Genomic DNA, 230686 nt, shown 5'->3' with positions numbered 1-230686 from the left:
ATGGCTAATACGGCCAAATCATCACCAGAAACTTGAAACGGCGCGGGTTCTTTTTCATGGTCGATGCGACCGACGATCACCTGGTCCTGCTTATTTTTTATTGCTAGCGTAATCATTTGGATCGCTCCTTTCTTTTTCTACGATACCACCGACTAAACAAATCAAACGGTGCTTCCCTGGTGGAATATGTTGTGCTAAGTATGGAAAACTAGTTCTTGGAAAAAAGACAGAGGTATTGGCTTCTGGCTGAACAATACTGGCTTGTTGATAGCCTTCGATGTTGATGATTTGAGAACAAAAGCCTCCTTCACTGACTCGACTCCAGGTCGGTCCTGTTTGGGCCTGAGGCAACCGTCCAGTCAGCGGTACACTAAACCCGCCCTCACGGAGGTCCAACGAAATCGTCGTCGTCAACTCGTGCACGCGCACATGCCACTGACCAAAGGGAAAAATCTCAGTTTCAATCACTACCTCCTCAAAGGGTGCCCATTGGTAAAAGACCCCTTTTTCCGTCACTCGATAATCCCTGACTGCGCCCTTCGTGCGAAAATAGCTGCCATCTCGAGCAATAGCTAATGTGCTATCGAAGGCGCCTTCGGCATACGTGACGCCAGCTTTCGGCACACTGAAACCAAGTTTGCTCGAATAGACGAATTTGCTGTATTTTGCTTGAGCATGGGCTTGCTGTTCAAGCATCAAGCCTGCAGGATACCCCAACAGATGATGGCTTTTTTCATTGTGCACCAGCAACATATTGCCTTTTTCAATCCGTTTTTGCGGCTCTCTTTTGATTGGCTCAGGTTCAGCCCGCCAAAAAGGATGCGTTTCTGCGACCGCTAAAAGCAAAAAGGTCTTCAGCCCCCAATAAGGCGAGCCTGGTGCATTATACCCTTCTGCCATTACATGATTTTCATAGTGGTACCCGATGGACAAGCGACCATCGAAAGTGAAAATTTCTTGTGCCATCCAATTGCGCAAGTGCTTCGCCAGTAGTCCTCGCACCTGTCCCCATGGGATCGCTTCGACGTCTGCGAAAACCAGTGCCGAGAAAAACGCCCCTTGCGCAAACCGATAAGTCAGGCTGCGGCCATAGGGCAAGGCTTCGCCATCTTCATCAAAATAATAGACGAAGTCTTGCGCAAATAGCGTGGCTCGCTCTTTAAAACGCTGCGCCCATTCTGGATCTTCGTCTTGCATAAATGTAGCGTAAATCAAGCCGTAATAATGAAACGCAAAAGGAATGTAGTAATCTCGCTGCGTCGTTTTCCCGTCTACGTACCAACCATCGCCAACGTACATGGAATCGATCAATGCCAACTCTTGGGACAATGCTTCTTTTGCCAACGGTTCCCCACAGTGAAACAAGGCAACGCGTATCAACACTTTGAAGAATGTCCAGTTGTTCTTAGGAATCTTGCACTCAAGTGCTTGGGAAAGCCAAGCCACTAGCTTTCGCTGGTTCTTCTGCGGCAACGCTGTCCAAAAAGCGTCCTTTTGCAACAATAGGGTCAATGACAATGCGGCTGCTTCCACGATGTATTGATCATAATCCGTGATCCTTCCCCAGTAAAACGCGTGTTCAGGATCTGTCCCTGCTATCACTTTTTCTACGTAAGCTGCTCGTAACGGATCATCTGGGCAAACCCTCCAATAAGGCGCCAGCCCCCACAAAGGACGCACAAGCGCTTCCATCTCAGCTCGTGTTCGATCATATACGGCCCCACTGCTACCTAGATTCAATCCTAGATAGTCATCTGCCAAGATCGCTGCTTGCAAAGGAGTGATCATGTCTTCCAATGCCCGCTGATAGTCCAGACGCGTCAAAAACGGATTCTCTTTGATTGCCATTTGCTTCATACGCCATCTCCTTCTGTCAATTTACAGAACAGAATAGCAAGCAACGGCTTTTTTATCAAGCGATCTTCTACTGGCAATACTGCTGAAAAATGAGAAAAGATTTCGAGGAATTTTTGACTTAACCTGTTAACAAATCTTTTAAGATTGATTTTCTTTCCTTCTTTTTCTTTTAACTAGCAAAGTTAACTTAGTCTATATGAAAAAATTATGATAAATCATCCATAGTGCTCTGACTTTTTTTCATAATTTTTTTGCTGACCCTTTTTTGTCTAGATGAGGGCAGCGTCCGTTATACTATCAACCTTTTTTCACTAGAAAAAGACACCCTAGAGCCTTAAGTCAGAAGCCTACCACTTCTTCTCAAAAGCCCTTAAGATGTCTGATTACTGGCCATTTCTCTTGTCAAACAGCGAAAAAACTATTCTTCGACCGCGACTTTGTCCCACCAAGAAGTGGCGGTCTTTTGGATCACTTCATTCAAGTCTTCGATGTGCTGTTTTCCAGTACTTGCTAGCCATTCTTTGGCTGCTTCTGTTCCTTGTTTTACAAAGGGTTCAACACCATCTTTCCACGTTGCCCGGCCGCACAAGACGCCATTGAAGGTGGAGCCAGCTTCTTTTGCAAAAACCAGTGTTTCTTGGAATAAGCTGGCTGATACGCCTGCACTGAGAAAAATAAACGGCAGATGTGTCGCGTCGCTTTGCGCTTTGAAATACGCGGCAGCTTCTTCCTTGGTATGCACGGCTTCTCCCTTGGCAAAACCTGCCACATAATTCATGTTGACTGGTACTTCCACTTTTAACACATCGACTTTGTACTGCGGTTTTGAAAATTCCTTCATCAATCCAATGACTTTTTCTGGTTTGCGTTGCGCATATGCTTTTGAGTCGACTTCAGGCAGCTTAGCATCATAGGAAAGGACTTCTAAAAAGAAGGGCAGATCAGCCGCTTGGCATTCACTGCCGAGTCGTTCCACAAAGACATGTTTCAACTGATTGATCTGGGCATCTTCATCTACATCATAGTAAAGCAAAAATTTGATAGCATCTGCGCCAGCTGCTTTTAATCGCTCAACCGACCATTCCCCTAATAAATCAGGCAAACGTCCCGGCGTAGTCGCATCATAGCCGGTTTTTTCATACGCCAGCAAAAGCCCCGCCTCTGGATCACGGCTTTGCGCAGCTGCCAACCCATATTCTGGATCTAATAAAATAGAAGACGCGTAAGGGGTCAATTCTTGTGAGACTAGCGTTTTAAACTGGCTGATTTTCTCTGCATCAGCCTCCACGCCAAGTGCTGCCATCATTTTTTTCAAGGCACCTCGTTGGTCGATCGCTAAAGCTGCGATCACTCCTTCTTTCGTTGACAGGCGATCCATCGCTGCTTTTTTGGCTTTCGTTACGGTTGCTTTCATTAAAATTCCTCCTTTTTTGTCCATGCCAAAGAATCAACCGCTTTCACTTTTTTCAGCGTTGGCGAAACGGTTGTCAGCACGTATAAAAATGTCTATTGATGAAGCCGTTCGACTGATTGACCACCGCACGTATCGACTTCGTACACGAAAAGATACGTGCTCGTGGTGGGCTTTCTCAGTCATCGTTAGTTGTTATACGGATGAATCGTCACGCCTTTGACCACCCGATTGACGGTACGCGTTGGCGAAGGTGTGTCGGGTGTATTCCCGACTTTGATCGATGCCAGCAGTGCGATCGTTTGTGCAAAGACAATGTCTGCTAAGGCAAGATAACCGTCTGGCAATGATGTGTCATCTGGAAAGAAAAAGTTTGTTCCTGAGAAATTCACAGCTGTCGGCTGTCCGATAGCAGTCACTGCGGCGGCGATGCCGTCGCTCTTTAATTCTTCCAACATATCAAGATCATACTGCCGCGTATAGGACGTATTGCTGACAAAGACAAAGACGAGGGTTTGGTCATCTACGAATGATTTCGGTCCATGACGGAAGCCCATCGAAGAATCGAACACGGTGGCGATTTTTCCCGCAGTCAGTTCCAATACTTTTAGCTGTGCTTCCCTGGTCAACCCCGACAACGTGCCTGACCCAAGGTAAACGATCCGCTTAAAGGAACGGTCCGTCAGTACTTGGAGTTCTGTTTCTCTGTCGATCATTTCTTGCCCCAATCGGCTAAGGGTTTCAACATAATGCCTCTTTTCTGTCAGAGGCGTCTGGTCAAAAATCAGCAGTGCGGAAAGAGCCATGCAAGAAAAACTTCCCGTCATTGCAAAGCCAGCATCATTTGACCTCTCAGGCATCAATAACAGATAGCTCGTTTCATCAGCGGCAGCTTGTTGTGCCAAAGATCCGTCGGCTGCACAAGTGATCGTCAAATGATAACTGTCGGCAACGAATTGATCGACGATTTTGACCGCTGCTAAACTTTCTGGTGAATTGCCGCTTCTAGCAAAAGAAACGAGCAGTATTGGTTCATCCGCAAATAAAACTTGTTCTGGAGCTGCGACAATATCCGTCGTAGCAATACTTTCAAAAAGATAATCCGCAGTTGCGCCCGTCTTATTCAAGTAAGGAACGATCGTATCTCCAACATATTGCGACGTCCCCGCTCCCGTGAAAACTACCCGAATGCGTTTGTCCGTCTTTTGCTTGATAGTACGTAAGAAAGCCGCGATCGCCTCTTGCTTTTCTTGATAGATCGTCAAGGTTTCTTGCCAAAGTTCTGGCTGTTGTTTGATTTCTCTTGTTGTAATTTCCGCACCTAATTCTGCTAATTCCTTTGTTGACAGTTGAAACATCTTTCTTCCTCCTAGCTACTGTTTTTCCAGTATGTATTCCCAGTGATGGTACGAGGAGCGCTTGTCTTGGATGAAGGCTTAGCGATCACTCAAATGGCAAACTTCCTTGACTTCACTGGGTTTGAATACACGCCTTTTCTTTGCTCGAGTGGATCATTTCAGACTGTCTAGGAAATGCGCTACTCGTCGTTACGCAAGTGGCGGACTTTGTATCTAAATTGGTCTGCTCGAGCAACACTCAAGGTGTATTCGATCACTTCATTTTCAATATTGAACGTGCTGCGTACCAGGTTCAACACCGGCGCACCTTCGTGGATTTTTAGCAATGCCGCATCTTTTGCACTGGCAATACTGGCAAAAAATTCTTCGTCCGCGAGGCGGATCACTTGATGAAAGTCTTCATGAAAGATATCGTACAATGGTTTTTGCTCGATCATCTCACTCGTTAAATTCATGAAGCGTTTGACAGGCAGATAAGAACGCTCGATCATCATCGGTTGGCCATCAGCAAGACGCAATCGTTTTAACTTGTAGATCGGCTCGCCGATGGAAACTTGCAACTGAGTGGCAAAATATTTTGTCGCTTCCATTTTTTTGAATGCCAATACTCTAGTTTCTGGTTGTTTCCCTAGTGCTTTCATCTGTTCGGTAAAACTATACGAACCTGATAAATTGGTTGCCTGCTTGCGGATGTCTGAGACAAAGGTGCCCTTGCCATGTTGGCGATAAATATAGCCTAATTTTTCTAATTCCTGTAGTGCCAAGCGAACGGTGGTCCGACTTAATCCGTAGCGCTTTGACAGTTCTCTTTCTGAGGGAAGCATCGTGTCTGCTTCCATTTCATTTTCGATTTTTTCAATCAGTAAATTTAACAATTGATCGTATAATGGTTGTCGATTTTTATTGATATTCATAAGCCCCTCCAAACTGGTTACTACCACATAACGAGTGTACTATTTCCCGATAGGCGTGTCAAACAATCGTCTACAGGGGCTCTGTTTCCTGAATTTGCGTCTTTTCACGCAGGAAAATGAACCAATGTCCAGCACGAGCTAAGCTGAAAAGTCAGCTGTTGCTTGCTTAGCAAAACTCCTCCTGCGTGTTGCGCCGTTTCTTCTGCTAGCTTGCTTATTGCGGCCAAATGGATGGATACAGACCAAAGCCAGAACCGATCAAGCCGATCACTAGCAGCAAAGCGATACATTTCAACGGCGTCCAGCCGCGTTTTGATAAGAAGAAATACAGCATCAGTGTGATAGTCAATGGAATCACTTGCGGCAAGATCCCATCGAGGATTTTTTGAATATCGATCGTCACGGGCACTTCGTTAACTTTGTTAAACGTCAATTCATATTTGCCGTTAGCCAGTTCGTTGACCGCCGCATTTTCTTGCAATGTGTCGGTCAATTGACCATTCTCATCCGTGGTATACAGCATATCTCCATAAGCGGCAATGGCTGCTTGATCATCCACGATCGTCGTAGCTTGTGTCACTTCATTGGTAGTGCCGTTAGGGATCTGAATATCCAAAGACGTCGCCCCATACACGCAGGTCAAGGAACCGACAACAAAAATTCCTAAAATACTCGCTGCTCGGGTAAACTCTTTGGCATTTTCCGTTAAGATCCCAATGGCATCTGTCCCTAAACGATAGGACCAGTGCATCAAGAAGTACCGCAAACCAAATTGGGCCGCATTGAATACCAGTAAGAATATAAACGGTGCAGCGATATTGCCGCTGATCGCCATATTGGCTGTGATACCCGCCGTGATTGGTACCAGAGTGAACCAGAATAACGCGTCACCGATCCCGCCTAGCGGTCCCATCGCGGCGACTCGCACTGCCCGAATCATGGGAATGTCGGCTTTGTTTTGTTCCATCGATAGAATGATCCCCATCACAAAGTTCACGAGGAATGGATGGGTATTGAAAAACTCTAGGTTATGGCTCATTGAAGCAGCCAAGTCCTTTTCATTTTTATGGATCTTTTTCAATCCCGGTAAAATACTGAATAACCAGCCTCCTGCCTGCATTCGCTCATAGTTGAAAGAGGCTTGTAGAAATAAGGAACGCCAGACCATATTGTTCAAGGTCTTTTTATCCAGTTGTTCTGCGGGCGCTTGTTCGCTATAAGAATCGGGAATATTATATGCCATCTTCGTCGCCTCCGAAATCATAGGTATTGGCTGCTGCTACTTTAAATTTGGACTGGATTTGATAATCCCAAAAGGCTAATGCAAAACCGATAAAGGCTAGAATGATCAAGGCTGGTCCTTGCAAGGAAGGTGCCGCCATTACGATCGTGGCTAAACCAAACCCCATAAAGAAGAAACCCCACATTTCTTTGGAAACCATCACTTTTAGTAAAATCGCAAAACCGACATACCGCATCATGCCCCCAGCTGCGCCAAGCCCACCCATCAACCATTGAGGGATCGCTGCGACCGCCTGATTCCCGAAGGCAGCACCGCCGATAAAGAATAAGACCACGATCAAGCCAAAGATCGTTCCAAGACCCGCCATCGCTAAATAATTGATTCGATCAATGCCCTTCGTATTAGCATCATGGGCGTAGCTGTCGGCTTTTGACATCACTGGTGACATTAGTGAGAAGATAATCGTCACCCCATATTGCCCCAGCAAAGAAAACGGAATCGCCGTAGCGACGGCCACTGTCGGTTCCAGCTGCAGCGTGATCGCTAAGATTGCTGCCATAATTCCGCCAATCACCGCATTTGGCGGTTGCGCGCCGCCCACCGGCATATTGCCGATCGTCATTAACTGATAGGTTCCGCCAACGATCAAGCCGGTTTGAAGATCTCCAAGAATAAGTCCGATAACCATCCCGGTAACAATGGGCTGGTACAATGATTCTAAAAAACTAAATTGATCGATTGCGGCAATGAATGTAACTATGAAGACTAAAATGATTTGAAAAATCGTGTAATCCATTTTCTTTCTCCTTCCTTATCTCTGCATCACTGAAATAATTTCTTTTCATCTTCAACAGGTGTCGTTGGAACCCGCTGAATCACTAATTGCACCCCCATTTCCTTCAGTTTTTTAAAAGCATCGACATCTGCTTCATCGACGGCAACTGTCGTAGCAACCTGTCTTTTCCCTTCTGACATATGCATATTCCCAATGTTGAGTTTCTTGATTGGCACCCCACCTTCAGCTAATTTCAACGCATCTTGAGGATTTTCAACCACCATGAAAATTTTTTGTTTTGGCGATGCTTTATGAATGATCTCGATGGTTTTTTGAATCGAGAAATACCTCGTTTGGACGCCAGCTGGCGCCGCCATATCCATCAACCCTTGTCTGACTTTGTCTTTGGCGACCTTATCATTTGCCACTAAAATTAGATTTGCCCCCAACGTACCGTTCCATTGGGTGGCAACTTGCCCATGAATCAACCGATTGTCGATTCGCATCAACAAAATATTTGGTTCTCCCATAAATATGTCCTCCTTCTATTTACTGCATGATTTCTGCAACCGCACTGCGTTCTACTTCGATCACCGTTCCCGATTTCACCCTTAGATCGACCGTCTCTTTCCCAAGTGCTTGAATCTCCCCAATAATGCCGCCGTATAATTTGATTTTCTGCCCCTTTTTCAAGGACTGCTGCAATTCAGCGAAATAGCCTTTTTGCTTTTTCAGATGTTTCCCATTCAAGAAAGATGAGACCGCCAAAAAGAGAAAGAGAAAAACAAGCACCACGATTGAGGCTGCTAAGATCATTTCCCACATCGTTAAATCCCTTCTTCCTCATTGGTTTCCTCATGGCCTTTGATCTTTCCGTGAAAAATACCGCTCTTGCCAATCTCTGCCAGTTCTTGACAAAAACGCTCTGGATCAGTTGCCGTATATCTAGTCAACGAACCTTCCACTAGCAGCAGTAGATTGATGCCGCCGATGACCTCGACTTGCGGGTCCTCATTGGCAGCGGTCATCGCAACATTAAAAGGGGTCCCGCCTACAAGGTCTGCACAAATCACGACCCCATCACAGGTTTCCTTTAATTGATCGATTGCTCCTTGCAACTCTTTTTCAAAGTCAGCTAACGGATTTTCCTCTAAAAACGACACTGCTAGAAACTGTTCTTGCGGCCCTGCAATCATCGCAAGCGCATTTTCCATCCCTTGCGCAAATCCTCCATGACCTGTTAAAACCAAACCAAGCATCTTATGTCCTCCCCTTACTCTCAACTGGTAGTAACCACATATCCAATATAAACGCTTTCATTTTGTCTGTCAATAAAATTTTTGTTTTTATATGAAAATATCTTTGTTATCTTTAAATACGCAAAAGAGCGCCAAAACAATAATTATCAACAAAAAAGCTAACTGAAAAAAGTATTGAAATCCATCAACAGAATTTGTATAACGTTATTTTAAACAAATAAACACATTCGTTTTCGATTTCTGGTATCTAAAGAACCACAAGTCACTCACTATTCACCGATACAACAATCAACGTTGTTAAATAAAGGAACTATCAACAAATTTGCTTCCTTACTAAAAAAACCAGCTAGGTATAATCCCTAACTGGTTTTGATCATCACCAAACTCATTTTCCATTATGCGTTTTATTAAATTGTATTTCCAACATTGCCAATACCACTCAGATGCCATCCTGTTTTTAGTTCGGATAGATGATTTGCGTCAGTTCTCCAATCTTATCGTTATAAGCATCAGAAATAATGACAACGTCTTCTGTACTAAAAGCTTTTACCGCAGCGACTTGTCCATATTTCGAACTGTCACACAATAAATAGGCGGTTTTGGCATTATTTAGAATTTCACGCTTTTTGTTCGCCTCTACCAAGTTGGGCGTGCTTACACCTTTTTCAGCATCAATACCATTAGCACCTAAAAAAGCCGTTTGAAAGTTAAACGTTTGTAAATTTGCATCCGTCAATGGACCATTCAAGGATGAAATAACGGGATTGTATCGGCCACCAAGAAGTAAAATCTCGGCAGGAATTTCTTGTTGAATTGTAAAGACACTCGTATTGGTAGTAATAATCGTGATTTTTTTATTAATGATTTTATGCAGTAACGCTGTACAAGTCGAACCAGAATCTAGGTAGATCACATCACCATCGTGAACCAACTCAGCAGCCAAAGTAGCGATCGCTTCTTTCTCTTGGGAATACAAAGCAGCTTTAGCTGCAATCGGCATTTCGGAAGCCGTTGAACAAATCTTCACTGCGCCACCAGCCAACAATTCAACTCTTCCTGATTTTTCTAATTCTTTTAAATCCCGCCTCAATGTTGAGATAGAAACAGTAGGCAAAATGCTTTGCAATTGCTCTATTTTTAACAGTTCATCTTGAGCCAAAGCTTCTAAAATTTTTTCTTGTCTTTCATATGGAATCATAGCAACCTCCATTAATTGGTCAACTTCACTTTTTTTCAAATTATACCATACTTTTTCTCTCGGTATGAGCAAGGACTTTCATTGTTCGTCAATTTGATCTAGATTATGGGATAAATTTCTCGTTAACAAAAAAAGACGAGGATTCGCATTAGCGAATCCTCTAACCTTTGATCATTCTACTTCTAACTGACCAATCATTGCTACCCGTTTTTGGTGACGACCACCTTCAAACTCAGCAGCCAGCCATTCCTTAGTAATCATTTTCGCTAGTTCGACGCCCACGACGCGCGAACCAAACGCCAATACGTTGGTATTGTTATGCTCTTTTGAGAGCTTAGCACTATAGGGTTCGCTGCACACCACGGCTCGGATGCCCTTGATTTTGTTGGCAGCAATTGAGATACCAACGCCTGTGCCACAAATCAAGATTCCCAAATCACACTTTTGGGTTACCACCGCTTCTGCAACAGTCGCCGCATAATTGGGATAGTCAACGCGTTTATCACTTTCTGTCCCAAAATCCTGTACCGTGTGCCCTAACGACTCCAAATAGGTGATGATATCAGTTTTTAATTCAAACCCAACATGATCACAACCGATTGCTAGTTTCATGCTTGATCCTCCTCTTTATATATTGAGATCAGTTCTTGATACGATTCTTCTTTTCCAAAAAGAGCGGAGGTCCCTAAAACAAACCCATCAACACCTAAGGCGCTTAAGCGAGTCATTACGGCAGGCGAAATCGCTCCATCTGCCATTAATTGGTAGAAATAACGTTCCTTAACTGCAGCAAGCTGCTTTATTTTTCCTTCCACATGTGTCAAATACGCTTGACCTGAAAAACCGGGATCAACAGTCATTACCATCACGTAATCGATCAATGGCAGCAGTTCTTCAATCATTGCAACACTTGTTCCAGGATTGATGGCGATTCCGGCTTGTTTTCCCTTTTGCTTAATTTTGTTGATAGTTCTTGTAGGATGGCGATCTGCTTCCGGATGAAAATAAATGATATCTACACCTATATCCGCAAATTTCTCTACATACGCTCCCGGATCTTCAATCATCAAGTGGACATCAACTAAGGTTTCTGACCATTTGCAAATAGCTTCGATATCTTGAAGTCCCATACCAAAATTTGGAACAAATCGTCCGTCCATAACATCAAGATGAAAAATATCGATTTTCGCCGCTTGTAAAGCGGCAACCTCGTCCTTTAGCATTGAAAAATCAGCACACATCATAGATGGACACAAGATTTTTTTCTTCAAAACACTACCTCCTGTCAGCAAATGCTCTCACTCATTAATAACGCCAATCGCTTGTCCACAACGCCCTTGCTTCTCTGTAATCACTAAGGTTTGCTGTGCGGAATTAGTGAAAACAACGATTACATCCGTTTCTTTGCCCTGTGATGCCAGAAACGGAAAATCAACGTTTGCCAGCACACTCTCGGCAGTAACTTTGTCACCTTCAGAAACTCTGGTATCGAACCCTGCGCCATTTAGCTCCACAGTATCGATCCCAATATGGACTAGAACTTCTAAGCCATTTTTGGCTTTTAACGAAATCGCATGTTTTGTAGGAAACACAGAGACCACTGTTCCTTCAATCGGTGCTGTAACAAGATCATCTGTTGGTACCACAGCAAACCCTTCGCCTAATAGTTTGGTTGAAAACATCTCGTCCTTCACTTGTTCAATACTTTTCACCACGCCATTAGCTGGTGCATAAATAACATTTTTCTTCTTAAATAACCCCATATTCCCCCTGCTTTCTACGCCAATGTCTCGTCTCGATTGGTAAATACAAATGCTAAGACTGCTGAAACCACCATTGAAATCAGTAAGCCGATCATCGCTTGTATGAAATTCGAGGAAGTTGAGCCTACAAAGGCGGGAAAAGTGGTGACACTACCAAAGACAAAGGCATTCGTTACAACTTGCATCAACCCTAAATAGGCACCACCCACAGCACCACCAATAATTTGCGCTAAGAAAAGTTTTTTATTTTTTACAAGTAAGCCGAACAAAGTAGCTTCGATAATCGCTGATAATGCGATCGTGACTAAGCCAGTTAAAGCAAAGCTTCGCAGTTTTTTATCTTTCGCTTTAAAGTAAACGCCAATCGTTGTACCTATCACGGCGAAGTTACATGCAAAAGTAAAAGGAACGATGTAATCAAAGCCATAGGTTGAAACGTTATTAATCATGATTGGATTGACTGCCCAGTGAATGCCCAAACTTACGAGAACACTCCAACCACCACCAACTAAGATTCCAGTTAGCACACTACTACGCTCGATCAACCAATTCACCACATTAGCGACTGCTTCGCCACTATAGACCCCGATTGGTCCAATAACGATCACTGTCAATGGAACCATAATCGCTAGTGAGACTAAAGGAACGACCACCAATTTTAAAGTCTCCGGTATGTGTTTGTCTAAGAATTTGTAGAGATATGAAAAAGCCCAAATCGAAAGGATGATTGGTACGACAGTCGAATTGTAGTTCATCAAAACGACTGGAATCCCAAAGAACTCCGTCGTTGCACCGTTGCCTGCTCCTCCCATCAATGCAATAAAATCAGGATTGATTAACGCAGCCCCGATCAATGCAGAGATATACGGACTGGCACCAAACCGCCGCGCTGAAGTAAACGCTAACAATACGGGCAAGAAATAAAATACACTCATAGAAGCAACAAATAAAATCGAATAAGTGCCGCTGTCTTCACTGATCAACCCGAGCTGAACAAACAAAATCAGTAGTCCTCTTAAAATACCTGAGCCCGCCAAAACTGGTAGTAGTGGCGCAAAAATAGCAGATACGGCAGAAAAAACATTGCTGATAATACTGCCAGAAGCTTGTTCTTCTGTGGTAGGGCTACCAGCACTTTCGTTACCTTTAACTAACGGCTCAAACTCATCGTAGAGCTTCCCGACTTCTGTCCCAATCAAAAGCTGGTATTGGCCCGCCTTATTAATGACATTGATCACTCCGTCGATATTCTCGACGGCTTGATCATCCGCTTTTGCGGTGTCATGTAACGTTAGACGCAACCGGGTGGCACAATGTGTCATATTGCGAACATTATCCGCTCCGCCTATTTTTTCTAAAATATTTTTTGCCATCACTTTGTAATCCATCTTCCCCACTCCTTTTATTTTGATTGATTTGTTGGTGACAAAAATTCAAGCAGCAACTGATTGGCTGCGACTGCATCGTTTTGATCGATCACAGCTTGAATCGCAGCCAAGCCTACGTTATCGATCATTTGATCCATTTGTTTGATCATTTTCATGTTTTGTTCGCACTCTTTTGAGGCATGTTCAATTACAGGGAACGTATCAAAATAAATCACACCGTCATAGTTATGCTTTTTGACATAATACAAGAATTCTAATGTTTTGAAGGGTGTTGCTGAACCGATCATCAATCCATCGTCGTTTAACCCATACCCATCATTCAGATGCACCCCGTATAATAACCCTTTTCCAGCAAACAGATCCGCAGCAAAAGCAGGGTTTTCGTGTTTCATTAGCATGTGGCAATAATCAAGGGTCACACCTACATTTTTGCGGTTGATCTCATTAAGCATCATTCCAGTGACACCCATACTATCAATGAACGCATAGGCTCTTGGTTGAAATGGTTTATACTCGATACTGATTTTCAAATCTGGTGCGTAGTCAGCAATTTCAATAAAAGCATCCCGAATCTGATTCCAAACCTTTTGGTAATTGATTTGAAAACTATAGTCAAAGCCATCAAAACCGAGCCAAATGGTTACGACTTCTCCACCTGCTGCACGACAATAATCAGCAGCTTCTTTGCATAATGTCAAGGCATGCTGCGCAACCTGTGGGTCAGCATTGCCTAATTCACCGTTGATAAACTCTTCTCTGAATCGCAATGCAACACCATTCAATTTCAAATCAGCTTGTCCCAATCTCTCTTTCATTTCAGAGGCAGTCGTCCCACCGACGTGCTCCGGATAATTTAAATCTACGTAATCAAGCCCCAATTCTTTGAATGCGCCAAATACATTGTCTAAATCATTTTCGTAAATTGATAAAAATGAATTGATTCTCGTTGCTAATTTCATCTTCATTCTCCTTAGCCATTTATTATAGACTCAGAATAGCACAAAATTTTTCCATTAACAACCATTTTATTTCATATTATTTCAAATTAATTCATAAAGAAGCATTGTTTCTATTAGAAGAAATACTTCAAAAAATTGATTTATAAGCATTTATTTTGTTAAAACTTCATTTTGGAACTATTTGAAATAAATTGATTTTTTATGGATCATTTTAAAAAAGTTGTCTTGATTCACTGATTATGCTGATTTGACTCTATTTGTTTCAGAAAAAGGATCATTTGGCAAATCCTTAGTGGGCTGCTATTGAACTAGGCGTCCCTAGTGATATATCTCCTTTCACTCCTTCGAATTGTTTTCACGTGAAACAAAAAAACCTAACCAACCAGCAGGATCGCTGTTTGATTAGGAAATAGGCACTGCTTTATTGTTTGGTCAACCACGTGCGCGAGTGTTCAACTTCTTCATACGTTAACTGATGACTTGGGGTCCAAACGGTTGAAAGGACTGCGCCCCGCGAGGTAAAGATCTCTTGGACGTAAGCACTGTCAGCTAGGGAAACGATCGGGTCGTTTCTGCCAAAACTCATAAACACATGAGTGTCAGGCAAGGAATTCGTCGGTACATTCTCGACTGGATACATGGCGTGGTAGAGGATCGCTTTTTTGAAGTGGTCACTATCATTTAGTAATAAGCGAATGGCAATGTTGGCGCCATTGGAATAACCCACCAGTACCACTTGCGCTAACGAAAAGTTGTATTCTTTGGCGGCTTGCCGAATAAAATCGGCTAATTCGTCGCCGCGAAGTGCTAAGTCGGCTTCATCATACACCCCTTCAGCTAGGCGTTTGAAGTAACGGGGCATGCCGTTTTCTAAGACATTGCCGCGAATACCTAATAGTGACGCTTGGGGATCAAGGGCTTTGCCTACTTCTAGCAGCGACTGTTCGTCGCCACCGGTGCCGTGGAGCAGCACCAAAACTGGTGCGTCAGCTGCTCCTTGTTGATAGATTGCTTTCATCGAAGTTCCTCCTTTAACTTGGTCGTTTGATATCGAAAATCTCCCCAATCGTTGCGTAAGAATTTCCCGCTAGCCGGCTGACTGCTTGTAAGGCACGGGGATCGATCTTGCCATCTTGATAGACATCCTCTGCAATCTGGTAGCCGACGACTTCCAACAATAAGAGATCGGCAGTGGTCTGCTGGTCTTTTTTGATGGGTACGTGTTGATGCAGAATCGTTTCTAAGCGTACATTGGCTTCTTTCAAGCCAGGAACGACAATTGTTTTCGATGTCGTTGTGGTAAATCCAGAAACCGTCAACTCGCTTTGGTCTGCGGGCAATAATGCCGCGGTTTTATTGGCCTCTTGGATATTTGTTTGATCCAAAATATGCACGACGGCTTCTTTTGTCGCCAACAGATTGCGGGCGGTGTCTTTCAGTTCCCCCTCTTTACGCTGGATAGCCAACGAGAGGATCACGGGTTCTGAGCTGACGATGTTAAAAAAACTGAATGGGGCGATGTTGACGATACCATCGGCTGATTGCGTACTGACCACTGCCACTGGCCGTGGAATGATGGAGCCGATCAGTAGTTTATAATTTTCTCGTTGGGTCAAATTCTTGGGATCTAAATAGTGCATACAACGTCTCCTTTTTTCTAAACCGATAAGTCTGGCAAGCGATCCTCGATCTCTGCACGACGGCTTTCAAATTGGGCTGGCAGCATCAACTGCTGTCCTAACGTTTCCAACGGTTCATCAACGAAAAAGCCCGGGGTTTCTGTTGCGATCTCAAAGACGATGTTGCCCCTTTCTTGGAAATAGACGGCTTTGAAATAGTTGCGGTCTTTGATTTCAGTGACTCCGTATCTTTGATCGTACAAGTATTCTTGCCACTCTTTTTGCACTGCTTCCGTTGGCACGGACCACGCGATGTGATGGACGGTGCCGACACCCCAGCGCCCTGCTGGCATTGCTGCATGGGGCACGACGATCTCATGAGCGAGGGTACCTGCGGTATGGAGATGCGTGCTTTTCTCTGTTTTGTTAAAAATGTCCAGACCTAGATCATCTGCCAACGTTTGAATGGTCGCTTTTGGTTGTGCCGAAAGCAAGACGGCCCCATGAAAGCCTAAAATCGCTGGTGTTTCTACCGACTCTTCGGCTTCGACTAACGCCAAAGACAGGTCATGCTGATCATGAAGTTCTAAAGTTGGCCGATCAAACAATGTACTTTCTTGGACAGTTACTTGATGTTTCGCCAGATGTTCTTGCCAATAGGCACTGCTGCCTTTAGGAATACGAAACGCGATCGTGCCGACTTGTCCGCTTCCTACTCGCCCAGGATGGGCATTTGCCCAGGGGAAGAAGGTGATGATGGTCCCATTTTCTAATGCTTGATTGCTGTAATAAAGATGATACGTGTACGGATCATCAAAATTGACGGTTTGTTTGACGAGGCGCAACCCCAACACGTCGCGGTAAAAGGCAACGTTCGTTTGCGGATCGCCTACGATGGCTGAAATATGGTGGATCTGTTGAATGGGTTGCATACTGTGTGCCTCCTTAGGCGCGTTTTGTATTGAAGGGTTTGATGACTCCTTCGATGTATTCACGGCGATTTTCTAAAAATGGTGCCAATGATAAGGACTCACCCAATGTTTCGTATGGCTCATCCCCCATGAACCCTGGTTCATCTGTTGCTAGTTCAAAAAGAATATGGCCGATGCGCACATACAAGGATTCAAAATAGTAGCGATCCACATAGCCGGAGTTGGCCAATCCCAAGTTATCAAAGATTTCTTGCCAAACTGCTAATGAGTCGTGGTGAGCTAAGCGAAAAGCGACATGATGCACTTCGCCATCGCCTTGTTGCGCTTGCGGGCTCGTGGTATCTTCCACTAAAACGACTTGAGCGCCATTGCCGCCTTCACCAACTTCTAGCAAATAGCGATTATCTACTTGATCAATGGTTTTGAAATCAAAAACGGATTCCAGCAGCCCTTTGAAATCTGCCAAGTAAGAAACAGACATTTCGACAGGACCTAAGCCATAAATTGCAAATTCAGTAGGAACCGGTCCTTTTTTCCAAGGAGTACCAGCTTTCACGCCAGTATTGTGTTCATCAGAGATCAATTGATAGGCTTGCGTATCAAAATCCCAAAAACGCATCACTTTTTTCCCAAATTCAGTGGTGATTGCTTCGTGTTTTACCTCAAATTCATCAAAGCGTGCGGCATAATAATCAAGGGCAGCATCACTGGGTACTCGGAAACTGGTGCGGGTGATCGAGTTGGTTCCTTTGCTGCCGCGAGCGGTATTGGGAAAATCAAAGAACGTCATGGTCGTTCCCGGTGACCCTAAATCATCCGCAAAGTAGGTATGGTACGTATAAATGTCATCTTGATTGACGGTTTTTTTCACTAAACGTATCCCTAACACATCTGTAAAGAAATGGTAATTCCGTTCCACATCACTTGTCATGGCCGTCACATGGTGTACCCCTAATAATTGATCTTGTTTTCTCATTTTCTTTTCCTCATTTCTGATCGTAAGTTATTTTTCGTAAAATTGTTTTTAATTGTTGCAATTCTTCACTGCTGAGTTCGGAAAAACTCGCCGCAATCTTTTGTGCATGACTGGGAAAAATTTTCTCCATCAATGCCCTGCCTGCTTCCGTAATCCTGACGTAAGTTACCCGTTGATCTTCTTGGCTAGGTTCCCGGCGCACGCAACCTTTTTTGACTAATTGATCGACTACATAGGTTGTCGAGCTGCTGGCGATCAAAATTTTTTCCTTGATGGCTTGCGTCGTATGGGTGCCTTTATGGTAAAGCAATTCCAGTACAGAAAACTCTGTGATATTTAAGCCATAACAACGAACATCTTTTTTTGCCACTTGTTCCAAACGACTCGCCGTACGCAGCAAACCGATGTACGCTTTGAGCGCTTCTTCTTGATGCGCCATTTTCCTCACCTCTTTATTTCGAATTCGAGATAATCATAACTTACTTTTTGTAAGTTGTAAAAAGATATGCTTTGGTTGTTTAAGAAAATCATTCAATGCTTATTTTTATAGAGGTTAAGAACGGTTAGACACTAACGAAGGTCTCACCTTTTCTCTATGTCCCCTTCAAATCTAATAAAAAACGAAACTCATGAAAGGTTCCATGAGTTCCGCTAAATATATATTTTACTGAAGAGGATTCGATCCATTCCATGTACTGATCGATGAAGCGCTGATTCCCACGCATAGTTATCTCTTTTTCAAATCTTTACAGTCGGCTGGACCTGCTTTTCCAAAGCCAGCAACCACTTTTTGCGTTCGACACCGCCGCCATAGCCGCCGATGCTGCCATCGCTATTGATGACGCGGTGGCATGGAACGATCAACGCCAATTGATTTTTTCCGTTGGCATTGGCAACAGCTCGGGTGGCTTTTTCATTGCCGATTCGCTGTGCCAATTGTTTGTAGGAGTATGTTTCTCCAATCTTCATCGCCAACAGCTGCTGCCAGACGGCTTTTTGAAAATCAGAGCCGATCAATGCGATGGGTACCGTGAAGACAGTTCGATTCCCTGCAAAATATTCCGTCAGTTCTTGTTTGAGTTGCTGAATGATTGCTGTTTGCTGCGGAATGATCACTGCATTCAAGCGGCTTCTCAAAACAGCAATCTCCGTTTCTAGCCCTCTGCGATCCACGAATTCTAACAAGTAAAGCTGCTGCTGGTCGCTGATCGCCAACATCGACCCTAGCTTGGTCTCAAGCCAAGCAGAAGAAAGAATCGTTTTTTCGCGGCTGTTGGAAGGCAATTCCCCCATAATCCGGGAAAACGCATCTCGAAAGCCGTTGCCAGAATCGAAGCCGGCTTCTAATTGTGCTTGGATCAGCGGTTCTCCTTCACGAATCTGCTTAAACGCTAACCCTAAACGGCGTGCACGGGAATATTCGATAAAGGTCATGCCAAAATATTTTTTAAATTGTCGTCGCGCAGTATTGGGATGGATCGCTAGCGCTTCAAAATCTTTGTCGGTCCACTTTTTCTCCGGGTTGCTCTCCACCGCTTCCACCAGGCTTTTCACGTCAGGGGATAAGTGGCTAGGTGAGCTGAGCGGGCGACATCGTTTGCAGGGACGATACGCCGCCAGCAGCGCTTCTTGTGCCGTCTGAAAAAACTCGCAGTTTTTCTTGAGCGGTTTTTTCGCTGGACAGGTAGGACGGCAAAAGACGCCGGTGGTTTTTACCCCAACGTAAAAAATCCCTTCATATTGGGAATTTTTTTCAATCAGCATGTCGTAATAGTGGTCCCGTTGTCGGCTATCTTCAATCATCTTGCGCATCCCTCCTTCTTTTCTACACTTACAAAAATACTTTGTGCTTGTACAAACATATGACCAACCATTGCAACAGCCTGCATTGGCAGTTCGAAAATTTGCCCACATCCTTCTGATGACATACGATCACCCTTTCTTCTGAATGACCTTAGTGTACAAAGAATGGTCTTGGCACATCCCATAAAAATTAACACCAATTTTTTAAAAAGGATCGAAGGCAGTTATCCTCCGATCCTTTTGATTTCCCGTTTGCCTATTTTTCGGCGAATCTTAAAGCGGCACCTACAGGAACCTAGACCGTCGCCTTCTGCTTGACTTGCAGGGCACTTTTTTTCCGCAAGACTCGCTCCAAACGGGGACGATTGTAGCGTTGGATCATGATGAATGGGCAGTTGGCCAATAACGCATAGACGATCATCACCCAGCCCGCCCACGCAGGATTCCAGAGGAAAAAGAACGGTGCTAGAACCATCAGTAGCCAATGGGTCAGCTCTGCTCGGCGTGTCTCGATGACGAATTTTTCCAGATAGTCCTTTTGTTGCTGAGCCAAGCGAGATTTGTCAAAGCCTTTTTTGGCAATCACAGTGCCGTCGGGCAATTTGTCTTTCCACTGACGAATACGAAATACCTCCGCCCAGATTCTGCCGCCTTTTTCAAAGGCAAAAGAACGGAACCAGTTGGCATGACGTTCAAAAAAAGCATCACTGACTTTGCGCAAGCCAAAGGAGATGCCTAGATGAAACAGCAGCCAAGCCAAGCTGTCTGTAATGAGCAAGAGCAGTGGAGATAAGGTGATCAGCGGCATGTGCATCGCCTCCTATAAATTGATTTTTCGTCCTTTCCAGGTCACGGATTTCAACAAATGGGTTTGGATCCATGACCAACCAAATAAGCCTAGGAAAAAAAGAAAGTAACACGGGAAAAAAAGCAGCAGGATTCGGTTGAAGTTGCCGACACGGCGGGCAAAGCACACGGTTTGTCCAAAATAAGCAGCATAAAAAAGTAGGCCTAGCCACAGTGGTTCCATCAGAAACGGTGCCGCCAGTACCTCAATGCCGCCGCTGATCCACAAGATGACACCTGCCATAATCAAAGGGTGAGTGAATTGCGAAGCAGTGGCAAAGTCCTTCGTCCAGCCTTGAACAAGTTGACGAACACCAGCTGGATACATCCGAAAGGCCAACAGGTCTTTTCCACCATACAAGGCGATCGGCAAGCGTTTTTTCTTAAAGCGTCTCGCTAATGCTAGATCATCTAAGATTCCTTGCGGCATGTCCTGATGCCCATTGGCTTGAAGGTACGCTGTTTTGCTGCACAAGATACACGGACCAAAGGCGCCGCCGGCTGAGAGTTTTTCGCCTACGATAGAAAAGCGGTTCAACCCGACAGGTAAGATGACATTAAAGACGGCAGATAGTTGTTCATACAGGCGCTTCGTTTGATGATAGGGCTGCACCGAGAGCAGGCCTTGTCCCGATCGCTCCTCATACGCAGCGAAAAGGCGCTCTAAGCCATCTTCTGCTAGAAAGAAGGTATCGGCATCCAAAAATAATAGATACTTGCCCACCGCTTGTGAGGCGCCTAACCAGCAAGCCGCCGCTTTCCCAGCAGAATCAGCAGCGGTTTTCAAGACCGTCGCACCGAAGCACTTGGCACAGGCGATCGTCTCGTCTTCCGATCCGTCATCAACCACCAAAATCTCCACAGGATAAAGGGTTTGCTGCTGCAAGGATGCCAACAATTGCGGCAAATTTTCTGCTTCATTGCGGGCGGGGAGGATGATCGACAATTCTGCCCTCTCCTTCAAGTCTTTGGATGCGGCTGTCTCCTTGCGGGTGGGTATCGTCGGCAGGCGGAAAAAAATCAGCCAGCCTGCCAGCCAAGCAGCGCAAATACCAGCGAGCAGCAGGTACACAGTCATCATCCTTTCTTGTCTTAGTGTTCTCTTTTGGTGATCATCTCACTGACTTGCTGGCCACTAAGGGTCACCATCGGCATGCCGGCACCGGGATTGACCGTACCGCCAACGAAGTATAGATTGTCGTAGCGTTCGCTGTGTTTCGGGTGTTTAAAGCCATGATTTTTTTTGCGATTAGAGACCGTGCCGTAGATGGCGCCGCGATGTGACAAATAATTCTTTTGGATGTCTTCGGGTGTCCAGCGGTCTTCATACACGATGTGCTTGCGTAGATCCGTTAAGCCCATGTTTTCCAGCTTGATCAAGATCCGTTCACGAAAGGCATCGTATTCCGCTTCCGTAAAGGATTTATCCTGCAAATAAGGGATATGAGGCAGGATTTTGATGTTTTCATGCCCTGCCACTGTTTGCGAAGGATCGGTTTTGTTGGCATTGACCAAATAGATCGTTGGGTCTTCCGGCAGCTGATGCTGATGGAAATTTTGATCAAAGTTTTCTTTTGAGGCATTTGAAAAGAAAAAGTTGTGGTGCGCCAGTTGCGGATAGGAGGTTTTGACCCCTAAGTGCAAGACGAAACCAGAACTTGCTGGTTCAAATTTTTCTTCCAGTTTTTGAGTAAAGGTCGGCGCTTCTTCTAACAGCTCTTCATAAGCCGGGATCACTTCCATGTTGGAAACAAAATAGTCGGCTTCGATCAACGTGCCATCATCCAAACGAGCGGCACGGATTTGTTCTTGTTCAACGATCAATTTTTCCACTTTATGTCCCGTATGGAAGGTCACACCGATCTCTTTTGCTAAGCGAACGATGCCTTCGGCTAACCGATGCATCCCGCCTGGCACGTACCAGACACCTTGGGCATGCTGCATGTAGATCATCATGTTCAAGACGGCTGGGGCGTCATAAGGAGACGAGCCGACATACTTGATAAAATAGCTCAGCATGTCTTGCAGCTGCGGATTGCTGACACGTTTTTGAATGGCATCATGCATGGAAGAGAAATAATCAAAGCCTTTCAGCGCTTTGATCACGCCGTGATACTTCAAGATTTCTTTCGTGGTATCTAAGCCTTTCTCGAAATAGCCTTTTTCCGTGATATCATAAATCTTTTGCGCATAGTCCAAAAAGTTTTGGTACTCTGCCATGTCTTTTTCCGACAAGTGGGGGTTTTCCTTTGCCATGCGGGCAAGATCGCCATAGAGATCAATCTTGGTGCCGTCGGGGAAAAAGGAGCGCCATTCCAATGGCAATCGGCGAATCGCAACATAATCCGCCATATCGCGATTGCTGCCAGTAAATAATTTTTCAAAAATCTGCGGCATCGTCAAAATCGAAGGACCTAAGTCAAAGCCGAAGCCGTTTGTTTCCAGTCGGTTCAATTTGCCACCTAAATGGTGATTTTTTTCATATAATGATACATCAAAGCCATTTTGGGCTAATGAGACCGCCGCTGATAGACCACCAAGTCCGCCGCCGATCACTACAACTGTTTTTTTCTCATTCATTGAATTGCTCCTCGTTTGCTTTAATAAACGTCCCTATTTAGCCAATTCTTTTCACCGAAACAGACGGTTGCGTCTCACTGCAACTGCGTGTCTTCGCACTATTTTGGCATTGGCAACTTGAATCAAAGGATCGTTTTTCTAGATAATTCTATAGTATCACACCTTTGAAAAAATGACGGGGATGAGCCTACCGGTCAACTGATGCTGTTTTTTCTCAACCATGATTTCAGCGAATGAAAAAACAACCTGCTGGAAAAGAAAGGAAACCCAGTCATTTCGCCCATTCCGAAAATATTCTTTTTATAACAACAATTATCAGAATAGTTGAACATTTTTGACGTTAATACCAGCGAAAAACAAATCTTCGTATGGTTACGAAAAAATGCGTTTGAGCCAATTTGGAATATCCTGTACATTGAATGTAGCGAAAGTCCTTCCCCCAATCATTAAAAAAACAAAAGGGCCTTCTCAGTAAGACATTGCTTAACAGTGACTCTTTTTGATAATGACACGTATTGTCGCCTTTTCCTAACACTTATAAGGAGTATTGATATGAACTTAAAAACGATCCAATCAGCCGAAGAATATGTAAACTTTTTTGACGTAGAATTTATCCACTCTCCCTGTTCTTATACACACCCAAAAATCTTTAATTTTTATCTCTCTTTGCGCCAACGATTCTTGGCGATCTATGAACAAGACGAGGGTACTTTTTTCGAAAAAATGTCGTTGCTCTTAGATATCGACGCACAGCTGCAAATACTAAAAGAACTTTATGTTTTAAAAATTTCTTCTCTAAACGAGTATACGGAAGAAGAGATCATTCAGCTGACGGTCAAAGACAAAACCTGTTTCTATCGGGAATTGACCGGTCTTCAGCTAAACCAAAAGGCGCCTTGGAGTTTGATTTACTTAAGTGAAGCCCAATGATTTCGCCCACATTGATCGATTGAATTGAAAACCGCTGGTTCCAAAGGCTTGCATCCGTACCTGATGCACTCCCCACTTCCCCTCCCCACACTCCTGCACAGCTGCGGAGAGTCAAGCCATTAAAAAAGAAAGCATCTTTCCTTCTCACTGTCTAAGCAGTGAAGGAAAAGTGCTTTCTTTTCATGTAAAAGGCCCTTTCTAGCAACTCTTTAGGTCAAAACAGAATGGGAAACTAGAAGAGGTCTTTTAGGGCAAATTGGCGGGTGACGTTAGGATTGATCCGTTCAAGCAGCCGATTCCAGTCAGAAGAAGAAGGGATCGTTTTGAAGACGATACATTCAACGATATCTCGAAATTCGGTCGCATGCTCGGCATAGTTCGTCACTAGCAGATCAATGGTATTTTGTTCTAAATACTGAGCATTGACTTCCCCTGAATCAGGATAAAAGACTTGATGGGATCGGCTAAAATAGCGGTTGGACCAGCCCTCAATGTACTGAACGATATTGTTATTTCCTTCAAAGATAAAGGCGATATTTTTTCGGGGAAACCAATGACGTTCTCGAACAGATTCAATAAAAATCACTAAGTTTGCACAAAAATCCGTCAGATACTCCACAGAATAAAGGGTGTGGTACTCGCAACTACTTTCTAAAAACTCTCGGTAAGCAGCAAACTCCTTAGAAAAAGTTTTCTTAATAAACGCATTCACATCATAAATATTACGATTGGCCGAAGTGGATAAGCACTCCTTCAATTTGGCAGAAGTAAAAAAGGATTCGATCAGAATCTGATCTTCTTTAGGCTTTTTCGACGATACATTCAACATCTGATAAAACTCGTTGGTCAACGTGCGAATCTCGGTCCAATGATTATAAGAAAGACAAAACTTTTGTTCGACGATCACATTTTGCAGTTTTTTCTTTGTGATAATACTAACAAACAAAAAGATAAGTTCATCGTTCGTCAATCGACATTGAAAGTACTTTTCAATAATGCCATTGATTCGCTGAAAGTGCATCAGCTGAATACTGTGTCGCAAGGCGTGGTACAATTCGTCGTTGATTTGCACAGTTTTGCCTTGCATAAATCGCTCAAGCGAAATATAGAGTAGATACGTATATTGTGAAAACGAAACAGTGTGATAACTATTTTTGTCAAACATCCTGCCGATTTCCGTTACTGCCTGTTGGACCGCAGCTGGCGGAAAGACAGTATGGGGTGTGCTATCCGTTTCATAGAAAAAGGTACAGAAGAAATTGCGGATATCTGCTTCTTGTCCAACGATATTCAGGGGATCTAGTGCTAGTTGGAGATCAAAACGTGCCAGTTGTTCATGAATGCGCTGCAAGTATTTTGATAAGGTACTCTTGGATAAAAACAAGCAGTCCGCCCACTCATCGATCGTCTTTAACTCTCCAATAAAAATATTTTCCAATAAAATAAAGAGCGGTTCATTCGCTAAAAGCGAGGCTTTTTTCTTTTCATACTGTGAATAATCAAATAGTTCAAACGAATAGCCTTGATTGGTGGAAGTGATCAGGATCAACCCACAGAAATAATCATTAATCTGACTGATGTCTTTGCCAATCGTCCTTGTAGTACTACTTGTTACTTCAGCCAAATGGCTGGCACTGCAAATTTCATTTTTTTCAAATTCACTTAGAATCTGCAGCCATCGGACGGTCGATTTGCTTGTGACAAAACTCAATTGAAAATTTTTCAAACATAAGCTCCTTACTAAGAATTTCTTTTTTGCGGCTAATTTACGCATGAAAGGCGCCTAAGCAGTCTCATTATATCGGTTTTCATCCTACATAAAAAATCGGTTTTTTCATAGACTGATGAAAAAAAGCGTTGTGTCCAGACTACTGTCTTATAACAATTATTTTATCGGCTATTAAAAATAGTGCAAGGATTTCGCTTTTGCATTCATCAGATTCTGCTTAAGAAATAAGAAAATTCTTTGTATCATTTGCTTCATTTTGAAAAAAAGCTGCTATGTTGAAAATCACCTATGTTTTCTTTATTTGTCTAAATGTGTCTGTCATGATGTTTAAAAGCTGTTCATATTGCGTTTCTTGACTTACTTTTTTCATCTGCACGTTAAAGTCCTGTTCAATAAATTGTTTGGGTATCAACTGATCCATTTCTATTTTTGAAAGCCTCTCGGTACATTCCGCTAACAGTTGGTAATCCTTTACGAGTGTTTGCGGCAGCTTGTATGTTTGTGTAAAAAAGGAATAGCTCGCATTCTTTTGAATCGTTAGTGCCACCTGCTTTTGAATCAAATAGTGTAATTTTTCTAATTGCTTATCTGTGACGGATCGTTCACCGTTTTGTTCAAATAATTGACAGTAATAGTCTAAAAATTCGCTATTGGCCATCACTGCCTCAAAATCCGTTTTATTTATTCTCATAAAATGTTCCCCTCTTTTTTTATTTTATGCATCACTGTGTAAAACATTCTTTTCGTTTAACAGAAAAAAAGAGCAGCTCATTTATCTCTTCTACTTTTTTATGGTTAATCATTTCTTGTTAGTTCTTTTCAACGATCAATACTGATTAGAAAAAAAGGAGTAGACTTATAATTGATGCACTTCCTGATTATTCGCTCCCCTACTTCGTTAGCAAGTTTTTATTCGTAGGGGTAACAACTGTAACGATTTTGCTTCTCCGCTCATCATCAATAGCATTCGAACCTACCATTTGTGCTGCTGGCTGACCGATCTGTTCACGCCAGTTTATGGGTTAGCAACTGTTACGGTTATGTGAAAATTATAAAGAATCTATGCACGATTTTTTTAAACATTTTTTCGGTTTTCATGAAAAAAAAATTAAAATCGTTGCTCCCAAAAAATTGCTGGAAAAAGACAAAAAAAGAAAGTATCCACGATACTCTCTTTTCGGCAATCCTTATTTTGTTAAAAAAGCGATTGGATCGACCAATTTCGCTTGGCTCAAGCTAGGCGATGCACTGACTTCAAAGTGCAGGTGTGCGCCTGTGCTATTGCCCGTACTACCCATGAGCGCAATCGTTTCTCCTTGTTCCACTTGTTGACCAACCTTCACAAGGTTCTGTTGATTGTGAGCATAGAGTGTCGTCATCCCGTCCTCATGGAGAATCGCTACATAATTCCCCCAAGAAGGATGAACCTCTGAACGGATGACCGTTCCAGATTGACTCGCCATGATGGGTGTCCCAAACGCTGCGGCAAAGTCAACGCCCCGATGAAAGCTTCCCCAACGTGGGCCAAAAGTAGAAGTGACAACGGCTTTTTCAACAGGAAAAAGATACGTCTCACTTGCGGTCACATCAGGTTTTTTCTGATCATAACGGGTCAACGCATAGGCTTCGATCAATGCGGTCAGCTTTTGATCATACGCGGTATCAGTGGCATACCGACCAGTCAAATAATGGGCAGCTTCTTGATAAGAAGCCGCTTCTGATTTCCATACACCTTTATAAAAATCAGACTGCTGCCCGACCCCTTCTTTCAACAAACGAGCATAGTCCATCAATGACTCTTTGTACCCAGTATATTGGCGGAAAGTTGCCGTGATTGTGTAGTGATTTCCCGAACCATCATCTTCTTGTGTCCGAAAAGCGACACCCTGTCCTTGATAGGTTCCTTTGATACCAAAGAGATTAAAGTACGGCGCCTGACTCAGTCTGCTTTGCCCCCCACCTGATTCTAAAATAGCCTGTGCAATCATGACAGAAGCGTACAAATCATTTTTCAAGCCAATTTCCCGAGCATCTTCGCCGATTTCTTGGATAAAATCCCACACTTCTTTTACTGGTGTGACTGTCAAGCTCGTTTCGCTACCTTGCTGCGTTATAGGATCGGATTGACTTGGCCCGCTTGGTGCTTGGGTACTTGGTGGTATGATCGGAGACACAGCCGCCGGTGTTTCTTGACTTGCTCCCCTATTTTCTTCTGGTGTCGGTTGCGTTTCTACAGGTTTTGACGGTTGGGGCTTCTCTGGCTGCGTCTCAGGTTTGGGCGCTTCAGGCTGTGTTGGTTTTTCTGGTTTCGGTGCTGGGGTTGGTTCTTCTGGCTGAGAAGGCTCTGGCTTACTCGGTAGCTCTGGCTCTGGGTTCGGTTCTGGCGTCGGTTGAGGATCTGGGTTTGGTTCTTCGGTTTGCTCTGTTCCCTCCGGCGCTGTCTCAGATCCTTCTGGTACACTTTCTACAGGTGCCGATCCTTGCTCCGAATCGGACACTTGTCCTTCCCCTGCTGGAGCAGTTTCTTCAACCGTCCCTGCTGTGCTGCTACTGTCACTTTCTTGTGCAGCTGTTTCTGATGTTTGGGCAACGATCGTACCTTCCGATGCAACAACCGCAGCTGAAACTGGCACACCAGCTAAAAGTTGTCCGCAAACCAAAAGAAGCGCTACCCCTTTTTGCGAATGCTTCATAGGCGATTTCCTTTCTCTCCTTTTTTCACTTAACAACCTCTATCAAAAAAACATGTTGTCATCCAAATAGTAAATAAATATCAACTCTCTTTTATTATACTACGCTTCGTTTTTTCGACTCAAGCAAATGACTCCCGTGCTTGTCAAAGAAAACGAGTTGTTGGAAGAATGGGTCTACTGGTAAAGGATCACGTTTTGCATCCAATTCGTTATCGAGTCTGGGTTGCAGCTTTTACTTTCTGTTGCCTAAGATCCTCTGGCGTCATCAGAAAAAAACACAGTTGTTCAAATGGGCAACTGCCAGTTGAACAACTGTGTTTTTATCGTCTTTTCTTACTTCATTAGCTTTTTATCTAGCGTTTGGAGCCTTTCTATTAGCGTTTCGTTTTCTCAAGTTTATGTATGATTTTTGGCAATTGGTTTCTCAGGTCCTTGCTATACTTACCGTGAACGATTGATATTCCCGGAAATGTTCTGCTGGTAGTCAGAGTCTTCAAGGCACTGTGGCAAGAACGCCTAACAGTTGAACGTTTCATTCTCTGTGTAAATGATTATGCTATAATTATTTAAACTTATTTTTCGGAGGCTGACATGAAAACATTTCAATTAAAATTCATGCGAAATCGTACGTTGATTCGCTGGCTGCAATTGTTGAATGAATTTGAGAAAAGTCCCTCCCGTACACTGGGAGAACTCGCTGAAGTGACCGAGAGCAGTACGCGTACGTTGATTACTGACATTGCTAACTTGCGAGAGTATTTTAAAGGGGCTATGGCGATCCATACAGCAAAAATCGGGTATCTTTTTGAAGAAATCGATCATGATAGGTATCGAAAGCAAAAGCAAGAATTGATAAAAGATGAACCGATTTTCCAGATTTTAGAAAGTATTTTTTATGATGAGCAGCAAACCCTCTTTGATTGGAGCTTAACGCTTAATATTTCTGAACAAGCGCTGATCAGCTACTTCCGGAAAATACAGCCATTTTTATCCCCTTTCTGTTTAAAAATCAAAACGGATCCCGTCTCTTTGGCAGGTTCGGAGATCGATATACGAAAATTTTTCTGTCTTTTTTACTACGAGTCTGACATTAATGTCCACACGTTATTTCCCTCGATCCATGTACAAGATGCGGTGATGGAAATCACTGACCTTTTGGAAACGAAGGCCTTACAGAGCTCTTCGTTTTCTTATTTTGCTTATATCCTTTATATGAGCGTGGAGCGCAGCAAACGCGGTTTACTTGCTGCCCCCTCTCCAGAACTAAGCGAGTTAGTTAAAAAAAATGGTTTACTTTCAAATTATGAGGACCTTAAAAAGATTATCCAGCGTTATTTTACCTTTGAGTTTCCTCAAGAAGAAGCAATCTATCTTTTGACTTGCATCATTTGTCGTCGCAAACTCAACATCGATCTAGAAACAAGCAAAGTGTTTTGTCTTAACTATAACCACTGGCCCGCGATCAAACAGATCACTGCTGATTTCTATGCCCAAAATCGCGGCAACAGCTTTGATGAACAAAAAGATTTGCTTTGGTTAGAGTCATTCTTCACTATTTTTAAGCTTCGTGAGTTGTTATCGCCAACGATGAACGTCAACATCGATGATTTGAATGCTTTCGTCAAAGAAAAATTTGCGGCTGAATATAAAAAAAATCGCCAGTTTTTGCTCTCACATCCTCTTGTGAAAACACTCTATTCTTTCGACCATTTGGATGATTTTTGTGCAAGTCTCACCTTCCACATGGAAGCCATCATTGAAGAGAATTGGGGCACACGGAGAACTATAGCTGTTATTTTTGAAGGTAACGAGTATGTTTGTGAGTACGCCGAAAGTATTATCCGAAAATATCTTGGCGTTTATCATGAAATGTACTACCCTGATTCAAACGAACTCTCCCACGAGTATTTAAAAGAAAAAAACATTAATTTTCTCATTACTAACTACTCCGAATACGCCACTGAATACTTACTGGATGTTGAAAGTGTCTTATTAAAATCAATACCCGACGCTGCCGATTGGAATTATCTTTTGAATCGAATCAATCCGAGAATTTTGCGGTTGGTCGTTCTTGATAATACGTAGTAATTCCAATCATTCACGCCGCTTCTCCAAAGAAAGAGAATTGATATTTCCTTGTCGCCTTTAAACGAACGCCTGACTAATCCTCCCATATAAAGCTGTTCTTTTTTAGTGGAAGCAGCTTTATATGGGACTTTTCCAATGAATCAAGTACGCTTTTTCCTTCTACGCCGCTACTATCAGCAATCATTGCTCTTTGGATTGATCTGCACTTAAAAATGTCCGTTTCGTAAAAGCCAGTGCGCCTACGAGGGTCATGAGTACGATGATTGGATGAGAAGATGCAGACAAGATCCCCAAAATCGCCGTCAACAGCGTGCCCGTATAACTCAAACCGACTGCCCATTGCTGAAGCCTTGAAAGCTCTCGCAGCTGCCCTTTAAAGGCCACCCCCAGCATCATTGCTCCGACAAAAGATAAAAGACCAAAAACTACATGTAAAAGTAACATTCTTTTTCCTCCTTTCTTAAATGTTCACATCGATCGCTTCAGCGATTCGTCTGCCGTATTCTGGGTCCGCACGGTAAAAATGCATGACCTGCCGTTCTTTGATCTGTTGATTTTGAACCTGTCCCAAACTTCCCGCAATCGTTTGAATTAAACGTGTTCGTTCTTCTTCTGAGAGCAAACGATAAAAATCACCTGCTTGGCTATAATAGTCTTCATCGTAATCAAAGGAACCGATCTCTCCTTCTAACGAATAGTGGATGCCCTTGGCATGCGGGTTTTCTTTGATGCCATCGAAACTGTTCGGTTCATAATTGATCCCTGAAGAATTCGTTTTGGTATTCATGAAACCGTCCTGTTGGTGATTATGGACAGGCGCTTTTGGCGCATTGATCGGCAACTGGCTGCTGTTGGGTCCAACTCGATAACGATGCGCATCACCGTAAGCAAACAGCCGACCTTGCAATAGTTTGTCCGGAGAAAAATCAATCCCTGGAACGATATTGCCCGGTGAAAAAGTGACTTGCTCGACTTCGTTGAAATAGTTCTCTGGATTGCGATTCAAAGTCATTCGTCCCACTTCAATGAGCGGATAGTCTTTTTGTGAGACTGTTTTGGTCACATCAAAAAGATTGACGGCAGCTGACCAACCTTCTTCAAAGGGAATGATTTGAACATAGAGTGTCCAAGAAGGATACTCCTTTGCCTCAATCGCTTTATATAGATCTTCAATATGATAATCAGGATTGCTTCCCGCAAGTTCTGCTGCGAGTGCCGCACTCATGTTCATAATGCCTTGATCCGTCCGAAAATGATATTTCACCCAAAAGCGTTCTCCCTCTGCGTTGAGCCAAGCGAATGTATGGCTCCCATACCCATGCATATGACGAAAGGTTGCCGGTAAGCCCCGATCCCCCATCAACAGGCTGACTTGATGGAGGGATTCCGGTGAATGAGACCAAAAATCCCATACCGCCTCTGGATTTTTCAAGTGCGTTCGCGGGTCTCTTTTTTGGGTATGGATAAAATCAGGAAACTTCAACGGATCACGAATAAAGAAAATCGGGGTATTATTGCCCACGAGATCATAATTCCCCGCTTCCGTGTAAAATTTAACCGCAAACCCCCGAGGATCGCGCAACGTATCCGCAGACCCTAGTTCTCCGGCAACCGTTGAAAAGCGAATAAACATCTCCGTTTCTTTCCCGATGGCTGAAAGAAACGCCGCTTTCGTGTACATCGTTACGTCGTTTGTTACTCGGAAGACCCCATGAGCCCCCGCACCTTTCGCATGAACGACCCGTTCGGGAATCCGCTCACGATTAAAATGTGCCAGTTTTTCTAGCAAATGGACATCTTGAATCAACACTGGGCCACGGCGCCCCGCTGTCAAAGAATTCTGGTTATCCGCTACACTGGCTCCTTGCGCAGTCGTCAACTTTTTTTTCATATCTTTCCTCTTTTCTCTATAAAATCAGTCAAGTGCAATTACTCTCAACAAAATACTTCTAATTAGTACAAAAATTATCATTATTCTTAAAATATATCAATTTATTTGCTCGTAAATAAGAATTAATTCAGATTTTTGACCATTCCCCAACTTTTCTATCGAAGTATCCAGGTTTTGCAGCAAGCCTCATGAATAGAAGGAAGCACAAAAAAGCAGTGAAGCGTTGGCTTCACTGCTGCTTTGCGTTCCATTCGATCCGAGACCACTCTACTGGCGATCAATTATTTTTTGCTGCCTGCTGCTTATTCGGCAGCTTCAATATCCTTGGCGATTTTTGCGACATCGATCTCCCGCTGCAAATAGTCTTGGTTGTCGATAGGAAAATGCTGACGAAATTCGGCTAGTTCCATCAATTCGACTTCGCCAGCTGCCACTTCAAAGTCTAAGACATGACCAGCAAATGTGCGATCATCACTAATAAAATGCAAATGGAAACCGGCGGCCGCAGCACCGTGGAACAGCAACGGGGTAAAGAACCCGACGATCGTGCCGCTGATATCTTCTGCTTGAAATTCCGGCTGATGCTGGATGATCTCAATGAATTTTGGGTACGGTTTTTCTTGCTTTGGGGCAACGCGGACGTGCATCTTGGTAAATACCCCATGAATCTTGACAGCGGAAAACAAATTCGGGCTGACTTCTGTCAGGACGTGGTTTTTCACTTCTTCATCGGTCATTTCTTGGCTGACCTGCAGGTGCTTCGCCGCAGAAAAATCAACGACTGCCGCATAGGGGGTTCCTTCATTTCCTTGGAGCACTTGTACCTTGCCCGACTCGTCTACATGGTAGATTTCACCATCTAAAATAATCACTTCACCATTGGAACCAGCCAAAGTACCAATCCCAAAATTGCCATATTCAAGCATTTTTCCGATTTGCTCCGTGCCATCCATTAAATCCTGCATCAACCCACCTAGGGTGCCATGCTGATATAAATAACTTTTGTTTTTCACTTTCATCTTGATGCTCCTTTGGTCTTAATAAAATTGATCAGGTAGGATCGTTTTGCCAAGATCGGCATTGTCTGAATAATCCACAGGGATATCAATGATCACTGGACCATCCGTTGCAAAGCCTTCTTCGATGGCTGCCATCAATTCTTGTTTGGTGGTTGCCCGTAAGCCTTTGGCACCAAACGCTTCGGCATATTTCACGAAATCAACTGGTCCAAAATCAACCCCAGAAGCACGATCATATTTCATTTCTTCTTGGAATTTCACCATATTGTAGGTACCGTCATTCCAAATCAAGTGAATGATGTTTTGTTTCAAACGGACGGCTGTTTCTAACTCTTGGGCAGAAAACAAGAAGCCACCATCGCCAGATACAGAGATCACTTGAGTATTTGGTCGCACGAGCGCTGCCGCGATCGCCCACGGCAAAGCGACCCCTAAAGTCTGCATGCCATTACTAAAGAGCAGATGCCGTGGCTCATAACTGCGGAAATGACGGGCCATCCAAATGTAGTGGCTGCCGACATCCACCGTCACCGTCATGTCATCGGTCACTTCTTGTTGCAAAGCATCAATGATTTCCAGGGGATGCAAGGTATTGTTGCTGCCTTCGACATCCGCTGGTTTTTCATTGAGTTTGGTTTGCAGCGTCGTTAAATAGTTTTGAGCGTCTTCGGTCAAGTGATACTGATCGATGGCTTTTGATAGTTGTTCAATAATTTTCGCGATACTGCCCATCAGTTCAACTTCTGGCTGCATAAATGGATCGATCTCCATAGGTACTTCATCGATGACGATCACGCGGGCATCTTTTTCCGCATTCCAGTTGCGAGCTTCGTATTCGATCGGGTCGTACCCCACAGCGATCACTAAGTCGCTGCGTTTCAACAGCATATCACCAGGCTGATTGCGGAACAAGCCGACGCGGCCAAAGAAATGCTCTTCTAATTCACGAGAAATGATCCCAGCGCCTTGGAAGGTCTCTACGACAGGCAACCCAGTTTTTGCAACTAAATGACGAATCGCTTGTGTTTCTTTCACGCCTGAAGCCCGCATTCCTAAGAGTAGGACAGGCAGCTTGGCTTCTTTGATCCGATCGACGAGTGCCTGGATATCTTCTGCATCGGCACTGCCTAATTTAGGCGAAGATAGTGGTTTGATCGCTGCCCCTTGAACGGTTCCGTCCGTCACATCTTGAGGAATGGATAAAAAGCTCGCCCCTTTTTTCGCTGTTTTTGCGATGCGAAAGGCGTTGGCAATACTTTCAGAAAGGGTTTCAGGATCTTGGACTTCACTGCTGAATTTCGTGATCGGCGCAAACAATGCCGCATTATTCATGCTTTGGTGGGTCAATTTTGAAAGGTCAGAACGCTTCACTTGGCCTGCTAGTGCCAGGACGGGATCACCTTCGGCAGTTGCCGTGACCAACCCAGTCGCTAAATTACTGGCTCCTGGTCCACTTGTCGCAATGACGACTCCTGGCTCTCCTGTCAGGCGACCGATTGCTTGTGCCATAAATGCCGCGTTTTGTTCATGTCGTGCCAAAATCAACTCTGGTCCCCGATCACTCAACACGTCAAATACGCCATCGATTTTTGCACCGGGAATCCCAAAGATATAAGGCACCCGATGATTTTCTAAACTTTCAACAATGATTTCTGATCCTTTTGCACCCACTGTATTACCTCTTTTCAAAAACTGTATTAATCACAATACATATAATAGCACTTTTTATTTATTTATCAACGAAAAACACTTATTAATATCTGTACTATAAAAACGTAGTTTTTTAGAGAGCGTTTGCATCTGCTTCAGACCGCAGGTGTATGTCTTTCCATTTTTCCGACAAAAAAAGGAGTGGATCACTCCACCCCATAAATCCTTTACTGTATCAGAACACCTCTAAAAAGAAGCTTCTTTTGTCGGTTTTTTATTCTGCTGGGACATTTTTTTCCGTCAGCCAACCGACAGCCAGTGTCATGGCAGCTCGTGCAGCTTGGGTCTGATCCATCGCATTGACCATCACAAAATCATGGATGATTCCTTGCAGACGTGCTTGGGTAACTTCCACGCCAGCTGCTCGTAAATGCTGCGCATAGGCTTCCCCTTCATCCCGCAAGACATCTGCTTCCCCCGTAATGATCAACGCTGGTGGCAGATCGGCTAACTCCTCTTTGGTCGCTCGTAAAGGAGAAGCGGTAATTTGATTCCGCTGTGTTTCATCCGTCGTGTATTGATCCCAGAACCATTGCATCCCTTCTTTGGTCAGAAAATAGTTTTCGCCAAATGCTTCATACGAAGGCGTATCAAAGCGGGCATCTGTCACAGGATAGAACAATAATTGCTGTGCGATCGGAATGCCACCACGGGCTTTCGTTAACAAGGTCATAACAGTCGCCATGTTCCCACCTACGGAATCGCCAGCCACGGTCAAACGGGTAAGGTCTAAGCCTTTGACATCGACAAATCCCGGTAATTGCTGCAAGACCGCATAATTTTGCTCGATCGCCGTTGGGTATTTTGCTTCTGGCGAACGACTGTATTCAGGAAAAATGACGATCGAGTTGGTTCGTACCGCCAATTCACGGATCAATTTATCATGAGTTGCGGCACTGCCGAAGACCCAGCCCGCGCCATGGAGATAATAAATGACAGGGAGAATCGCATGATTTCCTTCAGGACGAACAAAACGAACATTGATGGTCCCCCATTCGCCTGTATCTACGGTCTGATCTTCTATCTCAACCGCCAATTTATTGACGGGTGACTCTTGGACTTGTTCCAATAGTGCGCGCCCTTCTTCTGGCGGTAATTCATAGATCCGTGGGTGCGGTGCATTTGCCTCACTAAATTCAACGGCTGCTTTTTCCAACGAAATTCTATCTGTCATACGATTCTCTCCTTTTGTTTGAAATCGTTCGTGTTGACCTTAAGGGTACCACCAAGTCATTCTGATGCAAAGAATCTTGCTTCCTTCTGCTTCCAGGCATTTTGTTCGACAAAAAAGGTGGTTTTTGCACTCTTAACTGCCTTGCCTTCATGACCGATAACTGTAAGACACTCGCTGTGTAAACTTCCCAAAAAACTGAAAGGCGTAGGTAAGTACGTATGAAATTCACATTAGATGAAACACAAAATAACCGTCTGCTCGCTGCTATTTTTCAAGAACTCGCTGTCATAGTCTTTGATCCGCAAAAAGAAGTTGTTTTCGCCAATGCCAACATGACTGATATCCTAGGGTACAGCCAAGAAGAAATCATTGGCTTGCCGCATCGGACCTTTTGTTTTGACCATTATGCTGCCAGTACGGATTACCAAGCTTTTTGGAATCAACTGCTGTACTCAAAGCAACGGTTTCAAGACAAAATCATCCGAAAAAACAAACAAGGAGAAAAACTGATTTTAGAAGGAATCTACTTCCCCGTCCTCGATGAGCAGCAAGAAGTCGTCAACGTCGTCAAAATCGCTTTTGACATTACCCAAAGAGAACAAGCCTTAGCGGTCACTATCAAAAAAGTGCAAGAAAGTGCTGCTTCCCTGACACGACTTTCTGCCAACGGGCATCAGCAAGTCGATCATTTGTCAGAGAACTTGGCGCAAGTCAAACGGCTGTCTGATCAAAATCAAGCAACGACCCATGCCTTAGAAATGGATAGCCAACAGGTGACAGCGGTGCTGCATGACATCGACCGCATTGCACAACAAACCAAACTGCTATCCTTCAACGCTTCCATCGAAACAGCACGGATCGGCGAACAAGCAGCTGGCTTTCGGGTAGTTGCCGATGAAATGCAAAAATTAGCCGAACAGACCAAGCAGTTGACCCAAACCATTGCCGCAACCATGCAAGCCATCAACCAACAAGCCTTAGTCGTGTTAGATAGTACCGAGTCGACGACTATGAAAATCAGTGATTCGCAAAAAAGTCTCGCTGCCGTTTTGCATTCTTACGACACGCTGCGAACGACGGCCAGTCTTTTAAACGATGAAGCCGAGTATTTAACAGAGACCAACAATGCTGAGTTGGAAACCACATAAAGTGAAAGAGAGCGCCGCTGTTTGCGACGCTCTCTTTGTTTTTTTGACCAATAAATTGATTCCCTATTTGATTTCATCGATACTCAGCACTAGCCAGTCTCCCACTCTTGCAGCAACTGCTGTAATTCTTGCAAAAATGATTGGGTCGCAAAGCCCAATGCTTGAAGAGGAACACGATATTCCTGTTGAATCACCAAAAAGCTACTAAACATTTTATGCTGGACCTCAAAACCGAGGTTTTTCCAAACAATCCAGGAAAAACTGACTATTCGTTTTTCTTTCTTTTCGTACGTGCACAAATACACTCGTTCAACGCCAAAAAGCAGTCCCGCATTCGCTTTCTTGCCAGTCATCTTTGACGTTAGCAACGCAAGAGGGGTCTCCGTTTCAGGCACTTGAAAACTAGCGAGGACTTGTCTTTGCCATTGCCTTGGTAGCACTTGTCTTTCTCCAGAAAAATAGAACAAAAAATTTTGTTTTTGAAAAAAGGCAGTCAAACGATTTTGTCGCTGGTTGCGCTGATGGATGGGCGCCCTTTGAATCGGAGACACCTGGTTTCTTGACGTTGGTTTTGGCTGCTCTTGTCCAACGAAAACGCCGGCTGATGGTGCGTTTTCCCTAAGAGCAGCAGATGGCAGACTGATTTTCTTCAAAAGAGCCGCCAGCTGGGTCAGCGCAAGCTGTTTGTCCGTCAGGGGACTGGACTGGGCAATTTTGGCGTGGTCAAAGGGCAATTTGATCACCATTTTCCCACGACAATACAGACAGACTGCCGTGCCGACACCCCAGTTTACTTCTAGTTCCCCTAAACAATGGGGACATTGAATGGGAATGATATCCACGAGATCATCCTTTCGTTTTGATGCATCGATCAGAGCTATTCGTTGTAAAAATACGGATCGTATTCCAGCTGACAAACGCCAGCAGCACTAGAAGAGATAAGCCATAAAAATCGAAATACCAAACCAATATTGCTAAGAAGAGAATCAAGGCAAATTCATACGCCATGTTTTCCAGACTGCTGTAAAATACTGTTTTTCGGACGAGTTTCTTTCTTCGGGCTTCAAATGTCTGCAAAATAGCTATTTGATCTGCCTGTGGCTGACTGAGTGCTTGATTCAGATCCTTTTTAAACTTTTTATGTTCTGTAAAGAAGTTGATTTTTTGCGTAATCAAAAAAAATGAAACTACTAGCCAAATGACAAAAAGCACGATCGATGTGCCAATCAAACTAAAGGAAACGGCAGGCATTAAAAATCCACCAAAAATAAAATTTAAAAGGGTCCCGGAAATTATTCCGAATGAAAAGAAGGTATAGCAGAATTGCCAAAGGACACTACTGGTCTTCGAAAAACTTTTCTTCACTTGCACCAGCTGTTCACATTCAGGAAGCTGGGTTGGAAAGAGACGTTCAGCATCGGTGCCATCAGCCACGAAAGAATAGGTTTGGTTTCCGTATTTGAATTCGCCAATGTAATAAGGAAAATACAGTTTTTCCGTATCACATTGTTTCGGAAAAAGAGTCAGTTGAACCTCATTGGCAACATCTGCTCCCACCAAATGGTCTTTGGCTTTTGCTTCAAAGACTTCCATTAGATGGGTATCAGAGAGTGCTACTTCTCTGGAAATATCAAAGGGCAGCACCTGAGCGCCTTGGCTAAGTGCCGAAAACTGCTGCATATCCGTGCAATAGGCGGCTCCTTTTTGAAGATGCAGCGGCAGCTTACCATTGATACTGTAATCCGCTTCTTTTTGGGTATCCGTAGGGAAATATTCATTGAAAATTGTTGTGTTCCCGCTGTTATGTAAAGAAATATCGGCAGTAATGCGCCCACTCCCCCTCTGCTGTTCCTCGTGGACATAGCTCCCTCTCACTTGAGCATCATAAGCAATTTGAAAGTAATACATCGGGATAAATACACGTTTTAGATGAACCATCTCTAGCTCAAAAAAGATACTTTCCGAGATGGTCTCTTGCCATGCTAGTTTATTTTTTAACGCCGCTTCACATGCCTTTTCATCATAGGCAAACGGATAAAACCCTTCTTTGACAGTCCCTTGAATGTGTGGCAACTCTTTAAGCGAGACGACTTGTTTTGTTTGTTCCTGGTTTTTTTGTTCCGGTTTGATCAACAGCTCATTTAAACAATACTGACAGACTGCTTTCCCTGAGTCCCAATCAACTTCTAGACGTCCCAGACAGCTGGGACATTGGATTTGGGTGATTTTCATTTTTTCTCCTTTTTTATGAATCGTTTTTTCTTTTCAACAAGATGGTTTATCAAAGAAACCGAAGAATGTTCCAAATAAGGATAACGACCACGACCACATAAGCGAGCGTATCGAGCCAGCCATAAAATTTCCTCATTCTTGCAAGATGCTTTCCACGCTTCTCGTAGTTTGCTAAAAAAGCTGTCCCAGTTTTCTTACCTAATAATTCTCTTTGGAGCTCATCTCTAAATTTTTGGACTGTTTTGAGGTACTGTTCTTTTAGAAAGTGCAACACTATCCCCGATACTACCCAATAAACTGCAGTTGGCAGGGAACTCATGGCAATCCCCCCTATGACAGCCCTAAATACTCTTCCTAGAGGAAGCCATTCAGAAATGAATAGCGCCAAGATCATCAGGATCACACCTAACGTAAAAAAGAGTACGGAGGACCAGCCAAAAACCTTACGAGCTTTTGAAAAATTCGCAACCGTTTGATAGGTAGCTTGGCACTGTGGGATAATCGGCAGCTTCATTCGGTCAGGATCTTTGCCGTCGATCGCAAATTCAAAGGATTGCTCTTGGTACTTGAAGGTGCCCATATACAGGGGAAAGTAGAGCTCTTCTGTAGCACAGCTGATCAGGGAAAGATTTAGGTGCAGCTCTTTTAGATGATCGGCAGATTCTTTCTTCTGGATCACCGCATTCGCATGAGCTCTCAATTCCGCTTGTTTTTCAGAACCAAAGAGCGCCTGCTCTTGCTCAATATCAAAGGGAAAAACATGAATAGCATGTGCTGAGACTAGCTGTTGAAATTCCTTTTGATCGGTATTAAAGTGCGGTTTTCTTTTCATTTCATCATTGACCTCAAAGCTCTGAGGAATTTCTTGTTCGATCACCTCCGAACTGCCGCATTGATAGAATATAACCGTCTCACCTGAATGGTCGCCTCGCTTCTTTTCCCACGTGGTCGTATGCGAGCCTTCCCATGCAATGGAATGGGTATCGTAGCCAAAGGCCCCCTCCCAGTGCATCGTATAGGTCACCTGAAATTCATAAATCGGAATAAAATATCGTTTTACCTCGCTGACTTCAAGATGAACGATAATGTCCTCAGGAACTGATTCCTGTTGGATCAGCCATTTTTTCAAGGCATTTGCTACCTCGTCTTCATTAAAGGCAAACGAATAAAACCCTTCTTTGACTTTTTGAAAAACTACGGGAGCCTGTTCATTCGAAGCTTCTTGCGTTTGTTTTGGCGGCGACTGTAGGACTGACTTAGTTAAGCAATACTGGCAGACTGCTTTTCCTGTCTCCCAGTCAACGGTTAACTGACCCAAGCAGCTGGGACATTGGATTTGTGTGATTTTCATTGCTACTCCTTTTGCACATACTGATTTTCTTATCAATGAAGTGGCTTAGTTGCACATGAGGGGGAATGTCTTTTTTATGGTGTTATTTGGGGAAAGCCGCTTGTTTGCAGGTATTTGCTCGATTTCATCCGTTTGTTCAAAGCGTCTTTTTCCAGTAATGAAGCAAATACGTGTATTAGGACCAAAAGCTGTTTAGCAAAAAAAGCAAATACAAACGAAAAAACAACTCTTTCTATATCATTTTATAATAAAAATTTCTTTAAATCTATTTATTATTGATAAAAAATCTATTAGTTTGCTAGTTGAACACCCTCCATACGTTCAGCAACCCTAGCTAGCCGGTTATTGATGGCGGATACGTTAGTAAAAATGTTATAATTAAATTATTCACAAGAAAGGAAATGAAAAAAGTATGGGGATATTTATTTTTGTTGTTGGTTTTTTGACAATGGTTGTAAGCGGAATCTTTTTTATTCTTAGTTTGATCAAGAAAAAGCCGCTTCGCAACAAAATCGTTATTTTTATGGGTGGTTTTCTCTTATTGATCGGCGGGGTATTATTGACTCCTGCAACAACACCGGAGCTTCACGTAGATGAAGCAGAACTGGTTACGAATGAGCAAGGTGAAGTAGCGATCACTGGGCAAACCAATCCAGAAGCGCAACTGACGATCAACGGGGTGGAGGTTTCGCTGGCGGACGAAACATTTTCTTACACCGTGCAACTTGAAGATGAAGAGGAACAGGAATTTACCCTCCAAGCCTCAATGGGTGGAAGCACCAAAGAAGAAGTCGTCACCGTCAAACCTTCTCGCGCATTTCTAGCGAGTTTGCAAGCTGAAAAACAAGAACAAGCAGCACTGGAAAAAGCCGAGACGGCACTGGCGCTTGCCGAAACCCAGCCAAACCAAAAGAATTACGACGAAGCCGTGACGCTGATTCATGCTTTGAGTAAAACCTACGAAGATTTCGCTACCCGGCTAACCGTGGTGGAAGAACATCTTGCCATCGGCAAAGCCCTCGATACTGCTGAAGCTTCCCTTGAGCGCAGTGATTTCGATCAGGCAAAAGAATTAGTCGCACAAGCGGTTTTGAACAAGGAAACGTTTGAAAGTCGGTTATCCACTGTAGAAACCAAGATTTCTGAGAAAGAAGCAGAAGCCCTCGTTGCAGAAGCTGTCCAAGCGGTGGAAGCGGCAGAGGCGGAGCCGACAAAAGATGCCCTTGCTCGTGCAGAAGATGCTGTCGCTCGTCTCATGACCCCCGATGAGGAATTAGCTGCTCGAACGAAAACAGTGGCGCAAACGATCACTGCCAACGAACAAGCAGCCGCACAAGCTAAGGCGGAGGAAGAACGGCAGGCAGCCGCCGCTGTGCCAGAACAAAGCCAGCCAGCCGCTGCTAGCAATCAAGCCCAAACGTCGGTCCTCGTTACACCAACAGGTTCGAAATATCATACGAGAAAATGCGGTAACGGTACCTACACGCCTGCAACTTTAGCAGAAGCGCAAAGTCGCGGACTTACTCCTTGCGCAAAATGTTTTCCGTAATAGCCACTAAATTTTACAACAAAAACAGACAAACCTCATTTTTGTCTAAGGTTTGTCTGCAGTCTAAAGCGGTTGTCTCGTCGGAGGCAGCTGCTTTTTTGTCACTTGCTATTTCTCATCGTAAGAAAACTCGTACTCGTTTTGTTCATCATCGATCAGACGCTTGTCATTGTTGTCCACCATTTTGAATACTTTCTCAAAATCATCGCCAGTCATGCGCACTTCCTTTTTCTCTTGATCAATGATCACTTGGGCATTTGTCACTTCAAAGGTGTGCATAGTGCCGATGTCTGCCGCAGTCAGTGCTTTGCTTTTGGGAAACTCTGCTTGCAGTGTTTCGTTGATCTGCACTAATTGCGCCTCTTGTTCTTCTACCAAGTCCGCAGGTTCCTGATTGGGATCGACCAAAAAACTCAGCGTTTTATTGACGGTGAGCTTTCCATCTTCAAATAGATACAAAGCATATTGTTGATGACTGTTGCTATTGGTCAATACTTGATTTGTAGCTGCAGAGTCAACCCCTGAGCGGCTACAGCTTGCCCCAAAAAATAGCACCGCCAAACAAACGGTAGCAAACATTCTTCTACCTAACTTGCTTTTCGTTTTCATTTTTCCCCTCCTCGTTGTCCCTAAGTACCCTTCTTTCATGATTTTTCGCAAACCCGTGGGTTTGTGTTTCCTGTCAAGTTGAGTTATTTTCAGTATAGCATAAACAATTTGCTTTTATAGCTTTTTTTTATAATGAAATTAATTTCACGCGCAAAAAAACCAACCTTGTCGAGACAAGATCGGCTTTCTTTAGGATTGATTCATTGAGATCTTTGAACGTTCTCGCTGGGATATGATCGCTGCCTATTGTCCAATTAGTCCGACAACAAGCCCTAAAACGATCACTCCTAGAAACCCATTCACAAGGTGCAGCCCAACTAATTTACGGGACTGTCCCGAGTAAACAGCCATCACGAAGGTGGCGACCCCATACACCCCTAGCCACAATAAGCAAGCGACTTGCAAGGAGGTCATCAGCCAACCATCATGATCGAATGTTGCAAACCAATAGACGACTTGATAGGTCGCTGCCGATAAGAGAATCCCACCAACAATCGTGCCGCCAAAGGTAAAGAGCATGTCACCGGTCGTCATCTGCTGACCGTCCATCTTCTCTGCCATTCCTGATTCTTTCGCCCAAAACTTGCCCCACTTATGCATCGGGTTGTAAAGCAGACTTTCCACCACAACCCAGCTGAGGGTGCCGAAAATCAATGTCCAAAAATTAACCATTTTCGTTTTCTCCTATACTTTATTTTTAGCCATGTTCCTGAGAAGCGAAAAAATAGCCAAGCGGGCTGTTCCTTCTCCATCAGTTTATGCCTTAAGGGAAGGTTCTTCAACTTTTTCCACTGGTGTCCCCTATTTTTCGATGGTTCCAATAAAAACTAAGAAAAATGATCGTATACAGCAATGCGGTGAAACCTGTAACCGCTAATGGGTTAGTGATCAAGATACCGGCAAACAGCAAAAGCAACGCAAGGATCGCCCCGCCCAAAAAAATCGTATAGCCCATTTTCTTCTGCTTGCGTACCAAAACAAACGCCGCCACACTGATCAACAACCAAATCAGTAATACAGTATACGACAGGGAGCCTGCCAGATAATTGAAGAGTTTGTCGCCTAAAAAGTAAGAAAGAACGACTCCAAGATATAAAGTACCGCTGCAAAACATGATCGCTCGTTGGGGCACGCTGTTTTTATTCAGCATCGTGAAACGGCTTTTTTTCTGGCCATTGTTGCTTAACCGGAAAAACAACGTTCTTGAAGAAGCATAGACCCCAGAATTGATGGAGGAAAACAAGGCCAAAATGATCACTAAATTAACGATGTCGGAAGCAAAAGGCACATGGATTTTTTGAAACACCATTACAAAGGGACTGACATTTGGATCTGCTAATTGATTCCACGGATAAATGATCAGTAAAAGAAACATGGGAATGATGTAAAAAGCGGCAATCCGAGTCATTACTCCTTTGATTGCTTGAGGGATCGCTTTTTTTGGATTTTCTGCTTCACTAATCGTGATGGCTACTAACTCAGAACCGCCATAAGAATAGATTACGACCAATAAAGAATTGATAAATCCTTTGAGACCGTGAGGGGCAAAACCACCATAGTCTGTCATTTGTCTCATCGTCGGTAAAAAGCCCAGATCAAAGACTTGCGTGGCAACCAGATAGAGACCCACCAAGATCAGCACAATCACCACACTGATTTTGGCCCACGAAAGCCAGTATTCCGTTTCTGCAAACAAGCGGACCGAAAACAAATTGATGATGGTCGTGAGTAGTGCCAAAATCAAAACAAAGATCCAAGCTGGAATATTGGGAAACCACAGCTGCAAAAAGCTTGCGGCAGCAACTGCTTCGGCGATGATGTTGATCATCCACATTGACCAGTAGATCCAATCAATGAAATCAGCTGTATGCAAGCCAAGATACGGCTGGACTAAGCCCGAAAGGCCATGTTGTTTTTGGTCAGATAAAACCAACTGTCCCAGTCCTGTCATGACGACAAATAAGATCAGCCCACAAAAAATAAACGCTAGCAAGACCGCAGGCCCCGCTAACTGGATCGCTTCCCCACTGCCTTTGAATAGGCCGGCACCGATTGCGCCACCTAGTGCCAACATAGTGATGTGTCTGGTTTTCATCTGTTTTTTTAATTGATTTTTTTCTGTCATACGTTCCTCCTCGAAAACCGTTGATCCTTCATACACAGTGATTCTCTCACCGTTGCTATTTTTAATTATATGAATGATTTTTTTTAACTACCTCATAGAGAATACCAGACGTTTCTGCTATTGCAACTAAGAATTGAAAAAATTATCTATTTTTTCTGAAAATTCTATCATCCTCTAATCTTTTTCACCCAAATCAAATCTTGGCGAACTTTTCTTTAGGTGAAGGTACTAAAAAAAGCCATCTCCCAACATGTGGGAAATGACTTTCTGTCCGTTTCTTCAAGCAGGCTCGATGATCAATGGGTCGTAACCAACTCGTCTTTGATAGCGTCAGGGAGATCTTGCTCGGTCACCTCTTGATACGACTCCACATGTTTGCCCTTTGCATCAAGCTCTAGGTAGGCATTTTCTTTTAATTTTTGTGGTGCCCAAAACGTGATTTTTATTTTTTGTCCATCTTCATTGATTCCTTCTTGCGTATATTCATAGGCATCATGTTCTTGCGGCATGCCATACTCATCGGATGTTTTGACATAAACCTTTTTCTCCGGTACGAAAGGATTGAAACGATCCACCAGCTGAACCAGTTCGCTGGAATCATCTTTCGTAAAATAAGACCATGTAACCAATGTGACGGTCCCGATCGTTAACACGAGCAGGATCATACTAATTGCTTTTTTCAAGTGATTGTCCTCCGTTTTTTCTATCTACCTTCAGTATAAAAAAACAAGCGATAAATATAATCAAACTTAAGACGTATTTTTCCGTCGGTCATTGTGACTAAGGTATCAATAGAATATTTTCTGCTTTTTCCACCTAAATGTATAGACACACAACTAAGTTACTCCTACAAAAACGTCCCTTCTCACAGGAAGACCAGACTGTTTAATAAGTATCGTGATTTTTCATTCTTTGTAGTAAACTAAACTGCAACAACTTACTTTTAAATACTCATGATTGAAAACTATAGAAAACCGAGGTGTCCCATGCTAGAAATCAAACTGATCGATCAAGAACACCAAGCTGATATCCGCTTGAAAAACGAACCCTTCTCCTTATGGGGGAAAATGCTGCCGTCTTATAATGAGGGCAACTGGCAGTACACGATCTGTAAATTTGCACCTGAAGACATTCAGACGATGCGTTTCCCAGATGAAAATTATTGCTATGATGAAATGAGCCGAAACAGTCTGTTTATCGGTGCTTATGATGATGGAAAATGCATCGGCTTAGCGATCGTTCAAGACGCTTTTTTCAAGTATCTGTACCTCTATGACTTAAAGGTCAACACAGACTACCGCAAGCAAGGAATCGGTCAACTGTTGATCCAACAGGCACTGAAAGCGGCCCTTGCCAAAGACTATCGCGGCATCTATACACAAGCGCAGGACAACAATCCTTCTGCCTGTCTGTTTTACTTGCGAGCAGGCTTTCGTATCGGAGGCCTGGATACGGAGGTGTACAAAGGAACCAATCAGGAAGGCAAAAGTGACATTTTGTTTTATTTGGATGCAGCGGAAACGGCTGTCAAAAAATAGCTGAAAAAAGAAAAAAATTCCTCCTGCCAGATGGTACACTTAAGGCAACAATGTTTTAGAAGGTGAGGAAGAAGAATGTACGTAGGATTTGATATTGGCGGAACAAGTATTAAATATGGTGTTTTGGATGAAACCGGAGCGATCCTTGAAAAATCTGCGATCCCCACTAGCTATGAGCCAGCCCAGTTTTATCAGGATCTACTCACGATCATCGAAGATGCCCAGAGCCGCCACACGATTGATGGCATTGGGATCAGCGCCCCCGGGATCGTTCAAAAAGACGGCTTTATGTTAACGGCTGGAGCCATCAAATCGTTATATGGTGAAAATTTTAAAGCAGTCTTGGAAGCGCGTACAGGATTGCCGGTGGCGGTGGAAAATGATGCCAATGCAGCAGCGATTGCTGAAAAATGGATCGGGAATGCGCAAGAGGTAGCCAACTATTTGTGTCTTGTCCTAGGCACTGGTGTAGGCGGTGGGATCGTAATCAATAATCAAGTCTACCGAGGTGCTCATGGCATGGCTGGTGAATTTGGCTGGATGGTGATCGATCAGCTGCCAGAAGAAGGCAATATCGAGGAAAGTTCCATCAATAAAAAAACTGCCGTCGTGGGCGGCTTGATTCGCCTCTACAATTTAGCCGGGGCAGCAGTTCCTGGCTTTGAACCCACCCAAGACGCCAAAGAGATTTTTGACCGCGCGCAGCAAGGCGAAGCATTGGCGTTGAAGCTGACGGACCAATTTCTAACGGATTTGTCTGTAGGGTTGATCAATTTGATTAGCTGTTTTGACCCAGAATTGGTATTGATCGGCGGCGGCATCAGTGCCAATCCTTATTTCTGGGAACGCCTGCAGGCTCGCTTGACGATCACGGAAACACGGCATGAAGCGATTAATTATTTGCGCGGACAAACCATCGCGCCTGTTCGTCCAGCGAAACTAAAAAACGATGCCGGCTTGATCGGCGCAGTCTATCAGATCCACCAACAGCTGCACCGTTAAAAGTTCGGATATGCTATACTGGTGTAAATTGATTATCTAGGACAGCGAGGAACCAGCATGGCGCTTTTTGAACAATTAAACTTGAACAAGCTCTCTGCGGTAGAACAAGAAATCTACCGTTTTATCGTCAATCACTTAGAAAAGATCCCGTATATGCGTGTGCGCGACATTGCCGATGATGCTCATGTCTCTTCGACTTCGGTCTTTCGTTTTATTCAAAAAGTCGGCTTTCAGTCGTTTCCAGAATTTCGCTTCTATATCAAAAATCATTTAGAAAAAGCCCATTTTGACGCGCATCCTGAACACTTAGGTTTAGAAGCGCGCATCAAAGGCTTGAATATGCAGATCTTCCACCCTGATGCGGAATACCAAATACGAAAACTTGCCGAAGCGATGCGGGATGCCGATTTGATCTTATTTATGGGGATGGGGGCATCCGGTGCGATCGCGCAATACGTTGCCCGCAAGCTAGCCAGTCTCGGTTACTTTAGTATCAGCATTGATGAGCTGACCTACCCAATCAAAAGCTTTTTGCGAAAAGATCAAAAAAATGTTTTGGTTTTTCTGAGTGTCTCTGGTGAAACCAAAGAACTGATCGAAGTCATTACCGGTTTAGACAATCAAGCGATCGTGCAGAAATACTGCATTACCCCTAATCGGGAAAGTACGTTGGCACGCCTGTGCGATTATTCGATCGAGTATGCGATCAAAGAGGAACGCAAAGACATCTTTCTTGATTTGACTAGTCAATTGCCTTCAGTAGCGATTTTAGAAACACTGATCGGCTATTTACAAGATTATCGTTCCAACCCTTGATGGTTCAGTTTACTGAACCATCTTTTTTTGTAACACTGTGTTCCGGATGCGGAATTTTTTTCATTTCTTGAGAGATATGTACGGAATCCGTATCCGCTTACTTTTAGCCGCTTTCATTCGCTATAATGATGGCATCAATTAAGGAAAGGTGTTATTATTATGCAAAAATTCAATGACCTGTTAGACCGCTCGTTGGTACCAATCGCAACAAAGTTGAACAATCAACGCCACGTAGCAGCGATCCGGGATGCATTCATGCTGATTTTCCCACTGACCATCGCTTCTTCTCTCGTTATTTTGGTCAACAATATTTTATTTTCCAATGAAAGTTTCATCGTGCAATTATTTCAACTGAATCGGCTTTTTCCTAATCTGGAAAGCGCCCAGCAAGTTCTAGCTTCCGTGGCGAACGGGACCATCAACATCATGAGTTTATTCATTGCGTTTCTTGTTGCCCAACTTTTAGCCAAGCATTTCCAAGCAGATGCTACGCTAGTTGGTTTGACAAGTGTCGCTGCCTTTATGATCTTGTACCCGACCTCCTTTGCAGTAGATGATGTCAATGTGATCTCCACACAATATTTAGGCGCCCAAGGGTTGTTTGTAGCTATGATCGTGGCTTGTTTGGTCGGTGAATTCTTACCGAAGCTTTTCAAGGTCAAACGATTGCAGATCAAAATGCCTGAAATGGTACCACCAGCTGTTTCCCGTTCCTTTTCTGGCATGATTCCGATCGTGATCATCGTGGCAGTCACTGCTTTGATCAATTTCTTAGTTTTGATGATCGCACCAGAAGGCATCAATGAACTGATATATAATGGGATCCAAAGTCCATTACGGGATCTGGGGGGCAATGTCGTCGGTGTCTTGATCTTGGCGTTCTTGCAAACTACGTTGTTTGCGATCGGGATCCATGGACCAAACACATTAAATGCGGTTCGTTCAGCGATTTTTACCGAACAGGACCTAGCTAACCTAGACTTTATCAACCAAGGCGGCTCCTTGTGGGACGTTCCTTACAAAGAAACCTGGGGCGTTTTAAATGACATGTTCGCAAATATGGGCGGAACTGGTATGACATTGGGCTTGATCATTGCGATCTTCATCGCTTCAAAACGTCCAGAACAACGTGAGATCGCTAAGATGTCCTTAGTTCCAGGAATTTTCCAAATCAATGAACCGATGATCTTCGGTCTACCGATCGTCTTGAATCCAATCATGATCATTCCGTTTATTTTGACACCAATGGTCAATATTTTGGTGGGTTATTTTGTCACTGTTGTCTGGCCGATCATGCCGACCCCAGCGATTGGGGTACCATGGACGACCCCAGGAATCATTAATCTCTTTTTAGGAACTGGAGGAAATGCGATCGCTGCGGTTGTCGGTGTCGTTTGTCTTGCGATTTCGGTCTTGATCTATTTGCCTTTCGTGATCGCCTCTAACCGTTCCCAGAAAGTAGAATTATAAGCAAACGAATGAGTCGAGGAGGAATGAAATTTATGTCCGCAAAAATGCCGAAAGATTTTTTATGGGGCGGCGCGATCGCTGCCCATCAAGCGGAAGGCGCTTGGAATGTTGCTGGCCGTGGAATGAGTACCGCCGATGTCATGACGGCCGGTGGCAACGGTATTCCCCGTAAAATCACCAAAGGAGTCATTGAAGGGGAATATTACCCGAACCATGAAGCCATTGACTTTTATCACCGTTACAAAGAAGATATCCAGTTATTCAAAGAACTGGGCTTGAAATGTCTACGGACATCGATTTCTTGGAGCCGGATCTATCCAACTGGAACAGAAGAAGAACCAAATGAAGCCGGTCTCCAATACTACGATGATCTTTTCGACGAATTGCAGGCAAATGGCATCGAACCCGTCATCACTTTGTCTCACTTTGAAATGCCTTATGCCCTCTATGAAGAATTTGGTGGGTTTGCTAACAAAGAAGTGATTCCCCTCTTTGTCAAATTCGCTAAGACTGTTTTTCAACGGTATCATGACAAAGTGACGTATTGGATGACTTTCAATGAGATCAATAATCAAGCAGATGGGCAAGAGCCGCTGCACGTTTGGACCAATTCTGCCATGATCATCGAGGATGACAGTCAAAAAGAAGCACTCGTCTTTCAAGCGGGCGTCAATGAGTTGATTGCCAGCGCGGCAGCCGTGATCGAAGGCAAAAAAATCAATCCAGAGTTTCAGATTGGTTGTATGATGGCCTATGTCCCGGTCTACCCCTACTCTTGTGCGCCAGCTGATTTGATGGCATCCGTCAAAGCCAATGAACGGCGCTATTTTTACAGCGACGTCCACGTACGAGGCAAGATCCCAACCTATGTGCAAAAATATTGGGCAAAAAAAGGCATCACGATTGAGATTACGCCCGAGGAACAAGCGCTATTAAAAGCAGGAACCGTTGACTATATTGGGTTCAGCTATTACATGTCAGGAACGATCTCAACCCTTGATGAAGTGGCTGGCACACCAACTGAGGATATCCCGGGAGCAAAAATCGTGAGTAATCCTTATATCAGTGCTTCTGATTGGGGCTGGCCTATCGATCCAGTCGGGTTGCGCTATGTGTTAAATACGATCTATCAACGCTATGACTTGCCGCTATTTATCGTAGAAAATGGCTTTGGTGCTTACGATCAATTAACCGATGAACAGCAAGTCCATGATGACTACCGCATCACTTACCTGAAAGAGCATATCGAACAGATGGAAAAAGCGGTGGTTGAAGATGGTGTACCGCTATTAGGTTATACGCCTTGGGGGATCATTGATATCGTCAGCTTCGGCAGCGGCGAAATGGAGAAACGCTATGGCATGATCTATGTCGACAAAGACAATACCGGCAAAGGAACCTTGAATCGTTTGAAAAAAGATTCCTTTGCGTGGTACCAGCAAGTAATCGCCTCTAATGGTGAAACGCTCTAATTACTGCTTCCATGACTAACACAAAAACCGCCCCCTCGTTTCGCCATCCTCCTTTTTACATTAGGAGCCTGGCAACGAGGGGGCGGTTTTCTTATTAAAGAGGTGCGCCATTGCGAGGATGCTTTTCTTATCATCACTAAACACTACCTCGATGCTGTGGTACACTATAGCTATTCATTTACTTTTACGTTAAGGAGGAACTGCATGAAGCCGATATTTCGTCCGATCCAATCTCAAGATGATGCGCCATTAGCTGCTATCATTCGCAAAAGCTTGACCGACCACCAGTTGGCGGTTCCAGGAACTGCCTATTTTGATCCCGAGTTAGACCACTTAAGTGAATTTTATGCAGCAGATCCTGCTAGCCGCCATTATTTTGTCGTCACCGATGAATCGGGTACCCTTTTAGGCGGCGGTGGTCTTGCCGCTTATGATTCAGAAGGGCAAATCGCCGAGCTGCAAAAATTTTATCTTAGTGATGCCGCCAAAGGGCAGCGTCTCAGCTATCCCCTGCTGGCGAAGATCGAGGCCAAAGCTTTTGAACTAGGCTATCGGCAACTCTATTTAGAATCCCATCATTCTTTAGAAGCTGCCTTGCATGTCTATCAAAAAGCCGGCTATCGCGCATTGTCCCAGCCACTATTGGCGGCACAGCATACCACGATGGATCGCTTTTATGTGAAAACACTCGTTGAAGAAAACGAATAGAACAGCAGCCATTCCTTGATCGCTAGGAATGGCTGCTTTTCCGTTATCCTTGTCCATAATAAGCATGTTCGCCATGCTTGCGGAAATAATGTTTATCCAGCAAATAATCAGCGATCGGTGTTCGCTCTAAGGTCAAAGCTTCGGTACCTAGTGCCATTTCTGCAACCTCTTCTAAAACAATACTATTGCTGACCGCTTGTTCCGCAGATTGCCCCCAAGTAAAGGGACCGTGTCCCGCTGTGAGGACAGCTGGGCATGCAAGCGGATCTAATCCCCGCTTTTCAAACGTCTCGACAATGACTTTGCCGGTTTCTTTTTCATAGTCTGCCGTTACCTCAGAGGCCCGTAATGGTCGTGTACAAGGGACACTACCATAAAAAGTATCCGCATGCGTCGTTCCATATGCAGGAATGTCTCGCTGTGCTTGCGCCCATTTTACCGCATTTGTCGAATGCGTATGGACGATCGCCTTGACGCCTTCGAAGTGCTTATACAATAGCGCATGGGTTTTGATATCCGAGGAAGGCTTCAACGTCTTCGCCTCTTTCGGTGTTCCCGTTAAGTCGCAAACCACCATTGAATCAACCGTCATCGTCTGATAATCAACACCGCTTGGTTTAATGACGATGATCCCTAAATCTCGATCAATCTCACTGACATTTCCCCAAGTCAGCTTTACTAGCCCTTCCTCAGGCAGTCTCTTATTGGCTTGATAAACTCGCTCTTTCATCAATTGAAGCTGATTGATCAAGGTAACCGACCTCCTTTAGTTTTGGTAATAAAAACGCTTTGGCTTGTTCGATCTCCCCAATCGGGTCAGCGCTCGTCTCACTCCACATCTCGATGACAAAAGAACCGTTATAATTCAACCGCTTCAGCGTGCGTAAGCAGCCATCAAAATCAACACACCCAGTGCCAAACGGTACTTCTTTAAACTTTCCTCGAAACTTATCTGAGACCGCCAATGTATCTTTCAAATGAATCTGGGTAATCTCGCAAATGCCTTTTTCTAATTCATAACCGACATCATTTTCTGGCCAGGCCGACAGGTTCCCGACATCTGGATAGACTTGTAGATAGGGCGAAGGGATCTGCTCCTTGATCCGTAAATACTTTGAGATAGAATTCAGAAACGGATCATCCATGATCTCTAGTGACAAAACGACCCCCTTTTCAGACGCCCTGGCGACGGCTTCTTTTAGATTGGCAATGAACCATTCTCGGCTACAAAGACTTTTTTCCTCATAATACACATCGTATCCGGCTAATTGGATGCAGCGAATACCCAAATCTGAAGCCAAGTCGATGGCTTTTTCCATCAGATGCATCGCGTGCTTGCGCTTTTTTTCATCGATCGAACCAAAGGGAAACCGCCGATGTCCACTGAGACATAAAGACAAGATTTTGATCCCCGAGGCATAGATTGCCTCGACGATCTCTTTGCGTTGCTCTTGGTCCCACTCTAAGCGTGCCAAGCGTTCATCGGATTCATCGATGGACATTTCAATGAAGTCGAAACCTCGGTCTTTGACAAACTGCAATCGTTCCGGCCAAGAAAGGGCTTTGGGTGTTGCTTTTTCATATAGACCGATCAAACTCATAGAAAACTACCCCCAAATCCGTAAAATCTCTTGCTTGAAATCAACTGCTGCTTGTTGCGGATCGTCAGCGGCAGTGATGCCTCGTCCTGTGATAAAGGTATACACATCAATGCCGGCAAACAGAGCCAACGTCTCGACGCTCAATCCTCCCGTGACGGACACTCGAAACCCCATATCGATCAATTTACGGACTTTCGTTAAATCTTTTTCTCCCCATGTTTCACCAGCTAACAATGCGTCACGACTTTGATGATAGATGGCTTGTGAGATGCCGGCATCTAGCCACTGCTGTGCTTGCTGGTAGGTCCAGTCACCATATAATTCTACTTGGATCTCAGCAATTTCTTTTGCTGCTGCCTTCATTGTTGGGATCGTTGCTGCACAAATCACGGTCATATAATCCGCGCCAGCTTGCTGGCAGTTTTTGGCGACCGTCCCACCGGCATCGGCACATTTTGTGTCTGCTACGATCAACTTCTCCGGATACATTGCTCGGAAACAGCGTAATACCTGTTCTCCTTCTTGCAACAATAAAATAGTCCCTGCTTCAATAATATCAACCACATCGCCGACTTTTTTGATATCTGCCAGTGCACTAGCTAAATCGGAGTGATCGCAAGCAATCTGTAGTTTTGGTCTGCTCATGAAATTCCCCTCTCTTTTGTTTGACCAACCTTTTTGTTTTGCCACATCCTGTTACGCTGACTACTCCTTTGAAAGACCCGCTTCTCTGACCCGCTCAATGATTTCTTTTGGAGACATCACATTTCTGACCCCGATCACTGTTACGCCCTTTTCTTTTGCTTTATCGAACATATTGACAAAGTTCATTGGCGTAAAGACCACATCGTAATTCTTGGCGGTGCTTTTGCCTTCAGAAATCGCGCAGTGGTGGATAGAGGTGATTGTGATCCCTTCAGACTTCAAAGCTTTTTCAACACTCCGCATCATCATCAAACTTGTTCCTGATCCATTTGCACAAGATACTAATACTCTCATCTTTTTTCCTCCTAAGAATTCATTATTTTTGTTTTTCTACATACGCATCGTAATCATCTACGATCAAGAAATACCCTTCTGGATCTCTGCGGTACTGCAATTGTGGAATCACTAATAAGATCACCACCACAAGAACCACACCAATGATGCCTAAGAATTTCATCAATACTGTAAAGAATGGCCAGACGGTCGCCCAGTCGAACATACCAAGATAGCCGCCATATTGGGACAATCCTACCCAAGTAGCGATCAAGGCCGAACCACCGATCTGAATGATGCCTGATAAGAATGGGAAAAGACAAGCCGCCTTGATACCTCCACGGTTGTTGGCAAAAACGGCAATCGCTGCATTATCAAAGAACAGTGGGATAAACCCGGCAATCACGATCGTTGGTGACCGGAACAAAATCAGTAAAGCAATCATTAAAAATTGTCCTAATGCACCGAATAAAAAGCCCACCGTCACAGCATTTGGTGAACCAAAGGCAAAGGTTGCGGCGATATCGATCCCCGGAACAGCACCTGGTAAAATCGTATTTGAGATTCCTTGAAATGACTCGGTCAATTCGGAAACGAAGGTGCGCACACCTAATTGAAGAATTGCTAAGTAGACGGCAAACATCAGTGATGTTTGTAAAATATAAAATAAGAAACTTTGTCCTTCTGCCATAAATCCTGCTGTTATTAAATAATCTTGTCCAAGTGTCACTAAAATGATACCGAAGAAAAAGAGCATCAGGATCGAAGTCGATACCATATTTTCATTGAAGACCGATAAAAAACCCGGTAGTTCGACATCTTCTAATTTCCGGTTGGATTTGTTCTTTTTGAACCGTTCCGCAAGTCTCGCAAAGAAATAAACACCAAACATCTGTTGATGGGCAATCGCAAAACCAGCACCTTCCGTCAAATCTTGACAGATGCCCACGGTCAAATTGGAACCAACCGCCCAATAGCAGCCTAAGATCAAGCCCATGACAAGTAAGACTTCGATCCGACCCAAGTCTGGAAAACAAAATAGCAGCAACCAAAAGGCCGTTGCGGCTTGCTGTACTTGCACATTTCCAGTAGTGAAGACGGCCCGCAGCTTCGTATATTTTTTAAAGCGAACGAGTAAGATATTAAAAACAAAGGCAATCAATAATAAGAGCATCGTGTCACCAAAGGTGCGTCCGAATCGTTCTTCAATGCCGGCGGTGATCGCATTTTGACCAAAATACGGGTCAGTGACCATCGCATCTAATTCAAAACGCTCCTTAAGCCCCACCAAGATCGGACGGAAATTATTGACCAATCCACCAGAGCCAATCGTCAAAATCAAGTAACCAACGGTGGCTTTTAAGAAACCTGCGACACATTCAACAAACGGCCGTTTCAATAGTAAGTAACCGATCAGTACAATAAAACCGATCAAAAAAGCTGGCTGCATCAAAATATTCTGAGCAAAGTAATCCCAGCATCTCAATAAGAAATCTCCTACCACTTCCATCTAATCCCTGCTTTCTTTTTGGTCATATTTCTCCATCACCATTTCAAAATCTGCCATCGTTTTTACACCTAATAGATCTTCTACCAGCCCCTCTTCCATCAACATCTCTGATAAACCAGCGATATTGTTCATATGTGCTTCAGCGTTTTTGGCAGCGAGCATAAAGAACAACTGCGCCTCCTTGTCCGGATTATCTTCCTGAAACGAGACGGGCGCTGGAAAAATCGTCAGCCCGATCCCTGTTCCTAAGACGCCTTTGCTTTCTGCTGAAGAATGGGGCATGGCTACTTTGGGAATGATCACAATATAAGGACCGTATTGATGGACATCCCGAATGACATCTTCAATGTACTGATCCGTAATCAACGCCTTTTGCTTTAATCCTTCGCCACTCGCCCAGATAGCAGCTTCCCAGTCTTCGGGCTGTTCATGGTTGATTGCAACCAACTCATTTTCATAAAAATAACGCAGCATTACGTTTGCTCCTTTCAAATTTGGCTTTTGCAGCATCCCCCCTTCTTTTATAAGAAAGAAGGGAATGGCGTATCATTGTCGACCGAAAAAACATCTTTGAAGCCACGATAGAAATTAAATTCAAGATCATCTTTATTCGTTGGGTAGGTGAATTTGCCGCCAACTTGCCAAATATACGGTTTAAACTCATAGTTCAAACGATCTTTTTTAAACTTCCAAATCTCGGTGATCTCTTTTGGATCAGCCATAAAATTGGACCAGATATCATAATGTACGGGAATCACCACTTTGGCATTGAGGGATTCGGCCATCCGCAACATATCGACTGATGTAACTTTGTCGGTGATGCCCCGCGGGTTTTCGCCATATGCACCTAAGCAAACATCGATCTTGTACTGATTCCCATGTTTAGCAAATACATTCGAATAATGAGAATCTCCTGCATGATAAATCGCCCCACCGGAAGTCTCAAACAAGTAATTGACTGCGATACGATCCATGTCCTGTGGCATTTTTCCTTTCAAGCTGGTATCCGGATCTTCACAAGTAATCAGAGCGGTTCGATCGAATGCTTCTAAAGCGACGATTTTCACCTGCCCAATAGTCACTTCATCCCCCGGTTTGACCACGATGGTTTTTTCTTCTGGTATTCCCCATTTCAACCAAGTTGCAACGACTTCATGGGGACCGACGAATTTTGCTTCTGGACAATTTTGATGGACTGCGGCTGCGGTATTGATGTCTAAATGATCGGAATGGATGTGGGTCACCACTAACGCATCCACTCCTTTGATTGCAAATGGATCGATCACAAAGGGCTGCGTCCGTAGGTTAGGCTGCATTTCTTGTACACCACTCATTCGCATCATTTGATGGCCTTTTTTCATTTGCCCATTCCCATGACTGCGCTTGCCAGTGCCACACCAAAGGTCGCATAAAATATTGGTTCCTTCCGCACTCTTCAGCCAAATACCCGTACAGCCTAGCCACCACATGGAAACTGTGCCTTCTTTCACAAGCTCATTTTCAATCTCTTCGTTCAAATAGGTCCCCCATTCTGGAAACGTATTTAAAAGCCAACTCTCTTTCGAAACATCATTTACATGTGCCATTCTTATTCCTCCCTTGCTTATTTACACTTTGATTCTAACATATAGAAAAACGCTTTCAATCTAGTTTTATGTTAATTTAGCTTATTATATGTTAATTAACCCATAAATAAATGTGATTATTTAATATATATGGTAATGTATAGGGGATATGTTAAAATGAGTTCGAAAGAAGAAACAACAAACACATCGTTGCTTCTCAACAAGTGGTGTGGGATCATCACTTGAACTTGCGAGAAGGAGGCGAGAAGGTTTTTGCTATGCAAAGGCAATCGCAATCTGGATAAACGATGAAAGACAAGAATAGAATAAAGCGCATGTAAGGAGGAAGTATCGTGAAACGTTCCAATGAAGAAGTGAGGCAAAGGAGAAAACAATTGATCGATCTGATAAAAACATCTGGTTTTTCTGATGTGAAGACCCTCAGTCATCAGTTGGGAGTATCAGAGATGACGATCCGCAGAGACTGTACCGTACTGAGTGAGATGGGTCAGATCAAACAAACCCACGGAAAAATCGAATACTGTGAAGCTTATGAAGATGAAGCGCATCCCACCGACTCGATCGAGTACATCAAAGATCGACTAGCCAAAGAAGCGGCTCGCCAAGTAAAAGATGGCGATACCCTTTTCGTCAATACGAGTACTAGCGCCGCTCAAACGTTGCGCCATCTAACGGACAAACGAATCAGTTTGTTGACGAACAATACAAGTGTGATCCAAATGGAACACCATCCAAAATCAACGATCGTTTTAAGTGGCGGCGAAATACGCTATCCTAAAGCGGCCTTGTCAGGGGATATCGCCGTGGAGTCGTTTTCTCATGTTCGTTCTGATGTTACGATCATTGGTTGTAGTGGGTTAGATTTACAGACCGGCATTTCCACTTCAGTGATCCACGAAGCCAAAGTCAATGCGAAAATCATCGAAAATTCTGGCAAGTTGATCGTTATCGCGGATTATCGAAAAATCGGTAAGCAATCCAATTTTACGATTGGCGCAATTGCGGCTATCGATCTGCTGATCACCGACCATTATTCTGATCCCAAAGTCATCGACTTGATTGAGCAACAAGGTGTTCAAGTCATCCAAGTTCCCGTCTAACCATCTTTGTCGCTAAAAAAAGCCCGACAGTTGATCTGAAAAGCCACGCCTTGCTGCCTCTTCCAACAGAAACAGCAAAGCGTGCCCTTCGATCAACCGTCGTGGCTTTTTTCGTTAAACAATCGTACGCTTCAAACGTGCTTTATGGGATGTGCCTCGTGTGAATTAGAGCCGCAGCAACCAAATCAACGCAACAGCACCCACGGTTTGGACGGCTCCAACGGAAAGACCATAGAATAAAAAGCGCGGTCCTTCTTTTAAAAACTTGCGGAAATCCAGGCGCAAACCGATGGCTGCCAACGCCGTTGTTTCAAACCACGTACTGATAAAATGAGCCCCCTCATTCAACCAGCTAGGCAGCGGCAAGAAGCTGTTCAAGATACAGATGGTCAAGAAGCCCAACACATACCAAGGGATCGGCAGCCGTAGCTTACCTTTACCTTTGTTTTTGGTGGGGGTCTTTGTCGTCATTCGTTCAAAAACAATGACGACGACTGCCAACATGATGATGCGCGCGATTTTAAAGAGCATCGCGTATTTGACGGTGTCGGCATCAATCAAACTAGCCCCCGCCACGACTTGCCCGACGGATTGCAGTGTGCCGCCAAGTAAGGCGCTTTTTTGCAATAGATCATCGCCGTATAAGGCCAAGCCTAAAAACGGCAGCGTCAGCATCATCACCGTTCCTAAAAGATTGACCAAGGTGATGATCTGCCCTTTTTCTTCATCATCGGCATCAATGGCTGGTGCGATCGCCGCAATCGCAGAGGACCCACAGACAGCATTGCCGCCTGCCATCATCAGGCTCATCTTTTGATTAAAGCCCATTTTTTTCCCTATCAAATAAGCAGCGGTAATGACCAAGCTCATCATCAGCAAAATAAAGAGAAAGCCCCGAAGACCCATTTCACTGATAGTCTGGAAAGTGACGGTAAAGCCCAGCAAAACCACCGAATATTCTAGGAGACGACTTTCCGCAACCTTCGTCCCGACTTGATAGCGTTCTTGCTTGAACAGTGTATTTCCTAAAATGATTCCTAATAAAATAGCAAGGGTTGCTCCCCCTAATTTTGGTACAGCCAAAGCCATGATTCGGGCGATGACGGCTACCGAAAAGGACAGGAACAAACCGGGAAGTATCAAAGCTGTTTGTCGTTGCTTCATTGCTTTCATCCTTTCATATAACATCCATTATACATAGATTGACCGATCAGTAGGATTTATTGGTATAATAGTTATGATTGAATTTTCTAATGGAAGGGATTGCAATGTTAAAATTATTGGAGACTTTTAAGATGGTCTATGAAACGAAAAATTTTTCGAAAGCTGCCGAATTGCTATTTATTTCGCAGCCCACGGTTTCTGCTCAAATCAAGCAGTTGGAACAAGACCTGGATACACCGCTCTTTTTACGCAATGGTCGCAAAAACGTGATCGCCACACCCCAAGCAGAGTACCTTTACGAAAAGGCACTGAATTTATTGGATGAGTGGTCGACGATCACCAGCGAGATCCATACCAACACGCAGCACCAAAGCCACTGTGCCCTAGGCATCTCTCATACCTATGCGATGGCCTTGATGCCTAACTTGATGATTGCTTTATACAACGCCTTTCCCACGGTGCGTTTTCGGGTATCGATGATGAACTCCGCTGAAGTCTTAACAGCGCTTGAACAACATCAACTGGATTTAGGGATCATTGAAAAACCCTTATCCGCACCGAGTATTTTGCGTTTTCCGATTTTGAAAGATCAGCTCGTCTTAGCTGGCGATCCCCAAACCGGTCCTTGGCTCGTCCGAGAAGCGAGTTCTGGTGTCTACTATTACACTAAGCGCTATCTGGAGGAACAGAACATTCAAGGACCGATCATTGAGATCGCCAGCAATGAATTGATTGTCGCTTTGCTGAAACAAGGCTTCGGCTGTTCGATCCTTTCCAAGCGAGCCGCCCACGGCATTGGCTATCAACTGCTGGATAAAAACTTTGAGCGCCAATTTTACTTAATCCAGCGCAAAGTAGTCACAGAACCAGCCATCGAGGGATTGCGGACCTTCATTCAGGAGTGGTCGCAAAACGATCCCTCACAGGTGGCAAGCGTATAATAACAAACTGATTTTTTGGGGGAACCACCGCCTCGTGGGATTTCTTAACCTTTTCTTACGATTACGCTTCCTCGCTGCCGATCTGGTCCGATTGATTGTTTCTTAAGAAATTTGTGCTAAAATGAGGAGTACTGGCTATGGGCTCTAACGTTCCCCTTTTTGAGGGAAACTTAGACCGCCCTTTGACTACTTATGCAGTTCGTGAAGCAAACCAGTAAGAAAGGATCTTGAAATGAACGAACAAATCAAGAACAAATTAGCGCTGCTTCCTGATCAACCTGGTTGTTATTTAATGAAAGATAAAAATAACAAAATCATCTATGTTGGGAAAGCCAAAATTTTAAAAAATCGTGTCCGTTCGTATTTTACCGGCAGCCACGATACGAAAACCGAACGGCTCGTTCAAGAAATCAATGATTTTGAGTACGTCGTTACCGAATCAAATACGGAAGCTTTATTGCTGGAAATCAATTTGATTCAAAAAAACAAACCAAAATACAATATCATGTTAAAGGACGACAAGTCGTATCCTTTTATTAAAGTGACCAAAGAGCGCTATCCGCGTTTGATCATCACTCGTAAAGTTTTAAAAGACGGGGCTTTATATTTTGGCCCTTATCCTGATGCACGAGCAGCCAATGAAACCAAACGGGTGCTAGATCGCCTCTTTCCTTTACGAAAATGCGGTCCTTCTCAAAAGCGCCCTTGTCTTTATTATCATTTGGGTCAATGCGTCTGTCCTTATGTCAATAATGTAGACCCCAAGGATTATCAAAAGATCGTGGATCAAGTCAAACACTTTTTCCACGGCGGTCACGTCGATATTTTGAAAGATCTGAAAGAGAAGATGGGCGAAGCCATTGAAACATTAGAGTTTGAGCGAGCGGCTGAGCTGCGGGATCAGATCCAAGCGATCGATACCGTCATGACGCGACAAAAAATGACCCTGACCGACCTGATGGACCGTGATGTCTTTGGCTACAGTGTCGACAAAGGCTGGATGTGTGTCCAAGTCTTCTTTATCCGTCAAGGAAAGCTGATCGAACGAGAAGTCTCTTTGTTTCCTTTCTACAATGAAGCGGATGAAGATTTCTTGACCTTCGTCGGCCAGTTTTACCAAAAGAATGAACACTTCATTCCCAAAGAAGTCTTTGTTCCGCAAAATGTCGATGCTGCCCCATTAGAAGCGCTGTTGGAAACCAAAGTCCTGCAGCCCCAACGAGGCGACAAAAAGAAATTGGTCGATTTGGCCAATAAAAATGCCCGCATTGCCTTGGCCCAAAAATTTGCGTTGATCGAGCGTACTGAAGAACGGACGATCGGTGCAGTGGATCGTCTAGGCGATGCCATGGGGATCGCGACACCTTATCGGATTGAAGCCTTCGATAACTCCCACATCATGGGGACCGATCCGGTTTCTGCAATGGTGGTTTTTGTCGACGGGAAGCCGTTTAAAGATGATTATCGGAAATATAAGATTCGTACCGCACAAGGCGGCGACGATTATGGCTCTATGCAAGAAGTCATCTACCGCCGATACTCTCGTGTCCTAAAAGAAAACCTGCCTTTTCCTGATCTGATCATCATCGATGGTGGGAAAGCCCAAGTCGGTGCCGCCCAAGAAGTGCTGCATAACCAGCTAGGTTTAGATATTCCCGTTGCCGGGTTAGTGAAGAACAACAAACACAAAACCAGCGAGTTGATTTTCGGAGAATTTTTAGATCCGATCCAGCTGGAACGCAATTCTGTAGAATTCTTTTTGCTGCAACGGATCCAAGATGAGGTCCATCGTTTTGCGATCACCTTCCATCGCCAACTGCGCAGTAAAAACAGCTTTTCTTCCAAGCTAGATGAAATTCCTGGCTTAGGACCAAAACGCAAGCAACAGCTCATGAAAACCTTCAAGTCGTTAAAAAACATCCAAGCAGCTTCCGTGGAAGAGATCCAGCAAGCTGGTATTCCCAAAGCCGTTGCGGAAACTATCTTAGCCAAACTAGGCGATCAAAACCAACCCACTTCTTAAGTCAAAACAAAAACGCTCCATAGCCAACAGTAGCTATGAAGCGTTTTTTCGTTGAAGAACCATTTTGTAAGCCGTTACTTTTTGCGGTGCTGTAACAGATCAGGCTTCATGTCTAACATGGAATAGCCACGAACATCATACCGATTGCGGCTGCAGGAATAGTCCACTGGACGTCCCGATTCTAAATAGATGATCTGTTCTAATTCCAATACTGGATCATCTGCTTGGCACGCTAAATAGGTTTGATCGTATTCATCACTTTTGGCAGCCTGAAAAGTCCGATAAGCACCAGCAAATTTGTAGCCTAAATCTTGCAACAGATAGTCATAGACGGATTCTTCCAAGATCTCTTTCGTCAAACCGCTGACCAGATCCAACGGCATATAGGAATGCTCGAGTATGTAGGGATTGCCTTCTAAGATCCGCAAACGGATCACATGGTAGATTGGTTGTTCGGCAGTGATCTGAAGCATCTCTTGAATTCTTGTTGTAGGAAAACAGACTTCAAAGGTGATGACTTGGCTAGTCAACGTCCGTTTTTCTTGTTTCATCTGATAGCTCAGGCCTTTGTATTCTGTCACCGATGAGGTATCTTTGCCCCAAAAGGAATGATTCAAAACTTTGGTCCCTAAGCCGCGCTTTGTCAGCAGCAAGCCTTCCATAATCAGGATATTCACCGCATTTTTAATCGTCATTCGGCTGACGCCAAACTCTTCCACTAACTCTGTTTGATAAGGTAAAAGACTGTCTTTCGGATAAGTTCCGTCCTTGATTCTTTTACGCAGAACATCTGCGATCTCCATATATTTGGGCATTTTGCCACCTCCAAAACGTGTGTTGTATTGATTGAAAAACGAGAAAAGAACCGGCCAAACGAAAAGAGTGTCATCACACCACTGCACCTTCCAATGAAGCAGTGTGATAAAGGGGTATTGCACTCTGATCGCGGCCGGATAAGGTCTATTACGTTTGGCGCTTGTTTCTAATCGACTCGATCAGACATTACGCATTTTTTAAACGGCGTGTTTCTTGAATTTGCGCCATTTTCACGAACGGCAAGTAGATAACGATCGACAAGATCAAGTTAACAGCTGCCAAGATTCCGCCAGCAATACTTTGTGTCGACAAAATACCGCCGATGATTGGTGGCGTCGTCCATGGTGCGATGACGGTACTTGCAGGAACTAAGCCAGTTGCAGTTGCAAAATAAGCAGTCGTGACTAAAACAAGTGGTGTCAACACATATGGGATGAACAAGATTGGGTTCAAGACAACGGGTAACCCAAACATCACTGGTTCATTGATCATGAACACACCTGGTGCAACGGATAGTTTTGCGACAGTCATATATGCTTTATGATGACGAGCAACTAAGAAGATCGCAATCAAAAGACCTAGTGTCGCACCTGTTCCGCCGATGTTCACGAAAGAATCAAAGAATGGTTTGTTCACGATATAAGGCAAATCTGTGCCTGCTTCTAATGCTCGTGCGTTTGCTTCGATCGCTGGCACATTGATCGTTTGCATGAATGGATCGATGATGTTGGCACCATGTAAACCAAAGAACCATAAGAATGCAGAGATAAAACCTAATAGCAAAGCAGCTGGGTAAGAGTTTGCCAAGCCCATGAATGGTTGTTGCACTAATTCATAGAAGGACAATACGATACTTGTCACACCAAATGCTTGGAAAATTGCTGTAAACAAAGCAAAGATCGATACGGTGATCATTGCTGGGAATAACGCAGCAAATGAACGTGATACTGCTGGTGGTACGCCATCAGGCATGTTGATGACTAAGCGTGGGTTGCCAGCTAGACGACGGAAGATCTCAGTAGAAATGATTGATACGATTAATGCTAAAAATAATCCTTGAGAACCAAGTCCGGCAGCTGTTAACAAACCATCTGGGCCTGTCGCCATTGCACCTAATGCGAAGAAACTTGCAACTGAGATCGCCCCAGCACCTAATGCGTCTTGATTGTAGCTTTTAGCTAAATTATACGCTACTGTGAAAGCGATTAACAGACCAAGTATTGAAAAAGTACCTGCTGACAAGTTGTTCCCAAAGGCTTGCCATGTCCCTTCACCAAAAATGCCATTCATAAAATCAATATAGGCAGGAATTGGTAAGTTGTTGATCAATACCCCAAAAGAGCCTAAGATCATCAACGGCATCGTTACGATAAATCCGTCACGAATGGCCACTAGATGTCTTTGAGAGCCTATTTTAGAAGCGATCGGAATAAAGTGCTTCTCCATAAATCCAATAAATTTATCCATTGTTTTTTCTCCTTTCAAACCCTAAACAAAATAATGAAACCGATTTCTACTAAAGAATACCACGAGAACGTTTCCATGTCTAGTCTTTTCTTTATCAAAACCGTGCTTTTGTTTAACCCAGCTTATCATTTGCAAAAACAGGTGGTTTTTTAATAGAGAATGCCCTTCGGAACAAGACAGAAAAATCCGCGATTTTACACAAAAAAAGCAATGCTGATCCCTACAGCATTGCTTTTTCCATTGTTATTAAAAGCCGTTATTATCTGAAACTTCTTTAAACCAACGACCTGATTTTTTCACCGTTCGTTTAGCATCATTTGCTAAGTCACCGGAGATAAATCCGTAACGGTTCTTGTAAGCATTGGTCCAGGACCAGTTGTCCATGCAGGTCCACATATGGTAGCCAACACAATTGGTTCCTTCTTGGATCGCTTGGTGGACATACTTCAAGTGGTCAGAGACAAACTCGATGCGGTAATCATCTTCGATCACGCCATCAGCATTGACGAAACGTTCTTCTCCTTCGACACCCATGCCATTTTCAGAAATGTAGCACTTGATATTGCCATAGTTTTCTCGCGTGTTTGTCAAAATATCATAGATCCCTTTTTCATAGATTTCCCATCCACGATACGGGTTCATTTTCTTGTTTGGCATATCATAGTTATCAAAGTAATCATCTGGCATTGGACTTTTCGCTTGATCGATCGGCGATTCTTTCTTCATGATACGACGAGGTTGGTAATAATTGATCCCCAACAAGTCGATCGTATTTTCGCGAATTGTTTGTAAATCATCAGCTTCCATCGCTGGTACCATATCTAATTCCTTGACGATGGTCACTAATTCTTCTGGGAACGTGCCTTTGACCGCAGGGTCTAAGAAAGAGCGATTAAAGAAGGCATCTGCGATTTGCGCTGCTTTGACATCCTCTGGATCGTTCTCATCTCTTGGATAGCTTGGCGTCAAATTCAAAATAATGCCGATCTCCCCACCAAGGTTCATCTCATGGTAGACTTTGATGGCTTTAGCACTCGCCAACGTTTCGTGGAACCCAACTTGGACTGCATGTTTCATGTTGATCTCATTCGGATAATGGAATTGGTAAAGATAGCCGCCTTCAACAGGGACGATCGGTTCATTATGAGTGAACCATTTCTTGACACGATCACCAAATAACGTAAAGCAGGTTTGCGCAAACGCGACATAGGCATCCACGGTCTCTCGGTTCAACCAGCCGCCTTTTTCTTGCAGCGCCATTGGCATATCGAAGTGGTATAAATTCATGAAAGGTTCGATCCCGTTGGCGATCAACTCATCAATGTAGGCATTGTAAAAATCAACGGCTTTTTGATTGACTTCTCCTTTGCCTTGCGGGAAGAGACGACTCCATTGGATCGACGTCCGAAACGTCGTATGGCCGGTTTCTTTCATGAGTTGAATATCTTCTTGATAGCGTGTGTAGACTTGCGAGGTTTTTTCAGGACCTACCCCATTGAAAAATTTCTCTGGTTCTTGCTGATACCAGTAATCCCAGATGCTTGCCCCTTTGCCATCGCCTTCAAATACACCTTCTGTTTGTGGGCCACTAGCGGCTGACCCCCACCAAAAGCCTGCTGGAAATTGATAATCCATCTTCATTCACTCCTCATTTTTTCTTTGCTGCCCTAATCATAAAGGAAGCAGTTACAAAAATCAATCTTTTTTAAAATAAATGTATAGACATTTAAAATAAAACATGATACATTATCGATGTAATCGATTGCAAAAAGAAATTTAAGGAGTGAACTAATAATGAATGGTTTTATGGACAAGTTATCTGAAAAGATTTTGCCCTTGGCGAATGCCTTAGGACAAAATCGCTATCTGACCGTCTTGCGGGACGCATTTATGCTTTCGTTCCCAATCACTATGTTTGGATCGATCGTGGTCGTTTTAAACAACCTGCCCTTCTTCAGTGATGCCACTAAAGGAACATTAGGAACGCTGTTTGGCAATGGGCAAAATGCAACAATGAGTATCATGACTGTTTTCGTTACTTTCGGTATCGGCTATTATTTATCAAAATCATATGATGTGGAAGGGATTTTTGGCGGCGCCGTTTCTTTTGCCAGCTTTTTGATCTTAACTCCTTTCTTTATGACTACTGAATCTGGCGAAACGATCTCCGGCGTGCTGTCTCTTGATCGTCTTGGCGCAAAAGGGATGTTTATCGGGATGATCGCAGCATTTTTAGCAGCTGAAATCTATTGCCGCATCACAAAACGCGGCTGGCAGATCAAAATGCCTGATGGGGTGCCACCAGCAGTTTCTAAATCTTTTGCCGCTTTGATTCCAGCAATTATCACCTTAACGGTATTTTTAGTGATCAATGCCATCATGACGGGTGTCTTCAATGCCAACTTGCATGACTTGGTTTATGAATTGATCCAAAAACCATTGACTGGACTAGGCAGCAGCTTGCCAGCAACTCTATTGGCTTTGTTCTTTGTCCAATTCCTTTGGTTCTTCGGTCTACATGGTCAAATCATCGTCAACTCTGTGATGGACCCGATTTGGAATACATTAATGTTAGACAACTTAGAAGCGTATCAAAATGGGGATGCACTGCCGCATATCGTCACAAAACCATTTATGGAAACCTTCACCGTTGGATTAGGCGGTTCTGGTATGACGTTAGCCGTTGTTATCTTGATGGCTTTTGTATTGAAGAAAAAACAATACCGCGATGTTGGTCGTTTGGCTTTAGCACCAGGGATCTTTAACGTCAACGAACCAGCAATCTTCGGTATGCCGATCGTCTTGAATGCGACGATCCTGATTCCTTGGGTCGTGGCACCTCTTGTGGTAACGACCTTCAACTACTTAGTGATGGCGGCTGGACTTGTTCCTGCACCAACTGGTGTTTCTGTTCCTTGGACCGTTCCAGTGGTATTCAGTGGTGTCTTAGCAACCAACTCTTGGTTAGGTGGTTTGCTGCAAGTCATTGACGTGGTGATCGTCGGCTTAATCTGGTATCCATTCTTACGTGTTTTAGATCGTCAAGCAGAACCATCGATCGATTAAGCGCAACGGCTGGCTGAATTTTTTCAGTCAGCCGTTCTTTTTATAAAAAAACCAAGGTTTGATTGTCGAAACCGCTTTTTTCAGCTATACTTCTTGCGAGGTGATCAGATGCCAAAATACCAAGAAATTGCCAATATTTTACGCACACGTATCAAAAACAAAACGTATCCGCCTGACAGCTTACTGCCGAATCAAACTGATTTAGTCGAAGAATTCGGAGTCAGCCGGATGACCGTCAAAAAAGCCATCGGTATTTTAGCCATGGAAGGACTGGTTTATTCTCAGCGGGGCGCTGGAACAAAAATATTGAACCACCCATTCTTAAAAAAAGACACCACTGCTTTAACGGTCTATGAAGGCTTGTCAACAGAAATGGGCAAAGCTGGCCGCAAGCTAGTCAGTCAGGTCATCGATTTTCAAGTCGAATTTCCTGACCAAACGATCCAAGAAAAGTTGATGTTGACGGAAGAACAGCCGATCTATAGTATTGTCCGCTTGCGGATTCTTGAAGACCAGCCGTTTATTTTAGAATATACCTATATGCCGGTCCATTTGGTGCCCAATTTAACTCGTGGCCATTTAGAAAGTTCTATCTATCGTTATGTCAAAGAGGAACTAGGGGTCCAGTTTGCTGGGGCCTACCGCACCATCGCCGCTGATAAAAGTACCGCGTACGATCAACAGTATTTGGACTGTAAAGCCGATGATCCGGTCTTAGAGATCGAACAGATCGTCTATCAGAAAAATGGCTCACCTATCGAATTTTCCCGTAGTCGCAACCGTTATGACGTGCGGGCCTACTCTTATTTAGATGTCCAGCACTAAAAAGACCTATCCACGGTTTTCTTCCATCAGAAACCGTGGGCAGGTCTTTTTGTTGTTGCATTCGTTGCTTCGTTTATTTTTTTGCTGAGGGTTGGAATCGTTTCAGCCGCAAGGCATTTAATAAAACGGATACCGAGCTGAAGCTCATGGCCGCCCCGGCGATCATTGGATTGAGCAAGGGGCCGCCGAAAAGATGCAACACACCCATTGCGACAGGAATGCCTAAGACGTTATAAGCAAAAGCCCAGAAAAGATTTTCTTTGATGTTTTTGATGGTTGCCCGACTTAACTCGATCGCTGATGGGACGTCCATCAGATCGCTGCGCATCAGTACGATGTCTGCCGATTCGATGGCGACATCGGTACCAGAGCCAATCGCGATCCCTACATCGGCTTGGGCTAACGCCGGCGCATCATTGATCCCGTCACCTACCATCGCAACCTTTTGGCCTTTGGCTTGCAGGCCGGCTACTTTGGCGGCTTTATCTTCTGGCAAGACGTCACTGATTACTTCATCGATACCGACTTGTTTGGCGATGGCTTGGGCTGTCCGAGCATTGTCGCCCGTGATCATTGCTACGTACAAGCCCATTTGATGCAACCGCTCAATGGCTTTTCGACTGCTTTCTTTGATAGTATCTGCCACAGCGATGATCCCGATCGCTTCGCCGTCTTTGGCAACATACATCGGTGTTTTCCCTTCGTGAGCCAATTGTTGGGCTTGCTCGATCAGGCCATCGATGGCAACGTTTTGTTTTTCCAGCCATTTCTGGTTGCCTAATAGGACTGGACTGCCAGCAATCGTGCCTTGAATCCCATGCCCCGGAATCGCTTCAAACCCGTCAACTTCTTGCAGGGCAAGGGCTTGCTTGCGGGCTTCGATCACAATGGCTTCGCCTAATGGATGTTCTGAGCCTTTTTCAACAGAAGCCGCCAGCTGCAGCAATTCCGTCGGCGTGTGGTTGCCGGCAGGCAGGAGATCGGTTACGACTGGTTTGCCTTCTGTGATCGTGCCGGTTTTATCAAAGACGATCGTCGTCACGTTTCTAGCTGTTTCTAACGCATCGCCGCTTTTGATCAAGACGCCATTTTCTGCCCCTTTGCCCGCACCCACCATGATGGCGGTCGGTGTCGCTAATCCTAAGGCACACGGACAAGCAATCACTAATACAGAGATCGTAATGGTCAATGAGAAGATCCAGGTTTCTTGTCCTAAGAAAAACCAGGCAAGTCCTGCAAAAACCGCCAAGACCATGACAATCGGGACAAACACACCCGAAACTTTATCTGCCATGCGGGCAATTGGCGCTTTGGAGCCTTGGGCATTTTCTACTAACTGAATGATTTGCGCTAACGTTGAATCTTCTCCCACATTGGTGGCTTCGTATTGAAACGAGCCATTTTTGTTGATACTAGCGCCGATCACCCGATCACCGACTTGTTTTTCGATAGGTAAGCTTTCTCCGGTGATCATTGATTCATCGATGGCAGAGCGTCCTTGGGTAACGATCCCATCCACAGGAATCTTTTCACCAGGTCGTACGACTAAGATATCGCCGGCTGCGACTTCTTCAATACCCACTTCGACTTCTTCGGCTTGATGCCCGCTGCCGCGAAGCACGCGGGCTTTTTTCGGTGCGAGATCCAACAACTTCTTGATGGCTTCGGAGGTTTTGCCCTTTGAGACCGACTCAAGGTATTTTCCTAAGGTCACTAATGCCAAAATAACGGCGGCCGTTTCATAGTACAAGTGCATCGCATAGTGGGTCGTGCCCAGGTAGACCATCACGGTCCCATAAATACTATAAAAGAAGGCAGCACTGGTTCCCAATGCGACGAGGGAATCCATGTTAGGATGGCCTTTCCAAAGCGCTTTGAAACCAGCAATGTAAAAGGCGCGACCGAGGACCATCACCGGTAAGACTAAAATCAATTGAGTGGTAACGAAATTGACTGGATAGGCCATTGGATCTAAAAAGCCAGGGATCGGCAAACCGATCATTTCCCCCATCGTCAAATAGAACAAGGGGATCGTAAAGAGCGCCGAAAGCCAAAACCGTTGCCATAAAGCACGAATCTCTGCCTGTTTTGAATCCGCCTTGTCGGCAGAAGCGGTCGGCAGCTGTGCGTCATAGCCCGCCTCTTTCACGGCAGCTGCGATCTTCGCGGCGGACACTTGGTCTTGTTGATAGCTGACCGTCAGTTTTTCTGTCGCCAGATTGACGGAGGCTTGCTCCACACCCGCTAATTTTTGGACAGCTTTTTCTACTGTTTGGGCACAAGACGCACAGGTCATGCCCGAGATGGCAAAGGTCTCTTGTCTTTGAGAGCCGATCAGTTGATAGCCCGCTGCTTTGATGGCCTCAGCGAGTGTTTCTTCGGTGAGCTGCTGCTCATCATAACGAATATGTAATTTTTCAGTAGCCAAATTGACAGCTGCTTGGTCGACCCCCGCCAGCTTGCTGACTGTTTTTTCGACTGTCTGGGAACAAGACGCACAGGTCATCCCTTTTACCCCATAATTCTTTTCGATCATTGTTTCCTTCCTCCTTGCTTGCTATGCAAACCCATTCACCTTTTATGTTTACAGTTGTAATCTTCTTCTACTTTACAATTATCGTTTACACTTGTCAACGATAACACTCAAAAAAAGGACGTTCTCCTTTGAAGCGGCCCAAAAAGCGAGACTTTTGGTCTACCTTTGGGCGGTCGCTACAGGTGGAACGTACTTTTTTCTAAGAAACGATCACTGCCGTTGCAGGGGTCGTTTCGCTTATTCAGGTATTGGCTTTAGGAGGCTAGCACTCTTGCCCGTTGGTTTTGATCAGCTCTTGATACCAGTAGAAGCTGTCTTTCTTGTAGCGTGCCAGTGACCCTTCTTGGGTTTCATCTTGGTCGACGTAGACAAAGCCATAGCGTTTTTGGTAGCCGTTCAACCAGCTTAGCAAATCAGTGAAGGACCAGGTGCAATAGCCAAGAACTTCCGCGCCGTCGCTGATCGCTTCTTTGATGGCATGGACATGCCCTGCTAAATAATCGATGCGGTATTGGTCATGGATTTGGTGATCGTCTGTTAGTTTATCGTATTCACCAAGTCCGTTTTCCGTAATGATCACAGGCACCCGATAACGGCTAGTGATTCGGCGTAAAGCGATCCGCAGCCCTTGAGGATCGATCTCCCAATCCCAATTCGTCCGTTCCACAAATGGATTTTCAGCTTTTTTGAACATTCCTGGTGTCCCGGTTTCTTCGGAGCTACCTTTTTTTCCAGTGGTGTTCATTTTACCGGCACCGACACCATCTAATGGATTGTAGGCATTCGTTGCTGTTTGGTAATAGTTGATCCCTAAGAAATCTGGTTTTGCTGAACGCAGCAAGTCCATATCTCCTGGTTCGATCGTTGGTGCGATCCCTTGCTCGTTCAAGTAATTCATTGCAGCAATCGGGTATTCGCCCCATAGATAGACGTCTAACCAATAATGCGCCATCAAGTCTTCGGCGTTTTCAGCTGCCAAAATATTTTTCGGGTCGCTGTTGATTGGGTAGTTTGGTGAATAGGCGAAACTTGGTCCGATTTTCCCTGGGATTTTCATCTCATGGAACTTGTTGATCACCGACGCATTTGCCAAGTTAGCGATATGATTGACTTCATACATCCGTTTAGGATCGGTCACTCCTGGTGGATGGGCAGCTAAAAGATAGCCTAAAGAAGTAAAGATATTTTGTTCATTCAAGCTGACCCAATAGTGAACTTTGCCGCGAAAGGCTTCAAATAATACGGCCGCATAGTTGGTGAAATCTTCAATGATTTTGCGAGATTCCCAGCCGCCATATTCTTCTTGCAACGTACGTGGCAGATCCCAATGGTACAAGGTCACCATTGGTTCGATCCCTGCTTTAATCAGCTCATCGATCAATGCTAAATAAAAGTCTAACCCTGCTTGATTGACTTCTCCTCGTCCTTCTGGAAAAATCCGTGTCCATGCAATGGAAAAACGATAGGTTTTCAATCCTTGTTCTTTCATCAAGGCAACATCTTCTTTGAAGCGGTGGTAATGGTCGACCGCGACATCTCCGTTCGTTGCTTTAAAGGTTTTGCCTGGAATGCGGACAAAATCGTCCCAAACTGAAGCGCCTTTGCCGTCTTCTTGCCATGCACCCTCTACTTGATAGGCTGCTGATGCTGAACCCCATAAGAAATCGTTGGGGAATTCTTTTAGTTGTTTATGATCCAATTGTTTCCCTTCTTTCTGTTTGATGATACCCCTTTCTTAAGTATACCGATAATTGCCTGATTTGTCATAAGAAGATTTTTTACCTGTGCCAAGAAAGCCGATGGCACGCAAAAAACATCCGTGCAAGCAGTGGGTTACTCCTTGTACGGATGCGGACTAGCTATGGATCATGCGTCAAATTGTGCCTGATAGAGTGAGGCATAACGCCCCTCTTTGGCTACTAACTCTTCGTGGGTCCCTTGCTCTACGATATTGCCCTGTTCCACCACGAGGATCGTGTCGGCATGTCGAATCGTGGACAAGCGATGGGCGATCACAAAGGAGGTTTTGCCTTTCATCAATTTGGTCATCGCTGCTTGGATCAGCAGCTCCGTTTGCGTGTCGACATTTGATGTGGCTTCATCAAGAATCAGCAGATCGGCATCTAACAGCATTGCTCGCGCAATCGTCAATAGTTGTTTTTGCCCTTGTGAAATACCGGTCCCGTCTTCAGAAATCAAAGTATCATAGCCTTTTGGCAGGCTCATAATAAAGTCATGGATATGGGCGGCTTGTGCAGCAGCTTGGACTTCTGCCATCGTCGCATTCGCCTTGCCGTAGGCCAAATTTTCAAAAATCGTTCCCGTGAACAGCCACGTGTCTTGCAGCACCATCGCATAGCTTTGCCGTAAGCTGCGGCGTGTCGCTTGGCGGATATTTTTTCCGTCTAAACGAATCGCTCCTTGGTCAGGGTCATAAAACCGCATCAAGAGGTTCACAATGGTGGTTTTCCCCGCTCCGGTCGGTCCGACGATCGCGACCAAGCTGCCAGCTGGTACTTGTAGCGAAAGGTCTTTGATGATGGGCTGCTGTGCTTGATAGCCGAAGGTCACATGATCAAAGGCGACCTCACCAGACACCTCGCGGTATTCGTAGGCTCCAGGAACATCAGAAACTTCCGGTTCTTCATCCAGCAAACGGAAGATTCGTTCTGCCGCCGCCAATGCCGATTGCAAATCACTGAAGATGTTGGCTAACTCATTGATTGGTCCTGAGAATTTTCTGGAGTAAAGAACAAAGGAAGAAACATTCCCTAATGTCAGATGACCGAACAAAAACAGCAAGGCGCCAAACATACTGATCAAGGACAATGACAGATTGTTGATAAAGTTGATGGAAGGACCAGTCATACTGCCGTAGTACTCGGCATTGTAATAGGCATCCACCGCTTCTTGGTTTTTTTCGTCAAAACGGCTGATGATCGCTTCTTCTTGGTTATACAGCTTGATCGTTTGCTGACCAGAAATAATCTCTTCCACAAAGCCGTTCAGTTCGCCTAATTTGCGAGAACGACGGCGAAACAATGGTTGAAATTTGCTCATCAAAAAGCGGGTCAAAAAGATCGAAGCGGGAACCGTTACGACAAAAATCAGCACCAGCAGCGGCGAAATCAAAACCATCATCACAAACGAACCAATGATCGTCACAAGACTGCTGAGGACTTGAATGGCATCGCTGGCCAATGACGTATTGATGGTATCGACGTCATAACTGATGCGGCTGATGATATCCCCAGTGGCGACCCGGTCAAAATACCCCACCGGCAGTTCGGTGATTTTATCAAAAATCGCCTTACGCATCGCTGCCACCACCCGCTGACTCAAGCGGATCATCATGAGCGAAATCAGATAACTAAGAAGGGAAGACGCAAGATAAAACAGGAGCATCAGCCCACAATAAAAGAAGACTCGTTCAAAAATGACCTTGCCGGGACCCGGTTGAATAGCATCAATGGCGTACCCGGAAAGCAACGGGCCCACCAAGGCGAAGATGTTGCTGGCCATCATCAATACAGCGGCTGCCAGCAGGAGACCTTTGTACTCGTAGAGATAGCCCCACAAACGCCGTAGTGTTTTCTTACTATCCTGCGGTTTTTCCGTTTTTTTCTTCGGCATCGTCGGCACCTCCTGTCTGACCTTGATAAATGGCTTGGTAGATCGCATTTTCTGCTAGTAATTCTTGGTGACTGCCAAAGCCGTTCATTTGCCCGTTTTCCAGTACCAAAATTTTGTCGGCATGCTGGATCGAGCTGATCCGCTGCGCGATCAAGATCGTCGTCGTCTGTTGAAACTGCTGTTTCAGGACCTTGCGCAACTGAGCGTCGGTCCGATAATCTAGCGCACTGGCGGAGTCATCCAAAATCAAAATTTCCGGATCCCCCGCCAATGCCCGCGATAACAAGACCCGCTGCTTTTGACCGCCGCTTAAATTGCTGCCTTTGGCATGCAGTGGATGAGCTAAGCGCTTGGGTAGTTGATTGATAAACTCCTTGGCTTGGGCGCGAGCCGCCGCTTCTTCGATCTGCTCTTTGGAAAACCGCCGGCCAAAGGCGATATTTTCTTCAATCGTTTCCGCAAAAAGCACGTCTTTTTGTAAGACGACACCGAATAACTGATGCAACTCCGTCGGATCGATGGAGCGAATGTCGCGACCAGCGATGCGGATCATACCCTTCGTTGGGTCATAGAGCCGCAGCAGTAGTTTGACGATCGTTGATTTTCCACTACCAGTCGCACCGATGATCCCTAAGGTTTCTCCCGGCTGCAAGGAAAAATCGATGTCTTTCAGCACCCGAGTGCCATTAGGATAAGTGAAGGAAACTTTTTCAAAAACGATATGCGCCGACTCTTCTTTGACAGGCGCCTCAATGACTTGCATATTTTGCGGCAGGCGCAAGACGGATTGGATCCGATCGGCAGAAGCGAGCCCCTTCGACACGATTACAAAGATGCGAGTGATACTGAGCATGGCATTCAAAATGATCGTAAAATAGGTCAAAAAGGCAATGATGACCCCTGGTTGGGTCAACCCTTGATTGACGCGAAAGGCACTGACGACGATCACTAGCGTCAGTCCGATATTCAAAAATAGGTCCATCAGGGGTGGTGTCGCAGCCATGGTTCGATTAGCAGTGGTTTCCGCAGCTACTACGTCTTGATTGACGTGGTCAAAGCGCTTTTTCTCGTAATCTGCTTTAGACAAGGCCTTGATCACCCGAGCCCCAGTTACATTTTCTCGGACAGTCCGCACCAACACATCCACTTGCTTTTGCAATGAGGCAAACAAGGGGATCCCCCGTTTTGAGATGGTGACTGCTGCCACTAAAGTGAAGGGCAAGACGCCTACTAAGACCAGTGTCAAAACGGGATCTAATGTAGCAGTGATCATGATTCCCCCTAATAACAGAATCGGGGCACGAATCCCCATCCGTTGGATCATCCCTATCGTTTGATGGATGTTGTAAGTGTCTGTCGTCAAGCGAGACACCAAGGAAGGGATCCCGACTTCTTCGACTTGCGGAATCGACAGATAGGAAACTTTTTCAAATAAGTCATGGCGTATACTACCAGTGGTATCGCGAGCAACACTGGAGGCCATCCGATTGGCGATGATATTGGTGACAACTGCGATGATGGAGCAGACCACCATCGCCCCGCCCCAAGCAAAAATCGCTGATACTTGCTTCGTGGGAATCACAGAATCGATGATATACGCCAAAATCCAAGGCAATAGCAAGTCCATCAATGACCCGAAGAATTTGATGCTGACGCCAAGGGAAATGCGGCCGATATAGGGTTTTAAATATTGAGACAAAAGATTCATTCCATCGCCTCAACTTTCGCTAAAAGCCGTTGGGAATTTTCTTTGACGATTTCCAGATCAGCGATCAACTGCTGCTGTTGGGCAGCAGAAAAACCTGCTACGACTTGTTCATTCCAGCTTTGAAGCAGCTGTTGGATCTTTGGTTGGACAACAAGTGCTTTTTCGGTTGGATAAACCAGTAATTGTCGTTTGTCGGTGGGACTGCTGGTTCTAGTGACAAATCCTCGTTCTTCTAAGATCGCTAGTTGACGGGCAACATTGCTTTTATTAACAAAAATCTTCTTGGCTAAGGCTTCTTGACTGATCCCCGGTTGACGGCAAATGTTTAAGATATAGGTATGATGCATCCCACCTAAACCAAATTTTTTCAGTTCTTTTTCCCGATAAAGGGTGGCGAGACGGGCAATATGATTGATTGAGCGGATAATGGCTTCCATGAGCACTCCTGCCTTTCTTGGTTCTTCAAAGTGTCTTATCTATTATAAGGAATAATCGTTGCGCACGCAACGATTATTGTTTCTCTCGGAAAAAAATAGGTACACTGTTGCTGATCAACAAAAAAAGAACTTCAGCCCTCTCGCTGAAGTTCTTTTCTGATTCATTTTATTCAGATTCTTTCAATAAAGCTTGTACGACCTTACGACGACGATACAGCTGTCTTGTTTTCCAGCTGATAAAGCCGATGAGTAAAGCGATCCAAGAAATGATCGTCAGCCATAAAGCTCCGTCGAAAAACCAAGGTGCGTCATAGTCAACGACTAAGACATTCTCCCCTGCTTGCTGTTGGACAGAAACGGCACCAATGGCACTCAAAGAGACATCTTTCTCAGTTAGTGGCTGCTGATTGAGGGTCAATTCAGTATAGCGGTAATTGATGATCGGTAACGCCTTCCACGCCTCTTGATCACCTTGCCAACGTAAAGTAAGTTTCCCGTTTTCTACGGTTTTTGCCACGGTATCATTTTTTTCAATGATTTCTTCCCCGTACAAATTGTACTTGTTCTTCTTGGTCTCTTGATAGAGGGGCAGATAATCTGGGGTAGAACGTTGATACAGCGCTAATGCTAAGGACTTGTCTTTACTAAAATAGGCTTCCTTCAATTGCGCTTCAGATTCTGCCGAGAGATAGGTGTGGTTTCGCAGTGAAACTGCCGCTTCATCGGAGTGCCAGTCCTGCATTTTGACCGTGTTTTGGATCAGGATTTGACCAACACTCAAAACTAAAACGAGGACGAACCAACGCGGATTTGCCAATGGCTTGCCCCGATAATAAGGAACCAGCAGGCACAAACCGACTAAGATCAAAATCGTGGCAGGAACAAAGAACCGAAAAGGGAATTGTAGTAAATTGATCACACCATTGTCCAGACTGCCTAGCCATTGCCAAGGAATAGCGTTCGATGATAAAACGAAAAAGACCGCTGCAGCTGCTGTCATTAATTTGAAGCCGCCGGATAGACGAGGCCATACACGAATCGCACCGCAAAAGAACAAGGCACATAAGATTGGCAGCAGGTACGGAGTCGTCCACCAATAGCTGCTGGTTCCAGTAATGGTATTGTTCTGCATGTTGCGATTCACAAAAGGCGCGATCAACGTGTTACTCGTATAGAGATCCAACATCCCTAACCAAATATTGGCGGTCAGCAGCAAGAAAATCCCGATCGCTCCTGCTAAGCGCAGCACCAATTGTCGTTTTTCTTCGCCGGAAGTTCCAACAAAAAAGGCGCGTAAGAAAAAGGGCACATATAAGAGCACTAACAAGATGCTTGAAAACACATGGATTTGAAATAAGACCGCCACGGAAACCCCTACCGCAAAAGGCCGCAACCGTTTATGTTCCCCTAGTGCGATCAGTGGAATCAGACACAGCGGTAACACGGCTGCTCCCCAAGCAGAAAAGCCCTGCCGCTCAATCCAATACTGGACAGAATAGGTCGCCATAAACAGGATGCTCATCCCCACTGACAGCCAGCCATTGACTCGTAGTTTCTTTAATAAGCCAAACATCGAAAACCCTGCTAGCAGATAGAGCAGCCCATTGGCGAGCAGTTGGTAGGAAAACCACGAAGGACTCAGCAAGACCAGCAGACCTTGGAAATAGGCAAAAAAGGGACCGTATAATGCATTGACGATACGAGCAGATTGCTGAAACCCGTAGATAGAAAGAAAATATTGAAAATTGCCCTCTTTGATCTGCTGGCTGGTCTCATAAAAACGATTGAAGTGAAAGACCACATCAGAGCCCAAAATCATGCCTTGGCCTAAGATCTGCGGTAATAAAAAAACACCACTCATTGCAATCAGAATCACCACTTGCCAGAAAAGCGGCTTTTGTACTATTTTTTGTTTCAAAAAAAAACCTCCTTGCACCTTTTCGGTACGCTCATAAAAAGAGTACCAGATAGGGACGAGGAGGGGAAAAAGAAAGCTTAGTGAAAAGGGATACATGGTAAAAATTTAACCAATTACTAAACTTTTCTAGGTTTTAGGTGGTCGTTTCTTTGCTTTTTCTCAAATTTATTGGGTGATCGTTTGCCAGCTTTCCAGTAGTTCGCTTAAAAGCGGGACGACCGTTTCTGCAGGGGCTGCCTCTTTTTGGACATTGGCACTGACTAGCTGATCGTACATATAGCCATACAGCTGATCGAGATCTTCAGCAATAGCGCCGCCTTGCTCACGGTCTAAAGAGACCCGTAATTCCAATAAAATATTCTGCGCCTTGACAAATTGCTGATGGGCTTGGCTCAACTCTTCTTTTTCCAATGCGATCACTGCTAATTTGATGTTTTTGATGGCTGCTTGCAACAGCATTTCAATCAGTTTGTTGGGGGAGGCACTCATTACTTGGTTCTGCAGATAGTTGTTTTGCATTTTTTGATAATTCATCTTTTTTTCCTCACTATAAATCAAATTCGACGAAGGCGGCACTGTCTTCTTGCTGCAAATACGTTTTGACAAGATTGTTTTTGCGGTTCAAACGCCCCAATTCTTGTTTGATCTCTTGCTGCTGGGCTTTGACCTGGTCTAGGAACGCTTGATACGCTTGGATCACTTGTTGCGCCAATGCACTGGTTTGTGGACTATGGCTCTGTTCTTCTGCTTGCATGGCTGCTATGACCGCTGCATTGGCTGCCATCAAACGACTGGCTTCTTCGCTGTCGCCGCGCCATTGGGCAAAACCAGTTAAAATCTGATTCAAACGTTCATCTAATGATACGTGTGGCTCCATAGGTTATTTCCTTTCTTGTTGACGAGGGTTTCTTATGCGAATGAAAAAGTGACTGCTTTAATCGGCTATCCTGCCTAGTTTGACGTATTGGCAAACTGATTGCTTAGGTAACTCAGCTGATTTTCAGCCTCCATCATCACGGAGTCTAATTTGGTAAACATTGTGATGTAACGCTCTTTTTTCATTGCTAAAATATCATCAAACCGTGTAATCTGTTTGTTCAAATCCTTGATGGTACTGTCATAGGTCGCAGATTTGGTGGCAATGATCCCTTTATTGGCTGAAGTATTGACGACATAGCTGTTGGCTAATTCTTTTAGCGCTAATGTATAGCCGGTCTCTTTCGTACTCGCAGTGCCATCGGCTTCTTTGGTTTTCGTACTTGCATAAAAGAAGGACTTCACAGCAGCGGGATCTTCCGCTAGGGCTTCTTTTAACTTGGTCGTATCCAGTCCCAATGTACCATCATTATCGACGGTGGAGATGCCTAGCTTATTAGCAGTCAGCTTTGATCCGCTGACGGCTGGAATGGTGATCAAATTTCGCAATTGAGTCTGTAGACGGGTCAACGCACTGTCTCCCACCAAGGTCCCCGTCTTGTTGTTTTCACTACTAGGATCTCCCACGGTCAAATTATCGCCGATAAAACTCATCAAGCTATTGTATTGATCCACTAATCCTTGTACTGCATCAACGACTTTCGAAGTATCATTGGCTAAAGAAAGCGTCACATGCTCCTCGCTTTTTTTCGCTAACGTCAGAGTGACACCATCGATAACATCCGTCACACTATTGCTGTCGCGGGTGATCTCCATGCCGTCTAGTTCAAAAATAGCCGGTTGGCCTTGCGTCGTAGCCGCAGTTGAACCGATCCCTAATCCTTCGGCGGCATTGCCGTCGATCAAGAAGTTTTTGTCGCCCATTTTCGTATTCGTTAAAATCAAACGGTTATCCACGATGCTCGCTGCAACGAAGGTCGTCTTGCTTTGGCCATTGATCTTAGCTGCCACATCTTTTAAGCTGTCTTCGGCAGTGATCTCGATCGAAGCGGTGATCGGTTTGCCATCTTCATCGACTTCCGAACTGGTCAATGAGAGCTGACCACTGACATTTAGGGCCGTTTTGCTGCTTTGAGCTACTTGACTCCCCGTCACCTTCGTGGCTGTTGCTAGTTGGTTGACTTTTAGATCATAGGTGCCTTCTGGGGCTTCCGTTGTTCCTGCAATTGAAGCGATACTACTATTGGTGGTCGTCGCTTTTTTTGTTTGATAAGCATCATCTTTTTGTAACGCATCGACTTTTGACAAAAAGTTAGTCAAGCGAGTGCTGATATCACTCCATGCCGTTTTTTGTGCTTTAAGCGACGTGATTTTATTCTCAGCACGGGTCTTATTGATCGCATCTGCCGCCAATAATTTTTCAATATCTTCTGAAGTCACGCCAGAATAACTCCCTAGCGTTGTACTGATTCCTGAACTGCTGGTTACACTTGCCATAGTTTCATCCCTTTCGATCGACCGCAATGCCCATGTCATCCCATATTTTTCCAATCACATCTAGCATGTTGGCTGGTGGGATCTCTTTGATCACTTCGTTGGTCTGCATATCCACTAAACGCACCATCGTACGCCCTGTGCGCTCATGTACTTCATAAGCCAATTTCATATCTTTGCCAAGTAGTCGCTGATTCACTTCCTCCACGGAGGCTGCGATCTTGTGCTGATCGGCTACTGAAAAATAGTGGATCGGCGGTTCAGTGACCACTGTCCGTTCCTTTTTCTCCGCCATTTTCCCCTCTTGGTGTTGCGGCTGAAGGTTGGCGGTCTCTGGATCTAGGGATTCGATCGGACGTGCTTTAGCGACCGACGCAACGGCTTCGATCGGGTGTATTCCTGACATTGGCTGAATATCCATCAGAGCTTCCTCATTTCTAAGCGTTTTTGTGCTGCTATGTAAAACACAAGAACTGCGCTTCCCCTAGGCAGTCCTTGTGTCAGTGGTTCACTTGATCAAAAATTATCCTTGTAACAAGCTCAATACGCTGTTAGGCATTGAGTTTGCTTGTGCCAACATTGAAGTTGCTGCTTGAGAAAGGATGTTGCTCTTCGTAAAGCTCATCATTTCTTGGGCCATATCAACGTCACGGATACGTGAGTTTGCTTCAGATAGGTTTTCTTGTGTTGTACCTAAGTTGTTGATTGTGTGTTCTAGACGGTTTTGCGCCGCACCAAGATCCGCACGTTGTGCAGAAACTGCTTTGATCGCTTCATCGATTTTCGTGATTGGGTTGTTTTCAACGCTGACAGTTGCCGCTGCTGCTTTGCCTTCATCAGAAGCGGTAAATGTTGCTAAAGCATCATCGTATGTTTTTTGAGCTGTTGCTTTTGCTGTATCATCCGCAGCTGTGTCGATGGCTGTTTGTAATTCAGCAACTGTTTTACCAGCTGCCGCATCAACTGTGCCGTCCGCTGCATATTTTGTTGTAGCATCTGCTTTGAAGGCAGTCGCTACTGCTTTATCTTTTGCTGCAGCAACAGCTTTGGCATCGCTTGTGTCAATGGCTTGTGTTAAATCTAAGCCTTTTACTTTCAAGGCAGATGAGCTCATGTTGTTGATTGAAACGCCCATTGTTTGGTTTGCGTTGGCACCGATTTGGAAAGTGAATGATTTCGCATCATCGCCTTCACCAGTTAACAAGCTTTTTGTATTGAATTCAGTGGTATTGCTGATACGGTCGATTTCATCAGACAATGCAGTGTATTCTTTGTTGATCGCACTGCGGTCGTCATCACTTAACGTACCGTTTGAACTTTGAACCGCAAGGTCACGCATACGGCCTAAGATGCTGTGGGTTTCATTTAATGCACCTTCTGCTGTTTGGATCAATGAGATACCATCTTGTGCATTGCTTTTTGCTTGTGACAAACCGCCGATTTGGCCTTTCATTTTTTCAGAAATTGCTAAGCCAGCTGCGTCGTCCCCAGCTTTGTTGATGCGTAAGCCTGAAGATAATTTAGACAAAGAATTGCTTTTAGAAGCATTTGCTGCCGTTAGGCGTGAGTAAGTATTCAATGCTGAAACGTTTGTATTGATTCTCATGTGTAGTTCCTCCTAATTTTTATTCGCTAAGGTTTCCCTCTGCTACTATTTATCGGAAGAAACCGTTCAGGGTTAAGCCTTTTTTCTAAAAAAAATAAAAAACTTTTGCTCCCGTCAAAGAACAAAAGTTTTTTGGGTTAATTTAAATAATCTAGAATGGACATCTGCATGATCTTTGTTCCCATTGCTAATGTTGAGCGGTAGGCAGTCATTTGATTTTGATATTCCATATACTTTTCCGCAATATCGACGTCTTGTTTGTTGGACAGTGTTTCGGTCAAGTTCAGCTTTTCCGTCTCATTTCGATCAGCTGCCGCCTCCAAGCGATTGTAGAGGGTGCCGATCTGCGCCCGTACATTCACTACATTGGTGGCATGCTGGTCATGAGCGGTTAAAAGCTCGCCCCCTAAGGCATCTTTATCATCACTGCGCAACGCAGACAATAAATCATTGAAGTAGGTGCTTAAATTTTGGGGATCCGTAGCGGTGCCCGTCTCGTTCATCAGTCGATCACCGCTGGCTAACAGATCCACCGAGACCCCGTTTGCGATTTCTCGGGGCAAGTCTTCACTGGTGCCATTGTATTTGATACCGACGATGGCGTCATTTTCTTTGACGATCTCAAAAGGCGCCGTCGTCGTATTCGTTCCGCTAAATAAATAGCGGCCATCAAAGTTGGTATTTAATGATTCAACGATACCTTCGATCTCTTGCTCGATCTCTGAACGATTTGCGCCTAATTCCTCACTGCCGGCTGTCGCATTGGCAGAAGATTGAACCAATGAGCGAATCCGCAGCATCGAGGTACTGACGCTTTCTAAAGCAGAATCTTGGGCTTTTGTCCAATAAATACTGTCTTTGATCGTATTATTGTAGGTTTTGTTTTGATTTAACGACACATTGAGATCCATGATTTTTGAAACCAGCAGTGGATTATCCGAGGACTTGCTGACTTCTTTCAAGCTCGATAGCTGATTCAACGTGGATTGGACTTTGGAGGCGTTGGTTCCTAGATTTCGTAAAAAATCATTGTAGGTGATTGAATTGGAAATACGCATGTTCTACACTCCTGTTCGATTGATCAATGTGTCTAACATTTCAGAAACGACCGATAATATGCGGGCATTGGCCTGAAATCCTTGTTGGAAACGAATCACATCTGACATTTCTTCATTTAATGAAACACCGGACACTGATTGATTTTTGTATTCTAGTTGATTCAGCAGCGACAATTGGGCACTGACCGTATTGTCGGCTTGCTGTTTTGAGATCCCGTTTTTGGTGACGATGCTGTTAAAATAACTGCTGACACTCATGCCGGATGCTGCATTAGCAAACGTCAATGTCTCAGAATCAAAAGAAGCGATCGTCTTTTCTGACAACGGGAAATCCAATTTGGCACTGCTGAGTTTCGCCATTGCAGCAGCTCTTGAACCATCTCCTGCTGCATTGCTCGTTCCGCCGGTCACCAGACTTGGGTTATCTAACAGTGCTTGGCTGACCCGAATCGTCGTCGCTGTGCCGGTATCATCTTGGCCGATCTCAAATAGTCCGCTTGTACGAGAAGCGCCGCCGGTAAAGACCATGTTCATGGCTTGCGCGATCGTCGTCGTAAAGTTGTTCAATTCCGTCAAGCGGCTGCCGATTTCACTAGATGATGCTTGCAGGCCACCGATCGCCCCTTCTTTGATCGGCAATTCTGTATAGGCGGTGTCGCCATTGTCGGTGGTTTTCGTCAACAAGACGGTTCCAGCTGGATAAGACCCTGTGATGGTTTCGGCAGGATTCAAGGCGTTGCCGTCTTTGGAAACCAAGGCGCCTGTCTCGCTTTGTCCCACCACCACACTAAGGGTATTGCGTTCCTCCGCACTTAAGATCGTCTGTCCGCTCATGGATACAAACCCACGGCCATACTGATCGGTCTTGGTTTCGATCCCTGCTAGACCCGAGAGATCTTTCAACAGACTGTCTCGACGATCTAAAAGATCATTGGGTGTCTCACCACTCGTCGTCAACCCATAGATCTGTTCATTCAAGGATTGCAGCTGCTTGACCTTCTCATTGAAGTCCAGCGCGGATTTTTCGATGGTATCCAGCGTGTCGCTTTGCAGCTGCGTCATTTGTTTGCCCATTTGGTTGATGGTATCGGCAAATGTACTGCTGTTTTCCAGCACAAGGGTCTTAGACGTATCCAGTTCAGGATTGTTGGCTAATGCGGTCCAAGAATCAAACATCGTTGCCAGCTGTTTGGACAGTCCGTTGTCAGAAGGCTCATTCATTAAACTTTCCAGCTGTCCTAATATGTCTGCTTTTTGTTCATAATATGTATAGGTAGAATTGGCATTGCGTACTTGTCCAATGACAAAATCATCGACGATCCGTTCGACACTGCCGACTTTCACACCCATACCGATGCTGCCGACACCCGCTAGATGGTAAGACGCTTCGGCTTGCAAGTTGACTCGTTGTCTTGAGTAGCCGTCTGTATTGGTATTTGCAATGTTATGGCTGCTGGTTTGCAACGCTGCTTGATTGGCGGTCATGCCCCGGGTTGCGGTGCCTAATGAACCAAATAGTCCTGTCATAGAAGTACTCCTTACATTTTTTGATCGATGATCGCTGTTGAGGCAGCTTGTTTTTTTTGGTATTTCGAATACGTATTTGCCGGTGTCTTGATATTTTCTTTGACTGCATCCATCAAAACGGTTTGGAAACTAATGGCTTGTTCCGTCAGCAGGAGATTCTCGGCTTGCTGCACTTGGATCTGGCGGATGAGTTCTTTGATCGCCCCTGAAAGAGTTCCTTCATACGTGGAAAAAACGGGTACGAAGGCGGTTTTTTTCTCGACGAGTTCTGGTAATTTTTCTGCTTGATTTTTGATCAAGCAGGTCTTTTCTTTTTGCAGCAACCGCAAGAACTGCTGTAGCTGACGCTCAAATTCCCGTTCTGTCATCTAGTCGACCTGCTTTTCATCTTGTTGCAGCATTTTATCGGCGATCGTTTCGGCAGATACTTGGTAGGTGCCTTCTTTGATCGCTCGTTTCAATTCTGCCACTCGTTCACTGCGACTGGCTGTTTGATTGGCACTCTTTTGAATGGCTTGAGCTGTTTCGGACAATTGAACATCGACGGTTTTTTCTGTCTGAGCAGCAGTTGGCTTTTCTTGTTTGACCGCTTCACGTTTGATGGCCTTGTCGCTGTATTCTGCGTAACCTCTTTCGATTTTCATAGGTTCTCCTCCGTTCTCATTCTTCTACCCTCTACTATCGGTCAAATCACAAAAAAGTTAAACCCATATGTTTAACTTTTTGCGATTTCTTCAAATTAATGCAAATTGTGGATGCGTTGTTTTTGCGAAAGAATGTTGGTGATCCGCACACCAAAGTTTTCATTGATGACCACGACTTCCCCAGTGGCGATCAGTTTGCCGTTCAACAAAATCTCTAGCGGTTCATCCGTCAGTTTTTCCAGCTCGATGACGGACCCCGTATTGAAAGATAAAATGTCCTTAATAGTTTTTTTGCTGCGGCCTAACACGACACTTAGATCCAATGGCACATCAAGAATCAAGTCCAAATTATCCCCATCGCTCACACCGCTGGAGGCTAATGTTTGAAACGCAGGTTTGCTGACTTCCACGGGCTTTGATGCAGCCGCTGGTTCTGGCGTAGGCGCAGCAACGGGTGCCGTTGGCTGCGGTGTTGGTGTTTCTCGAGTAACGACAGTCGCTTCATCGGACAGCATCGCACTGGCGATATCGTTAACCACCGGATCCGTAAAGATCTGCATGATTTTGCTTTCGATCAGACCTTCGACGCGCAAAGAAAATGAGATACAATAAATCTCTTCCTCTGCCTCGATCCCGCTATACTCAATGTTTTCTGGTGTCTCCCATAGTTTGACGATCGGCGGTAAGATGTCCACTTTACGGCTGATCATCGTCGCCATCGAAGTCGAGGCAGTCCCAATCATTTGGTTCATGGCTTCTGCCACAGCACTTAGCTCTAATTCCGTGAATTGGGTGTTGCTGGTTTCACCGGTTCCCCCCATCATCAAATCAGCGATCACGATGGCATCTTTGACTTCTAACAGCATCAAATTACTGCCTAAAAGGCCTTCTTTAAATTCAACTGTCGTTGCTACTTTTGGTGCAACGAGGTCGTTTAAGATCTCACCAAATTTGATTTTAGACACCCGGGGAGTCGTGATGCTGACCCGACGATCAAGAATGGAAGACAACGTCGTCGCCGCTTGCGACATGGAGATATTGCCAACTTCGCCGATAATGTCGACTTTGACTTGCTCTTCTAATCCTTGCGGCTGGGTTGGGGCACTTTGATTCAACAATGCATCGATTTCTGCTTGGGATAAACGTTCACTCATAGTTCTTGCTCCTCTTCTAACTTGTCTAATAATTCAATGGCTAAATGGTCCTCTTGCTTCCCAGGTTTTGCTCGGAAGTAAGGTTTTCCATCGATGAAGGTCTCTAATGGTTCAGTAATTTTTTTGTCTAGTTTGATGACATCGCCTTCTTCTAAGTGGAGAAACTCAGAAAGACTCATTTGAGCATGGCCCAACAGAACTTCTAGATTCAATCCGACCCCATTCAAACTTTTTTGCAACTCGCGGCTATCGTCTTGGTTGACTGGCTGATTGCTATCAAACCAATTGCGGAAACTTAATTTATCAATGATCCCTTCAAAGAAGACATACGGGATACATAGATTGATGAAATGTTTCACTTCAAAAATTTTGATAGTAAAGGTCACTAATACGACGGGTTCGTTGGGCGACATGTTTTGCATCAATTGCGGATTCGTATCGATTCCATCCAAAACCGAATCCAAGGCAACGATGTCCTTCCAAACATTTTGGTAGACCCGTACAAATTGTGCTACTACTTCTTCCAAGATCGCTGTTTCAATATCAGTAAAACTTTTTTTCTCGCTAAAATCCATTTCGATCGGCTTGTTTTGATAAACATCCAAGCCGCCGCACAACAACTCCACCAACATCATACACAGTTGTGGGTTCATCTCGATCATTTGGATCCCGCTCAAAGGCTGCGAATGAAAGAGCCCCAACAAAGTAAATTTTGGTATCGAATGGATAAATTCGTCATAACTGACTTGTTCGATAGCTGCCAACTGCAAAGAAACATTGGTCCGCAGTTGGGTAGAAAGCATGCTGCTGCTCATCTTCGAGAAATCCTCGAAGATCATGTGCAGGGTATTGACGTATTCTTTCGACAGCTTTGTTGGTCGGCGAAAATCGTAGGCTTTCACTTTGGCTTGTTTGTCTTCTATCTCAATAATTTCTTGATCGATCTCTCCGCTGCTCATCGCATTCAACAATAAATCAATCTCTTGCTGCGTCAATACCTGATCCACACTAATCCCCCATTTTTTTAAAAAATCATGTGATCGATTTGAATCACACTGGCTACTTTTTCACCGATCGTCACGACCCCAACGGCATGTTCTGTCTCTTGATTGCTTAGTTGGATATCGTCTTCGGTGATATCAAGAACTTCAATTACTTCTTCTACAAGGACCCCTTTGGTCTCCTCTTGCTTCTTCATGATCAATATGTTTTTTTCGTAGGCTGGTTCCATGATGGGAATCAATTTTGCCAAACGAATCACCGTTACGACAGACCCCCGCAGATTGATCAACCCTTCCACCCACTCTGGTGCTAAGGGCACCTTCGTAAAGGAAGGGGCATCAATGACCTCGTCCACCGAGTCCGCCGAGATCAAATAGTCCTGCTGAGCCATTTTGAAAAGAATCATCTGCATGTCGCTATCCTCCTAGGCATTAGGCAAAGGCTTTGTCGATGGCAGTGATTACGCGGTCCGTGTCAAAGGGCTTCACGATAAAGTCCACCGCACCGGCGCGAATCGCATCCATCACCATTCCTTGTTGTCCCATGGCACTGCACATTACGACTTTGGCCTGCGCATCAAACGTGCGGATCATTTTTAATGCCTCTAAGCCGTCCACTTCTGGCATCGTGATATCCATAGTCACTAAGTCTGGTGTCGTTGCTTGGTATTTTTCAAAAGCCTCTTGGCCATTTTGGGCTTCCCCCACGACTTCATAGCCGTTTTTTTCTAAAATATCCTTTAATTTCATGCGCATAAATACCGCATCATCCACGATCAATACTTTTTTTGACATTGTATTTGCCCCTTTCAAATTCCTAATGAATCAAATATGTTTTCTAGTACACCGATTTCTGGAATCAAAAATAACGATGCCTCTAATGTTTCTTTGGCGTAGACGAACTCATTACGAATCACCATCACCTGCTCATCGTACTGGGCCATCGCCAGATAGATGGAGCTGATCGCTGCGCCAAAGAAATCATAGCTGGCGCTTGGTAAAGACGCACTCAGCTGAGTTTCCAATAGTTGGCCGATCGCGATCAAAAAAGAATTGGTAAGAATGTTAGTCAACTCGTTGATGACCGATTGCTCCAATTCTTCAGACGGATCGATTTCTTGGATCATCAACTGACGCAATTTTGCGGCGGATTCATCCGTTAAGACAAACAAGAAGATCCCTCGAAACGCCCCTTCGATCTGGCTCATCACCACATGAACTTCTTTGTCTTCCGCCATGATCTGCTGATACAGGTCCTCATACGCTAGAATCTCGACTTCCGGTACCCGCATATCGATCGGTTGTTGGACGAGCTTTGCTAAACTAGTCGCAGCGTGACCACCGCCGATATTGATCAGTTCTTTTAGGCCATCGATTTGCAGCGCTGTATAACTCATAGGCGGTCATCCTTTTTTTCCTGACAGATGGCATGAATGTCTAGGATCAATGCGATCGAGCCGTTGCCCATAATCGTTGCCCCTTGATAGCGATTCAGCTTTTGCAGCAGCGGATCGATTTTCTTGATGACGATTTCTTGCTGGCCGATCAGCTCATCTGCCAAAATGCCGTGAAATTGCTGGTCATTGTTGACGATGATGGCGAATTTTTTCTCAGATGGATCGCCTTCGATCGCTAAGAGTTGATCGGTCCGAACCAAGGGAATCAACTCCTCTTGAAAACGATAGACCTCATCCGAGACCGTCTGGATGATCTCTTCTTCTTTGACCATCACCACGCGTTCGACGAGATTTAGTGGAATCGCAAAGGTTTCTGCTCCGACGCGAACCATCAACGCTTGAATGATCGACAGAGTCAATGGCAATTTGATCACAAACTGCGTGCCTTTATTTGGCTGGCTCTTCATTTCGATCGTGCCCCCTAGTTGGGTGATCTTCGATTGCACGGCATCCATCCCGACACCGCGCCCAGAAATGTTAGTCACTTCTTGCGCCGTTGAAAAACCAGGATGGAAAATCAGCTGCTGCAACGCTTCATCGGAAAGACCTTCCGTTGCTAAGCCTTTCTTTTCAGCACTTGCTTTGATTACTTGCGGATCAAGGCCTTTGCCATCATCCTCTAAAGTAATGATCACGCGATTGCCTTCTTGGTAGGCCGCCAAGCGAATCGTGCCCTTGCGCGGTTTGCCCAGTTTTTCCCGAACATCGGGTGCTTCGATGCCGTGATCGACAGAATTACGCAATAGATGGACCAGAGGTTCACTCAACTCAGAAACCACTGTTTTATCCAATTCCGTTTCTTCCCCAAAAATGACAAGTTCCATTTCCTTTTGCAGTTCATTGGATAAGTCCCGAACCATTCGCGGAAAGCGACTAAAGACGACATTGACTTGCTGCATGCGGATCCGTAAGACCAAATCTTGCAGCTCAGAGGTCAATCGTGAAACTTGCTCTAAGGGGTCTTTGACTGCTTCGATGTTTTCCCGCTCACTGACATCTTCTAATTGATTGCGATAGACCACCAATTCGGACACGAGATCCAAGAATGAATCTAAGCGATTCAAGTCGACTCGGATCGATTGATTTTGGGCGGACGCATGATGCGCGGGCGCCGGCGATTTTTCTTTCGTTTCTGTTGTCGCTTGCTGAAGAGCAGAAGTCTCTGACTCTGGGGTCGGCACTGGTTGAAGCAGCTCTTCTGCCTCCTCCAACACAGCAGCTGAAGGATCAAACGGTGCCACCACGAAGGCTTCGATCTCACTATTGCTGGCGATGTTTTGCTCGACATCAGCCAGTGTTTGCTGCGTCAAATACAGCAGTGAAAAATCTGATTCAAAGGTGCCTTCTTCGAGTGTTTGGGCATCTGGTTCTGTATAGAGAACATCCCCTGCTTGGCCAAGCTTTTCCATGATCAAGAAGGCACGAGCACCTTTTAACATGGATTGGGCATCTAAGCGAACAGCAATTTGGACCGCTTGATAGCCATCTCCAGCCGCTTGCTCGATCACATACAGATCAGAAGGATCGATCTGTTGAAGCTGTGGGGTTAACGCGCCCACTGCGGTGGGTTTTTGGTTTGCTTCTGTCTCGGTTGATATACCGCCAGAATGTTCCGTTTGGTCAAGTTCGGCCAATAAATCGGCAATTTGAGCTGGCTGCAGGTCGCGTTCTTCCCGCAAGTCCTCCACAAGTTCTGACAGGCGATCCAGACATTTGAAAATCAATGAGATCGATTGCTGGGTCACTTGCAAGGTCCCTGTTTTAAATAACTCAAAAATATTTTCCATTTTATGGGTCAGCTGCGTCATGACGTCATAGCCCATCGTTGCCGCCATCCCTTTAAGGGTATGGGCAGAACGGAAAATATCATTCAGCAAGGCGCTATCTTTTGGATCGTTTTCCAATTGCAAGACATGATCATTCAACTGTGCTAAATGATCGTCTGTTTCTTCAAAGAAAAGGGTACGATAGACACTATTGTCATCCAAATGGGTCCCTCCTTTACAAAATTATACTTTTTGATAGATAAACGAATCGATTTTCTTGAGACCGAATTGTTCCGCAAAATTGATCGTTTCTGTCGCTCCCGTAAACAAAATGCCCCCTGGAACCAATGCATCGCTGAATTTTTGATAGACGGCATCCCGAGCATCACTTTTGAAATAAATCGTCACATTGCGGCAAACGATCACATCAAAAGGCCCATTGTACGGGTCTTTCAAAAGATCGTGTTGCTTAAAATGAACTCGCCGTTTGATTTCTGGTTTGATTTGAAACTGGTTCTTTTCTTTTGCATCAAAAAAACGGGTACGTTCTGCCGCTGAGACATTCCGCAATTCGTGGTCTCGATAGAGTCCTTGCTTGGCTTTTGCCAAAATTTGCGTATCGATATCAGTGGCCAAGACATTGGCTGCGGCAATTTGGTTTTTTTCTAGCAGCATGGCGATCGTATAGGGTTCTGCCCCAATCGAACATGCGGCACTCCAAATTTTTGGCAGCGTAGTTTTCGGGAGAACAATGGTTTTCAAGACGCGTTCAAAGGCGTCAAACAGTTCTTTGTTGCGATAAAATTCCGTTACGTTAATGGTGATATGGGCTAAAAAAGCCGCCCGCACCCCTTCATCTCCTTCAATCAACTGCTGGTATTCCCTCAACGTTTTTGCCCCGCTGTTTTCCATGATCGTAAGGATGCGGCGCTGCATTTGATTTTCTTTGTATGCGGCTAATGGAATCCCTAATCGGCGATCCACCCACGCATTAAATAAGGCAAATTCTTCTTCCATCTTCTTCACCTGACCATCTGTGCAATTTTTGCTTCAATGCCCTGCAACGGCAGGACTTCATCCACGACTCCTTGTTCAATGGCATACCGCGGCATCCCAAAGACTGTACACGTTTCTTTGTCTTGAACGATCGTATAGCCCCCAGCCGCTTGAATCTGTCGTAAGCCAGCGGTGCCGTCTTTTCCCATCCCCGTCAAAACGATTGCCGCTAGTTGCGGGCCATAGTAGTCAGCTGCTGAGGAAAAAAGATAATCGACGGTTGGCCGCGTCCCATGTCGTTTTTCTCGCTGGTCCAGTTGCAAGTGCCCTTGTTTGACCGTCATGTGGTAATCCCCTGGACAAAGATACACTTGATTTTCGATCCGCATGCCATCGACTGCTTCTTGTACTCGGACGGTTGTCTCTGTGTCTAAGCGCTTTGCAAAGGAAGCCGTAAATCCCGCAGGCATATGCTGAACAATCAAAATGGGACAACGCAAACGCGCAGGCAAACGGCGGATTATCCCCAGCAAGGCACGCGGTCCGCCTGTTGAAGCACCAATGACTAGCGCATCAAGTGATACCGGCAAGCTGTTTTGCGTCAGCTTAGTGGGCTGGGCAATCGTTGGCATCAAGGTTTGAACCGTGCCGGCTTCATGATCCATCGCCAAAATCTTTTGATGAAATTCAGCGATCCATTCTTTTTCGATCATCGATAGACTGACCGGTTTTTCGACAAAATCTCGGGCGCCTAGCGCCAATGCCTCAATCGTGGTTTCTTGATTGGTTAATGAACTAAGCATGATGACGGGAATGGCTGATTGCTGTTTCATCCTCCGCAAGGTCTCTAATCCGTTCATCACTGGCATCTCCACATCCATTACTACCAAATCGATCGCTTCTTTGGTCAGATAGTCCAATGCTTGTTTGCCATTGCGGGCAGCGACGGTCACCTCGATATCAGGCAGCTGATTCAATAAATCTGTCACTACTTTCCGCATGAATGCCGAATCATCGACGATCATTACTTTTTTCATGTCCCTGTACTCCTTTTACAAATAAACGATTTCTTGTTTGACTTGCCGAACCATGGTCTTGAAATCCTGAAGATCTACGATCATCGTTCGACCAGCGCTGCCGCCAACATGTTTGGCTACGATCGGAATGTTTAACCGAGCCAAGACTTCCTCGACGGCTTCAATATTGCGCTGGCCAATATTGCTGGCAGCGTTAAGCGTCTGGAACTGAAACATATTGGCGCCGCCAACGATTTTCGCTTGAAAGCGAGGCCGACGGATCTTTTGTTCCAGCTCAGCCACCATCGCTGGCAATGCCAAATCCGCAAACTTCTCGGGCTTGATTTCCCGCTTGTGCAAAAAAGGCTGACTATCTGGCAGCATAATATGACTCAAGCCGCCGATATGACTGGCTTCATCGTAAATGATCGTGCCGATGCAAGAACCTAAACCCACCGTGATCAAACGCGTTGGCGCTTGGGCGATCTTATACTCCGAGATCCCCACATGCAGTTCCTCATTCACGGTCATCATTGTCATGGTCATTGGCGGCTGCCAATTCCTCTGTCTGATAGGCGTCTAACTCCGCCGTCATCTCAGCGGCTTGTTCATAGCTGAAGAGAAACGGCAGCTCCAATGCCAGCACAAGTTCATCGTCTTTTTCCAAAAAGGCTTCGATATAGTTTTGCTTGAGTCCTGATGTATTTAGTTCCGCATTGCTAGGACTTTCAACTAGCGGTAAAATGCCGACGATCTCTTCCACGTAAAGGCCGATCGCTTGCTCTTGCCAGTGACACAACAAGACCACATTTTGCCCAGTTTCCGGCGTAAATTCATCAAACAGCTTTTTGCGGATGTCAATGATCGGAACCATTGCCTCTTCAAAAGGCTGGATCCCCAACACGAAATCCGCCACTTCCGGCAGCTGTGTAAAAGAAGCAGCCTCAATGACCCGTACCACATAGTCGATACGCAAGGCAAAGAGTTGTTGATGACTTTTAAATACAACGTATTGTTCCATTGGCGTCACTGCTCCTTTTTAGAATTTGAAACTATCCACTTGGAATTTAAGGATAGTGGCGATCGTTTCGATCTCTTGCACATTCCGCTCAAAGTCTTCGATGACTAAGTAGAAGTCCTCTAAGTTTGCCGTTACTTCTTGGGTGCCGGCAGAGGTTTCCGAAACAGCAGCCGAAATGTTGCTGACGGAAACTTGAACCATGTCTTTTTTCTCAACGATCCCGGTAATATGGGCTTCCACGGCTTGAATACTTGAAACCAATTTTTCGACAATATCAGAGATCTCATTGGCTGACTCGATCGCTTTGTTGATATTGTTGGTTTGTTTTTCGCCGCTTTCAAAGGAATCCGTCACTGCAGAGACCACTTTTTCCGATTTTTTGCGGATCGTTTCAATGATCGAACGAATGCTTTTCGTTGATTGACTGCTTTGTTCCGCCAAGCTGCGGACTTCTTCCGCAACGATGGCAAACCCTCGGCCCGCTTCTCCAGCTCGAGCTGCTTCGATGGATGCATTCAATGCCAGTAAGTTGGTCTGATCAGAAATGTCATTGATCAACTGAACGATCTTACCGATGCTTTGGACATCTTCGTTCATGTCGTTCATGCTTTCCACTAATTCCGCTTGGTTTTGCCGTTCGATCTCCCAGCTTTCAAATACATGGAACATCATTTCTGAATTGTGGACATTGCTGCTTTGGGATTGACCGACATAGCCGTTCATCAATTCGATCTCTTTGTGGATCTCTTCGATACTTAAGGCTAGCTCGTCCATATCAAAGGAGGTTTGTTCCGCTTCGGAGGCTTGTGAACTAGTGGCATCTGCGATGGCATTCATCGTCTGACGCACATTTTCAATTGAATTTTTGGCATTTTTTGAGGTTGTCGTTAGGCCGCCTACCATTTTTTCCATTCGGCTGCTTTCTTCGTGCATGCCAACGATCACCGCTTTGAAGGTGTTTAAAACCCCTTGAAAACGATTTTGAACTTGCCCAAATAGGGAAGTTTGGTCGCTGCTGCCGATCTCATCGATATGCGACAGATCACCAGAACCAACTGCTTCTAGTTCTGTCAACAACGTATCCATGCCCGAGTGGGTCTCTTTTTTTACCAAATAGGTCATTCCTACTAACACTGCGATTTCTAGCAGCAATACGATCACTGAAAAAATAAAGAAACTTTTTGCTGCTTGTCCGTCTCCGTGGGTGCGGATCACGAAGAAATAGCATCCTAATAATACGATCAGGGTAAATCCTAGCGGAATCAACGCCGCCAAGCGGATTTTTTTGATGATAGCTTGTACCTTCTTCTTCATAACAGTATCCTTTCCTATGCAAAATGATCAGTCGTGCTGTTTATCAAGATTCGCTCTTCACTTGATAATCGTTGGGTCACTCCTTCTTTATCCGATTATGAAAACAATCTTCTAGTTCTTTAATCGGATCTTTTGCTAGAAAAGTTAAGCATCTTCACCAGACATATGTATCTTTTGGATCAGCAAAGCGCGTATAGCCGCCTTGGTATTCATCACGAATCAAACGACCGTTTTGCAGCTCGACTACTCGATTACGGACCGTATTGACCATCGTGCTGTCGTGGGTCGCCAAGAGGATCGTGGCACCGACTTGATTGATCCGCAAGAGCAGTTTCATGACTTCAACGGCTGATTTCGCATCCAGATTGGCGGTGGGCTCATCGGCGATCAAGACTGCTGGCTCTGTGACGATCGCCCGCGCGATCGCTACTTTTTTGCGCTGTCCCACGGAAAGCTCTTCAGGATAGTGATCCTTTTGAGGAAACATGCCCACCAGTTGCAGTGCTTTGGCGGTTTTTTCCTGACGCAGCTTGCGGGGAGTGCCTAGTACTTGCAGCGCATAGTCAACGTTTTTGGCAACCGTCAGATAAGGAAGCAAAAGGTCTTCTTGTCCGACGATACCGACTTGTCGTCGAATCATATAGAGATGACGGTCTTTGAGTTGTTCCAACAAGACATTGCCGACTTGGATAGAACCAGCCGAAAGCTCTTCTTCTTTCAAGAGCAATTTGAATAATGTCGATTTGCCGGCACCACTGGGACCCACCACATAGATAAATTCTCCTTGAGGGATCGCAACAGAAATATCGGCCAATGCCAACGTACCATTGCTGAATTTTTTACTGACCTTGGTTAAGCGAATCATGTTCTTTCTCCTCTAATCTGTAAAACGATTGATCACGGACCACATCTCATCAGCTGTCTGCATGGCTTTCGTATTCAATCCATACGCACGCTGGGTCGTTAACAAGTCTGTCATGGACGTCGCTAGATCCACCGTCGACTGTTCTAACTGTCCTTGCAACACGCTGCCAAAGGCTGCCGGATTGGTTTGCGAAGTAAGCAACGCTTGATCACCGGCACTGTACAGTTGGTTGCCCACTGACGTGATGTTTTCTGTATTCGTCGGCTGATAAAGGGTCAGCTGTCCCAACACGCGAGTCTGACCATTTTCTTCCGTCGTCAACTGACCGCTGGCATCTATTGCGATTTGCTGCGCATCTGGCCACTGCGCGGTCGGTACGTTTGTGGTCATTGCCACAGGGTATCCTTCACTATTGACTAATTGCTTGTTCTCACTTAAATGAAAATTGCCTGCTCGACTTAGCAGCAATTGACCGGTTTGGTCCCGAACCCCGAAAAAGCCATTGCCTTGGATCGCGAGATCTAATGGCTGAGCAGTGCCCGCCAGATTGCCTTGGGCAAAACTGGTGGTCGTGGTTGCCTTCGCCCCCATTGACGCACCATATTGGGCGGCGTTGCCATTAAACAGCGTTTCTTCTGCACCGATGGCATTTTCCATCAATGCTTGAAAGTGCGTCGTTTGTGCTTGGTAGCCATTGGTATTGACGTTGGCAATATTGTTGGCTGTCGTGTCTAAGTTTGTCTGCAAATGATTCATCCCAGAACGGCTGATTCCTAATAATCCACTGATATTCATTGACTCATCCTCAAATCTTTCCTAATTCGTTGACCGCTTTTTGCAATGTCTGATTCGTTGAACTCAAGACTTTCTGATTGGCTTCAAATTCCCGAGAAGTCTGGATCATCGCCACCATTTCATCGGCAACCGCTACATTGGCTTGTTCTAAGGCACCTTGTTGGATCACTGGTGCATTCACAGTGGTTCCTGCTGCGTTGCTAGTCACGTAGTTTTGACCATCTGTAGTCAATGCTTCTTGGGGGAATGTTTGGATCTGAAAGTTCGCTGGTCCTAAGGCGCTGACTGCTTGTCCATTGGCACCCAAGACAAGATAGCCTTCTTGTGTCACGTATTGATTCTGCTGATTGACAGTAAAGTCGCCATTTCTCGTATACAACCGCTGACCCGCATTGTTTTGAACGACAAAGTAGCCTTCGGAAAGCAGTGCAAAATCACTGGCTTGTCCCGTCTGTTTGACAGCACCTTGGTCTTGACTGATCGTACTGCCTGCTAATTGCGTCCCTAAAGACAATCCACCGATGTCACGGCGGGTATCCGCATTGGGCCCGCTTTGGTAATTATGCAATGCCACTTCGTCTAGCGTCGACTGGAATAAGGTTTTTGCTTGATACCCTGTTGTATTGACATTGGCAATATTGCCGCTCGTCGTCTCTTGTCGCTTTTGTAATAATGAAATGTTCCGTGATAAGACATCCAGTCCTCGAATCATGCCAGTTCCTCCTCAATCAATGTGCTCAATTTGGCAATCGTTTTGCCATGAATTTGTGAAACTCGCGGAATCGAGACTTCTAAGATTTCAGCGATTTCTTTTAACGTCAGTTCTTCGGTATAGTACAAACTTAAAATCAATTGTTCCCGTTCCCCTAATTTTTTGATGCACGCAACCAAAGCGGTGCGTTTTTCTTCGGCGACCAAGGTATCTTCGACATTTTCGGCTGGATCCCGAACCATATCTTTTAAGGTCATGCCTTCTTCTTGGTAAGCAAACAAGGTATCTTCCAAAGAGACGCTGGCTAAGTAGTGCAGACTCTCATAAATATCCGCTAATTGACTTTGGTTGATTCCCAGCTGTTTGCAGATCTCGGTGTCGGTCGCTTCTCTTTTGAGGCTTTGCTCCAACTCTTGCCGTGCTTGATAAAACTGATTGACTGCCGCCATTTTGTATCGGGAGATTTTGGCGTGCTTGCGTACTTCATCAATAATTGCCCCTTTGATACGAATCGCTGCATAGCTTTCAAAAGGAACTTTTTTTGAGGGATCGAATTTCCGCAAGGCATCCATCAGCCCAATCACCCCAATATTGTAGAGATCGCCTGATTCATAATCGGCGGTTTTGATAGACAGGCGCTGAACCACCCGTTCCACTAGCGGCAGATACTTGATGATCTCCGCTTCTCGATCGACTTCATACATCGGCGATGCCCCTTCCTAAGAAAATTCTGCTTAAATGTCAATACTGCCCACCGTTTCGATCGCAATTTCATTGGGAATCTCATTCAGAGAAAGAACGGCGATATCTGGAAAATTAAAAACGATCATTTTTTTGAATGCTAACCGGATCTTAGGCGATGCCAGAATCACGAAATTGATATTTTGAGCGATCGCCGCATGTTGGATCCCACTGATGGAATCCAACAGCTTGGTCACGGTATCTGGTTTTAAGACCGGGTACGAGCCAGTTGCGGTTTTTTGGATACTTTGAGCGATAATTTCTTCTAGTTTCGGCTGGATCACCGCCACTTGCAGCTCGTGGTTCTCATTGGCATACTTGGCAGCGATCGTCCGTTTCAGTGCTTGGCGAACATATTCTGTCAAAACTTCTACGTCTTTCGTGACAACGCCGTAATCGGCTAAGGTTTCTAAGATCGTTGCTAAGTCATTGATGGGAATTTGTTCATCCAATAAATTTTGTAAAACTTTTTGGACCTCGCCGAGCCGCAAAATATCGGGGATCAATTCATCGATCACGACATTGTACTGCTCTTTGATGCCCTCCAATAATTTCTTGACTTCTTGGCGACCTAACAGCTCTGGTGCATGAGCATAGATGATTTCTTTTAAGTGTGTTGCGATCACGGTCAACGGCTCGATAATCGTAAACCCTTGCAGATCCGCCATCTCCTTATCGGATTCATCGATCCACATAGCATCCAGATGAAAGGCTGGTTCTTTTGTTGTGATTCCTTGAAAAGGAAATGGCTCTTCATTCGGGCTGATCACCATGACTTTGTTCGGGTAAATATCGCCGCGGCCGACTTCGTTGCCGCGGATCTTGATCACGTAATCATTGGCATCCAAGTAGAGGTTGTCGCGAATACGAACGGGACTGACTAAGATCCCTAATTCTCTAGCACTCTGTTTACGGATCGCCACGATGCGGTTCATCAAGCTGTTGTCGATCGAACTATCCACGATAGGGATCAGACCATAACCGATTTCCACTGAGATTGGTTCCACTTGGAAGGAAGCCACGGAATCGTCTTCTTCCTGTGCTTCTTTTTTGCGTTCCAGTGCCAGTTTTTGTTCCCATTGTTTTTGTTCCACTCGCTGCTTTTCTTCTTTTTGCGTCACCAGAAAGCTGGCTGCGAAAAGGCCTAAGCCAATCAACACAAAAGGCACAAAAGGAAACCCGGGAACTAAAGCTAAAACGAAGAGAATCGCCCCCACGATCCGAAACAGTTGGGGATTACGCATCACATCTGCCGCAATATCCAAACCAAAGGAACTATCGTTATCGGAACGAGTCACGATCACCCCAGAAGCAATCGAAATCAGTAAAGAGGGAATCGAGCTGACCAAGCCATCCCCGATCGCCAGTTTCCCGAATTGGGCGAAGGCTTCCATGACGGTCATTTGTCCGCCCATGGAGAAAATGATCGCCCCACCAACTAAATTGATGACAGTGATCAAGATCCCTGCGATCGCATCTCCTTTGACAAACTTGCTGGCACCATCCATCGAACCAAAGAAATCAGCTTCTCGCTGCAGATCTTTTCGTCGTTTGCGGGCATCCGCTTCTGTGATCAAACCGGCATTTAGGTCGGAATCGATCGCCATTTGCTTGCCGGGCATCGCATCCAATGTGAATCGAGCAGTCACCTCTGAGACACGCCCTGCACCATTGGTCACGACGACTAGCTGAACGACCATGATGATCACGAACAAAATGATCCCCACGATATAATTGCTGCCGGCAACGACATTGGCAAAGGCATCGATCACGTGTCCGCCATTTCCTTGGGTCAAGATCAAACGAGTGGAAGATAGGTTCAAACCTAAACGAAACATCGTTGTGATCAGCAGCAAGGTTGGAAACGTAGTGAATTCCAACACTGATTTGGTAAACAGGGTGATCAGTAAAATGTTGATCGCAATCGTCAAATTGATAATGATCAAAATATCTAATAATGCACTCGGTAATGGAATAATAATCAAACCAATAATAGCTAGGACGATCACCGAGATTAAGATATCCGCCAGACCAATGCCTTTTTTCGGTTTTGAGGCAGCCTCATTCATTTTTGTTCCTCCTGTTTCCTTAAATCTTGCCGCGTTGGCTTTCTTCTAACTGATAGACCAAAGCGATGATTTCGGCAATGGCTTCATACATTTCAACAGGGATCAGATCCCCGGGTTCTACTTGACGATAAAGGGCCCGTGCCACTTCACGGTTTTCGATCTGTGGGATATTTTCTTTCAGGGCTTCTGCTTTCATCCGCTGCGCCAGCTGATCTGCCCCTTTGGCCAAGACCCGAGGCACCCCTTCACTGCTGGCATCGTAACGAATCGCAATGGCGAAGTGGGTCGGATTGGTGATCAAAACCGTCGCTTCTTTGACGTTGGCGATGGCATTTTGGGTCATCGCACGGTACTTCGCTTTGCGCTGTGCTTTGACTTGCGGATCACCTTCCATTTGCTTGAACTCTTCTTTGACTTCCTGCTTGCTCATCATCAAGTTCTTACGATGGCTATAGCGCTGGTAGCCGTAGTCGACTACGGCTAAAATCATCAAGAAAATCGAAATCTGTAAAAACAATTCTTTGGCCCGCAGCAGCATGAACAGGATCGTTTTTTCCAACCCCACTTCACTCAAACCCAGTAAAACAGGGACGGCGGCTAAAAATTGTTGATAGCACAAGTAGACGATCACGCCGAATTTCGCCAATGTTTTGCCTAAATTCATCAACGAGCGCAAACTGAATTGCTGCTTGATCCCGCTGATGGGGTTCAGCTTTTTAAAATCTGGTTTGATGGCCTTGCCGGAAAACAACAGACCGACTTGGGCATAATTCGTGATAAGCCCGACTCCGAGCGCAACCAGAAAGACGGGCGCACACAACAAAAGCAGCAGCAAGATACTCTGCACCCCCAGTTTTGGCAGATCCGCCAAACTGGTTTGATAATCAGCCAGCTGCGCCAAACTTTGGGAAAAATAAGGCAAAAAAGAAGCGGCGAAAAACTGCCATAAAGACAGGATCAAAAATGAGAAGACCAGCAGCGAAACAGCAGCTGCTAATTCCTGGGTCTTAGGTACCTCCCCGCGTTTGCGGGCATCCCGCAGCCGCTTGGCACTGGGTAGCTCGGTTTTGCCATCTTTTTCTGCCATCTTCTCACCTCCTGCTGGCTGCCTGTTACTTTATTGAAAGGACTCGATAAACTCCTGCAAGTAGCGGACCGTATCTGGCAAGTGTTTGCCTAAGTACGAAAGGACATTGGGTAATAGCAAGAGAAACACCACAAAACTGATGGCAGTTTTCATCGAGAGACTCATCATCAAAATATTGATCTGGGGGATCGAACGAGAGATCACACCTAGCACGAGGTCCACCAACAGCAGCGCAATGATCATTGGTGCCGCAAGATTGACTGCCATCACCATCATTTGGCTGAAAAGTTTGACGATGCCTTCAACCGTCGTGCCTTGGATCACCACAGAGCCTAAGGGCACGATCCGAAAAGACAACAGCAGTGCTGTGATCAGTCGATGATGCAGATCAAGACCAAAAAACACAGCGATCGTCAGCCAATAGTACGTTTTGCCATACTGGGAAGAGGCGATTTGCAACGTCGGATCATAGGCTTGCGCCATCGAAAAGCCTACTTGAAAGTCGATCAATTGGCCCGCAATTTCCACGCCGGTAAAGACCAGCTGGCTCAAATAGCCCATCGCCATCCCAAACAGTACTTCTTTGATGACGAAAACCGTCAGCATAAAGAGGGAAAGCTCGGGAATCGCAGGTGCCGTCGGCAGACATAGGACCGTCAACGCCATGCCAATCACGATTTTTGCCAGTGACGGAAAATTTTGCTGTGAGAAGATCGGACAAAGGACGACAAACGCCAATATTCGACAAAAAATCAACACCGTCGCTTGAATCGTCGCCATCAGGTTTCCTCCTTACATTGCCGCAATCATTTTGAAGATCATTTCGGTAAAATTCAACAAGAGATTCAGCATAAAATTTCCCGCTAAGATCAAAGTCAAAAAAATCGCTAATAGTTTCGGCACAAAGCTCAACGTTTGTTCTTGGATTTGGGTAGTGGCTTGAAAAATACTGATCACCAATCCAACGAGCATGCCGACCAATAAGGCAGGGCCAGATATCGCTAAAATTCGAAGAAAGGCTTCCCTTAGCACATCAAGTACCATTTCTACTGTCATTTCCTCTTGGCTCCTTTCTTAGCGGCTATTGAAAGCTCTTGATCAGCGACTCCACGATCAGATACCAGCCATCCACTAAAACAAATAGTAAGATCTTGAAGGGCAGTGAGATCATGATCGGCGACAGCATCATCATCCCCATCGACATCAAGATACTAGAGACGACCAGATCAATGATCAAAAAGGGGATAAAAATCAAAAAGCCGATACTGAAAGCCGTTCGTAACTCACTGATAATAAACGCCGGTACCATAACGGTCAGAGGAACATCGTCAGAAGAATGATACTTTTCGGTCTCCCCATCAGCTTCCGCAAACAAGGCAATGTCTTTTTCCCGTGTCTGTACCATCATAAAGGCCTTGATCCGTTTTTCTGAGCGGTCAAAGGCTTCGGCTTGGCTGATCTCTTGTCGATCAAACGGTTCAATCGCTTGCTGGTAGACGTCGGTATACACAGGTTTCATAATAAAAAATGTCAAGAATAAGGCCAACCCGATCAACACTTGATTGGGCGGGTTTTGCTGTGTACCTAACGAACTGCGCACAAAGGACAAAACCATGATGATACGAGTAAAAGAAGTCATCATGATCAGCAAGACTGGTAAAAGGGAAAGCAGCGTCAGCAACAAGAAAGTATTGATCGTATCACTTGAGCCATTCCCATTCGACAATAAATTGTTAATGGTGGAACTGACGTCTTCCGTGTCTAACGCAAACGCCGTCTGCGGAAGCATCAGACTGCTGAAAAGGACCGCAGCCATGATCTTGATATCTCTGCCTTTGATCTTCATTTTTGCTTGCCTCGTTTTCCAGCAATTTCCGCCTTGGCTTTGTTGAGCCATTCAGAAAAGTCTTTGCCAGCTTGCACTTGGGTGCTTTCTAGGCTTTGCTGTAAAAAAGCGGCCGTTTCTTCTTGCGTCAACTCTTTGATGATCTGATTTTGCTGTTCAGAAAAGCTCATGACGTAACATTTGTCCATGATTTGGACGATCCCGATCGAAGACGACTTGCTGACGGCGATTTTTTGCAAAATACGCAACTGGTGATTGTGCTGGTTCGTGTAACGATTCAAATATTTCAAACTAATGTTGATCAAATAAAGAATAAGCAGCAAAAACCCAATCATTTTGACCAGCGATAAAAATGTTTCCATCAACATGCCTCTTTCTATTGGATCACTAAATCCGTCACATAAACATCCTTGGCGATTTCTGATCCGTATTCCTGATTAATTGTTTCTTTCAATGCTTTTTTTAAATTCGGTACACTTTCGGCGGAGCTCAAAATACCGCTGGCCTTTTGTTGGCGCAATAAGTTTACGACGCTGTCACGAATGACAGCCACATTTTTCGTGGCTTCCGCACTTTTTTCCTCATCCGCCACTAAAATCGATAAATTGACCTTCATGTATTGCTGCTCTTGGTTGTCTTCTTTTGACAGATTGACTAAAAATTCATCCAACGCCACGATCGCTTCGTCTGAGGAGATTTTGCTGCTGTCTTTTGCTGTTTCAGCAGCTGCTGTTTTTTCCCCCGTCAAAAAGTGATTCGTCACTAAGGTTCCGCCGATACTGCCGCCGACTACCACGATCAAGAGGATCGGCAGTAAAACAACCATGCTCAAGCCTTTTTTCTCTTTTTCTGCTTTTGGTACTTTTTCTTCTTTTGCCATCTTTCCCACCCTTACGTTTTCACTTGGTTCGAATGGATCACCGTATGATACTCGATCACCCGCTGCGCAACTTCTTGCGCAGCTTCCGTCACCACTAAGGTTTTGCCGTCTGTCAGTGTGATCAATGTATCCGGCATTTCTTCGATCCGATAAATCAATGTTGGATTTAAATAGAATGGCTTGCCATTCAATGCGGTCACTAGAATCATGGTCAAACTCCTCTCAATGATGAAGCGTCACGTTCTTAACGTTTTAGATTCAATAATTCTTGCAGCATTTCATCAGAAGTCGTAATACTTCTTGAATTTGCTTGATAGGCACGGCTCGCAATGATCATTTCGGTAAATTCTGTCGAAAGATCGACATTCGACATTTCCAAGGCACCTGCTTGCAGCGTTCCCGCTCCATTATTGCCGGGGCCTGCAACGATCGCATTTCCTGAGTTGCTGGTTTGGGTATAGTTGTTGCCGCCGACTTTTTCTAAGCCTTCTGGGTTATTGAAGGTTGCGACACCGACTTTTCCCATCACAAAGGTTTGATTGCCGTATTTTGCCAACACTAAGCCATTGGCATCGATTGCCATGGAGTTATAGGTCAAGGTTTCCCCATTGACGGTCAGTGTGCTTGGAATCGACAAGGGAGATACCGCACCTTGTCCGCTCAATGCCGTGTTTTCATCAAAGTTGTCATCATAGACAACTGGTTGACCGCCATTGACTGAACGACCTAAGACTTGCATCCCATCACTATTGGTCAAGGTTCCGTTGCTGTCGCGAACAAATGCGCCATCTCGTGTGTAATAGGTTTCGCCATTTGCTCCTGGTCCTTGTACCATAAAGTAGCCTTGTCCGCTGATATAAAAATCCATGCTGCGGCCAGTCGATTGCGGGGCACCGACTGTATTGATGGTATCGATGGAGCCCGTCTGAACCCCTAAACCGATCTGCGTTGCATTGATCCCGCCTAAGCCGTTGCCTGGTGCAGTTGCGTTAGACATCGTTTGGCTCATCATGTCTTGGAAAAGGACTCGACTTGATTTGAACCCAACCGTATTGACGTTGGCGATATTATTTGAAACCACGTCCATTTTCGTTTGAAGATTTTTCATTCCACTGACACCTGAATATAATGATCGTAACATGCTTATTTTCCTCCTTATGGTTGGCGTATTTTCCTCTGTCATTCAGAAAATACTTGCAGCCCCTTTTCAGTCCAGCTGCTATTTGATAAATGTGGCGCTGTCAATATTGGTGACGGTGTGAAGCTCATTCATCCCCATCGCCGTAATGATGGTTCGTGAATGGACATCGGCGATCAAGCCCATATCTTTGTAAACAAGCAGTGATTCTTTGCTGCCTTTTTCCGCTAGCTCGCTAAGCGCCGTTGAAAGGGATTGGTAATCATCGTCTTGTAAGGTCAATTCCCTTGCGGTCAAACGCTTTTGCGCATGGTGCGAGACTTTGATGTCGTTTTGTTTTTGTTCAAGCATTGAAGAGAAGGCTTGTTTGTCCACGGCTTTGCGGGGATTTTGATAAGGCTCCCCGGCAACTTTTTGCAGCCCCTGTTGAATCGTCAAACTCATTTTGCTTCGCCGCCAATCTCTTGGATCGCACTCATACTGTATTCTTTGCCATTTACGACGATCGTGGCGTAGCCATTGGCAAAGCGGACCTTTTCGATGGTTCCTGACAATGTTTCTGTGCCGTCCATCAGAGTGACTTGTTTATTGATCAAGCTAAAAGCTTGCTGCTGTTGCTGTAAAATCACCGAGGTCGTCAACGTTTCGCTCAATTCATTCAAGCTCTCTAAGGTCGTAAATTGAACCAGTTGCGAGATATAGTCGGTGCTACCACCACCAGAAGAATCGCTGCCTCCCATCGATGGGTTGCTCATAGATGCTGCTAAGATCTTCAAAAAATCATCCATGGAGATATCTGAAGATTTTTTTGTTTGCGTTAATGCCGATGTATTGGCAATACCGGCCGCAGCTGCTGTAATTTCATCTGCCATAGGTCTCCTCCTTTACACTAAAATACTGATCGCATGATCGATCGGTGCTAATTGCTGCTCTTCTTCAACCGTATTGCTTTGATGAAATGGCTTTTTGCTTTGTCCTTTTTGAGCCTGTAAAAAACGCTGTTGGTTTAACTGACTGTCACTTGCCATCATACTGCCGGCAAAGGATTGATTTGACAGCGGACCAGCCTGCTGGACAGAAGCTAACGTAGGTTCTTTGATTGCTAGGATCGGCTGCTCTTGCTTTTGCAAAACTTGCTCTAGCTCATGCTTGATGGACAGCAATAATTCTTTGGCTTGCGGCTGCTGAACGGTCAGTTCTAAGCGGCTGCCTTGGGCATTCGTTTCTAGAGAAAGCTGGATCGTGCCTAATTTCTCGGGAACGAATTGCAACGTGATTTTTTTCTCGCTTGACGTGCTGCTCGTTTGGACGAGTTGGGCAGTCGCTTTTGCTAAGGGCAGAGCCGCTTGCTCCATACTCGCTTTTGTTGGCGCTAGTCCTTGCTTGCTCAAAAGGGGAGAAACATCAAGCAGTTGCAGTGCTGGTGTCGCCATTTCATTGTCGGTTACTGCCGAAAAAGCAATGGCTTGTGCAGAAACAGCTTCCGTATTTTTGGCGACTGTTTCCTTCGTGCTTTGCAAGGTGCTAGTCGTATCCGTCGCTTGGTGGGTCACTGGCGACACTTGATCCAATGGTCCCGTTTGGCCCAATTGAGCGGTCCCTTCGGTGGACTGTTTCAGCTGTGCTTCTGTCGTCTGCGCAATCGCGGCTTTTGTTACTGAATCGATTTCCTTGAAAGTCGCGATCCCTTTTGCCGTGGACTGCTCTTCGCCTACTAAGTCTTCTGGCAAAGGCGTTTCAAGCGTTGGTGCTGCGGCTTCACTTCTATCATTTGTCATCAAATCCAGACCTTCAAGCGTAGACTCGGAGGGGTCGATGACTGTGGTGGCTACGTCTATTGGTGCTAAAGCTGCTGTGGCGCTTGTTTGGTTCTGCTCCGTCGTTACCATTGATGCCTGTGCCGCTTCCTGAACCAAGCCTGCAAAAGGTGTCTGGCTGATCTGGCTCATTTCTGGCGCTTGCGTCGTTGCAGATTGTTCAGCTGCTGAAGTGATTTCTGACTCCTGCGGCAGATGTTCCATACTGCTGGCCGTACCCATTTCTGGTGCGGCGGCGATTTGCTCCGTCATCCCTGATGTTTCGATAGGGGCTGGCAGGTTGCTGCCTGCTTGAACTGTCAGCTGTCGCATCATCAAACTGAAGACCTCTGGTGACGCCTCCATCTTTTTTGATTTGCTACCGACAGGTACAGCGGTTGCGGCACTTGTTGTGATCTCTTTCATTGTTCACCTCCTCTCAGCTGATGCTTTAAAACCAAGGTCATCTCATCACTAAAACATTAGTTCTTTAAGAAAATAAGGCGCGATTGCCGAACTCATCCAATTGTTTTTGCTCTTCCAATTGCTGTTCATAGGTGTATTCAGCAAATTGTTTTTCTCGCAGTTTTTCCACGATCTTGCGTTCCTGCTGCGCTTCTACCACTACCGATAAAGACTCTGCCAATTCTTGCTTCACGTGAAACATTTTGTTCTGAACCTCATCGATGGTGGCATTCAAAGCAAGCAAATAGCGTTGCTGCACTTGCATCCGCCCAATGGTCATTTCATTGACATCAAAAAGCTGGGCTTTTTCCTGTGCCAGCGTGTTCAGGTGCTGTTCTTGCTGAATCAACAATTGCTGTTTTTGGGCGTACGCTCGTTTGGCTTCTTGCTCAATGGTTTTTCGGTGATCCAATACTTTTTCTAAGGAAAAGTGAAATGCTTGCATGGTTGCTCCTTTATGATCTGTTTTACATGGTCGAACGCTGGCGCTCGATCAGCGCTTCTTCACTGAACAAATGCGCCAATTCAAAAATCGTTTGTTCAAATGGGATCCGCTCATCCACTTTTTGCTGTAAAAACCGTAGGATGGGGTGATGCAACGCGATCGCTTGGTCGGTCAACGCATTACTGCCGCTTTTGTAAGCACCGATATCGATCAAATCCTTGGCCTCTGCATAAACGGCCATGTTTTCTTTTAGTTCCCCCGCATGTTCATGCTGTTCCTCAGAAACGAGGGTCTTCATCAAACGGCTGAGGCTGTTTTGAATATCGATGGCAGGATAATGATTTTGAGCGGCGATTTTCCGTGACAACAGAATATGACCGTCAAGAATCCCCCGCACCGCATCAGCGATCGGTTCATTCATGTCATCACCTTCTACCAAGACGGTATAAAAGGCAGTGATCGAGCCTTTGTCAGACATCCCACTGCGCTCTAACAACTTCGGTAAAGCTGTAAACACAGAAGGGGTATAGCCTTTGGTCGTCGGTGGTTCACCTGTTGATAAACCGATCTCCCGCTGCGCCATCGCAAAACGGGTCACCGAATCCATCATCAATACGACTTTCTTGCCTTGATCGCGGTAATACTCAGCGATCGCCGTTGCCACATGAGCCCCTTTTAGTCGTACAAGGGGTGGCATATCGGAGGTAGCACAGACAACGACCGACTTGCGGTAGCCTTCTGGGCCTAGATCATTTTCAATAAATTCTTTGACTTCTCGTCCTCGCTCGCCGATCAAGCCGATCACGATGACATCTGCTTCGCAATAACGAGCCAGCATCCCCAATAAGGTACTCTTACCGACCCCGCTGCCAGCAAAAATGCCGATCCGTTGGCCAAGGCCGACGGTCAAGAGACCATCGATCGCCCGGACACCTGTCGGCATGATCTCAGCGATTTTTTGACGACGAAAGGGGTCAGGAGAATCTTGACTAACTGGATATTCTGACGCAGTTTCCAGATCCAGCGCCATATCTAACGGTCGCCCTAGTCCATCTAAGGTGTGCCCTAGTAGCGTATCATCGATTTTTACCGTCAACGATTTGCCAGTTGGCCGCACTAAACAGCCCGGTCCGATGCCTTCTAGCTGATCAAGGGGCATCAGGAGCACGGTTTTTTTCACAAAGCCCACGACTTCGGCTAAAGCTGTATGTGTCTTGTTTTGCAGTGCGACTTCACAGATTTCTCCTATGAAAACTGACAGCCCTTCGACTTTGATCAGCAGACCTACGACTTCGCTGACTTTGCCGTAAGTGGTAAAGAACGGCTGTGCTTGCGCTGTTTTGCGCAGCGCTGTGATCGGTAATTCAAACGTCATTCCTTCACACTGCTTTCTAAAAATTGGCTCAAAAAGCGAGCGATTTCTTCCCTCAGTTCAAAAACCACCAAGGCATTTTCAGATTCGATACAAAAATCGTGTTCCGCCAAGCCGTCATCTGCCATGAGTAAATAGCGAAACCCGCTGATCGTCTGTTTTTTGGTTTCCAACAATTCTCGCAACCCTGCAAGATGCTGCTCTTGGCTGCGAATAGTCACAAATTGATCGGGTTGTTCAAATTGCCATAGCACAGACTCCACAAAAGGCAGGAAGCCTGCTTGCTCGTCTGTAAAACGTTGATTGATCAAGGCTTCGGCGATTGCCGTGCCGTAAGCGATCATTTCTTGCTTTTTCTCTGAGCGAAAGGTGTTGATTTCAGAAACGGCTTCAGCGACATTGGCTTGGGCTTGTGTCATCAATGCTTGCGCGGCTTCTTTGCTGGCATTGAGTCCTTCTTGATAGCCTTGTTGAAAGCCGTCTGCTTGTCCTGCTTGAAAGCCTTCCGTTCTCGCTTCTGCTAGAATTTGCGCCGCTTGCGCTTGTGCATCGGTCAAGATTTGCTGTTTCAAGGCTTCCATTTGCTGCAGATGCCGTTCCTGCTCCAACTGGCGTGCACGTCTAGCCGCTTGCAGTTCTGGGTCTAAGCTCGGTTTCTCAATCGGCGCTTTGATGGTCGTATCCGTCAAAATACTGCGAGCAGCTTCAGTCGTTTTGACCGCCTGCTGCTTCAATAAACTGCTATTTGACCACTGCATCTTGGTCGCCCCTTCCGATGTAGATCTCACCGGTTTCATCTAGCCGTCGAATCACAGCCACCACACTTTGTTGGGCTTCTTCTACAGCAGACAAGCGGGTAGGACCCATAAATTGAATTTCTTCTTGCAGATTTTCCACCGCCCGTGATGAGAGGTTGGAGAAAATAAAGTTCTTGATGTCGTCGGTCGTGCCTTTAAGCGCTAAGACTAAGACATCGTTTTGAACATCTCGCAAGACTTTTTGAACATCCAAGCGATCGAGGGTCACGATATCCTCGAAAGTAAACAAGCTTGATTTCACTTCGTTGGATAGTTCCGGTTGCCGCTTTTCCAAGTCGTTCAAAATGTTCTTTTCAGTACTGCGGCTGACTGAGTTCAAGATTTCTACCAGTGTATGCACACCACCGACATTTTCCGTATCGTTCTCAATGTAATTCGAGAATTTGTTCTCGATCACTTTTTCAATCCGTTCGATCACCAAAGGCGACGTACTGGAGATCGTCCCGATCCGTTCAGCGATCTCCACTTGCAAATGATCGGGAAACTGTGACAAGACGCTGGCCGCTTTGTCCGGCTGCATGTAGCACAAAATCAACGCTACCGTTTGTGGATGTTCGCCGATCAACAGATTGGTCAACTGTTGAACATCGGCTTTGCGAGCGATATTAAAGGGCCGTTCCCGCAGCTGAATCTGAGTCAATACGTCAATGACTTCTTTGGCTTTTTGAGGGCCTAATGCTTGGTTCAGCAAATTTTTGGCATAATCGATCCCGCCGTCTAAGACATATTTGCGGGCCGTTGCGGTATGAGAAAATTCCTCCAACACTTGATCCCGCTCTTCGGGACTGACAAAGTCGATGTTGGCGATCTCATAGCTCACTTTTTGTATAAATGATTCTGGCAGCAGCTTCATGATCTTTGCAGAGGTATCTGATCCTAGAGAAATCAGAAGAATCGCTGCTTTTTTTACCCCGTCTATTGTATCCATGGCTGCCCCCTTATTTTTCTTTCATCCAAGCTTTGATCAATTCCGCCGCTACTTCAGGATTGCTTTCGGCATAATTTCTAGCCGTTTGATCCAATGTTGGTTCTCCTGTATGTTCTGCTGTGGCTTCTTGTGTGGATGCTTCTGGCACCGCTGGTTTCGTTTCAGCAGACCGGTTACCGACACCGCCAAAAACGACTTCTTGTGCAACCGGGTTACTCGCTCCGATGCTAGCAGCGGATGGTTGTGCAAAAGTGACCATTTCATCCGTCACATCCACTTCCAACTCGTCTTCTTTGCGTCGGCGTCGGATCACGCCAACGATCATTAAGATCACCAAGAACAAGGTCAACACGATACCGCCGATGATGGCATACTTGACATAACCTTTGGCAGCTGCAATCTGTTCATTCCCTTGAGGATCAGCGGCTGGATCAACCTCTGCTTGGGCAAAGTCAAACCCTTGGATCGCAATTTGATCGCCACGATCATTGTCATAGCCGACGGCGCTAGCAATCAACTGCTGCAATTCTGCTTGATCCGCTTGCGAAAGGTTCGCATTGATCACGATTGAGCTGGTCATTCGTTCGATCATGCCAGGAGCCGTAATGGTCGTAGTGGTCTCGGTATCCAATTCATTTTCAACGGAGCGACTGTAGGAATTGTTCCCCTCTCCGTCCGTGCCCGTCACATTGGAGACATTGTCATCCACAGTCCCTGTTTGGGCTTCTTGGACGGTCCCTTGCGAACCAGCAGCCTGCACTGTTTCACTCTTGATCTCTGGGTCATCATAAGTGACTTTCTTCCGCTCGATCGAATCAAAATTCAAGTCTAAATTGATCGACACTTGGAATTTGTCTGCACCATAGATCGGTGTCAGCAACTTCGCTACTTTTTCTTCTAGCGTTTTTTCATAGGAATCTTTGATGGCAATGTATTTATTGTTTAAGCCACTTAATTGACTGGCTTCATCTTCGGTTCTAGTCAACGTATTGCCCGCGCTATCAACGACTTTTACATTTTCAGGCTTCAGCTTTTCCACTGCGCCGGAAGTCAAGGTAACGATCCCTTGCACGGACTCGTCTGAGATTTGCTGATTTTTCAAGGACAACACGATAGAGGCCGTCGGCGCACTTTCCTCCGAAGAAAAGACACTTTCTTCTGGCATCACGAGTAAAACTTTGGCGGATTTGACCGCATCGATCGACTCGATTGCTCGCTGTAGTTCGCCCGTTACTGCCCGCTGATACATGATTTTGCGGTCTTCATCCGTTGTCATCATGTTGGCATCATCAAATAATTCAAAGCCTGTACTGGTATTTGGTAACTTATTGTCCACGGCAAGATTGATGCGGTATTCATCGACTTGGTCCTTATCGATCAAAATAGTCGTCCCATTGTCGGCTAATTTGTAGGCGATCTGCTGTTCATCCAAATCCTTGCTGATCGTTCCCGCATCGGCATCGCTTAGATCCGTAAACAAGATACCGTATTCAATTCGCGTATTTAAATAATAAACAGCTGCTGTGATTCCGAGAACGCTGATAACGGAAAGAACAACGATCATTTTCTTTAAAGAGCTTTGCATTTGCCAACGGTCTTTGAGTTGTTCTGTCCATTCTTTCACTTTATCCATCATTTATTCTTATTCCCTCACCCACTGCTAAAACTGCATATTTTTCACGTCATTGTAAGCTTCTAAACACTTGTTTCGTACTTGAACGGCTGTTTGTAGCGCCAATTGCGCCTCCGTCATGCGAATCATCACATTGCCTAGATCGCTTTCATCGCCGGTGATCAAATTGACAGTATCTTGATCCATGACCGCCGTTTTTTGATTCAACTGATCGACCGCATTGGTCAAGTAGGAAGAAAACTGGTTTTCCTTGGTGCCCACAACACTAGTCTCGTTTGAAGCAGCCCCCGTGCCTAGTGTCCGCAAAACGTTTTGGTAGTCTGTTAATCCTGTCGTTAAAAGTCCATCCATTTTCTCGTTACCCCTTTGATATTTCTAATGCTTTTTTCAAGATTGTTTTATTCATTTCTGAAGCAGAAACATTGGCTTCGTACGTTCGAACCGCTTGCAACATTGCCACCATTTCATCGGCAATATCCACATTTGATTGACCGACATATCCCTCAGCGTTGGCAGCGGGATTGGTAGGATCATAGGTCAGTTTTTCCGTCTCATCGGCAGCGATCCCCGTCACTTTGACACCGTATGTAGCCGGTGTTCCTTCACGACTATTTTTTAAATTTTCTGAAAAAAGAATACTCTTTTTTTGATAAGCCGCGGTTGTTTGTGTTTGATTTGTATTTACATTTGCGATATTGCTGGAGATCGTATCTAGTTTTAACCGTTCCAATGCTAGACCGCTCGCGTTGATCGTTAGTCCGTTAAATATACCCATTTGTTTTTCCTGCGCTTTCTATCAATTACTCAAGACAAGGTTCATCATTTGTAAGCGTCCGTTGACTTGTGCGGTCAATGCACTGTAATACAACCCATTGGCTGCTTGATCCAACATCTCTACCTCAAGATCCACGTTATTGCCGTTGTCTTTGATACTGGTAGTTGCATTTTCAGTGATTTTCGGTTTTACTTGAGAAACTGACGCTTCTGTTACAGCGTCGGTCCCTGACGAAGCGAGTGCCTGCTTTAATTCGCTTTCAAACACAATGCGTTTTGCTTTGTACCCATCCGTGTTGACATTAGCGATATTAGACGAAATCAATTCTGCGCGTTGTGCAGAAACGTTCATAGCTGTTTTTAATAAATCATAGGTATCCAACAATAATTGCTCCTTCCACCTTCTGTACCAAACGTTTTTTTCATCGATGGAACAGAAACAAATATATTTATTTATTTTTTTGTTATAGATTAAAAAAACAAGAAGACGTGATGTCATTATAGTAGAATTATTTTTATTTTACAATTTGATTTTTGCAACTTTACGGATATGACATTTAAGTTACAGACGTGTTATGTTATTTGTTAAACACTGTTTCATCGCAATTTCGTCCCCAGTTATAAAAAGCAAACGATCGATATAAAGCGTTTTACAAGCATATCTATGCCTTTTGATCAAAATCAATTTTTTGATAAAAAAACAAGTATTATTCGAAAAATTGATTAAAAAATTTTCATTTGTGCCTGTTGACATGACAAACCCTGAGAAACGCTTCACGAAAAAAAACGGTACCATCTATAAATATTCACAAAAATTGCAAGCTGTACCATTTCAACAATTTGACGAAACTTGTCAAAAAAAGAACAAAAAAAGGAGAAACAGAAAATTTATTTTAGTTATTTTTTGGATTATTTTTTTTTGCTATTAAGAATGATTTTAATTCACCGATAAAATAAATGAGGGTTTAAAACCTGGAAATAGAATTTAGGAGGACGCAACAAATGGATTTTTTCTTGCTGATCGGTATTATTTTAGGATTGATATCTGTGGTGGTTGGGATGATTGTAAAAGGTGCCAATGTGGCCGTTTTGATCAATCCGGCAGCCGCGATCATCATTTTCGTCGGTGTGATCGCAGCCGTTATCAATTCATTTCCCAGCAGTGATATCAAAAAAATCCCGAAGATCTTCGGCGTTCTGCTGAAAAATAAAGAATACGACTTAAAAACAACCATCAATACCATCGTTGAATTAGCTAACCAAGCTCGGCGCGATGGCCTACTATCTCTTGAAGGTGCTATCCAAAACTTAGAAGATCCTTTTTTAAAAAAGGGCTTGGAAATGGTGGTGGATGGCATCGCTGCCGAACAGATCCAAGAAATCATGGAAAATGAGATCTATGGGATCGAAGAACGGCATCGCATCGGCTCGGCTATTTTTAAAACCGCCGGCACGAGTTCCCCGACCTTAGGGGTGTTAGGAGCCGTGATCGGGCTGATAGGGGCGCTAGGCAATTTAGAGGATGTAGAAGCACTGGGTCATATGATCTCGGCGGCTTTTGTGGCGACCCTTTATGGTATTTTCTTCGGTTATGTGCTGTTCATTCCTTTTAGCTCACGATTAACTTTGAAATCGGAGCAAGAAGTCCAAATGATGTCGATCATCGTTGAAGGGGTCTTAGCGATCCAAGCCGGACAATCGCCGAAAAGTATTGAGAAAAAATTATACAGCTTGATCGATCCGAAAAAACGGCAAGAACAATTATAAAGGGTGAAGCGACATGAAGCGAAAAAAGAAACATGAAGAACATGTAGACGAAGCGTGGCTTTTGCCTTACTCGGATATGTTGACCTTGCTGCTGGCCTTATTCATCGTCATGTTTGCCATGGCGAAAGTCGATGATGAGAAGTTTCAAGAAATCCGAAGCGAATTCGGCACCATCCTTTCCAGCCACCACAGCAACGCCTCCGTCATCGGGTCAGTGATCGATATGGGCGAGACCACGCCGCGAAAAAAAGCCGCCACTTCTGCCGAAGCACAAGCGCAAGAAGCAGCGGTCCGGACCCAACTGGAAAATCAGCAGCTAGAAAAAATCAGCGACCAGCTGTCACAAGAACTCGCCGCTTCTGGCTTAAAAGACCAGACAGAAGTCCGCTTGGAATCCGATGGCTTGCATATCACGCTAGCCAGCAGCATCTTGTTTGCCTCTGGTAGCGCCGAGATCACGGACACCACTCGTCAGTCACTGGATCTACTATCGGACTCACTGAAAAAACTAAAAGCCAACAAAATCGTGATCGCCGGGCATACCGATAACGTACCGGAAAAAGGCAATGGCCGCTACCAATCTAACTGGGATCTTAGTTCCGCTCGTGCGATTACCGTTATGGAATACTTCATCAGCAAAGGCGCCGTTTTAGAAAAAAATGCTGCCATCCAAGCCTTTGCCGATACCGAACCGAAAGCCGATAACAACACCCCACAAGGCCGCTCGGAAAACCGCCGCGTGGAGATGATCATCCAGCGGACCGAAACGACACAATAGCCCGTAATAAGGTTTTATAAATATCATTATGAAAAGCCAAGATGAGCAACATTCGTCTTGGCTTTTTTGTAGTCTCCTCCTCAACAAACAAAAATCACTCATCAGCCATTCTTGCGAATAGCTGATGAGTGATTTTTTTGCTTGATTTATTTCTCCACTTCAAAACGATTGGTCAATCGCTTCAACTCTTCTGCAATGTCTCTGAGGTCTGCCACATGGTTGGTAAATTCATCCATGGTTGCCAAGACTTCTTCTGCATTTGCGGAAACTTCTTGTGTGCCAGCGGCATTTTCTTCCGTTGATGCGGAAATGTTTTCTAAGTTTTCCAGTACACTGTTTTGAATATTTTCGATACGGGCACTGGCTGCTTCAATATGATGGATGCCTTCGATCATATAGCTACTGCGTTGGAAAACTTCTTTTGAAGATGAGATCGCTTCTTTGATCAAGTTGGTTTGGCGAACGCCGCCTTTGACAGACGCCGACGTTTGTTTGACCATTTGACTAGACTGCTCACGAATTTCTTCAATGATCGCTTCGATCTCTTTGGTAGAAGCTTTGCTTTGTTCCGCCAATTTACGGATCTCAGCAGCCACGACGGCAAAGCCTTTGCCAGACTCGCCAGCACTTGCGGCTTCGATTGATGCATTCAAGGCTAGCAAGTTGGTTTGGTAAGAAATATCGTTGATGACCCCGATGATCGAGTTGATGTTTTGGATACTATCATTCATTCCCGTCATATTCGACATCAAGCGCTCCATCTGTGCCAACTCTTGTCGCCAACTGTCATCGACTTGATCCATGATCGTTAAGTTTTCTTGATTGATCTTCGTAGATTCTTGCGACTTGCTGCTCATGCCGCCAACATTTTCTCGTAATTCTTTCACGACTTGCGACAGATTTTGCATTTGTGACACGCTGTATTCTGTTTCTTGGGCTTGAGCACCGGTCACTTCAGCTATCCCCGTAATGGTTTGAGAGACTTCTTCTGTCGCAATATTGGTTTGTTTTGACAATTCTAATAAAGAATCCGACATTCCTGCGACACTGTTGCTTTCTTTTTGTACTTTTTGGATCAATGCACCCGTGCCTTCGATCATCACATTGTAATTGTCCGCCATTTGCTGGATCTCATTGCCTGCTTTGTCTGGATATACAACTCGGCGTGCCAGTTGATCCCATGTCCATTTTTCGCCTTTGGCTCGTTTGGTTTTGCTCATCTTCTCTAGTTTGCCTTCACCGACTTTTCTAAAGTAGCGATTGAAGCAATCGATGATCGCTGCGACTACTTTGATCGCGGCATACGAAACCAGTCCTACAAAGAGCAGCATCAAGATCGTAACGATAATCGTGGTGCGGACTAACGCCCCTAACTCTTTGTCTAGATCACTAGCTTTGACTTCGGAGTACGCCCAAACATTGGAATCAGCAGACTTGTCATACAACACATCATTGACTTTATTCGAGTCGCCTAAGCCAACCATGCCTGTCGGATCTTTGGCGTCTTTGATTTTTTGGAACACTTCTTCTTCTTTGATATTCTTACCGATTTGCTTGGTATTTTTTGAGGTCACGATGACCCCAGATTCTGAAACTAAGGTGACATTCCCAGTCCGCCCTACGGTAAAGGAAGACAAGATGTTTTGAATGCTTTCATAGGAAACATCGACGCTTAAAACCCCCACTTGATTATGGGAATTTTTGACCCGGATCGAAGCCGACGTCACAAATTGATTCGACACCGTATCTAAATAAGGTGCTGTCCAATACACTTCTCCTTCGGCTTTCACGGCCCCTTTGTACCACGGCCGAATTGTAGGCTTGTAATCATCCGGTAAGGGATTGAAGGTCACATACTCATCATCTTCTGTCCCAAAAGTTACTGCTAAGAAGCTGTTGCTCCCAGCAATCGCTAAAGAAAGATCTGAACGGATACGTCCCATGCTGAATTCTGTTTTCATCGCTGGCAGTTCAGCCATTGATTTCAATTTGCTTTCCGTCGATCGGCGCAAACTCTTTTCTTCCGCCAAGATCAAATTGACGGCACTTTCTTTGTTCAAATCATTTCGTTCAATCAATAAGTTCTTGGTGGTTAAATAGGAACTTGTCAGCATGACAATGATCGGGATCCCCGCAACCAGCATCAAGGTGATCATCACATAAATTCCTATCGTCTTTTTTCTTTTTTTCACAACTGTGCCACTCCTTCATTTCCAATTTCACACGATCCACTGAAGACTCGTCCGTAGACGACCCTTAGTAAGGATAATCGGTCATTTCTTTGAATATTTAAGAGGATTCATTGTCAGAAACGGCTGCAAGCGCATTTTCTTTTTTGCTAAGGCTTACAGTTGCTGTTGTAACGAATAGAAAAGCTCCTCAGTCATCAAGGAGCGTTGCGACTGCATAAAAATAGCCAGTACGGAAGTTTCCGCACTGGCTGTAGGGTCCCTTTAATAGGACCGCTTCTATTGCCTATAATTCTTTGATGACGGCTTTTTCTTCCGCCGTCAAAGCGAAATCAAAGAGCGCTAAATTTTCGGCTTGATGTTTTTCTGAATGGGATTTCGGAATCACGATCACCCCACGCTCGATTTGGTAACGCAAGACCACTTGGCTCCAGTTTTTTTGATGCGCTTCCCCGATTTGGGTCAAGGTTTCCCGTGCCGCTTCCGAAATCCGGGAAAGCGGACCCCAGGCTTCTGGAACTACCTGATTGGCTAAGGAATAGGCGATGATCGCGTCGTTCCACTTGCCTGGATGCGATTCGATCTGATTGACCGCTGGTTTGATCCGACTGTTTGCCAATAAATAGCTGAGTTCTTCTTCTTGGAAATTGGACACCCCGATTGCTTTTAAGACTCCTTTATCGACATAAGCCTCAAGAACCGCCCAGACAGCGGCGATCTCTGCCAAGTTGTCCCACGGATGATGGATCAAATAAAGATCGATCGATTCCGTCTGCAAGGCTGCTAAACTCGCTTCGACAGACGCTTTCACGGCAGCTGCATCTTGCGTATGCTCTGGTTTGCCAGGAATCTTAGAAGTCAGGAAAAATTCGCTGCGGTCAATCCCGCTTTCCTTGATGGCTTTGCCAACCACGGCTTCGTTGCGGTAAGAAATCGCCGTATCAAAATGCCGATACCCAAGCTTGATGGCAGTCAATAGCTCTGTCGTATCATCATTGATCGCACCTTGGTATTCTCGGTTTTCTTTCCCAAATGTATTCGTCCCGCTGCCGATCACTGGAATCTGAATGCCGGTATTCAATTCAATCGTTTCCATGCTGCTTCCCCCTTTGTGTTGTTTCTAGTCTATCAAAAAAGCAGGAGTAAGGGGAAGAAAAACTCTTATTGCCGCTAAAAAACGGGGAAAAGCACAAAACGCATGTTCAAGCAGCCCCTCCTCCGTTATACTGAGGGTAAGATACGAAACACCCAAATAAGGAGGGTTACTTTTGAAAAAAACACTGTTTTTTCTTTGTGGATCACTGACATTCGGTTTAGGTACTTTAGGAATATTTTTGCCTTTCTTACCTACAACCGTCTTTTACTTGCTGACGGCTTATTTCTGGCTGCGGAGTTCCGATACCTATTATCAACGCTTGGTTCAATCAGAAAATTATCAAAAATACATTGAAAAACCACTCGTACAAAAACAGCTGAGCACCAAGGCAATGGTTCGGATGTTTGCCATGATGCTGGTAGTCTTTGCAATTCCTGCACTGCTGATCCCTAATCTGCTGGTACGTTTCGTCCTCGCTGCCATCTACCTCGCCCATGTCATTGGAATCACTTGGTATTTAAAAGGACGCAAACCTGCGATCCAAAAAACGGATCAGCCCCTGTAAGGACAAAGCTGTACGTACACACCGTAATCCACCAAGCAAGTGAACCTTGCTAGTGGACTGCGGTGTATTTTTTCTCCTATTTTAGCGGGTGCTCACTGACGCCTCTTCGATGATGGGGGCTGATTGGGCGATCGCTAACCAAGCAGCAGGGATCCGGTATGGGGAACAAGAAACATAGTCGATGCCGATCTCTCGCAAAAACGCAATAGAATAGGGATCGCTGCCGACTTCGCCACAAACACCGATCGAGTGCTCTGGCTGCCGATCTCTTACGCCGGCGATCGCTTGACGCATCAACGCGCCAACACCTACCTGATCTAAGTGCTGGTAAGGATCTTCTTGTAAGATCCCCGACTGCAAATAGGCTTGGATAAAGCTGCCGGCATCATCCCGCGAAAAGCCAAAGGTCATTTGGGTCAAGTCATTGGTACCAAAACTAAAGAACGCCGCCTCTTCAGCACACTCCCCAGCAATCAAGCACGCTCTAGGCGTCTCGATCATCATCCCGATCTCGATGTGCAACGGTTGCTGAAGGGTTGCTTCTGCTTGAGCGATCACCTGTGTCAACGTCTCTTTCAACACCTGCAGCTCTGCGGGCAAACTGATCAGGGGCAATAAGATCGCCGCCTCTACCTCGACTCCTTGCTGCCGCAACTCCACAGCCGCTTCACAAATCGCCGCTGTTTGCATTTCATAAATTTCTGGATAGCTGAGTCCTAAACGGCTGCCGCGATGCCCCATCATAGGATTGACCTCTTGCAGTTCGTCAATTCGCCGCTCGATCACTGCCAATGATTTTTTACTGCGGCGGGCCATCTCAAGGCGTTCATGCTCATGGGGCAAGAATTCATGGAGTGGTGGATCTAATAACCGAATCGTGCATTTCTTTCCTTGCGCGGCCTGCAGCATTTCTTGGAAATCGGCTTTTTGATAAGCCTTGATCTCAGCCAAAGCCGCCAATCGTTCCGCCTTCGTTTCTGCCAAGATAACTTCCCGCATTTTCCACAAACGCGCTTCCCCAAAAAACATATGCTCCGTCCGTGCTAAGCCGATGCCCGCTGCACCAAAGGCCAGCGCAGCCTCAATGTCATTTTTCGTTTCCGCATTTGCGTAAACCTTTAGATCTGCCTGGGCTTGTGCCCACGTCAAAAGCTGATCCAGCAAAACCCGCTCCTGTACACTGGTCATAGGCAGCTGCCCTTGATACAGTTTGCCAGTGCTGCCGTCTACGGAAAGTACGTCACCTTCTTCAATCCACAGCTCGCCGCAGCGGGCCTGTTTCAAAAATGCATCGACACTTAATGCCTCGCACCCTACCACACAGCAGACCCCCAGACCACGGGCGACCACCGCCGCATGAGAAGTCATCCCCCCACGAGCGGTAATGATCGCTTCACTCACCACCATGCCTTCAATATCTTCAGGTGAGGTTTCCTGCCGCAGCAGCAGGACTTTTTCTCCTGTGCGGCTGGCTTTTTCCGCCGCCTCTGCAGTGAAATAGACATGTCCTGAAGCTGCCCCTGGACTAGCCGGCAAGCCCTGCGCAAAGGCTTCGGCTTGCTGTAAGGCTTCGGGGGCAAATAACGGGTGCAACAATTGATCGATCATTTCTGGTGTGATTCGGTCTAAGGCTTGCCTGATGGTGATCCGACCTTCTGCGACCATATCCGTTGCAATTTGCGCTGCCGCAGCGGCGGTTCGTTTGCCGTTTCTTGTTTGCAAGACAAACAACTGGCCGTCATCGATGGTAAATTCAATGTCTTGCATGTCTTGATAGTGATCTTCCAAACCCTCAGCCAGTTGCTTTAGTTCCTGATAAATCACAGGATGTTGTTGCGCCAACGCTTGGATCGGTTGTGGTGTACGAATGCCAGCAACCACATCTTCCCCTTGGGCACACACTAGAAATTCGCCGAAAAGTCCCGGTTCCCCGGTTGCTGGATTGCGGGTAAAGGCGACACCCGTCCCACTATTTATCCCACTGTTGCCAAAAACCATTTCTTGAATCGTTACGGCAGTCCCTAGATCGTCAGGGATCCGATGGAGGGAACGGTAGGTCTTAGCCCGTGGGTTGTTCCATGAGCGAAAAACTGCCGTGATGGCTGCCAATAATTGCTGAAACGGGTCTTGGGGAAACGCTTCTTGGGTATGTTCCATATAAATACTTTGAAACACGCGGCAGATCATTTGCCAGTCATTGCCGGTCATCATTTGGTCTGACACATAATTCTGCCGTTTCTTATAATCTGTCAAATAGGCTTCAAAGTGTTCTTTTGCTACACCTTTCACCACATCCCCATACATCTGGATCAAACGGCGGTAACAATCATAAGCAAAGACGGGGTCCCCCGTCTGCTGAGCCAACCCTTGGACGGTTTCATCATTCAACCCAAGGTTTAAGATCGTATCCATCATCCCTGGCATGGAAAACTTGGCACCACTTCGGACAGAAACCAATAACGGCGAGTGCAGTCCGCCAAATGTTTTGTTCCTGCGGACTGCCAATTCTTCGATGGCAGCTTTGACTTGCTTGATGATCGCCTCAGGAAGAACCTGTTCTTCTAAATAGGTCAGGCAAATGGTGGCCGGGACGATAAATCCCTGAGGAACAGGCAAACCCAAATTGGTCATCTCCGCAAGATTTGCCCCTTTCCCGCCTAATAATGCTTTTTGCTCTTTCGTGCCTTCTGAAAACCATACGACTGCTTTTTCCATCATGTTCCTCCTTTTAAATGTTATATACTATTTCGATTAATTAGCAGTATATAGTATGGCACATTTAATCGTCAAGCCAAAAAAAGAAAACTTTTAAGGGATTTATCCTTTTTAAAAGAGAAGGATTGCCTTTTCATTCGGAAAATCATATAATCAATAGCATAGCACATAAAAGAAAGAAGGTGACACATTGGAATTAAGCCAAAGACAAATGAAAATCATTGAGATCGTCAAAGAGCATCAGCCGATCAGTGGGGAGACCATTGCGAAGCAGTTGGGTTTGAGCCGCGCAACCTTGCGGAATGACTTATCGATTTTGACCATGACCGGTTTATTAGACGCTCGACCGAAAGTCGGCTATTTCTATACAGGACAAACCGTTGAGCCTTTGCTTTTCGAAAAACTCTACCATACCAAAGTTGCAGAAGTCATGATCCCACCGTTGCTGATCTCACAAACGGTCTCCGTTTATGAAGCAGTCACGACTTTGTTTATGTACGATGTCGGTTCCCTCTATGTCAAAAATGACCAAGACGAACTGATTGGGGTACTCTCCCGCAAAGATCTGCTGCGCTTTGCGATCAGCAATGCCGCACCGGAAAAAACACCCGTAGCGATGATCATGACTCGCATGCCAAACATCGTGACCATCACACCGGAAGAAACGATCTTGACGGCTGGTACGTTGTTAGGACGACATGAAGTCGATACCTTGCCAGTGGTCGATCCACAGGAACCAAAAAAAGTCATCGGCAAAATCACGAAGACGCGGCTGATGAATTACTTTATTCAAGCAGGCAATGACAGTGACAACACACACTTTTAGGGGGCAAAAACAATGAAGAACGTTCGAATATATTTGATTTCAGATTCCGTAGGCGAAACGGCACAAAAGCTGATCGCCGCCGTTTCCGCGCAGTTTCCCACGATCGACCTTTCAGATATCCAGCTCTTTCCCTTTACTAATGATGAAGAGAGCTTAGGCGAGATCCTCAAAGATGCCTTGCTAGACAAATCGATCGTCGTTACCACCTTAGTCAATAAAGAATTAGTCGCTTTTGTTGATGCCTTTGCCAAACGGACTGGTTTGCAGCATGTCGACTTTATGTCGCCCTTGACCACGATGCTGGAAAAAACATTCGGTGTAGAAGCCGTCCAAGAGCCTGGTGCCTTGCATCGCTTGAACCAAGCATATTTCAGCCGGGTGGCCGCGATGGAATTTGCGGTGAAATACGACGACGGCAAAGACCCACGGGGATTTCTCGATGCTGACTTTGTCCTATTAGGGGTTTCGCGAACCTCAAAGACCCCATTGAGCCTATACATGGCAAATCGCGGCTACAAAGTGGCGAATCTGCCTTTGATTCCTGAAGTCGCTTTGCCAGCCGAAGTGCACCAAGTAGACCCACGGAAAATGGTCGGTTTGACTACGAATCCAGAATCCCTTACGGAAATCCGGCGGTCCCGGATGCATTCATTGGGCTTGAAAGAAGAAACCCATTACACCAATTGTGAACGAATCGAAGCAGAATTAGCCTACGCGAATGAATGGTTCAAAAAGCTGAACATTCCGGTGATCGATGTCAGCAAACGCTCCATTGAAGAAAGCGCGATGCTGATTGAAGAACAAGCCAAAGAACAGGCCCATGTTCAATAAAGACACCTTGGCAAACCTGACCGAGATCATCAACTTGGAAGCCATCCAGCAGCTGCCGAAAGCTACCGAGCATTTTGTCAGCGATCTGCATGGCGAATACGATGCCTTTGACCATATTTTGCGGAATGGTTCTGGCAGTATTCGAGAAAAAGTCGAGACTTTGTTTACCGGTGTCTTGACGAAAGAAGAACAGACCGAACTCTGTTTTGTCATTTATTATCCAGAGGAGCTATTACAAGAACAGGCCTGGACCCCTGCCGATTGGCGCTTGAAGATGGCACAGCTAGTGAAAGTTGCCCGCTTTACTTCCAGTAAATACACACGCTCCAAGGTACGCAAAGCATTGCCGACTTCTTTTGCTTACATCTTAGAAGAACTGTTGTACCAATATGATGCCGACTTCAATAAAGAAGCTTACTATCAGGCGATTTTTGATAAGATCATTGAATTAGAGGCAGCCCCGCTTTTTTGCCAAGAACTGGCGTACTTGATTCAGCGTTTCGTAGTGGACCATCTCCATGTCTTAGGCGATATCTATGATCGAGGACCGGCGCCAGACAAAATCGTCGATCGCTTGATGACTTTGCCTTCACTGGATATTCAGCTAGGCAACCATGATATCTTGTGGATCGGTAGCTTTTGCGGCTCGCTGCCCTGTTTGGCCAATACGATCCGCATCGCTGCTCGCTACGGCAATTTGGCATTATTACAAGATGGTTATGGGATCGATCTATCAAAAGCACTGGCTTTTAGCCAAAAATATTACACAGAAAATGCCGGCTTTTATCCGCAAAAAACAGTGGACCCTTTATCAAGCCAGCAAAAAAAAGCCGCCATGCTTTTGCAGCAGGCATTTGCCATCATCCAATTCAAAGTCGAAGCAGCCGTGATCCAGCGGCGACCGGCATTTGCGATGGCAGAGCGCTGCTTATTGCATCGCTTGTCTCAAGATCGACAACAAATCCAGCTAGACCAGACCTATCCTTTGATCAACGGCTGTTTTCAACTAGTAGATCCCGATGATCCTTACCGTTTGACAGCCGAAGAACATGAAGTATTGCAAGATTTGCTGAGCCAATTTCAACGCTCGCCCCGCTTAGCTGCGCATATGCGCTTTTTGGTCGAGCATGGCACATTGTACCAGCGCTTCAACGACAACCTACTGTATCACGGCTGCCTGCCTTGTCGGGAAAACGGCGATTTCCTGGCCTTTACTTTCCAGCAGCAGCCCTTAGCAGGCAAAGCGTTGATGGACTTTTTTCAGCAATGTTTGCAGGAAAGTTTTGCCCAACCAGAAAACCAAACAGACCTTGCCACCGATATGATCTGGTATCTTTGGTGTGGCGAAGGCTCTTCCCTCTTCGGCAAAAAAGCCATGAAAACCTTTGAGCGCTACTTTATAGCAGATCGCAACACTCATACGGAACAAAAAAATGCCTATTATTCTTTAAGGGAAAACGAAGACTTCTGCTGCCGTGTCCTAGCTGCCTTCGGTCTGCCGTCGACAGGTCACATCATCAATGGCCATACCCCTGTCAAAGTGCGTAAAGGCGAGACGCCCATCAAGGCAAATGGTCGTTTGTTGGTGATCGATGGCGGACTCTCTCGCTCCTACCAATCAGTCACAGGCATTGCCGGTTACACGCTGTTGTCAAATTCCTTCGGCATGACCTTGGCGGCGCATCAACCCTTTACAGATCGCCAGCAAGCCATCCAGCAGCGACGTGACATCGTCACTCAGAAAAAAATCGTCGTGCGGCAAACGGAAAGAACAACGGTAGGCCAAACAGATATCGGCAAGCGGCTGCAGCAAGAAAGCCGAGTGCTTTTTGAAGAATTAAAAAATCATCCGATCCCTTGACGAGTCATTCGTCAACCAATCGGATGATTTTTTTTACAGTCCTTTGGAACTATGAAAGGCTTTGAGTTTTTCCAACGCCTGCAGCACAATGATCAAGACCAAGATCGCTAACGCCAAAAAGAGCGTTTCTAACCCTTTTCCTTGCGCTAAAAGCAGCTCTCTTAAAATTGCTGTGATACTGATCAAAATCAAGTAACGCACCGGAATATGGTGACCTTCTTTTACGTAACGCAATAACATCAAAATAATTTCCAGTAAAATAAACAATGTCGCGATCTCTTCGATCAATAAAGAAAGATCGCTAACTTCATGCAGTGGGATCACATGGACAACGATTTTGTAGATCGCTTCCGCCATCACCACCAAAACCAACAGAACCAACAGTCCTAACATAATATCAACCACAACACTAATCAATTTTTCGAAGTGCTTAAAATACTTTCCCATAACACCCCTCCTCGCACTTATTATAGCGAAACTACTCAGAATCACTTTATGATATGCTTGCAAGTGCAGCTTTTTTTATGGAGGCATTGAATAAAAACGTAAGACAGCTCTTTTCTGTTCCAGCAATCCTCCAAAAAACCTTCCTCTTTGCTACTTTTTGAAGTCTCAGAGTGAGGAATCGCGCATCCTTCGTACACTTGGTGTGTTCGTGGCTCTGACCATAAGCAAATAAAAAAGCTAGGCTCAAGGCCTAGCTGAAATGGTCCCTTTAGATGAGATTGATTTTTACAGTCAGGCTCAGTGAGCCCCTTCGACTGTTAGATCAACATTTTCACTCGTATCTTCCGCAGCTTCGTCGTCGCTATTGGAGGTTTCTGAAGACGGCTCAGTCGTTTCACTGCTGGAGCTGCTTGTTGTAGTACTGGTCGAACTCGTACTGGAAGAGCTTGAAGAACTGCTGCTAGCGCTACTGCTAGAAGTATCGCTGGTGGTGGTTGATCCGCCACTCGGCGCGGTACTCGAACTGCTTTCGCTACTTGCAGAAGTGCTGACGCTAGGCTCTGTCTCTGCTTCACTTACGGAAACAGACGTGCCTTCATTTGTCGACGCTTCGATCGAGCGACTAGTCGTTGAAGGCGATGTGTAAGAACTAACACTGGCTTCATAAAAAATCTGACTGGAATCAGAGGTTTCTTCGATACTGCTGCTTGCTGTCTGGTAAGGTGGCTCGGAGGAACTACTGGAAGAATCTCGTACAAAGGGCGCAGCCACAAAGGCATTGGCGTCTTGATTGATCGCCACACTCAAAAAAACCGCAACAAAACAACTGACTAATGCCGACTGCATATTGAACTTAAATTTCATCGCACTCCCCATCCTTTCCCCAAAAATGTGGTTGGCTCTTCCGACAACGCTCTATCTCATTCTTATATTATACAAAAAAAAGCAATCGTCAACAAATTAAGTTTTATTTTCAAAAATGACAAAGACATAATTGTCTGTTGCACAAAAAAAGCCCGAGGACAACTGCCGATCACCTGCGGGCCCATCCCTTCACTAAGGGTTGGCAGATACGACGGATGCTTGTTCCTCTGGCTTTAATGATTCCTTTATTGTTTAACCCCTTCTATTTATAAGTTACGCAGATGGTTGGGGTCATGGATCGGTGCTTCAATATCGCTGTCTCCCATGCGGGGCGTTGGATGGACGGACTCATCTGGCATTGCTGTTTCGCCTGGTAACGGTTGATCGATGATCGGACCAGTATCTGCATCACGATCGGTTATTTTGTCCATCGGCTGATAATCGTAGACACCGACAACGAGTTTGTCTCGTTCAAGGTCATCACGATAACCATATAACGGATCATGCTCATCATGCCTATGATCGGAATCGCCGAAAGAAAAAGCATCTTTGATTTTTTCCCAAAGCGAACGATCTTCATCCTCACTAGCTGCCTGCTCCACTTCCACATCGTCGATGGATTCTAACCCAAATTGATCGATGACTGTTTGATTCGCAAACAGCACGATATCCTCTTTGCCATAGCCTTCGTTTGTCAATTGCTCAATAACCGGTAATACTTCTGTTCGAGTGTCGTAACTGCCAATAATCGTTAGGTTTCTGTTGTGCATGTGAAATCCTCCTTATTTTGTGTACGCTTCGATCGTTCTGGTTCTGAAGCAATTCCTTTAAAACTAGCAATTTCTATTGCTTCTTTCATTCTAACGCAGGGTTCTATGATTGACCAAATAGTTTGATTGCGCTTACGGAAAACAAGCGGTTTCTTGAAAAAAAACTAGCTGCTCCGGAAGAAGCGGATCCATCATAAAAAAAACGCGTGAGCCAATGGCTTGCACGCGGTTTTTTTGCTTGTTACTTGGAAACGATCAGTTTTTGACCGACAAAGATCGTATAGCTGCTGTTGATGTTGTTCCATGATGCGAGTTGGCTGATGCTGGTATTATATTTTTGTGCCAGTGACCATAAGCTGTCCCCTGATTTCACCGTGTGCGTCTTCGTTGAACTGCTGCTGGTATTCGTATTAGAAGACCCACTGCTAGCAGACGTCAAGTAGGCACCACTGACCCAGCCTTTGCCAGAAACATAATACCATTTGTTCGTGCCATTGACGGTCGTCCCGGTTTTTGTTGCGGTAACCGTGACGGTTGCTCCTTTACTTAAAGAACCAGTAATACTACTGCTGGTAGAAGCATCGGAACGAACATTTAAAATCTCGGTGGTTTTCATTTGCTGATTTGTGGTTGTTGAACCGTTATTATTGGAAGAGCTGCTGGTTGTTGTCAAGTAGGCACCACTGACCCAACCTTTGCCAGAAACGTAGTACCACGTTTTATTGCCTTCCACTGAAGTGCCGTTCTTTTTCGCTGTCACGGTAACGGTCACCCCTTGACCAAGCGTTGTCACGACACGGCTGCTGGTAGAAGCATCGGAGCGGACATTCAATGCGGCCGTCGTTTTCATTTGTTGATTGATACTTGAACCATTGTCTTCTTTTTCCGCTTCAGAAGCATTATTGTTGGTCACTTCAGTAAGGTAGGCACCGCTGACCCAACCTTTGCCAGAGACATAATACCAATTTTTGTTGCCATTGACTGATGTGCCGGTTTTCATGGAAGTGGCAGTAAAGGTCGTGCCTTTGCTAAGTGACCCTACCACTGATCCGCTAGTGGACGCGCTAGAACGAATATTCATCGCTTCCGTCGTCTTCATTTGCTTGTTGATCGTCGTACCGGAATTGCCATTGTCAGAACCGGTGTTGCCTGATCCGCTATTGTTGTTTGAAGAGTCGGTCGAAACCTTCGTCAAATACGCGCCGCTGACCCAACCTTTGCCAGAAATCTTATACCACGTGGTGTTGCCATTGACGCTGGTGCCGGTTTTGGTCGCCGTTGCCGTAAACGTCGTATTAGCTGCTAACGAACCAGTAATAGAGGCACTGGTGGAAGCATCGGAACGAATATTCATAGATGACGTGGTTTTCATCTGCTGATTGATCGCTGTTTCATCACTGACGATCGTTTCATTGCTATTGCCGCCACCTGTGTTTGAGCTGCCAGTATCATATTGCGTTAAATTATACGTACTGATCAAATTGTTTAATTTGCTGGCATAAGAAGTATCGGTTGCATACCGCCCTTGTAGCCAAGCGGTTGCTTGCGTGTAAGAGGTCGTATTGCTTTTCCATGCACCGCTGTAATAGTAGTTGCCGCTAGAAAAACTCGTGTTGCGCAACACATATGCATTGTCTTCAAAAGACTCTTTTAATGATGGGTATTTCCGAAACTTAGCGCTGATCAAATAATAATTGCCAGAACCATCATCTTCATAGGTATCCATCGTCACGTATTGGCCGTTGTAGCTGCCTTTGATCCCAAACATATTGTTGGCTGTGGTCGTCAAAGTCGAGGCGCCCCAACCTGATTCCAAAATCGCTTGTGCCATCATAACAGAAGCATACAGATCGTTTGCTGCCGCCACTTCCGTTGCATAGCCGCAAATCTGACTGATAAAGGCAGCCGGATCGATCGTTGCCCGTGAAAATAATGCCCGACTAGTCAAATCAGAAAGGGCTGATGGTACTTCATCTGCTTCTAAGACTTCATCACTAGCGACTGTTGTGCGTTCTGTCGTCGCTGTTTCTGATCCCTCAGTAACTGCTTCAGCTCCTGACTCCTCCGTTATTTCCGAAGTTTCTTCGGTCACAACAGGTGCTGTCGTCGATTCTGTCGTTTCCTCAACCGGCGTGCTGTCGGTTTCTGGTGTAGTGTTTGTTGTTTGTTCAACGACCTTAAGGTCATTGCTGGTTTCTGTCGTTGCCGTTTCAGCCGCATGCCCTAAGGTCGGGATAAACGTTGATCCCGCTACTAAAGTAGTAGCCATCGTAATACTTTTTTGGGTGTATTGCGTGCGCTTCAAGCGCTTTTCTAAGCGGCGTCGTTCTTTACGAATTGTCATTTAATCCCTCCGTCGTATTAGCCTTTTTTTATTGTAACACGATTTATTAAAAAATGGGGGGTTAAGATGAAAAAACAGTGAAATCAACGAGATAAATTCTTGCTATGAAACAGTTTTCTCTTTTGCTTTATCAGCCAATACTCTGTTCTAAAAAAAGAAAAAAGAGTTGTTTTAGCACCAAAAAAGCAGCCTTTATCAAAAAGACTACTTTTGGTGAATTGTTATTTAATAACAGGTGCGGGCTTTTTGGCTTTTTTTAGCATCGCATAGCCTATGTTGAGAACAAGCCCAAAAAGTGCTAAGAAAATTGCCGTATAGAAGGCTTTTGTATAATCTCCTTGGTTACTTTCTGCGATTGCTGCTGCAACTCTGGGGCCAAAGAATGCCGCCGTAGAATAACCAATAAAGACGATTCCATAGTTGACCCCTTGATTGATCGGTCCGTAATTTTCCATAACGATCGATGGGAAAACCCCCATCACGCCCCCGAAGCACAGTCCTAAACCGATGATCCCGACAGTGAAGATCACAGTTGTTTGACCAAGCGTCAATAAGAATAAGGACAATGCCACCACGCCATAGATGATCATCAACGTATTCGTCCGACCAATTTTATCAGAAACGGTGCCCCAAAGGACACGACCAAAACAGTTGCTCAATGAGTACAAGCTGACATAAAAGGCAGCGGCCGCTGCCGTCAAACCAAACATACTTTGCCCGATCACTGAGGCGTTGGAAGCAATCATCAAACCTGAGAAAGCCCCTACCCCTAACATAACAATAATCAAGTAAAAAGTTGGTGTCTTCAGCATGTCCAACCAATTTAGATTGATTTGAGGACCATTTTTTCCTTGATCCGCTGGTTGCCAACCTGCTGGACGGTAATTTTCTGGTGCTTTATGAATAAATAGACTAGCCACCAAGACGATCACGATATAGGCAATTCCTAAAATCCGAAACGCCGCTAAGACATCTTGTGATTCGATCAAACGATTCGCAATCGGTGCGGCAATAATCGCTGCCCCACCCATACCTGCTGTGATCAAGCCCGAAGCCAGTCCCCGTTTATCCGGGAATAACCGAATCGTATTGCTTAAACAAGCCGAATAGGCAAAGCCTTGCCCTAAACCAGCAAAGACTCCATAAGTCAGGTACAGCATAGCGGGTGAGTTGACCAAACCCGTCAGGAAGAAACCCGCTCCGAACAACACGCCTCCGCCAGCGATGACCCATCTAGCGGCTCCTCGGTCTGTCAGCAAACCACCCAAAATCATGGTAATCGGGCCAACTGCGGCATTGATGGTAAAGGCTAGCATGATCTCTTCCATGGACCAACCTTTTAATTGACTAAGAGGTCCTGCAAAGACACTAAAGGCGTATACAGCACCCGTACACAGCAACACTGCGGTCGAAGCGATCAGAATCAGCCAGCGATTGATTTTTGTTTCCATTTTTTCTCTCCTTTGTTTTAAGCATGTTACTTTATTCACATGTTTTTTCAAAAGCTAGCGCGCGTGACAAGTCACAACGCGCAAGGCTTTTTATTCGAGATGTTCTGCGACTGCTGTATTTCCAGCAATCCGGCCAAAAGTAAAGATGTCTGTCAACGAATTGCCGCCTAAGCGATTGCCGGCATGGATCCCCCCAGCAACTTCCCCTGCTGCATACAGCCCTTCAATGATTTGATCTTCCTTCGTCAACACATGGGTTTGCGGATCGATCTTCAATCCCCCCATCGTGTGGTGAACCGCTGGTTTTCTTGGTGTGGCATAGAAAGGCGCTTTTTCCACTTTCAAGTCGAAAACATCTTTGCCAAACTCTGGGTCTTTCCCAGCATCCACATAGCTGTTGTATTTCGCAACAGTCGCCTCTAAGACGGCTGGATCAACATTGATCTGCTCTGCCAGGCCAGCCAAGGTCTCACTGCGGAACAGCGTACCAGCAGCTACTTGCTTATCGATTTTTTCTTGACTCGTGTTATAAGCGGTTTTCTTGATCTCTTCATCCGCGATCAAATAGAACAATCCGCCATTATCGATCGCCGCTTGGGTCAATACATCGCGGCTTTCGTACTCATTGACAAAGCGCTCCCCCTTTTGATTGACCATCACAAAGTTAGCTGGCGGCACTTGCAGCCCACTGAATAAAGCCCCTGTGTTCGGATCAGATACGGGCATCATTTGTGAAAAGCCCATGCCAACAAGGTCCGCGCCAGCACTTTCCCCTAGTTTGATCCCGTCACCAGTGATCGCTGGTGAATTTGACGTTTTGATATCGTCTTCGATCTCTGTCCAATAGGTATTGTATTGTTTCAACATTTTGGTGTTCGCTCCGAACCCGCCGGAAGCCAAAATCACTGCTTTGGCATGGATTGTGATTTTTTGACCGTTACGGCCTTCCCCGATGATTCCAGTAACCTTACCATCTTCGATCAATAATTCTTTGACAGGCGTATCGGTTAAGATCGTTCCGCCATGTTCTTTCACGAATTGATGCAAAGCCGATACAAAGGCATACCCTTCGTTTTTAACTGGTTTATGCCCACGGCGCCATTTCGCTCCTACTGGCATATCGACATTGTTCATATCAAATTCTACGCCGATTTCTTCTAACCATTTCACTGAGGCCAATGCTTGATCCGTCAAGATTTTCACTAGCTCGTACCTCCCATAGATCGGTTGCCCATTCAAATCTTTGCGTTTTCCGCCTAGATAAGTTTGGATTCGATGCCACAAAGCAGAATCAAACAAGTATTCTTTTTCTGGCGTCGTTTCTGAAAGATACGCAGTGATTTGTGCCTTCAAAGCTTTGAAGTCTGGCAAGTATTCTGCATCGATGTCTTGTTCATCGATCGTCAGCACTTCTTCTAAAGCACTGCGTTCGCCAGGCAATGCGGAGAAGCCGTTTTGCCATTTTGGATCCGCAGCATTCATCGGTCCGCCAGTACGTACAGTATTGCCACCAATCGCTGGGAATTTTTCTACTAAGATCACGTCTTTATTGGCTTGCAGCACACTGGCAGCTGCACTCAGACCTGCGCCGCCACCACCTACGACAACGACATCGGTAGTGTACGTTTCATCTTCTGTTTGCAAAGCACTGGCGGCTTTTGGACGTTTGCGCAAGACATCTGGGTTCGCACCAGCCATTTTCACGGCTTTTGCTACGCCATCAACGACACCGTTACTAGTAACCGAAGCACCAGAGATCGCATCGACATTCAAGGTTTGCCCTTCAATGATCTCTTGAGGAATCCGTACGAAAACGACATCAGCGATCCCTTCTGATTCACCAGACGTATCGATATCGATGGCTTCGATCCGTTCTTCGCTTAATTTGACGACCATTGGCAGATCCCCGTTATGTCCTGGTGCTGTGACGGTGTATTCACCAGGTTCATAAACGACTTCTTCTGGTACGTTCAACAAATTGGCGACTTCCGTAAACCGAACGAACTTGCGGAAACAGCTTTCCAAAAAGTCGATCGTTCGTTGATCTTTTAAATTGCCTTGTTCATCAAAGGCTTGATGCGCACGTCCCAACAAGAACTCATTTCCTGGCATAACTGTCGCATTGACACCTGGAGCGTCAAGGATTTGGCGCAAATGAAGCTGTGCTCGGGAGGAGCCTTGCACATCGTAGGATGCGCCGACGATCATCACTGGTTTGCCATCAAAGGGATGGAGATTGAAGGAGAGCCATTCCAAGACGCTTTTCAATGCGGAAGGAATCGAATGGTTATGCTCTGGTGTTGCGATAATCACTCCATCGGCTGCTAAAATCTTGCTATTTAACCGTTGGATCACTTCGCTATTGGTTTGATCTTGTGTTTCATTGAACATTGGAACATCCTTGATTTCCAGCAGTTCAATTTCTGCTAGGGCAGCAAATTCTCGCTGCATAAACGCTACTAATTGGCGATTGGTCGATTTTTTGGCGTTCGTTCCGATTAGGCCGACAAATTTCATGACTAGTTCCTCTCTTTCTTATGCTTGTTCCCACGAAAATTTCTTTGCTCGTTCTTTAGCCGTTGAATATTCACTGACCAGACGGTTCGTGATTTCGACGAACAAGACAAATTCATTGAAACAGTCTTCTAGTTCGGCAACTTTTTCGTTATCGATCAAGTTTCCTTGTTCATCGAAGGCTTGCATGGAATGCCCTAACAAAAATTCCGCACTCGGCATGATTCGGGCTTTTACTTCAGGCGCATCTAAGATCTGACGCAAGTGGGCTTGGGCTCTCGATGAACCTAATGCACCAAGAGAAGCACCCGTGATCATCACTGGTTTATCGATCAAAGGCCGCGTCGTATAAGAAAGCCATTCGATCATGCTTTTTAACACCGCTGGGATCGAGTGGTCGTATTCTGGTGTACTGATGATTACCCCATCTGCTGCTTCGATCTTCTCTGACAAGGCTTGGACTGCCGCTGGTGCCGTCCGATCTTCTGGTTCATTAAATGCCGGCAGATCACTGATTTCGCAAAGTTCGATCTCCGCTTGGTCACTAAAATGGCTTTGAATAAATTGCAGTAAGCGACGGTTGGTCGAACGCGTCGAGTTGGTTCCTACGATTCCAATCAATTTCATTATCATCTCTCCTAATTGTGAATAATTTAACATTTAACAAAAAATAAAAAGTTTTTGACCATTGGCTTTGATTTCTTTTTTCAATCGTTTCTCAAGTTGTTTTTTACGACCTACTGAGATGAAAGGCTTCTTCCTAAACAAAAAAATCTTCCCCAAGTACCCATTAAGTGTACGGCTGAATTCTTTATTTGTGAAATATTTATTTAATTATCCATCGATAACAAATTTGTTATAATGAGAAAAATGACTAGGAGGACAACGCGATGGCACTTAAAGATTCCCATCTGATGCTGCAATACCTCGATACCTTGTTAAAGCATAGCAACTACACCAAAGCCGCCAAAGATCTCTACATTTCACAGCCTTACTTGACGCAAACCGTGAAACGAGCCGAGCAAGAGCTAGGGACCCCCATCATCAATCGGCAGCCGGGACATTTTCAACTGACGGAAGCTGGTAAAATCTATTATCAATATCTAGAAACCTTGGAAACAGAATCTGCCAAATTGAAAAGTCGGCTGTCTTGGTATACCGCGACCGAGAAGCGTTCTTTGCGCTTAGGCATCTTGCCAAGCCTTGGTTCTTACCTGCTGCCGCTCTTTTTGCCTGCGTATTATGAACACTATCCCGACGTGCACTTTTTCTTGCGGGAAGACCTGCCGAAGCACAATGAAAAACGCCTGCTGAATGGGCAGCTGGACTTTTTTATCGGACAAAACCCTGAGACGATCGCACCGAATCTAACGGTCCACAGTACCAATCAAGAACGGTATCTAGCGATCATTCCGCCTTGTTCTTCCCTGTATCAACCAGGGAAGCGGTATTTAGCGCCTGATTCATTGGCCGTCAAAGACTTGCTGCAAAGTCCATTGATTTTGACCGCCAGCGGCTCGGCGATTCGGCGCCAAATCGATCAATTGCTGCAAAAATACAAAGTAGAGGCGACGGTTCTCATAGAAAGCAGCAATATTTATACAGCAGCGGCATTGGCAGAAAACAACCTTGGGATTGCGATCGTACCAGAAAGCGTGCTACAAGCAGCGACCGCGACCCCTTTTAATCTTTATCCAATGCCAGAGGAACTCTTGTCCCTCACCTATTTTATTGCCCACCAAGCCGAACGGGCATTGTCAAACAGCGAAGCCGCCTTGATCGAGACCTTTTTGCACCACGTCTAACTTTCTTTTTTTACAAAAAAAACAAGCAGCGATCACCTATATTCCTAGGTAGTCGCTGCTTGTTTTCATTCTGCTGTTGGCGTTTCGATCAAACGTGCTAATTCTTGCGGATAGATCAATTCACCTTGTTTGGTAATGACTAATCCAGTGATCCCTTCTAACGGCGCCAGCTCCTGCAAGATGGCTGGTGGCTCTTTGCCGAATAAGCGGGTCGTCCAAATCTCTCCATCAACCGATTTGTCGGATAGAATCGTGACACTGGCAATGGCTGACTCTAACGGATAGCCCGTTTCTCGATCAAAGATATGATGATAGGTCTTGCCCGCTACCTGATAGGTTCGTTCATAGATCCCTGATGTAACGACTGACTGATTGTGTACCTTCAACGCGTCGACAAAATTCCCTCTTGGCAAGAAAGGATTTTGGATCCCGATCCGCCAATAGCCATCAGCATGGCTCGGGGCATCGCCGTAAGTAACCACATTGCCCCCAAGATCGATCAAAGCTGCTGTGACACCGACCTGCTTGAAATACGCCATCAACAAATCAGCAAAATACCCTTTCGCAACGGCCCCTAGATCAAGCTTCATGCCGGCAGCTAACCCAACGGTCTGCAGCGTTTCATCCAAAACGATCTTGGCGGGATCAGTCTTTGGCAGCAGTTCAGCGATTTTCTCAGGCGTTGGTAGATGGGCATCTTGAAACCCGATTCGCCATTCCTGCACTAAAGGACCGATGGCAATATTTAAGTAGCTATCTTTTGGCAAGCTATGGGTTTTCCCTAGTGCGATCAATTCAACCAATTCCGGTGTGGCGGCGATCGCTCCTTGTCCTGCCTGCTGATTGATCTGCATCAACTCCGACGTAGGGTCATTGGCACTAAAACGCTGTTCAAAGGCCGCGGCTCTTTTCGCTGCTTCCTCTAAGATCACTTCTGGGGTTTCATGCTGCACCCAAATCGTGATCACCGTTCCCATTCCCTGTAACACTCGTTGACCTTCTGCCATTGTCCTTGCTCCTTTGTCCTCTTCTTTTGGCTATCATAGCAGTTTCTGGGAGAAAAAAGTAGTCTGCGGGATGCCGCCACTGCTTTTTTTGAAAAAAAAACTGCGAGGTCACCCTCGCAGTCTGCTGTCTCTATTGCTCAATGATAAAAGTCGAAGCGGCCTTTCGCCAATACTTCTTTGACCCCACCGGTTTGGTACAAGGAACGGTCCATAATGGCTTTTTTCACCACGGAAGCGGGATAGCCTTTGATGCCCATTTTCCCTACTAAGCCAAAGGCATGGGTATTGCCGATAGACGCCACTGAACCTAATGATTCAAAGTGGAAATCTGTTGGTTTTTCCCCGTTCATTTGACGTAAGATATTTTTACCCGCATGCTGCCCCATCTTCAAAGCGATTTGAGCCGTTGTTGGATACGGGCGATTGGTCGCTGGGTCCATGACTGCTGAAACATCACCGACAACATAGACGTTACTATGATCAGGGTCTGTTAGGTCTTGATTGACCATCACACGACCACGACGAGCAGAAAAGTCTGATTCAGCCATCACATGGCTGCCGCTGACGCCTGTGGTCCAAACGATGGTTTTGGCTGATAATTCAGCTGTTGCTCCTGTATCGGCATCATCTTGATAGACAACGACACCCGGTTTGATTGATTTGATGGGTTTACCAGTCAGGAAGTTCACGCCCCATTTAACGAGATTTTTGATCCCATAATCCGATAGTTTTTCATCAAACATCGGTAATAAACGAGTCACTGCTTCGACACAATACAGTTTGATGTCTTCTGGCTTGACGCCTGCTGCTTTCGCAAAGGTTTTACGGTTTTCCACCAATGAACCTAGCAATTCGATTCCGGTAAAACCAGCACCGCAGACAACGATTTTTAGGTAGTCAGGATTTTGTGTTTCTTTGTATGCCTTCATTTGTTTCAACAAATGATGATAGATGTTTTCTGCGGAGTCGACATCCACCATTTCCAACGCATGCTCCTCGACACCAGGGATCCCAAATGATTCTGATTCAAAGCCTAACGCCACGATCAAATAATCATACGTGCACGTGGATTGATCTTTAAAAACGATCACTTGCTGGTTACGATCGATCGACGCCACTTCCTTTTGAACAAAGCTCGTCTTTTGGGGACGAACGACATCATTGATGGGATAGCAAATGCGGTCTCTTGGTTGCGTACCAGCCGCAACTTCATGAAGATCGGTTGCCTCATAATGATAATCGTTTTTGTCGATCAATGTGATGTGAAACGCTTCTTTTGCTCCTTGCAGTACGTGCAATGCTCGCAATCCAGCATACCCTGCTCCTAAAATGACAACTTCCTTCATGTTTCCTTACTTCCTTTCTTTGCTGTAAAAATTATAAAATCAAACCAATCGCAAAACTCAGCACTTGTACGCATGCTCCGACCGCAAGGATCCGAACGGCACAAATGAAGGTCTCTCTTTTGATTTGTTTTTGCATAAATCGTTTTGTCTGTTGCCAGACAAAGGGCGCCGCGAAAAAGGTCAGAACCAGTGACCAAGGCGCAATGTTGAGGGCAACTGAGGCAATGATCGCAACAAACGCCAAGACGTTCATCGCGATAAATAATTTCAACGCACGGGCTTTACCAAGGTAATGCACCAGCGTATAGCGCTCATTTTTTTCATCCTCTTCCAGATCACAAATGTTGTTTGCCAGCATCAAGTTGGCGATCCATAATGTGTTGGGCAATGAGATCAAGAAAATACTGCCAATCGTGGCAATGTTCCATTCAAAGGTTTGATAGGCATTAAGATAGACACAGATCAATGAGATCATAAAGCCCATCGTAAAGCCGGAAAAGAACTCGCCTAAAGGCAAACTAGAAAGCGGCCGTGGACCAGAGGAATAAAAGATCCCGACTAGGTAACAATACAGCCCCATCCAAAAGAGCGGCCAGCCAACCACCATTGCCAAGGCGATCCCCATGGCAGCGGAAAGGATGATCATGGAGACCATCAACCAAAAAACCAATTTGACAGACAATTGTTCCCGACCAATGATATTGGTTTTTTCTTTGTAATCATGCCCTTCTGTGGCATGATGGTAATCGTTGTAGTTATCTAAAATATCCACCGCCATATTGAAGATCAGCATGGCAATGAAATACAACAAGACATAGCCAAGATGAATCGTTTGATAATTGTACCAGCTGTAGCAGACACCAATAAAAAATGGCAAAATACTGGCGGTTTTTGCTTTAAATTCGACAAGTTCTAAAAATACAGGTAGCGTCACAACTTCACCTCCTTTAGTGAGTGCATTAAACTAGTCAATCACGCCCCTTTACGCTAGAATAAGGGCTGAATGACTGTTAGAAAGGGTTATACTATGTTTGACTTTTGGATCGATTATCCGACGATCGAACAACGATTGAAAACCGTATGTTCCATCATTGAAGAACACGTTACTGTTCGTAACAAAGAGATACAAGATGTTTTGATCGACTTTACTTATTCAGGTGGAAAAATGCTGCGGCCAGCGCTCTTTTTTTTGTTTGCTGACTTAGGCGATCCCCATTATAAAAAAACCGACCAATTAACAAAAATTGCTGCTTCTCTAGAAATTTTACACATGGCCACTTTGATCCATGACGACATTATTGACGATTCGCCGCTGCGGCGCAGTCAAGTCACTGTTCAAGCCAAATATGGCAAGGATATCGCGGTCTACACGGGTGATCTTCTGTTCACCCAATTTTTTGAGCTTTTGATCGAAAGTATGAATGGCTCCCCGTTTTTAAAAACCAACGCACAAGCCATGAAACGACTCCTTTTAGGTGAGCTTGATCAAATGCACACTCGCTACAACATCCATGAATCGATTGACGACTATCTACAAAGCATCAACGGCAAAACCGCTGAACTGTTTTGGCTCGCTTGTCTCGAAGGCGCTCATTTTGGCGGCCTCGACACAGAAAACCAAGAACGAGCTGGTGAGATCGGGCGCAACATCGGGATCGCCTTTCAAGTATTCGACGATATTCTCGACTACACCTCTGATAGCGGCACCTTGAAAAAACCGATTCTAGAAGATTTGGCGCAAGGGGTCTATACCTTGCCGCTGCTATTTGCCAAAGAACAGGCACCTGCAGCATTCGCTCCTTATTTGAATAAAAAAGCAGCACTCTCCTTGGCAGAAGCCCAAGAAGTTGCGGATCTTGTCGTCCGTTACGGCGGTGTCGAAAAAGCGCGCGCTTTCGCGGTCACCTACACGCAAAAAGCCTTAGACGACATCGATCTGCTGCCAGAAGCACCTAGCAAGGCCAAAATTCGTTCATTAACTGAACTGCTCTTGCAGCGCAATTACTGAGCCATAGAGCAATGATAAGAAAAGCGTCCATCACTGATTGATGGACGCTCTTTTTTATCGTCGTCCTTGGTCAATGGCCAATAAGTGTTGAAAATGTTTATTTTCTGCGGCCAATTCGGCAGGTGTTCCGCTCATGGTCAACTGACCATCTTCAATAAAAAGCACACGATCCATCATCGAAATTCCTTGCAAGTGGTGGGTGATCCAAATGATCGTTTTGTTCTCCAGCACTTGGAAAAAGGTTTCAAGTACGTCTTGCTCCGTGATTGGGTCTAAGCCGACGGTTGGCTCATCCAATAAGATGATTGGGGTGTCTTTTAGCAAGATTCGCGCCAATGCCAAACGATGCCGTTCTCCACCAGAAAAACGCAAGCCGGCTTCATCCACCATCGTCGCCAAACCATTAGGCAAAGCTGCCACCATTTCTTTCAACCCGACTTGCTCCAGTACGCGCCAGACTTCTTCTTCCGAAGCCGACTCATTGCCTAGCCGAATATTATTCAAGACGGTCGTATGGAAAAGATAGGGACTTTGATTGATGACACCGATCAAGTCACTGATTGACTCACTCAATGCCGTCACTGGCACGTCATTTAAGGTGATCGCCCCTTGCGTCGGTTGCAGATCGCCTCGCAACAAGGAGGCAAAGGTACTTTTCCCAGAACCGCTGCGGCCAAGGATCGCTAGTTTTTGATGTGCAGGAATCGTTAGATCCAGCCCATGAAGCACTTCTTTGCCTTCAGGATACTGAAAATGCAAGTCCTTGACTGTGATCGACACGAGGCCCGTCACTTCAGGTATTGACGGTTGCTCCATGGAGACCTCTTGGCTATTTTCTTCTGGTAATGCATTGAAGCGATCGATGGAGTCTTTGTAGCGATTGGTTTCTTGAGCAGCTGACGGTAATGGCGCAAATGCATCAACTAAAGGAAAGACGCACAGGACAAAGGCAGCGATCCAGTTGGCTGCTCCTCCGTGGTTACCTGGAAAGCGAATGCTGGTCCAAAGTAGCAATGCGACAGCGATCACCCCAAAGATGCTTTGTAAAAGAAAATCACGCCGGCGATCAAAGGACAGCATCTGTTCATCCACCGCCCGCAACTGCGTTTCCAGTTCCTTATGGGCAGCCACGTACTCGCTCCCTCTTTGAGAGAAGACCCAATCAGAAACCCCTAATACATTATCCGTCAGTGTCGTATACAAGTTGTTTTTCATGTGTTTTTGCTTTTCTTGCCGCGCGCCGTTGATGATCACCGACCAAAGCGGCAAGACAAAGACGATGATCCCTAATAGCAGCAGCATCACCAAAGCAAACCACCAAGAAAAATAGCCTAGTCCAATGATCAAGAACGCATACAAGATCCAAGCGATCACAGTAGGAAAGATCGTCCGCAAATACAGGTTTTGAATATGGTTGATATCTTCTGCCAATAAGCCCAAGATATCCCCTGTGCGATGCGCTTGCTTAAAGAAGATCGCATCTTTTTCTACTACGTTATACAATTTCAAACGTAAATTAGAGGTCATGCGCAAGACCCAGCTATGACTGGTCAACCGTTCCAAGTAGCGAAAGACTGGACGGCCGATCCCAAACGCTCGGGTCAGTACGATCGGGATGTAAACCAATAGAATGTTTTCTGGGATCGATGCCGAGCGGCTGATCAGGTACCCCGAATTAAACATCAGTGCCCCACCACAGAAAAAGGTCAAGAAGCCTAGGAATAAGGCCAGCGCCAAAACGTTTTTGTATTTTGACAAGAAAGGCTTGACCCAGGTATCGGTTTTCAATGAGCGCAATAAGCCGATTTTATTCAAGCTGTTCCCTCCTCATTCCATTGACTAGTTCTGTAAAAGCACCTTGCTTTTGCTGCAGTTGTGTCAAGGTGCCTTGTTCCACGATTCTTCCTTGATCCATCACGATGATTTCATCCATTTCTTCCATCCAGTGCAAGCGATGGGTTGCAAAAAAGACTAACCGGTTTTCCATCAGCGGCAGCATCCGTTCCTTTAAGGCAACTTCAGTTTCAATATCCAAATGTGCCGTTGGTTCATCAAACAAAAGAATCTTTCGTTGCTGATCTAAGAAGGCACGGGCTAAAGCGATCCGTTGGGCTTGTCCACCACTTAGATGCCGTTCCCCTTCTCCTAACATCGTGTCCAACCCTTGCGGCAGCTCTGCCAAAAGCTCAGTCAAGCCTGCCACTTCAATGGCTTTCAGTACGGCTTCTTTGGTAGCTGTCGGCTGATAAAACGCGACATTTTCCTGCAAGGTCAACCGATAGATATAAGGATTTTGCGGAATATAGATCAGCTGTTCTTGCCAGCTTGCTTGGCGAAAGGCCGTGGTTTGGGCTCCTCCAAGAGTGATCTCGCCACTGTCTGGCACGAGAAAGCCACTCAAAGTATTGATCAAGGTAGACTTGCCAGAACCGCTCAGACCGATGATCCCGATCTTTTTGAAGCCAGTCACGTTCAAGTTGATATCCCTCAAAGCTGCTTTTTCCTCGTAGGAAAAAGCCAGCTGATCAATCGTTAACTGGGCGTCTTCCTGCCAACGAGGCACCGTTACTGCCGGTACTTGGGCTTCCGGCTGATGCAAGATCTCCGTCACCGCAGTCATCGCATTTTTCCCGTCTAAGGTTGCATGATAATCACTGGAAAAGTCGCGGATTGGCAAGAAATATTCTGGTGCTAAAATCAAGATAGTTAACGCCGGAAACAGCAAGATCCCTTCATTGATCAGCCGCAAGCCTAGCAAGACTGCCACGACGGCAATCGATAAGGTCGTGAAAAAGTCTAAGGCGAAGGTCGATAAAATACCGACTTTTAATGAAGCCATCGTCGCTTTCCGAAACCGTTCGCTGGAAGCAAAGATACTTTTGCCATATTTTTTACTGACCCCAAACAATTTCAGCGTGTCGATCCCTCGCAAAGAATCGATGAAATGATTGGACAATAATTGAAACGTCCGGTATTGTTTTTCCGCTTTGCTTTGGGCGGCATAGCCCAAGATGATCATAAAAATGATGATCAAGGGGAACACCAACAGCAAGACCAAGCCGGATTCCCAATCCAGATAAAAAACGAGTGCCAAAATGACCCAAGGAATGATCGACATATTCATGATTTTGGCAAGAATCAATTTCAAGTAGTTTTCGACTTGGTTGATCCCTTCCAAGACCATCGTTGTTACATTTCCCGTCCCTTGCTGTTGTGCGATCTGAGGACCGACCCGAAACAATTTCTCCAATAATTGATCCCGCAGATCGGCGGCTTGCTGGTAACTGTAATCATCGAGTCTTTTGGAACGGAAATAGATAACGGCTTGTCGGGCGATAAACGAACAAAAGAACAGCAGAATCCAGCCCCACTGTTCCTCTAATGGTCGTCCTTCCCATAAGCCAGTGATGGCACGTGCCAATCCATACGCCTGCCCAATAATGAAGAGCGCCTGCAGGAACGAAAGTCCCGCAAGCAGCCCTAAAAGTTGTTTCATTCCTGGGAGCTTCATGATTTGTTTATCAATCATTTATACCCCTCCAACGCCTCCGTATGACTGATCCGCTTACGGAAGATATAGTAACTCCAAGCCGTATAGGCCAAGACGAAAGGCAAGATCGTCAGTGAAAGATAACTCATGATCTTCAATGTGTAGCGGCTTGAAGACGCATCAGCGATCAACAGGTCATAGCTTGAATCGATCGAACTGATCAAGACTCTTGGGAATAACCCTGTGAAGATCAATGCCACCAAAGCGATCAACGTCAAGCCGCTCGCAATGAAAGCCATCATTTCTTTGCCTTTAAAGACGCCGATATTTGCAATCAGAGTCAGTACAACGATCACGAGCAACAAACCAAGCGTTGTCGCAAAATGATTCTCAAAGAAATCCGTTTGGAAGTAAAGCATCACAGCAAAGACGATTAAGCCTGCATATAGGATGCCATAAAAAATACTTGCATAGTTGCGTGCCCGTGCCCGAATCGGACCTTCCGTTTTCAAAGCGATATAGTTTAATCCGTGCAAGTAGCACAACAAGGTCAACGCGATCCCGCCAACGATTGAAAAGGGATTGACGTAATCCGTAAAGGTTGCGGTCATGTTGCCATCTTCACCCAAAGGCATTCCTTGGATCATGCTGACAAACATCAGACCGAAGAAAAACGGTACGATCGTACTGCCGATCGTCAACGTCCAGTTCCAAATGTTTTTGTGCTCTTTCGGGAAGTTCGCTCGAAACTCAAAGGAGACACCACGAATGATCAACCCAACTAAGATCAACAGCAAAATCAAATAAAAACCGCTGAACAAAGAAGCATACCAGTATGGAAATGAGGCGAACATCGCTCCGCCGGCGGTCAATAGCCACACTTCATTGCCATCCCAGACAGGCCCGATCGTTTTAACGATCTGGTCTTTTTCCTCTTCATTGTGAGCCAATGTCTGCACAGACATCCCCACACCAAAGTCAAACCCTTCTAAGAAGAAGAATCCGGAAAATAAAAGCCCAATCAACGTGAACCATAGTAATTGCAGACCGGTCATCCTTCAAACGCCTCCTTATCAAATGGGTCTTCGTACCCATCTTGGTTGTCTCCTTGGCTGATTTCACCAAAGGCTTCTTTTTCAGGTCCATGATCCATTTCCCGTTTCACAAGATAGACCATTGTTCCGCCTAAGCCAGAGAATAAGAGGAAGTAAACGATATTTGAGATCAAGAGAGAGGTCACGGAAACGTTTGGTGACACACTATCTTCGATCGTAAACAAGCCGTAAACCGTCCATGGGTAACGCCCTAACTCCGTGATCAGCCAACCAGCTGTATTGGCAATAAATGGGGTGAACAAAGTGATTGCCACTACCCAAAGTAACCAGCGTTTTTCAAAGAGCCATGGTTTCTTCTTACGCGTAAAATACAACCCCAGACCAGAAACCAACAGCATCAAGGCACCAAAACCAGCCATGATCCGAAAGCTCCAAAAGAGTGTGTTGACCGGCGGGTAGTAATTCCGGTCGCCGTAGGTTTCAATCAATTGCTGATTGACCGTATCCATCCCATCGATTGAGCCGAAGGGTTCATTGAAGGCTAAGATACTCAACATATATGGAATCGAAATACCGAAGACTTGGTGATGTTCCGCTTCATTCGCCCAAGCAACGACAGTCCAAGCCGCAGGACTCCCGGTATCTTCATAAGTTCCTTCCATTGCGGCAAATTTCATTGGTTGTTCTTCAACCAAGTATTTCATTTGTTCATCCCCGGCTAGCAAGACGGTGAATGAACCGAACAATGCCACCGCAAAACCGATCCGCATTGATTTTTTGAAGAAATCGCGGTCAATGTCTTTGTCTTTCTTCAATAGACGAAAGGCTGATAAACCAGCAACAATGATTCCGCCCATCGTGATGGCTGCGGTGATCACGTGTAAAAACTCATACCACACTTGTGGATTTGCCAATAAAGCACCGAAGTCAGTCATTTCTGCCCGGCCATTGTTCAAGGTATACCCCACTGGATGCTGCATAAAACTATTGGCAGCTAAGATCCAAAACGCCGATAGCATCGAACCAAGCGTCACCAACCAGAAAAAGGTGGCGTGCAGCTTGGGACTGACCCGATCCCATGTAAAGATCCACAGTCCTAAGAACGTCGATTCTAAGAAGAACGCCAACAAAGCCTCCAAAGCCAAGGGCGCACCAAAAATATCCCCGACAAAACGAGAATAGTCTGACCAGTTCATCCCAAATTGAAATTCTTGAATGATCCCTGTCACGACCCCGACAGCAAAACTTAATAGAAAAATATTTCCCCAAAACTTCGTCATCCGGCGATATTTTTCATCTTTTTTGATCACATAAAGTGTCTCCATAATTGCAACGACGACACCAGTTCCGATCGAAAACGGTACAAAGAAAAAGTGAAAAATCGTCGTCATCGCAAACTGGATTCGCGCTAGTGTCACAATATCCATCCTACATCCTCCTATTTCATAAAAAAGTGCATTAAAATAATTCTAAAGAAAGAAAAATTCCAACTTCGAATATACTCCTCTAATCAGTAAAAAAGAAGCAAATTGCTTGCATTTACTGATTTTTAATCACTTCCTCTCCGATTCTTAAACATAAGGCGCTTTCATCAGCGGAATATAGCTTTTTAGGGCTCTTCCCACCCGTAACGAGTTCCCTCAGAAAGCAAAGGATCACTCAATAAAATTCCCGGGAAATCCTCCTTTAAAACAAACGTGCTTAATGACTGATACATGGAAAACGTGGTCTTCATCCCTAATCTTTCCAATTGATCTAACGTTTGTTGCATTAAGTCCGCCGCTTTTGGCTTGTTTTGTTTTAATAAACATGTCCAGCCTTCAAAAAACGGCATAAAGATCGCTTGCTCAATGTGTTCTTTTTCATAAACATGATCTCGCCATAAATGAAAGGTCTTTTCCGCATAATCCACCTCATCAAAAACAGCAAAGACGGAAAACACCGTCTCAAACGTGTTGTATAGAATATCTTTGTTGCCGGGGATTTTTGCAAAGCGCTGACTCTTTTTGATGGCGATCGTCAAACAGCGCCAAAGCAAAGCTGGCTCCATCGAAACTGCTACGCGGGCAAATAGCCGCAGCTCATAAACACCCCATGTATCGGTATTCAGCAAGTAATGTTTCGCAGAGTCCAAACAATAATTGTGTTTCGGGTACGCCTCCTGGATGGGCACCCCTTTAAAAAGCTCCTCTTTCATCAAGTAGTCAAAACGGATCAGTTGTAAGAAGTGGTCCAGCTCCAAGGAGTAATGTCGTTGAAAGTAGGCGGTCAGCTTTTGATATTTCTTTTTTAGTTTAGGTACTTCATCAATAGATTCGATCCCCATCGAACGGACATAGTCGACCATTAGCTTTTGAGCCTCCGAATGATGCTCCCCAGTATGCAGCAGTTGAAATTCGGCAAAACTCACTTCTAGTTTATCTAGCAAACGATGAAATCGTTCGCAGGAAATCGTCGTTTTGCCATTTTCAAATTGCGATAACAAAGACATCGACAATTGTTCGTCCACTAATTCCTTCAATAGTAAGCCTTTGCTTTTGCGAAGCTCTTTCACTGTCGCACCATAATTGTTCATTTTTTCACCTTCTTTTTCAATATATTGAAATAAGCAGTTGCTTTTCCCGAAGAGCCTTTATAGTTGAATTATCTTATAGAAACGAGGGAAAAGCTATGGATACCCATGTAAAAAAGAAAATGCTTCACGTGAAACATTTACAAAAAAGTTTCAAAGACAAAACCGTTTTGAAAGAGGTCACTTTTGACGTCACTCCTGGCGAAGTATTTGTCTTATTAGGATCAAACGGTGCTGGAAAAACCACTCTAGTCAAAATTTTGTCTACCATCCTGCCTTTTGATCAAGGAACCGCGCTGATCGATGGGATCGACTTGACCAAAGATCCAGCAGCGATTCGCGAGAAAATCAGTCTGACGGGGCAATTTTCCGCCGTCGATCAAGAACTAACCGGACGAGAAAACTTGCTGATGATTGCTGCCTTGCGCCATGTCAAAAACAAACAGTTGATCTTCCAACAGTTGTTAGAGCGTTTTGATTTGGTGGATGCCAGCAACAGACTAGTCAAAAACTATTCTGGTGGCATGCGACGGCGCTTAGACATCGCCATGAGTTTTATCGGCGAACCTGACCTGCTCTTTTTAGATGAACCGACGACCGGGTTAGACCCGCAAAACCGCTTAGCCACATGGCACATGATCAAAGAGATCGCCGCTCAAGGACGAACGATTTTCCTGACGACCCAATACCTAGAAGAAGCTGAATTTTTAGCAGACCAAGTCGCCATTTTGCATGAAGGGAAAATCATCTTGCAAGGAACACCAACGGAAGTCAACGCACTGCACCCTTCGCAAACGATGGAAATCAGCGTATTGACAAAAGAACACTTGCAAACCGTGCGTCAGCATCTGTCTGATTTTCCGCTGCAAGTCAATGAGTCCAGTCTCTCTCTGGCATTTCCCGTCAGTCAAGACTTCCAGCATTCCTTCACGCTGTTGCAGGAACTCAATCAACTACCGATCACCATCACCAGTTTTAATCAAAAGAATGCTTCTTTAGAAGATATTTTTCTAACACTTGTCCAAGGAGGAAACCAATGAAAGCAATTATAGAAACCAACACCTTATTCAAGCGCAATCTCTTGCTATCGATTCGCAGTATGGAGACTTTGCTAAGTGGAATTTTGACCCCAGCGATTTTAATGATCCTCTTTGTCTATGTTTTTGGGGGAGCCATGAACGTCGGTGATACCTCTTATGTCGATTTTGTCGTTCCCGGTGTCCTCGTCCAATGTATCGCCCAAAGTGCTTCCTCCGTTGGGGTAACGGTGACGGAAGATTTGAAATCCGGCATGGTGGAACGGCTGATGACCTTGAATATTTCTAACTCAGCCTTTTTAAACGGCCATGTCTTCGCCGCGACCCTTCGGAGCTTGATCAGTACCTTGGTCGTATTGATCGTTGCCATGGTCATCGGTTTTCGCCCTCAAGCCACAGTTGCTGGCTGGGGGCTCGCCTTCCTATTGATCTTTTGCTTCACCTTCGCTTTTACTTGGGTCTCAGTTCTGGTTGGTCTCATCGCCAAAAGCCCCGAGACAGCTACCTTGTTTACTGTCTTGATCACCCTTTTGCCCTACTTAAGCTCTGGTTTCGTCCCTACGGAAACCATGCCGCGCCCGTTAGCCATTTTTGCTGAATACCAACCAATGTCGCCGATCATCCGTTCTTTGCGAGGGCTTTTGTTAAACTTGAAAGATACCACCTTGATCAGTGCCTTTAGCTGGTGCGGCGGTATCGTAGTCGTGAGCTGGTTCTTGGCACGAATGCTTTATCAGAAACGGTTACGCTAATGACGCCGGCTCCCTTTTCTGACTCTCTTATTAAAAAAGCGGCAACGATCAAGCTTCTGCTTCGTCGTTGCCGCTTATTTTTTAATCGAGGACTTCTCCGTTAGAAGCCGTCACTTTCTTATACCAGTCAAAGCTGGCTTTTTTGTACCGTTTTCCTGAACCATTGCCCCAATCATCTAGATCCACGTAAATGAACCCATACCGCTTGCTCATTTCTGATGAGGAGCAGCTAACAAGATCGATCGGTCCCCAAGGATAGTAGCCGATCAGTTCTACGCCATCATAGATTGCTTCTTTCATTTGTTCAATGTGCTGTTTCAGAAAATCAATGCGATACGTATCATAGATCGTTCCTTCTTCATTCAATGTCTCATAAAAACCCATACCATTTTCTGTGATCATGATCGGCAATTGGTACCGATCATAATACTCATTCAAAGCAATCCGTAACCCAATTGGATCAATCGCCCAGCCCCAGTCATTGGCTTCTAAATAAGGGTTAGGCGAAGCTGCGTCTTCTTTCCCGTAGTTTTCACTATGAATGATTCGCGTGTAGTAATAGGAGAAAGAAACAAAATCGACCGTATGCTTGAAGTCCGCTTCATCGTTTTCCCCAAATTGAATCTCGATGCCGTTTTCTTCAAAAAAGCGATAGGCATAATTCGGATAAGTTCCCCGCGCAAGTACATCTGAATAATAATATTCCATTTGATTATTTTTGAGAGCACTCAGAACATCCAACGGTTTACAAGTAGCTGGATAAACATTGCCATAATAAGACATCATCCCAATTTGAAAAGAAGGATCAATTTCTTTCCCTACTTTGATCGCTCTCGCACATGCTACCAATTCATTGTGAACCCCTTGGTACTTAGCTTGCTTCAGATTGTCGACTCGGTCAGCGGGAATACCAAGGTGGTTAAATGATTCATGGGTAATCAAGTTCATTTGATTGACTAAGATCCAATATTTGACTTTTCCTTGGTATCGCTTGAATACGACTTGCGCAAAATGAACAAAGAAATCAATCAGTTTACGATTTGACCAGCCATCATAAGCCATCGCTAAATGGATCGGCATTTCATAATGAGACAAGGTGATCAAGGGTTCCATACCGTTTTCAAGGATACAATCGATCAATTCGTCATAAAAGCGCAACCCTTCTTCGTTGGGCGTTTGTTCGTCTCCCTTTGGAAAAATTCTCGCCCAACTAATAGATGTTCGAAACGAATTCATGCCTGTTTCTGCCAAGAGTGCCAGATCCTCACGAAATGTATGGTAAAAATCGATCCCATCCCGTTTAGGGTAACGCCCTTCTTGATCATTTAAAGCAAATTCAACGTCTGCCGTCGTTATTTCTTTGTTGCTTTTCTTTTTTATATCGATATCATTACGAAAGCGATTGATGTCTGCCACGCTCCAGCCTTTTCCCCCTTCAAGATAGGCCCCTTCTAATTGATTTGCGGCAACTGCACCTCCCCAATAAAAATCGGCAGGAAATTGCTTCTTATTTTTCTTCATGTCATTGCTCCTCTTCTCAAAATTTGATTGCTCATCTCATAGACTTATGCTTCGGTTTGACCTTCTTCAAGCACTAATTTGCGCTCGTAGGCCTTGAAGAAAGGATAATAAATACCCAAATAAATCAAGAAATTCACCACTACTAAGACAGCACCGCGAATGCTGGCTGTTGCGATTACTGCTGCAAAAATACTCGGAACCGTCCACACAGCCGCTAATGGATACGCCATTCCGGGAACAAGATTGGACACAAACGCGAAATAGGTCACGAAAGTGGTCACGATTGGTGCCACGACAAAGGGAATCGCCAGTGCTGGATTCAAAACGATCGGCAACCCAAACAACAGTGGCTCATTGATGTTGAAGACCCCAGGAATAAAGCTGAGACGACCAAGTTGTTTTAAAAATTTTGATTTGGAGAAACACATCATTGCGCAAAGTGCTAAGGTTCCTCCGCCACCGCCGATCCATAAGAAAGTAAAGATAAACGGCTGTACCCCCAGATTAGGAATCGCTTGTCCGGCTTGTGCTGCTGCCATATTTGCTTCAGAATTGACTAGCCAGATCGGCAACATCACCGTCGCTAATATTTGCGGATGAATCCCGAATAGCCACATGATACAAGTCAATCCTACATAGACCAAGGGTGCTGCTAACGAGTTGGAAGAAACACTTAATAAGGGTGTGATCAAACTTGCAATCAGGGCATTGATGTCAAAGCCGATCAAGTGAACAATGATCCAAACGATCGTCATTGAAAAAAACACGGGAATAATCACTTCAAAACTGCTGCTGACATTCGTAGGGACTTGCTCTGGCAGTTTAAACCCGATATTGTATTTTTTACAAAGGCGCATGCACTCGACTGCTAATATAGCGGTCAAAATACTGGCGAACATGCCTTCTCCTCCAAGATATTGCGTAGAGATAAACGTTCCTTCATCTAAAGAAGTGAAGGTCAATGTAGTAAAAAAGGTAAAAATTGCAGAAACGCCCCCTGCCAAACTATCCAGTTGGTAGCTTTGCGCTAATCGTGCGCCGATGCCAAAAGCTGCATAGATCGAAAGCAGTCCCATACTCATATTGAAGGGAATGATCAGTTTTGCCACTAAGTCGGGATGATTGCCCATAAACGATACATAGGATTGAGGCCATGGAATGTACGGTATCAATAAAAAGATCGATCCGATCACTGTGATTGGAATCGTTGCGATCAATCCATCGCGAACAGCACTCAAGTGACGTTGATTAGAAAGTTTCATCATTGGCGGCATCACTTTGATTTCAATAAATTGCATTAATTTATCCATCAGTAAATCCTCCTAAATTTTTTAAGATATATCTTAACTTGAATATAAGCGCTTTCTCATAAGGAAACAATAAAAGCTATTTTCCAAAAATGGAAAATAGCTTTTTACGTTTACTCTTTTCTCATATTCATAATCATAAAAATCATCCATAGATGAAGCACTTTTTGCGAGTAATAATTCGATGACATCAATGGAACGACCTCTTTAAACAAGACACGCTCTTCAAAGAGATTACTTTGAGCGGCTTGCTCGCTGAACGTCAATAAAACTTTCTGACAGGCCGTTTTTTCAAGCAAATAGGCCTTTTTATCGATCCAGCTGCCGGTTAGATTGATCACAAAACAAATATCTGTTTCCCGCAATACTTGATCAATCAGCTGATCTTCCGCATTACGGTTTACTTCAAAAACGATATAGCCCATTTGACTAAGCAGTTCCCGCAGGAGATTAACAACCGAAAAAGAATAGCTGTTACCCAAGATCGCCACTCGTTTTTTTCGTTTCATTTCTTCTGCGATCCGTGTGCATTGGTGTTGATCAAATTGGTCAAAAATCTGTTTTTGGACCATGTACTCTCGGGCTAAAAATTGGTCAACCATTTCAGATACTTTACTCTTTGTATCGAGATTCGCTAGCATCCCTTCAAACATCGTATTTGCTAAATGGTATTCTTGTTCAAAATAAATCGTGAGGTCATTACGCATTTCTTTAAAACTAGCATAACCAAGTTTCTTACAAAATTTAGTGATACTGGCAGGGGTCGTCTGTGCAGCATAGGCGATTTCTTCAATATAGATCGCAGGAAATTCATCGATTCGCTCAATTAAAAGTTTTGTTATCAAAAAATTCAAATCGTATTTTTTGCATTTAAATAGATGTTCATTTAAACGAATGTATACTTGACTTGTCGTTTTCATAGCGACCACCTCACTTGCTTATTTACGCTGCCGGTTTCTTCTATCTTAGCATAGGCATCCATTTCTTAGAACCTTTCACTTATTGTACTTTTTAATAGAAATCAAAAAAAGAGTCCGCCTACGCGCAACTCTTCGATTCAGGTCCCCAGTTATTTCATTAACTGCTTTAACTATTCATAAAAATTTTCATGGGTGCCACATAACAAGACTGGAATCACTTGGTCATCGATCACATCATAAGCAATACGATAGGTTGTCCCTGCATACTTAAAACCCTTCGACCAGATTTCAGCTAAATCGCCTGTTTTTTGATCGCCGCTATACGGTTCGACAGCTATTTCATCATAAATGACATGAAGAAACTTTTGTTTCAGCGGTTTCTCCTTCAACTTTTTTAAATAATTCACTACTACTTGTCTAGATGGAATCCCCTCATAAGCCAATTTCAGTTGCCAACTCCTCTTTGGTCATTGCTTTCCCGTCGGTAGCAGTCTCCTTTGCAATTGTCTTAAATGAAGAAATCAGCTTACTCTTACGCGCTTTAAATTCGGATAAAATATCTTCGTGTTCGTATCTCTCATTAATAATATCAGTCAAGATATCTTCACTGAAATCATCGAATGGTTTTACCGGTTCAATAAATTCATACAAGATTCCATTTTCTACTAGCTTTGCTTCTACTTCCACACCATTGGGAATACCAAAGTCTTTGGGCACCGTCAACATAATGGAATTCCCTTGTTTTCTTGTTTTCGTAATCATCGTTGCACTCCTCTCTCTGTTTTTGTAATTACTCTGTAAGAACATTATATCGTAATCGAATGTAATGACAAGTAATGCCGAAAGCTGAGTGTCAAATTGAGAAAATAAACCGCCTGCTACTTCGCCTTATTTATTACTATCGATGCAGCAGGTGATACGGCTCATTAAACCAAAGAGCCCAATCTCCTTTTCCAGCGAAATATTGGCAAAAATACAGTATACTGGAGTTGAATGAATAAAAAGGCAGGGATACCCATGGATCTTAAGAACCGTCTGATCGCATTCGCTCAGACCTTCAATGATGTTCAGATCGACCATCCATTTGCAAAGTTTCCCGAGTACCAAGTCTTGCGGCACCGTAAAAGCGGCAAATGGTTTGGCTTGCTGATGACTGTAGAAAAGCAGAAATTAGGCCTGGAAGGAACGGGAATGATCGAGATTTTAGATGTCAAAGCAGCGCCCGAAATGGTTTCGATCATCAATCAAAGTCACGGCTATTTACCCGCTTATCACATGAATAAAAACCATTGGCTCACCGCATTACTAGATGGCTCTGTATCAGAAAAACAACTCCAATCTTTGTTACGAGACAGCTATGAACATACCCGTTAAACCCAAATATCACAAAAAACCGATCAACGATGCGCCAGTATAGGAGCACCGTTGATCGGTTTTCTTTTATAACGAATCCTGCGTCATCCGTGAGTCTAACGAAACACTTAGGCCAACTCTTCTCCGTTTGTTGCAATAACTTGTTTGTACCAATCGAAGGATTTTTTCTTGGAACGATCCATCGTGCCGTTGCCTTCGTCATCAAAGTCAACATAGATAAAGCCATAGCGTTTGCTCATTTCGCCTGTTGAAGCACTGACAAGGTCGATACAGCCCCATGGCGTGTAGCCGATCAAGTCTACGCCATCAGCAATCGCTTCCCCCATTGCTTCAATGTGGCGGCGCAAGTAATCGATACGATAGTCATCTTCGATCTTACCTTCTTCGTTAAAGGTATCAATGGCTCCTAAGCCGTTTTCCACGATAAACAACGGTTTTTGATAACGATCATACAATTCATTCAACGCGATGCGCAGCCCTTCTGGGTCGATTTGCCAGCCCCATTCACTTGCTTCTAAGAATGGATTGCGGACGCCGCCTAACAAGTTTCCTTGCACTTCATCGGCTTCTTCTGTGGTGATATCCACGGCAGAAGACATGTAGTAGCTGAAGCCAACATAGTCAACAGTATGTTCAGCAATCAAGGCTAAGTCTTCTTCGGTAATCTCAAGATCCTCTTTATTGACGCCGTGTTCTTTGTACAAACGATCCGTAAAGGATGGGTATTTTCCACGTACCTGCACGTCGGCACAGTAGTAGTTGAAGGCTTGATTATGGATCATCGTCGCCACTTGGTTGACTGGGTTCGCATCAATGCTGTAAGTCGTTGCATAAATGATCATACAACCGATCTGTAACTCTGGGTTTAATTCATGGCCGATTTTGACTGCTTTACTGCTGGCAACAAATTGGTTGTGCCACGCTTGGATCACGTTTGTAAAGTCGCTGGCACCCGTGCTGTTGACCATTCCTTGACTCAATGCAGAGAAATGGAAAGCAGAGTTGATCTCATTGAAGGTCATCCAGTATTTGACTTTGCTGTGGAACCGTTCCAAGACGACTTTTGCAAAACGCTCATAGAAATCGATCAATGCTCGATTTTTCCAGCCACCGTATTCTTTGGCTAAATGCAAAGGCATTTCATAGTGGGAGATCGTAACCACTGGCTCGATCCCGTATTTCAAACATTCATCGATCAGCGCATCGTAAAATGCTAGCCCAGCTTCGTTTGGTGTCGTTTCATCGCCTTTTGGAAAGATACGTGTCCAAGCGATAGAAAAACGATAGCTCTTGAAGCCCATCTCTGCAAACAACGCAATGTCTTCTTTGAAACGGTCATAATGGTCGATCCCGCGATGATTTGGATAAGTGTATTTGTCCTCATCGATCGTCCAATCAAACGTATCACTACCTAAAATCGCTAAACGCTGTTTGCCGCCAGGCATTGCATCCGCCACTGACAATCCTTTGCCATCGCGATCGAACGCCCCTTCTAATTGATTCGCTGCGGTCGCGCCGCCCCATAAGAAATTTTCTGGAAATTTTGCCATTTGCTCGTTCTCCTTTTGTTTTCTTTTGATAAACCTACCTAGCTGGTTACTGAAAAATCTCCGATAAAAAACAAAAAACCTAAATAAGAGCCGCTGCTAAAACGAGAATAGCGCTTTCTTATTTAGGTCTTGCCTGATCGAGTCAGTAACAATCCACGTGGGTTTTCTTTCTTTAACTATAGCACTAACTCATTGGCTTGTCATCATAAAATCGGTTTCTTTTAAACCGTTTCCCCCGTTGCATCGATACTTTCAGTTTGTGGGTGACCCTCCGCTTGCGCAGCTTCTGCTTCTGTTTTTAATTTTCCTTTATCTAAGACTTTAACAAAAGGAATGTACAGCAAGCAGCCTGCCAAAACGCAAACGACTTGTAGAACTGCGACCTGCCAGCCTCCAGCTAGAAACCCATTTAGAAAAATCGGTGTGCCAAAGGGAACTTGTACGCCACTAAGTCGTGGAACGATCCCACTCCAGATCGCTAGGTACGCCACAAGCACTTGAACCAATGGTGTTAATATGAACGGAATCGCCATGATTGGATTCAAAATCAGCGGTAAGCCAAAAATCACCGGCTCATTAATGGTGAACAATCCAGGAACGGCACTTAGGTTAGCGACTGTCCGTGATTGTTTTGATTTCGCCAACAGCAAAATAACGATAATCAATGACAATGTTCCCCCAGCCCCACCAATACCAGCAAACAAATCATAAAACGACTTGCTCAAAATATTTGGCAGCTCGGAACGAGCAACACCGCTAGCTAAAGCATCCATATTTTCTACATCCATTGGTAAGTACAAAGCGGTGACAAAGCTACCCACCACCAACGAACCATGGATACCGAAGAACCATAGCACCATTTGGATCAGTACAATAAATAACAACGAACCGACACTAGAAGACAAGCTTTGCAGCGGCATTGCCAAGATTTGATAGATGAAATCTGAAAATGAGCCATAAGAAGTAAAACTGAATGCCCAGCTAATGACGATCGCGGTAAACCCAGAAATAATTGCTGGAATCAAACCGGCGAAGGTATCCGTCACAAATTGCGGCACGCCTGCTGGCATTTTGATGGCGATATTTTTTTCTAAAATAAAGCAGTACAAACGAGCAAAAACTAAGCCGCAGATCATAGCGGTAAACAAGCCTTGAGCGCCGAGTTTGCTCATGTCGAGGGTCGTTGTTTCCTCCAAGGTGACCATTGGCGTCATCATCAAAAAGGCAAACAACGAAACGATGCCGGCAGGGACTGCCGACTGCTTAAATTCTGTCGCTAAACGGTGACCGACAAGAAAGGAAGCGTACACTGAGATAACCCCAACGGTCATACTGTAACCGACGGAAAAATAACCGCCAATATTGATCGAGTTGATAAAATCTGTCCACCCTTGAATCGGCAAAACTGCTAACAACAAGGCGATCGAGCCAATAATGTTGATCGGCAGCGTCGCCATCAACCCGTTTGAAATTGCCTTTAAATACCGATTGTTGGAGATTTTATCTGCAAATACTAATACCTTATCCATATATTTATCCATTTTCTTTTCACTCCTTTATTTGGATGACGAACAATACATCTTCGTGACAATTGTGGGGATGGAAAACAGTGATACCATCAGTAACTGTCAGTTTTGGTTTCAAGAAACGATTGGTGTTCAAATCGATCAATGTGACGGTCGCTGTAGAAAGATCTCCTTGCAGGCGAACTGTTGTATTGCTTGGCAAGTAAAGCAAGGCATCCTTCCTTCCTGCGATAGCTGCCATACGAATCTGTTCATCTGCATCGATCAAGCGCTCTTGGCAAGGCACAAGCTCCTGAATATTTAATAATTCAAATAATTGCTTGATAAAGCCATAATCATCTGCCCCAGGAAAAGACAAAGCTTCTGGCCAAATCATCGGACGGTCAAACGCTTCCCCGATTTCTTCCGCAAAGGTTGCCGTCGGGGTTTGCCAACTCCAGATGCCGTGGGCACCGTACGTGATCCCAGCCGAGCCGCCGGCTAACAATGATTGCCATGCTGCTTTGCGGACATCTTTTTGACCAAATCGACCGTATACGTGACGGGCATAGCCCATTTGTTCATAGCAAGGTTCTGAGTTGATGATCGGCAGTTGCGGTTCTCGTTGATAAAAACGCTCTGCCAAATAATAAGGCATATTCAAAAAGGCGCTGTTATGACCTGATTGGTATAAAAATAAGTCCAAATGTTCGACGATAGGTTCAGGGATTTCTTCAAAACGTCCCTTGATATGAATCGTTTTCAAGGTATTGGGCGAATGCTTTTCAAAGAAAACAAAGGCTTCTAGATACGTATCGATGGTTGGCTGTGTTGGGAAGTCCGTATCGCCACCAATAAAGTAGATCGGATGGAAGGCATCAAACGTCTTAATCACTTTTTGATAGTAGGCCTGGCGGCAATCCTCCGGCAACACGTTGCGTTCTTTGTCCAACTGGCTAGCCCAAGTGCCAGCGACATAGTTTGACCACAAGACAACCAATGCTAAATTAAAGCCTTTTTCATCGGCAATTTTACAAAGACGCTGAGCCCGTTCGAAATAGGCATCCTCCCAAACCGTAAAATCAAAGACACCCGCATCAAGGGGAAACGGCAAGCAGTCAAATTGACCACGGCTGCGATCCCATTGCGGTAACACATTGATTTGAAGGGTGTTGAATCCCTGCTCTTTGCGTTTGTCTAAGTAGGTGATCCAGTCATTTTCTTGAATACTAGTAAAAGCACTCCAGCAAGTATCGGCTAAATAAAAGAAATGCTGTCCGTCTCGCAATAAGGTGCGGTTATTTTGGTTTACGGTGATTTTCACGGTGGAGCTCTCCTTTCATCGGCACAAGTTGTGCACTGGCGGTTATTAATCAATATAACTACTGAGCCAGCCTTCGCACAGCTCAAACCATTTGGCGACATGGGCATTGAGGTGACTTGACTTGCGTGCCGTTGTTCGATCCGCTAATGCCAGTCCGTGTTCGCCTTTTTCAAAAATATGCAGTTCGAATGGAATTTCTGCTTCTCTTAATTTGACCGCCAACTTCAACGAGTGCGCCACATCGACTAAGACGTCTTCCGTCGTATGCCAGAGAAACATCGGAGGTGTCCACTGATCGACATGATGCAAAATGTTCATGGATTGAATGGCTTCTTCCGTCGGTTGTTTACTCCCAAAAAAGCGCTCGTTGGCAGTTAAAGGTGTTTCGATTAGACGAGCGGCAAAGCCTAGCTCATCGATTGGGAAAGCATGCTCTTGATAAACCAATGGGTAGCCAGCGATCGCCAAATTCACTTTCAGTAAGTCACTGCTGACGCCCAACGCTTCTGCCAGCTCAGCATCGTGCCAGCGCGTCGCTAGCTGCAACGCTAGATGTCCGCCTGCTGAAAAACCGCAAACGATGATTTGCTCCTCATCCACCAACCATTCGTGAGCATGCTCACGAATGATTTTGACGGTTTGAGCGGCTTCCATCAAGGCATTGTGGGGAACGTTTTTCACCTGATCACCGGTGGTGTACCATAAAACAACGCTATTTAGCCCGATACTATTGAATTTCAAGGCAATGACTTCCGCCTCTCGATCACTGGTAAAGGCGTAGCCGCCGCCTGGACAGACGATCACTAGCGGTCGTTTCTTGCCGACATTGTACTCTTTGGATTGGTGCAATAAATAGGTATCCACGTAAGCCGTTTGATTCAGTTGAATTCGTTGAATCTCCATATAGTTCCTCCTTTATCCTTCACTAAAAGCAGCTGACTTCTCAATGAACCGTTTCCATTTTTCATATTTCAAACGGATCACGGCCTGTTCGGCTTGCGGAACGATCGTGGTTTGCTGAATAGCTGGTTCATTCATGGTTGGTTTGGCAACAAGCATTGTGCCGATGGCTGAAAATTCTTCGACTTCGCTGACGATGACGGGTTTATTGATCAAAGTCGCCAATAAGCTCATCAAGGCGCGGTTTTTCGAAACACCGCCATCGATCATTACCTGATTGATCAGTCGTTCAGCGACTTCTTCCATCACATCGATCACTGCTTTGATTTGAAAAATGATGCTTTCTAAAACGGCTTTCAACAGCTCATGAGTCGTCGTTGTGCGTTTCATGCCGACAAAGCTGGCAGTCATCGTATTATCCCAAAAAGGGGCACCCATTCCTTGCAATGCTGGGATAAAATAGATGTCTTCTTGACTGTCACTGGTCAGCACTTCTTGGCAGATCTCAGCTACATCTGGCAGCGGAGCCACTTGCTCACTGAACCAGTTGATGGCGTCACCACAGGAACGGATGATGCCTTCTAGCGCAAACGCTGTTTCCTGGCTAGTTTGCCAGCCGACCGTCGTCAAAATGCGGCGATCCCGCAACGTCTGCTCCTGCTGCACTTGCATCATGATCGAACAACCGGTGCCCATCGTGATTTTTACATCCCCAAGGCTTTGACAACCTTCCCCAAATAATGCCGCTTGTGAATCGGCTAAGATCCCTTTGATAGGGATTCCGTGATAGCTACCGAAAACCGTATCAGCAGGTTTGATCGCTGGCAAGTCTGCTAAATGGATGCCAAAAAGTTTGACGAGTTCTGCATCCCAACGGCCCTCTTCAATATTGTAAAACAATGTTCGGCAAGCGTTGCTGGCTTCTGTCGCAAATACTGTCCCTTGCGTTAAATTCCACAACAGCCAGCTATCCATCGTACCGATCGCCAATTCGCCAGTCCCCGACTTTTCTTTGATGGCTGATAATTCTTGGGCCAACCATTTCACTTTGGTGCCGGAAAAATACGGATCTAAGCGCAAACCGGTCTTTTGATTGATCGTCTTTTCCCAGCCTTGTGCCGTCAATTCTTCACAAATCGTAGCGCTGCGGTTGCATTGCCACACGATCGCATTGTACAGGGGATTGCCGGTCAATCGATCCCAAGCAACGATCGTTTCTCGCTGATTGGTCAATGACAAGGAAACGATTTGATCTGCAGTGATCGCTTGTTCTTGAAACACTTGTGCCAGCAATTCTTGGACATTTTGCCAAATCTCGAGGGGATCATGTTCGACCCACCCGACTTTTGGATAAATTTGGCGATGTTTTTTATCGTAACGCTGCAGGATTTTCTCTTCTTGAAACAGTAAGAGCTTGGTACCGGATGTACTCTGATCTAAAACAAGCTGATAGGTCTTGTCCATCTTAAGCTCCTAGAAACGCAACCGCTGTTTTCGCTATGGAGGCACCGTCTAATCCATAATGGGCAAACAGTTCTGACGAAGAACCAGTAATCAAGGCTTCATCCGGAAAAGCAATGATTTTTTGTCGAATGTCCGTTTCTTCTGCCAGCGTTTCCGCCACGGCAGCTCCTAAGCCGTTGTATCGGCTGTGTTCTTCCACAGTGATCACGGTGCCTGTTTCTTTCGCCACTCGTTTGACCGTTTCTGAATCAAAGGGCTTCAAGGAATGAACATTTAAAACGGTAGCAGTGATACCTTGTTTTTCCAATAGCTCAGCAGCATCCAACGCTTGGCGCACGGTTTCGCCAGTGGCGAGCAATGCGACATCTTGACCGCTTCTCAGCTCAATGGCTTTGCCGATCTCAAAAGGATAATCTGCAGAATCATAACAATCTTCAACAGGATTGCGACCGAGACGGATATAGGCTGGTTCATTTGATGCCGCTAAGGCTTTAAACATTTGGATCGTTTCAAAGCGATCTGCTGGCAACAGCACTTGCAAATTAGGGATCGCTCGTGCCACTGCGATGTCTTGCAAGGAATGATGACTCATGCCTAATGCCCCATAGCTGACACCGCCGCTGATGCCTACGAGTTTGACATTTTTATTCGAATACGCGACATCGACTTTGATCTGCTCGATACTGCGCATGCTGAGAAAACAAGCAGGGGATGCAACGAAAGGGCGTTTGCCCATATGGGCTAAGCCGGCCGCAATACTGACGATGTTTTGCTCTGCGATCCCTACTTCCACCAATTGTGTCGGTAATTCCTTGGCAAAAGGTGCTAACGAAGCGGAACCACGAGAATCACTGGTCAACACCGTGATAGCAGGATTCTTTTTTCCTTCTTCAATCAATACGTCGCACATCGCTTGGCGATTGGCAATATTATTTTTTCCCATGAGTCAAAACCTCCATTTGCTGATCAAGTTCGGCAATAGCTTGTGCAAGCTCTTCTGCCGTTGGCACTTTATGATGCCATTGCGCTTGATTTTCGGCTACAGAATAGCCTTTGCCTTTGATGGTTTTAGCAATGATCAGCTTCGGTTGATTGGGCTGATGCGGTTTTTCTAATGCAGCCACCAAGGCAGCCATATCATTGCCATCAACGATATGCACATCCCAACCAAAGGCACGCCATTTTTCATCTAGCGGCTCCACTGCCATCACATCTTCCGAGGCTCCAGTGATCTGCAAGCCGTTGCGATCAATGATGGCGGTCAAATTGTCCAGCTGGTAGTTGGCAGCCGCCATGGCTCCTTCCCATACCGAGCCTTCTGCTAATTCGCCATCTCCCAACAACGTATAGGTTTGATACGTGCGGTGATCCAGTTTGCCTGCCAAGGCGATCCCTACTGCGACGGGTAAGCCGTGACCTAGCGAACCAGTATTCATCTCAACCCCAGCTACTTTATTGTTTGGATGACCGATCAGTCGTGAACCAAATTGCGAAAAGGTGGCTAATTCTTCTTTCGGCAAAAAACCTTTGTCCGCTAAAACGGCCCATAGTACTTCTGCAGCATGTCCTTTACTTTGGATATACTGGTCACGATCTTGCTTTTGGGGATCTTTCGCATCCACATTCATTATCTGATAATACAGGGCCACTAAAATATCGGTACAAGAAAGATCCGAACCAGTATGACCCGTTTTTGCTTGATAGATCAGCTCTAACACGGATTTTCGAATCGTTAAAGCCTTCATTTCCAGCTCGTTTATTTCCATGATTGATCCCCTCTCAAGTATGCTTTGACGTCTTCCTCGATCGGATCATAAAAATCTGGCTGCACGCCGATGTATTTGCACGCTTCGTACAAGATCGGCACCACATTTTTTCTGACCGCCGCAACATGATGAATATAAGGGCCCTCAACGAGTTTGAATTCCAAGCGATTCAAATTCGCAAATTCTAGATAGAGATAGGTCCCTTGATTGTATGGTCCATCGATCCCTTTGCCGGTGCCCATCAGCAACGAATACTCGCCGTTGTCTCCATCAAAGCGACACAACGTATACTCGTCTTTGATTGCCCGAAAAGCGACTGATCCCGGATAGTCAAAAACAAAATGCCGTTGCGGCAAAATGGGTTTGGTCTCCGCGGTGGAATAAGCAAAAACCCCTAAGTGCTGCAGCAATTCGCCATTCTCGTTTTCTGGATGGCGGCAGTTGACATCCGCAAAGATCGCACGGTGTTCCCCCAACGAAGCGGCTTCGACCAACAGTTCCGAGATCGCCCCATGAACATCCGTCTCACAGACAAAAGGCAGACCTTCTTCTTGTAAAAGCGACAGGGAGGCATACGGTAAAATACCGATTTCGTCTTGTAAAGCCGTCCAACACTGGATGACCCCTGCATTGCAGCCGTAGCTTTCACATAAGTTTTGCAAGGCCACTTTAAGGGCTGCCACCATCTCCAAATCTTTCGCCGAAATTTGGACTTTTGTATTGGTTTCGAAATAATCAATGACTGCTTGCAATTTATCTGGCTGCTGTTCTTTGACTTTCTTGATTTCTTGCACCACTTCTTGGATCGGTACTGGTGATAGCGAGATATTGAAACGCTCCAATAGTTCGCCTTCGTTGCAAATCACGGTCCAAAAATCAAAGGGGCGTGGGCCAACTTGCAAGATTCGTGTTTGTTTGAAGGTCTTGACGACATTGCAGACTTTGATAAAGTCTTGCAAGCCGCGGGCAAATTCCGGTGAATCAATATCAGAATTTTTGACATAGGTGAAAGGTACCTTGAAACGGCGCAAGACTTTCCCGATAGCGAAAAGACCGCATTGCGTATCCCGCAAACGTGAACCGTCGGCGGCTGGTGTCTCGTCTTTGGGTCCCCATAATAAGACGGGAACATCTAGTTTTTTGGCTAGACGAGCACAGGCATATTCCGTACCAAAGTTTTCATTGGCTAGAAAAAGACCGTCGATTTTTGCTGCTTTGAATTTTTCGGCGATTTTTTCAACCCCTTCATCATCGTATAGCAAGCCGTCTTCGTTGATATCTAAAATATCTACATAATCAATGGCCAGTTCGTCCATTTTTTGTCGTGTCAGATTGGCGTACTCAACGGCTGCTTCTGCACTAAATAAATTTCTTCTAGTCGGGGCGAACCCGATTGTTACTTTATCCATAAAACCACCCTTTGCGTTTTAGTATATTTAGCTAAATTTTTATTTCTTCGGCGACTCGTACTACATTTCTGCTCAGAAATTCCTCATCCGTCAGTAAAACGATTTTTTTATTAGGAAAGGCTGCTGCGACTTTCGCTTGATTGAAGCGGGTTTGAGGAGCTAAAATCAAAAAATCATAGTCATTTCCCACCATAAATATTTCTGAAAAAGGCGCGGAATTCACTTGGTAATGCTGATCATCCGCTAGTTGTTCTTTGAGCGCTTTGACGAGCAGTGCGCTGGAGAGCCCAGTTGCACAAAAGAGACCGATCTGTGTCATCTATTCACTTCCTCAAAATGTAATCCCTTACTTTTTACACCTTAAATATAGCATAAGCTAAATATTTTGCAATAGTTTTAGATAAATATTTTTGTTTAATAACTAAAAAAAGACAAAACGCTTGCTAAACGTTTTGTCCTGCTTCTTATTTTTTTCTTACTTGATGCTTTCGCGTTCGACGATCGTCGTGGCGACCAGCATTTTCAGATGGTTTTCATCTTCACTGGTGATTTTCTCGATCAAGCGTCGCACAGCTTGGCGACCAAGGTACACTTTATCTACTTTGACGGTGGTCAGCGGTGGGTTGCAAAATTCCGCCAAAGGAATATCATCGAACCCAACGATGGCCAACGGATGATCGGGGAACACTTCGCGAATGGCTTTCATGGCACCGATGGCGATATTGTCATTGACCGCAAAAAAGGCGCTTGGTAACGGCCGCTGATCGGCACGCAAGGATTCCAAATAGACCTTCATGTCTTGATATGAGCCCTCCAAGGTGGGTTCTACTAAGGCTTCCGTCTCTTCATAATGGATCAGATCATGCTCTTGGATCGATTGAATAAACCCTTGCTTGCGTTCACGGAAATTGTTGATTTGAAAGGTTGAGTTGATGATGCCAATGTCTCGGTGGCCTTTTTCGATCATCTTTTCAACGATCTCATAGGCGCTGTCACGATTATTGATGGCGACAAAATCAAAGTCCTGCGAATTAAAAATCGTATCTAAAATCACTAAGGGTACTTCCAAATGACGGAAGACTGCTAAATCTTGTTTTTCCAATTCCGTTCCTAACAATAGCAAACCATCTACTAATTCTGGGTGGATCTTTTCGATCGGGTCTTCCTCTGGCGCCAATGTGATATGGGAAATGACCAATTCATAGCCTAATGCGCTGCATTCCATTTCGATCCCCCGGATCAATTCAGAAAAGAAAGGCGTATCCCCTACGACATTTCCTTGTTTGTTCATTACAACAAATTTGATCTTTTGGCTTTCCGTTTTTTTAATTTCTCGCTGATCAAAATACCCCATCTCACGAGCGATCTTCAAGATCGCTTGCCGTTTTTGTTCACTGATCCCCTTACGATTGTTGATTGCATTAGAGACAGTTCCGCTGGAAACGCCAGCTTTTCGGGCAATATCAGAGATCACAACTTTCATTTGCTCACCGCTTTCTGCTTCTCATTCTGTTAAAAGTATAGCAAAAGAATTGTTTTTTTACTACCAAAAAAGCTAAAACAAACTAAAATTTTTAGTTTGTTTTAGCTTCTACTTTGATTAGTTACTTTGTTCCGCCAAAATGCAGAAGGATAAGGGGTCGATGGTTATTCTTGGCGCTGCTACGCCGCGAGAAGTGATCCCAGCTCCTTTGGGGTCAGCAATGATGTGCCAAGAAGCATTTTCTGTTGCCGTCGGTAAGCCAAAGGACCAGCTTTCTTCCGTGCTGTTGAGTAAAACGAACAAGGAACGCCATGGATGCTGTTTGTCACGATTGGGTACTTGATACGCCAAGCGATTTTCATCCTTTGTCTCATAAAAGACCATGCTTTCAGCCGTTTGGGTCGTGGCATCTCTCAATGGTGCATAGGACTGCCGCAATGCCCATAAGCCCCGATACAGCTCGCGCAACTCTTTGAAGGTTTTGGCACGTGACCAATCCAGCTGATTGACTGCCAGTGGCGAACGGAAGGAATTTTCATCGCCTTCTTTGGTACGGCCAAATTCTTCCCCAGCTTGAGTCAGCACTGATCCTTGGCTAGTAAACAAAATGGCTGCTGCTAGTTTATTGCGGGCTAAAAGCTCAGGATCAAACTCATAATTTCTTTCCTTCACTGAAGCCTGCATGGTTGCCACCAGCTTGTCCCATAAGGTCAAATTATCATGGACTGAAGCATAGGCGATCACTTGGCGGGGCGATTTTGCCCAGCGCTCGGCGCCTTCTTGTGCGGCAACTTTCGTATTTCCTTGAATCGCCGTTGCCAAATTTGCTGCATAAAAGGTTTGCTTGACTTGCGGTTGACCATTCATTCCTTGAATAAACGCGCCGTCTGTTTCTTCAAAGACATCGCCTTTGATACTGTCTCTTAAATCATTGCTAAAAACCGCAACGCCTTCTGACAGTGCCCAAACATTGCTTTTATTTGCTGGGATATTCGGCTGAATAATTTGATTGCTGCCGGCATCCCATGGCTCGCCGTATAAAATCACATGGCTGAAGCCGGCATCATCTAGGCGTTGACGCAATTGGTTCATGGTTTCCACATCGATCAAGCCCATCAAATCAAAACGAAAGCCGTCGATTTTGTATTCTTGCGCCCAATATAAAACTGAATCAATGATAAATTTACGCATCATTTTCCGTTCAGAAGCCACTTCATTGCCGCAAGCAGAACCGTCCGCAAAATTCCCTGCATCATCTTGACGGTAGTAATAATCAGGCACCGTCAAATTAAACCATGATTCTTCCGTGATCGCAGTGTGATTAAAGACCACATCCATCACAACGCCGATGGCTTCTTCGTGCAGCGATTGGATCATTTGCTTGCATTCACGAATCCGCGCCTTGGGATCACTAGGATCAGAAGCGTATCGTCCTTCAGGTACATTGTAATTTTTCGGATCATAGCCCCAGTTGTAGGCAGACGAAGTTTCATCATTGTCAAAATCGAAGATCGGCAGCAGATGAACATAATTGATCCCCAGCTCTTTTAAATAGGCCATGCCAGTTGGTTGACTTTCATCTCCCACCAGATGGGTCTTTTTTTCAGTGAAGGCTAAATATTTTCCGCGATTTTCTGGTGAAATACCGCTGTTTTCGGCACCACTGAAATCTTCGACATGTAATTCCCAAATATAGGCATCTGTGATCGACTGCTGACCGACGCCGTGACTTTCCTGCCAACCTTCAGGATCTGTTTCCTTTAAATCAATGATCGCACCGCGGTTTCCGTTGATCCCTACTGCCTTGGCATAAAGATCCATCGCTTCGATTTTCTGCCCATCTCGTTGAAACTCAAAGGTATAAAACAGCTCCTTGACGTTTTCTTCCGTCGTGACTTGCCAACAGTTGTCTTCTTGAACCATTGGCAGCGTCAGCAGACGATCGTCAGTCCCAGCAACACCGCTTTGATAAAGCAATACTGAAACGGCCTCTGCCTCTGGTGACCAGCATTTGAACGTGGTTTGCTGTCCTTGAAAAGTCACACCAAGATCATTCCCGTGATACGTATGTTCTTCTAAAAAACCGATCCTGCGATCGATCGCAATCTTTTTTTCTCCATACTGCGTGTTTTGTCCCATCAAAATTCCTCCATTCAACGTTTCTAACTATAAAAGCCAGTTACTTTTCTGCTATTTCTACCTTCTCATATTTCTTGAAAATTGCCAACAATAACTGACAGCGTGCATACAAAAAACAGCTAAGACCAAAAAAGCAGGCAATGTACATGCTGAAAACCAGCGCATAGGGTGAAAGAAGCATGATGACAATAGGGGCTGCAGTCAGAATATGAAGACTAAGTATTTTAAAAGGGTGCTTTGCGGCGACTTTTATGCTGTTCAAAATGATCGTTTTGATTCCGCTATCGTAACGTGCGAGTAAGAAAAACGAAACTTGGAAAAATTGAAGCCACATGAACGTACAAATTACTAAGCCTACGGTAAAAAGATCAGGCGTCCCTTTTAGTTGGAAATAATACAACCAATCAGCAGTCAAAAGCCACAAAGAAAAAAGTAGACTGAGCCAGATAAGAGTGCTCTTTCGAAAGCTTTGGCAAAAGACCGACCAAAACTGCTGAACAACAGCCGGTGCTTTTCCTTCTATCAGATCAGTCGCCACTTTAGAACCCGCAGTAATGGCTGCACCGATCGTGAAGAGCGGCAAACTAAAAAACAAGAGTAGTATATTTAATAGGAGCAACTGGCTGAATTTCCAAGCGATTCGTGCGAAGAAGTTTTCTGAATGAAAAAAGTGTATCATGTGGGTTTACTCCTTTACTGATCCGACAACGATTCCTTGAACGAAATATTTTTGTAGAAGCGGATAAATAATCAATAACGGCACCACTGCCACCACGATCTTCGCTGCATTCAAGTTTCGATCAGAGACCGCTAGTAGACTTTGTAGCTGCTCGGAAGTCAAATTCCCGGCTTGTTGCATTGTTTCAGCAATGTTGACTGATAGTGTTTGGATATAGGTCATTAAAGGATAGTTTTCAGTCTTGGTCATATAGATCAGTCCACTAAAAAAATCATTCCAACTACCGACAATACTGAATAGAGAAACGGTTGCCAAACACGGCAAAGACATTGGAATATAGATTCGTCCCAAAATCTGCAGTGGGTTGGCCCCATCGATCCGAGCAGATTCTTCCAATGATTTGGGAATTCCCCGAAAGAAATTCATCACCAAGATCACACTGCCGATAGGGACTGCACTAGGTAAAATCAGGGACCAAATCGTATTCAATAATCCTAGATTGCGAACGACCAAATACGTTGGAATCATGCCACCACTGAAGAGCATAGCGAAAACCATCACACTCATGAATAATTTTCTCGTTCGAAATACTTTTTTTGATTTAGATAGCGGGTAAGCCATCGTTACGATCATCACCAAATTCAGCAATAAAGAGATCACCACACGAATGACTGAAATACCAAAAGAACGCCAAAACTGCTGATCGCTCATGATGCGCTCATAAGCCGCTAAGGTCAGATCCACTGGCCATAGCCCCACAGCATTTGCAGCGACGGCACTGCTGCTGCTTAAAGAAAGTGCCACGACATTCAACATCGGTACTAAACAAGAAAGAGCCAAAACAATGACGATCAAATAAATTACTGCATGCCGTATACTAAATTTTTCTTTCATCTCTTTTTTCCTTTCCTTAAAACATCACTCTGTCAGTCTTCTTCTCCGCAATTTTGTTGGAAGACCAAATCAAGAATAGACCGATCACCGATTTGACCAGACCAACGGCGGTTCCTAAGCTATAGTCTCTACCGATCAGACCGATTCGGTAGACATAGGTATCGATAATATCGCCGCTTTGATACACAACCGGAGAATACAGGTTATAAATTTGGTCGAAGCCGGCATTCAAGATATTAGGCAGCGACAAAATCGTCATCAGCAAAATAAAAGGCATCATCCCCGGCAGGGTTACGTGCCAGACTTTTTTTGACCAAGAAGCACCATCCATCGTTGCTGCTTCATATAATCCCGGATCAATCGAGGTAATGGCAGCAAGGTACACGATTGAACTGTAACCAAAACTTTTCCAAACATCGGTCCCGATCAGCAAACGAGGAAACAGCTGATTACTACCCAAAAAGTTTAATGGTTCTACACCAAAGTTTTGTAAAATCTGATTCACCGTTCCATCAAGACTGAATAAATTGACCACTACTGAAGCCAATATGACCCATGAAAGAAAATGGGGCAAATATACGATGGTCTGAATGGAGCGTTTCATCCACTTTACACGTACTTCATTTAATAGAATCGCAAAAAGAATCGGTACGATCGTATTAAAGACAATTTTCCAGAAAGCGATGAAAATCGTGTTTTTAGTTACTAAGAAAATATCCGGTAAACTGAACAAATAGCGAAAGTGCTCGAATCCCACAAATTCAGAACCAAATACACCTTTCGCTGGCACATAATCTTGAAATGCCATCAACAACCCAAACATAGGACCATAAGAAAAAATCAAAATAAAAATTATGCCTGGTAAAATCATCCCTAGAAAGAAAAGCTGATCTCGAGAAAACCACTTTTTCTTTTCTTTTTTGCTTTCTTTTTCAACAGAAAGTTCCATTTACTTACTCCTCCATAAATTTTTTGCCTCACCAGCCGCTTGATGAAAAAATTCGAACAAAGAAAAGGCACCTGCAGTCGGTTTTCCTGCATACAACCTTGCTTTTCTTTGTTCGAAAGACGAGTGTCAGAACCGCTGGAGTGGCCGCTTAATTATCTGCTCGCTGATCTACTACTTCTTGCATTTCTTCAAGTATGGCTGTCCCACCTTGGCTATTCCAGGTTTCAACATAGTTGTCGAAGTTTTCCAGGGGTTCTTCTCCAGTGATAAACTTAATGAAGGTCTCTTCCTCCAGTTTCCCTACTTGTGCGCCGTTTCGTTCATTGGCTTTGATCGAATCAAAACGCGGTGGTTTCACTTCATTCAAGCGTCCTTGCTCTCTGATACCGCCCATCACATTATTGACGGCTAAATAGCGGGAGGCATAGCGGGTCCAGTCCACCGGATCAGTTTCTTCAGGGCTATCCAGATATTGCTTGATTTTTTCGGCGTTTTCTTTGATGAAGAAGTTGGAGATATCCTCGATAGATGTTTCGCCAACCGCCGCCTTGGAAGCTTCTACTGCATCATCAATCTCACTATAGGCTTTTAAGAAAACAACATTCCATGGACGAACCGTCCCATCGACATCCACTTTCGCATAGTCATAAATTTCCGGAAACTCGGCTTCAATATCTTCCGAGTTGACAACTTCACCATAAATCAGATTGATCATCTCCATGATTTTTTCCGGCTCAGAAAAACCTTTGCGCACCACGATGTATTGCCCAGTGCCGCGGTTAGCCACGGCATTGACCCCTCCATCGCCGTTAGCATTTTCAAGGGCATAAGGAACAAATTCAGCATTTGGATCATTTTGTTTGGCTTGTACTAAGCCCCAGTCAGGCATGTGCCAAGGACCAAAAGCGATGCCCGTTTCTCCATTAACCATCATGGCATGGATATCGTCATACGTGCGGGTACCAAATTGCGGATCCATGAACCCTTCATCTTGCCAGTCCTTCAGTAGCGTTAGTGCTTCTTTCATTTCTGGCGTATTGGATCCATAAAACATCTGCCCATTCTCATCTTGGAGATACGATTTTGGGTAGGCTCCAAACGCATTCATGATGGCTGTTCCGGTATATGCCGTGCCGCCATGATTTGGCGAAGACAACCAGAAGGCCAATGGCAAACCAACTGCTTTTCCGGTATTGGCTAAATCATTTTCTTGAAAAGCAATCGCTGTTTCCTTCAACTCATCCAATGTAATTGAGCGATTGCCATCTTTATCCAGTTCAATACCTAGCTCATCTAGCCAGTCCTGGCGCAACCAGACAAGATTGGGCCCGAAGTCATCGCTAGTAGATGGGATCGCCATCAAACGATCATCAAACGTGGCTGCTTCTAACTGAATCCCATCAAACGAATCATAGATGTCTTTTAGAAAATCGTCGGCATGCTCCTCAAATACTTCGGTCAAGTCTTCCACTAAATCATTGTTAACTAATTCTTCCAATTCATCTCTTGATCCGACGATCATCGTATCCGGTAGTTCCCCTGAAGCGATCGCTAGCGATACTTGACGATCATAGTCTTCCCCATGGGCTTCAAAGGCACTCTCCAGCTCGATGCCCAAGCGTTCTTGAATCAATCGAGTATATGCGTTATTGCTGTAAGAATCCCCCTCAGGCAGTTTCGAGTTCGGTGCGGTCTGGCGTCCGATCGTAATCACGGTATCCCCATTTTCATTGGTCTTTGCTTCTTCTGAACTGCATCCTGTCATAATAAGTGCTGAAGCAACTGCTGTTAACATTGCTGTCCCCCGCCTAAATTTCATTGTTTTCCTCCTCAAACTTTTTTGATATCCTTATTATACGCAATCGCTTCCACAGAAAATATAGCACTTTTTTCAGATTCATAGCACGATTTCCAGAAAAATAAAACGTTTACAAATTCGCTCTGTTGCTTTTTTTGTTTATCGCTTACTATAGAAAGAAGAAGCGACTGCGTAATTTTCTCTATACGAAAGGACGGCGAAAACCATGTACCGACTGCTGCTTGCTGATGACAGCTACGATCAAAGAGAAGTGATCAAATACTTCTTGAGTCAGCATGAAAAAGAATGGCTGATCGAAGAAGCCAAAAATGGCCGCGAAGCCTGGCAACTTTTTCAGGAACAGCCCTTTGACTTGATAATTACCGACGTAAAGATGCCCTTTATGGATGGACATGCCCTCGTAGCGAGAATCAAAGAAGCAGTTCCTGAAATTCCTGTGATGTTTATCAGCGGCTTTGAAGATTTTCATTATGTAAAAAAAGCCATACAGTTAAAAGCGGTTGACTACCTCTTAAAACCAATCGACCCTGATGATTTTTATGAACAAATAAATAAAATCATTCTTTTTATTGATCAACAAAAGCAGCGCGCTTACACAAAAACAATCGCACAAACCCATTACTTGAAAGAGATTTTGAGTAAACTTTTTTATGGCTATCCTTGGCATTCACTGCCGAAGGAAGAGCAATCGATTGCACAAGATTTTTTTAAGACTCATCCCTCTTTTTTTCTCGTTACTTGGCCGCTGGATTCTTGGAATGCGCCGGATTTTGTCCCTTCGCTATCTGCTGCATTTCCTGAAATGTTCAGTTTGTTTTTAGCTCCAGCACAACTGCTCTTTTTTAACGAACCTTTGCCAAAAAGGGAAATCGAAGAGCGAAAAAACAACTTAACTACCTATTTTTCCGAACAGTTTCAGCAAAAAATAACACTTTTTGACAGCGGACCAGTTCCCCACCATTCAGGGGTGTATGGCACCTATCATGACTTACTGAGAACCAGTCAGCGGTCTTTTTATCAGCAAAACAAAGGGAAAATCTGCCAGTTGCTTCCGGGAGATCACTACATCGTCAAGAAAGCGCTTTTTGAAAAAACCGTTTCGTATGTGAATCAATACGAAAGTAAAAAAGCCCACGCGCTTGTGAAAACAGTTTTCGACTGCTTTGAAACAAATGGACGTGAGGAACCAACCAATGCCAAGTTTTATTTTGCGACCTTTTATCAAACAATCATCGATCAGTGCACGATCACTTTTGATGCGGAGTGTGGCGCTAATCAGATTGGAAAAATACTGGAAGCGCCAAGTCTGCAACTAATTGCGGATATTTTTGATGCCCTCTTCCATTATATCCATGATGCATTGCTTCAAATCAACGGGAGCCAGTCAAATGACTATGTGCGCCAAGTAAAATCCTATATATTCGCTCATTTTCACCAAGAGTTGAGCTTGGAGCGGTTAGCAAAGGAAGTCAATATCAATCCTAACTACCTAAGCGAATTATTCAGTACTTCTGAAGGCATGGGTATCACCAAATACATCAAGTCTTACCGTATCAAACAGGCTCAGAAGCGTTTAAAGAACTCGAACTGCAGCATTCGAACTATCTCCAAACAAGTTGGCTTTAATCATTATTCCTATTTTTGCAAAACGTTCCGAGAAATTGTCGGAATGACGCCGGATGCGTATAGAAAGAGAGGTCCCTTTTGTTAAGAAAAGTCCACGATTGTGTTAAAAATTTTCGTTTTCAAAAAAAGATCGCCCTTATTTCAATTCTTTCAAGCATTGTTCCTCTGATCGTTTTGACCTTTGTCGGGGTATCTATCATCCGAGCCTTTATCCAACAGCAGGAAAAAAGTGCTTACTCCGATAATCTCAAAAGTATCAGCTATCAGTTAGAAAGCAAGATCCACACCTATCGGGACAGCCTGCTCTTTTTAGCCAACAATACCGCCTTGACGCAAGAGCTTTCTAGTCAACGCTTCTCAAACTTTGATCAATACAATCTCTTTCAAAATACGATCGTGCCTTTGTTTCACAGTGTTCGTTTTCCGCAAGCAGATATTAAAGGCATCACGCTATACACCACGATCGATCTTTATGATCATGGGCAATACGTCAAAAAAATCACGGCTGATACAGCACTGCCTTTTCTAAAAGAACAACCTTCGACCGAGATTCGAACGTATTTTGACAAAGAACGGGAGGAACTTTCTTTTTATACCAACCTTTTTTTAAAAGGCCATACCGCAGATTCCTTAAACTACATCGTTTTAACCATCGATCGAGCAGCATTGTTCACGAATCTTGATGCAGTCACTGAGGAACCTTACGATTTGACGATCCAGTCAGAGACCGGGCAGACGCTTTACCGCATTGATTATTTGACGAAGCAGCAGCGTACTCAAAAACAGTGGCTGGTTGGAAGCGCAGTTATTGAAGAAGCCCCTGTACTGCTGGATAATCATTGGCAAATCGTTTTTGTTAAAACCGCACAGTCATTTTTCAGCAGTCTACTGTATCTAGTTGGTGCGGCACTCATTATCTTTGGTTTTGTATTAGTGATATTGGTTTTATCCAGCTGGTGGCTAGCAAAAACCGTGGTACAGCCGATCAATTCTTTGGCCCAGCAAATGGCTTCTTTATCAATGGATCAATTCAAAATCCAGCACACATATTCTTCAAAAGATGAAGTCGGACGGTTATACACCAATTTTCAAAAAATGCTAGATAAAATCGCTGAGCTGATCAATGAAGTATATGAAGCCGAATTGAAACAAAAAGAATACGAATTGCGGGCTCTGCAAGCCCAGATCAATCCGCATTTCTTTTATAATTCCTTAGCACTGATCAGCAATACTGCCACACTAAACGGCAATCACGAGATCCGTGAGATGGCTCAGCTGCTGTCTCGATTCTACCGTCTCAGCCTAAACCAAGGATCCAACCGGCTATCCATCACCAAAGAACTCGATCTAACAATCACCTATGCTAAAATCCAGCAAAAAATGCATCACCATTCCTTTGATTTAGTCCTCGAAATTGACTCAGATATCGATGAGTATCCGATGATCCATCTGCTCTTGCAGCCGTTTGTCGAGAATGCCGTCTTTCATGGGCTTGATCATATTGAAGATGACCGCAGAGGGGTATTGACGATCCGCTGCCTCAAAGAAGGACAATGGCTACGGTTTGAGATTCAAGACAATGGTCCCGGGATTGATCCTGAACAGCTAAAACAACTGGAGGAACCTTCTGATCAACATTATGGTATCAACAATGTACGCCAACGGCTAGCATTGTACTATGGCGCGCAAGCTTCCTTATCGATTCAATCAGTAAAAGGTGAAAACACCACAATTGTTCTACTCATACCGCAAGACTTACCTCCTCAAAAAAAACCGTCAGTGAAGAATGTTTAATCACTAACGGTTTTTTGGTGTCAAAATATTCAGATATTTATTTTAATGCTTGATTTCAAGTACCTATTCCTCTACAGCAAACGTACCGACCTCTAATAATCCTTGCCGACCCTGGTCTCGCGTCACGCCTTTTGCTTTCTTTAACATTCGTTCCCAATACTCCACGGTATCTTTTATAAAATCCTTGTTGCCGTCAGTACACCCTTCACGAATAAACAGCAATACCAAACCGCTAAAAAAAATCAAGGCTTCTTCATGGTATTTCCTCAGATCGTTTTCTTGCTCACATTGAAAAACAGCTGATTCAGCGATTGCTTCTTGAAAATATGCAAAAGAACACTCTTTTATGTAGGGACCACAACCAATATCATTTAAAAATAATGCAAAAAAGAGGGCTCGATTGCGACTGGCGAACACGTAATAGTCATGCCAAAAACAGTATAGAGGATCCAGTGTCATCACCGTCTCTTTTTTTGCTTCATGAATGTCATGGAAGACATCATCGACCATTGCCTGTTTATAATTTTGCATGTTTGAAAAATTCAAATAGATTGGTTGGGTCGATGTTCGTGCATATTTAGCAATGTCGCGGACAGTGATTGGCCGATAAAGATATTCCACCAGATATTTTTTTAAACAGTTGATCAAATATTTTTTCGTAATCGTTGCTTTTCTCATAATACCCCTTCCTTTCTTGAGGCGATCAGCTCTCGCTAACGCTCCTCTACTCTCACTTGCTTTCTTCCAGTGAAACACCACCAACACCCAATTTTCTTACTGAAAGTAATCTGCATACTTCTACTTTAACAAAAAAGAGAACGTTAACATATACTTTCTGCCGAATTTCTTAATTTTGTTTTATATTTTTGACCATTTTTCTAAAAAACCTTCCTGTTTTCCTCGGCTAAGTCTTAAGACTGATTTTTTTGATACTACTTGTGAAATGATACTATGTAATGTATAGTATGGATATGAACAGGAGGAGAGCCTTTGGATGCCCAATTAAAAAAAGGATTATTGGAAATTTGTGTTTTAGCCTATTTGCAGCACGGGGACTCTTATGGCTATGAATTAGTCAAAAATATTTCTCCTTTACTACCAATCTCAGAATCCACCCTCTACCCTATCTTGAAGCGCTTAGAAGCCAGCCGAGCGGTTGAGACTTACAACAAGAGTCATCAAGGACGGACCCGAAAATATTACCGCTTGACCAAACTTGGCAAACAGCGGATCGACGATTTTTTAACCAACGACTGGCCCCAATTGACATTGATCCAGCGATTTATTAAAGGAGGAACACTAGATGAACAGAGTTGATTTTATCAAGGCATTGGCTGCAGAATTATCTGAAAAAGTCAGACCTAGCGAGATTCATCAGCTGATCAACTATTATGACGAGATGATCGAAGATTTGATGGAAGAAGGATACACTGAAGAAGAAGCCGTGGCACGCCTTGGCTCCCCAAAAGAACTGATCCAAACAGTCACAGAAACAGAAGAGGTCGTGGTAGAGATTCCCCGCCGCTTTCATCCCTTTTTGCTCTTGATCTTAGTGCTAGGCTTTCCATTGTGGGGCAGCTTATTGTTAAGTGCCGCTTTGCTGATCCTAAGCTTTTTAATAATCATCTGGTGTGTGCCTTTCACCACTGGCATGATTGGTGTCACTACGTTTATCGGTGGGATTGCTAGCGTTGTCTTAAGTCCCATGCTGATGGCGGATGGTTTCTATCTCTTTTTAAGTCAGTTAGGCGTGGGGATTTTCTTATTTGGTTTAGGGCTTCTTTGTCTGATCGCCACTTATAGTATGAGCCGACCTTTTTCACGTCTTACCCACTCCCTTGTCGTTTGGCCAAAATCATTTGTTCAAAACTATCGAAAGAAGGCAGTCCTATGATCAAAATCAATAAGCGCTTTTTCGTTTTTCTCAGTCTGTTGTTTATTATTCTCGGACTGGTCATCACCTTTATCGGTTTTTCAATGTCAGGGTACTCACCTGATGCCTACCATATTGAGCACCGTCGTTGGTATCAACTGATTGGTTTCTACACAGACTAATCGGCAAAAACAATTATAAGTTGTTTTTTTCGTCAGAAAAACTAGCAATTTGCATTAATTTCATGTATTGATGAAAAAATTGAACTTTCCTTTTTGGCCTCACCATATTACTATATAGGTACATCCTGTATCCTATTTCATAGGGTAACCAGAAAAACCCATACCATCCTATGGGTTTTTTTGTTGTTTATAAAAGCAAAAAAACGTGCCGCAAGTCCAGGTATCGCCAAGCCAGCTATTTTTAGCTAACCTTGGTAGAGCCTGTCTGCAGTACGTTTTTTCTAATGCTCGATTATTCCCCTAGTACTGGCTGTTCTTGCACAGTGCCAATAGGAAACAAGGCGCGAAACACCCGGCGAACGATGGGGCCTGCAATGAACAATTGCAACGGCAATGCGACAATCACATTTTTCCCAATGTTGCTTAGCCAATTGACGAACACCGAGTGATCAGGGTTTGGGTGCATCAACGCACCAAAGAGTGACATACAGATCACCATGCCGGCGATCATCAATGAAGAAATCAAACCGATTTTTTTCCAAGTAGCTGATTGATGGTCCAAAAATCGAAACGCCAAACCTTTTGCTGGACCCGAAACAATGAACCAATCCAAAATAAAGGCGACACAAAGGGCTAATGGCAATTCATTCCACGCCAATTGGAATGCCAATGCAGACACACCGACTTGGAACATGAGGTTGTAAACACTCATAAAATACACCATGAAAATACACATAAGTGTCGTATAGATCAAACTTTCTTTTTTGTTGATGGGCATGTAACAACTTCCTTTCTCTTTTTCGTACTCGACTATTCTAGCAGAAGAAAATTTTTCGTGTAAGTAAAAGTTTGAAAACTTTCAAAAAAGTTTTTTGCTATTTTTTTATCCACTTCTCTTGACACTTTCTTATGAAGTCAGTAGAATAGCGATAGATTAAATCGTACAGATAACAAGCGGGTTCGCTTGTCGAGAGAGAGGCGGTTTCTATGAGAATAGAAACGGTCTCTTTTTTTGCGAATTTTTAGAGGTGAGAATATGGAAAACAACAAAAAACTCGTGGGGGCGATCCTCGCAACCGGATTGATGTCATTTGCAGGCGTGCTGATTGAAACAGCCATGAATGTAACGTTTCCGACATTGATCGATCAATTTACGCTTTCAACATCCGATGTCCAATGGGTGACGACCATCTACTTACTGGTCATCTCCATCATTGTCCCAATATCGACCTACCTTTTGAAACGCTTCTCATTGAGAACCTTGTTTCTAGCTGCCAACGCCTTCTTCCTTGTTGGCTTGGTGATCGACTTTTTATCGCCGACGTTTGCCATTTTGCTGATTGGCCGCTTTTTCCAAGGTGCCAGCACAGGGATCGCACTGCCTTTGATGTTCCACATCATTTTGACTTACTCCCCCTTTGAAAAGCGGGGAGCGGCGATCGGCTTAGGGAATTTGACCACTTCCATCGCTCCAGCGATCGGACCGACATATGGAGGATTATTGACCGCCCATTGGTCTTGGAATGCGATCTTTCTTTTCTTGATCCCAGTCTTACTGATCTCCCTAGTACTCGGCCTTTACTCAATCCCTAAAACGGCTGGGGCAAAAGACACTTCCCTGGATTTACTGAGTGTATTAGGAATTGTCTTGATGTTCAGCGGCTTCTTATTGTTCTTGAATCAAGTAGGCACCTTAGCGAGTCTACTGCCACTGCTTTTCGGTTTCATTGGTGCTGGCTTGTTTTATCAACGCTCAAAAGGCCCGAACCCTTTGATTCGTTTGGCTGTTTTGAAAAACTGCAGCTTCAGTTTGTTTCTTTTCGGCTTTCTCGTTTGTCAGTTCCTTTTACTGGGCATTTCCTTTGTCTTGCCGAACTTTGTCCAACTCGTCTTGGGAAAAGATGCCTTTACTGCAGGATTAGTTATGCTTCCTGGGGCGGCCATCGGGGCGGTCCTTGCGCCGATCTCTGGTCGGTTGCTGGATAAAGTTGGACCGAAAAAACCGATCCTGTCTGGTTTGACTTTGATTGCTATTGGTTGGCTTGCCTTAGCCCTTGTTTTGCGTTCGCCTTTCATTTGGAGCCTAGTTGCCGGACATGTCTTTTACATGATCGGGATCGGCTTAGCCTACAGCAATATGATGACCACCGGCTTAAACAAGCTGACTCCTGCGTTGTACGCGGACGGTAATGCGATCTTTAATACGCTGCAGCAATTTTCTGGTGCAGTGGCGACGGCTGTGGTGGCGACCATTATCAATTTGGCACAAAATACGACGACCGATTACACCCAAGGGACGGTCATCGGCTCTCAAATCGCCTTATTCTTTTTGTGGGCCCTGGTCTTACTGACTTTCCTATTAACGATTAACTACTTCCGCAAAAACACCGACAAAAAAGCTGTCAGCTAACTGCGGCTTTGCCAATTGAAAAACAACGAAAAAAAGCCGCCCTCCCTTGAGGACGGCCCATAAAAAAATCCGCTTCCGATTCCCCTTCTTAGTCAAAGGGCGCTCTCGGAAACGGATTATTTTTTTAGTTTAATTCAGCTGAACCAACCGCTGTTTTGGCTGTCACTGTGCCTGTAGTCGTCAATGAAAGCTGACGCACTTTTTCGGCATTCGTGATGACCGTCAAAACATCTGTCTGTTTGCCAGCTGCGATAACGGCATCTAGATCCATCACTGCAAGCTTCGTTTCTGGTGTGACCGTATCACCTTCAGAAACAAGAACCTCAAATGGCGCACCTTTTAGTTCTACAGTATCCAAGCCCATGTGGACGAGAACTTCCGCGCCACCAGGCGTTAAAATCCCGATTGCATGTTTCGTTTCAAAAATGCTAGAGATCGTACCTGCAACAGGAGCATAAATCGTTCCGTTCGTTGGCTGAACAGCAAAGCCGTCACCCATCATTTTTTGAGAAAAGACAGGGTCAGAAACTTCAGTGATGGCAACCACTTTCCCATCAGCTGGGGCATAAAGGGTTTCTTCTGAAACTTGTGTTGCTTCTGGGGCTGCAGTTGTCGGTGCAGCAGTCGTTGGTGCAACAGCCGCTGCTGCAGCTGTATCAACAGCCAATTGCGGTTCTAATTTATTTAAGAAGGTAACTTTTCTAAAGACGATAGTGCAAACAAAAGTGATCGCAATCGTCACCGCCATTGAGATGAAGACCATTGGATAGTTTTCAATTTTAAATGATAAGAAGCCGGGCAGTCCCCCTACACCAATACCTAATGCACGGGTATTCGTTGCAGTGATCAGCATTCCACCGAAGGCAGAACCTACCATTGCTGCGACAAATGGGTAAACATATTTCAAATTGATCCCGAACATCGCTGGTTCAGTAACCCCCATGTAAGCAGAAATCGTTGCTGGAACAGAGACTTGTTCTTCTTTTTTATTGCCACGGTGAAGGAACCAAATCGCCAATACTGCCGTACCTTGCGCAATATTTGACAGCATGATCATTGGCCAAAGGTTTGTTGTCCCAAAATCCGCTACTAATTGAGAGTCGATCGCTAGCGTTGTATGATGCAATCCGGTAATAACCAAAGGCGCATACAAGCCACCGAAAATGAAACCAAATAACCAGTTTAATGGTGAGGTCAAGCCAGCATTTACGACCCAAGAAATGCCTGATCCGATTTGCCAACCGATTGGACCTAATACCATGTGAGCTGCTAAAATAGTTGGCAGCAATGAGAACAATGGAACGAAGATCATTGAAACCGCTTCTGGAATCCATTTCCGGAAGAATCTTTCAAGATAAACCAATAAGAAACCTGCCAGCATTGCTGGGATCACTTGTGCTTGATACCCAATTTTATCAATAGTGAAGAACCCGAAGTCCCACGTATAATTTTGAGCAATTTCTGCAGCAGAAGTTGAACTTACTGAATAAGCATTTAATAATTGCGGTGAAACCAATGTAATCCCTAAAACAATCCCTAATATTTGCGTGGTTCCCATCTTACGTGTAATACTCCAGGTAATCCCTACTGGTAGAAAGTGAAAGATCGCTTCACAGGGCAGCCATAAAAAGCCGTTGACACCGTTCCAAAAAGTAGAAGCTTGCGTAATGGTTTGTCCACCTAGAGCTTCTAACGGTACACCTTCTAAGAAATTTCTCAGCCCTAGCATCAAACCACCGACAATAATCGCTGGTAATAACGGGGTAAAGATCTCAGCTAACGTAGCAATCGCTCGTTGCACGATATTTTGATTGTTTTTTGCAATCGCTTTGCTTTGTTCTTTAGAAACACCTTCTATTCCTGATACATCGGTAAAATCATTGTAAAACGTTGAGACATCATTGCCGATAATGACTTGGAATTGTCCCGCATTCGTAAACATCCCTTTGACACTTGGAATTTCTTCAATTTCCTTTTCGTTTGCTTTTGTCTGATCGTTCAAAACAAAACGCATCCGTGTCGCGCAATGTGTTACTGCGGCGATATTTTCTTTGCCGCCAACATATTCCAGCAGCTTCTCAGCATCATCACGATACTTTCCCATAATTAATAAACCCCTTTCATATCCACTTGTATATATATGTTTTAATTACGCACTAATCATAACTTGATAGTTTTGATATTGCAAGCGTTTCAAACCAATTTTTTCCACTTTTTCTACAAACAATACAAGTGAATAGAAAAGGTACCGTATTAAAACCTTAATAAATAAACGTTTTTTAAAATATTTGATTAATATAAAATAATATTGCCAATGACTTTATTTACTGTTTATTTAACAAAAAAGAATAAAAAAACAGGTGAGATAAATTGAAATAGCTTACAAATTACGTTATAATCATCTTGCATGTATAGACAAGTTTAAAGGAGGACAACTATTGTGAATACGATTATATTGTCTAAGGAAGAATGGCTGTTAACGGATCAAACCGGTACGACCTATCCGTTTTCTGGGACAGACAGTGAACGAGTTGCTGCACTGACCGCGCAGCTGCAGAAAATGGAAGGTGGCGGGATCGTCTCTGAATCTCTGGTGTTTACGAATGAAGAAGGGACTTTTTCACTGGACCAATGGTTGACAGAAAAATTGAATCGTCCCTTTGTTTGCACCACGAAAGAACAGTATGAAGAAAAAAGTGCTGAAATTCCTTGGAACCTCGAATACTATGGCTACACCCCTGGTAAAGATGAATACTCGGTGGAGTCACTTTTAACCGTCGGCAACGGCTATCTAGGGCTGCGAGGCACGACGCCTGAGATGACCATTTGTGAAGCGAACTATCCAGGGCTGTATTTAGCAAGTCTTTACAATACGGTGGAATCTGATGTTTCTGGTCATACCATCAGCAATGAAGACTTCGTCAATGCACCGAATCTGCAAAAAATGTACGTGAAGATCGATGATGAAGTGATCGACATTGCCAACAATCAGCTTCTTTCCTTTAAACGGACATTAGATCTGAAGACCGGCTTGTTCCAATCAGTGGCAGAAATTGAAACAAAAAAACAAAAGCGTCTGCGAATCGAAACGAAGAAAATCGCCAATATGCAAGACGTTCACCAATATAGCTTGGTCTATCAGTTTACCCCACTGAACTTTTCCGGTCCCGTTACCTTCGTCAGTGAAGCCGACGGATCGGTTTATAACTATAACGTCGCTCGTTACCGTAGCTTAACCAACCAGCATTTGACCGTGAAAGAGACAGCAGCTGAACAAAACAAAGCGCATTTAGTGGTCACCACTCACCAATCACAGATTACCGTTGTCCAATCCTCTGAACTGTTTTCACAGGACCTGCCATTGGCTGAGCTGCAAGCTGAAACAAACGACCAGCTCGTCCGTCAGCAAGTAGCCCTTGAGGTGACGGAGGGACAAACTTATCGGGTCGAAAAATCAGTCACTGCTACCGCTTATCGGCAAGAGGATCCGCAACCGGCATTTACGTTTTCTTCCTTAGCATTACCTGATTTTGCGACGATGTATACCGCCTCAAAACAAGCCTGGGCTGAATTATGGGCGAAAGCGGCCATCGAAGTCACTGGTGACTTGATGTCGCAAAAAATGCTGAATCTGCATACGTATCATCTGCTGGTCTCCGCAGCACCGAATGCTTATCAGGAGTCCTTAGATGCCAGTATCACTGCCCGTGGCCTACATGGTGAAGCCTATCGCGGTCATATTTTCTGGGATGAACTGTTTATCTTACCCTTTTACATTCTACATTTTCCTGACACCGCCAAAGAAATTTTGCTGTATCGCTACCGCCGCTTAGCTGCTGCCAAAAAAGACGCCCAAAAAGCCGGTTACCAAGGCGCCATGTTCCCATGGCAATCAGGCTTGGATGGCAGTGAGCAATCCCAAGAACTGCATTTGAATCCTATCAGCGGCGAATGGAAAGAAGACCACAGTCGCTTGCAGCGCCACGTCTCCTTAGCGATCGCTTATAACATTTGGCAATATTGGCACAACACACAAGACCGTCCCTTTATGGAACAATATGGATTAGAATTGATGTTAGAAGTCGCCCATTTCTGGCAAAGTGCTGCCACCTGGGATGATACTGCTCAACGTTACTTTATCGATAAAGTCATGGGACCAGATGAATTTCATGAAAGCTACCCAAATAGTGAACAAGGCGGCTTGAAAAACAACGCCTATACCAATATGATGGTAGTATGGTTGTTTGAAGAGATCGAGAACCTCCAACAACAACTATCAGCAGAGAGCTTCCAAGCAGTATTGGAGAAAACGGCTTTAACCCCAGCGGATATTGCTGCTATGGCAGATATTCGTACCAAATTAGGCTTAGAGATCGATCACGAAGGCATCATCGCACAGTTTGAAGGGTACTTCCAGTTGGAAGATCTGGATTGGGCCCATTATAAAGAGAAATATGGCAACATTTATCGGATGGATCGCATCCTAAACGCTGAAGGCAAGAGTGCTGACAGCTACAAAGTCGCGAAACAAGCCGATAGTTTGATGATTTTCTATAATTTCTCAAAAGAGCAAGTCAATCAAATTTTGGCGGATCTTTCTTACCAACTGCCAACAGACTATATTGAAAAAAATCTCCATTATTATTTGGCTCGCACCTCCCACGGCTCGACTTTGTCGCGGATCGTTCACGCTCAGTTAGCGGCAATGGTGGATGATCAGGAATTGGCTTGGTCGTTATACCAAGAAGCCCTCTCTTCTGATTATCGTGATATCCAAGGCGGGACCACGGCAGAAGGCATTCACGCCGGTGTCATGGCCGCTACGTTGTTTATTCCGTTAACCACTTTTGCTGGGATTGATATTCGAGAAGAGCAACTGCAGATCACACCAAACTTGCCAAAAGCTTGGGACAGCTTAGCCTTTCAGCTAGAAGTTCGCGGCACCCGCTTTGCATTGAATGTTACACATGAAACATTGACGATCACCGCTGATCAGCCAGTCACGATCTTAGTGAATGGGCAGCAAGTTTCTCTAGAAGCAAAGAAAGAAGCAACGATTACTTACTAAAAGGAGTGTTACACATGAAAAAAGGATTTGTTTTTGATTTAGACGGCGTTATCACGGATACAGCTAAATACCACTACATCGCATGGAAAGAATTAGCTGCGGAGATTGGGATCGAGATCGATTTGAAATTCAATGAGCAGTTAAAAGGCATTAGCCGCATGGATTCTTTAGAGCGAATCTTAACACTAGGCAACAAAAATGATGCCTACACAGAAGTCGAAAAAGAAGCCTTAGCGACAAAGAAAAATACCCACTATGTACAATTATTACAAAGCTTGACTCCTGATGATCTATTGCCGGGGGTAAAGACGTTCCTTGATGAAGCCAAAGCAAAAAATATTCCTTGTGCCATCGCTTCGGCATCCAAGAATGCGCCGTTTATTTTGGACAAACTAGGTGTCATGCAAGACTTTGATACGATCGTTGACCCAGCAACCTTGAAAAAAGGCAAACCAGATCCAGAAATCTTTATCCAAGCAGCGCTAGCACTAGGCATTGAACCGGCAGAAGCAGTTGGGTTTGAAGATGCTCAAGCAGGGATCGACGGCATCAAAGCTGCTGGTATGTACGCGGTAGGCGTTTATTCAGGAGAAGAACTACACGGTGCAGATGTGATCGTTGAAAAATTGACGGATCTAAACATTGACGAACTTTTGGCGAAATAGTCGATTGCATTTCCAAATTGGCCTCGCTATAATAGCCAAAGAGGGGGCAATCCGATGAACAAGTTCAAAGAGATATTTTTAGATTTAGAACAAAAAATTCTAGCAAACGAATACCCTCCGCATTCTTTGCTGCCTAGCGAAAACCAATTGATCAAAACTTATGGTGTCTCCCGCGAGACTGTCCGTAAGGCATTGAATTTATTGCGGGATGCTGGTTATATCCAAAAGAAACAAGGGAAAGGTTCGATCGTTTTAGACTTGAATCGCTTTGATTTCCCGATTTCTGGCTTGACGAGTTTTCGTGAGCTGCAAGATACCCAACGCATTCCTAGTGAAACAAAGGTTGTCGAGATCCGTAAGATCGCCGTTTCGCCAAAGCTGCACGAGACCACTGGTTGGCCTGTCGCTTCTGAGGCATGGAAACTGATCCGTCAGCGGAGAATCGATGGAGAAGTGGTGATTTTGGATAAAGATTACCTTGATGCTTCTATCATCGAAGAGTTGCCAGAAAACCGAGCGAAAGTATCGATTTTTGATTACTTTGAAAATGATCTTGGCCTTGAGATCGCTTATGCACAAAAAGAAATCACTGTTGACCCCGTCAACAAAGAATTGCGGGATCTAATGGATCTGCGTCCTGAAGATCAGCATGTCGTTACGGTTCGCAGCCTCGTGTATCTAGAAGACACGCGCTGTTTTGAATACACCGAATCGATCCACCGACTGGATAAATTCCGCTTTGTGGACTTTGCCCGTCGACGCAAGATTTGATGGACGTATAGACGTGAAAAAGACAAAACAGACCTAGACTTCACCGAGAAGTCTGGGTCTGTTTTATCTTTCAATCCCCCCCTCTCGAGATGATGCTGGATCGATCCTTCCTCTTTTCGCCTCTGTCGCTAACGATTCATCCTTTTGCTTTCCCGGCGTTTGGCTGCCGACGAACAAAAAAGGCTCAATCATTTATGGGACTGATGAAAAGCACAGTTGATTTTGAACAACTCAGTCGTCCTTATTAACAGTCAGCCACACAAAAAAAGCAGTACCCTCTGAGAGGATACTGCTTTTGCTTGCTATTTGGCGTAATCCGTTGCGCGGGTCTCGCGAATAACGGTTACTTTGATATGACCTGGGTAATCCAAATCGTCTTCGATCTTCTTGCGGATGTCGCGAACCAATCGTACAGCATCCAAATCAGAAATCTCTTCTGGTTTGACCATTACACGGACTTCACGTCCGGCTTGGACGGCAAAACTGGAATCGACACCTTTGAAGCCGTTGGCGATATTTTCTAGGTTTTGCAAGCGGCGAATATAATTTTCCAATGATTCGCTGCGGGCACCTGGACGGGCTGCTGACAAGGCATCTGCGGCTGCAACTAAAACAGAGATAACCGATGTTGCTTCAACATCTCCATGGTGAGAAGCGATCGCATTGATCACCACACCATTTTCTTTGTATTTGGCAGCTAACTCAGCCCCGATCTCAACGTGAGAGCCTTCGATTTCATGGTCAAGGGCTTTCCCAATATCATGCAAGAGTCCGGCACGTTTGGCTAACTGGATATCTTCACCTAATTCTGCGGCAAGAACACCGGTTAGTTTTGCGACTTCGATCGAGTGGTTCAAGACGTTTTGTCCGTAGCTGGTACGGAAACGCAAACGACCTAAAATCTTGATCAAGTCTGGATGAAGGGTGTGAGCACCGACTTCAAAGGCTGCTTGTTCCCCATATTCACGAATATGCTCATCCATTTCTTTCCGAGATTTTTCGACCATTTCTTCAATTCGAGCTGGATGGATCCGGCCGTCTTGAATCAGTTTTTCAAGGGTCATACGAGCAATTTCACGGCGAATCGGATCAAATCCTGATAAGACGACTGCTTCTGGCGTGTCATCGATGATCAAATCGATCCCTGTCAATGTTTCAAGGGTCCGAATGTTCCGACCTTCTCTTCCGATGATTCGACCTTTCATCTCATCATTTGGTAATGATACGACCGATACCGTGGTTTCAGACACTTGGTCTGCGGCACAACGTTGGATTGCTAGGGACAAGAGATTTTTTGCTTTTCGATCTGCTTCTTCCTTCGCACGCTGTTCAGATTCTTTGACCATGATCGTTAATTCATGGTTCAATTCCTCTTCCGTTGATTTCATGATCAACTCTTTTGCTTCATCTCTAGACAGCGCGGCGATGCGCTCTAATTCTTTCTGTTGTCCATCGATTAAGTTTTCTACTTCTTTTTCTCGCTCGTCAATTAATTGTTGTTTCTCACTAAGTCTGCCTTCTTTATCTTCAAGTGAGCGTTCTCGTTTTTCCAAAGAATCGTCCTTACGATCAAGTACTTGTTCTCTTTGGAGTAAACGATTTTCTTGTGATTTTAAATCAAGTTTGCTTTCTTTCAACTCACTTTCAATCTCTGACCGATACTTCTGATTTTCTTCCTTAGCTTCTAACAATGCTTCTTTTTTAAGAGTTTCTGCTTCTTTCTTAGCGCTTTCGATAATTCCAGCTGCAGAATTTTGGGCGCCGTTGATTTCTTTCTCATGACGAGATTTCGTCACATAAACTCCTAATCCAAGACCGACAATTAAACCGATGATAGCGAGGAGAATGTAAAGTAGTTCCAATGAATCCACCTCCATACTATCTTTTTAAATATTTTGTAATTTTGATTAACAAAGGATAACAAAATTATCAATTCGCTACTTCTTATGTGGAAATCCACATACGTTTATTCTAATGTTTGAACACAAGAGTGTCAACTTTAAATAATAAAGTAAACTTTCGCAACCCTTCCTTTTTACGGATGTTTTTTCAACAATAGATGAATCTAGCAAAAAGCCACAAAAAAGCCAAACAACCTCGTTGTTTGGCTTTTCAAGACTTATTCGTCTAATGGTAATTCTTCTTGCGCTTCCTCGAGGGTTACGGTCTCTCCTGTTCCAATCCCGTAAGCATCGCGGACGCGAGCAGAAACTTCTAGCATCATTTCTTGGTGTTCACGCATATAGTTTTTGGCGTTTTCACGACCTTGACCGATGCGATCCCCTTTATAGGCATACCACGCACCGCTTTTATCAACGATGTCTTGTTCCACGGCCATATCCAATAATTCACCTTCTTGTGAAATACCTAGACCATACATCATGTCGACTTCCGCTACTTTAAATGGTGGCGCTACTTTGTTTTTGACTACTTTGATCTTCGTGCGGTTCCCGATGATATCTGTACCGGATTTCAATTGCTCAGCACGACGTACTTCCAAACGGATGGTTGAATAGAATTTCAACGCACGTCCACCAGGTGTCGTTTCTGGATTCCCAAACATGATCCCAACTTTTTCGCGAATTTGGTTGATAAAGATCGCGATCGTTTTCGTTTTGTTGATGGAACCAGAAAGTTTCCGTAATGCTTGTGACATCAAACGAGCTTGCAAACCAACGTGGGTATCACCCATTTCACCATCGATCTCCGCTCGTGGGACTAAAGCTGCTACCGAGTCAATAACTACGATATCAACCGCACCACTTGAAACTAAGGCGTCAGCGATCTCTAATCCTTGTTCCCCTGTATCTGGTTGTGATAACAAAAGATCATCGATATTTACGCCTAATTTTTGCGCATACTGAGGATCTAACGCATGTTCGGCATCGATAAATGCTGCTGTTCCGCCATTTTTTTGGACTTCCGCAATGGCATGTAAAGCAACTGTCGTTTTACCAGAACTTTCTGGGCCGTAAACTTCTACGATCCGTCCTCGTGGGTAACCACCTACACCTAATGCAACATCCAAGGCCAATGAACCACTTGGGATCGTTGAAATTTGTTGATCAACTTTTTCGCCAAGCTTCATGATGGCACCTTTACCATAGTTCTTTTCAATCTTCTTTAGTGCAGCATCTAAGGCTGCTTTACGATCATCTGCCAAACGGATAATCCTCCTTATATTCATCACTTTCGTGTGTCGTTCATAAGATAATAATAGTCCTTCTGAAGGGAAATTGCAAGAAAAAACGAACAAACATTCGCATTAATTTAATAATTCCTTACGTATTTGATTTAAGCCTGCCATGACAGCACTATGCCGAATATAGGAGCGGTCGCGGTTGAAGTGATACAGCTGGCTTGAGACGCCTTTGTCAGAAGCTAAGGCGATCCAAACAGTGCCTTTGGGCTGACCTTCTAGTTCGTCTGGACCAGCAACACCGGTGAAGGCCACCGCATAATCGGTCTCTGCTTGTTTGCGGGCATAGACGGCCATTGCTTCCGCACACTCCTGACTAACAGTCCCATAGCTTTCTAAAAGCGCTGAATCGATGCCTAAGAGCTTGCTTTTTGTTCCAGCAGAATATGTCACGAACCCACCGGGAAACACCTCAGAGACGCCAGGAATCCCTCCTAAGGTCGCTTGAAACAAACCAGCGGTCAAACTTTCCGCTGCGGTGACGGTTTTCTTTTTCTCGATTAGTAGATCGACGACTGTTTCTGCCAGCGAATTTTGTTCCCCATATCCATAGAAATACGCACCGACCCGTGCTTGGACGGTTTCTTCTAATGCATCCAATTGTTTGATTCCTTGCGCCTCATCTGCGGTTTTGACCGTCAGACGCAATGTGACCTCATTGGGTTTGGCATAAGGGGCGATGGTGGGATTGACTTGGTTCTCGATCAAATCGGCCAATTCTGTGACCAACGCCGATTCCCCGATCCCGTAATAGCGCAAAACGCGAGAAAGCAAGACTTCTTCTTGGGGAAACTGCTCTAACAGAAGTGGTTTTGCGTGGGTAAGAAACATCGCCTGCAGTTCACTTGGCGGTCCTGGCAGCAGCAAATAACTGGTAGCGGCTGTCTGATAAAAAATCCCGATCGCTAGTCCATTGGGATTTGGCAAAGACACACCGTCTTTGAAGACTAAGGTCTGCCGCAAATTGTTTTCCGTCATCCTCCGTTGACTGTTTTCAAAGAAGGCTTTCAATTGGTGATAACCTGGTTCATCTCGCACTAATTCCTGTCCCACATGGCGCGCAGTGACTTGTTTCGTCAAGTCATCGTCGGTGGGCCCTAAGCCGCCGCACAGCACGATCAAGTCGCTGCGTTTGTCGGCGATCGTCAGCAATTCTTCTAAGCGATTGGGGTTGTCCCCGACAACACTATGATAAAAAACATCGATCCCAAGACTTGCCAGTTCTTCTGACAAGAAGGTCGCGTTCGTATTCACCACCTGTCCTAAAAGTAATTCGGTCCCGACTGCAATAATTTCTGCTTTCATTCGTTTACTCCTTCATTTATCAGATACGTAAAAGTCTTTCATATTGACAAAAAAAGTCCAGAAAACTTCTGAACTTTCGTGACTTGTATCCTTGTTTTTATCGCTTCTTTATCTAGATCTAGAAATTTTACATAGAATCTTTAAAAACATTCGTATTTTTTATGAAATAATCGACCCCGGAATAGATCGTGAAGATCAAACATAGATACAACATGATTTGATCGACAGGTAAACCGATCATTGAAAAGGGAATGTTGTTCAAGAACAAGAAAATGATCGCAACCATTTGTGTCGCGGTTTTGATTTTCCCTGGCCACGCAGCAGCCATGACTTCCCCGCTTTGTTCCACTAACAACAAGCGTAACCCTGTCACTGCCAACTCGCGGCAAACGATGATCGAAACTACCCAGCCTGGGGCTTTGTCTAATTCAACCAGCATGATAAAAGCCGTCATGACGAGCATTTTATCTGCTAACGGGTCAGCAAACTTCCCGAAGTTGGTAACAAGGCCTCTGGAACGAGCGATCTTGCCATCTAGCCAGTCTGTAATGCTGGCTGCCGCAAAAAGGATCGCTGCAATAAGGTGCGTGTTTTCTAATTGTGTCGTACCAACGGTCAGCGTACCAAGATCGATTGGCAAAACCAAGACCAAAATAAAGATGGGGATCATAATGATCCGTAATACAGTTAATTGATTGGGTAAATTCACGAAATAGACTCCTCTCTGCCGACTATTGTACGAAATAACGGCAAATCATGCCACTACTTCTGCTTTTCAATGGTCGGATGCAACAGATAACTTTTTAGCTAATGATACCTCAATAAGGCGCATTTGTCAGATTTATGCCGCATCGTCTTGGTATTCAATCACGAGGCGGACTGTCTTTTGTAACAATTCAAATTGCGGGTCAGAAAAGTCCACTTCCTGACCATTGGCAGTGATGGAGATATTTTGGCTTGCGCCCAGGGTCAAGGTCGCATTCGTGGCGCCTTCTGGCAGCGTCATCGATTGCGTTTCCCCCGCTTGTAGAGTGTATTGGTACACATAAGCGTTGTCAACTTGTACACCGACCCAACAAGAAGCATCTAGCCCAGTAAATGCCAATTCAATAGGGTTTTCCGCATCTTTCATCGTGATCGTGATCGAGGATTGCGTGGAATCGCTAGCCGTCATCGTCATTTTCGCTTCGCTGGATTCCGTCGTACTTGATGACTCCGTCGCTTCACTCGAAGTACTGGTTTCTTCCGTACTTGTCGTGGTGGAAGCTGTAGACGCCGAATTTTCTACCACGAGAGAAGAACTCCCTTGGATCATCGGTGTTGTATTACGGTCTTGCCAAGCCATGTAGCCCACGATACTCACGATCGTAATGGCAACCAGACCTAATAAAATCATCGGCAAATAGCGGACGACAAATGAGCCGCTTTTTTCTTCTACGTGCTGTGCTTTTCGTGAGCCGCTGACGGTTTCAGGCTGCGGTCTTTTTGGTAAGGGGGCGTCTAACGTATCTTTGCCATCAAAAACGGCCACCAATTTGTCGCCGTCTTCTCCAACCGCTGCTGCATATTGGCGAATAAACGCGCGGACATAAAAAGTGCCTGGCAATTGATCAAAACGCTCCGCTTCAATTGCTTCTAAATAGCGTTTTTGGATCTTTGTCATTTGTTGTAATTCAATCAATGAAATGTTTTTATCTAAACGGGCTTGCCGTAATTTTGCTCCAATCGTTGTTTCGTTGGCCACTCGATCATCTACTCCAGTCTTTTATTCATCTTTAAAAAAAGCCCTAAAATCGCTTCGCTGCTTGTCGTAAGGTCAGCAAAGCTGCTCTATCATTTTAAAACAGGGGTTCCCTGTATCAGTCAATAAAAAAAACTCCGTCACGCCGATTTCCATCTGGGCGCGCCGTCTACTAAATATAACATTTTTTCCGTGATTTTTTGCAAAAAAACAAAAAAAGATTTTGCTTCAATAATTAAAGAATACCATAAAAGAAAAAGTCTGAGGATAGCCTAACCACAACTCGCAAACAAATTTTAATACTTTTCGCCAAATTGGCATCAAAATGCAAGAAAAAACCACCCTTTGACGCAAAAAGAAAACACTGAATGATCTAGGAGGTGGGCAGCCCTTGAGCTGTTGGGCCTTCCTCCTTGAATCATTCAGTGTCGCTTAAATGACAGCTGTTTGACAAAACCAGCCTTCGCTTAGACTTTTTCCGTTGGATACATGTAAAAACGGCTAAACGCTTTAGGATCGATAAAGGAACGAGCCGCTTGCTGAACATCTTCCAAAGTGATCGATTGGATCACCTCCGGTAGATCAAAGAGCGTCGTTTCACCGAATAAGCTTTGGGTAAACTGGTTTGCAATAAACTCCAATGAGTTCAGTGATTGGAAATATTTCCCTAGCATTTTCTTCTTCAATAACGTCAAGTTTTCTTCATTAATCTCTGGGTCGTGCTGGAAATTCATTAAGATCGCTTCGATCTCTGCCAACATTTCTTTTGGCTCTTCAGAATCCCCCGAGAAATCGGCAAAGTAAAAGCCGCGATCCAAGTTCACTTCAAATCCAAACGTGTCATCGATGATGCCTTGATCATACAGACGCAAATAATTGGCGGAAGTATTGCCTAAAACCAATTGGCAGAAAAGGTTCAACGCATTTTTGAAGCGTAAGAGCTCTCTTCCTGATTCCGGCAGTTTGTTCAAGTCCCCTTTGATCCCTAACACGCCTTTAGCACGTGTCACTGGCATGGTAAGGCTTGATTCTGCTTGAATATCGGCAAAGGTTTCTTCAGGAAACTGGCGAATGATCGCTTGCGTTTCTGGAAAGGTCTTGGCCGCTTGATTGGTCCGAATCCACGCCATCGTTTCTTCCGGATCGATGTTGCCTACCACAAAAAGTGTCATGTTGCTTGGGTGATAGAAGGTATTGTAGCAAAGATACAAGTCTTCTGCGGTGATCTGCGCAATGCTTTCCACCGTACCAGCGATATCGATATGCAGGGGGTGCTTCGGATACAAATTTTTGATGATGCCGAAAAACTGCTGCCAGTTCGGATCGTCATCATACATTTGGATTTCTTGGCCAATGATCCCTTTTTCTTTTTCGACGGTTTCTTCTGTGAAATACGGGGCTTGAACGAAATCGATCAACGTTTCAAGGTTCAGCTTGATTTGATCGGTTGCCGAAAAAAGATAGCTGGTTTTCGTGAAACTGGTAAAGGCATTGGCAGAAGCCCCCTGCTGACCAAAGGTTTGAAAGACATCGCCGTCTTCTTTTTCAAACAGTTTGTGCTCTAGAAAATGGGCAATGCCATCTGGAACTTGATGCAATGCTTCGGGTGAAAACCCGAAATGATTGTCGACAGAGCCATAGTTCGTACTGAAAAGTCCGTAAGTTTTATGGAAATCGGCTTTTGGCAGCAAATAAACTTTCAAGCCGTTTGGCAATACTTCTTCATAAAGGGTCTCATTGATTTGCTGATAGACTTTTTTATTCATGGGTCGTCTCCTTATCCAGGAAGAATACAGCTTGCAAGGACACGTTTTTGGCCAATGCTTGGACATCTGCTACGGTCACTTGAGCCAATTTCTGCATAAATTCATCTTCCGTCATTTTCGTATTCGGTACCCACTGATTCAGATAGGCTGTTTCGATCAGTGCTTGTGGGTTATCCAACGAAAGCAAGTACTGGTTTTTCAACATCGCTTTTGTTTGTGCCAGTTCTTCCGCTGTGACTTCGCCACGCTGCAAGCTTTGCAGCTGTTGTTCGATCAATTTGAAGACCTTGTCGCGGTTTTTGCCGTCGATTCCTGTTTGGACCGACAAGTACCCGCGAAACGTATCGATACTGCTGGAAGCATAATAAGCCAAACTTTCTTTCTCTCGGACATTCATAAACAGTTTTGAATGAGGGAATCCGCCAAACAACCCGTTGAAGACCATAAAGGCGATCCGCTCGGCTTGGTCATAATACACGCCAGTATGATAGCCTAAGTTCAATTTGGCTTGAATGATTGGTTCCCGCAAGATTTTCTCGCGAATGATATTTTCCGCCGCTTGCTGATAAAAGACCGGTATTGCTTGGTCTGGCCGATCGGTAAAGGCCATGTTCTGGAAAATCTCCGCGACTTCTGCTTCAACCACATCGCCGATCACAAAAAGATCGATTTGGTCATTGTCCATCATTGAGCGATAGGTTTGGTAAAGCTCTTTTGCGGTCACAGCTTCTAAGTCTTGGGGACGGCCAAAGCTCGGATACTTCTGATTCTGATCGTTTTCGAAATACAACTCTTGCAGCCCTAAAGAAGCCAATGCTTGCTTATCTTCTGCCACACTGTTCATATAGGCGATCAAGTTGTGCTTTTCGATGGTAAAGTTCTTTTCCTCAAATTGCTCCTCGTGGGCATTCGGATGGAACAAAACTTCTGCTAAAAAAGCGGCTGCTTGCGGCAAGACTGCTTCATCTGACACATACTTCCCGTTGACAAAGGACATCGCTGCATTGATTTGATGCAGATTGCCCCGTTTGTTGACATTCATTCCGAAGCTGGCACCGTAAAGCTCCGCCAGTTGACTGCTAAATGCGGTCTGCGTCGGATAAGCCAAACTAGTCGTTTCTAATAAACTAGTCAATAAAGTCCGTTTGGCGGTCATTTCGGCCTGCAATGGTGCAGTGAACCGAACGAAAAAACGGATCGTTTTATACTTTTTGGTCGGCAGCACCGTTAACCGAACACCTTTTTTTAATTCAATAGACATGTGACACCCCTTCTAGAAGCAAAATTATCTCTTCAATTATAGCATAGCTGACAAACTTTCTCCTTGGCTCATTGATCAAACCTGCTGCAGCGAGCGTTTTTTTTTATAAATCTTGCATTTTTCGCTATACTGTCAGTAAGATTTAGAAGGGAGGATACAGGATGATTAAAGAATTTAAAGAATTTATTTTACGAGGAAACGTCATTGACTTGGCGATCGGGGTCGTAATCGGGAGTGCCTTCACCGCAATCGTCACTAGTTTAGTTGAAGGATTGCTGACACCATTGGTTTCATGGATCTTATCACTCTTCGGTAACGCCGATGCCTTTTCTGGCTTGGTCTTTGAACCCGCCAAAAATGTAGTCTTTGATTTTGGCCGCGTCATCACTGCCATTATTACGTTCTTGATTACCGCATTTGTCTTGTTCTTGATTGTCAAAGCAGTGAACAAATTACGCAATCTGAAACAACAACCTGAGGAAGACGAAGTACCAGAAATCACTGCAGAGGATTATTTAGAAGAGATTCGTGATCTTTTAAAAGCGCAAACGCCTACTGCCAACACCGTTGATCCACGTCCAACATCATTGGACGATACGATCAGATAAGAAACCGGCTCTTTGTCATTAAGGACAAAAGAAGCAATTCGGATTCATCCGATCCATCAATCATAGCACTAAAAGAAGCAAGCACGGCGAACCTCTCTAGAGAGTCGCTGTGCTTGCTTCTTTTTTCATCCCGACATGCAGGATCCCGTCTTCATAAAAAGGCGGTGTAATGGTTTTAAAGCCATACTGGCCGTAGAATTTTTCTAAGTGGGCTTGTGCTTCGATCTCAATAGGCAAAGCCGGATAACACTGCTCAATGCGATGCAAAACTTCTTTGATCAGACGATGGCCTTCTTTTTGCCCCCGGTATGTCGGTGCCACAATGATCCGACCAAAATGCACCGTTTGTTCCTGCTGGAAAATACGGGCATACGAAACGACCTGCCCGTCCTCATCAAGGGCCCATAAATGTTTGGCCTGTGCATCGATCGCATCGATCTCCTGATACGCACACGCTTGTTCCACCACAAAAACTGCTGTGCGCAAACGGGCAAGTTGATAAAACTCCACCCCAGTCATTTCCCCTAACTCTTTTAGAAAAAACGCCATCCCATCACTCCTTATCTTGTTGAACCAAAAAAGAGTCAACAAAGTGTCAACTCTTCTTGTTTCAAACAGCTTCCGATAAAAATTCAATCTCAACAGTTCTGGTTAAAATATCTGAATAACTATAAGAAACCCGCTCGAATGAATTCTCGTTTGGATCCAAATCTACAACAAAAACTGAAGGATAAGTTTCTGTCAAAACGCCGCGACGTTCAGTTTGACGCTTACGTCCAGTCTGAGCAACTAGCATAATCTCACTACCGATACGGCCTTCTAAATCTTTCTTGATTGTAGCTAAAGTTGTTGGCATCGCATTCACCTCGAGCATCATTATACCACGAAATGCAGAAAATTTCAAGTTTACCATAAAATAATTCTACTTTCAATAAGATTTTTGTTAAACGTCTTTGATAAGCGCTATCAATTTTGTCCTACCGCGACTGAAAGCGCTTTTTATTTTTTTCGTAAGACAGCTTTTCTTGAGCCGCAATCTGATCAAGTTCTAATCCTTTTAAATAATTCATTATAACCATTCTTTCTAAAGACGATAAACTTTTCGGATACTCTACCAACGATTCATTAACAAACAAATAGGTCTCTGCAGTTTCCGCACAGCGATTATGATCGGTCAAAAACCGATTGCCTTCCTGTGAAAGCTTTTCTTCCAGCGAGCAGGCATCGACTTGGGCTTTGCGTTTTTGGGCATGCTGCGCCCGCAACAAGCTGCAGATACGGTTTTCAAAGGATCGCTTAAACAAGATACCCAGCGTCGTTCCTTTGTCCTGATCGTAAGTCTTTAGACACTTATTAAAAACGATCCGGCCTTCTTGCAGCCAATCATCTAAGTCATAATCCCGCAGATAATATTTTTTATGCAAAATCTCAACGATCGGTCGATATTTTCTGAACAACTCTTCAAATCTATCAGAAGGGTGTGATACTTGTCCTTCTTCCCTGCGCATCGATATCACTCCTTTTGTTTTTGCTTCATTTGCTACAAAAGGAGCGTATCATAAATGGCTGGGACATCTTCTAATTTACCAGACCAACTTTGTCCCTAACTAAGGTCGCGCAATTTCTTTTCAAGTTCAGCTAATTGTTCCGGTGACCAAGGGGAATTGCGCCGGAAATTTTCAAACCGCAAATCGGTTTGATGCTCGTGGATGTCTTTTTCCGTTTTTTCCACGCTTTTGTACAATTCCCGTGCCGAAGTTCGTAAGGCACCTTGAGAGAAGATCACCCACTGTTCGGCTAAATCGCTGGTAGCGACGGTGACTTGCGTCAATCGATTGTTTAACTCACCAGCGATTCGTTCAATGTAGCTGTCGGCGGTCTCTCCTTCTTCGGTAAAAATAACTTCCAGCTGATATTTGGTGTAACTTTGTGTCACACCAGGCACCAGTTGGGCATCAAAAACAACGATGATTCTCAAGCCTTCATATTTTGCATAATTCGATAGCCGGTTCAGCAAAGCTTCTCTCGCATCTTCTAAACGGTCCTGATTTTTCAAAAGAACCAGCTCCGGCCAAGCGCCAATCATATTGTAGCCATCCACGATCAGCAAAGGGGTTTTCATTGGGATGCCCCATTTCGGCTAGTAAAGGCCTGATACATCAACAAGCCTGCCGCCACACTGGCGTTCAAGCTCTGCACGTGCCCGGTCATTGGGATCGTCAGCATTTGATCCACTTCTTTTTTCAAACCTTCCCCCATGCCGCGACCTTCGTTACCGATGATCAAACCGACCGCCCCTTGGGCATTCCATGTACGGTAATCACTGCCGCTCATATCAGTACCGAAGATCCAAAAACCAGCTTTTTTCAGCTGCTGGACTGCTTGGGTCAAGTTGGTCACTCGAGCCACAGGGATATGTTCCACTGCGCCGGTCGATGTTTTCACCACGATCGGCGTGATCCCCACCGCACGGTGTTTCGGAATGATGATCCCGTCTACGCCGCTGGCATCAGCGGTTCGCATGATGGAGCCGAAATTATGGGGATCTTCTAGATTATCTAAAATCAGATACAGCGGCTGTTCTTTCGTTTGGGCCAACAATTCATCCAAGGTCAAATACTGGTAAGGGGTGATCGCCAAGATCATGCCTTGATGGACCCCTTGGTCACTCATCGTATCCAGCTTTTGTTTTGGCACCCATTTGACAGGAACTGCCTGTTCCCGTGCCATTTCTTTCAGACGATCGATCTTTTCTCCCCTTGCCTCTTCAGAAAGAAACAGCTTGTTGCCTCGCCCTTCTTTCAAGGCTTCAGCAACCGCATGATAGCCAAAGACAAAATTATCTTCGATGGCTTCTCCCTCGGCTTCTTTGCGGCGATCCGGTCTATTTTCTTTTCTAGCTTCTGATTGGCCAGCTGTTTTTTTATTTGGACGCTTTCTTTGCGGTTTTTCTCGCATCTTCTTCTCCTACTTTCTTTATACACCAGTCTACCAGCTCGTCTAAGCGTTCTTTTTGCTGCGTGAGGTGCAAATACCCGATCAGCGATTCAAAGCCAGTAGCGATGCGATACGTCGTGACATCGGCATTTTTGGCACCCGTATGACTTTTACTATTACGGCCGCGGCGATAAAAATCATGTTCTTCTTCGGTCAAGATCTCTTCATCCAACATCTTTTGGATCAACGCTGCTTGGGCCTTGGCAGATACATAGTGGGTCGCCATATGGTGCAGTTGGTTTGGTCGGGTTTGGCCTTGGGCGACTAAATAATCGCGAATATAGACTTCATAGACCGCATCCCCCACATAGGCCAATGCCAAACCATTCAATTGTTTATAATCTCTCATATTTCTCGTCTCCATCGGGTTCCTTGCGGGGTATCTTCTAAGATGATCCCTTGTTCTTTCAACTCATCACGGATTTGGTCGCTGCGGGCAAAATCTTTGGCTTTGCGGGCGGCGATTCGTTCATTGATCAGCTGTTCGATTTCTTCATCTAGCAATTCTTCTGATACAAAATAAATCCCGAAAATCGTCAGCCATTCGCTGAACTTGGCTAATCCAGCGGTTAATAAAGCCAAGTCTGTTTCTGGGTCTTCGCTAGCTAAGTTCAGCCACTTCGCCAATTCATAGACCACTGTGATCCCATTAGCCGCGTTGAAATCATCGTCCATTTCTTTGATGAAACGTTCTTCAAATTCTTCCAGAACCGGTGCATTGACTTCCTCATCGCTGGCTTGATAGTGACTGCTATTCAAGCGGAATTTGGCATTTTCATAGGTCGTACGCAATTTTTGCAGATTGGTTTGTGCTTCATGCAAGGTAGTCTCGCTGTATTTGATTGGTCGGCGGTACTGAGTCGTTGCCAAAAAGAAACGCAGCACCTGTGGATCAACTTTTTTGACCATCTCATGCACCGTGACGAAGTTGCCCAGCGACTTACTCATTTTTTCTTCGTCTTCACCGATCGTCACATAGCCATTATGCATCCAATAGTTGGCAAAGGTCTTGCCGGTTTTTGCCTCGCTTTGGGCGATCTCATTTTCATGATGAGGGAAGGTCAAGTCTTGTCCGCCTCCATGAATATCGATGGTCTCGCCTAGGTGTTTGGTCGCCATCACCGAGCATTCGATATGCCAGCCGGGACGGCCGGCTCCCCAAGGAGATTCCCAAGCGATCTCATCGCCTTTTGCCGCTTTCCACAAAGCAAAATCCAACGGATCTTCCTTGATTTTTTGTTCTTCACCGGTTCGCTGGCTTGCGCCGACTTCCAGCTCGTCGATGGATTGGTCGCTTAATTGCCCATAGTGAGCAAATTTACGGGTACGGTAATAAACATCGCCATTGACTGGATAGGCATAGCCTTTTTCTACAAGAGCAGCAATAAAGGCAATGATGTCTTCAATATGATCCATCACACGAGGATTCATCGTAGCAGGTTTGACATTCAGCGCTGCAGTATCTTCATTGAAGGCGTTGATAAAACGCTCTGCCACTTCTGGGGCCGTCGTACCTAATTCTTTTGCTGCACGAATGATTTTATCATCGACATCGGTAAAATTCATCAAATAGTCCACTGTATAGCCGCGGTATTCGAAATAACGACGTACGGTATCAAATGAAACAGTACTGCGGCCATTCCCGATATGGATATAGTTATAGACGGTGGGTCCGCAAACATACATTTTTACTTTCTTTTCTTCCAATGGCTGAAACACTTCTTTTTCTCGTGTCAGCGTATTATAGATTTTAATCATCGTGGGTAACCTTCTTTCCTTTGATTCGAACGATCTTTGCCGGGATGCCGACAGCAGTTGCTTCTGCGGGGATATCCTTCAAAACCACTGCATTGGCGCCGATCTTTGCACGCTCACCGATCGTGACAGGACCTAAGATCTGCGCATGGGCTGAGAGAAACGCACCGGTTTTAACCGTGGGATGACGCTTGCCCCGCTCTTTGCCGGTTCCCCCCAGGGTGACTCCGTGAAACAAGACGACATCATCTTCAATGATCGCCGTTTCCCCAATCACGACCCCCATCCCATGATCGATAAAGACCCCTTGACCGATCTGGGCACCAGGATGAATCTCGATCCCGGTCAAGAAACGCCAAAACTGGGCCGTCAGTTTTGCCAAAAAATACCAGCGATGCTGAAACAAAAAGTGCGCCCAACGATGCCAAAATAAGGCATGGAATCCCGGATACGTGATGATGATCTCCAACGTTGATCGCACCGACGGATCGTGTTTTTTTGTTGCCGCAATTGCTTTTTTGAACCAAGTCATCTTCTCACCTGCTTTATCCAAACTTCTTGATACGAAAAAAGCGTCTTTCAAATAAGTTTCCTTATTCAAAAGACGCTTTTTTGCGTGGTCCCACTTTTGTTCGCAGTTCGGCACTGCCTTCAAGCGGGTAACGTCCGCTGCTTCGTCTTTGACTTGCGCCAAAGCCACTCCTAGGTGCATTTCCTAGCCTTTTTTGACCACTCTCACCTTCCGTGGCCTCTCTGAAAAAAATCGGCTAGTACTTCGTCTATTCGCTGTGTTTATAACACGTTATTCAAATGATCAAGGGCTTTTTCTTTCCCTAATAATTCAACGGTATCCGGTAGTTCTGGTCCATGGGTTTGGCCTGAGACTGCCACTCGGATCGGCATGAATAAATTCTTGCCTTTGATGCCTGTTTCTTTTTGGATCTCCTTGATAGCTGCTTTGACTGCTGCAGCTTCAACAACTGGCATCGCCAGCAATTTTTCTTTAAAGGCTGTTAAAACCGTCGGTACGGTTTCCCCTGCCAAGACTTCTTTGGCTGCATCATCTAATTCAGGGTATTCTTCGAAGAACAATTCCGAAAGATCGACGATTTGAGCCGCAAAACTCATTTGTGGTTGATACAAGGAAACGATTTTTTTCAACCAAGCAGCTTTTTCTTCGGTCAATGTTTCTTCGATGCGGCCAGCTTTTACCAAGTAAGGAACGCACATTGCCGTCAATTCATCCAAATCCATTTGTTTCATGTATTGGTTATTGACCCATTCCAATTTCTTGGCATCGAAGGCAGCTGGTGATTTGCTCAACCGTTCAGGATCAAAGATTTTGATCAATTCTTCTTGAGAGAAAATTTCTTCCTCCCCAACTGGTGACCAGCCTAAAAGTGCAATAAAGTTGAACATAGCATCTGGCAAATAACCCAATTCACGGTATTGCTCGATGAATTGCAGAATCGATTCGTCCCGTTTGCTTAATTTTTTCCCAGTTTCGCTATTGATGATCAACGTCATATGCCCGAATTCCGGTGCTTGCCAGCCAAATGCTTCATAGATCATCAACTGTTTTGGTGTGTTGGCGATGTGGTCATCTCCACGCAACACATGGGTGATTTTCATATGATGGTCATCCACTGCTACTGCAAAGTTGTAGGTCGGCATGCCATCACGTTTTTGGATGACAAAATCGCCACCGACATTATCTGATTCAAAAACGATCTCGCCTTTGACCATGTCATGGAATTTGTATTCAGTATTGCGAGAGACACGGAAACGAATCACTGGTTTCAAGCCTTGTGCTTCTTTTTCGGCTTGCTCTTCCGGTGTTAAGTTGGCACATTTCCCTGCATAATGAGGCATTTCGCCACGCGTTCTTTGGCCTTCGCGTTCGGCTTCCAACTCTTCTTCCGTACAATAACACTTATACGCACGATTGCTTGCGAGCAATTGATCGATCAGTGGTTGGTAGATATCGCCGCGTTCTGATTGACGATACGGCCCATATTCCCCTGGATTTTCAGGTGATTCGTCCCAATCCATCCCTAACCATTGCAAGTTTTCAAGCTGGCTTTTTTCACCATCTTCAATGTTTCTTTTTTGATCGGTGTCTTCGATTCGGATAATAAATTCACCGTCATTGTGACGAGCAAACAAATAATTGAATAAAGCCGTCCGAGCATTCCCGATGTGTAAATGTCCTGTTGGACTTGGCGCGTAACGTACACGTACTTTTGTCATTGTTTTCCTCTTCCTTCATCTGATTTCCAAGCCAGCCAAGCTGCTTGGGGCTTATTGTTCAGTTTAGTGGGAAAGACCCGCGTAAAAAACAGAACCCTCAAGTTGAATTGTACAATCAATAACCCAATTAGTAAAGGCAGCTGGCATATTTTACGCCAGCTGCCGAGGATTATTTCTCTGATTTTGATCCTTCTTTGTTGTCGATACCGCGACCAGAATGGGCTGGTTTGGCAAAAATCATCCGCCCAGCTGCCGTTTGCAAGGCGCTGGTGACGATCACTTCGATGTGTTCGTTCATGTAATGCTGGCCATCTTCCACCACGACCATCGTCCCGTCATCTAGATAAGCGACCCCTTGCTGCCGCTCCGTGCCAGCTTTCACTACTAAGACGTGCATGCTTTCTCCTGGAATCACCACTGGTTTGACCGCATTGGCCAACGCATTGATATTCAAGACCGGCACATTTTGAAATTCAGAAACTTTGTTTAAATTGTAGTCATTAGTCACAACGACACCATCCAGCAATTTCGCTAACTTGATCAGCTTGCTGTCGACTTCGGAAATGTCTTCAAAATCGCCTTCGTACATCTCAACTGCGATGCCTTCTTCTTTTTGCAAAGCATTCAAAATATCCAAGCCGCGACGGCCCCGGACCCGTTTCAAACTATCGCCAGAATCTGCGATGTATTGCAATTCATACAAAACGAAATTCGGGATCAGCAGGACGCCTTCCAAAAAGCCGGTTTTGGCAATATCATAGATCCGGCCATCAATGATCACGCTGGTATCCAAAATTTTGTATTTGTGGAAATGGTCCGCAATTTTTCTTTCTAGCATCTGCTGTTCATCTTGCTCTTGAGGCTCTGCCTTTTTGTTTTTCGGGGCAAAGACTTTTTTCCATTCATCGATCCGTGTCGTCCCGATCTGAAAACCGAGATACCCTAACAGGACCATCACTAAAATTGGGGCGATCCCGTTGATAAAAGGAATATCCCAATTGTAAAAAGGAATCGACACGATCACACCAATCATCAGACCGATGATCGAACCAATTGCGCCAAACAAGAGATAGGTTAAGCTCAATTCACTTAGTTTTTCTTCAATTTTGCGAATACCGGCTGCAATATATTTCGCTAATAGTAAAGATAATAAAAAGAAAATAAGGGCTCCAAGCAAACTATTAGTGATGTTATTATTCAGCCATTCATTTTGGGTTTGCCCAATGGCTTGCCATGCGATGGGCATCAGTGAGATCCCTAGACTTGCTCCGGCAAGTACCATTAGTGCGGTAATGACTCGTTTCTGCATACATGTTCCTCCATACTCCAGTAGGTTTCTTTTGTTCAAAAATCCGTGCTGCCAAACTGACTCCTTCCACCAGTCAGCGGCTGTCGGTTGGTTCAATGAATGAACCAGCAGCGTCAGGGCAAGAGGAAGGGAGATTGCCCCTTGCTCTTGCAGTGACTCCACTTTAACGGAAGACTTTCCGTAAGGTTTCGGCTAAGGTAGACACGCCTTCGACTTCGATGCCTTTTGGCGGCTGCCAACCAGTCAGATTGTTTTTAGGCAAATAAACTTTTGTAAAGCCCAGTTTCTGCACCTCTTTGACCCGTTGTTCGATCGCATTGACTCGGCGAATCTCACCCGTCAAGCCAATTTCACCGATAAAACACTCCGTCGGGCTGGTGCCTTTTTCTTTATAGCTGGAGGCGATACTAACAGCGATCGCTAGATCGATCGCGGGTTCATTTAATTTGACCCCGCCGGCTGCTTTTAAGTAGGCATCTTGATTTTGCAGCAGCAAACCTGCCCGTTTTTCTAAAACCGCCATGATCAGCGAGACCCGGTTGAAGTCTAGCCCCGTCGTCGTGCGTTTGGCATTGCCGAACATCGTTGGCGTGACCAGTGCTTGGATCTCCACCAAGATTGGCCGACTGCCTTCCATTGCCACTACGATCGCCGATCCAGTTGCGCCTTCTAAGCGTTCTTCCAAAAAGACTTGTGACGGATTGGCGACTTCTTTCAACCCGCCTTCTTCCATTTCAAAAATCCCGATCTCATTGGTGGACCCAAAGCGGTTTTTGACGGCCCGCAAAATCCGAAAGCTGTGGTGCTTTTCGCCTTCGAAATACAAGACGGTATCCACCATGTGCTCCAGCATCCGCGGTCCTGCGATCGAGCCTTCCTTCGTCACGTGGCCAACGATAAAGATGGCGATGCCATTGGTTTTAGCGATTTTCAGCAATTCTGCGGTCGTTTCTCGCACTTGGCTGACACTGCCTGCCACACTGGTGATATCCGGTTGGGTCATGGTTTGGATCGAATCGATGATCACATAATCTGGGCGGATGTTTTCGATCGCTTTACTGATCTCTGACATGTCCGTTTCCCCATAGAGATAAAATTCCGTGTCGATGGCGCCTAAGCGCTGCGCCCGCATTTTAATCTGCTCGGCACTTTCTTCTCCTGACACATACAAGACCGTTCCGCCGATCGCTGCTAATTGCTGGGAAACTTGCAAGAGCAGCGTCGATTTTCCGATCCCGGGATCCCCACCGATCAAAATTAAGGAACCTGGGACCACGCCGCCGCCTAAGACGCGATTCAACTCAGCGAGTTTCGTTTGGACCCGCGGTTCTTTTTTCGGTACGACATCGGCAATTTTCGTCGGCTGCATCTTTTGCCCCGTCAATGTCGTACGTACACGACGATCAGCGGTTTCTTGGATCACTTCTTCTACCATTGAATTCCAGCTGCCGCAATTGGGGCATTTTCCTAAATATTTAGGGGAACTATACCCGCAATTTTGACAGACAAATTGACTTTTTGCTTTTTTTGCCATTGATCTCCTCCACTACTTCTATCAAACAGACCCCCAGGCAGGATTTACTGATTCGAGGAGCCAAAGCCGCCGGTTCGGCTGGCAGTGGTTGTATCTTGATCAGCTTTTAAGAACGGCAAGAAAATTCCTTGGCCGATCCGCTCGCCTTTTTTAATGACGACATCTGTGGGGCCGAAATTAGTAAACTGGAACATAATATGCCCTTCATTATCTGGATTGTCATAGTAATCGCTGTCGATGACGCCGACACCATTCGTCAAGACTAAGAAACGTTTCAAAGGATTGCTGGAACGATTTGTCAGCTGCAAATACTCGTCTTCCCCCATATAGGCTTTGATCCCAGTGGGAATCAAGGTTGGCTTCAACTGTTTTGCGGTCTCTTTCGCAAAAAGCGCTTTGACCCCATCGATCACGCCCGCTTTCCAAATGCTTGGCACCACGATTTCTTCCGCGGCTTCAAAGTCATAACCAGCCGCATGATGGGTGGCACGTTGAGGCAAGGTGATGCTTTTTTCTTTATATGATGTAATAATTTCAAATCCTCGTAATTTCATGGGTTCCTCCAATAATAAAACATATAGCTATTTTAGCATAGGAAGAACTATTTTCTTCATGGAAAACACAATTATCGAAAAGTCTTTACAATTTCTTCGTTTAAAATAGCTCAAAAAGAAAAAAGAGCATGACGAAACGCCCGTTTGCGAGTACAATAGAAAAAATATCAAAAAATAGGCGGTGGCATATGCGCGCAGATCTTTCAAACAAAAACCGAATCGTTGTAAAAATCGGCACCAGCTCGTTGATTTATCCCAATGGTGCCATCAATCTAGCTGGCATCGATGAATTAGCCTTTGTCTTAGCAGCTTTGCAAAACCAAGGCAAAGAAATCATCTTAGTTTCTTCCGGGGCGATCGGTGTTGGCATGAACAAGTTAAATTTGAAAGAACGACCCGTGGAGATCCCACAGCAGCAAGCCGTGGCAGCCGTTGGCCAATCGGAACTGATGACGATCTACAACCAGCGTTTTCAAAGCTATAGCCAGCAGACTGCACAAATTCTGATGACCAGAGACATCATCGAATTTCCCCAAAGCCGTCAAAACGTTAGCAACACCTTAGAGCAACTACTTACGATGGGGATCATCCCGATCATTAATGAAAACGACACGGTGGCAGTAGATGAATTGGACCATCTCACCAAATTTGGCGACAATGACCAGTTGTCAGCGATCGTCGCTCAGTTGACGAAAGCCGAGCTTTTGATCATGCTTTCTGATATCGATGGCTTTTATTCCGCCAATCCGCTGAATGATCCTGATGCCGTTTTGTATTCCGAGATCAATGAAATCACCCCGGAACTTTTAGAACAAGCTACGGGAAAAGGCAGTCCTTATGGAACCGGCGGTATGACCAGTAAACTAAAAGCCGCCCAACGCATCTTAGACGTGAACAGTCACATGCTGCTGGCTAACGGCAAGCAGCCGAAAATTATTTTTGACTTGCTCGCAGGGGAACCTGTCGGCACCCACTTTTATCAACGAACGGAGGATGAGCAATGAGCAACTTGCAAACGATCGGTCAACAAGCTCAAGCAAGCGCCCAGACATTAAGCTTACTGAGTGCCAGTGAAAAAAATCACCTACTGGTAGCGATGGCCGATGCTTTAGAAAAAGCTACTGAGACGATTTTAGCTGCTAATCAACAAGACCTAGCTGCCGCAAAAGCCAAAGGAACCAGCCAAACGATGCTGGATCGACTGTTGCTGACAGAACAACGGATCACAGAGATGGCTAACGGCATCCGAGAAGTCGCCCAATTGCCCGATCCAATCGGTGCCGTGGATAAAATGTGGCGCAATGCTGACGATCTTTTGATTGGTCAACAGCGGGTGCCCTTAGGGGTCATCGGCATCATCTACGAAGCTCGTCCTAATGTCACCACTGACGCCGCTAGTCTGTGTTTCAAATCAGGAAATGCCGTGATTTTGCGTGGTGGAAAAGAAGCCTTCCACTCCAATCAAGTCCTCGTGACTATTTTACAAGAGGCATTAGCTGCCAATGGACACTCCCGCCATGCGATCCAGTTTATCGAAGACACGAGCCACGAAACAGCGGCTGAACTAATGCGTCTGACGGATTACTTGGATGTTTTGATCCCCCGTGGGGGCGCCGGCTTGATTCGTCGCGTCAAAGAGACCGCCACAGTACCAGTGATCGAAACCGGCACTGGCAACAATCATATCTACATCGATAAAGCCGCCCAGCTGCCGATGGCACTGGCGATCGTCACGAATGCAAAAACGCAACGCCCTTCTGTCTGCAATGCCATCGAAACGATCCTCGTCCATGAAGCAGTGGCAGCGGAATTTTTGCCAATGGTAGAACAGCAATTTGCCAATCAAGTCGAATTGCGAGGAGATGAAAAAGCGTTGGCGTTTTTAAACAATGCACAGCTTGCCACTGAAGAAGACTGGGCAACCGAGTTTTTAGACTATATCTTAGCGATCAAAGTGGTGGCTTCGCTAGAAGAAGCCATTGCCCACATCAATCGCTACAATACGAAGCACTCCGAAGCGATCATCACTGATGATTATTTCGCTTCCCAACGCTTCTTGAAAGAAGTTGATGCGGCGGCGGTTTACGTCAATGCCTCGACCCGTTTCACGGATGGCTTTATGTTTGGCTTTGGTGCCGAGATCGGCATCTCGACGCAAAAACTACATGCCCGTGGGCCAATGGGGTTAGAAGCACTGACTTCCACCAAATACATTATTTATGGCGAAGGACAGATCCGTAAGTAACGATATGCAAAAACAGCCCCCTGCTGTAGTGTCCCCAAAAAAGTTCGATCAAAAGCGAACTTTTGGAGGTCGGTACACCCGTGCAAGGGGTTGTTTTTGCGTCTTCTTATGCTTGTGCAGCCCGCAAAACGAAGGAAAGCGGGTCGATGCCAAACAATTCTGTCAGCACCCGATTGGTTGTGGCAAAAACGTCTGCTTCACAACTCTTTTTCGGACAAGCAATCGTCTGTCCTTTGCTGGAAAACGTATCCTGGCGGCTGCCTTCTACAAAAATCACTTCTTGTGTTCCTTTGCGATAGATCAGCCCTTCGTCTTCTTCCAATAATAAGCGAGTTTGCCACTGATTGATTTGAGCGATGGGCATCACCAAGGAAGCAACATCCAAGTTTTCTAGCGAAAAACAACGACCATCTGGCAGCTGCAGCATGAAGGTATTGAGTTCATAAGGCAAACAAGCATTGCACCCTCCTTCTGTGATGACTTGGCTCGTGAGGATTTCTACGTTCATTCGTTTCGTCTCCTTTCATGAATGCTTCATGTTTAGTTTATCACAAAACCTATGACCCACGGCGGAGCAATTATTCCGCCTTAAGTTGGATGTTTTTCTTCTTCCTTCTTGCTATGCTAAGGATAAGAAAAAAAGTCTAGGAGGAGTCGCTATGAATACAGAAAGTTTATTAGGAAGAATCGTTACTGTCGTGGCAGTTTTAATCGCAGCATCTCTTGTTTTATCTGTCGTATTAGGCATTGTTGGTGGGTTGATCGGATTGATCTTCCGTTTCGGGATTCCTTTACTGCTGGCCGTTTTGATCGTTCGCTGGTTAACATCGATTCGCCAAAAGCCAAGAAAATATTATCGTTAATTACACGTAAACCAAAAACACCTGACTTTCCAACAGTCAGGTGTTTTTTTATCGATCAGCCTAATGCTACATCTAAAACCATCATTAAGATAAAGCCTAGCATGACGCCAAAGACCGCAAAATGGCGGCGACTCGTCAAGGTTTGCTGCGCTTCTGGAATCAATTCTTCCACCACTACATAGATCATAGCACCCGCTGCAAAAGCCAACGCATACGGCAAGACAGCGGACATACTCGTTACCAACAAAGCCCCGATCACACCCGCGATCGGTTCAACGATCCCAGATGCTTGCCCATACATAAAGGCTTTGGTTCGGCTTAACCCTTCTTGGCGCAAGGGGATCGAAACGGCTGCGCCTTCTGGAAAATTCTGGATCCCGATCCCGATTGCTACCGAAAGTGCTGCTAAGATCGCAGCTCGTGGATCATCAGCACTAGCCGCCGCCCCAAACGCTACCCCTACCGCCAAGCCTTCTGGGATATTATGTAGTGTGATGGAAAAAACCAGCAAGATCGTTCGCTTCAAATGACTGGGCAATCCTTCTGTTTCATGATTCGGACCAAAATGCATATGCGGGAGCGTCTTATCTGCTGCATAAAGAAACAAACCGCCCAAACCAAACCCGATACTGACCACCAGCCACGGAATATCGCCATTTTCTTCGGCTCGTGCGATCGCAGGATCTAATAACGACCAGAAACTAGCGGCGATCATCACTCCAGAGGCAAACCCCAGCATTGTATTCAGGACATTTTTATTGATTTCTTTGAAGAAAAAGACTAGCGCTGCCCCAAGCGCCGTCATACCATACGTAAAGATTGTCCCCGCCAGCGCTTGCTGCCATGGCGACAATCCAACCAACCAATCCACCATTCGTCTGCTCCTTTGTCTAACTATTCTACCAATACTCTAGCATAGGAAGCCGTCAGGTTCTACTAGGAAGGCAGCAGCAGCCAAAATTTTTCTTTCACCAGCCCTAAGCCTTTCCCGATGAAATCCTCGGCTTTACTTGAAAGTTTCAACATTCATCGCTATAATGCTAGGAGACTCCATGTCAATTTATATAAAGTGAGGAAAAGAATTGATTACAGTAAGTGATGTAAGTTTGCATTTTTCAGACCGCAAACTGTTTGATGATGTTAATATTAAGTTTACGCCTGGTAATTGTTATGGTTTGATTGGTGCAAATGGTGCTGGTAAATCAACTTTTTTAAAAATTTTATCTGGTGAGATCCAACCTTCGACCGGGAACGTTTCTTTAGGTCCTGATGAACGGATGGCTGTCTTGAAACAGAACCACTATGATTACGAAGAGTTTCCAGTGATCGAAACGGTCATCATGGGCCATAAACGTCTCTACGAAGTGATGAAAGAAAAAGACGCGATCTACATGAAGGAAGACTTTTCTGATGAAGATGGGATTCGTGCCGCCGAACTAGAAGGCGAATTTGCGGAACTTGATGGTTGGGAAGCAGAGCCAGAAGCAGCCGTTCTTTTGCAAGGCCTGAACATTCCCGATGAATTGCATCATGTCTTGATGAAAGATCTAACTGCTGGTCAACGGGTAAAAGTCTTACTCGCACAAGCCCTTTTCGGTAAGCCAGACGTCTTGCTCCTAGATGAGCCTACCAACGGATTGGATATCCAATCTATCAACTGGTTAGAAGAATTTCTAATCAACTTTGACAACACTGTCATCGTTGTTTCCCATGACCGCCACTTCTTAAATAAAGTTTGTACCCATATGGCCGATCTAGACTTCGGCAAAATCAAATTGTTTGTCGGCAACTATGATTTCTGGTTGGAATCAAGCCAATTAGCGGCGAAATTACAATCCCAATCAAATGCAAAAAAAGAAGAGCAGATCAAAGAACTGCAAGACTTTATCGCACGCTTTAGTGCCAATGCATCAAAATCCAAACAAGCAACGTCTCGGAAAAAAATGTTGGATAAAATCACCCTTGATGATATTCAACCTTCGTCCCGCCGTTATCCGTTTGTTGGTTTTAAACCAGAACGTGAAATCGGGAATGACTTGCTGCAAGTCGACAATGTCAGTGTGACGATCGACGGCAAAAAGATTTTAGACAATATCTCTTTCACCTTGAATAAAGACGACAAAGTCGCTTTTGTTGCCAATAGCGATATCACCACCACGACGCTATTCAAAGTCATCATGGGGGAAATCACTCCTGATACAGGTAGTGTTCGTTGGGGCGTCACCACGCAGCATGCCTACTTGCCAAAAGATACGACCAGCGAATTCGATACGGATACCCCGATCGTTGATTGGCTGCGTCAATACGCAAGCAAAGAAGAAGACGACAATACCTTCTTGCGCAGCTTCCTAGGTCGCATGTTATTCTCTGGTGATGAAGTATTAAAACCCGTCAACGTTCTTTCCGGGGGCGAAAAAGTTCGCTGTATGTTGTCGAAAATGATGCTTTCAAAAGCCAACGTATTGGTGTTGGATGATCCAACCAATCACTTGGACTTAGAATCGATCACCGCATTAAACGATGGTTTGATGGCCTTCACCGGCTCATTGTTGTTTGCTTCTCATGACCACCAATTTATTCAAACCCTTGCGAACCGTATCATTGCGGTCTCTAGCAAAGGCGTGGTGGATCGTGCCGAAACGACCTACGATGAATTCTTAGAAAACAAAGATGTCCAAAAACGCGTAGCAGAAATGAATCAATAAGCTGCTTCTACAAAAAAGAACGCTCCAGTTGCCTGCCACCAAGGCTGCAACTGGAGCGTTCTTTTTATTTTGTCTAATACTTCGGGCATGTTGGGCAGGTTACGCTTGTTCTAAACGGGCTTTGCCGAATGAAAACAGCGCCAAGCAGCCGTAGCCGGTATGACTGGAGATCGTTGGACCTAATGGATAATGATGAATAATAATGTCAGGAACTTTTTCGGTCAAACGCTTGATGACTTTCTCCGCTGCTTCGGCATCGCCAGCATTGGCAAAATAAACCGTATTGGTTTTTGATTCGTGAAGATTGGCGATGGTTTGATCCACGATTTTTTGGATCGCTTTGTTGCGTCCCCGCACTCGATCAACGCTACGTAATTTTCCCGCGGTATCTACGGTAATGATTGGTTTCACATTCAACAATCCACCGATCGCTGCGGCTGTTTTAGAGATTCTGCCGCCGCGTTCCAATTGTTTTAAATCATCGACGGTGACCCATGAATCTAAACGCAGTTTATTTTCTTCTACCCATTGGCTGACTTCCAGCAACGAACGCCCTTGGGCTTTTTGTTGGGCTGCTTCAGCCACTAAAAAGCCTTCGCCTAAACTAGCAGAGCGCGTATCGATCAAGGTGATCGCGACTTCTTTGTATTCTTCTTTTAGTAAGGCTACGGCTTGGACGGCACTTTGGAATGAGCCGCTCATTCCTGAAGAAAAACCTAAGTAAAGGACCGGTGTGCCCGCTTCGACATATGGCCGAAAATATTCCATATAACGTCCGACATTGATTTGAGAAGTCGTCGGTTGCGCATGCTCTTTTAGTTTTCCTAAAAACCATTCCGTATCAAATTCTTTGCCCATATCATCGATATATTCTTTGCCATCTAATTCAATCAGCATTGGAATATAGGCGACATCTAGCTCCGCTAATCTTGCTGCTGGTAAATCACAGCAGGAATCTGTCATGATTTGAAACATGGTTTCACCCCTCTCGTTACCCCCTATTATAGCAAAAAAAGAACAAGACAGAAGAAATTCTCATCAAAAGCAGCCAAACTTGTCGTTGACCGCTTCTGACACAGAAGTTCTTTGTCTTGTTCTGATGCTTTCGCGTCAGGTTAAATTTGCGCCCAAACACTTTCTAAGATGTTGGTTTGGCTGCGGTCTGGCCCTACCGAGAAGGTCGAAATGCGGACACCGACTAATTCAGAGATGCGGTGAACGTAATTGCGTGCATTTTCTGGCAGATCTGCCAATGTTTTGCAGCCAGTAATGTCTTCAGACCAGCCAGGAAGTTCTTCATAGACTGGTTTGCAGCGGTTCAACTCTTTCAAGCTTGCTGGGTAATGATAGATCAATTCGCCGTCTAGTTCATAAGCGGTACAGATTTTCACGGTTTCTAGGCCGCTCAAGACATCGATCGAGTTAAGGGATAGGTTCGTGATCCCTGAGACCCGTTTTGAATGGCGCATCACGACGGTATCAAACCAGCCCACACGACGAGGTCGTCCTGTCGTTGTCCCGTATTCACGACCGATCTTACGAATTTGTTCACCTGTTTCATCAAACAGTTCCGTTGGGAATGGACCATCTCCTACCCGAGAGGTGTAGGCTTTGCAGACACCAACGACTTTGTTGATTTTTGAAGGGCCCACACCACTACCGATGGTGACACCTCCAGCAACGGGGTTGGATGACGTTACGAAAGGATAGGTTCCTTGGTCGATATCCAGCATCACGCCTTGTGCCCCTTCAAATAAAACTCGTTTGCCTTCATCTAAGGCATCGTTAAGGATCACCGAAGTATCCGTCACATATTTTTTGATTTGTTGGCCATATTCGTAATACTCTTCAAAAATATCTTCAAAGGCGATTGGCTCTGCATCAAACATTTTCACGAATTGACGATTTTTTTCTTCTAAGTTGATACGCAGACGTTCTTCAAAAATTTCTTTGTCTAAAAGATCAGCGATCCGAATGCCGACTCTGGCCGCTTTATCCATATAGGCTGGTCCGATCCCTTTGATTGTCGTACCGATCTTGTTGTCACCTTTGGCATCTTCTTGCAGCTGATCCAAATGGATATGGTAAGGTAAAATAACATGTGCACGATCAGAGATCTTTAAGTTTTCTGTTATTATATTGTTTTCTTTCAAGTATGCTAATTCTTTAACTAATGATTTCGGGTTCACAACGACCCCGTTTCCAATGACACTGATTTTATCTGCATAAAAGATCCCTGAAGGAATCAAATGCAGTTTATAGGTCACACCGTCAAATTTAATCGTATGGCCGGCATTGTCTCCACCTTGATAACGTGCAATGACTTCCGCGTTTTCACTCAAAAAGTCCGTAATCTTTCCTTTCCCTTCATCGCCCCATTGTGTACCTACTACTACTACAGATGACATATAATGACCTCTTTCTTTAATTAGTGCATTCCTTAAGTATTGTAACAAGATTCGCAAGCTCTTTCAATCTAAAATCGAATAATCGTTTTAAATTCTCATTTTTCAGGGGTAAAAAACGAACTATTTTCTTTGGAATAATTATTTATACACGTAAAAACGAATAAAGTCGACACATAAAAAAAGCCCTACTACCATCAGCGCAATGCAGACGGCAGCAGGAGCCATTGTTTTTCAAATAATTGGTGTCTTACCCGAACTCTTCTCGTGGCGAGACCGAGGAGAATTTATTGTATTCTTTGATGAATAGAAGTTCGACCGTCCCCCGGGCACCACTCCGGTTTTTCTCAATAATGACTTCGATCACATTGTTGTTTTGTTGTTCTTCTGGTTCATCGTCATCGTCGCCTTCACTGCGGTAGTAGTCATCCCGATACAAGAAAGCAACGATATCGGCATCCTGCTCGATCGACCCTGATTCCCGGATATCACTTAAAACAGGACGTTTGTCTTGTCGCTGTTCCACACCCCGAGAAAGCTGAGACAGTGCAATCACCGGCACTTTCAATTCCTTCGCCAGTTTCTTTAATTGGCGAGAGATCTCAGAGACTTCTTGTTGGCGGTTTTCGCGACCCGTTCCTTCAATCAACTGCAAATAGTCGATCAATATCAAGCCGAGATTGCCTTTTTCTTGCGCCAGTTTCCGACAACGTGCCCGAATCTCAGAGATCTTGATCCCGGGGGTATCATCGATATAGATATTGGCGTTAGAAAGACTGCCCATGGCAACGATCAAATTCCGCCATTCTTCTTCTGAGAGCTGCCCCGTCCGCAAGTGACTAGCCTCAATCGAGCCTTCCGCACAAAGCATCCGGTTGACCAATGATTCAGCCCCCATTTCCAGACTAAAGATCGCTACGGAACGATCGGTTTTCGTTCCGACATTTTGCGCGATATTCAAGGCAAACGCGGTTTTCCCTACCGCGGGGCGGGCAGCGAGAATAATCAGCTCTTCTTTTTGCAGCCCCGCCGTCATTTTGTCTAAAGCCGCATAACCCGTAGGTAATCCGGTGATTTCTTCATTGTTTTGCGCCAATTGATCGATCGTTTCGATCGTCCGATTCAAGACTTCCGCTATCGATTGGAAGCCATTACTGTTGCGCTTTTCGGATACTTCTAAAATACTTTTTTCTGCTTGATCAATGATCGATTGTACATCTTCATCTTGTTCAAAGCCTTTGGTTACGATACGGCTCGCTGTTTGGATTAGATTGCGCAGCGTGGCTTTGTCGTCAACGATCTTCGCATAATAAGCAATACTTGCTGCTGATGGTGAAGCTTGACTCAGTTCAGTCAGGTACGTCAGACCGCCAACATCTTCAAGACTGTTGCTTTTTTCAATTTCTGCTTTCAACGTAATCAAGTCGATCGATTCACTACGGTCGTTCAACTGGATCATTGCTTGAAAAATTATTTGATGGCTGCGGCGATAAAAATCTTCTGGGGCGATTACTTCCATTGCATCGATGATCGCATCGGCATCTAAAAAGACTGCCCCTAGGACCGCTTGTTCCGCTTCAATATCTTGTGGGGGAACTTGATTTTGCCAAACTTCATTCATGCCATTCGCTCCTTCGTCCATTCATTCTACAAGATTCCCATCCAAAGTACAAGATTGCTTGGACGTTTGCCGAAAAAAACCCCAACATGTGACTGTTGGGAGTAATGCTTATTCTTGAATGGTATGAACATTGATCGTTGCTGTTACTTGTGGGTGCAATTTTACAGGTACTTGCGTAAACCCTAATGCACGAATCGGCTGATCCAATTCGATTTTGCGTTTGTCGATCTTAATTTTGTATTGCTTGTTCAAGGCATCGGCAATTTGTTTTGATGGGATCGAACCGAACAAGCGGCCATCTTCCCCTGCTTTGGCATTGATCTTCACGACGGTTTCTTCTTTTTCAAGAAGTGCTTTTAGCTCTTTCGCTTCTGCTAAGACTTCCGCATCTTGTTTTTCTTTGGCTTTTTGTTTGCCTTTTAATTCTGCCATGCTTTCATTGTTGGCAGGTTTGGCTAAGTTGTTTTTGATCAGAAAGTTTTGTGCGTAGCCATTAGGGACTTCCTTGATATCGCCTTTTTTGCCTTTGCCTTTGACATCTTGTAAGAAAATAACTTTCATCTTGGTCACTCCTTGTTATTGTTCATTTTTCGTTAATTCCGCTCGCAGCTGGTTTTCTACATCACCAATGCTGCTGTTCTTTATTTGCGTGGCTGCGTTGGTAAAATGTCCGCCGCCGCCTAATGCCTCCATCAAGGTTTGTACATTGACTTTACCAGTGCTTCTAGCACTGATACCGATCAAATCTCCTGGTTGTTTCGTAATGACAAATGCGGCATGGATCCCATTGATCGATAGCAGAGTATCGGCCGCTTTTGCAACGGTGACACTATCGTACACCCGATCTTCATCCGCTGCAGCAATCACGATATCTTCGCGGAAATGCTGGCTGCGAGAAACCAGTTCACTGATCATCAAATAGGAATCGAGATCCGTACTCAACATGTATTGAACCAATGACGTATCTGCGCCTTGGTTTTTCAAATAGCCAGCAATATCAAAGGTCCGACCAGTGGTTCGCACCGTGAAGTTCTTCGTATCCACGTAGATTCCCGCTAATAAAGAAGTCGTAATAAATTTAGGGACTTGCGATCTGCGAGAAGCGCGATACTGGATCAATTCTGCTACCAGTTCCGATGCTGAAGACGCGGAAGATTCAATATACGTCAATAATGGCTTATCGGGAAACTCATCCCCGCGACGATGGTGATCGATCACTGCGATTTTGTCAAATTCATCATAGACCGCTTGCGAGATCGACATCGACGGCTTATGGTAATCTACCATCACTAAAACACTTTCTTCATTTGATAAATTGACTGCTTCTTCCCCAGTGATCACAAATCGTTCCAGCTCGGGGTATTTTTTCAATTCTTCCAATGCCCGCTGAATGTCGGCGGTGATCTCTTTCGGATTTAAAATGATGTAGCATTCTTTGTCGCTCATCATCGCCATGTAAGCCACCCCAAAAGCCGAACCTAAAGCATCCATGTCCGGGTAACGATGACCCATGATAAAAATCCGCTGGTTTTCAGCAAAAATCTTTCTCAACGCCGTACTCATGGCACGAGAACGAACACGCGTTCTCTTCGGCGTACCATCCGTATTACCGCCAAAGAATTGCGGTTTTGCTTCTTCTTTGGCTTCTTTTAAAACGACTTGATCGCCGCCACGAACTAACGCAATGTCGAGATTGTTTTGTGCCACTTCACCAATCTCTTCAAAAGACTCTTCCCCATAGGAGATTCCCATACTGATCGTTAATGCCAGATCATTTTTTTCCGCAACTTGCCGTACTCTAGTCAAAAATTGGAATTTTTCTTCCTTCATCCGCTCAATATCTGAATACTTCGCGACGAAAAGAAACCGCTCGGAATTGATTCGTTTGTAAAAAACATGATTCTCACTTGCCCAATCAGAAATCAGTGTAGTGATCAGCGAGTTCAAATAAGAAACTTGTTTGTCGTCTTTTTTCTCAATCAAATCATCGTAATTATCAATTGAAATCAACCCAATTGCTGCCATCTTTTTTACCCCTCAATGTATCATCCCATTTTTTTGAAGCTTTGTTCCTTATTTTACCACAAAACAATCAAATAGGCGATTGATGCAAAAAGTTCCACGTGAAACTTTTTTGGTGAGATAATCATGGGAAAATTTCTGTCACTCGTTATTTTATCTGTATATAAAATAACAAGTATTTCTTCAGTAGATAAAAAAATTGACAAGCTTCAAAAGAAACTTGTCAATGAAAATCATTCGATTTATTCTTCGCCTACGAATGGAAGTAATCCCATAATACGCGCACGTTTGATTGCAATGGTAAGTTTGCGTTGGTTTTTCGCACCAGTACCAGTTACACGACGTGGTAAAATTTTACCGCGTTCTGAAATGAAACGTTTTAGTAATTCAATATCTTTATAATCGATATGTTCAATATGGTTTGCAGCAATGTAGTCTACTTTACGACGTTTGCGTCCGCCTCTTCTTTGTTGTGCCATCCTATTTCCCTCCTATCAATTTCTTAGAATGGTAAATCATCGTCTGAAATGTCGATTGATGAATTTCCGAATGGATCGGAGTTGTCTCGATCAAAATTAGGCATTCCTGATGGTTGAGAGGATTGAGTTTGATTTGAGTTATTGTTACCAAATCCAGAAGAACTATTTGAGTTATACGTATTGCTGCTGCCAGATCCGCTATCAGTTGTGCGTCTTTGCTCGGAAGCATTTCGCGATTCTAATAATTGGAAGTTGTCAGCAACGACTTCTGTTACATAAACACGTTGGCCTTGTTGGTTGTCGTATGAACGGGTTTGAATACGTCCAGTAACCCCTAATAAAGTTCCTTTGCGTGCATAGTTTGCTAATGTTTCCGCTGGTTTTCTCCAAATAACACAGTTGATGAAATCAGCTTCGCGCTCTCCACTTTGGTTGGTAAAATTGCGATTTACCGCCAAGGTAAAGGTTGCGACACCAGTGCCATTAGAAGTGTAACGTAAATCAGGATCTTTGGTTAGTCTTCCTACTAGTACAACATTATTAATCAAAGTTCATCATCTCCTCATCGCTTTTGTTTCATGTGAAACAATATTATGCTTCTTCTTTGACAATCATGTGACGGATAATGTCATCATTGATTTTCGCAAGACGGTCAAACTCGTTGATTGCACTTGCAGTTGTTGAAGAAGAAACTTTAACGATGTGATAGATACCCTCACGGAATCCATCCATTTCATACGCTAGACGGCGTTTTTGCCAATCTTTTGATTCGATAACTTCAGCGCCGTTATCAGTTAAGATTGAGTCAAAACGAGCGATCAATGCGGCTTTTGCTTCTTCATCAATGTTTGGACGAATGATATATAAGATCTCATATTTCGTGTTTTCCATTGATTTTTCACCTCCCTGTGGACTTTGGCCCCTAGTTTTCTAGGAGCAGAGAGAGTGGTCTAATTAGACTACTCACAAATAATTATTATACACTTTTTTCGTCCCTACTGCAAGCTATTTTTTTGCGTCCCTGCATCTACCCATCACCGCAAACAATCGCTTACACTGATAAATACGTCAGCTGCTGCCGATTTTTTGAAAAAGAGTAAAAAGACAGCAAGCTGCAGGTTCGCAGGTTGCTGTCTTCCTAGAAAATGTATTGCTTATTCTTGTGTATCCGTGGTGTCTTCCGTTGTTTCTTCCACAACTGGCACGTCTTGTCCCGCTGTTTCTTCGGCAGTCGTTAGTTCTTCTTCGACTTCCGGTTCAACCGTTGCCATCGTCACTACTTTGGCATTGTTTTCCATCTTCATCAAACGAACCCCTAAGGTTGCCCGACCAGTTTGGGAAACAGTCGCTACATTGAAACGAATCAAGACGCCTTTATTGGTGATCACCATGATGTCTTCCTCACCGCTGACCGTCGTCAAGCCGGCTAATGGACCGTTTTTCGCCGTAATGTTGGCTGTTTTGATCCCTTTTCCGCCACGACCTTTGATTGGGTATTCAGAGCCTTTGGTGCGTTTGCCATAGCCGTTCTCAGTGATGACCAAGACTTCACTGTCTTCTGTGATCACAGCGGCACCTACGACGTAGTCTCCATCTCTTAGACGAATGCCTCGCACACCAGCAGCTGTTCGGCCCATATCCCGAACAAGGGCTTCTTTGAAAGTCACAGAGTAGCCATCGTGGGTGCCGATGATCACGACATCTTCGCCATGGGTTTCGATCACGTTAACCAACTCATCATTTTCCCGAAGACCGATCGCAATCAGACCATTGGCACGGATATTTGAAAAGGCCGTCACTGAGGTCCGTTTGACCACACCTAGACGCGTCGTGAAGAACAAGTAGCGTCCTTCTTGAGGCCCACCAGAAGCCGAAATGATCGCTTCGATCCGTTCGCTAGAATCGATCCCTAGCAGATTGATCACAGGGATACCTTTGGCTGCCCGACCATACTCAGGAATTTCATAGCCTTTGGCTTTGTAAACTTTCCCTTTATTGGTGAAGAACAGTAATGTGTCGTGAGTCGAACAAGAAATCAACGTCTTCACGAAGTCTTCATCGTGGATCCCCATTCCTTGAACGCCACGTCCGCCGCGACGTTGTGCACGGAATTCAGACTTAGCTACTCGTTTGATGTATCCATTGTTCGTCAAAGTAATGACGATTTCTTCTTCTTCGATCAAGTCTTCATCTTCAAGACTTAAGACTTCCCCAACCAATAATTCAGTCCGGCGATCATCGCCAAAGCGTTGGCCTAATTCTTGCAACTCCGTTTGGATGATCTCTAGGACTCGTTGTGGATTTGCTAAAATGTCTGTCAAATCAGCGATAAATTCTAACAAACCTTGGTACTCGTTTTCGATCTTGTCGCGTTCCAAACCAGTCAAGCGACGCAAACGCATATCTAAAATTGCTTGCGCTTGGCGATCGGACAATTTGAAGCGCTCCATCATGCTATTTTTTGCTTCATCATCAGAATTTGATGCCCGGATCAAAGCAATGATCTCATCGATATGATCCAATGCGATCCGTAACCCTTCTAAGATGTGGGCACGGGCTTCTGCTTTGTTTTTATCAAACTGTGTCCGACGAGTCACCACTTCTTGTTGATGCTCGATGTAGTTTTCTAAAATTCGTTTCAAACTCAAAATCTTCGGCACGCCTTTTTCAATGGCTAACATATTAAAGCCAAAAGAAGATTGCAGTGCAGTCATTTTGTAGAGATTGTTTAAGATCACCGACGCACTGACGTCGCGACGAACGTCGATAACGATCCGCATGCCTTCACGAGACGATTCATCCCGCAGATCGGTGATTCCTTCGATCCGTTTGTCACGGTGCAGCTCAGAGATCCGCTCGATCAACTTCGCTTTATTGACCATATACGGCAATTCAGTCACTAAGATCCGTTCTTTACCGTTGGGCATTTCAGTCACTTCGACTTTTCCGCGAACAGTGATCGAACCTTTCCCTGTTTCATAGGCACGGCGAATACCGGATTTTCCCATGACGATCCCGCCGGTTGGGAAATCTGGTCCCGGCAGGACTTCCATCAATTCACTTGTCGTGACTTCTGGATTTTCCATCAATAGATCGATGGCTGCAATAACTTCATTCAAGTTATGAGGCGGGATATTGGTCGCCATCCCAACAGCGATCCCCGTCGTCCCGTTGACCAAAAGGTTCGGGAAGCGTGCTGGTAATACCGCTGGTTCTCGTTCTGTATCATCATAATTGCTTTGGAAATCAACAGTATCTTTGTTGATGTCCCGCAGCATCTCCATCGCCAGTTTGCTCATGCGGGCTTCGGTATACCGCATCGCAGCGGCACCGTCACCATCGACTGAGCCAAAGTTTCCGTGGCCATCGACTAACATGTAGCGATAGCTGAAGGGCTGTGCCATCCGCACCATTGATTCATAGATCGCACTATCACCATGGGGATGGTATTTCCCCATGACATCGCCGACGATCCGGGCTGATTTTTTATGGGGCTTGTCTGGTGTGACCCCTAATTCATTCATTCCATATAAAATTCGGCGGTGAACCGGCTTTAAGCCATCCCGCACATCTGGTAAAGCCCTAGCAACAATTACACTCATTGCATAATCGATAAAGGACTCGCGCATTTCACTGGTCAGATTGACGTCATGAATATTTTGTTTTGCTTCTTCACTCAAGCTGTTTCCTCCTCTACGATTGGCTAGATGTCAAGATTTTTCACGTAGTGCGCGTTTTCTTCGATAAAGGCCCGTCTTGGTTCGACGCGATCCCCCATCAGCATTTCAAAAATTTGATCGGCTTCAATGGCATCATCTACGCTGACCCGCAGCATCATCCGATTGTCAGGATCCATCGTGGTTTCCCATAACTGGTGGTCATCCATTTCCCCTAGACCTTTGTATCGTTGAACTGTTGGTTTTGGTGTCGCAGGTAGTGATTCAATCGTATTTTTCAAATCTTGTTCGGCATTCTTGCCGGGTTGGATATAATGGATATTTTTCCCTTGTTTGACACCGTACAATGGCGGTTGTGCGATATAGACATAACCGGCTTCAACGATGGGACGCATATAACGATAGAACAGCGTCAAGAGTAGGGTCCGGATATGGGCACCATCGACATCGGCATCGGTCATGATGACTAGCTTGTGGTAACGGGCTTTTGCTACATCAAAATCAGCACCAAACCCGGTACCCATTGCCGTAAACAATGAACGGATCTCTTCGTTTGCTAGGATTTTGTCCATGCTGGCTTTTTCGACATTTAAAATCTTCCCACGGATCGGTAAGATCGCTTGGAATTCCCGACTGCGGCCTTGTTTTGCTGAACCGCCGGCAGAATCTCCTTCGACGATAAACAATTCGCATTTTTCTGGATCATTACTGGAACAGTCGGCTAATTTCCCAGGTAAGTTACTGATTTCTAACGCACCTTTTCGGCGAGTCATTTCCCGGGCACGTTTGGCTGCTTGACGGGCTTTTGATGCCAAAAGTCCTTTTTCCACGACTTGACGACCCACATTCGGGTTTTCCATCAAGAATTTCGTGAAATGTTCGGAAAAGAGACGATCGGTGACTGTCCGCACTTCGGAATTTCCTAATTTGGTTTTCGTTTGTCCCTCAAACTGAGGATCTGGATGCTTGATGGAGATAACCGCCGTCAAGCCTTCCCGAACATCTTCTCCGGTCAGGTTTTCGTCGTTTTCTTTCATCAATTTTGACTTGCGGGCGTAATCATTGATCACCCGGGTCAAGGCAGTCTTAAACCCGAATTCATGGGTTCCGCCTTCATAGGTATGGATGTTGTTGGCAAAACTTAGCAGGTTGCTATGGTAGCTATCGGTATATTGCATGGAGACTTCAACCGTGATTCCTTGTTGTTCTCCTTCTAAATAGATCGGATCTGGGAAAATCACTGTTTTACTCGCATTCAAATGCTCCACATAGCTCTTGATCCCGCCGTCGTAATGATATTCTTTCAAAACGGGTTTTTCTTCCCGTTTGTCTTCGATCGAGATTTTTAAACCACGGTTCAAGAAGGCTAATTCCCGAACCCGCGTCGCTAATTTATCAAAATTGAATTCCGTTGTTTCCGTAAAGATCTCTGGATCTGGAACAAAGTGGACGGTCGTTCCGTGGCGGTCGGTTTCATCGATCACTTTTAAGTCATCAACGACTGCTCCACGATGGTATTCTTGATAATACACTTTGCCTTCTTTATAGACTTTTACGTCTAAAGTCGTGGACAACGCATTAACGACGGAGGAACCTACCCCATGAAGTCCGCCGGAAACCTTGTAGCCGCCGCCGCCAAATTTCCCGCCGGCATGCAGGATCGTAAAGACGGTTTCTACCGCTGGACGGCCTGTCTTGGCTTGGATATCAACGGGGATCCCCCGACCGTCATCGACGACCGTAATACTATTATCTGGTTCAATGATCACTTGAATACTTGAGGCAAAGCCTGCTAGTGCTTCGTCGATCGAGTTATCGACGATTTCCCATACTAAGTGGTGCAAACCTTCTGAACTGGTAGAACCAATGTACATCCCAGGTCGTTTGCGGACGGCTTCTAGTCCTTCCAGCACTTGGATCTGACTGGCATCATAGGCTTTCGCACGTTCAACTAAGCTTTTTTCTTCTTCTGTCATTCAGTCTATTCTCCTTTAATATGTCCTTGCTCTACATAAAAAATCTCTGCTTCCACAGACATTTTGTCTTTTACATGTTCTAATGTCGTTGTTGTCAGAAAGGTCTGAACTTTTCCTTCAATGGTTTCCAATAAATGCAGTTGTCGGGAATCATCCAGCTCACTCATGACATCATCTAATAAAAGGACGGGATATTCCCCTGTTTCTTCTTTCATCAAATCGATTTCTGCCAATTTGACACTTAGGGCCGTTGTTCGCTGCTGTCCTTGCGAACCAAAGGTCTGAACATTTTTCTCATTGATCAAAAAATCCAGATCGTCTCGATGGGGGCCTGCCAACGTGACTTGCCGAAATCGTTCACGGTCTTTGACTTGTGCCAAGGCTTTGACAAATTGCTGTTGGATCTCCTCCAGCGAGGTCGCCTCACCGGGCACATTTGATAAATAGTCGATCTGCAAGGTTTCTTTTCCTTGGCTGATCTTTTGGTGCAGCTGATTTGCCCAATACGCCAAGCGCTGAACAAACCGTTGTCTGGCTAAAATGATTTTACTGCCGAAAGCCACCAGCTGTTCCGTCAAAACATCTAAATAGATCTCATCGGTCTGTTTTTTTTCATTCAGCTGTTTTAAGTATTGATTGCGCTGTTTCAAAACGGATTGGTATTGAACGAGATCATAGAGATAAATTGGATCGATCTGCCCAATTTCCATATCGAGAAATTTGCGGCGGACTTGGGGACTTCCTTTTACAAGGGAGAGGTCTTCTGGAGCAAATAAAATGACATTCAGCTGCCCTATGTAACTACTGAGCTTTTTTTGCTCAATGTGGTTTACTTTCGTTTTTCGTCCTTTTTTTGACAAAAACAGTTCTAACGGGATCGTTGAGCGTCCCCGACTGACACTGCCAGAGATCCGCGCACCTTCCGTGTCCCAACGGATAAGTTCTTGCTCGCTGGAGGTGCGGTGGCTTTTGGTCATCGCCAATACATAGATACTTTCTAAAATATTGGTTTTTCCTTGCGCATTTTCGCCTAAAAAAATGACCAGACCTTTCTCAAAAGTCAGAGTCAGCGAATCATAGTTCCGATAATTGCTTAAATGCAACTCATTCAGCCGCATCTGCGTCTTCCTTCTTCACCATAAAAAAAGTACCTTCATCAGGTAGCTCAACACGCATTCCCGCATACAATTTGCGCCCTCGTCGATTTTCCGGCTCGCCGTCGACAAAAACGGTGTGCTCTGCAAGGTACCATTTCGCTTGGCCGCCGCTGCTGATCACACTGACTTCTTTGAGCATTTGTCCAAGTGTCATATATTCCGTTTCTAACGGTATTTGCATTTTCATAATTCCCCTCAATTCTATCAAAGAGCGTTTAGCTCTATTATACTCTTTTTTTGCCAAGAAAACAAATTCATCGGCATATTTTTCATTCTCAGAAGACTTACTGCTTTTAGACAAAAAAGAAGCCAAAATAGAAAAAAGGGCTTAAAAACGATTTTAAGCCCTTTTAACTCATTTATTCATTTTCAGATGATTGTTTCAACTTTTTTCAAAAGACATGAAAAACTAGTTGGTGCGCACCGGTGTGATCAGCTGGATAAAGCTGCCTTTGCTCTCTGTTGGCTCCAATGTAAAGGGACGGATCGCTGAGATAAAGCGGATCACGATGCTGGTGTCACCAAATGCTCGTAGTGCAGCTTTCATATAATCAGGATTGAAAGAGATCTCTAATGGGTCGCCGGTCACTTTTTCAAAAGAAAGGTCTTCTTCCACTTTCCCGATTTCTGGTGAGTTTCCATATAAGACAACAGCTTCCTCGGAGATTGCCAAACGAACGATGTTGTTACGGCCTTCATGGGAAAGCAATGACGCCCGTTCGATAGCCTGTAACAATTCTGGCACAGAAAATTCAATTTCAGTATTGAAGCTTGAAGGGATCAGACGGTTGGTATCTGGGTAAGTTCCTTCCAATAAACGAGAATAGAATTTCATAGTTTTCGTTTGGAACAATACTTGGTTATCCATAATGCTGATTTGGATCGCTTCTTCTTCATCTGTTAAGGAACGAGAAAGTTCCGTTAGGCTTTTGCCGGGAATCACGATATTGAAGGCTGTTTCCCCGCTTTCCAAGGGAATCACCCGTTGGCTCAAACGGTGTGAGTCCGTTGCAACAGCTAATAATTTTTGATTTTCTAAGACAAAGTGGACCCCAGTTAAGATTGGACGGCTTTCGTGTTGCGAAACCGCAAAGACCGTTTCACTAACAACCTTATTCAACACGTGCGCTGGAATCTCGATCGAATCTTGACTTTCGACAACTGGTAAATGTGGATAACTATCGGCATCCAAGCCGTTGACGGTAAAGTTAGCTTTTCCAGAAGTGATCGCTACTTGATTATTGTCTAAAACTTCTAACGTTAAGGTACTTTCAGGCAAACGACGAACGATTTCGCTGAAGAAACGTGCTTGTAAAACGATTGCTCCTGTTTTTTCGATTTGCATTTGCGCTTTTTGGTTTTCCACACTTAAAAAAGTTTCAATGGAAATATCGGCATTGCTCCCAGTCATGGTCAATCCTTTTTCGGAAAGGGACAATTTTACTCCGGTTAAGATCGGGATGGTGGTTTTGGTTGAAATCGCCCGTTGGACAGTTTGTAATTCTTGCATGAACTCTGTTCGGTTTAAAGTTAGCTTCATAGCGATACTCCTTTAATTTATAGTTATTAAATAAAAGTAATAGTAGTAATAGGCTTGTTAGTAATGTGGATAACTCGAGAAAAGAGTGATTAGACTAACGAAAATGCCTGTGAATAACTTGTGGACAACTTTTTTGGTTCTTCTTTTCTTATCCACAGATCAGCTGAAGAGAATTTGTTTGATTTCAGCGATCTCATTTTTGATCGTGGGATCTGTTTCGACTAAATGCTGAATTTTTTCATGGGCATGAATGACCGTGGTATGGTCTTTGCCACCAAATTCGCCACCGATTTTTGGTAAAGAACTATCGGTCAATTCTCGAGAGAGATACATCGCGATCTGCCGTGGGACAACGATGCCTTTGACCCGTTTTTTCCCTTTTAGATCATTGACATGAATGTGATAGTATTTTGCGACTTCTTCTTGGATCTGCAAAATCGAAACTTGGGTCGAGCCATGGCTTGATTTCAAGGCTTTGATGGCTTCAGCTGCCAAGCTCGTTGTAATGTCTGAGTTTTGCATCGTAGCAAAAGCTTGCACCCGCACGAGTGCTCCTTCAAGTTCCCGGATATTTGAATCGATCTGTCCAGCGATATAACTTAGCGTATCGTCGGGGATCTCCAAGCGTTCGGCTTCGGCTTTTTTCCGCAAAATCGCAGTCCGCGTCTCTAGATCCGGCGGGGTGATATCAACGGACAAGCCCCAAGCAAAACGGGAAACCAAACGTTCTGGTAAAGTCGGGATCTCATTTGGCAAACGATCACTTGTGAGGACGATCTGTTTATTATTGCGATACAGTTCTTCGAAGGTATTAAAGAATTCTTCTTGGGTTCCTTCTTTATTGACTAAGAATTGAATATCATCCACTAGCAAAAGATCAACATTGCGGTATTCGTTTCGAAAATCTTCCATTTTGTTCTTTTGAATAGAAGTAATGAAATCATTGGTGAAATTTTCACTACTAACATACTTGATTTTGGCATTGGGACGTTTCAGCAACATTTGATGACCGATCGCATGCATCAAGTGGGTTTTCCCTAAACCAACGCCACCATAGAAGAACAGCGGATTATAAATAGACCCAGGATCTTCTGCAACAACTAAAGCAGCAGCGTGGGCCATCTGATTGCCTTTCCCGATGACAAAGGTATCAAATGTGTATTTTTCATTTAAGATCGATTTCGGCGGCCGCTCGTTTTCTTTTGCAGCTGTTTGAATAGTAGAAGGGGCTGTTTTTAAAGCTTCTGCTTCTTCGACAGTCACAAAACTAGGAATCAATTCTTCACCAGTTTTCATAAATCCCATTTCAACAATTTTGGCAGCTAGATTTTTTTCCCAATAAGATTTATGAAGATCGCTGGGTACTTCGATCAGCAGCTGATTTTTTTCAAACGACAAGACATTGGCAGTCTCGATCCAAGCACTATAACTGGCCGGATTCAGCTCTTCTTTAAAGGAACGTTGAAGATCTTGCCAAATAGAATCAGCAGATGGCAT

General features: G+C 44.8%; 216 protein-coding genes, 1 pseudogene and 1 other annotated feature (1 of these 218 cut by a window edge). Of the genes and pseudogenes, 40 read left to right on the top strand and 177 right to left on the bottom strand.

The window, feature by feature from the left end:
* The 25 genes from IGI86_RS01085 to IGI86_RS00965 form a co-directional block, all read right to left on the bottom strand.
* Nucleotides 1-116, bottom strand: partial view of a DUF7402 domain-containing protein gene (locus IGI86_RS01085; RefSeq protein WP_142965099.1) — the start only. Its footprint begins 712 nt before the window's first position; only the first 116 of its 828 coding nucleotides appear in the window; it begins with the start codon at nt 114-116; the stop codon falls past the left edge of the window.
* Nucleotides 91-1857: a DUF2264 domain-containing protein gene (locus IGI86_RS01080; RefSeq protein ID WP_142965100.1), complete on the bottom strand. Its 1767-nt coding sequence runs from the start codon at nt 1855-1857 to the stop codon at nt 91-93. Before IGI86_RS01080 ends, IGI86_RS01085 begins: the two co-directional genes overlap by 26 nt.
* Nucleotides 1858-2275: 418 nt before the next feature.
* Nucleotides 2276-3271 carry a tagatose-bisphosphate aldolase gene (gene lacD / locus IGI86_RS01075; protein ID WP_303393846.1) on the bottom strand — a complete coding sequence of 332 codons (996 nt, stop codon included), beginning with the start codon at nt 3269-3271 and terminating at the stop codon, nt 2276-2278.
* A 185-nt stretch (nt 3272-3456) separates the two neighbouring features.
* Nucleotides 3457-4626, bottom strand: coding sequence for an SIS domain-containing protein (locus IGI86_RS01070; protein WP_430617662.1), 1170 nt, complete (start codon nt 4624-4626; stop codon nt 3457-3459).
* Between the two features lie 179 nt (nt 4627-4805).
* The gene (locus tag IGI86_RS01065; protein WP_016619581.1) at nt 4806-5540 is read right to left on the bottom strand and encodes a GntR family transcriptional regulator; all 735 of its coding nucleotides are present in this window, start codon (nt 5538-5540) and stop codon (nt 4806-4808) included.
* Nucleotides 5541-5754: 214 nt separating this feature from the next.
* Nucleotides 5755-6783 (bottom strand): PTS system mannose/fructose/sorbose family transporter subunit IID, encoded by a 1029-nt coding sequence (locus IGI86_RS01060; protein WP_411415673.1) that lies wholly within the window; start codon nt 6781-6783, stop codon nt 5755-5757.
* The gene (locus IGI86_RS01055; protein ID WP_005226770.1) at nt 6773-7579 is read right to left on the bottom strand and encodes a PTS mannose/fructose/sorbose/N-acetylgalactosamine transporter subunit IIC; all 807 of its coding nucleotides are present in this window, start codon (nt 7577-7579) and stop codon (nt 6773-6775) included. Before IGI86_RS01055 ends, IGI86_RS01060 begins: the two co-directional genes overlap by 11 nt.
* A 26-nt stretch (nt 7580-7605) precedes the next feature.
* On the bottom strand, nt 7606-8088 hold the full coding sequence (gene agaV / locus IGI86_RS01050) for a PTS N-acetylgalactosamine transporter subunit IIB (protein ID WP_430617661.1): 483 nt from the start codon (nt 8086-8088) through the stop codon (nt 7606-7608).
* 19 nt (nt 8089-8107) lie between these two features.
* Nucleotides 8108-8383 (bottom strand): preprotein translocase subunit YajC, encoded by a 276-nt coding sequence (gene yajC / locus IGI86_RS01045; RefSeq protein WP_008376459.1) that lies wholly within the window; start codon nt 8381-8383, stop codon nt 8108-8110.
* Between the two features lie 2 nt (nt 8384-8385).
* Entirely contained in the window at nt 8386-8817 is a 432-nt protein-coding gene (locus tag IGI86_RS01040; RefSeq protein ID WP_008376461.1) for a PTS sugar transporter subunit IIA, read from the bottom strand.
* A 457-nt stretch (nt 8818-9274) separates the two neighbouring features.
* A complete protein-coding gene (locus IGI86_RS01035) occupies nt 9275-10027 on the bottom strand; it encodes a DeoR/GlpR family DNA-binding transcription regulator (RefSeq protein WP_430617937.1) in 753 nt (250 codons plus the stop codon).
* A gap of 159 nt (nt 10028-10186) precedes the next feature.
* Nucleotides 10187-10627, bottom strand: coding sequence for a ribose 5-phosphate isomerase B (gene rpiB, locus IGI86_RS01030; protein ID WP_016611535.1), 441 nt, complete (start codon nt 10625-10627; stop codon nt 10187-10189).
* Nucleotides 10624-11286 (bottom strand): ribulose-phosphate 3-epimerase, encoded by a 663-nt coding sequence (locus IGI86_RS01025; RefSeq protein WP_101698764.1) that lies wholly within the window; start codon nt 11284-11286, stop codon nt 10624-10626. Before IGI86_RS01025 ends, rpiB begins: the two co-directional genes overlap by 4 nt.
* 27 nt (nt 11287-11313) lie before the next feature.
* The gene (locus IGI86_RS01020; protein WP_430617660.1) at nt 11314-11778 is read right to left on the bottom strand and encodes a PTS sugar transporter subunit IIA; all 465 of its coding nucleotides are present in this window, start codon (nt 11776-11778) and stop codon (nt 11314-11316) included.
* A 14-nt stretch (nt 11779-11792) separates the two neighbouring features.
* Entirely contained in the window at nt 11793-13166 is a 1374-nt protein-coding gene (locus IGI86_RS01015) for a PTS transporter subunit EIIC (protein WP_016611538.1), read from the bottom strand.
* Between the two features lie 14 nt (nt 13167-13180).
* The gene (locus tag IGI86_RS01010) at nt 13181-14125 is read right to left on the bottom strand and encodes a sugar phosphate isomerase/epimerase family protein (protein WP_061053596.1); all 945 of its coding nucleotides are present in this window, start codon (nt 14123-14125) and stop codon (nt 13181-13183) included.
* Between the two features lie 421 nt (nt 14126-14546).
* Nucleotides 14547-15143 (bottom strand): alpha/beta hydrolase, encoded by a 597-nt coding sequence (locus tag IGI86_RS01005; protein WP_086316771.1) that lies wholly within the window; start codon nt 15141-15143, stop codon nt 14547-14549.
* 13 nt (nt 15144-15156) lie between these two features.
* Entirely contained in the window at nt 15157-15765 is a 609-nt protein-coding gene (locus IGI86_RS01000) for a flavin reductase family protein (RefSeq protein WP_430617659.1), read from the bottom strand.
* 17 nt (nt 15766-15782) lie between these two features.
* Nucleotides 15783-16676 carry a VOC family protein gene (locus tag IGI86_RS00995; protein WP_077453040.1) on the bottom strand — a complete coding sequence of 298 codons (894 nt, stop codon included), beginning with the start codon at nt 16674-16676 and terminating at the stop codon, nt 15783-15785.
* 13 nt (nt 16677-16689) lie between these two features.
* A complete protein-coding gene (locus tag IGI86_RS00990) occupies nt 16690-17652 on the bottom strand; it encodes a ring-cleaving dioxygenase (protein ID WP_430617658.1) in 963 nt (320 codons plus the stop codon).
* A gap of 10 nt (nt 17653-17662) precedes the next feature.
* Nucleotides 17663-18091, bottom strand: coding sequence for a MarR family winged helix-turn-helix transcriptional regulator (locus IGI86_RS00985; RefSeq protein ID WP_005232643.1), 429 nt, complete (start codon nt 18089-18091; stop codon nt 17663-17665).
* A 299-nt stretch (nt 18092-18390) separates the two neighbouring features.
* The gene (locus IGI86_RS00980; protein WP_077453044.1) at nt 18391-19455 is read right to left on the bottom strand and encodes a bifunctional transcriptional activator/DNA repair enzyme AdaA; all 1065 of its coding nucleotides are present in this window, start codon (nt 19453-19455) and stop codon (nt 18391-18393) included.
* A 295-nt stretch (nt 19456-19750) separates the two neighbouring features.
* Entirely contained in the window at nt 19751-20263 is a 513-nt protein-coding gene (locus tag IGI86_RS00975) for a glycosyl-4,4'-diaponeurosporenoate acyltransferase (RefSeq protein ID WP_430617657.1), read from the bottom strand.
* Nucleotides 20264-20275: 12 nt separating this feature from the next.
* Nucleotides 20276-21382: a glycosyltransferase gene (locus tag IGI86_RS00970; protein WP_430617656.1), complete on the bottom strand. Its 1107-nt coding sequence runs from the start codon at nt 21380-21382 to the stop codon at nt 20276-20278.
* 11 nt (nt 21383-21393) lie between these two features.
* On the bottom strand, nt 21394-22881 hold the full coding sequence (locus IGI86_RS00965; RefSeq protein ID WP_005232659.1) for a phytoene desaturase family protein: 1488 nt from the start codon (nt 22879-22881) through the stop codon (nt 21394-21396).
* A gap of 552 nt (nt 22882-23433) precedes the next feature.
* Between IGI86_RS00965 and IGI86_RS00960 the strand changes: the two genes are divergently transcribed.
* Complete coding sequence (locus IGI86_RS00960; protein ID WP_005232663.1) at nt 23434-23811, top strand: DUF7006 family protein; 378 nt, start codon at nt 23434-23436, stop codon at nt 23809-23811.
* A gap of 232 nt (nt 23812-24043) precedes the next feature.
* Here IGI86_RS00960 and IGI86_RS00955 read toward each other — a convergent pair whose 3' ends face one another.
* The 3 genes from IGI86_RS00955 to IGI86_RS00945 form a co-directional block, all read right to left on the bottom strand.
* Nucleotides 24044-25537, bottom strand: a complete 1494-nt coding sequence (locus IGI86_RS00955; RefSeq protein WP_223347152.1) for a helix-turn-helix domain-containing protein — start codon at nt 25535-25537, stop codon at nt 24044-24046.
* Between the two features lie 289 nt (nt 25538-25826).
* Nucleotides 25827-26231: a hypothetical protein gene (locus IGI86_RS00950; protein ID WP_061053586.1), complete on the bottom strand. Its 405-nt coding sequence runs from the start codon at nt 26229-26231 to the stop codon at nt 25827-25829.
* A gap of 496 nt (nt 26232-26727) precedes the next feature.
* Complete coding sequence (locus tag IGI86_RS00945) at nt 26728-28233, bottom strand: peptidoglycan DD-metalloendopeptidase family protein (RefSeq protein WP_430617655.1); 1506 nt, start codon at nt 28231-28233, stop codon at nt 26728-26730.
* Between the two features lie 591 nt (nt 28234-28824).
* On the opposite strand from IGI86_RS00945, the gene IGI86_RS00940 reads away from it, so the two are divergent.
* Nucleotides 28825-30318: a helix-turn-helix domain-containing protein gene (locus IGI86_RS00940; RefSeq protein WP_430617654.1), complete on the top strand. Its 1494-nt coding sequence runs from the start codon at nt 28825-28827 to the stop codon at nt 30316-30318.
* Between the two features lie 183 nt (nt 30319-30501).
* Here IGI86_RS00940 and IGI86_RS00935 read toward each other — a convergent pair whose 3' ends face one another.
* From IGI86_RS00935 to IGI86_RS00915, 5 genes are all read right to left on the bottom strand, one after another.
* On the bottom strand, nt 30502-30765 hold the full coding sequence (locus IGI86_RS00935) for a hypothetical protein (RefSeq protein ID WP_005232670.1): 264 nt from the start codon (nt 30763-30765) through the stop codon (nt 30502-30504).
* 16 nt (nt 30766-30781) lie between these two features.
* Nucleotides 30782-32212 carry a catalase gene (locus tag IGI86_RS00930; RefSeq protein ID WP_005232671.1) on the bottom strand — a complete coding sequence of 477 codons (1431 nt, stop codon included), beginning with the start codon at nt 32210-32212 and terminating at the stop codon, nt 30782-30784.
* A 302-nt stretch (nt 32213-32514) separates the two neighbouring features.
* Nucleotides 32515-33231 carry an acetolactate decarboxylase gene (gene budA / locus IGI86_RS00925; protein ID WP_005232672.1) on the bottom strand — a complete coding sequence of 239 codons (717 nt, stop codon included), beginning with the start codon at nt 33229-33231 and terminating at the stop codon, nt 32515-32517.
* An 18-nt stretch (nt 33232-33249) separates the two neighbouring features.
* On the bottom strand, nt 33250-34902 hold the full coding sequence (gene alsS, locus IGI86_RS00920; protein ID WP_430617653.1) for an acetolactate synthase AlsS: 1653 nt from the start codon (nt 34900-34902) through the stop codon (nt 33250-33252).
* Nucleotides 34903-35155: 253 nt separating this feature from the next.
* The gene (locus tag IGI86_RS00915) at nt 35156-36115 is read right to left on the bottom strand and encodes an alpha/beta hydrolase (RefSeq protein WP_016611560.1); all 960 of its coding nucleotides are present in this window, start codon (nt 36113-36115) and stop codon (nt 35156-35158) included.
* Between the two features lie 218 nt (nt 36116-36333).
* Between IGI86_RS00915 and IGI86_RS00910 the strand changes: the two genes are divergently transcribed.
* Nucleotides 36334-37263, top strand: a complete 930-nt coding sequence (locus IGI86_RS00910) for a methyl-accepting chemotaxis protein (protein ID WP_008376493.1) — start codon at nt 36334-36336, stop codon at nt 37261-37263.
* 89 nt (nt 37264-37352) lie between these two features.
* Here the strand turns inward: IGI86_RS00910 and IGI86_RS00905 are convergent, their stop codons facing one another.
* From IGI86_RS00905 to IGI86_RS00895, 3 genes are read right to left on the bottom strand one after another with little or no spacing between them, the layout of a single operon-like run.
* Entirely contained in the window at nt 37353-38105 is a 753-nt protein-coding gene (locus IGI86_RS00905; protein ID WP_430617652.1) for a hypothetical protein, read from the bottom strand.
* A 4-nt stretch (nt 38106-38109) separates the two neighbouring features.
* A complete protein-coding gene (locus tag IGI86_RS00900) occupies nt 38110-39495 on the bottom strand; it encodes a hypothetical protein (RefSeq protein WP_430617651.1) in 1386 nt (461 codons plus the stop codon).
* A 49-nt stretch (nt 39496-39544) separates the two neighbouring features.
* Nucleotides 39545-40846, bottom strand: coding sequence for a hypothetical protein (locus IGI86_RS00895; protein WP_430617650.1), 1302 nt, complete (start codon nt 40844-40846; stop codon nt 39545-39547).
* A gap of 412 nt (nt 40847-41258) precedes the next feature.
* On the opposite strand from IGI86_RS00895, the gene IGI86_RS00890 reads away from it, so the two are divergent.
* Nucleotides 41259-42395 (top strand): serine protease, encoded by a 1137-nt coding sequence (locus IGI86_RS00890; protein ID WP_413134925.1) that lies wholly within the window; start codon nt 41259-41261, stop codon nt 42393-42395.
* Nucleotides 42396-42503: 108 nt separating this feature from the next.
* Here IGI86_RS00890 and IGI86_RS00885 read toward each other — a convergent pair whose 3' ends face one another.
* From IGI86_RS00885 to IGI86_RS00870, 4 genes are all read right to left on the bottom strand, one after another.
* Nucleotides 42504-43004, bottom strand: coding sequence for a hypothetical protein (locus IGI86_RS00885; RefSeq protein ID WP_413134923.1), 501 nt, complete (start codon nt 43002-43004; stop codon nt 42504-42506).
* A 243-nt stretch (nt 43005-43247) separates the two neighbouring features.
* On the bottom strand, nt 43248-43676 hold the full coding sequence (locus tag IGI86_RS00880) for a DUF1761 domain-containing protein (RefSeq protein ID WP_008376507.1): 429 nt from the start codon (nt 43674-43676) through the stop codon (nt 43248-43250).
* 106 nt (nt 43677-43782) lie between these two features.
* On the bottom strand, nt 43783-45129 hold the full coding sequence (locus IGI86_RS00875; protein WP_008376509.1) for an amino acid permease: 1347 nt from the start codon (nt 45127-45129) through the stop codon (nt 43783-43785).
* A gap of 296 nt (nt 45130-45425) precedes the next feature.
* Nucleotides 45426-45794, bottom strand: coding sequence for a YxeA family protein (locus IGI86_RS00870; RefSeq protein WP_139960024.1), 369 nt, complete (start codon nt 45792-45794; stop codon nt 45426-45428).
* Between the two features lie 321 nt (nt 45795-46115).
* On the opposite strand from IGI86_RS00870, the gene IGI86_RS00865 reads away from it, so the two are divergent.
* The 6 genes from IGI86_RS00865 (at nt 46116) to IGI86_RS00840 (ending at nt 52135) form a co-directional block, all read left to right on the top strand.
* A complete protein-coding gene (locus IGI86_RS00865; RefSeq protein ID WP_005232691.1) occupies nt 46116-46667 on the top strand; it encodes a GNAT family N-acetyltransferase in 552 nt (183 codons plus the stop codon).
* Nucleotides 46668-46742: 75 nt separating this feature from the next.
* Nucleotides 46743-47669, top strand: a complete 927-nt coding sequence (locus IGI86_RS00860) for an ROK family protein (protein WP_139959963.1) — start codon at nt 46743-46745, stop codon at nt 47667-47669.
* A 57-nt stretch (nt 47670-47726) separates the two neighbouring features.
* A complete protein-coding gene (locus IGI86_RS00855; RefSeq protein WP_005232695.1) occupies nt 47727-48485 on the top strand; it encodes a MurR/RpiR family transcriptional regulator in 759 nt (252 codons plus the stop codon).
* Nucleotides 48486-48644: 159 nt separating this feature from the next.
* Nucleotides 48645-49955: a PTS sugar transporter subunit IIC gene (locus IGI86_RS00850; RefSeq protein WP_008376519.1), complete on the top strand. Its 1311-nt coding sequence runs from the start codon at nt 48645-48647 to the stop codon at nt 49953-49955.
* A gap of 32 nt (nt 49956-49987) precedes the next feature.
* Nucleotides 49988-51427, top strand: a complete 1440-nt coding sequence (locus IGI86_RS00845) for a 6-phospho-beta-glucosidase (protein ID WP_008376521.1) — start codon at nt 49988-49990, stop codon at nt 51425-51427.
* 204 nt (nt 51428-51631) lie between these two features.
* Entirely contained in the window at nt 51632-52135 is a 504-nt protein-coding gene (locus IGI86_RS00840) for a GNAT family N-acetyltransferase (protein WP_061053577.1), read from the top strand.
* A gap of 43 nt (nt 52136-52178) precedes the next feature.
* Here the strand turns inward: IGI86_RS00840 and araD are convergent, their stop codons facing one another.
* From araD to ulaG, 7 genes are read right to left on the bottom strand one after another with little or no spacing between them, the layout of a single operon-like run.
* Nucleotides 52179-52865, bottom strand: a complete 687-nt coding sequence (gene araD, locus IGI86_RS00835) for an L-ribulose-5-phosphate 4-epimerase AraD (RefSeq protein ID WP_016619555.1) — start codon at nt 52863-52865, stop codon at nt 52179-52181.
* Nucleotides 52837-53736: an L-ribulose-5-phosphate 3-epimerase gene (locus IGI86_RS00830; protein WP_077453080.1), complete on the bottom strand. Its 900-nt coding sequence runs from the start codon at nt 53734-53736 to the stop codon at nt 52837-52839. The genes araD and IGI86_RS00830 overlap by 29 nt, the downstream gene beginning before the upstream one ends.
* A gap of 6 nt (nt 53737-53742) precedes the next feature.
* On the bottom strand, nt 53743-54381 hold the full coding sequence (locus tag IGI86_RS00825) for a 3-keto-L-gulonate-6-phosphate decarboxylase UlaD (RefSeq protein WP_034872090.1): 639 nt from the start codon (nt 54379-54381) through the stop codon (nt 53743-53745).
* Nucleotides 54382-54441: 60 nt separating this feature from the next.
* A complete protein-coding gene (locus IGI86_RS00820) occupies nt 54442-54735 on the bottom strand; it encodes a PTS sugar transporter subunit IIB (protein WP_008376531.1) in 294 nt (97 codons plus the stop codon).
* A gap of 22 nt (nt 54736-54757) precedes the next feature.
* Nucleotides 54758-56224 (bottom strand): PTS ascorbate transporter subunit IIC, encoded by a 1467-nt coding sequence (locus tag IGI86_RS00815; protein WP_016611581.1) that lies wholly within the window; start codon nt 56222-56224, stop codon nt 54758-54760.
* A complete protein-coding gene (locus IGI86_RS00810; RefSeq protein WP_005232715.1) occupies nt 56225-56698 on the bottom strand; it encodes a PTS sugar transporter subunit IIA in 474 nt (157 codons plus the stop codon).
* Nucleotides 56699-56745: 47 nt separating this feature from the next.
* Nucleotides 56746-57810 carry an L-ascorbate 6-phosphate lactonase gene (gene ulaG, locus IGI86_RS00805; RefSeq protein ID WP_005232716.1) on the bottom strand — a complete coding sequence of 355 codons (1065 nt, stop codon included), beginning with the start codon at nt 57808-57810 and terminating at the stop codon, nt 56746-56748.
* 332 nt (nt 57811-58142) lie between these two features.
* Between ulaG and IGI86_RS00800 the strand changes: the two genes are divergently transcribed.
* Nucleotides 58143-58910 carry a DeoR/GlpR family DNA-binding transcription regulator gene (locus IGI86_RS00800; RefSeq protein ID WP_005232717.1) on the top strand — a complete coding sequence of 256 codons (768 nt, stop codon included), beginning with the start codon at nt 58143-58145 and terminating at the stop codon, nt 58908-58910.
* Nucleotides 58911-59075: 165 nt separating this feature from the next.
* Here IGI86_RS00800 and IGI86_RS00795 read toward each other — a convergent pair whose 3' ends face one another.
* Nucleotides 59076-60098, bottom strand: a complete 1023-nt coding sequence (locus IGI86_RS00795; protein WP_422705494.1) for a YeiH family protein — start codon at nt 60096-60098, stop codon at nt 59076-59078.
* A gap of 65 nt (nt 60099-60163) precedes the next feature.
* On the opposite strand from IGI86_RS00795, the gene IGI86_RS00790 reads away from it, so the two are divergent.
* The gene (locus tag IGI86_RS00790; RefSeq protein ID WP_016619552.1) at nt 60164-61015 is read left to right on the top strand and encodes a LysR family transcriptional regulator; all 852 of its coding nucleotides are present in this window, start codon (nt 60164-60166) and stop codon (nt 61013-61015) included.
* A gap of 232 nt (nt 61016-61247) precedes the next feature.
* Nucleotides 61248-63038: an excinuclease ABC subunit UvrC gene (uvrC, locus tag IGI86_RS00785; RefSeq protein ID WP_060791643.1), complete on the top strand. Its 1791-nt coding sequence runs from the start codon at nt 61248-61250 to the stop codon at nt 63036-63038.
* 74 nt (nt 63039-63112) lie between these two features.
* Here the strand turns inward: uvrC and IGI86_RS00780 are convergent, their stop codons facing one another.
* From IGI86_RS00780 to IGI86_RS00770, 3 genes are all read right to left on the bottom strand, one after another.
* A complete protein-coding gene (locus IGI86_RS00780; RefSeq protein ID WP_008376546.1) occupies nt 63113-63853 on the bottom strand; it encodes a GntR family transcriptional regulator in 741 nt (246 codons plus the stop codon).
* A gap of 187 nt (nt 63854-64040) precedes the next feature.
* Nucleotides 64041-65321: a PTS sugar transporter subunit IIC gene (locus IGI86_RS00775; protein ID WP_005232725.1), complete on the bottom strand. Its 1281-nt coding sequence runs from the start codon at nt 65319-65321 to the stop codon at nt 64041-64043.
* Between the two features lie 246 nt (nt 65322-65567).
* Complete coding sequence (locus IGI86_RS00770; RefSeq protein ID WP_430617649.1) at nt 65568-66956, bottom strand: glycoside hydrolase family 1 protein; 1389 nt, start codon at nt 66954-66956, stop codon at nt 65568-65570.
* A 159-nt stretch (nt 66957-67115) separates the two neighbouring features.
* Between IGI86_RS00770 and celB the strand changes: the two genes are divergently transcribed.
* Both celB and IGI86_RS00760 read left to right on the top strand, forming a co-directional pair.
* Nucleotides 67116-68387, top strand: a complete 1272-nt coding sequence (celB, locus tag IGI86_RS00765; protein WP_005226670.1) for a PTS cellobiose transporter subunit IIC — start codon at nt 67116-67118, stop codon at nt 68385-68387.
* A 108-nt stretch (nt 68388-68495) separates the two neighbouring features.
* Nucleotides 68496-69212 carry a GntR family transcriptional regulator gene (locus tag IGI86_RS00760; RefSeq protein WP_005226669.1) on the top strand — a complete coding sequence of 239 codons (717 nt, stop codon included), beginning with the start codon at nt 68496-68498 and terminating at the stop codon, nt 69210-69212.
* Between the two features lie 73 nt (nt 69213-69285).
* Here the strand turns inward: IGI86_RS00760 and IGI86_RS00755 are convergent, their stop codons facing one another.
* The 50 genes from IGI86_RS00755 to flgB all read right to left on the bottom strand — a co-directional run bounded on the left by IGI86_RS00755 (nt 69286) and on the right by flgB (nt 115120).
* Nucleotides 69286-71748, bottom strand: a complete 2463-nt coding sequence (locus IGI86_RS00755) for a heavy metal translocating P-type ATPase (RefSeq protein WP_144330756.1) — start codon at nt 71746-71748, stop codon at nt 69286-69288.
* Between the two features lie 262 nt (nt 71749-72010).
* Nucleotides 72011-73447: a glycoside hydrolase family 1 protein gene (locus IGI86_RS00750; RefSeq protein ID WP_005232733.1), complete on the bottom strand. Its 1437-nt coding sequence runs from the start codon at nt 73445-73447 to the stop codon at nt 72011-72013.
* 167 nt (nt 73448-73614) lie between these two features.
* The gene (locus tag IGI86_RS00745; protein WP_430617648.1) at nt 73615-75381 is read right to left on the bottom strand and encodes an ABC transporter ATP-binding protein; all 1767 of its coding nucleotides are present in this window, start codon (nt 75379-75381) and stop codon (nt 73615-73617) included.
* Complete coding sequence (locus tag IGI86_RS00740) at nt 75347-77089, bottom strand: ABC transporter ATP-binding protein (RefSeq protein ID WP_430617647.1); 1743 nt, start codon at nt 77087-77089, stop codon at nt 75347-75349. The genes IGI86_RS00745 and IGI86_RS00740 overlap by 35 nt, the downstream gene beginning before the upstream one ends.
* Nucleotides 77086-77526, bottom strand: coding sequence for a MarR family winged helix-turn-helix transcriptional regulator (locus IGI86_RS00735; RefSeq protein WP_016611594.1), 441 nt, complete (start codon nt 77524-77526; stop codon nt 77086-77088). The genes IGI86_RS00740 and IGI86_RS00735 overlap by 4 nt, the downstream gene beginning before the upstream one ends.
* Nucleotides 77527-77692: 166 nt before the next feature.
* The gene (locus IGI86_RS00730; RefSeq protein ID WP_008376564.1) at nt 77693-79444 is read right to left on the bottom strand and encodes a hypothetical protein; all 1752 of its coding nucleotides are present in this window, start codon (nt 79442-79444) and stop codon (nt 77693-77695) included.
* Nucleotides 79445-79609: 165 nt separating this feature from the next.
* Nucleotides 79610-79978, bottom strand: a complete 369-nt coding sequence (fliS, locus tag IGI86_RS00725; RefSeq protein WP_008376567.1) for a flagellar export chaperone FliS — start codon at nt 79976-79978, stop codon at nt 79610-79612.
* 13 nt (nt 79979-79991) lie between these two features.
* Nucleotides 79992-80321 (bottom strand): hypothetical protein, encoded by a 330-nt coding sequence (locus tag IGI86_RS00720; protein ID WP_081117664.1) that lies wholly within the window; start codon nt 80319-80321, stop codon nt 79992-79994.
* A 74-nt stretch (nt 80322-80395) separates the two neighbouring features.
* A complete protein-coding gene (gene fliD, locus IGI86_RS00715) occupies nt 80396-81817 on the bottom strand; it encodes a flagellar filament capping protein FliD (protein ID WP_016611598.1) in 1422 nt (473 codons plus the stop codon).
* A gap of 4 nt (nt 81818-81821) precedes the next feature.
* Nucleotides 81822-82235, bottom strand: coding sequence for a flagellar protein FlaG (locus tag IGI86_RS00710; protein ID WP_016611599.1), 414 nt, complete (start codon nt 82233-82235; stop codon nt 81822-81824).
* 102 nt (nt 82236-82337) lie between these two features.
* Nucleotides 82338-83420, bottom strand: coding sequence for a flagellin (locus IGI86_RS00705; protein ID WP_008376575.1), 1083 nt, complete (start codon nt 83418-83420; stop codon nt 82338-82340).
* A 137-nt stretch (nt 83421-83557) separates the two neighbouring features.
* Complete coding sequence (gene flgL / locus IGI86_RS00700; protein WP_430617646.1) at nt 83558-84478, bottom strand: flagellar hook-associated protein FlgL; 921 nt, start codon at nt 84476-84478, stop codon at nt 83558-83560.
* Between the two features lie 3 nt (nt 84479-84481).
* A complete protein-coding gene (gene flgK / locus IGI86_RS00695) occupies nt 84482-86005 on the bottom strand; it encodes a flagellar hook-associated protein FlgK (protein ID WP_008376579.1) in 1524 nt (507 codons plus the stop codon).
* Between the two features lie 11 nt (nt 86006-86016).
* A complete protein-coding gene (locus IGI86_RS00690; RefSeq protein WP_207490432.1) occupies nt 86017-86373 on the bottom strand; it encodes a hypothetical protein in 357 nt (118 codons plus the stop codon).
* A complete protein-coding gene (flgM, locus tag IGI86_RS00685) occupies nt 86374-86649 on the bottom strand; it encodes a flagellar biosynthesis anti-sigma factor FlgM (RefSeq protein WP_005232754.1) in 276 nt (91 codons plus the stop codon). It lies immediately after the preceding gene.
* Nucleotides 86650-86744: 95 nt separating this feature from the next.
* On the bottom strand, nt 86745-87803 hold the full coding sequence (gene fliY, locus IGI86_RS00680) for a flagellar motor switch phosphatase FliY (protein WP_081116145.1): 1059 nt from the start codon (nt 87801-87803) through the stop codon (nt 86745-86747).
* Nucleotides 87800-88810 carry a flagellar motor switch protein FliM gene (gene fliM, locus IGI86_RS00675; RefSeq protein WP_008376586.1) on the bottom strand — a complete coding sequence of 337 codons (1011 nt, stop codon included), beginning with the start codon at nt 88808-88810 and terminating at the stop codon, nt 87800-87802. Before fliM ends, fliY begins: the two co-directional genes overlap by 4 nt.
* A 17-nt stretch (nt 88811-88827) precedes the next feature.
* Nucleotides 88828-89217 (bottom strand): chemotaxis protein CheW, encoded by a 390-nt coding sequence (locus tag IGI86_RS00670; protein ID WP_430617645.1) that lies wholly within the window; start codon nt 89215-89217, stop codon nt 88828-88830.
* 19 nt (nt 89218-89236) lie between these two features.
* On the bottom strand, nt 89237-89599 hold the full coding sequence (locus IGI86_RS00665; RefSeq protein WP_003129084.1) for a response regulator: 363 nt from the start codon (nt 89597-89599) through the stop codon (nt 89237-89239).
* A gap of 14 nt (nt 89600-89613) precedes the next feature.
* Nucleotides 89614-90201 (bottom strand): chemotaxis protein CheC, encoded by a 588-nt coding sequence (locus IGI86_RS00660; protein ID WP_430617644.1) that lies wholly within the window; start codon nt 90199-90201, stop codon nt 89614-89616.
* Nucleotides 90198-92249 (bottom strand): chemotaxis protein CheA, encoded by a 2052-nt coding sequence (locus IGI86_RS00655; protein ID WP_086372514.1) that lies wholly within the window; start codon nt 92247-92249, stop codon nt 90198-90200. Before IGI86_RS00655 ends, IGI86_RS00660 begins: the two co-directional genes overlap by 4 nt.
* A gap of 21 nt (nt 92250-92270) precedes the next feature.
* The gene (locus IGI86_RS00650) at nt 92271-93044 is read right to left on the bottom strand and encodes a CheR family methyltransferase (protein WP_034878173.1); all 774 of its coding nucleotides are present in this window, start codon (nt 93042-93044) and stop codon (nt 92271-92273) included.
* A 5-nt stretch (nt 93045-93049) separates the two neighbouring features.
* Nucleotides 93050-94060: a chemotaxis-specific protein-glutamate methyltransferase CheB gene (cheB, locus tag IGI86_RS00645; RefSeq protein ID WP_151195379.1), complete on the bottom strand. Its 1011-nt coding sequence runs from the start codon at nt 94058-94060 to the stop codon at nt 93050-93052.
* Nucleotides 94061-94075: 15 nt separating this feature from the next.
* Nucleotides 94076-94585, bottom strand: coding sequence for a chemotaxis protein CheD (locus tag IGI86_RS00640; protein WP_005226629.1), 510 nt, complete (start codon nt 94583-94585; stop codon nt 94076-94078).
* Entirely contained in the window at nt 94557-95060 is a 504-nt protein-coding gene (locus tag IGI86_RS00635; protein ID WP_194193629.1) for a chemotaxis protein CheW, read from the bottom strand. Before IGI86_RS00635 ends, IGI86_RS00640 begins: the two co-directional genes overlap by 29 nt.
* Before the next feature lie 18 nt (nt 95061-95078).
* Nucleotides 95079-96374 carry a methyl-accepting chemotaxis protein gene (locus tag IGI86_RS00630; protein ID WP_005226627.1) on the bottom strand — a complete coding sequence of 432 codons (1296 nt, stop codon included), beginning with the start codon at nt 96372-96374 and terminating at the stop codon, nt 95079-95081.
* Nucleotides 96375-96528: 154 nt separating this feature from the next.
* Nucleotides 96529-97239 carry a cell division ATP-binding protein FtsE gene (locus tag IGI86_RS00625; protein ID WP_301387467.1) on the bottom strand — a complete coding sequence of 237 codons (711 nt, stop codon included), beginning with the start codon at nt 97237-97239 and terminating at the stop codon, nt 96529-96531.
* A 12-nt stretch (nt 97240-97251) separates the two neighbouring features.
* The gene (locus IGI86_RS00620) at nt 97252-98034 is read right to left on the bottom strand and encodes a flagellar hook-basal body protein (RefSeq protein ID WP_008376613.1); all 783 of its coding nucleotides are present in this window, start codon (nt 98032-98034) and stop codon (nt 97252-97254) included.
* 10 nt (nt 98035-98044) lie between these two features.
* On the bottom strand, nt 98045-98746 hold the full coding sequence (locus IGI86_RS00615; protein WP_016611606.1) for a flagellar hook-basal body protein: 702 nt from the start codon (nt 98744-98746) through the stop codon (nt 98045-98047).
* The gene (locus IGI86_RS00610; RefSeq protein WP_301387462.1) at nt 98743-99450 is read right to left on the bottom strand and encodes a sigma-70 family RNA polymerase sigma factor; all 708 of its coding nucleotides are present in this window, start codon (nt 99448-99450) and stop codon (nt 98743-98745) included. The genes IGI86_RS00615 and IGI86_RS00610 overlap by 4 nt, the downstream gene beginning before the upstream one ends.
* Before the next feature lie 30 nt (nt 99451-99480).
* A complete protein-coding gene (gene flhA, locus IGI86_RS00605; protein WP_005226622.1) occupies nt 99481-101556 on the bottom strand; it encodes a flagellar biosynthesis protein FlhA in 2076 nt (691 codons plus the stop codon).
* 19 nt (nt 101557-101575) lie between these two features.
* Nucleotides 101576-102643, bottom strand: coding sequence for an EscU/YscU/HrcU family type III secretion system export apparatus switch protein (locus IGI86_RS00600; RefSeq protein ID WP_430617643.1), 1068 nt, complete (start codon nt 102641-102643; stop codon nt 101576-101578).
* A 30-nt stretch (nt 102644-102673) separates the two neighbouring features.
* Complete coding sequence (gene fliR / locus IGI86_RS00595; RefSeq protein WP_016619533.1) at nt 102674-103423, bottom strand: flagellar biosynthetic protein FliR; 750 nt, start codon at nt 103421-103423, stop codon at nt 102674-102676.
* 12 nt (nt 103424-103435) lie between these two features.
* A complete protein-coding gene (gene fliQ, locus IGI86_RS00590) occupies nt 103436-103699 on the bottom strand; it encodes a flagellar biosynthesis protein FliQ (RefSeq protein WP_005232782.1) in 264 nt (87 codons plus the stop codon).
* 25 nt (nt 103700-103724) lie between these two features.
* Nucleotides 103725-104489: a flagellar type III secretion system pore protein FliP gene (gene fliP / locus IGI86_RS00585; protein ID WP_005232783.1), complete on the bottom strand. Its 765-nt coding sequence runs from the start codon at nt 104487-104489 to the stop codon at nt 103725-103727.
* Nucleotides 104486-104851 carry a flagellar biosynthetic protein FliO gene (locus IGI86_RS00580; protein WP_008376622.1) on the bottom strand — a complete coding sequence of 122 codons (366 nt, stop codon included), beginning with the start codon at nt 104849-104851 and terminating at the stop codon, nt 104486-104488. The genes fliP and IGI86_RS00580 overlap by 4 nt, the downstream gene beginning before the upstream one ends.
* A gap of 14 nt (nt 104852-104865) precedes the next feature.
* On the bottom strand, nt 104866-105369 hold the full coding sequence (locus IGI86_RS00575) for a flagellar basal body-associated FliL family protein (protein WP_413142563.1): 504 nt from the start codon (nt 105367-105369) through the stop codon (nt 104866-104868).
* Between the two features lie 11 nt (nt 105370-105380).
* On the bottom strand, nt 105381-105578 hold the full coding sequence (locus IGI86_RS00570; RefSeq protein WP_005226609.1) for a flagellar FlbD family protein: 198 nt from the start codon (nt 105576-105578) through the stop codon (nt 105381-105383).
* A 35-nt stretch (nt 105579-105613) separates the two neighbouring features.
* Nucleotides 105614-106510: a flagellar hook-basal body complex protein gene (locus IGI86_RS00565; RefSeq protein ID WP_430617641.1), complete on the bottom strand. Its 897-nt coding sequence runs from the start codon at nt 106508-106510 to the stop codon at nt 105614-105616.
* 78 nt (nt 106511-106588) lie between these two features.
* Complete coding sequence (locus IGI86_RS00560; RefSeq protein ID WP_005232787.1) at nt 106589-106951, bottom strand: hypothetical protein; 363 nt, start codon at nt 106949-106951, stop codon at nt 106589-106591.
* A complete protein-coding gene (locus IGI86_RS00555; RefSeq protein WP_003129052.1) occupies nt 106948-107379 on the bottom strand; it encodes a flagellar hook capping FlgD N-terminal domain-containing protein in 432 nt (143 codons plus the stop codon). Before IGI86_RS00555 ends, IGI86_RS00560 begins: the two co-directional genes overlap by 4 nt.
* 12 nt (nt 107380-107391) lie before the next feature.
* The gene (locus IGI86_RS00550) at nt 107392-108729 is read right to left on the bottom strand and encodes a flagellar hook-length control protein FliK (RefSeq protein ID WP_005232788.1); all 1338 of its coding nucleotides are present in this window, start codon (nt 108727-108729) and stop codon (nt 107392-107394) included.
* Nucleotides 108730-108793: 64 nt separating this feature from the next.
* Nucleotides 108794-109213 carry a flagellar export protein FliJ gene (gene fliJ, locus IGI86_RS00545; protein WP_005232789.1) on the bottom strand — a complete coding sequence of 140 codons (420 nt, stop codon included), beginning with the start codon at nt 109211-109213 and terminating at the stop codon, nt 108794-108796.
* Between the two features lie 22 nt (nt 109214-109235).
* A complete protein-coding gene (fliI, locus tag IGI86_RS00540) occupies nt 109236-110588 on the bottom strand; it encodes a flagellar protein export ATPase FliI (protein ID WP_008376625.1) in 1353 nt (450 codons plus the stop codon).
* Nucleotides 110585-111343, bottom strand: coding sequence for a hypothetical protein (locus tag IGI86_RS00535; protein WP_005232791.1), 759 nt, complete (start codon nt 111341-111343; stop codon nt 110585-110587). Before IGI86_RS00535 ends, fliI begins: the two co-directional genes overlap by 4 nt.
* Nucleotides 111327-112331, bottom strand: a complete 1005-nt coding sequence (fliG, locus tag IGI86_RS00530) for a flagellar motor switch protein FliG (RefSeq protein WP_005226586.1) — start codon at nt 112329-112331, stop codon at nt 111327-111329. Before fliG ends, IGI86_RS00535 begins: the two co-directional genes overlap by 17 nt.
* A 10-nt stretch (nt 112332-112341) precedes the next feature.
* Entirely contained in the window at nt 112342-113964 is a 1623-nt protein-coding gene (fliF, locus tag IGI86_RS00525) for a flagellar basal-body MS-ring/collar protein FliF (protein ID WP_050790974.1), read from the bottom strand.
* Nucleotides 113965-113991: 27 nt separating this feature from the next.
* Nucleotides 113992-114315, bottom strand: coding sequence for a flagellar hook-basal body complex protein FliE (gene fliE, locus IGI86_RS00520; RefSeq protein ID WP_005232801.1), 324 nt, complete (start codon nt 114313-114315; stop codon nt 113992-113994).
* Nucleotides 114316-114322: 7 nt separating this feature from the next.
* On the bottom strand, nt 114323-114739 hold the full coding sequence (flgC, locus tag IGI86_RS00515) for a flagellar basal body rod protein FlgC (protein ID WP_005232807.1): 417 nt from the start codon (nt 114737-114739) through the stop codon (nt 114323-114325).
* A 21-nt stretch (nt 114740-114760) separates the two neighbouring features.
* Nucleotides 114761-115120, bottom strand: coding sequence for a flagellar basal body rod protein FlgB (gene flgB, locus IGI86_RS00510; RefSeq protein ID WP_034872092.1), 360 nt, complete (start codon nt 115118-115120; stop codon nt 114761-114763).
* Between the two features lie 620 nt (nt 115121-115740).
* Between flgB and motA the strand changes: the two genes are divergently transcribed.
* Both motA and IGI86_RS00500 read left to right on the top strand, forming a co-directional pair.
* Complete coding sequence (gene motA, locus IGI86_RS00505; RefSeq protein ID WP_005232810.1) at nt 115741-116505, top strand: flagellar motor stator protein MotA; 765 nt, start codon at nt 115741-115743, stop codon at nt 116503-116505.
* Nucleotides 116506-116518: 13 nt separating this feature from the next.
* Nucleotides 116519-117283 carry an OmpA/MotB family protein gene (locus IGI86_RS00500; RefSeq protein WP_008376629.1) on the top strand — a complete coding sequence of 255 codons (765 nt, stop codon included), beginning with the start codon at nt 116519-116521 and terminating at the stop codon, nt 117281-117283.
* Between the two features lie 146 nt (nt 117284-117429).
* On the opposite strand, the gene IGI86_RS00495 is transcribed toward IGI86_RS00500, so the two are convergent.
* Together IGI86_RS00495 and IGI86_RS00490 are read right to left on the bottom strand one after the other, a co-directional pair.
* Nucleotides 117430-119475 carry a methyl-accepting chemotaxis protein gene (locus IGI86_RS00495; protein WP_016611618.1) on the bottom strand — a complete coding sequence of 682 codons (2046 nt, stop codon included), beginning with the start codon at nt 119473-119475 and terminating at the stop codon, nt 117430-117432.
* Between the two features lie 283 nt (nt 119476-119758).
* A complete protein-coding gene (locus IGI86_RS00490; protein ID WP_086298940.1) occupies nt 119759-120568 on the bottom strand; it encodes an aldo/keto reductase family protein in 810 nt (269 codons plus the stop codon).
* A gap of 172 nt (nt 120569-120740) precedes the next feature.
* Between IGI86_RS00490 and IGI86_RS00485 the strand changes: the two genes are divergently transcribed.
* Nucleotides 120741-121133 carry a YbaN family protein gene (locus IGI86_RS00485; protein WP_005232815.1) on the top strand — a complete coding sequence of 131 codons (393 nt, stop codon included), beginning with the start codon at nt 120741-120743 and terminating at the stop codon, nt 121131-121133.
* 81 nt (nt 121134-121214) lie between these two features.
* Here IGI86_RS00485 and ppdK read toward each other — a convergent pair whose 3' ends face one another.
* Entirely contained in the window at nt 121215-123848 is a 2634-nt protein-coding gene (ppdK, locus tag IGI86_RS00480; protein WP_086298939.1) for a pyruvate, phosphate dikinase, read from the bottom strand.
* Between the two features lie 190 nt (nt 123849-124038).
* Here ppdK and IGI86_RS00475 point away from each other — a divergent pair, with 190 nt between their 5' ends.
* Genes IGI86_RS00475 through IGI86_RS00465 form a run of 3 tightly spaced genes read left to right on the top strand, consistent with a single transcriptional unit; the run spans nt 124039 to nt 127366 of the window.
* Nucleotides 124039-124674, top strand: coding sequence for a helix-turn-helix transcriptional regulator (locus IGI86_RS00475; RefSeq protein ID WP_005232817.1), 636 nt, complete (start codon nt 124039-124041; stop codon nt 124672-124674).
* A gap of 12 nt (nt 124675-124686) precedes the next feature.
* Nucleotides 124687-125505: a pyruvate, water dikinase regulatory protein gene (locus IGI86_RS00470; RefSeq protein ID WP_005232818.1), complete on the top strand. Its 819-nt coding sequence runs from the start codon at nt 124687-124689 to the stop codon at nt 125503-125505.
* Entirely contained in the window at nt 125495-127366 is a 1872-nt protein-coding gene (locus IGI86_RS00465; RefSeq protein ID WP_086298938.1) for a fructose-1,6-bisphosphatase, read from the top strand. The genes IGI86_RS00470 and IGI86_RS00465 overlap by 11 nt, the downstream gene beginning before the upstream one ends.
* Nucleotides 127367-127399: 33 nt before the next feature.
* Here IGI86_RS00465 and IGI86_RS00460 read toward each other — a convergent pair whose 3' ends face one another.
* The 7 genes from IGI86_RS00460 to IGI86_RS00430 all read right to left on the bottom strand — a co-directional run bounded on the left by IGI86_RS00460 (nt 127400) and on the right by IGI86_RS00430 (nt 136383).
* Nucleotides 127400-127813, bottom strand: coding sequence for a phosphate-starvation-inducible PsiE family protein (locus tag IGI86_RS00460; protein ID WP_005232820.1), 414 nt, complete (start codon nt 127811-127813; stop codon nt 127400-127402).
* Between the two features lie 297 nt (nt 127814-128110).
* Nucleotides 128111-128677: a hypothetical protein gene (locus tag IGI86_RS00455; RefSeq protein ID WP_005232821.1), complete on the bottom strand. Its 567-nt coding sequence runs from the start codon at nt 128675-128677 to the stop codon at nt 128111-128113.
* A 266-nt stretch (nt 128678-128943) separates the two neighbouring features.
* Nucleotides 128944-129447 carry a general stress protein gene (locus IGI86_RS00450; protein WP_008376644.1) on the bottom strand — a complete coding sequence of 168 codons (504 nt, stop codon included), beginning with the start codon at nt 129445-129447 and terminating at the stop codon, nt 128944-128946.
* A 241-nt stretch (nt 129448-129688) separates the two neighbouring features.
* Nucleotides 129689-131791: an SH3 domain-containing protein gene (locus IGI86_RS00445; protein WP_008376646.1), complete on the bottom strand. Its 2103-nt coding sequence runs from the start codon at nt 131789-131791 to the stop codon at nt 129689-129691.
* 221 nt (nt 131792-132012) lie between these two features.
* Nucleotides 132013-133242 carry an L-lactate MFS transporter gene (locus tag IGI86_RS00440; RefSeq protein WP_086298937.1) on the bottom strand — a complete coding sequence of 410 codons (1230 nt, stop codon included), beginning with the start codon at nt 133240-133242 and terminating at the stop codon, nt 132013-132015.
* Nucleotides 133243-133332: 90 nt separating this feature from the next.
* The gene (locus tag IGI86_RS00435) at nt 133333-135759 is read right to left on the bottom strand and encodes a flavocytochrome c (RefSeq protein WP_086298936.1); all 2427 of its coding nucleotides are present in this window, start codon (nt 135757-135759) and stop codon (nt 133333-133335) included.
* A gap of 18 nt (nt 135760-135777) precedes the next feature.
* The gene (locus IGI86_RS00430; RefSeq protein ID WP_008376652.1) at nt 135778-136383 is read right to left on the bottom strand and encodes an NADPH-dependent FMN reductase; all 606 of its coding nucleotides are present in this window, start codon (nt 136381-136383) and stop codon (nt 135778-135780) included.
* Between the two features lie 263 nt (nt 136384-136646).
* On the opposite strand from IGI86_RS00430, the gene IGI86_RS00425 reads away from it, so the two are divergent.
* Nucleotides 136647-137561, top strand: a complete 915-nt coding sequence (locus IGI86_RS00425) for a LysR family transcriptional regulator (RefSeq protein ID WP_005232829.1) — start codon at nt 136647-136649, stop codon at nt 137559-137561.
* Between the two features lie 65 nt (nt 137562-137626).
* Here the strand turns inward: IGI86_RS00425 and IGI86_RS00420 are convergent, their stop codons facing one another.
* The 3 genes from IGI86_RS00420 to IGI86_RS00410 form a co-directional block, all read right to left on the bottom strand.
* A complete protein-coding gene (locus tag IGI86_RS00420; protein ID WP_430617640.1) occupies nt 137627-138568 on the bottom strand; it encodes an FAD:protein FMN transferase in 942 nt (313 codons plus the stop codon).
* Between the two features lie 137 nt (nt 138569-138705).
* Nucleotides 138706-139914, bottom strand: a complete 1209-nt coding sequence (locus IGI86_RS00415; protein WP_005232831.1) for an NAD(P)/FAD-dependent oxidoreductase — start codon at nt 139912-139914, stop codon at nt 138706-138708.
* A gap of 31 nt (nt 139915-139945) precedes the next feature.
* Entirely contained in the window at nt 139946-140848 is a 903-nt protein-coding gene (locus tag IGI86_RS00410; protein WP_008376658.1) for a prenyltransferase, read from the bottom strand.
* A gap of 93 nt (nt 140849-140941) precedes the next feature.
* Here IGI86_RS00410 and IGI86_RS00405 point away from each other — a divergent pair, with 93 nt between their 5' ends.
* Entirely contained in the window at nt 140942-141922 is a 981-nt protein-coding gene (locus tag IGI86_RS00405) for a polyprenyl synthetase family protein (RefSeq protein ID WP_005226544.1), read from the top strand.
* A gap of 54 nt (nt 141923-141976) precedes the next feature.
* On the opposite strand, the gene cydC is transcribed toward IGI86_RS00405, so the two are convergent.
* The 5 genes from cydC to IGI86_RS00380 form a co-directional block, all read right to left on the bottom strand.
* A complete protein-coding gene (cydC, locus tag IGI86_RS00400; protein WP_086298935.1) occupies nt 141977-143737 on the bottom strand; it encodes a thiol reductant ABC exporter subunit CydC in 1761 nt (586 codons plus the stop codon).
* Nucleotides 143730-145451, bottom strand: a complete 1722-nt coding sequence (cydD, locus tag IGI86_RS00395) for a thiol reductant ABC exporter subunit CydD (protein ID WP_016611632.1) — start codon at nt 145449-145451, stop codon at nt 143730-143732. Before cydD ends, cydC begins: the two co-directional genes overlap by 8 nt.
* Complete coding sequence (cydB, locus tag IGI86_RS00390; RefSeq protein WP_005232836.1) at nt 145448-146467, bottom strand: cytochrome d ubiquinol oxidase subunit II; 1020 nt, start codon at nt 146465-146467, stop codon at nt 145448-145450. Before cydB ends, cydD begins: the two co-directional genes overlap by 4 nt.
* Nucleotides 146464-147894, bottom strand: a complete 1431-nt coding sequence (locus IGI86_RS00385) for a cytochrome ubiquinol oxidase subunit I (protein ID WP_005232838.1) — start codon at nt 147892-147894, stop codon at nt 146464-146466. Before IGI86_RS00385 ends, cydB begins: the two co-directional genes overlap by 4 nt.
* Before the next feature lie 182 nt (nt 147895-148076).
* Nucleotides 148077-149042, bottom strand: a complete 966-nt coding sequence (locus tag IGI86_RS00380) for an Rgg/GadR/MutR family transcriptional regulator (RefSeq protein WP_061053539.1) — start codon at nt 149040-149042, stop codon at nt 148077-148079.
* Nucleotides 149043-149137: 95 nt separating this feature from the next.
* Between IGI86_RS00380 and IGI86_RS00375 the strand changes: the two genes are divergently transcribed.
* Nucleotides 149138-150079 carry an ABC transporter ATP-binding protein gene (locus IGI86_RS00375; RefSeq protein ID WP_430617639.1) on the top strand — a complete coding sequence of 314 codons (942 nt, stop codon included), beginning with the start codon at nt 149138-149140 and terminating at the stop codon, nt 150077-150079.
* A complete protein-coding gene (locus IGI86_RS00370) occupies nt 150076-150828 on the top strand; it encodes an ABC transporter permease (protein WP_086298933.1) in 753 nt (250 codons plus the stop codon). The genes IGI86_RS00375 and IGI86_RS00370 overlap by 4 nt, the downstream gene beginning before the upstream one ends.
* An 81-nt stretch (nt 150829-150909) precedes the next feature.
* Here IGI86_RS00370 and IGI86_RS00365 read toward each other — a convergent pair whose 3' ends face one another.
* The 5 genes from IGI86_RS00365 to IGI86_RS00345 all read right to left on the bottom strand — a co-directional run bounded on the left by IGI86_RS00365 (nt 150910) and on the right by IGI86_RS00345 (nt 155338).
* Entirely contained in the window at nt 150910-152349 is a 1440-nt protein-coding gene (locus tag IGI86_RS00365) for a glycoside hydrolase family 1 protein (protein WP_430607587.1), read from the bottom strand.
* Nucleotides 152350-152393: 44 nt separating this feature from the next.
* Nucleotides 152394-153659: a PTS sugar transporter subunit IIC gene (locus IGI86_RS00360; RefSeq protein ID WP_087664745.1), complete on the bottom strand. Its 1266-nt coding sequence runs from the start codon at nt 153657-153659 to the stop codon at nt 152394-152396.
* Nucleotides 153660-153769: 110 nt separating this feature from the next.
* The gene (locus IGI86_RS00355) at nt 153770-154576 is read right to left on the bottom strand and encodes a MurR/RpiR family transcriptional regulator (RefSeq protein WP_008376679.1); all 807 of its coding nucleotides are present in this window, start codon (nt 154574-154576) and stop codon (nt 153770-153772) included.
* 170 nt (nt 154577-154746) lie between these two features.
* The gene (locus IGI86_RS00350) at nt 154747-155019 is read right to left on the bottom strand and encodes a type II toxin-antitoxin system RelE/ParE family toxin (protein ID WP_016611638.1); all 273 of its coding nucleotides are present in this window, start codon (nt 155017-155019) and stop codon (nt 154747-154749) included.
* On the bottom strand, nt 155009-155338 hold the full coding sequence (locus tag IGI86_RS00345; RefSeq protein WP_430617638.1) for an AbrB/MazE/SpoVT family DNA-binding domain-containing protein: 330 nt from the start codon (nt 155336-155338) through the stop codon (nt 155009-155011). The genes IGI86_RS00350 and IGI86_RS00345 overlap by 11 nt, the downstream gene beginning before the upstream one ends.
* A 255-nt stretch (nt 155339-155593) precedes the next feature.
* On the opposite strand from IGI86_RS00345, the gene IGI86_RS00340 reads away from it, so the two are divergent.
* Entirely contained in the window at nt 155594-155950 is a 357-nt protein-coding gene (locus tag IGI86_RS00340; protein ID WP_005232842.1) for an MmcQ/YjbR family DNA-binding protein, read from the top strand.
* A 107-nt stretch (nt 155951-156057) separates the two neighbouring features.
* Here IGI86_RS00340 and IGI86_RS00335 read toward each other — a convergent pair whose 3' ends face one another.
* The 15 genes from IGI86_RS00335 to IGI86_RS00265 form a co-directional block, all read right to left on the bottom strand.
* Nucleotides 156058-157500 (bottom strand): glycoside hydrolase family 1 protein, encoded by a 1443-nt coding sequence (locus tag IGI86_RS00335; RefSeq protein WP_005226517.1) that lies wholly within the window; start codon nt 157498-157500, stop codon nt 156058-156060.
* A 221-nt stretch (nt 157501-157721) separates the two neighbouring features.
* Nucleotides 157722-159041, bottom strand: coding sequence for a PTS sugar transporter subunit IIC (locus IGI86_RS00330; RefSeq protein ID WP_016611642.1), 1320 nt, complete (start codon nt 159039-159041; stop codon nt 157722-157724).
* A gap of 7 nt (nt 159042-159048) precedes the next feature.
* Nucleotides 159049-160329 (bottom strand): DUF4038 domain-containing protein, encoded by a 1281-nt coding sequence (locus tag IGI86_RS00325; protein WP_430617637.1) that lies wholly within the window; start codon nt 160327-160329, stop codon nt 159049-159051.
* Between the two features lie 45 nt (nt 160330-160374).
* Complete coding sequence (locus IGI86_RS00320; RefSeq protein ID WP_430617636.1) at nt 160375-161232, bottom strand: alpha/beta hydrolase; 858 nt, start codon at nt 161230-161232, stop codon at nt 160375-160377.
* A 12-nt stretch (nt 161233-161244) separates the two neighbouring features.
* On the bottom strand, nt 161245-162693 hold the full coding sequence (locus tag IGI86_RS00315) for an FGGY-family carbohydrate kinase (RefSeq protein ID WP_430617635.1): 1449 nt from the start codon (nt 162691-162693) through the stop codon (nt 161245-161247).
* Nucleotide 162694: 1 nt separating this feature from the next.
* Nucleotides 162695-163636, bottom strand: coding sequence for a transketolase family protein (locus tag IGI86_RS00310; protein WP_061053530.1), 942 nt, complete (start codon nt 163634-163636; stop codon nt 162695-162697).
* On the bottom strand, nt 163623-164459 hold the full coding sequence (locus tag IGI86_RS00305) for a transketolase (protein ID WP_430617634.1): 837 nt from the start codon (nt 164457-164459) through the stop codon (nt 163623-163625). Before IGI86_RS00305 ends, IGI86_RS00310 begins: the two co-directional genes overlap by 14 nt.
* Entirely contained in the window at nt 164450-165868 is a 1419-nt protein-coding gene (locus tag IGI86_RS00300) for an L-fucose/L-arabinose isomerase family protein (RefSeq protein ID WP_430617633.1), read from the bottom strand. Before IGI86_RS00300 ends, IGI86_RS00305 begins: the two co-directional genes overlap by 10 nt.
* Nucleotides 165869-165899: 31 nt before the next feature.
* A complete protein-coding gene (locus IGI86_RS00295) occupies nt 165900-166187 on the bottom strand; it encodes a PTS cellbiose transporter subunit IIB (protein ID WP_301387394.1) in 288 nt (95 codons plus the stop codon).
* Between the two features lie 156 nt (nt 166188-166343).
* The gene (locus IGI86_RS00290) at nt 166344-167351 is read right to left on the bottom strand and encodes a LacI family DNA-binding transcriptional regulator (protein WP_430617631.1); all 1008 of its coding nucleotides are present in this window, start codon (nt 167349-167351) and stop codon (nt 166344-166346) included.
* A gap of 117 nt (nt 167352-167468) precedes the next feature.
* Nucleotides 167469-169490, bottom strand: a complete 2022-nt coding sequence (gene pulA, locus IGI86_RS00285) for a type I pullulanase (RefSeq protein WP_430617630.1) — start codon at nt 169488-169490, stop codon at nt 167469-167471.
* 40 nt (nt 169491-169530) lie between these two features.
* Nucleotides 169531-170169, bottom strand: coding sequence for a DUF624 domain-containing protein (locus IGI86_RS00280; RefSeq protein WP_430617629.1), 639 nt, complete (start codon nt 170167-170169; stop codon nt 169531-169533).
* Nucleotides 170170-170175: 6 nt separating this feature from the next.
* Nucleotides 170176-171063: a carbohydrate ABC transporter permease gene (locus IGI86_RS00275; protein WP_005232877.1), complete on the bottom strand. Its 888-nt coding sequence runs from the start codon at nt 171061-171063 to the stop codon at nt 170176-170178.
* Nucleotides 171064-171079: 16 nt separating this feature from the next.
* Nucleotides 171080-172012 (bottom strand): ABC transporter permease, encoded by a 933-nt coding sequence (locus tag IGI86_RS00270; protein WP_008376715.1) that lies wholly within the window; start codon nt 172010-172012, stop codon nt 171080-171082.
* Between the two features lie 148 nt (nt 172013-172160).
* Nucleotides 172161-173831, bottom strand: coding sequence for an extracellular solute-binding protein (locus IGI86_RS00265; protein ID WP_086316726.1), 1671 nt, complete (start codon nt 173829-173831; stop codon nt 172161-172163).
* A 205-nt stretch (nt 173832-174036) separates the two neighbouring features.
* Here IGI86_RS00265 and IGI86_RS00260 point away from each other — a divergent pair, with 205 nt between their 5' ends.
* Both IGI86_RS00260 and IGI86_RS00255 read left to right on the top strand, forming a co-directional pair.
* A complete protein-coding gene (locus IGI86_RS00260) occupies nt 174037-175542 on the top strand; it encodes a response regulator transcription factor (protein ID WP_430599774.1) in 1506 nt (501 codons plus the stop codon).
* Nucleotides 175536-177251, top strand: a complete 1716-nt coding sequence (locus tag IGI86_RS00255) for a sensor histidine kinase (protein WP_086316724.1) — start codon at nt 175536-175538, stop codon at nt 177249-177251. Before IGI86_RS00260 ends, IGI86_RS00255 begins: the two co-directional genes overlap by 7 nt.
* A 63-nt stretch (nt 177252-177314) precedes the next feature.
* On the opposite strand, the gene IGI86_RS00250 is transcribed toward IGI86_RS00255, so the two are convergent.
* Complete coding sequence (locus IGI86_RS00250) at nt 177315-178016, bottom strand: TetR/AcrR family transcriptional regulator (protein ID WP_086316723.1); 702 nt, start codon at nt 178014-178016, stop codon at nt 177315-177317.
* Between the two features lie 225 nt (nt 178017-178241).
* On the opposite strand from IGI86_RS00250, the gene IGI86_RS00245 reads away from it, so the two are divergent.
* The 3 genes from IGI86_RS00245 to IGI86_RS00235 are packed head-to-tail and all read left to right on the top strand — an operon-like array spanning nt 178242 to nt 179306.
* Nucleotides 178242-178568 (top strand): PadR family transcriptional regulator, encoded by a 327-nt coding sequence (locus IGI86_RS00245; RefSeq protein ID WP_005232883.1) that lies wholly within the window; start codon nt 178242-178244, stop codon nt 178566-178568.
* Nucleotides 178555-179145 (top strand): DUF1700 domain-containing protein, encoded by a 591-nt coding sequence (locus tag IGI86_RS00240; RefSeq protein ID WP_005232884.1) that lies wholly within the window; start codon nt 178555-178557, stop codon nt 179143-179145. Before IGI86_RS00245 ends, IGI86_RS00240 begins: the two co-directional genes overlap by 14 nt.
* Entirely contained in the window at nt 179142-179306 is a 165-nt protein-coding gene (locus tag IGI86_RS00235) for a hypothetical protein (RefSeq protein ID WP_005232885.1), read from the top strand. Before IGI86_RS00240 ends, IGI86_RS00235 begins: the two co-directional genes overlap by 4 nt.
* 292 nt (nt 179307-179598) lie before the next feature.
* On the opposite strand, the gene IGI86_RS00230 is transcribed toward IGI86_RS00235, so the two are convergent.
* Nucleotides 179599-180084 carry a hypothetical protein gene (locus IGI86_RS00230; protein WP_005226468.1) on the bottom strand — a complete coding sequence of 162 codons (486 nt, stop codon included), beginning with the start codon at nt 180082-180084 and terminating at the stop codon, nt 179599-179601.
* A 258-nt stretch (nt 180085-180342) separates the two neighbouring features.
* Between IGI86_RS00230 and IGI86_RS00225 the strand changes: the two genes are divergently transcribed.
* Nucleotides 180343-181716 carry an MFS transporter gene (locus IGI86_RS00225; protein WP_430617628.1) on the top strand — a complete coding sequence of 458 codons (1374 nt, stop codon included), beginning with the start codon at nt 180343-180345 and terminating at the stop codon, nt 181714-181716.
* A 124-nt stretch (nt 181717-181840) separates the two neighbouring features.
* Here IGI86_RS00225 and treP read toward each other — a convergent pair whose 3' ends face one another.
* On the bottom strand, nt 181841-183820 hold the full coding sequence (treP, locus tag IGI86_RS00220) for a PTS system trehalose-specific EIIBC component (protein WP_430599772.1): 1980 nt from the start codon (nt 183818-183820) through the stop codon (nt 181841-181843).
* Between the two features lie 336 nt (nt 183821-184156).
* On the opposite strand from treP, the gene IGI86_RS00215 reads away from it, so the two are divergent.
* From IGI86_RS00215 to treR, 3 genes are read left to right on the top strand one after another with little or no spacing between them, the layout of a single operon-like run.
* Nucleotides 184157-186784: a glycoside hydrolase family 65 protein gene (locus IGI86_RS00215; RefSeq protein ID WP_196043911.1), complete on the top strand. Its 2628-nt coding sequence runs from the start codon at nt 184157-184159 to the stop codon at nt 186782-186784.
* 14 nt (nt 186785-186798) lie between these two features.
* On the top strand, nt 186799-187449 hold the full coding sequence (pgmB, locus tag IGI86_RS00210; protein ID WP_005232889.1) for a beta-phosphoglucomutase: 651 nt from the start codon (nt 186799-186801) through the stop codon (nt 187447-187449).
* Nucleotides 187450-187503: 54 nt separating this feature from the next.
* Nucleotides 187504-188220 carry a trehalose operon repressor gene (gene treR, locus IGI86_RS00205; protein ID WP_005226457.1) on the top strand — a complete coding sequence of 239 codons (717 nt, stop codon included), beginning with the start codon at nt 187504-187506 and terminating at the stop codon, nt 188218-188220.
* Nucleotides 188221-188522: 302 nt separating this feature from the next.
* On the opposite strand, the gene rny is transcribed toward treR, so the two are convergent.
* The 7 genes from rny to yfmF form a co-directional block, all read right to left on the bottom strand.
* Nucleotides 188523-190097 (bottom strand): ribonuclease Y, encoded by a 1575-nt coding sequence (gene rny / locus IGI86_RS00200; RefSeq protein WP_005232891.1) that lies wholly within the window; start codon nt 190095-190097, stop codon nt 188523-188525.
* Between the two features lie 242 nt (nt 190098-190339).
* Nucleotides 190340-191383, bottom strand: coding sequence for a recombinase RecA (gene recA / locus IGI86_RS00195; RefSeq protein ID WP_008376737.1), 1044 nt, complete (start codon nt 191381-191383; stop codon nt 190340-190342).
* 102 nt (nt 191384-191485) lie between these two features.
* A complete protein-coding gene (locus IGI86_RS00190; RefSeq protein ID WP_430599770.1) occupies nt 191486-192724 on the bottom strand; it encodes a competence/damage-inducible protein A in 1239 nt (412 codons plus the stop codon).
* A 127-nt stretch (nt 192725-192851) separates the two neighbouring features.
* Nucleotides 192852-193433 (bottom strand): CDP-diacylglycerol--glycerol-3-phosphate 3-phosphatidyltransferase, encoded by a 582-nt coding sequence (pgsA, locus tag IGI86_RS00185; protein WP_008376742.1) that lies wholly within the window; start codon nt 193431-193433, stop codon nt 192852-192854.
* 132 nt (nt 193434-193565) lie between these two features.
* Complete coding sequence (locus IGI86_RS00180; RefSeq protein WP_288363040.1) at nt 193566-194468, bottom strand: helix-turn-helix domain-containing protein; 903 nt, start codon at nt 194466-194468, stop codon at nt 193566-193568.
* 464 nt (nt 194469-194932) lie between these two features.
* Nucleotides 194933-196231 carry an EF-P 5-aminopentanol modification-associated protein YfmH gene (gene yfmH / locus IGI86_RS00175; RefSeq protein ID WP_288363042.1) on the bottom strand — a complete coding sequence of 433 codons (1299 nt, stop codon included), beginning with the start codon at nt 196229-196231 and terminating at the stop codon, nt 194933-194935.
* Entirely contained in the window at nt 196224-197492 is a 1269-nt protein-coding gene (gene yfmF / locus IGI86_RS00170) for an EF-P 5-aminopentanol modification-associated protein YfmF (RefSeq protein ID WP_005232897.1), read from the bottom strand. Before yfmF ends, yfmH begins: the two co-directional genes overlap by 8 nt.
* Nucleotides 197493-197653: 161 nt before the next feature.
* Here yfmF and mscL point away from each other — a divergent pair, with 161 nt between their 5' ends.
* The gene (mscL, locus tag IGI86_RS00165) at nt 197654-198100 is read left to right on the top strand and encodes a large conductance mechanosensitive channel protein MscL (protein WP_005232898.1); all 447 of its coding nucleotides are present in this window, start codon (nt 197654-197656) and stop codon (nt 198098-198100) included.
* Between the two features lie 96 nt (nt 198101-198196).
* On the opposite strand, the gene IGI86_RS00160 is transcribed toward mscL, so the two are convergent.
* The 12 genes and pseudogenes from IGI86_RS00160 to IGI86_RS00105 form a co-directional block, all read right to left on the bottom strand.
* Nucleotides 198197-198649, bottom strand: a complete 453-nt coding sequence (locus IGI86_RS00160; RefSeq protein WP_087664730.1) for a GNAT family N-acetyltransferase — start codon at nt 198647-198649, stop codon at nt 198197-198199.
* 61 nt (nt 198650-198710) lie between these two features.
* Nucleotides 198711-198956, bottom strand: coding sequence for a Veg family protein (locus tag IGI86_RS00155; protein ID WP_005226417.1), 246 nt, complete (start codon nt 198954-198956; stop codon nt 198711-198713).
* 87 nt (nt 198957-199043) lie between these two features.
* A pseudogene (locus IGI86_RS00150) lies at nt 199044-199608 on the bottom strand (sigma-70 family RNA polymerase sigma factor).
* Nucleotides 199609-199703: 95 nt separating this feature from the next.
* A complete protein-coding gene (locus IGI86_RS00145) occupies nt 199704-200222 on the bottom strand; it encodes an NYN domain-containing protein (protein WP_005232902.1) in 519 nt (172 codons plus the stop codon).
* The gene (gene rlmB / locus IGI86_RS00140; RefSeq protein ID WP_005232903.1) at nt 200219-201058 is read right to left on the bottom strand and encodes a 23S rRNA (guanosine(2251)-2'-O)-methyltransferase RlmB; all 840 of its coding nucleotides are present in this window, start codon (nt 201056-201058) and stop codon (nt 200219-200221) included. The genes IGI86_RS00145 and rlmB overlap by 4 nt, the downstream gene beginning before the upstream one ends.
* Nucleotides 201024-201446, bottom strand: coding sequence for a Mini-ribonuclease 3 (locus IGI86_RS00135; RefSeq protein ID WP_005232904.1), 423 nt, complete (start codon nt 201444-201446; stop codon nt 201024-201026). The genes rlmB and IGI86_RS00135 overlap by 35 nt, the downstream gene beginning before the upstream one ends.
* Nucleotides 201443-202855: a cysteine--tRNA ligase gene (gene cysS, locus IGI86_RS00130; protein WP_016619443.1), complete on the bottom strand. Its 1413-nt coding sequence runs from the start codon at nt 202853-202855 to the stop codon at nt 201443-201445. The genes IGI86_RS00135 and cysS overlap by 4 nt, the downstream gene beginning before the upstream one ends.
* Complete coding sequence (epsC, locus tag IGI86_RS00125; RefSeq protein ID WP_061054472.1) at nt 202848-203384, bottom strand: serine O-acetyltransferase EpsC; 537 nt, start codon at nt 203382-203384, stop codon at nt 202848-202850. The genes cysS and epsC overlap by 8 nt, the downstream gene beginning before the upstream one ends.
* 65 nt (nt 203385-203449) lie before the next feature.
* Nucleotides 203450-203648 (bottom strand) — a binding site (T-box leader).
* The gene (gltX, locus tag IGI86_RS00120; protein WP_087664729.1) at nt 203645-205102 is read right to left on the bottom strand and encodes a glutamate--tRNA ligase; all 1458 of its coding nucleotides are present in this window, start codon (nt 205100-205102) and stop codon (nt 203645-203647) included. Its footprint overlaps the feature before it by 4 nt.
* 169 nt (nt 205103-205271) lie before the next feature.
* Nucleotides 205272-206411, bottom strand: a complete 1140-nt coding sequence (locus IGI86_RS00115; RefSeq protein WP_005232908.1) for a PIN/TRAM domain-containing protein — start codon at nt 206409-206411, stop codon at nt 205272-205274.
* 163 nt (nt 206412-206574) lie between these two features.
* The gene (gene radA / locus IGI86_RS00110) at nt 206575-207945 is read right to left on the bottom strand and encodes a DNA repair protein RadA (RefSeq protein WP_005226394.1); all 1371 of its coding nucleotides are present in this window, start codon (nt 207943-207945) and stop codon (nt 206575-206577) included.
* Nucleotides 207946-207989: 44 nt separating this feature from the next.
* A complete protein-coding gene (locus IGI86_RS00105; RefSeq protein WP_005232909.1) occupies nt 207990-208499 on the bottom strand; it encodes a dUTP diphosphatase in 510 nt (169 codons plus the stop codon).
* Between the two features lie 188 nt (nt 208500-208687).
* Here IGI86_RS00105 and proB point away from each other — a divergent pair, with 188 nt between their 5' ends.
* Both proB and IGI86_RS00095 read left to right on the top strand, forming a co-directional pair.
* Complete coding sequence (gene proB, locus IGI86_RS00100; RefSeq protein ID WP_430617627.1) at nt 208688-209503, top strand: glutamate 5-kinase; 816 nt, start codon at nt 208688-208690, stop codon at nt 209501-209503.
* Nucleotides 209500-210744 carry a glutamate-5-semialdehyde dehydrogenase gene (locus tag IGI86_RS00095; RefSeq protein WP_430617626.1) on the top strand — a complete coding sequence of 415 codons (1245 nt, stop codon included), beginning with the start codon at nt 209500-209502 and terminating at the stop codon, nt 210742-210744. The genes proB and IGI86_RS00095 overlap by 4 nt, the downstream gene beginning before the upstream one ends.
* Before the next feature lie 106 nt (nt 210745-210850).
* On the opposite strand, the gene IGI86_RS00090 is transcribed toward IGI86_RS00095, so the two are convergent.
* Nucleotides 210851-211252 (bottom strand): DUF4809 family protein, encoded by a 402-nt coding sequence (locus IGI86_RS00090; RefSeq protein ID WP_016611671.1) that lies wholly within the window; start codon nt 211250-211252, stop codon nt 210851-210853.
* A gap of 151 nt (nt 211253-211403) precedes the next feature.
* On the opposite strand from IGI86_RS00090, the gene IGI86_RS00085 reads away from it, so the two are divergent.
* Nucleotides 211404-211607, top strand: coding sequence for a hypothetical protein (locus IGI86_RS00085; protein WP_008376766.1), 204 nt, complete (start codon nt 211404-211406; stop codon nt 211605-211607).
* 55 nt (nt 211608-211662) lie between these two features.
* On the opposite strand, the gene IGI86_RS00080 is transcribed toward IGI86_RS00085, so the two are convergent.
* On the bottom strand, nt 211663-212481 hold the full coding sequence (locus IGI86_RS00080; protein WP_005232914.1) for a ZIP family metal transporter: 819 nt from the start codon (nt 212479-212481) through the stop codon (nt 211663-211665).
* Between the two features lie 208 nt (nt 212482-212689).
* Here IGI86_RS00080 and IGI86_RS00075 point away from each other — a divergent pair, with 208 nt between their 5' ends.
* Entirely contained in the window at nt 212690-214312 is a 1623-nt protein-coding gene (locus IGI86_RS00075) for an ABC-F family ATP-binding cassette domain-containing protein (protein WP_005226380.1), read from the top strand.
* A gap of 99 nt (nt 214313-214411) precedes the next feature.
* On the opposite strand, the gene IGI86_RS00070 is transcribed toward IGI86_RS00075, so the two are convergent.
* The 14 genes from IGI86_RS00070 to dnaA all read right to left on the bottom strand — a co-directional run bounded on the left by IGI86_RS00070 (nt 214412) and on the right by dnaA (nt 230686).
* A complete protein-coding gene (locus IGI86_RS00070) occupies nt 214412-215287 on the bottom strand; it encodes a DegV family protein (RefSeq protein WP_016611673.1) in 876 nt (291 codons plus the stop codon).
* 140 nt (nt 215288-215427) lie between these two features.
* Complete coding sequence (locus tag IGI86_RS00065) at nt 215428-216720, bottom strand: adenylosuccinate synthase (RefSeq protein WP_005232916.1); 1293 nt, start codon at nt 216718-216720, stop codon at nt 215428-215430.
* A gap of 247 nt (nt 216721-216967) precedes the next feature.
* Nucleotides 216968-218338 carry a replicative DNA helicase gene (gene dnaB, locus IGI86_RS00060; RefSeq protein ID WP_005226374.1) on the bottom strand — a complete coding sequence of 457 codons (1371 nt, stop codon included), beginning with the start codon at nt 218336-218338 and terminating at the stop codon, nt 216968-216970.
* A 108-nt stretch (nt 218339-218446) separates the two neighbouring features.
* The gene (gene rplI / locus IGI86_RS00055; RefSeq protein WP_005226371.1) at nt 218447-218899 is read right to left on the bottom strand and encodes a 50S ribosomal protein L9; all 453 of its coding nucleotides are present in this window, start codon (nt 218897-218899) and stop codon (nt 218447-218449) included.
* Between the two features lie 15 nt (nt 218900-218914).
* The gene (locus IGI86_RS00050) at nt 218915-220363 is read right to left on the bottom strand and encodes a DHH family phosphoesterase (protein WP_005232918.1); all 1449 of its coding nucleotides are present in this window, start codon (nt 220361-220363) and stop codon (nt 218915-218917) included.
* Between the two features lie 239 nt (nt 220364-220602).
* A complete protein-coding gene (gene rpsR, locus IGI86_RS00045; protein WP_005226367.1) occupies nt 220603-220839 on the bottom strand; it encodes a 30S ribosomal protein S18 in 237 nt (78 codons plus the stop codon).
* A 23-nt stretch (nt 220840-220862) separates the two neighbouring features.
* The gene (ssb, locus tag IGI86_RS00040; RefSeq protein WP_005232920.1) at nt 220863-221387 is read right to left on the bottom strand and encodes a single-stranded DNA-binding protein; all 525 of its coding nucleotides are present in this window, start codon (nt 221385-221387) and stop codon (nt 220863-220865) included.
* A 43-nt stretch (nt 221388-221430) separates the two neighbouring features.
* Nucleotides 221431-221730 (bottom strand): 30S ribosomal protein S6, encoded by a 300-nt coding sequence (rpsF, locus tag IGI86_RS00035; RefSeq protein WP_005226363.1) that lies wholly within the window; start codon nt 221728-221730, stop codon nt 221431-221433.
* A gap of 263 nt (nt 221731-221993) precedes the next feature.
* Nucleotides 221994-224519 (bottom strand): DNA gyrase subunit A, encoded by a 2526-nt coding sequence (gene gyrA / locus IGI86_RS00030; protein WP_008376777.1) that lies wholly within the window; start codon nt 224517-224519, stop codon nt 221994-221996.
* A 23-nt stretch (nt 224520-224542) separates the two neighbouring features.
* On the bottom strand, nt 224543-226492 hold the full coding sequence (gyrB, locus tag IGI86_RS00025) for a DNA topoisomerase (ATP-hydrolyzing) subunit B (RefSeq protein ID WP_005232922.1): 1950 nt from the start codon (nt 226490-226492) through the stop codon (nt 224543-224545).
* Nucleotides 226493-226497: 5 nt separating this feature from the next.
* On the bottom strand, nt 226498-227610 hold the full coding sequence (gene recF / locus IGI86_RS00020; RefSeq protein ID WP_005232923.1) for a DNA replication/repair protein RecF: 1113 nt from the start codon (nt 227608-227610) through the stop codon (nt 226498-226500).
* Nucleotides 227597-227836 carry a S4 domain-containing protein YaaA gene (gene yaaA / locus IGI86_RS00015; protein WP_008376781.1) on the bottom strand — a complete coding sequence of 80 codons (240 nt, stop codon included), beginning with the start codon at nt 227834-227836 and terminating at the stop codon, nt 227597-227599. The genes recF and yaaA overlap by 14 nt, the downstream gene beginning before the upstream one ends.
* Before the next feature lie 222 nt (nt 227837-228058).
* Nucleotides 228059-229189 (bottom strand): DNA polymerase III subunit beta, encoded by a 1131-nt coding sequence (gene dnaN / locus IGI86_RS00010; protein WP_430617625.1) that lies wholly within the window; start codon nt 229187-229189, stop codon nt 228059-228061.
* Nucleotides 229190-229348: 159 nt separating this feature from the next.
* On the bottom strand, nt 229349-230686 hold the full coding sequence (gene dnaA / locus IGI86_RS00005; protein ID WP_005232925.1) for a chromosomal replication initiator protein DnaA: 1338 nt from the start codon (nt 230684-230686) through the stop codon (nt 229349-229351).

This window comes from Enterococcus sp. AZ188 (assembly GCF_050544075.1).
In the GTDB taxonomy this organism is placed as follows: domain Bacteria; phylum Bacillota; class Bacilli; order Lactobacillales; family Enterococcaceae; genus Enterococcus_D; species Enterococcus_D entomosocium.
Note: the sequence above shows the minus strand (reverse complement) of the source record. Positions and strands in the feature narration are given on the sequence as shown.

Coding starts and splice junctions, on each gene's coding strand:
- IGI86_RS00470 (WP_005232818.1), top strand. CDS start 124,687: ATGAAGAACGTTCGAATATATTTGATTTCAGATTCCGTAGGCGAAACG.
- IGI86_RS00840 (WP_061053577.1), top strand. CDS start 51,632: ATGAAGCCGATATTTCGTCCGATCCAATCTCAAGATGATGCGCCATTA.
- IGI86_RS00090 (WP_016611671.1), bottom strand. CDS start 211,252: ATGAACGTAGAAATCCTCACGAGCCAAGTCATCACAGAAGGAGGGTGC.
- fliQ (WP_005232782.1), bottom strand. CDS start 103,699: ATGACAGTAGAAATGGTACTTGATGTGCTAAGGGAAGCCTTTCTTCGA.
- IGI86_RS00580 (WP_008376622.1), bottom strand. CDS start 104,851: ATGGAAACATTTTTATCGCTGGTCAAAATGATTGGGTTTTTGCTGCTT.
- IGI86_RS00080 (WP_005232914.1), bottom strand. CDS start 212,481: ATGGTGGATTGGTTGGTTGGATTGTCGCCATGGCAGCAAGCGCTGGCG.
- IGI86_RS00160 (WP_087664730.1), bottom strand. CDS start 198,649: ATGGCGTTTTTTCTAAAAGAGTTAGGGGAAATGACTGGGGTGGAGTTT.
- IGI86_RS01010 (WP_061053596.1), bottom strand. CDS start 14,125: ATGAAATTAGCAACGAGAATCAATTCATTTTTATCAATTTACGAAAAT.
- flgL (WP_430617646.1), bottom strand. CDS start 84,478: ATGCGTATTTCCAATTCAATCACCTACAATGATTTTTTACGAAATCTA.
- IGI86_RS00430 (WP_008376652.1), bottom strand. CDS start 136,383: ATGAAATTGATTGGAATCGTAGGAACCAACTCGACGCGTTCGACCAAC.
- IGI86_RS00895 (WP_430617650.1), bottom strand. CDS start 40,846: ATGAAAATCACACAAATCCAATGTCCCAGCTGCTTGGGTCAGTTAACC.
- IGI86_RS00445 (WP_008376646.1), bottom strand. CDS start 131,791: ATGACAATTCGTAAAGAACGACGCCGCTTAGAAAAGCGCTTGAAGCGC.
- IGI86_RS00615 (WP_016611606.1), bottom strand. CDS start 98,746: ATGATTCGAGGACTGGATGTCTTATCACGGAACATTTCATTATTACAA.
- IGI86_RS00070 (WP_016611673.1), bottom strand. CDS start 215,287: ATGTTTCAAATCATGACAGATTCCTGCTGTGATTTACCAGCAGCAAGA.
- yfmH (WP_288363042.1), bottom strand. CDS start 196,231: ATGAATAAAAAAGTCTATCAGCAAATCAATGAGACCCTTTATGAAGAA.
- IGI86_RS00405 (WP_005226544.1), top strand. CDS start 140,942: ATGTTTGACTTTTGGATCGATTATCCGACGATCGAACAACGATTGAAA.
- IGI86_RS00490 (WP_086298940.1), bottom strand. CDS start 120,568: ATGGAAACGATTGAATTGAATACCGGCATTCAGATTCCAGTGATCGGC.
- IGI86_RS00240 (WP_005232884.1), top strand. CDS start 178,555: ATGAACAGAGTTGATTTTATCAAGGCATTGGCTGCAGAATTATCTGAA.
- IGI86_RS00155 (WP_005226417.1), bottom strand. CDS start 198,956: ATGCCAACAACTTTAGCTACAATCAAGAAAGATTTAGAAGGCCGTATC.
- IGI86_RS00260 (WP_430599774.1), top strand. CDS start 174,037: ATGTACCGACTGCTGCTTGCTGATGACAGCTACGATCAAAGAGAAGTG.
- dnaA (WP_005232925.1), bottom strand. CDS start 230,686: ATGCCATCTGCTGATTCTATTTGGCAAGATCTTCAACGTTCCTTTAAA.
- IGI86_RS00435 (WP_086298936.1), bottom strand. CDS start 135,759: ATGAAATTTGTCGGCCTAATCGGAACGAACGCCAAAAAATCGACCAAT.
- IGI86_RS00990 (WP_430617658.1), bottom strand. CDS start 17,652: ATGAGAAAACAAGATCAATTATTAGGGGTACACCATGTGACGGCCATG.
- IGI86_RS00360 (WP_087664745.1), bottom strand. CDS start 153,659: ATGGATAAATTAATGCAATTTATTGAAATCAAAGTGATGCCGCCAATG.
- IGI86_RS00575 (WP_413142563.1), bottom strand. CDS start 105,369: ATGGCAAAAGAAGAAAAAGTACCAAAAGCAGAAAAAGAGAAAAAAGGC.
- fliY (WP_081116145.1), bottom strand. CDS start 87,803: ATGAGTGAACGTTTATCCCAAGCAGAAATCGATGCATTGTTGAATCAA.
- IGI86_RS00105 (WP_005232909.1), bottom strand. CDS start 208,499: ATGAAATTACGAGGATTTGAAATTATTACATCATATAAAGAAAAAAGC.
- IGI86_RS00440 (WP_086298937.1), bottom strand. CDS start 133,242: ATGGAAACAAAAATCAATCGCTGGCTGATTCTGATCGCTTCGACCGCA.
- budA (WP_005232672.1), bottom strand. CDS start 33,231: ATGAAAGTGAAAAACAAAAGTTATTTATATCAGCATGGCACCCTAGGT.
- IGI86_RS00875 (WP_008376509.1), bottom strand. CDS start 45,129: ATGACAGAAAAAAATCAATTAAAAAAACAGATGAAAACCAGACACATC.
- IGI86_RS00450 (WP_008376644.1), bottom strand. CDS start 129,447: ATGCACAACAGAAACCTAACGATTATTGGCAGTTACGACACTCGAACA.
- agaV (WP_430617661.1), bottom strand. CDS start 8,088: ATGGGAGAACCAAATATTTTGTTGATGCGAATCGACAATCGGTTGATT.
- IGI86_RS00370 (WP_086298933.1), top strand. CDS start 150,076: ATGAAAGCAATTATAGAAACCAACACCTTATTCAAGCGCAATCTCTTG.
- IGI86_RS00640 (WP_005226629.1), bottom strand. CDS start 94,585: ATGACCATGACAATGATGACCGTGAATGAGGAACTGCATGTGGGGATC.
- IGI86_RS01005 (WP_086316771.1), bottom strand. CDS start 15,143: ATGAAAGCAATCTATCAACAAGGAGCAGCTGACGCACCAGTTTTGGTG.
- IGI86_RS00630 (WP_005226627.1), bottom strand. CDS start 96,374: ATGAAGAAGAAGGTACAAGCTATCATCAAAAAAATCCGCTTGGCGGCG.
- IGI86_RS00825 (WP_034872090.1), bottom strand. CDS start 54,381: ATGAGCAGACCAAAACTACAGATTGCTTGCGATCACTCCGATTTAGCT.
- IGI86_RS00690 (WP_207490432.1), bottom strand. CDS start 86,373: ATGACAGAACGGGAATTTGAGCGTCAGCTACAGCAGTTCTTGCGGTTG.
- IGI86_RS00065 (WP_005232916.1), bottom strand. CDS start 216,720: ATGTCATCTGTAGTAGTAGTAGGTACACAATGGGGCGATGAAGGGAAA.
- IGI86_RS01070 (WP_430617662.1), bottom strand. CDS start 4,626: ATGTTTCAACTGTCAACAAAGGAATTAGCAGAATTAGGTGCGGAAATT.
- IGI86_RS00455 (WP_005232821.1), bottom strand. CDS start 128,677: ATGAAATTTAAGTTCAATATGCAGTCGGCATTAGTCAGTTGTTTTGTT.
- radA (WP_005226394.1), bottom strand. CDS start 207,945: ATGGCAAAAAAAGCAAAAAGTCAATTTGTCTGTCAAAATTGCGGGTAT.
- IGI86_RS00940 (WP_430617654.1), top strand. CDS start 28,825: ATGAAAACATTTCAATTAAAATTCATGCGAAATCGTACGTTGATTCGC.
- fliF (WP_050790974.1), bottom strand. CDS start 113,964: ATGGATAAAGTGAAAGAATGGACAGAACAACTCAAAGACCGTTGGCAA.
- IGI86_RS00600 (WP_430617643.1), bottom strand. CDS start 102,643: ATGGCAGAAAAAGATGGCAAAACCGAGCTACCCAGTGCCAAGCGGCTG.
- IGI86_RS00650 (WP_034878173.1), bottom strand. CDS start 93,044: ATGGAAGAAGAATTTGCCTTATTTAATGCGTGGGTGGATCGCCGATTA.
- IGI86_RS00465 (WP_086298938.1), top strand. CDS start 125,495: ATGTTCAATAAAGACACCTTGGCAAACCTGACCGAGATCATCAACTTG.
- IGI86_RS00535 (WP_005232791.1), bottom strand. CDS start 111,343: ATGCAGTGGTCAAATAGCAGTTTATTGAAGCAGCAGGCGGTCAAAACG.
- IGI86_RS00225 (WP_430617628.1), top strand. CDS start 180,343: ATGGAAAACAACAAAAAACTCGTGGGGGCGATCCTCGCAACCGGATTG.
- IGI86_RS00975 (WP_430617657.1), bottom strand. CDS start 20,263: ATGCCGCTGATCACCTTATCTCCACTGCTCTTGCTCATTACAGACAGC.
- IGI86_RS00670 (WP_430617645.1), bottom strand. CDS start 89,217: ATGCAGATGATTCTTTTCAAAATGGCTCAGCAGGACTATTTGATCTCG.
- IGI86_RS00995 (WP_077453040.1), bottom strand. CDS start 16,676: ATGCAACCCATTCAACAGATCCACCATATTTCAGCCATCGTAGGCGAT.
- IGI86_RS00885 (WP_413134923.1), bottom strand. CDS start 43,004: ATGAAAACGAAAAGCAAGTTAGGTAGAAGAATGTTTGCTACCGTTTGT.
- IGI86_RS00380 (WP_061053539.1), bottom strand. CDS start 149,042: ATGAACAATTATGGTGCGACAGTGAAAGAGCTTCGCAAAAGCAAAGGC.
- cysS (WP_016619443.1), bottom strand. CDS start 202,855: ATGATTAAAATCTATAATACGCTGACACGAGAAAAAGAAGTGTTTCAG.
- rlmB (WP_005232903.1), bottom strand. CDS start 201,058: ATGCGAGAAAAACCGCAAAGAAAGCGTCCAAATAAAAAAACAGCTGGC.
- IGI86_RS00820 (WP_008376531.1), bottom strand. CDS start 54,735: ATGAGAGTATTAGTATCTTGTGCAAATGGATCAGGAACAAGTTTGATG.
- IGI86_RS00280 (WP_430617629.1), bottom strand. CDS start 170,169: ATGATACACTTTTTTCATTCAGAAAACTTCTTCGCACGAATCGCTTGG.
- IGI86_RS00870 (WP_139960024.1), bottom strand. CDS start 45,794: ATGATCCTGCTCGTGTTAACGATCGGGACCGTCACATTGGTTACATGG.
- IGI86_RS00710 (WP_016611599.1), bottom strand. CDS start 82,235: ATGGATATTCAGCCAATGTCAGGAATACACCCGATCGAAGCCGTTGCG.
- IGI86_RS00915 (WP_016611560.1), bottom strand. CDS start 36,115: ATGACAGATAGAATTTCGTTGGAAAAAGCAGCCGTTGAATTTAGTGAG.
- IGI86_RS00660 (WP_430617644.1), bottom strand. CDS start 90,201: ATGAGTTATACAGCGCTGCAAATCGATGGCCTAAAAGAACTGATCAAT.
- fliI (WP_008376625.1), bottom strand. CDS start 110,588: ATGACGTTTGAATTACCGATCACAGCGCTGCGCAAAACAGCGCAAGCA.
- IGI86_RS00500 (WP_008376629.1), top strand. CDS start 116,519: ATGAAGCGAAAAAAGAAACATGAAGAACATGTAGACGAAGCGTGGCTT.
- IGI86_RS00115 (WP_005232908.1), bottom strand. CDS start 206,411: ATGCAGAAACGAGTCATTACCGCACTAATGGTACTTGCCGGAGCAAGT.
- IGI86_RS00745 (WP_430617648.1), bottom strand. CDS start 75,381: ATGCCGAAGAAAAAAACGGAAAAACCGCAGGATAGTAAGAAAACACTA.
- IGI86_RS00770 (WP_430617649.1), bottom strand. CDS start 66,956: ATGGATTATCAATTTCCAGCAGGCTTTTGGTGGGGGTCAGCCGCTAGT.
- IGI86_RS01000 (WP_430617659.1), bottom strand. CDS start 15,765: ATGCACTATTTAGATCCCAAGAATTTGACCCAACGAGAAAATTATAAA.
- IGI86_RS00340 (WP_005232842.1), top strand. CDS start 155,594: ATGGATCTTAAGAACCGTCTGATCGCATTCGCTCAGACCTTCAATGAT.
- IGI86_RS00300 (WP_430617633.1), bottom strand. CDS start 165,868: ATGGATAAAGTAACAATCGGGTTCGCCCCGACTAGAAGAAATTTATTT.
- IGI86_RS00865 (WP_005232691.1), top strand. CDS start 46,116: ATGCTAGAAATCAAACTGATCGATCAAGAACACCAAGCTGATATCCGC.
- IGI86_RS00815 (WP_016611581.1), bottom strand. CDS start 56,224: ATGGAAGTGGTAGGAGATTTCTTATTGAGATGCTGGGATTACTTTGCT.
- IGI86_RS00415 (WP_005232831.1), bottom strand. CDS start 139,914: ATGAAGGAAGTTGTCATTTTAGGAGCAGGGTATGCTGGATTGCGAGCA.
- cheB (WP_151195379.1), bottom strand. CDS start 94,060: ATGAAAAAAGTAATGATCGTCGATGATTCGGCATTCATGCGGAAAGTA.
- IGI86_RS00275 (WP_005232877.1), bottom strand. CDS start 171,063: ATGAAAGAAAAATTTAGTATACGGCATGCAGTAATTTATTTGATCGTC.
- cydB (WP_005232836.1), bottom strand. CDS start 146,467: ATGACCGGTCTGCAATTACTATGGTTCACGTTGATTGGGCTTTTATTT.
- IGI86_RS00760 (WP_005226669.1), top strand. CDS start 68,496: ATGCCAAAATACCAAGAAATTGCCAATATTTTACGCACACGTATCAAA.
- IGI86_RS00570 (WP_005226609.1), bottom strand. CDS start 105,578: ATGATTCTAGTGACCGCATTGAATGGCAAGCCATTCTATTTAAATCCA.
- IGI86_RS00935 (WP_005232670.1), bottom strand. CDS start 30,765: ATGTTACTTTTACATGTAGTTTTTGGTCTTTTATCTTTTGTCGGAGCA.
- IGI86_RS00735 (WP_016611594.1), bottom strand. CDS start 77,526: ATGGAAGCCATTATCCGCTCAATCAATCATATTGCCCGTCTCGCCACC.
- IGI86_RS00085 (WP_008376766.1), top strand. CDS start 211,404: ATGAATACAGAAAGTTTATTAGGAAGAATCGTTACTGTCGTGGCAGTT.
- gltX (WP_087664729.1), bottom strand. CDS start 205,102: ATGACAAAAGTACGTGTACGTTACGCGCCAAGTCCAACAGGACATTTA.
- IGI86_RS00880 (WP_008376507.1), bottom strand. CDS start 43,676: ATGGTTAATTTTTGGACATTGATTTTCGGCACCCTCAGCTGGGTTGTG.
- IGI86_RS01060 (WP_411415673.1), bottom strand. CDS start 6,783: ATGGCATATAATATTCCCGATTCTTATAGCGAACAAGCGCCCGCAGAA.
- IGI86_RS00145 (WP_005232902.1), bottom strand. CDS start 200,222: ATGAAAACCCCTTTGCTGATCGTGGATGGCTACAATATGATTGGCGCT.
- IGI86_RS00365 (WP_430607587.1), bottom strand. CDS start 152,349: ATGAAGAAAAATAAGAAGCAATTTCCTGCCGATTTTTATTGGGGAGGT.
- IGI86_RS00235 (WP_005232885.1), top strand. CDS start 179,142: ATGATCAAAATCAATAAGCGCTTTTTCGTTTTTCTCAGTCTGTTGTTT.
- IGI86_RS00775 (WP_005232725.1), bottom strand. CDS start 65,321: ATGGATAAATTTATTGGATTTATGGAGAAGCACTTTATTCCGATCGCT.
- rpsR (WP_005226367.1), bottom strand. CDS start 220,839: ATGGCACAACAAAGAAGAGGCGGACGCAAACGTCGTAAAGTAGACTAC.
- IGI86_RS01080 (WP_142965100.1), bottom strand. CDS start 1,857: ATGAAGCAAATGGCAATCAAAGAGAATCCGTTTTTGACGCGTCTGGAC.
- IGI86_RS00230 (WP_005226468.1), bottom strand. CDS start 180,084: ATGCCCATCAACAAAAAAGAAAGTTTGATCTATACGACACTTATGTGT.
- lacD (WP_303393846.1), bottom strand. CDS start 3,271: ATGAAAGCAACCGTAACGAAAGCCAAAAAAGCAGCGATGGATCGCCTG.
- IGI86_RS00385 (WP_005232838.1), bottom strand. CDS start 147,894: ATGGATATTGTGACACTAGCGCGAATCCAGTTTGCGATGACGACGATT.
- IGI86_RS00930 (WP_005232671.1), bottom strand. CDS start 32,212: ATGAAAAAAAAGTTGACGACTGCGCAAGGAGCCAGTGTAGCGGATAAC.
- IGI86_RS00345 (WP_430617638.1), bottom strand. CDS start 155,338: ATGATTACGAAAACAAGAAAACAAGGGAATTCCATTATGTTGACGGTG.
- IGI86_RS00910 (WP_008376493.1), top strand. CDS start 36,334: ATGAAATTCACATTAGATGAAACACAAAATAACCGTCTGCTCGCTGCT.
- treP (WP_430599772.1), bottom strand. CDS start 183,820: ATGGGAAAGTATCGTGATGATGCTGAGAAGCTGCTGGAATATGTTGGC.
- yfmF (WP_005232897.1), bottom strand. CDS start 197,492: ATGTCTATTGAATTAAAAAAAGGTGTTCGGTTAACGGTGCTGCCGACC.
- flgM (WP_005232754.1), bottom strand. CDS start 86,649: ATGAAAATCGAAAGAGGTTACGCAGAATACAGCGACAAGGCCATCAAA.
- IGI86_RS00425 (WP_005232829.1), top strand. CDS start 136,647: ATGGCACTTAAAGATTCCCATCTGATGCTGCAATACCTCGATACCTTG.
- IGI86_RS00555 (WP_003129052.1), bottom strand. CDS start 107,379: ATGGCAGATGAAATTACAGCAGCTGCGGCCGGTATTGCCAATACATCG.
- rny (WP_005232891.1), bottom strand. CDS start 190,097: ATGGAGGTGGATTCATTGGAACTACTTTACATTCTCCTCGCTATCATC.
- flgC (WP_005232807.1), bottom strand. CDS start 114,739: ATGGGTATATTTAACGGACTAACGATCAACGCGAGCGGTCTAGCATTG.
- fliJ (WP_005232789.1), bottom strand. CDS start 109,213: ATGCAAGCATTTCACTTTTCCTTAGAAAAAGTATTGGATCACCGAAAA.
- IGI86_RS00945 (WP_430617655.1), bottom strand. CDS start 28,233: ATGAAGCATTCGCAAAAAGGGGTAGCGCTTCTTTTGGTTTGCGGACAA.
- IGI86_RS00560 (WP_005232787.1), bottom strand. CDS start 106,951: ATGAGTTTGACGATTCAACAGGGGCTGCAAAAAGTTGCCGGGGAGCCT.
- IGI86_RS00610 (WP_301387462.1), bottom strand. CDS start 99,450: ATGTATGAAGTCGATCGAGAAGCGGAGATCATCAAGTATCTGCCGCTA.
- proB (WP_430617627.1), top strand. CDS start 208,688: ATGCGCGCAGATCTTTCAAACAAAAACCGAATCGTTGTAAAAATCGGC.
- motA (WP_005232810.1), top strand. CDS start 115,741: ATGGATTTTTTCTTGCTGATCGGTATTATTTTAGGATTGATATCTGTG.
- rpiB (WP_016611535.1), bottom strand. CDS start 10,627: ATGAAACTAGCAATCGGTTGTGATCATGTTGGGTTTGAATTAAAAACT.
- IGI86_RS00890 (WP_413134925.1), top strand. CDS start 41,259: ATGGGGATATTTATTTTTGTTGTTGGTTTTTTGACAATGGTTGTAAGC.
- IGI86_RS00375 (WP_430617639.1), top strand. CDS start 149,138: ATGGATACCCATGTAAAAAAGAAAATGCTTCACGTGAAACATTTACAA.
- IGI86_RS00795 (WP_422705494.1), bottom strand. CDS start 60,098: ATGTTATATGAAAGGATGAAAGCAATGAAGCAACGACAAACAGCTTTG.
- IGI86_RS00565 (WP_430617641.1), bottom strand. CDS start 106,510: ATGTTACGATCATTATATTCAGGTGTCAGTGGAATGAAAAATCTTCAA.
- fliP (WP_005232783.1), bottom strand. CDS start 104,489: ATGAAGATCAAAGGCAGAGATATCAAGATCATGGCTGCGGTCCTTTTC.
- IGI86_RS00330 (WP_016611642.1), bottom strand. CDS start 159,041: ATGGATAAATATATGGATAAGGTATTAGTATTTGCAGATAAAATCTCC.
- IGI86_RS00830 (WP_077453080.1), bottom strand. CDS start 53,736: ATGAGTTTGATCGGTCTATATGAAAAAGCAACACCCAAAGCCCTTTCT.
- celB (WP_005226670.1), top strand. CDS start 67,116: ATGAATGGTTTTATGGACAAGTTATCTGAAAAGATTTTGCCCTTGGCG.
- IGI86_RS00095 (WP_430617626.1), top strand. CDS start 209,500: ATGAGCAACTTGCAAACGATCGGTCAACAAGCTCAAGCAAGCGCCCAG.
- flhA (WP_005226622.1), bottom strand. CDS start 101,556: ATGAATGAGGCTGCCTCAAAACCGAAAAAAGGCATTGGTCTGGCGGAT.
- dnaN (WP_430617625.1), bottom strand. CDS start 229,189: ATGAAGCTAACTTTAAACCGAACAGAGTTCATGCAAGAATTACAAACT.
- IGI86_RS01040 (WP_008376461.1), bottom strand. CDS start 8,817: ATGCTTGGTTTGGTTTTAACAGGTCATGGAGGATTTGCGCAAGGGATG.
- fliR (WP_016619533.1), bottom strand. CDS start 103,423: ATGGCGACGATTCAAGCGACGGTGTTGATTTTTTGTCGAATATTGGCG.
- gyrB (WP_005232922.1), bottom strand. CDS start 226,492: ATGACAGAAGAAGAAAAAAGCTTAGTTGAACGTGCGAAAGCCTATGAT.
- IGI86_RS00980 (WP_077453044.1), bottom strand. CDS start 19,455: ATGATTGAAGATAGCCGACAACGGGACCACTATTACGACATGCTGATT.
- pulA (WP_430617630.1), bottom strand. CDS start 169,490: ATGGGACAAAACACGCAGTATGGAGAAAAAAAGATTGCGATCGATCGC.
- IGI86_RS00625 (WP_301387467.1), bottom strand. CDS start 97,239: ATGATTCGCTTAACCAAGGTCAGTAAAAAATTCAGCAATGGTACGTTG.
- IGI86_RS00810 (WP_005232715.1), bottom strand. CDS start 56,698: ATGCTGCGTTATTTTTATGAAAATGAGTTGGTTGCAATCAACCATGAA.
- IGI86_RS00985 (WP_005232643.1), bottom strand. CDS start 18,091: ATGGCGCATCAAGAAGAAGCGCTCAAAGCGTACATCGGTTTGCTGCGT.
- dnaB (WP_005226374.1), bottom strand. CDS start 218,338: ATGAATGAAGTTTGGCAAAATCAAGTTCCCCCACAAGATATTGAAGCG.
- IGI86_RS00965 (WP_005232659.1), bottom strand. CDS start 22,881: ATGAATGAGAAAAAAACAGTTGTAGTGATCGGCGGCGGACTTGGTGGT.
- IGI86_RS00135 (WP_005232904.1), bottom strand. CDS start 201,446: ATGAGAGATTATAAACAATTGAATGGTTTGGCATTGGCCTATGTGGGG.
- rplI (WP_005226371.1), bottom strand. CDS start 218,899: ATGAAAGTTATTTTCTTACAAGATGTCAAAGGCAAAGGCAAAAAAGGC.
- IGI86_RS00335 (WP_005226517.1), bottom strand. CDS start 157,500: ATGGCAAAATTTCCAGAAAATTTCTTATGGGGCGGCGCGACCGCAGCG.
- epsC (WP_061054472.1), bottom strand. CDS start 203,384: ATGACTTGGTTCAAAAAAGCAATTGCGGCAACAAAAAAACACGATCCG.
- IGI86_RS00855 (WP_005232695.1), top strand. CDS start 47,727: ATGGCGCTTTTTGAACAATTAAACTTGAACAAGCTCTCTGCGGTAGAA.
- IGI86_RS00950 (WP_061053586.1), bottom strand. CDS start 26,231: ATGAGAATAAATAAAACGGATTTTGAGGCAGTGATGGCCAATAGCGAA.
- uvrC (WP_060791643.1), top strand. CDS start 61,248: ATGAACGAACAAATCAAGAACAAATTAGCGCTGCTTCCTGATCAACCT.
- rpsF (WP_005226363.1), bottom strand. CDS start 221,730: ATGGAAAACACGAAATATGAGATCTTATATATCATTCGTCCAAACATT.
- IGI86_RS00860 (WP_139959963.1), top strand. CDS start 46,743: ATGTACGTAGGATTTGATATTGGCGGAACAAGTATTAAATATGGTGTT.
- IGI86_RS00320 (WP_430617636.1), bottom strand. CDS start 161,232: ATGGAGATTCAACGAATTCAACTGAATCAAACGGCTTACGTGGATACC.
- IGI86_RS01035 (WP_430617937.1), bottom strand. CDS start 10,027: ATGGAGGTTGCTATGATTCCATATGAAAGACAAGAAAAAATTTTAGAA.
- IGI86_RS00960 (WP_005232663.1), top strand. CDS start 23,434: ATGAACTTAAAAACGATCCAATCAGCCGAAGAATATGTAAACTTTTTT.
- IGI86_RS00550 (WP_005232788.1), bottom strand. CDS start 108,729: ATGAAAGAGATCACAACAAGTGCCGCAACCGCTGTACCTGTCGGTAGC.
- IGI86_RS01015 (WP_016611538.1), bottom strand. CDS start 13,166: ATGGATTACAAAGTGATGGCAAAAAATATTTTAGAAAAAATAGGCGGA.
- IGI86_RS00635 (WP_194193629.1), bottom strand. CDS start 95,060: ATGGAACAATACGTTGTATTTAAAAGTCATCAACAACTCTTTGCCTTG.
- IGI86_RS00460 (WP_005232820.1), bottom strand. CDS start 127,813: ATGGGAAAGTATTTTAAGCACTTCGAAAAATTGATTAGTGTTGTGGTT.
- IGI86_RS01065 (WP_016619581.1), bottom strand. CDS start 5,540: ATGAATATCAATAAAAATCGACAACCATTATACGATCAATTGTTAAAT.
- IGI86_RS00790 (WP_016619552.1), top strand. CDS start 60,164: ATGGAAGGGATTGCAATGTTAAAATTATTGGAGACTTTTAAGATGGTC.
- fliD (WP_016611598.1), bottom strand. CDS start 81,817: ATGGCAAGTGTAACCAGCAGTTCAGGAATCAGTACAACGCTAGGGAGT.
- IGI86_RS00780 (WP_008376546.1), bottom strand. CDS start 63,853: ATGCCCAAATATATGGAGATCGCAGATGTTCTGCGTAAAAGAATCAAG.
- recF (WP_005232923.1), bottom strand. CDS start 227,610: ATGCGGCTGAATGAGTTGCATTTAAGCAATTATCGGAACTATGATTCG.
- yaaA (WP_008376781.1), bottom strand. CDS start 227,836: ATGAAAATGCAAATACCGTTAGAAACGGAATATATGACACTTGGACAA.
- fliE (WP_005232801.1), bottom strand. CDS start 114,315: ATGGATGGACTTTTAACGACAGGATTAACAGACTACCAAAACGTTTTG.
- IGI86_RS00355 (WP_008376679.1), bottom strand. CDS start 154,576: ATGAAAACGACAAGTCAAGTATACATTCGTTTAAATGAACATCTATTT.
- IGI86_RS00315 (WP_430617635.1), bottom strand. CDS start 162,693: ATGGACAAGACCTATCAGCTTGTTTTAGATCAGAGTACATCCGGTACC.
- ulaG (WP_005232716.1), bottom strand. CDS start 57,810: ATGGCACATGTAAATGATGTTTCGAAAGAGAGTTGGCTTTTAAATACG.
- ppdK (WP_086298939.1), bottom strand. CDS start 123,848: ATGGAAAAAGCAGTCGTATGGTTTTCAGAAGGCACGAAAGAGCAAAAA.
- IGI86_RS00755 (WP_144330756.1), bottom strand. CDS start 71,748: ATGATCGAAAAGAATTATGGGGTAAAAGGGATGACCTGTGCGTCTTGT.
- IGI86_RS00705 (WP_008376575.1), bottom strand. CDS start 83,420: ATGAGAATCAATACAAACGTTTCAGCATTGAATACTTACTCACGCCTA.
- IGI86_RS00190 (WP_430599770.1), bottom strand. CDS start 192,724: ATGAAAGCAGAAATTATTGCAGTCGGGACCGAATTACTTTTAGGACAG.
- IGI86_RS00305 (WP_430617634.1), bottom strand. CDS start 164,459: ATGGAAATAAACGAGCTGGAAATGAAGGCTTTAACGATTCGAAAATCC.
- IGI86_RS01055 (WP_005226770.1), bottom strand. CDS start 7,579: ATGGATTACACGATTTTTCAAATCATTTTAGTCTTCATAGTTACATTC.
- IGI86_RS00420 (WP_430617640.1), bottom strand. CDS start 138,568: ATGGCAGAAGGTCAACGAGTGTTACAGGGAATGGGAACGGTGATCACG.
- IGI86_RS00310 (WP_061053530.1), bottom strand. CDS start 163,636: ATGGGAAAAAATAATATTGCCAATCGCCAAGCGATGTGCGACGTATTG.
- IGI86_RS00665 (WP_003129084.1), bottom strand. CDS start 89,599: ATGTCAAAAAAAGTATTGATCGTGGATGATGCGGTATTTATGCGCATG.
- cydD (WP_016611632.1), bottom strand. CDS start 145,451: ATGATTGATAAACAAATCATGAAGCTCCCAGGAATGAAACAACTTTTA.
- IGI86_RS00265 (WP_086316726.1), bottom strand. CDS start 173,831: ATGAAATTTAGGCGGGGGACAGCAATGTTAACAGCAGTTGCTTCAGCA.
- yajC (WP_008376459.1), bottom strand. CDS start 8,383: ATGTGGGAAATGATCTTAGCAGCCTCAATCGTGGTGCTTGTTTTTCTC.
- fliG (WP_005226586.1), bottom strand. CDS start 112,331: ATGGATACAATAGACGGGGTAAAAAAAGCAGCGATTCTTCTGATTTCT.
- mscL (WP_005232898.1), top strand. CDS start 197,654: ATGATTAAAGAATTTAAAGAATTTATTTTACGAGGAAACGTCATTGAC.
- fliS (WP_008376567.1), bottom strand. CDS start 79,978: ATGAATTATCAAAAAATGCAAAACAACTATCTGCAGAACCAAGTAATG.
- flgK (WP_008376579.1), bottom strand. CDS start 86,005: ATGACAGGACTATTTGGTTCATTAGGCACCGCAACCCGGGGCATGACC.
- IGI86_RS00290 (WP_430617631.1), bottom strand. CDS start 167,351: ATGAAAGTTGTGATCTCTGATATTGCCCGAAAAGCTGGCGTTTCCAGC.
- IGI86_RS00740 (WP_430617647.1), bottom strand. CDS start 77,089: ATGAATCTTTTGTCTCAATATTTAAAACCCTATATCGGCCGCATTTCC.
- IGI86_RS00850 (WP_008376519.1), top strand. CDS start 48,645: ATGCAAAAATTCAATGACCTGTTAGACCGCTCGTTGGTACCAATCGCA.
- IGI86_RS00900 (WP_430617651.1), bottom strand. CDS start 39,495: ATGAAAATCACCCAAATCCAATGTCCCAGCTGTCTGGGACGTCTAGAA.
- IGI86_RS00845 (WP_008376521.1), top strand. CDS start 49,988: ATGTCCGCAAAAATGCCGAAAGATTTTTTATGGGGCGGCGCGATCGCT.
- IGI86_RS00970 (WP_430617656.1), bottom strand. CDS start 21,382: ATGATGACTGTGTACCTGCTGCTCGCTGGTATTTGCGCTGCTTGGCTG.
- IGI86_RS00050 (WP_005232918.1), bottom strand. CDS start 220,363: ATGGCAGCAATTGGGTTGATTTCAATTGATAATTACGATGATTTGATT.
- IGI86_RS00720 (WP_081117664.1), bottom strand. CDS start 80,321: ATGGAGCCACACGTATCATTAGATGAACGTTTGAATCAGATTTTAACT.
- IGI86_RS00295 (WP_301387394.1), bottom strand. CDS start 166,187: ATGACACAGATCGGTCTCTTTTGTGCAACTGGGCTCTCCAGCGCACTG.
- IGI86_RS01020 (WP_430617660.1), bottom strand. CDS start 11,778: ATGGGGTTATTTAAGAAGAAAAATGTTATTTATGCACCAGCTAATGGC.
- araD (WP_016619555.1), bottom strand. CDS start 52,865: ATGAAAGAGCGAGTTTATCAAGCCAATAAGAGACTGCCTGAGGAAGGG.
- treR (WP_005226457.1), top strand. CDS start 187,504: ATGAACAAGTTCAAAGAGATATTTTTAGATTTAGAACAAAAAATTCTA.
- IGI86_RS00270 (WP_008376715.1), bottom strand. CDS start 172,012: ATGGAACTTTCTGTTGAAAAAGAAAGCAAAAAAGAAAAGAAAAAGTGG.
- IGI86_RS00620 (WP_008376613.1), bottom strand. CDS start 98,034: ATGAATATCAGTGGATTATTAGGAATCAGCCGTTCTGGGATGAATCAT.
- pgmB (WP_005232889.1), top strand. CDS start 186,799: ATGAAAAAAGGATTTGTTTTTGATTTAGACGGCGTTATCACGGATACA.